We start from the raw sequence: 227638 nt of genomic DNA on the forward strand, positions 1-227638 counted from the left end.
GAAAAGGAGTAGGGTTTCCATGCGTAAGGTTTTTATCATGTCAGTATTGGCGTTAGCGGTCAGCGGCTGCGCCAATCAGCAGCAAAACACCCCACAAGTGCGTGATTTAAGTGAAGCGCGCCGCGCGGTAGCAGACTCACCTCAATATACTGTTAAAACAGGCGATACCCTTTATGGCATCGCATGGCAGCACAATCTTGATTATCGTCAGTTGGCGCAAATCAACAATATTGATGCGCCTTATCAAATTTACCCAGGCCAAACCATTGCGCTGCGTGAAGGCGCGGCGGCATCAAGTAACCCGTCAGCAGGCTCCTCTGCCCCAGAGCGCCCTGCGTCGGGCGCTGTCGCAACAGGACTGAACCCTCAAGCGACTTCCGTGGCAAGTAACGATCAGCAGCTAGATTGGTTGCTGCCCGATGAGAGTGCGATTGAGCGTAACCAGCGTTTAACGGCTGAGCGGGCGGAACGTGCTGAGCAAGCTGCTGAGCAAGCGTCGGTGGCCGCCGCGCAGCAAGTGGCTGATAGCGCAAGTGCCGCTAACACCGAGGCGACGTCTACTGTTGAGGCGTCTCAGTCAGAGCCTACGAGTGAGCCGGAACCAACGGCTGAGCCTAAGCCAGAGCCCAAACCTGAACCAACTCCAGAACCTGAGCCAGCAGTGACCACACCGCCTGCAGAGGCTGAGCAGCCGAGCCAAACCGCTCGCGTTGACCGCTCCTCACGCACGTTTACACCTGTTGATAATGTTAACTGGCAATGGCCAACATCAGGCCAGGTAACTGGAGAGTTTGGTCAGGGTGGCTCTATCACCGCTGGGATTGATATCGGCGGGCAAAAGGGGCAACCTGTCAAGGCGGCAGGCCCTGGTATCGTTGTCTATGCGGGTAGCGGCGTACGGGGTTACGGTAACTTAATACTACTCAAACACAACGATCAGTATCTGAGTGCTTATGCGCATAATGATAGCTTAAGCGTTAAAGAAAATGATGTCGTTGAAGCAGGAGAAGTGATTGCCACGATGGGGGATAGCGATGCAGACAGTGTCAAACTGCACTTTGAAGTACGCCGTGATGGGCAGCCTCAAAATCCCTTGGACTATCTGCCGTCCCGTTAATCATTGCCAAGCGAACCTTTAAGTTGGTGTGATTGGGGTACCCGAATAGCTAGAGTTAGGGCGTCATATAACAAAAATGGTGTAAGTGCACAGGGAGTGCGGCCACCTTTACTTTTCTAAATGGCGGTTAGGCGAAATAACGGGGGATACTACCATGAGTATGCTGGAGAAGGATCTACAGGAGGTTGACCTGGACGCTGTTGAAGAGGCGCTGGATAGCGTCGATGATGTCTCCGCGGAGGAAGACGCCTTTGAAAAAGCGTTGAGCCGTGATGAGCGTCAATCGACTCAAAGCTTGGACGCGACACAAATCTATCTCAATGAAATTGGTTTTTCGCCGTTATTAACGCCGGAAGAAGAAGTCTACTATGGCCGTTTAGCGCGTAAAGGTGACCCGCTTGGACGGTCAAGGATGATCGAGTCTAACCTTCGCCTGGTCGTTAAAATTGCCAGGCGTTATCTTAATCGGGGGCTTACACTGCTTGATTTGATTGAGGAGGGTAACCTTGGGCTAATCCGAGCGGTGGAAAAGTTTGACCCTGAGCGAGGGTTCCGCTTTTCTACCTATGCCACGTGGTGGATTCGACAAACCATTGAGCGTGCGCTAATGAATCAAACGCGCACCATTCGTTTGCCGATCCATGTGGTTAAAGAGCTAAATATTTACCTGCGTGCAGCGCGTGAACTGACCCAAAAGCTTGATCATGAAGCCACTGCAGAAGAGATCGCAGATCATCTCGATAAGCCAGTAGAAACGGTTAAGAAGATGCTTGGGCTTAATGAGCGCGTCTCCTCGGTAGATTACCCAATGGGTGGCGAAAGCGATAAGCCGTTAATCGACACCTTAACCGACGACGACGTGCTAGGGCCGGAAGCATGCTTAGTGGATGGCGATGTGCGTGAGCACGTAGACCACTGGTTGGATGAGCTAAGTGATAAGCAGCGAGAGGTGGTTGTACGCCGCTTTGGTTTGCGAGGCCATGAGTCCGCCACGTTGGAAGAAGTTGGTGCAGAAATTGGCTTAACTCGCGAACGTGTTAGGCAAATCCAAGTAGAAGCACTAAAGAAACTGCGCCGCTCATTGGAAAAACAGGGCCTTTCCCTTAACGCTATTTTCGAGAGCTAATCGCGGTAAGCTGTTGTGTCATACCGACCATAACGCACCGAGTTCATCGCTCGGTGCGTTGTTTTTGACGCCCATTGGTTGATCAACCGTTAACTATTGACTGTGTAAGTGAGAAACGTGATGCGCCCCTTGGTGGCCCATATTGATTTAGACGCCCTGCGTCATAACTATCAACTAGCGTGCCGCTGCGCGCCCCAAAGTCGCTCGGTAGCCGTTATTAAAGCGGACGCTTATGGTCATGGTGCGCTTGAGTGCGCGCGTGCTCTAGAAGCTGATGTGCCCGCATTTGCTGTTGCTTGTATAGAAGAAGCGATTAGCCTGCGTGAAGGGGGAATTAAAAAACCTATTGTATTGCTTGAAGGTATTTTTACCGCTGACGAGCTGGCGCTCGTTGATCAGCACAATTTTTGGATCAGCGTTCACAGTGAGTGGCAGGTAGCGGCCTTATTGGCTTTTTCACCCCGTCAACCTATTCCGGTATGGATGAAAGTGGATTCCGGTATGCATCGTTTAGGCTTTTCTCTAGACGAGGCACTTGATGTTTGGCAGCGGTTAGCTAGCGCACCACAGGTGACAGCGCTGCATTTGATGAGCCACTTTGCGACAGCAGATGCACGTGAGGGCAGCTACTTTAATCAGCAAATGGCCGCTTTAACGACATTGGCAGAAGCGCTTGATGCGCCCCTATGCTTAGCAAACTCCCCGGCAACACTGGCATGGCCAATCGCCCATGGCGACTGGAATCGCCCTGGTGTCATGCTGTATGGCAGTGACCCGCTGGAAGACGCCAATGAGATCACCCGGCAACTGCGCCCGGTGATGAGCTTACGTTCCGAAATTATTGCCCTTCGTGAACTAGAGGAAGGCGAGCCTGTTGGCTACGGTGGCCGTTGGCGCGCATCTCGGCGTTCTAAAATTGCCGTCGTTGCGGCAGGTTATGGTGATGGTTATGATCGCCACGCCATAGACGGCACCCCGGTGTTAGTGAATGGCCAGCGCTGTGCGATTGCCGGCAAGGTCTCAATGGACATGCTAACCGTAGATGTCACCGACGTGTCGGGGGCTGCTATCGGTAGTGAGGTGGTGCTGTGGGGAGCCGCTAGCAACGGTGCCGTGTTGTCCATTGATGAGGTAGCACGCTATTGCGATACCATCAGCTATACCCTGTTAACGGGAGTGCTGCCAAGAGCGCCGCGCCGCTACCATGGGGCCTTCGCTTAAACGGTTATCAGTATGTCTAAAAGTACGTATCCGCGCTCTTTCGCGCATCCCCGTTATTGGTCAACGTGGCTGGCTATTGGAGCAATGTATGTCGTTGCTTGGTTGCCCTGGCGGCTTAAGCTGTGGGTTGGGAAAATAATTGGCCTGTTGGCGTGGCGCTTTGCGAAACGTCGTCGTCATATCACTGCGACCAATATTGCACTCTGTTTCTCTGAAAAAAGTGTCGATGAGCAGCGCCGCTTGGTAAAAGAGGTTTTTATTGCGAACGGTATTGGCTTAGTGGAAACAGCCACTGGTTGGTGTCGTGACGCAGAAGGGTTACGGCACCGGGTGGCCTATCATGGCCAAGAGCATCTCGCACGGGCTAAAGCGCAAGGCAAGGGCGTACTGGTGGTGGGAATTCACTTCTCCACACTGGATTTAGGGGGGGCGCTGCATTCGCTATTTTTCCCTGCTGATGTGGTTTATCGCCCGCACAACAACCCCTTATTCGAACGCTTTATGACTCGTGCCCGCTCACGTATTTTTGGCCAAGCGATCGATCGGCATGACTTGCGTGGTGTTGTGCGCAGGATTAAAGCAGGTCACATAGTGTGGTATTCACCGGATCAGGATTTTGGTCGCGATGTTAGCGTGTTTGCGCCACTGTTCGGCCAGCAAGCCGCTACGATTAGGCTGACCGCAAAAATCGCCCGAATGACGGGCGCGCCGGTGGTGCCATTGATGTTCCACCGCAATCCTGATGACCAGACATATACCATTACCTGCCTGCCCGCGCTTGATAACTTCCCAAGCGGTGATGAAATGGCCGACGCTACTCGGGTAAATGAATTTATCGAACAAGCTATTCGTAAGTATCCGGAGCAGTACTTATGGCTTCATCGGCGCTTTAAAACGCGTCCGGAAGGTGAGCCAAGCGTTTACTAGCGACATCCGTTAACAAAAAAAGCCGTTCTGCTTAGTAGCAAAACGGCTTTTCGTTAACGTTGAAAGCAGGCGTTAGTCCAGGTTTCGAGAGTAGAAAATCTCTAGCATCTCTTTGCGCAGACGGCTTTCAATGTCTCGTGCTTCTTCGAAGGTAATGTCGCGGCGCGATGTGCCGAACAGATAGTTATCAAGTTCGAAATCTTTCAGCAGCATTTTGGTGTGGAACATGTTCTCTTGATAAACATTCACATCGATCATCTGATAGGCGTGCTTGGTATCTTCTGCCAAGTAGTCCTGGATCGAGGTAATGTCGTGATCAATAAACAGCTTTTTACCATCGACATCGCGGGTAAAGCCACGAACCCGATAATCCATGGTGACAATGTCAGAGTCGAAACTGTGAATTAGGTAGTTCAGTGCTTTCAATGGACTGATGTGTCCACAGGTAGACACATCAATATCCAATCGAAAGGTGCTAATACCGTTATCAGGATGCGACTCAGGATAGCTGTGCACTGTCACGTGGCTTTTATCAAGATGTGCCACGACTGTTTCAGGTAGCGGCCCAGGGCCTGGTTCAGTTTGCTCTGGGTTTGCTTCATCCAGCTCGTGTTCAGCAATCAGAATCGTAACGCTGGCCCCATGGGGCTCATAGTCTTGACGAGCAATATTGAGCACATGAGCGCCAATAATATTGGTGACGTCTTTTAGAATCTGCGTCAAACGTTCGGCGTTGTAAAGCTCATCGATATAATCAATGTAAGCCGCACGCTGCTCTTCGGTTTTGGCGTAACAGATGTCGTAAATGTTAAAGCTCAACGAGCTAGTCAGGTTATTAAACCCGTGGAGTCGGAGATTATCTGACACGTCCGAACCTCCCTATGGCAGATGAAGACACCCCGACGAGCCAGCGCCGGAACCGATAGTAACTTGTCACCGTGATGCTGTAGTCGCTTTCTGCAAAGCGGCTGTTTGCTACGCAGTAGGGGTAAAAACAAGCGAGCGTATTATGCCCGCCAAGCGCATGGTATGCATCCAGCCGCGCTATTTTTTTTAATACATATGTCGTTGATACATGAGAAGGATGGCGCTCCGAGTAGTTCAAGCGTCGACAATCTCAAAAGAGTGGGTAATCTCAACGCCGCCTTGTGTCAGCATAATAGATGCGCTGCAGTACTTCTCTGCGGAGAGCTCAACCGCCCGCTGTACCTGCTTCTCTTTTAAGTTGCGGCCAGTCACCACGAAGTGTACGTGGATTTTGGTAAATACGGAGGGCACTTCATCAGCGCGCTCTGCGTCAAGCTCCGCGATACAGTCGGTGACATCAGCGCGGGCTTTATCAAGAATATTCAAGATGTCAAAGGCGGTGCAGCTACCCATGCCCATCAGCAGCATTTCCATTGGGCGGGGGCCGGTGTTGCGGCCGCCGTGGTCAGGAGGGCCGTCGATAACGACGCTGTGCCCACTACCGGACTCTGCTACAAATTGGCGACCATCTGTCCATTTTACCCGTGCTTTCACGTCGCTCTCCTCATCTAGGCACCTATAGGTAGTTGCGAAGCATAACATTTCTAGCGATAGACGCACTTTTTCATCGCTTGCTAATCTGTTGCGCTAAAAGGTGATGTTCAAGAACCTCAAGGCGCTCTGGAGTTCCTACATCTACCCAGTGGCCTGAAAAGTGTTCACCACTGACCCGCTTGTCTGCCATTGCTTGCTTAAGCAGCGGTGCCAGGGCAAATGCCCCTGGCGTCTGATCGGCAAGAAGATCCGGGTGCAGCAGGCTAATGCCGGCAAAGGTGAGACGCTGAGGGCCTTCCATTCCAACGCGTCCGTTGATAAGGGAAAAATCACCGGTAGGGTGGTGGGAAGGGTTATCTACTAGCACAAGATGGGCTAGGTCACTTCCCTGTAGCAGTGATTCTGAGGGAATGTAATCGCACCAGACATCCCCATTGACCAGCAGAAACGGGGCATCACCAAGCAGGGGGAGTGCCTTTTGAATGCCTCCGCCGGTTTCTAAAGGTGTCTCTTCATGGCTCCAAAGAATCCGTAACTGGTAGTCGCTTCCATCACCTAGCGCTGCCATGATCTGCTCTGCGCGATAGCTCACGTTGATGACCACCTCATCAATGCCTGCACGCTTGAGCCGTTCGAGGTGGTGCACAATAAGCGGCTTATCGCCTACCGGTAACAGTGGTTTTGGGCAGTGGTCGGTAAGTGGCCGCATCCGTTTGCCAAGTCCCGCGGCTAAAATCATCGCTTTCATAATGTGCTTTCTGCTAAACGTAGGGCAATGGCGGGGCGCAGTGTGCCACTTACCCATTCAGCAAACTCGCTGTGCTGGGGCAGCGCGGTTAGGCTATCTTCTAAATGCGCTAAAAAATGCGGCAGGCGTGATAAATAGCCTTGTTTGGCATCGCGAAGCGTTAAGCGGCAAAAAATTCCCAGCACTTTTAGCGAGCGTTGAGCGGCCATGGCTTGGCATTGGATAAGAAATTCATCATTGCTGGCATGGCGAGGGAGACGCCCATCTTGGCACGCTTGTCGATAGAACGAGTCGACAAACTGCATAAACTGCGCCTGAGAAAAGCGGCAGTAGCGACCGCGCAGTAAGGAAATAACGTCGTAACTAATTGGCCCTGCCACTGCGTCTTGAAAGTCAATCATGTAAAGCTGCTGGTTGTGCACCATGATATTCATCGCATCGTAATCACGATGTACGCTGACGACGGGTTGATTGAGGGCTTGCTCAACGAGGTGGCCACGCAGCGCATCCCAACTGGCTGGCGTTGATAACGACAGCCAATTGTTTAAACACCACTCAGGAAAAAGGTCGAGTTCTCGGTTCAGCAGCGTCGCATCATAAGGCGGCAGCGCGGCAGGGTTGGCGTGGTTTTGTAACTTGGCCAGTAACGACAGTGCATCCAAATGACTCTGTTGAATGCGCGCTTCATCAGTGAATAGCGCTTGTAAAGGGGTATCCCCAAGGTCATCAAGCAGCAAAAAACCCGCGTCGAGATCGGCGGCGTAAATATGCGGTACGGGCAGTTTTGCCGCGTACCAGCGCTTTCCGATAGCGACGAACGGCGTTGAGTCTTCCTGGTTAGGGGGGGCATCCATTACTATGCGAGTGCTGCCACAGGGCAGTGTCAGCCGGAAATATCGCCGGAAACTTGCGTCACCGCCCGCTGGGGAAAGGCGGATAGCGGCGCTGTTTAGGCCATTTTGTTCAGCCACCCACTGGGTGAGGGCGTCAATCCTAGAAGAGGACATGCAAGCTCCTTGCTGGTCGGGCATCATGCGGGCTGTATAATACCGATTCTGGATGCCAAGGATAACGAACATGGGCAAGCGAATCTCGCGTACCGTACCGGTTGCGCACACGCTGTTGGGCAGTTTGCTCGCTGGCGCCTCATTTTCAGCGGTGGCACAAGGCCAGGCGCTGCCTGCCGAGGCGCTTGACTGGCAGGCCTGGAGCCAAGATGAAGCACCGCATCAGCTGTGCCGAGGGCGATATGTGATGCCTGACTACCGCTTGCCAGCGGTGGATAACCCCGAAACGTTGTCGGTGGAGACTCAGGAAGTCGATTACGCCGCAGATGGGGAAGCGTTGTTGCGCGGTGATGTTGTACTGCGTCGTGGAAACACAGAGCTACAGGCGGCGCAGATGTATTTACCCGCCGACCGCCAACGCGTAGATGCAGAAGGCAATCTCGCCATACGAGATGGTCAGGCGCTGGTGCGCGGCGAGCAAGCCACGTTAATGCTGAACGATGACCGAGCCTCGTTACGTAACAGCCACTATGTGCTCTACGAACAACATTTACGCGGTCAGGCCAGTCAATTAGAGCAAACCGGTGAAGAGCAATATCGTCTACGCAATGCTTCATTTACGACGTGCGATCCAGGTGCCAATAGCTGGCAACTCGTTAGTAGCGATATAAAGCTGAATCAAGCAGAAGGGTTTGGTACCGCACGGCACGCACGTTTAGAAGTAAAAGACGTGCCGATTTTTTACTGGCCTTGGCTACGTTTCCCCATTGATGACCGCCGTCATACAGGATTGCTGTCACCTTCTATTAGCTTTTCCAATGAGGGGTTTGACTATGCGCAGCCCTTTTACTGGAACATAGCGCCAAATCATGATGCCACCATTACACCGCGCTGGATGTCTGACCGTGGGCTGCTGCTCAATGGTGAGTACCGCTATCTGCTTGAAGAGAGTAGAGGGACGATAGAAGGCGGATATATCAATAGTGATGACGGCAGTGAAAATGGTGATAACCGCTTTGAAGGTAATGATCGCTGGTATATTGATGCACAGCATGCAGGAACGCTGACGCCACGCAGTGATTACCAATTGCGCTATGGTGCCGCCAGTGATGGTCGCTATTTCGATGATTTTGGTGGTGAGTTTGGCAATAGTGAACGCGTTAGTATGGAGCGGCTGGCTCAGGTAGATTACCGCGGTGAGCGTTGGCAGTTAGATGCCCGTGCCCAGGGTTTTCAGCGGTTGGAAGACCCGCTGAGTGATTCCGATAAGCCATTTTATCGCCTACCAAGTTTGACAGCGAACTCTGACTGGCAATTAGGCGGCGGTCTCTATACGCAATGGCGCTCTAACGCGACCTATTTCTGGCGTGATGTAGACGAGCGACAGGTGCCTGAGCGCGAGGCCGCCATCGGCACGCGCCTGCATCTCACGCCGGCTATCGGTTGGCGTTTTGAGCAACCTTGGGGCTATATCGAGCCGCGTACCGAATTATGGCATACCGCTTATGAGTTGGATTATGGCGATCGCGTCACTGATCGTGGCACGTCTCCCAGCCGCAGTGCGGCGGTCACATCGATAGATAGTGGCCTGGTGTTTGAGCGTGAATTAGAGCTGCGCGGACGAGACTATCGCCAAACCCTTGAGCCACGTTTGAACTACGCATACGTCCCACGTACTAACCAAACACAACTGCCTGATTTTGACAGCCGCGAGCGAGCGTTCTCGTGGGATCAGCTATGGTCTCCTTATCGTTTCTCAGGCGCAGATCGTTTAGGTGATCTCAATCGCGTGTCGCTTGGCGTACAATCTCGCTTTATTGAAGACGCCACTGGGCAGGATCGGTTAACGCTTGGGGTTGGGCAAAGTGTTTATTTATCTGAGCGCCGCATCGATAGTGAAGGCGACCCAGACACATTGCCTGCTCGTCCAGAGGATGATCCAAGTGTGAATCCGCTTAGCCGCTATCAAGCCACTCGCGATCGCTCTCCGTTGGTGACGCGGCTTGATTGGCAGATAAATGATCGGTGGAGTGCGGGTTATGAATGGTTATACGACGACCAGCGTGAACAGACCGAACGCTCTAGCGTTGATGCGCGTTATCGCCATCCCGCTGGCCACGTAGTGAACCTTGGTTACCGTTGGGAGATCGAAGGTTTCGATCCAGGCGTCGTACCCGGCGATGACGGCTTTAGAGATTACAGCCGAGAAGAGTGGGATCTGTCACTTGCTTGGAAAGCCAGCCCGAGGATTGATTTGATTGGTCGCTATCTGCACGATCAAACTAATGACCGCGCGCTTGAACGGCTGGCAGGCGTTCAATGGAACGACTGCTGCTACGGCTTACAGCTAGTATGGCGTGAGTGGGTAGACGATAACGACACCGCCCGCGTGGGTGATGACTTTAATGATCGCGGGCTATTTTTACGCTTTGTATTCCGTGGTCTTGGTGGCGTTGGTCAAGAGGCTGACGGCTACTTTGAACAGGCCATTCCTGGCTACCGCCCAACGCCGCTGTAACGATTTTGTTAAATGGCGACTGACTGAAAGAGATTCTTTATGACTACCAGAATGACCCTGCTGACCGATGGCTTGAAAAATCGGGCAAAACTGCTTTCTGCGGGCGGTATGATGGCGCTCTGTCTTGGAACGAGTGCTGCGCTTGTGCCGCTATCGGTTTACGCACAAAATTTCGAATCAACCCAGCGGCAAATGTTGGATAGTGTTGTGGCTGTCGTTAATGACGGCGTCATCATGCGCAGTGAGCTTGATGACCGCATTGCCCAGGTAGAGCAGCAGGCGCAAACCCAGGACGGTAACTTACCGCCTCGTAGCCAACTGGCTCAGCAGGTACTAGAGCGCATGGTGATGGATGAAATCCAACTACAAATGGCTCGCCAAGCCAACCTTAGCGTGGACGACACGGAGCTAAATCGCCAGTTGCGCTCCATTGCTGAGTCTAACGGCATGACGCTAGAACAGTTTGCCGATGCCGTAGAGGCGGATGGCATGACCTTGGGTGACGTACGTGAAGAAATACGCCGCGAAATGTTGATGCGCCAAGTACAGCAGCGCCAAATTAGTCAACGTGTCACCGTGACTGATCGTGACGTTGAACGCTTCTTGAGCCAGCAACCATCTCAGCAGGGGCAAGCGTTCATTGAAGAAGTACGTGCCCGCCACGTGTTGGTAGAGTTAACGCCAACGCGCAATGAAGATCAGGCTCGTGCCCGCGCTGAGCAGGCTCGCCAGCGTTTACAGCAGGGGGCAGACTTTGCGTCCGTCGCTCGTGAGTTTAGCGACGACCGTGGCAGTGCCATGAATGGCGGCGAGCTTGGTTGGGTGCGTCCAGGACAAACGGTGCCAGCCTTCGAAGAAGCGATGGGGTCGTTGAGTACTAACCAGCTATCTGAGCCAGTGCGCTCCCAGTTTGGCTACCACGTCATTGAAGTGCTAGAGCGTCGCCGTCAGGATGTGACGGATGAAAGTCGCCGTGAGCAGGTTCGTCAGGCCATTTTCCAGCGTCGTGCTAACGAAGAGCTACAGACGTGGCAGCGTGAAATGCGTGAACAGGCTTTTGTCGATATTCGCCTTTAATGAGCCAATCTAATGAGCAATAGTGCGCCACTGCTGATAACTACCGGAGAGCCAGCGGGCATCGGGCCAGAAATCACGCTGATGCTGGCCGCCAATGGCCAATTGAATAATACGGTGGCTATTGGCGATACGCAGTTGCTAAAACAGCGTGCATCGCTGCTGGGGCTTCATCTTGATGTGATAGAAGCAGCCCCTGGAAGCGGGGTTACTTCCTCGCCAGGGCATTTGGTTGTGTGGCCCGCGGCACTTCGCGAACCAGCACTCCCAGGCGTGCTCAATCCTGCTAATGCAGGCTATGTGCTAGAGACGTTGCAAATCGCTGTAGACGCCTGTCAGCAGGGGCATGCAGCGGCCATGGTCACTGCACCGCTGCATAAAGGGGTGATTATCGAAGGCGGCTTTGCTGGCTTCACTGGCCACACCGAATGGCTGCGCGATGCCTGTGGGGTTGATGAGGTCGTGATGTTGTTGGCTACCGACCAGGCGCTGCATGCCCAGTCGAGCCGTTGGCAGGGTAACAGTGACCTACGCGTCGCACTTGTTACCACACACCTACCGCTGCGTGACGTGGCGGATGCGGTTACCTACGACAAAATTACCCGTATTAGCCGTTTGCTTGCGACTGATCTGAAAAACCAGTTTGGGATTGCCGCTCCGCGCATTGCAGTGTGTGGGCTAAACCCTCATGCAGGAGAAGATGGCCATTTAGGGCGCGAAGAGCTCGATGTTATTATCCCCGCGCTGAAAGCGCTGCGCGCTGAAGGCCTTGATGTTCAAGGCCCGTTGCCAGCGGATACGCTTTTCACCCCACGCCATTTAGCGGGCGTTGATGCGGTGCTGGCGATGTATCATGACCAGGGGCTGGCAGTGTTAAAATACGCAGGCTTCGGTCAGGCGGCGAATATTACACTTGGCTTGCCGCTGGTGCGTACTTCGGTAGATCACGGTACCGCGCTCAGTTTAGCCGGTCGCGGCACTGCCGACCCCAATAGCTTAGGCGTTGCCCTAGCGCTAGCAAAGCGACTTTCCGCGCAGCGCGCCAATGGCTTAAATGCTTTATGAATCAACCCTCCAAGGAACACTGTTAGATGTCTCAAGTGCCTCAGCAGCACCGCGCTCGTAAACGCTTTGGTCAAAACTTTCTGCGTGACCTCGGCATCATTTCGCGTATTGTCCGTGCCATTGGGCCTCGCGAAAGCGACCGACTCGTCGAAATTGGCCCTGGGCAAGGCGCGCTCACTGCTCCGTTGCTAGAGGCGGCAGGAAAGCTTGAAGTCATTGAATTAGACCGTGACCTTATTCCGGGCTTAAGGGTGCAGTTTTTTAACTACCCTGACTTTGTTATACATGAGGGTGACGCGCTAAAGTTTGATTTCGCCGCGCTAAAAGGGGATGGCCCTGCGCTGCGAGTCGTCGGTAACCTGCCTTACAACATCTCGACGCCGTTGATAGTGCACCTGTTAACCATGGGCAATGCGATTGCCGATATGCACTTTATGCTGCAAAAAGAGGTTGTTGAGCGTTTGGCCGCTGAGCCAGGTAGCACTGATTGGGGGCGCCTGTCGGTGATGGCGCAATATTACTGCCACGTGGATCAGCTGTTTGTCGTACCGCCGGAAGCCTTTGTTCCCAGGCCGAAAGTTGACTCCGCCATTGTTAGGCTAACGCCTCACGAAAGCTTGCCCCAAACAGCAGATGACCCAGCGCTGCTGTTTGAATTGGTCAAGCTGGCGTTTGGTCAGAGACGCAAAACACTGCGCAATAACCTGAAAGGCAGGGTAAGCGCAGAAACATTAGAAGCACTAGGCATTGACCCTGCACGGCGCCCTCAAACCTTGACGGTTGCAGAGTACGTCACTATCGCCAACCAAGTGGCTACTGACGAAGCGCTTGGTGGTAATGGGAGTTCTGACGCGTGAGTGCCCTAGCCATTGAGGTTAGCGTCGCGCCTGAGTACCGTGCAGCCGAGTCAGATGACCGTGAGTCGCGCTTCGTGTTTAGTTACACCGTGACGGTACATAACCAAAGCCCTCATAGCGTGCAGCTTATGGCGCGCTACTGGAAAATTACCCAAGGTAACGGTGATAGCCAAGAGGTGCGTGGCAAAGGGGTGGTGGGCCAGCAGCCGTTAATTGGCCCGGGGCAGCGTTTTCGCTACACCAGTCGAGCCATTCTGCAGACGCCGGTAGGCGTTATGGAAGGCGCTTACACGCTGCTTAACACCTACACCCAACGAGCTTTTGAAGTGCCCATTGCGCCTTTCAGGCTAGCGGTGCCGCGTCAGCTTCACTGACCATTCTCTAAAAGGGGGAGCGATGAGCACCTATGCCATTGGTGATCTGCACGGCTGTCATGCCGAGTTTGTCAGTTTGCTAGAAAAGCTAAGCTTCAATGCAGCAAACGATACACTCTGGCTGGTTGGTGATTTGGTCAATCGTGGCCCTGGCTCGCTGGCTTGCTTGCAGGAAGTGCAGGCGTTAGGCAGCGCCGCTCGATGCGTGCTGGGTAATCACGATTTTCATTTGTTGGTGGTGGCTCGTGGCGGCGGCAAACTGAAAAAAAACGACACTCTAAGCGATATTCTTGCAGCACCACAGCGCGAACAGGTGCTGGATTGGCTGCAAAGCCAGCCATTGGCAGTTTATGAAAACAATGCGCTGATGACCCATGCCGGTGTGTTACCAACGTGGTGCGCCGAGCAAGCGGTATCGTTTAGCCAAGAAGTGCAGACGGCCTTGCTTAGTGAGCGTTCGGGTGATTTTTTAACGCAGCTATTTGGTAATCAACCTGACCAGTTCCATGATGATCTAGAAGGGATTGATCGTTTGCGCTGTTTCGTCAATATATTTACCCGCATGCGCTTTATCGACGCTAACGGTCGGCTAGATTTTGCTGCTAAAGAAGGCTTGGAAAGTGCGCCTGACGGGTTCACCCCTTGGTTTCAATACCCAAGAGCCGATGCGCTTCAACTGTTATTCGGGCACTGGGCTGCATTAGAGGGCCAAACCCCGAACGCCAAGATAAAGGTTGAAGCGCTGGATACTGGTTGCGTGTGGGGTGGGTCGTTAACCGCTCTCAATATGGAATCGGGTGAGCGCATCAGCGTACCTAGCCGTCAGCCTAGACATTAAAATACGAGACATTAAAACACGAGACATTGAAAAAAGGGCGGTAGCCGTGTTTCAGGTGGATGCGAAAACCAAAGGACTCGATGTTTATCGTGTTGGCGGGGCAGTGCGCGATGCGCTGTTAGGCTGGCCGGTAGTGGATAATGATTGGGTCGTCGTCGGTGCCACGCCAGAAGTCATGCAACAGCGGGGCTTTAAACCAGTGGGGCGCGATTTTCCAGTATTCCTGCATCCTGATACCGCCGAAGAGTATGCGCTAGCGCGCACTGAGAGAAAATCTGGCCACGGTTATGGTGGCTTTGAAGTACACGCAAGTCCTGATGTGACCTTAGAAGAAGACCTTTCAAGACGTGATTTAACCATCAATGCGATTGCGCAGCGCTTTGATGGTGCGTTGACCGATCCCTTTAACGGACAGCGAGATATTGAGCAGCGGCTATTACGCCATGTGTCCCCGGCATTTAGTGAAGATCCCCTACGGGTGCTTCGCACTGCACGCTTTCTTGCCCGTTATGCGCACTTAGGGTTTGCCATTGCGCCTGAAACCCTCGAACTAATGCGAGATGTAAGCCGCAGTGGTGAGCTTAGCCACCTTGCTGCGGAGCGAGTGTGGGTCGAAACCGAAAAAGCGTTGGGTGAACCAAATCCTGACCGTTACTTCACCGCCTTAAAAGATTGCGAGGCGCTGGCTGCTTGGTGGCCTGAGCTAACCGATGACGTTGTGCTGGCAAACGCACTTGAGCTGATGGCGCTTGAGACGGTTGCACAGGTAGCTATCGACAGCTCACTTCCTCTGGCTCACTGGCGCTACGCGTTGTTGGTGTCGGTATTGAATGATGCTCAGCGTGATGCGCTGGCAATTAGATTGCGATTGCCTAATGCGGTGACGCAGCTGGCGCGCCATGTGGCGTTGAGTAGGGATATATTGGCCGAGCCATTAAGTGACGAACGCGTTCTGCACTGGCTGGAGCGTTTGGACGGTTGGCGTAAGCCCGCGCAGGTTAATGCACAGTTACAACTCATTAAGCGTTTAGCAGAGAATACGCTCGAACCGCTGAATCGGGCGTGGCAGGCTGCACAAAGCGTTGACCCTCAAGTGCTATTGCAAGCGGGTTATCGCGGTGCAGCTTTAGGTAAGGCGCTACGTGAGCACCGCCAACAGGCAGTAGCAAGTGCGCTGATGGATACGCACTAAGGGCTGGTTATAGGCTTTGTTCAGCGAGCGGATACCGCCTTTGGCACAGAGTCTGCCTGGGAAATCCAGCGCCCACGCCAATGAAAGTCGATGGCCCATAAGCGTTGACTACCCAATTCAAAGCGCTGCCATAGCGCAGCGTAAGACAAGCCATAGATAGGGTGATACTGATCGGGTAGCAGTTCGGCCAGCGGTTGTAGAACGAAGGCATTGTGCGTGATTTCCCCTCGGGGCAGGGTAACACCGTCAATAGTGCCGCAAATACCGCCCACTGTGAGCAGGTCAATATCCAGTGCTCGAGGACTACACTTAAGCATATCGGGAGTGCGGCCATGGGCAATTTCGAGTTGCTTAGACCACGCCTGCAGCTCACCCGCCGACCAATCGCTATCAAAGGCAACCACAAGGTTGTAAAAGTTGCGATTATCGCTAAACCCTACCGGCTCGCTTTCAAATATGCGCGATATTTGAAGGAGGCCAAACGTGTCTTCAAGCGCATCTAGGCACAGGCGGATATGAGTGTCCGGATCGATATTGCTGCCTAAGCTGAGAGTAACCAAGCTCATGGAAGCGTGCCGCGGGTGATTTCAAGACCGACGCTAGCGGCTTGTGGAACGGCACCCGGTTTGCGTACGGTAAGGCGCAGCCAGATAATGGAAAACTCCTGCTGTAAGCACTCAGCTAGGCGCTCGGCAAATGTCTCGACGAGAGCAAATTGGTGCTCGTCGGCAAAGCGCTGAATTCGCTGGCAAATGGCTGCATAATCAAGCGTTAGGCTCAAATCATCTGCAGCGGCGGCGGGACGAATATCCGTTGCGAGCGATAAGTCCAAGCTCAAAGACTGAACAATAGTGCGCTCCCAGTCGTACACACCGATGACGGTATCTACTGCCAGCGCTTCGATCAAAATGCGATCCACAGCTATTCCTCTAGCGTCAACAAGCGGGGGATTGTACTTGAGGATAGCGCGAAACGACAGCTAGGTACGATCTAACGCTGGGAAGGAGCCAAGATGGTGGGCGGAGTGATATGGATGATGGTGGGCTACTTAAGCGGAAGCTGGTTGGCGGCGCTTAGCGTATGCCGGCTAGCAGGTGTTCCTGATCCGCGATATTGCGGTTCGTGTAACCCTGGGTTTTCGAATGTGCTACGCCTTTACGGGCCGCGCTTAGCCGTCGCCACGCTTTTACTAGATGCATTAAAAGGGGCACCTGCAGTGCTGGCAGCCAAATTGTTAGGGCTGCCTGTTTGGTTGCAAGGGGCGGTTGGATTTGCTGTTCTGCTAGGTCACAGCTATCCACTATGGCATAGGTTTCGCGGTGGTAAATCGGTTGCCAGTGCGTTTGGTGTGCTGTTGATATTGGTACCCAGCGTGGCACTGCTTAGTGCGGTGTGCTGGATGCTGCTGGCTTGGCGGCTACGCATGGCAGCGGCAGCGTCGCTTGTTAGTGCATTCGTCGCACCGCTGGCTTGTGCGTGGCTAGCACCTGACTATGTTGTGGTCGTGAGTGGGTTCAGCCTACTGGTGCTTGCTCGCCATGGGTTAAATATTCGCCGCCTGCGCCGCGGAGAAGAGCCTCATCTACGCGGCTAGGCAGGGGCTAGAGGTGTAGGAGCTATAGGTGTTTAGTAGGCGTTAGCGTGTCCAGCGGCCAGCGCGGTGTAGCCTTCATAATGCCGTTGTCATCATGCTCACCCGCCGCCAGTCGTTGGGCGCCCACATAAGCGATCATCGCGCCATTGTCGGTGCAGAAGCGCCCGCGAGGGTAATAAGATCGCGCGTTGCGTTTCTCCGTTTCAACCGCGAGGCGTTCGCGCAGGCGTTGATTAGCGCTAACGCCTCCTGCCACCACTAAGCGCTTCAATCCGGTTTGATCCAGTGCGCGGCGACATTTGATAACCAGGGTGTCCACTACGGCTTCTTCAAATGCCCTCGCCACATCAGCCTTGGCCTGGGTGTCTAGCTCGCCAGCAGCTTCTAATTGGCGAATAGCGGTCAGCGTGTGGGTTTTCAAGCCGGAGAAACTGAAGTCTAGGCCAGGGCGGTCGGTCATTGGCCGTGGAAAGCGGAAGCGTTTTGGATTGCCCTGTTCAGCAAGCTTAGCAACGTGAGGGCCACCGGGGTAGGGGAGCCCGAGCATTTTGGCCGCTTTGTCAAAGGCCTCACCCGCTGCATCATCAACGGATTCCCCGAGTAACTGGTAGTGTCCTAGGGCCTGTACTTCGACAAGTTGAGTGTGTCCGCCAGAGACCAATAAGGCGACGAAAGGGAAGTCAGGGGCATCATCTTCCAGCATAGGGGCTAGCAGGTGGCCTTCCATGTGGTGTACGCCCAGTACGGGGATGTTCAACGCACGTGCCATACCATGCGCTGTGCTGGCGCCCACCATGAGTGCGCCGACTAACCCCGGGCCAGCAGTGTAGGCAATGCCGTCTAGGTCGCTACGCGTCATCTTGGCGTCGTGCAATACTTGCTCGATCAGTGGCAATAGTTTGCGCGTATGGTCGCGAGAAGCGAGTTCAGGCACCACGCCGCCATACTCGGCATGCATGGCAATTTGACTATACAGCGCGTCAGCGAGCAGGCCGCGGCCTCCAGTGTGCGAAGTATCATAAATCGCGACGCCCGTTTCATCGCAAGACGTTTCAATGCCTAGTACGCGCATGGCTGAAGAACTCGTTGTAAGTTAAAAAGTTGCAGGTTAGAAACCAGTGCTGCTAATCAGTCGCCTAGTTTAGCATTCTCATGCTTAAGGCGCGTAAGCATTTGCAAAGATCGCCAACCACGACTAGACTACTGTGCGCTGTAAAACTGGGTCGTACACTGTATTCTAAAAGTGTACGTACTATCCGAACTCAAGACTCCTTAAGGTAGGTGAGTGCTTAATGCCTTCTGTAAAAGTACGTGATAACGAGCCGTTTGACGTCGCCCTGCGTCGCTTCAAGCGTTCTTGCGAAAAAGCCGGTGTTCTTTCTGAAGTACGCCGCCGCGAGCACTATGAGAAGCCGACTGCTGAGCGTAAACGCAAAGCGGCAGCTGCCGTAAAACGCCACGCCAAGAAAATTCAGCGTGAGCAAAAGCGTTTCGAACGGCTCTATTGATCCGTACCCGAGGGGGCCGGAGCAGTTAGCTGGCCATCTCAAGAGGGATGTCAAGCGGCCGCCACTAGGTGGCCGTTTGTTTTTGTTTTGATTTATCGCTGTCTATGGTGATTTGGTAATAAGCCCGATGACCCTAGGCAAGTGAGTTAGCGCTTTGCGCGAGGATGCCCGCAGTTCATGGCAGGCCAAATTCCACAACGTTTTATCGATGACCTGTTAGGCCGCGTTGATGTGGTCGAGGTGGTTGGTGAGCGTGTGCAGCTTAAAAAGGCCGGGCGTAACTATTCTGGGCTATGTCCTTTCCATCAAGAGAAAACCCCATCGTTTACGGTCAGCGCTGATAAACAGTTTTATCACTGCTTTGGGTGTGGTGCCCACGGTAATGCGCTACGCTTTCTAATGGAATACGACAAACTACCCTTTCCCGATGCGGTTGAGCAGTTGGCTAGTCGTTTAGGGCTGGATGTTCCTCGTGAGGGTGCCGATGATCCGCGCGCCCAGCAGCGCGAAAAAAAGCGCAAAGAGGGCGTTAATCTTCTTGAACTTGCTGCCAGTTTTTATCGAGAACGGCTAAAAATGCAGGAAGGGCAGGGAGCGCAGCGTTATCTGCAAGGGCGCGGATTATCTCCAGATGTTGTCAGTACTTATGGTATTGGCTATGCGCCTGGTGGGTGGGAAGCCCTAAAGCAGCACTTGAGTGCGCGGGGTATTGGTGAGCCTGTACAAGTAGAGTATGGCTTGCTTATTCACCGTGAAGACACCGGGCGAACGTATGACCGCTTTCGTGATCGAGTGATGTTTCCCATTCGGGATTTAAGGGGGCGCACCATCGCGTTTGGCGGTCGGGTAATGGGCGATGAGCAGCCTAAGTATCTGAACTCGCCTGAAACGCCTGTCTTTCACAAGGGACGTGAGCTGTATGGGTTGTATGAGGCTCGCCAAGCGTCAAGCAAGCTTGAGCAGCTCGTCATCGTTGAAGGTTACATGGATGTCGTGGCGCTGGCGCAGTACGGTATCAACAACGCTGTCGCAACCTTAGGGACGGCTACAACAGAAGACCATCTAAGCCGACTATTTCGTTTAGTTAGCCGTGTGGTTTTTTGCTTTGACGGTGACCGTGCAGGACGTCAAGCGGCCAGCCGTGCGTTGGAAACCGCCTTGCCGCAGATGATTGACGGTCGTGAAGCGCGCTTCCTGTTTCTGCCGGAAGGTGACGACCCGGATACGCTAGTACGCCGTGAAGGTAGCGACGCATTTCAAGATCGCGTTACCTGTGCGATGCCGCTATCTGAGTTTCTTTTTGAGCAGGCAGCGCAGGGGCGAGACTTGAATACCGTGGAAGGGCGAGAGCGGTTTGCAAGTCAGGTGCTTGAGGCATTGAACAAAGTGCCTGAAGGCATGCTCAAATCGTTACTGTTGGAGGCGTTAGCTAAGCGCAGTGGGTTGGCACAATCGCAACTGAAAACGCTGCTTGATAAACGCGCGGCCGCCAGTGCGCAAAAAGAGGCACAGAAAGCGCCTTCGCAGGAAGCCGTGCACTGGGAGCCGCTTGAGTCGCCCGACATGATGCCGTTTGAGCATCATGAGGAGCAGCTGGTCGGCGCAAAGCCTGCTGGTAAAAAGGCACAAAAGGGGCGCGCTCAGTCGCCTCGCCCGCAAGTGCTCTCAACCGTTGCGCGTATTGTGCAGCTACTGTTGCATGAGCCTGGTTTAGTGACGTCGCTGCCGGATTCCCTGGATTGGTTGCCGGAGAGTGAAGAAGCACCGTTATGCCGTGACTTGATTGAGTTACTACGTGCCGGGCGTTATCGCAGCCCGCAAGTGGTGTTGGCGCACTTTCAGGGGAGCCATGAAGGTCAGGTCTTGGCTGAGTTGGCGTCACGGGAGTTGCTGATTCCCAAGGGAACCCGAGAGACTGAGCTGACAGGGTTGGTTGAACATCTAATAGAGGTTCAGCGCAAGCGATCGCCTCAGGAAGAGTACCAGGCGTTGCTGGATTTAGAGCGTTCTGGGCAAAAGCTGGATAAAGCGCAGCGGCAGCGTTTGGCAAGCTTAATGATGGAGCTTGTTCAACGACATTAAGCCGGCTTTACGGCGTTTGTCTTTGAATGAGTAGAGTTTGGAATGAGTAGAGTTTGAGGCGCTAGGGTTGAATTTCCCTAACGTTGGCACCAAATAAAGGGTCAGTCGCCAGGCGCTGGCCTAACCGAACAACCTAACACACCTGAATGACCGCGCAAATACGTTTCGCTGGAAAAATTCCTGCTATTTACGCTATACTGTTCGGCTTGTTGAGTTTAATCGATTCAGCGCCCCAGGTGTTTCATTCTTCTTCGTCGAGATAGGGTTTCTATGGCTGGAAATGCGCAGCAGCAGTCACGTCTGAAGGAGTTGATCGCGCGCGGCAAGGAACAGGGCTACCTGACCTATGCCGAGGTCAACGACCATCTACCCGAGGATATCGCCGACCCGGATCAAGTGGAAGACATCATTGGCATGATCAACGACATGGGTATCAGTGTCGTTGAAGAAGCGCCAGATGAAGACACTTTGATGATGTCGGATCACTCCACGGACGAGTCCGCTGCGGAAGAGGCCGTCGCGGCACTCGCCGCCGTGGAAAGCGACGTCGGTCGCACTACCGACCCTGTGCGCATGTACATGCGCGAAATGGGTACGGTTGAACTTCTAACCCGCGAAGGTGAGATCGAAATCGCCAAGCGGATAGAAGAGGGCACGCGGGAAGTGATGTCAGCGCTGGCGTATTTGCCTGGCGCTGTTGCTTCTATCCTGGATGCCTACGATGCCACGCAGGATGAAGAAGCGCCTGGTCGCTTGTCTGATCTGTTCTCTGGCTTTATCGACCCCGACGAGGGGATTCCAGGCGTTGCAGAAGCCGAAGTGCCCGAGCCTGAGCCGGAAGCCGAGTTGAGCGATGATGATGATCTCGACAGCGACGGTGACGACGAAGATGACGACAGCACGGCCAGCGAAGGCGGCCCTGATCCGGAAGAAGCGAAAGCTCGTTTCGAACAAATCCGTGAGCAGAATGCCGCTGTTGAAGCTGCGTTGGCGAAATATGGTCGTGGTAGCGCGGAGCTTAAAAGTGAGCAGTTGCGTTTAGCCGAGCTGTTTTCGCCTATTAAGCTGGTGCCGAAGCATTTTGAGCGTCTGGTCGGCCAAGTACGTATTAGTGTTGAGCAGGTGCGTGCCCAAGAAAAAGCGGTTATGCAGCTGTGCGTGAAGAAAGCTAAAGTACCGCGCAAAACCTTCATTAAGTCGTTCCCTGGGTACGAGTCTAATCCAAAATGGTTAGACACCTTCCAGGAAGCGCAGCCCAAGTATGCTGACCGTCTTGAGCCACTGCGCGCCGATATTGCTCGTTCGCAGCGCAAAATTGCCTTTGAGGAAGACATGGTGCAGCTCACCGTGGCCGACCTCAAGGAAGTTAACCGCAAGCTCTCTATTGGCGAGGCGAAAGCACGTCGTGCTAAGAAAGAGATGGTTGAGGCTAACCTGCGTTTGGTAATTTCGATTGCGAAGAAATACACCAACCGTGGCCTGCAGTTCCTGGATCTAATCCAAGAAGGCAACATTGGCTTGATGAAAGCGGTTGATAAGTTCGAATATCGCCGTGGTTACAAGTTCTCGACCTATGCCACATGGTGGATTCGTCAGGCGATTACGCGCTCTATCGCTGACCAGGCACGCACCATCCGTATTCCGGTGCACATGATTGAGACGATCAATAAGCTCAATCGTGTTTCTCGTCAGATGCTGCAGGAAATGGGCCGCGAGCCAACGCCGGAAGAGCTGGGCGAACGCCTGGAAATGCCGGAAGACAAAGTACGCAAAGTGCTAAAAATTGCCAAAGAGCCGATCTCTATGGAGACGCCGATTGGTGATGACGACGATTCGCACTTAGGTGACTTTATCGAAGACGGCACTATGCTGTTGCCGATTGATATGGCCACCGGCGAAGGCTTGATCGAAGCAACGCGTAACGTCCTTGGCGGCTTAACCGCACGTGAAGCGAAAGTGCTGCGCATGCGTTTCGGTATCGATATGAATACCGACCACACGCTAGAAGAAGTGGGTAAGCAGTTTGACGTTACTCGCGAGCGGATTCGTCAGATCGAAGCTAAGGCGCTGCGCAAGCTACGCCATCCGAGTCGCTCTGAGCCGCTGCGCTCATTCCTCGACGAGTGATCAGTTAGTTCTCGTACTTGGTAAGTAGTGGCTAGTAAGTAGTAAATAGAAAGTGGTGAACTGATAGTCGTCACCATGAACAAAAAGCCCGCCATTCTATGAACGGCGGGCTTTTTGCGTTATGCCATAAGCGTTATATGGTGATATGGCTTAAAGCGTGTAATGCGTGGCTGATCCTGGGCCGACAGGCAAGCCAAAAACAAATACCCAAATAAAGAACAGCAGGCTCCAGCCAATCAGCATAAATAGCGTGTAGGGCAGCATAATCGCTACCAACGTACCAATGCCCATATCTTTACGATAGCGAGTTGCTACGGCAAGAATTAAACCAAAGTAGCTCATCATGGGGGTAATTAAGTTAGTAACCGAATCGCCGATTCGATACGCCGCCTGAATTACTTCAGGGGCATAGCCCATTAGCATCAGCATCGGTACAAAGATGGGAGCTGTTACTGCCCACTGTGCAGAGGCGCTGCCTAGTGATAGGTTGACGAACGCACACATAATAATAAACAGCGCGAACAGACCAGGGCCGCGTAGCCCCAAAGACTGCAGCAGATCGGCACCGGCAACGGCTGTGACAGTGCCAAAGTTACTCCAGTTAAACAGCGCTACAAACTGTGCCGCAAAAAAGACCAGAACGATATAAAGGCCGAGGCTACTCATACTTTTCGCCATAGCATCGACAATATCGCGATCGTTTTGCATGGTGCCTGCTAGGCGGCCATAGACAAACCCCAATACGGTGAAGGACACCGCGACAATTACCACAATGCCACGCAAAAAGGGCGAGCCGCTAATTAGCCCTGTTTCGGGGTTACGCAATATGCCGCTTTCGGGCACAACCATGACCGCGACCAGAGCGGCTAATGCTAATGTCGCAAGTCCAGTCCCTTTTAAGGCGCGCTTCTCTGAGTCGGATAGCCCTTCCATGCGCTGGTTTTCAATGCCGCTATCAGCATAGGCAGAATCGAATTTACCTAGCTTGGGTTCTACGATTCGCTCAGTAACAAAGCCACCAATAAGCGTGACAAAGAACGTACTGGCGAACATAAAGAACCAGTTGGCTTCTGCGCCCACAATGTAAGCAGGGTCAAGAAGACGTGCTGCTTCCTGGGTGATGCCCGATAGTAGCGGGTCAACAGTACCAATCAGTAAGTTAGCGCTGTAGCCTCCAGAAACACCGCAGAACGCAGCCGCTAGGCCCGCCAATGGATGACGCCCTAATGAGTGGAAAATCATGGCCGCTAAAGGAATTAATACGACATAGCCAAGCTCAGCCGCCATGTTCGACATGATGCCGGCAAACACCACTGCATAGGTGACAATGCGCGGCGAGCGATTGAGAACCAGCGCACGCATGCTGGCTGAAAGCAGTCCTGAGTGCTCAGCAACGCCGACCCCCAGCATGGCTACCAGTACTGTACCCAGCGGTGCAAAGCTAGTGAAGTTAGTCACCATTTCAGTGACTAAACGGCGCAGGCCTTCGGCATTGAGCAGCGAATTAACCGCTATCCATTCACCTTCGTTAGCAGGGCGAGGGTCAGCAACAGATACTCCTAATGCACCGGCGATGCCGCTGGCGATTACTACCAGAACACATAAAATAGCGAAGAGAGTAACAGGATGTGGGAGTAGATTACCCAGCCACTCAACGCTATCAAGAAAACGAGTAAATGCACCTCGCTTTAGGGTTTCTTGGCGATTTTGTGAGTTTGTCATAAGGTTTTTGTCGTCAGTAGGTTGTTTTTCAGCAAAAAATGCCCATGAGTCTGGGGGACGACACTACGTTGAAGCCATCGGGGTCGCAAATGGCTTTATGTATAGCGAGATGTAAAAAATGAATGCCGCCTGCGCAAGGTGTAAGGCGGCGATAAAAAAGGGCTGCTAGCGGGAGATGAGAGGACTAGCGTGCGACTTGTCGCGCTTTGTAAATACGCCGAGCAATCAGCAGAAGCTCAATCATGGCAAATAGAATCAGGCTGTAGCCTAAAAGCTCGATGGCTTCCTCAGCGACATCTTTAAATTCGCGAATATAGTTATCCTGCATGACGGCTCGCCAGAAGTCTTGGCGACCATAAAGGCGGGAGAAAATATAGGTAACGAGCACACCGCCAGTGAAAAGTCCAAACGCGAACGTATTGCTATAATGTGAAAATTCTTCAATAAATCGACGACGCTGGACGACTACCCAGGCAAGGCTAGGGATGACAATTAACGATACCAGCACTTTCCAAGAGTTGTCTGCGACGTAGTAATCTAAAAAGTAATCCTGTTCGCGTACCAGCGACGCAGCCACAAACGCCAGCAATAGAAGCGTAACAGTAGGCCATACCTTGAGTACTTGGCGCACGTAGATGAGTAAGCCACAACAGCTAGCCAGTACCAGGGTTTGAGTGAACTCTGTAAAGCCTAATTCGGTATAGCGCACATCGGGTAGGTAGAGAGCTTCAAAATATCCGCCTTGGGCGATACCAGCGACAAAAAACATATAAAGTGTTGCGCGCAGAAGCGTATATCCAAAACTGAGTGGCCACTGCGGTGGGGAAGATGGCATACCAACATCCTTATCAGAGAGATGACGTTGTAAGAGAGGGGCTTAAAAACATGCATAGAAGAATGTTCATTATATCGACACACTTCTATGCTCGCACGTCGAACTTAATGTGAGCTGCTCGACTAATGGTGGATTAAGGCTGCAAAGTAACTAGTTATTAGGTAATCAACAATTACCGCTGAAGGGCAGACAACACAATGGCAATAAGCGTTTTTGATCTCTTTAGAATTGGGATTGGCCCATCAAGCTCTCATACGGTTGGGCCGATGCGTGCGGCGCGCGATTTTAGTCAAGCGGTTATCTCACCCTCGCTGACGCGCATTGTGGCTAGGCTCCACGGTTCGTTAGCTTCTACTGGCATCGGGCATGGTACTGATAGTGCGGTCATCATGGGCTTGATGGGCGAAACGCCAGAGTCAATCGATCCTGACACCATTACTGAGCGGCTACATGCGCTGGATGAAGGCGCTTTAATAACGCTGCCCAATGGGCAAGCGCTATCGTTTGATCGCAGTCAGGATATTGAATGGGACGACCATTGTCTGCCATTTCACCCCAACGCTATGGTGTTGACGGCTTATCAGTACGATACGGTTATTGCGACAAATACTTACTATTCCCTTGGTGGTGGCTTTTATGTCGATCAAGCCTGCGCCGATCAGGGTGGGTTAGACGAAGACAAAACCGCGCTACCTTACCCATTTGAAACGGCTAATGAGTTGTTGGCGCTTTGCCAAACAAATGGTTTGCGTATCAGTGAGCTCATGTTTGAAAACGAAAAAGCATGGCGCAGTGAAGAGGTGATTCGCACAGAGCTGCTGACGATTTGGCAAGCCATGCGCAGCAGCATTGAAAATGGCTTAAAAGCGACGGGACACTTACCCGGTGGATTAAATGTTCGGCGACGCGCCCATGGCTTGCACCAACAGCTGCTTTCACCACCGCAGAATCAACGCTTAATTGTATCGAGCTTTACTGTGATGGATTGGGTCAATTTGTTTGCACTGGCAGTGAATGAAGAGAACGCCGCCGGTAAACGGATGGTCACTGCACCGACGAACGGTGCTGCCGGTATTGTGCCTGCTGTGCTGGCGTACTATTTGAAATTTGAGCCAGATGCCTGTGACGACGACATAGTGGCCTTTTTGTTGGCAGCGGGCGCGATGGGCATATTATGTAAAAAGAACGCGTCTATTTCCGGAGCGGAAGTTGGCTGCCAGGGGGAGGTCGGCTCTGCTTGTGCGATGGCCGCAGCGGGGCTTGCAGAAGTGCTGGGTGGCTCGCCAAAACAGGTAGAGAACGCTGCTGAGATTGGTCTAGAGCATAATCTTGGCCTTACTTGCGACCCCGTGGCGGGGTTGGTTCAAGTGCCGTGTATTGAGCGAAACGCCATTGCCTCGGTGAAGGCGATCAATGCTGCGCGTATGGTGATGAATGGTGATGGTGAGCATTTTGTATCGTTGGATAAAGTGATTCGCACCATGCGTGACACTGGCCGAGATATGCAAGATAAATACAAAGAAACGTCAAAAGGCGGTTTGGCTGTTAACGCCATCGAGTGTTAGTGAGTAAGGCGGGGTGGCAGCGTTGCATCAATATTGGCCACCAAGTAATCGACGAGCTGACGGATTTTAGGTGATAGATGGCGGTGACGAGGATATACCGCCCATACCGCCGTATCGTTGTGTTGGAAAGGTTCCAGAACGGATACCAGTTCGCCACTGGCAAGATAGGGGGCTACGTAGTAATCCGGTAGTTGAGCAAGCCCTAGCCCTTTAAGCGCGGCGTCAAGCAGCGCGGGGCCGGAGTTTCCGCTCCAGCAGCCCTCCACTTTAACTTCGCGGCGCTGACCGTTGACTTCAAACAACCAGTTAGGACGTGAACCCATCAGACAACGGTGTTGGCTAAGTTCCGACAGCGTATGTGGCCTGGGAGCTTGACGGAAGTAAGACCGTGAGCCCACGACATACTCCTGCCGTTCGCATAGCCGCCGAGCAATCAAGCTAGAGTCTTTTAGTACCCCCATACGAATGGCAATATCGTAGCCCTCTTCAATAATTTCTACGGGGCGGTTGGTGAAGTGCATATGCACTTCAAGCTGCGGGTGCAGACACTGAAAATCATTCACCAGTGGCGCGATATAGCGCTCGCCAAACGTTGTCGCTGAGGTCAGTTTCAGCAGCCCACGTGGATTTGCCTGAAGCTCGCTGATCGCTTGCTCTGCATCGCGCAGGCCATCAAAAAGATGGCGGCAGTGCTCAACGTAGATTGCCCCAGCATCGGTTAAACGAATTTGCCGTGTTGTGCGGTACAAAAGCTGAACACCCAACTGATTTTCCAGCTGGCTCACCAAGCGGCTAATATGCGATGTCGATACCTTTAAATGGCGTGCGGCCGCTGAGAATGTTCCCAGTCTTACCACCTCGACGAATGCCTCAATACGGTCCCAGCGTTGCACGAACTATCCTTAATTAATTTTTGATTGTTGCTCAGTGGCAATAATCTTGTGAGTGTATCCCGCTTTATCCCACTCGCCTAGCTGGCCTACACTGCAGTCATTAAATCTGATTCGATTAAAACGAGTCCGACAAAACAGTATTTATTCTTATGTGACCGTTAAGGAGATGCATAGATGAAATCGCGTGCAGCCGTAGCACTCGAAGCGGGTAAGCCGCTTGAATTAGTTGAGATCGATGTGGAAGGTCCAAAAGCGGGCGAGGTACTGGTGAAGATGGCAGCGACGAGTGTATGCCATACCGATGCTTATACCCTTTCTGGTGCTGACCCAGAAGGTAATTTCCCAGCGGTATTGGGCCACGAAGGTGCTGGTGTGGTACAAGAAGTTGGCGAGGGTGTGACCAGCGTTAAGCCGGGTGACCATGTTATTCCGCTGTACACCGCCGAGTGCGGAAAATGTAAATTCTGCCTCTCCGGTAAAACCAACCTGTGTGGCAGCGTGCGCGCTACTCAGGGGAAAGGTGTGATGCCTGATGGCACTTCGCGTTTTTCGCTAGATGGCAAAATGCTGCATCACTACATGGGTACGTCGACTTTCAGCGAGTACACCGTGCTGCCGGAAGTGTCGCTTGCGGTGGTCTCCAAAGAAGCACCCATGGATAAAATTTGCCTGTTGGGCTGTGGCGTTACTACCGGTATTGGTGCGGTACTGAATACGGCAAAAGTAGAGCCAGGCTCCACCATCGCCGTTTTTGGTTTGGGCGCGATTGGTTTGGCGGTCATCCAAGGGGCGGTAATGGCAAAAGCCTCGAAGATTATTGCCATCGATGTGAACCCCGATAAATTTGCATTGGCCAAGCAGTTTGGCGCGACTGATTTCGTTAATCCGAAAGACTACAGCGACCCGATTCAGCAGGTAATCGTCGATATGACCGACGGTGGTGTTGATTATTCCTTTGAGTGTATCGGCAATGTTAACGTGATGCGTTCGGCCCTTGAGTGCTGCCATAAAGGCTGGGGGGAGTCGATTGTCATCGGTGTCGCGGGTGCGGGCGAAGAGATCTCCACGCGTCCTTTCCAACTGGTCACCGGGCGGGTTTGGAAAGGCTCTGCGTTTGGTGGTGTTAAAGGACGCAGTGAGTTACCGGGTTACGTCGAGCGATATATGAATGGTGAGCTGAATATCGACGACTTTATTACCCACGACATGCCGTTTGAGCAAATTAATGAAGCCTTCGAATTGCTCCATGCAGGTAAGAGCATTCGTACCGTGCTGCATTACTGAGTATCATTGGTAATAGGGTAAATGAGCGCGGTAGGGGAAACCCTCCGCGTTTTCATCTTTTTAAGGAGCCGGCCCATGAGCATGAGTGAAACTTTAGAACTAGTGTCTGCCAATCGCAGTTTTGGTGGCTGGCACAAGCGCTACCGCCACTACTCCCGGGCGCTGGATTGCGACATGGTGTTCGCGGTTTACCTGCCTCCTCAAGCAGAGAGCGAGCGCGTGCCGCTGCTTTGGTGGTTGTCAGGTCTAACCTGCAACGATGAAAACTTTATGCAGAAAGCGGGCGCGCACCGTATTGCTGCTGAGCTAGGGGTGGCGATTGTTTGCCCCGATACTAGCCCACGCGGCACTGAGCTGCCCGGTGAGCATGAAAGTTACGATCTAGGATCGGGTGCGGGTTTTTATGTGAACGCCACTCAAGCCCCCTGGAAATCGAATTACCGCATGTATGATTACGTGATTGAAGAGCTGCCTTCTGTAGTGCGTCAGCACTTCCCTGTGAATGGGCGTGAGTCGATTAGTGGTCACTCCATGGGCGGTCACGGCGCGTTAATTCTGGCGTTGCGTCACCCAGGCCGGTTCCGTTCGGTTTCCGCTTTTGCACCTATTGTTAACCCAATGAACTGTCCTTGGGGGCAAAACGCGTTTACCAGCTATTTAGGCGACGACCAGTCGCGTTGGCGCCAGTACGATGCCTGCGAGCTGGTCGCTAATGGTGCCTCTCGTCAACGACTGTTCATTGACCAGGGTGAAGCTGATCAGTTTCTGGAAGAGCAATTAATGCCCGAGCGTTTAGAGGCCGTGTGTGAAGCGCATGATCATCCGCTAACACTGCGCCGCCAGCCAGGTTACGATCATAGCTACTTCTTTATCGCCTCGTTCATTGAGGAGCATTTGCGCTATCATGCAGAACACCTCATGAAGCGCTAAGGATATCGAAATGCTTAATCGCGCGTTGCGCCGTTTTCTTGGTTTGATATGGCGTCTTATTTGGCGTGGCGCGCTGGCTTTTATTGTTCTCTCAATTGCGCTGGTTTTACTATTCCGATTTGTGCCACCTCCTGGCTCAATGGTCATGGTAGAGCGCAAAATACAAAGCTGGATAAACAGCGAACCTATCGATATACAACGCCAATGGAGAAGCTGGGACAATCTATCCAGTAATGCCAAGTTGGCGGTGATAGCAGCGGAAGACCAGCGTTTTCCTCAGCATCGTGGTTTTGATTTAGTTGAGTTGAAGCGTGCCCTGAAGGCCAGTCTCGATGGCGAACGATTGCGGGGTGCCAGCACGCTCAGTCAGCAAACAGCTAAGAATGTTTTTTTATGGAGCGGCCGTAGCTGGGCCCGTAAGGGGCTAGAAGTATGGTTTACGTTGCTGATCGAAATGCTGTGGAGCAAGCAACGCATACTGGAAGTGTATTTAAACGTCGCTGAGTGGGATACGGGAGTATTTGGGCTAGAAGCGGCGGCGGGGCACTATTTTGGCGCTTCTGGCAGTGCATTGACCGAACGGCAAGCAAGCCTGCTAGCGGCTATTCTTCCTAGCCCGCGTACCCGCAGCGCGTCACGCCCAGATGCTCAGGTAGAGCGCCGCAGTCAGTGGATTCTTCAGCAAATGCGTAATCTAGGCGGTGTTCGTTACTTGGAGCGCTTGTAGCGCTTTAAGCCTCTCCTTTGTTGCTAGGCTTGCGTACCACCATGACCACCCCAGCAATGGCAATGACCATACCAGCCAGTCCGAGCAGGGGCAGGCGCTCGTCGAACAGCCACCACGCTTGTAGCGCAGTGACCGGAGGTACTAGATAAAACAGACTGGCAACGCGGGAGGCTTCCCCCTTTTTAATCAACGCCATTAATAGCAAAATGGCGGCGATAGACAGAATAAGTACTAGCCAGCCAAGAGTGAGCACAAACGTTAAGCTCCATTCGACCTGGCGGGTTTCAAACAGCAGTGCACCAATGCCCAATAGCATGCCAGCCGCTATGTATTGAATTACCGCCCCGGAAAGAAGTGGCATGCTGGTGCAGTAGCGTTTCTGATAAAGCGTCCCCAATGAAATTCCCACCAACGCAGCCATCACGCTAACCAAGGCGCCAAGGCCAAAGCCAGCAAAAAGTGAGGTGCCGAACTCTAGCTTGCTGCCCAATACCAGACAGATGCCCACAAGGCCAAGCAGTAGCCCTAGCCATTGGCGGGTGGTTAGGCGCTCACCCAACAACGGGCCGGCACAGGCTGCTGTTAATAGTGGTTGAAGGCCAACCAATAACGCTGCCAGCCCGGCAGGCATGCCCAAATAAATACCGTAAAAAACTCCACCTAAATAAGTGCCATGTACCAAAAGTCCTGAAACGCCTATATGCAGCCAGAGTACTGGCGAAGAAGGCCAGGCAATGCGCATTAACCACGTCAGTGGAATAAGCAGCATCAGGGTGAGCACGAAACGAATAAACAAAAACGTGAAAGGTTCTGCGTAGGGCAGGCCAAATTTTGCGCCAATGAACCCCGTGCTCCAGAGTAAAACAAATAATCCAGGCATAGCGGCAAGGCCTAAAGAAACCGTATTTATATTTTTTAAGTAACTAATATTATTGGTCATAATTCCTCGGTGTGAGAATTCACTGCATGCTTGTCTGTTACGTTGCGTTCTTTCTGTTACTAACTTTTACATAAAAAGTTGAACCTGTTCCTGAACAGCGCGTCACACGCTGCACATTCATAACGCGTCAATGAGGTTTCTTACTATGCAACGTATGACTGCTCTGTTCTCTGCTGCTCTTCTCGCTACTGGTCTTCTGGCTGGCACCGCTCATGCACAGCAATCCGAAGAATCCGCTCAGGATACGATGGCTACCCAGCAAGCGCCCACTCAGGATTTCTCTGATGAGCAGCTACAGCAGTTTGCCGATGCTTCTCAAGAAATCGCCGTGATCTCTCAAGAGTACACACAGCGTCTGCAGGAAGCAGAAGATGAAAACACCCAACAAGAAGTTCGCGCTGAAGCCAACGACCGCATGATCGAAGTCGTTGAAGATAGCGGTCTAGATGTTGATACCTTTAACGCCATTGGTCAGTCAATCCAGCAAGACCCTGAAATGATGCAGCGTGTTCAGGAAATGGCTAACCAGTCATAATTAGTTCCAGTCAGCTAGTGTTGTGGATAGTGACAGATTTTCCTTAACCTGCGAAGTATTCTGTCCTCCTACTGCCAGTCTGTTACTGCACAAAACCCAGCGTTTTTCGCTGGGTTTTTTTGCTTTTGTTCACTCTCATTTGTGACTGAAGGGTTTACGGTACACGCTATCCAAGACAAACTTCATCTATTGATGATGCTGCCGCGCCAAGTGCAGGAGATCGCATGGATGTTGAACTGTTAGAAATACGTCAGCATATGGGGCAGTTTCCCCCGTTTGATGGCTTATCGGATGTATTGCTAGACGCCATTGCCGAGCAGGTTCAAGTACGCTACTACAAAACTGGGAGCGATATATTAAAGTTTGACGATATACTCACGGAATTGTGCTATATCCGTAGCGGAGCCGTTGAGGTATATCGTCGTCAAGGTGAGCTTTATAACCGCTTGGGCGAAGGGGATATCTTTGGGCATTTTAGCCTGCTGAGAAACCATAAAGTTCGGTTACCCGCTAAAGCGATAGAAGATACGCTAATCTACTTTATACCCAACGTCGTCTTTCAGCGACTTTGTGAAGAAGACGATGATTTTGCTGACTTTGTTGAGCTCGAACGCCCTCGTTTAGAAACTGCAGCAGAACAGCAGAAGAAATCTAACGATATGATGGTTACGCGGATACGCAAATTGGTAACGCGTTATCCCGTCATGGTTGAGTCCACGACTACCGTCCAGCAAGCCGCTAAGCAAGTGAACGATGCTCAAGCGTCGGCGGTGCTGGTAATTAATGAAGGCAGTGATAATCCGCGTTACAGCTTTCAGGACAGCGAAGGCAAAACGTGGCAAATGTGCGGTATTCTGACGGATAGTGACTTCCGTACCCGCATTGTAGCTGAAGGGCTGTCAGCGCAAACGGCCATTGGTGAGGTTGTTTCCGAACGGTTAATTACCATTCAGTCGGATGCGTCGGTTTACGAAGCCATGCTGACGATGCTGCGTAACAATGTTCACCACTTACCGGTGCTTTACCGACAGCGTCCGGTTGGGGTTGTTCACCTCTCCGATATTATTCGTTACGAGACGCAAAGTGGGCTGTACCTAGTAAGCAATATTTTCAACCAGTCCAGCGCCCAAGGGTTAGCAAAACTTGCTCCAGATGTGCGCGCTGCTTTTGTAAGAATGGTGCAAGAAGGTGCTAATTCGCAGATGGTGGGGAGTGCCCTGTCGACCATTGGGCGTAGTTTTACGCGGCGACTGCTAGAGCTTGCCGAAGAAGCGCTAGGGCCACCGCCGGTGCCTTACTGTTTTATGGTTAACGGCTCCATGGCGAGGAATGAGCAAAGTATCGTCACCGATCAGGATAATGCACTGATCTTGTCAGACGACTTTAACCCCGACGAACACGACGACTACTTTCACGCGTTAGCGGCCTTTGTAAGCGATGGCTTAGACGCCTGCGGTTATACCTACTGTAAAGGCGATGTGATGGCGACTAACCGCCAGTGGCGTCAGCCGTTGCATGTTTGGAAGCGTTATTTCCAAGACTGGATGGCGAACCCAACCCCTGAACGACTACTCCATAGTTCGATTTTCTTCGATTTAGACAGCATTTACGGCGAAGACCATTTTGTTGAAGCGCTTCAGGATTTGATTGCCCAAACGGCGCCCCAGTCGCCACTGTTTTTGGCGGCCATGGCCCGTAATGCGCTGAATCGAACACCGCCGCTTGGGTTCTTCCGTACGTTTGTGATGGAAAAGGATGGCAAACATAACAACTCAATCAACCTAAAACGGCGTGGTACCGCCCCGATGGTTGACCTTATTCGGGTACATGCGTTGGCCTGTGGGTCTAAAGCGCAAAACTCGTTCCAGCGCTTAAATGATATAAGCAATACCCAACTGCTGGCGACGGGTGTAAGCGATAAGCTCAGTTACGCATTTGAGTTTTTATGTATGTCGCGGATTCGCCATCAAGTGATAGATCTGCAAGAAGACCGTTTCCCCGATAATAATATCGAACCGGAGAATGTTGAGGATAGCGAGCGCCACACGCTTAAAGATGCTTTCCAAGTACTCAACAACGCGCAAAAATTCTTGAAGTTCCGCTATCCCGTTCCCGCTCAGCGGCAGGGGCGATAAGATGCATGGAATCCGGCCCCGCCAAAAAGTAGTTCAAGCTAACTGGATAGGCTATATGGCTGAGCGAGCCGAAAAGGCTCATGATAGTGCGCTTAGACAATTCTTTGCAACGCCGCTACCCAGCCCGGATACACCTATCGCGCAAGTGCCGATGGTAGCGTTAGATATGGAAACAACGGGATTGGACGAGCGGCGTCACGCGATTGTCAGCATTGGGGTAGTGCCTTTCACACTGGATCGCATTCCGCTTGCTCAGCGTCGCTACTGGGTAGTGAAGCCCTCGCGACCCTTAGATGAGGCGTCCATTGCTTACCATCACATCACTCATTCTGAAATCGCCACTGCGCCTGACTTTGATGCCGTGTTGGATGAGCTATTAGCTGTGCTGGCAGGGCGGCTTGTGGTGGTGCATTTTCGCAACATCGAACGCCCGTTTCTTGATGCTGCCGTAAAAGCACGACGGGGAGAAGGGGTGATGTTCCCGATGATCGATACGATGTCGCTTGAAGCGCGAATGCATCGACAAACGTTATGGGCACGGTTTCGCCGTTGGTTAGGGCGTCCGCCTGTTTCGATTCGTTTAAATGCCAGTCGTGAACGCTATGGCCTGCCTGTCTATCAAGGACATCACGCGCTGGTTGATGCACTGGCGACAGCAGAACTGTTACAAGCGCAGATCAGTCACCACTACACGCCTGAGACGCAGTTGAAAGATATTTGGGTTTGAGCAGCGCAGCGTTACTTAACGCAAACGGGCAGCCAAATGGCTGCCCGTTTGTGGTTTAGTGCAAGTGCATTTAGTTTAATGGTTAGTGATTCACATCATACCGCTTTGGGTTCGCTCATCAGACCTTTGATAATGGCATAACATGCCACTAGCAAGATGATGGTGAACGGGAAACCGGTAGAAACCGCCATAGTTTGCAGTGCGGTCAGACCACCGCCAAGCAGCAACGCAATTGCGATAGCCCCTTCGATAATCGCCCAGAACACGCGCTGAGGCTTCGGTGCATCCACCTTGCCGCCTGCAGTAATGGAGTCGATAACCAGTGAGCCTGAGTCAGAAGAGGTCACAAAGAAAATAATGACCAGTAGAATCGCAATAAACGAGGTGATTTGTGACAGCGGTAGCTGTTCAAGCATGATAAACAGCTGTAAATCCACGCCTGCGTCGCGCACAGCTTCAATGCCTTGGTTAACGTACTGATCAATGGCGGTGCCGCCAAAGGTAGTCATCCAGAGTACCGATACAATAGAAGGTACCAACAATACTGAAATTAGAAATTCGCGAACAGTGCGGCCACGTGAAACCCGTGCGATAAACATACCAACGTACGGAGACCAGGAGATCCACCAAGCCCAGTAGAAGGCAGTCCAGCCTTGGCTAAAGTTCGCGTCTTCACGGCCAAACGGATTCGACAGTGCTGGCAGATGAACAACATAATTAAGAAGGTTTTCAAAGAAACCTGTCGCGATAAGCAGTGTTGGGCCAACGGCAATAACGAAGAAAAGCAGCAAAGCCGCCATGGCGATGTTGATTTTTGAAAGCAACTGAACGCCTTTATCGACACCGGCCAGAATTGAACCAATGGCGATAATAGTGATGCCTATGATGAGTAGAATCATCGTGATATCGCTTTCTGGCGCGCCAAACAAGTAGCTTAGCCCTGCGGCTGCTTGGGTTGCACCTAAGCCCAGCGAAGTTGCCAAACCAAAAAGCGTGGCAAATACGGCCAAAATGTCGATTAGATGCCCTGGCCAGCCCCAGACGCGCTCACCCAGTATGGGGTAGAACACCGAGCGCATAGACAGTGGTAGCCCTTTGTTAAACGAAAACAAGGCAAGTGACAGCGCTACTACTGCGTAAATCGCCCAGGGATGTAGGCCCCAGTGAAAGATAGTGGCTGCCATACCCAGCGCCGCTGCGCCAGCAGCATCACCCTCAGCGCCTGCTAATGGTGCCCAGCTTCCACCATCAAAGGATGTACCAAAGTGGGTCAGCGGCTCGTTAACACCAAAGAACATCAAGCCAATGCCCATGCCTGCGGCAAATAGCATTGAAAACCAACCCACATAGGTAAAGTCGGGCTTTGCATCAGCGCCGCCAATGCGGATTTTACCTAGTGGGGAGATAATTAACCCAAGACACAGAATAACGAAAATATTGGCGGCAAATATAAAGAACCACGCCAAATTACCGGTCAAGAAACTAAAAATAGCGTCATAAACCGGTGCAATAGTGTCTTGTAGGGCGAGTGTTAAAACGACAAACAGTAGAACCACAATCGACGAAATGGTGAAAACCTTACCGTGTAGGTCGAGGTTAACGCCCATGGTGCTGGTGGTTATATTGTCTTGACCAATAACGTAATCGGTATCGATCAGGTTTGCCGGCCCCTCCGGGGCAGGAATGCCTTCCGAGACAGGCTCTTCAGGTGGTCGATTTTGCGGCTTTTTATCCACAAATTTGCTCCCATCATTATTAAAGGTGCGTGCTGTTAAGCGCGAGTTGTCAACGGATTGCTTCTACAACGCAAGAGCGCGTTTATTGGGCCACTCGAATCAGGAAAACGGAGACGTCTGTGTGGGTGGCTACTTTGCTGCCATGGGACGGCATAATAATGTCCAGGTGGCGGGGTAAATGTGTTGCCATTACCACCAAATCAGCTCCCGTTTCCTCCACTGCATCGACAAGCTGCTTATCCACATTAGCAACGGGATCCGTCGAGCTGTAAACCCTAATACTTACCGGTTGACCGTGCACTTTATGCCGCTCGTGGGCAAAAGCTTCAAGTTTCTGCTCGTACTCTTGGGGTGTGCGGGCAACGCTTGTAGGTGTATTAGCGGTAACGCCAACGTAGATGATATGAGCATCATATCGCTTAGCAAGGTCTGCCACTACGCTTAAGGCAGGCTCCAGTAGCTCTAGATGAGCAAGATCGACTGGCACCATAATGTTCTTAAACACAGTACGCTCCTCATATAGCTCCATTTAGCATGGGTTTACCGTACTAATTAAAGCTATATCGTTTTTTGAAAACAGTGGGTTGCGACAAATGAGCTGAAGCGAAGTGCGGCTTCAGCTCATTAATCATTCTACTAATAAACTGTATTTAGCCAAGACAACATTAGTTACTTAATTAGTTGCTTAGCCACTGTTCGACGACATCTTGATTATCTTCAACCCATTGCTTGGCATTTTCGTAGGGGTCGCTGCCATCTTCCTGATTCATCAGCATGACCTCACCCATCTGCTCGGGCGTCCACTCAAAAGAGTCAAGGATGGCGTAAGCTTCCGGCAAGTCATCTTTTAGACCTTGGCGTACCACGGTGTGAATCTGCTCAGCACCGCCATAAACATTTTCCGGATCTTCAAGGTATTTCAGATCGAAGCGGGCAAACATCCAGTGTGGCGTCCAGCCAGTGACCACGACATCCTCTTCATTGTTAATCGCGCTTGAAAGCGCTGCGGTCATGGTGGCACCGCTACCGCTACGCAGGCGCAGCCCGAGGTCATAGGTATCCACGACCTCTTCAGTAAGAGCCATCAGGCCCGCACCGGGGTCAATACCGATGATCTCGCCGTTAAAGCTGTCGGCGTTGTCGTTTAGGTCGGCAATAGAATCAACATCTGTGTAAGCCGGTACTACCAATCCCAGCTTGGTGCCATCCAAGTTCATGCCGAGATCTTCAATATTGTCACCTACACGCTCCATGTAGTCTGCGTGAGTCGTGGGTAGCCAAGCGGCGACGATGGCATCGGCGTCGCCAGTGGAAAGCGCCTGGAACATAGCGGCGGCAGAAAGCGACGTTAGTTCAACATCGAAACCCGCTTGCTCTAATACAGCAGCGACGACGTTGGTAGATGCTACTTCAGACGACCACTCAACATAGGCAAGGTTGATAGTGCCCTGATCTTGGGCGTGGGCCAGACTTCCGGCGGTCACACCTGCACCGGTAATGAGGGCTAATGAGGCGAGGCGGATGCGGTGATTCAACGTACGACTTTTCATTCACTTGCTCCTTGGGAAAATAGTCCTGGCGTCTATCAATATAGTGGTTAAGCGCCACAACTGTAGTAAGCATGCTTTCCAACGTTGCTTAACTAAAAATTTATAGGCGCGCTATCAGCATGCACATCCAAAAAGAGTGCATCAAGAAGATCAGTCAACGCAGCACGATGGTGGCCGCGCGATCTTCCTTGATTCACTGTGAGCGGCGCGTTTTCCGTAGTGATTGAGTTAAACGGTCAAGTAACATGGCTAGAATGACCACGGCGATACCAGCTTCAAAGCCATCACCGGGGCGTAGCCGCTGAATAGCACGCCACACTTCGCTACCTAGGCCATCTGCACCAATCATGGCGGCGATAACCACCATCGAAAGTGCCAGCATAATGGTCTGGTTAATACCCGCCATCACTGTGGGTAGCGAGAGCGGAAGCTGAACCTTAAAAAGTTTTTGGCTGCGCGTTGCGCCATAGGCATCGGCGGCTTCAATAAGCTCAACCGGCACCTGGCGGATACCTAACGTTGTGAAGCGAATCGCAGGCGGCATCGAGAAAATTACCGTTGCAAAAATGGCGGATACAGAACCAATGCCGAAAAACGGAATTGCTGGTATCAGGTAAACAAAGGCGGGCATGGTCTGCATAAAGTCCAATATCGGCATGATCAATCGGTACAGTCGATTAGATAATGCTGCCGCAATGCCGACAGGCAATGCGATAATCACGGCAACCAGGGTGGCGAAGACCACCAGCGTGAGCGTCTCAATCATTGGGTTCCAGAGACCCAAGTTCCAAATTAAGGCTAGCCCGGCTACTGAACCAATCGCTAAGCGAGCACCCGCTAGCCTCCAGCAGAGTAGGGTGATTAACCCAAGTAGCGCCCATTCAGGTAGCCACATCAAGCTATCGTTCAAAACATCAATGCCGGTTTGAGTAAAACGGGAAATTGCCCGAGTGACGGCTGAATATTCGCTGGTCAACCAGGTCAGGCCACTTTCGATCCAATCGCCAAGGGGGATGCTTGGAATATCCATTACTGTTCTCCTGCTCGTGCTAATTCATCCAGTACCGCGCCCTTCACAACGACACCTAGCAACCGCTGCTGCTCGTCAATGACGGCGATGGGAAAGCTTTTATCGCTAAACATAGCGAACAGGTTTTGCAGGGGTTCTTCAGGGGGGACTTTGCGGAAGTCTTGAGTCAGGTGATCAATAATAGTATCTGACTTGGCATCAATCGCCTTGCTCGCCGACTCGGCCTCTAGCAGGCCGATTAGGCGGCGGTCACGATCAGTGACATAAATTGAATCAATACTGTGGTCACGCATACGATGTAGTGCAGTGCGTGGGCCGTCGCTTTCGCGGGCGGTAGAGCGCACGGGGCGCATGGCGCTCTCGGCGGTTAATACACGCGAACGATCGACACCTTCGATAAAGCGGCGCACATAGTCATCAGCAGGTTGGGTTAATATTTCTTCCGGTGTACCAATCTGTACGACTTCGCCATCTTTAAGCAGCACTATGCGATCACCAATATTGAGCGCTTCATCTAAATCATGGGTGATGAAGACGGTTGTTTTCTGCATTTTAGATTGCAGTTGCAACAGCTCTTGCTGCATATCCTTGCGGATTAAAGGATCCAGCGCTGAAAAGGCTTCATCCATTAATAGCACGGTGGAGTCATTCGCCAGGGCGCGGGCTAGGCCGACACGCTGTTGCATACCACCGGAAAGCTGATTCGGATAAGCCTCTTCCCAGCCATCTAGCCCCACTTGGGTTAGCGCGTTTTGGGCAATTTGCTTACGCTCAGCTTTATCGACACCGCGGATTTCAAGCCCGAACTCGGCGTTTTGGCGTACAGTGCGGTGTGGGAATAGCGCAAAATTTTGAAAAACCATAGAAAAATGGCGGCGGCGACACTCCAACAGCGCCTTTTCGCTTAACGTGGGAATATTCTCGCCATCAATGATTATTTCGCCTTCGGTGGTATCAATCAGGCGGTTCAAACACCGAATTAACGTTGACTTGCCAGAACCAGAAAGCCCCATAATGACGAGCAGTTCGCCTTCATAGACATCGAATGAGATGTTTGAAAGGCCTAACGTTTGGCCAGTTTTCTCAAGAATTTCAGGGCGTTTTAAACCCTGGTCACGAAGCTCAAGGGCTTTTTTCGGCTGCTTGCCAAATACCTTGCTTAAGCCGCGAACCTGAATTTTGACAGGGCGTGTCTCGTCCATCAGCGATGCCTTTTGCGTGAATGAGCAGCCTTGTGTCGTTGCTCAGCTAGCTTTCCGATGCCAAATGGCTTTCCCTGCAAACAGCGACACAAAACGGTTCATAATTAGAATTTAAGTTTTAGCTTGGTTATTTATTAATATTTATTATACATAAGTGGGCAGGGTGTGTCACAACGCCTCCTGCGCTAAGCGTCAAAAGGTGTCACATGTGTCAGTTTTAACCCGCAGTAACAATTTTCTGGGCATAGAATTAATCTGGTTATTTTTATAAATTTTTGATTTTTATATATAAATTTATATTTTTTGGTTTTTGGTATGAACTATGCATTGAATTAGGTAGTTAATCGATATTTTGGTTAGAAGGGAGGTAAGCCTAATGGATAAACCAGTTAATCAAGTTACCAAACGCCCCCGCGTGCTTACATTGTGCATGTTAGCAGCTACTGTTAGCACATTAGCTCTTGCTGGTTGTGGTAACGGTGATGAGCCAATGCCGCCTGCCGAACAGCCTGAAACGATGGAACAAGATGCGACTTCCTCTACTGGACAGGCAACTACCGCAAGCGATGCTACCGCATCGGATACTACTTCTGACCCCATGATGAACGATGAGTCTGCAGTGGCTGATGACTCTGACATGGGCGATCCTGGGCTAAGCGATGATGCCGCGGCATCACAAGAACCTATGCCAGGTGAAGAACCTATGCCAGATGAAGAGGCTAGCAACCCAGACGATCCTGAAGAAAACCCAGGATTTGGTGAAGGTACTGACCCGATGCCAGGTGCTGATGAGAATGATGATGCGCTGAATAGCGGCCAGTAATCGTTAACGCTCCCTACGATGATAAGCCGACCCAGCTGTCTGTTCCCTGCGGCTGCTCCACACGGTTTATCATCCTTTTCCCCCGCGCCCGCGGGGGTTTTTTATGTGATCCGTGAACCCTCTTTGATAAGAAAATTCCCCACACGTACGCCATTTTGGCAAGGTAGTGCATAGCTTGTCGTCACATAGACGAATAGTCGGTTACACCGGTGAGTGGCCGACTATTTGCGTTAATTTATTCCTCGTTATCTTCCAAACGACGATAAAGCGTTCGTCGAGCAATACCCAGCACTTCAGCCGTACGCCGTTTATTGCCGCCGGTGGCCTCTAACACTTTGCGTATGTAGCGCTTTTCTACTTCTTCCAGGCTGGGCCAGCGGGTAGGTGCAGGTGCTGGAACCTGAGTGCCAGGTAACACTTCACCAGTAAGTGTCGGCGTTATTTCCGAGCCGTTATGTTGGCTAGCCTGTTCGCGTAAACGCTCTGGCAAATCTTGGTGTTGCAATATGCCTTCTTCGCTCAGTGTTACGGCTCGCATAATGGCGTTTTCCAGCTCGCGTACGTTGCCGGGGTAGGTGTAGTTCAACAGGCTATTTAGCGCTTCGGGCTCGATTTGTTCAATCTGCTTACTTTGCGCTTCGGCGTGCTTGTCGATTAATGCAAATACAAGATGCTCTATATCGGTGCCACGCTCACGCAGTGGAGGAATGCGCAGAGAGAACGTCTCAAGGCGATAGAACAAGTCACTGCGAAAGTTCTCTTGTTCGATCTCTTTTTCAAGATTGCGATGGGTCGCGGCAATGATGCGGACATCTACCGGCTCCTCACGCTCGCCGCCAACGGGTCGTACCGTCTTTTCTTGCAGCGCACGCAGCAGTTTTGCTTGGAGATTAACCGGCATTTCGCCAATCTCATCCAAAAACAGGCTACCGCCTTGAGCGCTATGAAACAGACCGCGGCGCGCTTCGTTAGCCCCGGTGAATGCCCCTTTTACATGACCAAAAAACTCACTTTCCATTAGATCGGCAGGAATGCTGGCACAGTTAACAGGCACAAAGGGTGCTTCGTGACGTTTGCTTTCTTGGTGGATAGCGCGAGCCAATAGCTCTTTACCGGTACCGCTTTCGCCCAGAATCAAAATAGGCGCATCGCTTTTAGCCAGCCGAGATGCATCATGAAACAGAGACTGCATTCCTGAGCTTTTTCCGACAATACCGTGAAACTGGCTCAACTCAGTATCGTGGGAGAGAGACAAACGCTGGCGCTCTAAGACGCGAAAGACTGCCTCGCGAATGGCATCTAAATCCAATGGTTTAGTTAAAAAGTCATCGGCTCCCAGCTTTAGCGCCTCGACGGCTTGGTCAATGGTGCCAAAGGCAGTGATGACAATAATGCCCAGCTCGCTGCCGCTTTGACGCAGTTGCTGAAGTAACTGAATGCCGGTCATTCCAGGAAGACGTACATCCGTAATCATCATTGCCACAGCTGTATGGCTTAGTAGCGCCAAGGCGTCTTCGGCACTGGGAACGCCTAGCGTGTCATAGCCCGCGTCGTTGAGCTCTTCTTCTAATAACTCACGTATAGCGGCGTCATCTTCCACTACCAATAAAGGTAAAAGGTGTTCCTGATGGGTCACAAACGTTTTCCTCAAGCGGATGCGGTTTCACTAAGGGGAAGCGTAATCTCGAATCCAGCGCCGCCAAGGCCGCTATCAAATACGCCAATCGTCCCGCCGTGGTCGTTAATAATGCGATGCACCATGGAGAGCCCTAAGCCACTGCCTTGGCCCACCGGTTTGGTCGTAAAGAAAGGATCAAATACTTGCTGATGATGCGACGCTGGAATGCCAGGCCCGTCATCTTCCACCCAGAGTGTTAGCTCTTCACTGTATTGCTTGGCACTAAGGCGTATACAGCTAACATCTGGTGCTTGCGCTGCGTTGCGTAATAGATTGGTGAGTACCTGCACAATTTGCTGCCCATTGACCAATAAATGGGGGGTAGGGGAGGGAAGATCAATATCCAAGTGAATATTTCGTGGCTCCAGCTCCTCTTCCACTAACTCACTGGCACTCAGAATAAGCTGATCCAACGCTTGCGTGTCTTTCTCTACGTTATGTTGTCTGCCTAGTTCCATTAATTGGCGGACAATTTGAACAATTCTTTCGACTTCGCCTCGGATACGGCCTAATCGTGCACGTTCGTCATCGCCAATGGTGTCCCTGCGGGCTAAGCGCTGGGCTTGGCCATTGATGACGGTTAATGGTGCGCCAATTTCATGGGCGACACCGGCCGCCAAAACGCCTAACTCCGCCAGCTTTTTAGATTTGCGCAGGCGCTTTTCTAGTTCGATTTCGCGCTGCCGACGGGCATCAATATCGCGATCTTTTTCTGCCATGGCATCTAGCATGCCGTTCAAGCCTGATGCTAAGCGGCGATATTCCGTCGGGCCATCGACCGTAGCCCGTTGGCTGCGGTCGCCATCTTCCACAAGTAACATCACGTGCAAAAGACGATTGAGCGGTCGTTCTATATAGTGCCTAAAGCCCCACCAGATGCTAAAAACAATACCGGCCGCTCCGATCACAAACACCAGAACAGCCACAATACTGATAAAGCCCGTATAGTTTTCGATGCCGGTATTAAGTCGATTTACCTGCAGAACACCTCGTACCGTACCATCTTGCGCCCGCAGCGGAATCAATGCTGAGTAGTACGTCCAGCCTTCCTGTTGGCGGTAATTGCTATACAGGTCATCTTGTTCGATAACCTGCTGAATTTCATCCGGCGTAAACAGGTCTTTGCCCAACCCCAGCCCATAAACTTCCCGGCCTTGGGTGTCGAACACATAAGCACCATAGATACGATGGAATGAAAAAGCGGATTGCAGTGCTTCTTCTAGCGGGGTGTCGCTATCGCGAGTGACGGCGTAACTCAGTGATGTGCCCAGTGCACGGGTGATAATCTCAACTTCGGTTTGCAGCTTGGAACGCACGTTATCTTCTAGCGACTTGATAGCCACTAGGCTAAAAACCACTAGAATGACAAACAGTGGCACGATGACCGTCAAAATAATTAAATTACGTAGTCGCATCAGGCATCCGTGATGAATACTGGCTGTTCAGCAGTGGACAGCATTGGCAGCGTACATAGATAGTGTAAATAAATAGACAGTATCAATAGGCAGTATAAAGAGTAGCGGTTCAGATAACGTTAGTGTGGGTTAATTAACCACCTGCAAACGGTAAAGGCTGCCCTGATCGCCATCGGTTAGCAAATAAATGGCGTCGTTAGGGCCTTGGCGCACATCGCGAATGCGGCCAATGTGGCCGTCAAGAATAACTTCTTCATCCACCACGTTGCCGTTTTCCAATTGCAGACGCAGCAATGTTTCGCTGGCTAAACCACCGGCTAATAGCTGCCCCTGCCAGTTTCCAAACGCGCTGCTGGTGACTTCGGTAAGGCCCGAAGGCGCAAAACGACCTTCGAAGCGGTAAACCGAGTCGACCATGCCGGGCTTCGATTCGACTCCAATCGGCTCATTAGTCCGATAATCATTTCCCAGGCTAACCTCTGGCCAGCCATAATTACTGCCTGCTTTGATGTGATTAAGCTCATCGCCTGTGCGCGGACCATGTTCGGTCGCCCAGGGTTCACCATTGCTAAGTACCGTCAACCCTTGAATGTTGCGATTGCCCGTGGAGTAAATTTCATCCAAGGTGCTATCAGCGCCCACGAAAGGGTTATCGTCAGGAACACCGCCTGTATCCGTTAGGCGTAGCGTTGACCCCGCGTGGTCGTCGCTTGCCTGGGCACGGGATGGGTTAACGCCGCGGTCACCAATACTCATTAGTAGTGTGCCGTCTGCTAGCCACGCCAAACGCGAGCCGTAATGACGGCCGGGTGACGAGGCGCGATCTTGTTCAAAAAGGTGTTCGACCTCACCGAGTGAATCTCCTTGCCACTTAACCCGTGATAGTGCTGAGCGACTGTTATTGCCGTCTGGTTTGCTCCAGGTGAAATAAATCCAGTCATGTTCACCGTCACCAAACGCAGGATGCAAGGTGATATCGAGAAGCCCACCTTGCCCCTGGTGGCTGACCGTGGGCATTCCTTCGAGCGTTTGCTGGTTACCTTCTTGATCTACCAGGGTGAGTTGACCACGGCGTTCGCTGACTAAAAAACGCCCGTCAGGCAAAAAAGCCACTGCCCAGGGGCTGTTCAACCCACTCGCCACACGTTCAAGTGACAAGGTCATTTGATCGGTTTCGATCGCGTCGTAAACCATTTCTGCTTGGGCATTGCTAACAGTGCCCGCCAACATTAACCCGCCAATAGCTGTTAGAAACCAACGATGAGAAGGCGTCGTTAACACTGCTTGGCGTGCTTGTGACTGAGGTTGGCGCATCATGGTCACTCCTGTCGTCGGGGCCTTCGATGATCATGTTCCATGCCTAGCAGTGACTGCTTAAAGCGAGCGGGGTTCCCTGTGCTGCTATATATCCGGCGGGCTAAATCAGACGGGCTATAGCAAAAACGCTACATCAGAAATGCCAGCAGTATCGGTAAATACACCAGGGCAAGCAGCGTAGAGCAAAAAACGAGGCTGGCAACATACGCCGGTTCGCGCTGGGCACGCTGGGCGAACAAGTAGTTAAACACTGCCACAGGCATGCACATTTGTAGCACCAGAATGCTTTGCGCCAGTGGGGGAAGGCCAACCCAACCCGCAATTAGCCACGCTGCCCCAGCGGCAAGGGGAATACGTACTAGGCTAAAACCGATGCCGGAACGCAGGCTTTTTACCTGGATGCTGGCTAGGGAAACACCGAGCGTGATCAACATAAGCGGTACGGTGAAACCAGACATTAAGTCGACCGTATTGGCTAGCCAAGGGGGCAGTGATGTGTCGGTTAACAGCAGCGCCATTGAGATTAAAATGGCATAGACGGTGGGCGTTTTCAGCAGCGTTTTAGTCGGGCTTCCGTTGCTATTGAGAACGGCCCCTAAGGTGAACTGAAAGAGCGAGACCGTCACCATCACCGTAATACCGTAGGCAAACCCTGCGCTGCCAAAGGCATACAGAACGACGGGTAGTCCCATATTGCCGGTGTTGGGATACATCATCGGGGCAAGTAATACGCGCCAACTGCGGCGCAACAGTTTGGCGACCACAAAGCTAGCCGCGCCCATGGTGAGTATCACGATGGCCGTGGCAAACATCATCTGCCCGAAGCTATTGGCATCAATATTAGCCCCAGATAGTGAGGCAAGCACCAGTGCGGGGGTACCGATGTTAAACACCAAACGAGTAATGAAATCGACGGGGTAGGGATGCCCTAAGCGTACCCATAAATATCCCAGCCCAGCACCGGCGAGTACCGGAGCCATCACGGCAAAAAGTTCGGCGAGCATTACCATTCCTTGACGATGATTAGCGACTCATTGTCGTTAATTAGGCCGCTAACTGGCAAGGTGAATTGGTTATTCAGCGTTAGTGGTGGAGTGATTGGATTGCCAAGCAGCCGGAACTTGCTCGCGTAAAAACTCGAGCAGTGCGTTAACCCGACGCGAATGGTGGCCGTAAGCGTACAACATGGTGATGGGCAGTGGGGCAGGTTCCCAGCCGGGCAAGCAACTGACTAAATCACCAGGATGATGCTGCTCGCGTTTTTCAACCACCCAGTGGGGCAGCAGCCCGATGCCTTGGCCATAAGCAATGGCATCAATTTGAAGCACCGTTAGATCGACGCGCAGCCGCGAGCGGGGCGCATTAAACAGAAAGTCGTCGTGATGAGCATGGTGGAACAGCAGGCCGCTAGAGGCGCTATCGAGTAAATCAATCCATGCGTGTGATTCTAGCTCGCTTGGGTGCTGAGGATAACCAGCGTTGGTAAGATAGCTGGGGTTGGCATAAAGGCCGCGAGTCAAGTGCCCTAAGCGCTCCTGGTTGAGACCGCATTCGTGGGTTGCCCCTAGCCAGATGTGCACACTGTTACTGTGCATTTTAGTGGGCGGAGATTCTCGCGTGTGGAGGGTCAATTCCACCTTGGGATAGCGGGTTAAAAACGCATCAACGACACCTGCCATCCAACCCCGTGCTAATGCCCCGTGAACTTCCAGTGTTACTTTTCCGCTGATTTCCTCACGCAGTTCTGCCAACGCTTCTTGGCTATGTGCCGCCATCGCTAGCAGTTCTGTGCAGTAGTTATGAAATAGCAGACCCGCTTCCGTAGGAATCAGCCGATTGGCTTGCCGCCTGAGCAGCGGCTGACCCAATCTTGCTTCTAACTGGCTAATACGGCGGCTCAGTGTCGATTTAGCAAGTCCTAGCTTTTGTGCGCTGCGCGTTAGGCTACCGGTAGTCATCACATCGGCAAAGGCGGCGAGTTCATCAAAATCGTACATGGTCGGGCCATTAGGCAACAGTTGAAGCGCTATTGTGCCATTTAATGATGTTAATGAAAATAATTGGCATTTGTGTTCCGGATGACTGAACGTACTGTGCGACCTCTTTGTGTAAGAATTATGCAAAAATACGAATGTTAATGATTCGTATTTGATTGCAAGTGCTCTTTCACATTAAAGGAACCCTGCTATGTCTTCTCGTTTGCGTCGCACGCTATTGGCCGGTGCCATCTCTTCATTGGCCAGTAGTGCCGTGTTGGCACAAGAAACACCTCGGCTAGATGATGTTGTGGTTACCGCATCGGGGTTTGAACAGCAAATTTCCAGTGCGCCTGCTTCTATTAGTGTTATTTCTCGGGAAGAGCTTGAGCGTGGACACTATCAAAATGTCACCGATGCGCTGCGCGACGTGCCGGGTGTGATTGTTACCGGTGGCGGCGCAGGTGACCGTGGCAATGATATTTCAATTCGTGGCATGCCCTCCCAGTACACCTTGATTTTGGTGGATGGACGTCCGCAAAATTCTCGGGAATCACGCCCGAATGGTAGCGCTGGGTTCGAACAGGACTGGCTACCGCCACTCCAAGCGATTGAGCGCATTGAGGTGGTGCGTGGGCCAATGTCGACACTTTACGGTTCAGACGCTATCGGTGGGGTAATCAACGTAATTACCCGCAAGGTGGCTGATGAATGGCACGGCAATGTGCAGCTCGACACGGTGCTACAAGAGAACAGCAATTCTGGAGACAGCCGCCAAGCGAATTTTTACCTAAGCGGGCCGTTAGTGGGTGACCGGTTAGGTCTGCAACTTTATGGGCGTGCCTCAGAGCGGGATGAAGATGATATTTTGAACGGCTACGAAGAGAAAAGCCTGCAAAGTCTAACCGCACGGCTGAACTTCGCGGCGAACGATAATCATGACTTCACCGCCGAAGCCGGCGTTACCGAACAGGATCGCCACTCGCGGGTGGGGCGTTCTGGCGCTGCTGAGGGTTGCCGAGGTGGTTGCACCGACAGTATCGGCGAATACACCAACACTCACGTTGCTGTTACCCACAGTGGCCGCTTTGACTGGGGTACCAGCGAGACCTTTGTACAGCGTGAGCGTAGCGACAACAAATCACGCGATATCGAAATTACCAACACCACCGCTAAAACCAGCGCGGTGATCCCACTAGGCATGCACTTAGTGACTGTTGGCGCGAGCTACGAAGAGGAGTCGCTGAGCGATACCACCACCAACCGAATATCTGACCGGACCGAAATCGAAAATAGCCAGCGGGCGCTGTTTGTAGAAGATGAGTGGATGCTGACTGACACCTGGGCGTTGACCGGTGGCTTACGCGTCGATGACGACGATAACTTCGGCAGCCACGTCAGCCCGCGCCTTTACAGCGTTTGGAATGTGACACCTGACTGGACGCTTAAAGGGGGCGTTTCAACTGGTTATCGCTCGCCAAGTCTGCGTGAAATCACTCCCGATTGGGGGCAGGTCAGCCGCGGTGGCAATATTTACGGTAATCCGGACCTTAAACCTGAAACGTCGCTTAACAAAGAGATTGCACTGCTCTACGCCAATGATGCAGGCCTGAGCGGCAGTTTGACGCTGTTCCACAACGACTTTGACGATAAAATTACGCGTATTGCTTGCCCTGTTGATATCTGTACCGATGGCCCTAATGATTTTGGCAGTGATCCTACTTATCGCGTCAACGTGGATGAGGCGATTACGCAAGGGGTAGAAGCCAGCCTGGCAGCGCCGTTGACAGATGCAGTGTCGTTAACGGCTAGCTATACCTTCACTGACTCTGAGCAAAAAAGTGGCCAATATGCTGGTGAGCCTTTGACGCAGCTACCGCGCCATCAGGTCTCGGCTACACTTGACTGGCAGGTCAACTCGCGACTCAGCCAGTGGACAAAAGTGAGCTACCGTGGCGAGGAGAGCCAGCCCACTACCGGCCCCTCCAGCCGCTCGGTGGTGGCACCTTCCTACACCTTTGTTGATGCAGGAATGGGTTACAAGCTCAACGATAGCACCACGGTGAACGCAGGTATCTACAACCTATTTGATGAGCGCATTACTTACGAAGAGTACGGCTACGTGGACGATGGTCGCCGTGTTTGGTTGGGACTGAATGTCGCGTTCTAGTGCCTGTTAGTACCTGTTTGCTATTAAACGTTGCGGCCACCTTATTAGGTGGCCGTGTTTTTGAGTGAACCACGTATTTATTTACGGATATTTATTCACGGATGTTGGGCTTGGGCAGGCTGCGTATTGCGTTTGCTAAGCTGCAGTACGCTTATCATCAATGCTGGCAGGAACGTCACCGTCACGATGGAAGCTCCCAGCAAGCCAAATAAAACAATCGCCCCGACACCACGGTAAAGTTCGGTGCCTTCACCGGGTAAAAATACCAGCGGCGAAAGCCCGCACAGGGTTGTCAGCGTGGTAATCGCAATTGGACGCAGGCGGGTTTGTACCGCCTGAGATACGGCTTCCTGAATGGATAGCTGCTTATCGTGTAATCGCCGCCGAGCCTGGTCGACCACCAGGATGGGGTTGTTAACCACGGTTCCCATTAATATCAAAAAGCCCAGCATCGTAATCATATCGAAGGGCTGACTTAGTGGAGCGATGCCAATAAGTGGCAGTAGGCTGCCCACTGCATTCATGGCTGCCAGACCCATAATGCCACCCACCACGCCCAAAGGAATGGAGGTAAGGATCAGCAGCGGGTAGCCCCAGTGAGAGAAAATTGCTACCAGTAGCAAATAGACAATCACAATGGCAATCAAGAAGTTGCTCATTAGCGCGTCTCGCGTGGCATTTAACTGATCACTAGCCCCAGAAATCGAAATATCCACCGCCGATGGTAGTCCCCCCTCACGGCGTAGACGCTCCAACATTCTCTCGGCCTGCTCAACCCCTGCTTCCAGGGCAATGCTGGGTGGTGGGATGACATTGAGGGTCACCGTGCGGCTACTATCGACCCGGCGAATAACGCTGGTGTCCATAGTTTCATCAATGCTGGCGACGGCAGAGAGCGGCAGTGTCGCGCCGCTGGGGGTATGCAGCAGAAGGTTGGGTAGCTGGTCCAGAGGTAGCGACAGCTGGGGGCCATAAAGATAAATATCGATCTTCTCGTCATCGAGAAAGAAGTCATCCACATAGGCACCTTCGGTGAGTGCGGCGACTGAAAAGCCGACATCTTCTGCCGCTAAGCCAAGTGCTGACGCCTGCGCCCAATCTGGGCGAATTTGAATCAGCGGCTGATCCAACGACAGCGAAGAGGGTTGGCTCTGAATGCGCGGATTGCCAAACTCATTGCGGGCTTCTCGGTAGAGGTTATTGGCGGCTTCATAAACGGTCGCCAAATCCGGGCCGGCGATATCCAGGTTGATACTCCGCGTGCCGCCATCGTTACTGGAAATGATCGAGCCTTTCGAGGCAAATGCGCGCATTCCTGGAAAGCGCTCGTAGTAGCTGGTAAGTGCGTCCATTAACGCTTCGATATCACCAGGGTCAGCTGCTTCCGCGACGATAAACAGCCGCGTAGGGGCAACCCGCATGTTCATATAAGCCAGCGGCGGCACCTCGGTGTCGCCCGCTAAAAAAGCCGCTGGGTCAGCGTCTACATGGGGTAAAAAGTAATCCTCTACTTGCGCGGCGATTCCCGCCATCTCCTGCAGGCTATAGCCAGGCGGTGGGCTCATCACTGCAAAGGTTTTAGGTTCCTCGCCTTCGGGCAAGTACTCGGCAGGCGGAGTGAGTACAACGATAGTCCAGCCGCTGATCACTACTGTAGTGACTAGAATCACTCCGCGCCGAAAAGGAGTGGCGATCAAGCGATCAAGCCGCTCCCCAGCCCACGAAGGGCGTGAGGCCGCGGGGCTATCCTCATGCTCGTTGCGCATCGAAAAATTAAAGCGCGAACAGAGTGACGGCACTAGGGTAACTGCCACCAGCATTGAGGCAAAAATAGCGGCGGAAACGGCAATGGCCACGTCAGAGTACAGTTGCCCAGCTTCCTCTTCTATAAACAGAATAGGCAGGAAAACCAAGATGGTGGTGGTCGTCGATGCCAGCGTCGCGGGCCATACTTCCTGCACGCCGCGTAGCGCCGATTCAATGCGGTCGAGTCCTAAACGACGGTATCGCTCAATATTTTCCAACACCACAATGCTGTTATCGACGCTCATGCCAATGGCAAAGGCAATGCCTGCCATGGAAATTACGTTAATCGTGCGTCCCGTGAGCATCAGCCCTAAAAAAGCCGCAATGGTGCAGAAGGGGATGCCAATAACGCCAATAAAGGTGGCGCGAGCGGAGCGCAAAAACAGGTACATCACCAACGTTGCGAAGGCCGCCCCGAGTAGCAGGTTGCTCCATACGTTACTGACCGAGGCCTCCACGTAGCGCACATCATCGGCAGTCAGCACCATTTCCATACCCGCTGGGCGCAGAATGCTGTCGTTAATCGCCGCTATTTCTTCTTCAATGGCGTATTTGATATCGATGACGTTGGCACCGCTTTCCCGCCGAAGGTCCATACCTATGCCCGGTTTGCCGTTATAAAACGATAGCTGGCTTAAGCGAGATTGCCCCTGGCGGACCTCGGCAACGTCGGCGAGCCGCACGATGCTATCACCCTGACGAGCGACAACCAGCTGCGCCAGTGCCTCAGCGTCATCAAAGCGGCCCAGCGTGCGTATCAAATAGCGGCGTTTACCGGCTTCTAATTCACCACCGGAGATATCCCGGTTACGCTGGGTGATAGCGTCGCGTAACTCGGTAAGTGAAACCCCGCGCTGAGCCAGCGCGCCAGGGTCGACCAAAATTTGTAGCTGCCGCTGAGCGCCGCCATTGACGCCGACTTCCGATACCCCTTTAACGCCTTCCATGCGAGGTCGCACACGATCGTCGATAAAGTCGCTCATCAGTTGGATATCTAGCGCCTTAGGGTTGCCGGGTAGCGTACCCACGTGAAAGCGCAAAAACGCGTCTGTCGAAAAAGCGGCAGAAACAATCCGTGGCTGATCCACATTGGTGGGATATGACGATACTTGGCTGAGCGCGTTATTGACTTGAATCAGCGCTGCCGTCATATCCACGCTAAACGGGAATTCAAGCTCAATTTCAGCGCTGCCGCTTTCGGCCATCGCCGTCATGCGGGTAAGGTTCGGCACATTGCGCAAATACTGCTCCTGCTCAATGAGGATCTCTTTTTCGATATCCTGGGGTGTCGCTCCCGCCCAGCGCGTTTCGACCGTTATTGTGCGGGCTTCAATGTCAGGAATCATCTGAACGGGGATGCGCAGCGTGGCGGCAATGCCCAGCAGCAGGAAGATTAGCGCGATAACAGTGACCAGCGTTTGCTGGCGCAGTAGGGCTGCAAACATTACTCGCTCCCCGCTGCGATATCCTCAACACTGACACCTTCGACCAGCGATTCATTACCCCGAATGACCACCTGCTCATCACCAGAGAGGCCCTCGACAATTTCCACACGGTCGGCAAAGTTAATACCCAACTGCACGCGTTGCTCAGTAACCTGATACGTGTTGTTTTCGTTAGGGGTGGCCACCCACACGGTGACTCGCCCGTCTGGGTAGCGGCTTAACGCATCGCGGGGAACCGTCAGCCCATCGCTGCCGGTCGACGCCCGCAGCACGGCATCCACTGCATTACCTGGGTATAGTGAAGCTGAATCGGGAACATGGGCGCGTAATAGAAATGTGCGAGCACTGGGGTCACTGATCGGCACCATGGTGGCGATAGTGGTCTCGTAGGTTTGTTGGCCCACGCGCAGGCTGATCAACGCTTCGTCTTGAACGGCGGCATAAAAGGCTTCGGGCACCTGAAAATCAGCGCGCAGCTCATCAAGGTTAACGAGGCGCGCAACGCTATCTCCTGGCGTGACCCACTCACCGAGATTGACGCTGCGAGCGCTGACGACACCATCAAAAGGGGCGTTAATTGCATGGCGAGCCAGTAGGGCGTTTAAACGTGCTTGCTCCGCCGTTAAACGCGAGCGTGCGGCGCGGGCCACGTTAACGGCACTACGACGAGCGCTCGCTTCAGTCGCTGCGATGTTACGCCCCACGCCCACCGATTCCGCTTCTCGCAGTAGTCGTTCTGCTTCCGCTAGTGTGGCCTGGGCCTCCTGTTCTGCAGCAACCGCCGCTGCTACGTCAAAACGAGCCAGATCGTCATCCAGCGCGATTAGCGTGTCTCCCTTGGCGACGTGGTCGCCAGGATTAACCGCTACCTGAGTAATAAGCCCTGCTACTGATGCTGAGAGGAGGGCATCTTCCAGGGAATTTACGGTGCCGACCAGGTTTGTTTCGGTATAAATTGGCTCGCGGTTTACGGGCGCCAGCTCAACCCTGGGGGCTGATTGCGCGAAGGAAGCGCTAGAGAGCATTAGGCCGCAGAGCAACAGTAGAACCAAGGCAAGATAGCGGACGAGCGGGTGCGCGGTCATGACAGACAGTTCCCTAATAAACATCGAATTCGCTGTTAAGCGGGCGTAAAAAAGCCCTGGCGCATGGCCAGGGCAGTAAGTCAGCATTGAAACAGTAAATAGAACCTTTTAGCTAGTAGCGTTTAGAACTCGTAGCGTGCAGAGAGCCACAGTCGACGTCCCTCTTCGCTATTGGCATACACATTGCCAAAGCTAGTGCCGTCACCATAAGCGCGGTAATCGACGAAGTCTTTATCGAACAAGTTGTAGATAGTGGCACTCACGTTAAATTGCTCGGTAAATGCGTAGCTGCCGCCTAAGTGGAACAGTGAATAGGCTTTGAAGTCACCTAGGTCATCGAAAGAGGGCGCGCCCCTAACGCTTTCACGGTTACGGTAACGTTCGCTGCGGTACTCGGCGGAAAGCCACGTGTCCAACTGAGGCGTAGCTTGCCAGCGCAGCGTGGCATTGAATGCATGCTCCGGGGTATCGGTCAGCGGTTCGCCACGGTTGTTACCGCTCTTCTGTTCGCTATCGGTGTAAGTGTAGTTGGCCGATAAGCGCCAATCTGGCGTGAACTGATAGCTGGTAGAAAGCTCGATACCCTGGGTAACGGCTTCATCGATATTGACGTCTTGGCTATAGACACCATCGGGTACCAGCGGGTTGTTCTCAATAACAATGTCGTTGCCGCTGGCTATTTTGTCGTCAAACTCGTTATAGAACAGCGTGGCGCTAGCGGTGAAACCTGCCAGGCTATCGTAATGTGCACTAATTTCACTGCTGGTGCTGGTTTCCGGCTTAAGGTTCGGGTTGCCGATAGTGAGTATGGTGCCCTGACCGGTGACGCCGTTGATTCCCGCATGCAGGTCATTCAGCGAGGGCGTTTTGTAGCCTCGGCTGACGCCGCCTTTCAGTGTCCAGTTTGGCGTCGTGTTCCACACCAAATAGCTACGTGGACTGAACTGGCTGCCAAAGGCATCATGATGATCGTAGCGGCCGCCAAGCGTTAGCGCCAAATCGTCACGTAGCATCCACTCATCTTCTGCAAAGAGCGACCATGTGGTTTGCTCAAAGGTCTCATTTGCTAACCCATCATCGAGCTTAGCATCCCACCACTGCAAGCCCACTGTGGTCATGTGGTCGCCTAGCGGCATGACATATTTGCTGTCTAACACTGTATTGGTGGTTTCTAGCTCGCGAGGCGCGCCGCCCACGATGCCAGGGAAGCCGTCATAGGCAACGCCATTTTCACCAGGAATCGTACGGCCTTTAGTTTCTGTGGTGTTGCGCATCAAACTGGATTCGAGCGTGCCTGATGCAAAGCGCCCAGTGTGACCAATAGCAACCTGCTGACGCTCAAAACGCAACTCGTCGGCGTAGCCATTGGCGGCGCCAGGATCTGGCGCGCAGCTACGGGTGCGGCCATCTAAAGTACCGAGCTGGCATTCGTCATTGTTATAACGCTGTCGATTAACTTCACCATCCACCCAAAGGTCGTGATCGGCATTGGGTGTCCAGGTTAACTTGCCGCCCAGGTTATAGGTATCGCCTTCAACGGGGCTGGGGCCGCGCTGGCTAACGTCAATGGCGTTGCCGTTGCCGTCAGTGTAAGTAAGTTCAGATGCATCCCGCTCGTATAAGCGACCACGCACCTGAATGCCTAGCGTGTCTTGGATAAGCGGGCCGCTGGTGTACAGGTTGATTTCGCGGCGATCACCGAAATCACGATCTTCATTAAATGTGTTTTCAACGCCTACGGAACCAACCCACTCGTGGTCTACTCGACGAGTGATGATGTTGATTACCCCGCCCATGGCGTCAGAGCCATATAGCGTCGACATTGGGCCACGAATGACTTCGATACGTTCAATACTGGAGACAGGCGGGAAGAAGCTAGTAGACGTTTCGCCAAACCCGTTAGGCGTGACGCTGCCAGCCGCGTTCTGCCGACGGCCGTCAATAAGAATCAATGTATAGTCGCTAGGCATCCCACGAATGCTGATATTGCGGCCCCCGGTTTTGCCGACAGCCCCACCAACATCAACACCTTCTACATCACGTAACGCATCAGCCACGCTGGTAATGCGCTTGCGCTCCAGTTCTTCACGAGACACGACGGAAATACTGGCAGGGGCATCCACCAGTGCCTGCTCAAAACCACTTGCAGATACAACGATATTGTCTAGTTGTTCTGATTCTTGAGCTAAGGCCGCAGTGGCGGTGACGCTAAGAGCGACGGCGCTGGCTAACGCGGTGCGAGTGAAGCGTGGCATGGTGATCCCCTGAGATGAAACTTATTTGCTAATGAAAACTGTTATCAATCGAGGTGGTGATTCTAAGAAGAAAAGTTCCCATATGCGAGTTTGTTTCATCGAACATTGTGTTGCTTAATATCGAACAATGCTATGAACAAAATACACCCCTATTAAGGTTATTAGGCGGCTAATTAAGCGGGTGTTGCAGTAACTGGAACGTTCGATTCGTTGGAATAATGATGCAAGTGCTTTTGAGAATCGTTATTATCATTGCCACAGACACTCAGGAGCGTTACTTATGGGTTACTCATCGCTGCGCAACGGACTTGTAGGTATTGTGGTAGGCGGGTTATTGGTAGGTGGATCGTTGGCAAGCGTTGCTCAGGCGCGCACGCTGGATACCGCTTACGGAGACGTTGAAGTTAGCGATGCGCCAGAGCATATTGTCACCCTGTATGAAGGTGCTTTAGATGCCGCCTTGGCTGCCGGCGTGACCCCCGTTGGCGCGGTCACTACCCGCGGTGGTGATAACGTTGCTGAGTACGTGGAAGCCCACCTAAATGGCGAGCGTCCTGAGATTGTCGGCGTTACACGTGAAATCAATATTGAAGCGGTTCTGGCCCAACAGCCCGATTTAATTCTGGCCGCTGCTCAGCTATCGGAAGAGCAGTACCAGTTGCTATCGCGCATCGCGCCCACCGTGGTGCCACATGCTCAACCGTTAGCGTTTGATAATTGGAAAGCGGAAGCGCGGCTTTATGGACAGGCGCTTAACCGTGAAGCGGAAATTGACGATGCGATTGCGACCGTCGATCAGCGTATTAGCGAATTGGCCGCTGCGATTGATGATGCGAACGCAGGTGGCACTGCTGTGCTGGCTCGCTGGATGCCCAATGGCCCGATGGTGATGTCCAAAGAGCTGATCGCCACTGGCCTATTGGCGAAAGTGGGGGTAGAGGTTCGGGATGCGGGTCTGGTTGCTGAAGGTCACCCCCATAGCGATATACTCAGTCTTGAAAACCTTTCCCAAGTGGACGGCGATTGGCTGTTCCTGGCTACGCTTAACGCCGATGGCCAAGCGGCGTTAGATGCCGCCAAGCAAAGCTCCGCCTTCACACGTTTGGACGTAGTTAAACAAGATCAGGTCGTGCCGGTGAATGGCCAACTGTGGAGCAGTGCCAACGGCCCGCTGGCCGCCCAAGCCATTCTGGACGATATTGAGAACGCATTGTTGCCGTGAAAGATGCCGTGACATCACTATCTAGCGCAATGGGCAGCGCCAGTCGTCGGCGCTATGCTCCCCGTACATGGATGCTTATTTTGCTCACCGCCCTTGTGGCGGTGAGCGTCGTTAGTTTGCTGATTGGGGCAGGTGAGGTTGGGCCACGCCGAGTACTGGGATTGCTGCAGGGCGCCAGCGACAGCGAAGCGCAGTTTATCGTCTGGGAGCTCCGCGCTCCGCGTACCTTAATTGGCATTGTGGTGGGAATTGCATTGGGCGTTGCCGGGGCGCTGCTACAAGCCATTTCCCGCAACCCGCTCGCCGAGCCGGGGCTGCTGGGGGTAAGCGCAGGAGCGGCCTTTGCGGTAGCACTGGCACTGGTGCTAGGAGCTAGCGCTGCCACGCTACGCATTTCGGTTGCCCAGTTAGGAGCACTGATCGGCTGTGTGTGTGTCCTCAGCGTGGCGCGTTTTCGCGGAGTGGGAAATGACCCCGTGCGTTTAGTGTTGGCGGGGGCGGCATTTTCTGGGTTGTTAGGCTCGCTCACCTCATTAATGCTGCTGTACGACCAGCGCGCCGCGGATGAGATTCGTTTTTGGGTGGTAGGCAGCCTTGCAGGAAGACGGCTGGATGATCTTGTGGCGGTGCTGCCGAGTTTACTAGTTGCTGCCATCGCGGTGGTTATCATGGCGCGGCCACTGGCAGCGCTGGCGCTAGGCGAGCGAGCGGCGAGTGGCTTGGGGCATCACCCCACGCTGATCCGCTGGGTAGCCGTAGGTTGCGTGGCACTGCTAGTTGGCGCGGCAACTGCGATTGCCGGGCCGATCGCCTTTGTAGGGCTGGTGGTGCCATTTGTAGCGCGTGCGTTTGCAGGGCCCGATATTCGCCGCACGCTGTGGTTTTGCCTGCCGATAGGCCCATTGATTGTGCTTATGGCGGATATTATCTCGCGTGTTGCCGTGGCACCTTCTGAGCTGCCATTGGGGGTGCTTACCGCGCTATGTGGCGCGCCGGTATTGATTGCCGTGGTGCGTGCTAAACGGTTACCCATGCTGTAACGCTTTTTTTTAACACCCTGCCGCTCGGGCGTCTTGGTGTCATCTTGGTGATGTGTTGATATGAAAGTAATGGCGAATCATCCGCCTTTAACGGATGTTGTCACTCCCAGCCATGTTTTAAACAATGTTCCAATCCATACCGCAGAGCATGCCGATAGCGTGCCAGCGCCGGAAGGCTACTGGCATATCGCGCTACCCCGTTGGGGCTATAGTTTCCTGCTCGAAAAGCGCGCGCTAGCGGTCAATATTGGTTTGTTGATTGCGTTGCTGGCATCTTGCCTGCTCTATCTAAGCTTAGGTAGCGTACCGCTGGCGCCCAGTGCGGTTATTCCTGCCGTATTAGGTAAGGGCGACATGATGACGGCCTTTATGGTTCAGGAGCTGCGTTTGCCTCGTTTGGCCGCTGCTTGTTTTGCCGGAGCGGCGTTCGCACTTTCAGGTATTTTGATGCAAACCCTGGCACGCAATCGCTTAGCCACGCCCGGCATTATCGGTATTGATAATGGCGCAACGGCGTTTGCGGTGGCCTCTATTGTAGGCATGAGCGTGTCTATTGCGCCGCCCGCGATGGCTCTGGCCGGGGCAACGACCGCCGCCGTGCTGACCTTTGGCCTCGCGGCAGGCAGTGGCACTCAGGGGTATCGGTTTATTGTCGCGGGCATTGGCGTGGGAGCGGTGTTTGGTGCTGTCACTCAATTAATGCTGGCGCGGGTGGCGATTGACACCGCTAATGCCGCCTACCCATGGACAGTAGGATCACTCAATGCACGCCCCGGCGGCGCAGTACAACTGCTGGGGGTTGGCTTGGCATTGGGGGTGATTGCCGCCTTGGCGTTAGCGCGCTCACTGACACTACTGCGCTTTAAAGATGCCACCGCCAGCGGCCTAGGGCTTCGTGTGAAAGCCCGCAGGCTACAGATCCTGATGCTTTCCGTTGTGCTTACCGCCTTTGCGGTTGCTGTGGCGGGACCTGTAGGCATGGTTGCACTGATTGGCCCAGAGATTGCCCGCTCACTCTCCAGCGCTCGACATGTGCCGATTATGGCCGCCACCTTAGCCGGTGCTTTAGTGATGCTGTTGGCCGACCTTGCCGGGCGCACCCTCTTGGCGCCGATTGAAATTCCCGTTGGCATTGTCACCGCGGTGATTGGCGGGCCCTGGCTGCTATGGATATTAATGCGCCCACAACGGAGCCGCCCATGAACAACTCATCTCTTTCACCAGAGCAAGTTTCACCAGGACAAGTATCAGCAACGCCTGTTTCACCAACGCTGGCCACCGATGCGTTGTGTATGAGCTACGGCCAGCGCCGAGTGATTGAAAACCTGGACATTAGCCTGCCAAGCGGGCAGGTCACCGCCATTGTTGGCCCTAACGGCTGCGGCAAATCAACGCTACTTTCCGGCCTTGCTCGTTTGCACAAACCAGGTAGCGGCGCGGTACTGCTGGATAGCCAGGATATTCAACACCTGCCCGCGCGTCAGTTAGCTACTCAGCTAGCGTTGCTGCCCCAAGAGGCGGTGGCTCCAGAAGGCTTAACCGTCACTGAATTGATTCGCTTTGGCCGCCAGCCCCATCAAGGCTGGTTGCGTCAATGGTCAGCGGAAGACCAGCGTGTGGTGCAGTACGCGCTCGATGCTGCTGGTTTGGAAGACCTCGCCGATCGGCCGCTAGAAGCGCTTTCCGGCGGCCAACGCCAGCGTGCCTGGATCGCCATGACCATTGCTCAGCAAACGCCGCTTCTGCTTTTAGATGAACCCACCTCTGCGCTAGACTTAGGCCATCAGATTGAAGTGTTTGAGTTAGTGCGCCACTTGGCTTGCCATGGCCGCACGGTGGTGATGGTATTGCACGACCTCGCCAGTGCTTGTCGTTATTCAGACAACCTGATTGCGATGCGCGATGGCCAGATTATTGCTCAGGGAGCGCCCGCTGAGGTGGTGACGCCCGAGCTAGTACGCGAGCTTTACCAGGTAGACTGTACGCTGCTGCTTGATCCGGATACTGGCAGCCCCTTGCTGGCTAACGTGCGTCGCGTGGCTCAGCCGGCATAAGCGCCACTCAGTAACTTCAGCCCATAGTTCTCGTTCTCTCTACATTCTCTCAATAACTTCTAAAAGGAACCGATGTGGCTTCTTCACCACCTCGCGCTCAAGCGACGTCTTCAAACCAAAGCTTTCAAGCGCTCGTGCGACTGCTGCGCTATGCCAAAGGTTATCGGCGGCGGATTGCCGCGGCCACCGCCTGTTCCATTATTAATAAACTATTTGATATCGCTCCGGAAATTCTGATCGGTGTGGCGATTGATGTGGTGGTGAATCAGGAAAACAGCTTTGTCGCGCGGCTGGGGTTTGAAACGCCTCATCAACAAATCACCATTTTGGCGGTGCTGACGTTCTTTATCTGGGCGGGGGAGTCGCTGTTCGAGTACCTGTTCCAAATTCTCTGGCGCAACCTTGCCCAGCGGCTACAGGCGGATATGCGTCAGGACACCTACGAGCACGCCCAGCGCTTGGATATGGCGTTTTTCGAATCTAAAAGCTCCGGCCAGCTCGTCGCCACCATGAACGACGACGTGAACCAACTGGAGCGCTTCCTGGACGGCGGAGCCAACGCGCTGATTCAAGTTGGTGTGACGGTAATAGCGGTAGGCGCTGTGTTCTTTGTACTGTCACCGCTGATTGCGCTACTGGCGTTCACGCCGATTCCGCTGATTATCTGGGGCGCCTTCTTCTTCCAACGCAAAGCTGGGCCGCTGTATAGCGATGTGCGTGAAAAGGTGGGTGATCTTGCCAGCCGCCTTTCCAACAACCTAAGCGGCATTGCCACCATCAAAAGCTTTACCAGTGAAGCACGGGAAGCCGAGCGCCTCCGTGATGCCAGCGAAGCCTATTTAGAAGCCAATCGCCGGGCGATAAAGGTCAGCTCCGCGTTTATACCCGTCATCCGTATGGCGATTCTGGCGGGCTTTCTCGCCACCTTTACCGTCGGTGGCATGATGGCGCTGAACGGCAGCCTCAATGTAGGCGCTTATGGCGTCCTGGTTTTCCTTACCCAGCGCTTGCTGTGGCCGCTCACTGGCCTTGCCCAAGTGATTGACCTGTTCGAGCGCGCAATGGCCAGCACCAAGCGAATTCTCGACCTGCTGGAAGTGCCGATTACGGTTAAAGATGAAAGTGCGACGCCTCTCTCTGCGCCCGTGAAAGGCGAGGTGCAGTTCGAAGCAGTGAGCTTCCACTACGCCTCTAGCCAAGTAGGGGTGAATGGCGTAGATCTCCACGTGCCTGCAGGCAACACTCTAGCGCTAGTAGGCGCTACCGGTTCCGGTAAATCGACCCTGATCAAATTGCTGCTGCGCTTTTACGACCCAGTCAGCGGCCGCGTACTGGTCGACGGTCAGCCGATCACAGAAGTCAGTATGCACTCGCTGCGCCAAGCGATAGGGTTGGTGAGTCAGGATGTGTACCTGTTTGAAGGCAGCATTCGCGACAATATTGCTTACGGCAAACCCGATGCCTCGGAGGCCGCGATTATTGACGCCGCGAAAACCGCCGAAGCCTGGAGTTTTATTGAAACGCTGCCCCAAGGGTTGGAAACCCCGGTTGGTGAGCGAGGAGTATTACTCTCTGGCGGCCAACGTCAGCGGCTTTCGCTGGCCAGGGCGCTGCTTAAAGATCCGCCGATTCTGGTGCTGGATGAAGCCACAAGCGCGGTGGATAACGAAACTGAAGCTGCCATTCAACGTTCACTAAAGCGCATCGCCCATGGCCGCACGGTGATTATGATTGCCCACCGGCTTTCGACCATTGTGCATGCCGATGAAATCGTGGTGATCGAAAATGGACGCGTTGCTGAACGCGGTAAGCACTCAAGCTTGTTGGTGTCTGATGGCCACTATGCTGCCCAGTGGCGAGTACAAACTGGCGCCGCCCAGGCAGGCGATGTGGAAACACTCAGCCACTGAACGCGCCTTACGGCGCGTTAGCGGTTCACCAGCAGGGCATTCAAGGTGACCGGTACATGCTCGTCAATCTCCTGATAGCCCAGCAACGACAGCACGGTTCGTACCGTGCTGTTGGCCATCAGCGCGCGGCCATCCATCGCCATCGGTTCAGCATGGGTAACACGCACTTCGTTCAACCCTTCACGGGTAAAGCGCAGCGGCACCGACTCTTCCTGATTAATCAGGTCGGTTTGTACCCGAAAGGTAAGCGTTTCTACCATGGATTCACCAATATCCAAGCCATCTAACCGCTCTGGCGGCATCTGCGCGACCAGTGTGACTAGCGTGGTATTGGCCAGCAAGCCCACCCAAGGCGGCAAATCACCAAAGCGAGTCAGCAAATCCGTTTGGCTCAAACGTAACGGCAGGCGCAGGGTGCCATCGGCAGAGATATCACCCTGCAAATTATTCACCTGATGGTGATGGGTTTGCGGGGCATTGCCATCTAATTGAGTAATAGACGCCTGCACCCGCGACTGACCAGGATCTAGCTGCCAATCCGCATGAATCGGCACCGCCAACAATAGCGGGATAAGAGCAATCAAAGCTTTCACAGCACGTCTCCGCATTAGGAACTCACTACCAGACCCCACGCTTTTCAATAAGTGCCCCTAAAAAATTGCTGCTATCACCACAAGATAGCACCGTAAGGGGTAGCCTCGCCCGAACACATTCGCTATTATATGCACGCTTCACGGGCCTATAGCTCAGTTGGTTAGAGCAGGGGACTCATAATCCCTTGGTCGTAGGTTCAAGTCCTACTGGGCCCACCATTCAGATCAACTACTGAAGAATTTTCTGTCCCATAGTCCAAGGGTACAGAGCTGATCTTTCAGGCCCTGGAAGTTTTTGTAGCCTCGTTGTCAAGTCCCCCTCTGGTAGCTGGAAAGCCGGCATCCGCAAATCGGGTTGGCAAGCGGCACCTGCCTACGTTATCCCCACCAAGAAACCCAGCAGCCAGAAGAGCGAACGCCCCAAGGCCAATACGTTGATTGAGCATTTGGGTAAATACTCGCTAGCAGCCCTTACGCCAGAGCTGGTCGTCAACTACCGTGACAAGCGTTTTAACAGTTTGGGACGTGTCGGATCCCGTGTAATTGTGCAGTCAAGCGAAGAGCTTGAGTGTCTGCTCCAGATCCTCGCCTGAGGTATAACGCCGAGTCGCCAGCACGTCGTTAATACGTCCGTTGGATATTCCACCATGCCATTCGTCTGTGACCTTCCCAGATTGATCAGGCGGTGTTCGCGCCTGATCAAAGGGGGGGAAGGGTATTGCTATCCAGCTGGCCAAGGCATGTCGTACGCATATTATTGCCGTCACTGGATCCGACAAGTAAGGGAACAACCGTATTTCTAGGTCATTTTAGGTCATCGTCACCACCACACGCCCGCGAATTCGTCCAGTAAGCAGGTCGTCGGCCGCTTCGATAGCCTCGTCAAGAGTGATAGAGCGAGTGATAGCATCAAGCTGCTCGGGAGCCAGCAGCTCTCCCAGCCGCCGCCATGCCTCGAGGCGATCCTCGCGAGGGCGCATCACGCTGTCGATTCCTACCAGTGTCACTCCACGCAGAATAAATGGGGCGACACTGGCAGGCAGGTCCATGCCTTGAGCCAGGCCACAGGCGGCCACGCTGCCGCTATAGCGGGTGGAGGCCAGAACGTTGGCCAGAGTGTGGCTGCCTACCGAGTCGACTGCCCCCGCCCAACGCTCTTTGCCCAAGGGGCGCCCCGGTTCGGAGAGTGTGGCACGATCGATCACCTCTACGGCGCCGAGTTCCTGGAGGTAGTCGGCTTCCTCTGGGCGGCCAGTGGAGGCTACCACTTGGTAGCCCAGCCGCGCGAGCAGTGCAATAGCATAGCTGCCCACACCACCGTTGGCACCGGTCACCAGTATCTTGCCCTGCTCAGGCGTAATACCCTGCTTCTCAAGAGCCATCACCGAAAGCATGGCCGTATACCCGGCAGTACCAATCGCCATGGCCTGGCGCGGCGTAAAGGCTGCTGGCAACGGAATCAACCAGCGGCTATCCAGGCAAGCCTTTTCGGCCAAGCCTCCCCAGTGAGCCTCACCCACGCCCCAGCCGTTGAGCAACACTGTATCGCCTGGGGTAAAGGCGTCACTGGTAGTGTGTTCCACTGTTCCGGCCAGATCGATACCCGGCACCATGGGAAACTGACGAACCACCGGTCCCTTGCCTGTAATCGCCAATGCATCCTTGTAGTTGAGAGTACTGCAGTCGACCCGGATGATGACATCGCCCTCAGGCAGCGTCGACTCGTCGATGTCTTTTAGCGTTGCCTGCTGTTTGTCGTCATGCTTCTCGATCAGTATGGCCTTAAACATGTAGTGCCTCGTGTTGTTAGATTTTTTTATAGACCGATCATCTATAAAAAGGCCTGAAGAAGCCCCATTTAGTGGGGCAAGCCTTGAAGATACGTTGAGATGAAGATCCTTAGTGGATGTGCGCTGCGCTCTAGCTTCGCTCGCATCACGGCGCCCTCCCAGCCAATCCAGAAGGCTTTAGCTAAGCGGTCGCAATCGGCCCCCTCGGCGAGCTCGCCCGCCTCGCAAGCCTCTTCAAGGCAACGGGCCAAGCGCTGCTCCCAGTCGGCTAGGGTTGCGAGCAACCAGTCGCGATAGCCCGTCGGTAGCCCGCCCGCCTCCTGTCCTAGGTTTCCTACCAGGCAACCCCGTCGATAGCCATGCCGTGCCATGCCGGCAGAGGCATCTTCGACGAAGGTCTCCAGGCGCGCTAGGGGAGGCTGCGACATATCGCTCAAGTGGCGATCCAGTTTGGCAGCGAAGTAGGCGCCGTAGTGCTCTATCACGGCACGCCCGAAGGCCTCCTTGCTGTCGAAGTAGTAGTAGAAGGAGCCCTTGGGTACACCGACCCGCTTGAGAATGCCATCGATGCCTGAGGCGATGAAACCTTGCTCAGTTAGCACCTCTAGCCCGCTCCGAATTAGCGCGGCGCGGGTATCGGGATCCTTCCGCGGTATCTTGGGGGGGCGGCCACGACGTCGAGCCTTGGGGAGTTGGGTAGTTGTCATGAGAATAATATAGACTGATCGTCTATTAATTACAATCGACCATCGTGCCCGACCACCTGTTACCGGCCGTGAAGGTCGAGCTCCGCCCCGGAGTAGCGCCACGCTTTCTGCTGCCGAAGACTGGCGGTGTTTACTCACCTAGTCCTGCTATAGCTCTTAGAATGACCAGATATCGGCCAACGCATTGCGTGCGGTGGCGATGACCGGCTCGCCGCGTATTCGCCACCAGTCACGAGATTAGGAGCATAGCTGCTCCAGGAGTCGTGCCCACCAGAGGCACTGCTATCGGACATCGTCGGGCAGAGGAAGGGGAGGAAGCGATGTCTTGGATCAATCATCGAATATCTTCTCAACAGGTTTACCGAAGAAATGTGCCAACTTCGGTGTCTGGGTAGCGGCCAACCTAGATGGTATTGCGTGATACACCCAGCGTCTCGGCTAGGTCTGCCCGGGATAGTTTTTGCGCAGCTCGCGAATCCGATTTTTCATTTGAAAAGAGGGTTGTGGCATAACTTACTAATGGTATACTTACTATTGGTAGGTTTGCGGCTGAGCTTATACCACAAACCACCATATTCTTTTAAAGAACAGGCTTTGCCCTGCCATTTTTTGTTGAATGAGGTGAACAATGAAACCGGTGAGTCTTGAAACGGCCGATGATCTGGCCACGCCTATTCTGAAAGAGTTCCAGGAGCGCTATGGGATAGTCCCGAACTTCTACGGAGCCTTGGGTATCGATGGGGCGAGCCTTAAAGGCTACCTGGCATTCGAGGCGGCGATTGAGGAGCGCTGTCTGCTGAGTGAGCAGCAGCGAGAGTTGATCTCCCTAGCGGTGGCTAACCGCAACGGTTGTCATTACTGTGTCAGTGGGCATACCTTTTCGGCCCGAAAGCTGGGCATGAGTAAGGAGGAGTGCCGTGCTGCCCAGGTAGGCGAGGCCAGTGATGCTTTGGATCAGGCAATGCTCGACCTAGCCCTTGACGTGATGAAACATAATGGAGCTTGCTCCCCTGAGCAGAAAGATCGCTGCAGGGCTCTAGGCATGAGTGATGCTCTGATCGTGCAGATAGTGTCATGGACAGGAATTAACAATTTCAGCAACTGGATCAATAATCTGGTGCAACCAAAGATTGACTTCCCGAAAGTTGAGCTGATTCCGAATCCTAAGTAAGTGAGGCGTCAATGCGAAAAAGGCTTTCCAAGGACGAGAGACGACAGCAACTGCTGGATATGTCTCTGGTGATTCTTGAGCGAGATGGAGCGGACGCTCTTACTCTGGCCACACTCGCCCAGGAAGCGGGCGTGACCAAGCCAGTGGCCTATGACCACTTCCAGAGTCGAGCCAATCTGCTTTATCAGTTATTTGCTCGATTTGACCAGCAACTGGCCGATGTGACCCGGCAACGGATTGCTGGCAAGGCTTGCTCGCTGCAGGAGCGGGTGCATCATGTCGTGGCGCTTTATTTTGATTGTGTCAGGCTGTGTGGCCCTCAGTACGAAGCCATCGTATCGGCCTTAATGGCCTATCCCGAATATAAGGATATTCGCACCAACATTCGAAATTCCTTCGTGTATGTCTATCGGGAGCTTTTCTCGGACTATGACACCGATGGATGCCTTGGCTATCGGCTGGTGGCGATATTTGGGGCGATCGAGGAAATGGCGAAAGCCACGATGGAGGATCAGGTTCCCTATGATCAGGCTGTCGTGACTTTGGAGCATTTAATCGTTTCGGCTCTCCAGCGAGACTGAGGGGGAAGGACAAAACCTTTTGCTTGTAGATTGCTGAATATACCCCATATGGAGGAGAGCATGTTTCACGAGGTCATGGATCGACAACCTTGCTATAGAGGTGAGTGCACTCATTGTCCGCCATTGTGTGAGAGGAAAATCCAATCATGAATATAAAGTTTATTTCTCAAGTCACAATGGGTAAGTTTTATGCAAGGTATAAAGCGAAGAGTGATCTATGTTGTGTTCTATGAACTGATCACGTTGTTGATTATAAGTACGGCCTTCTCCTTTTTCTCAGGGAAAGATGCTGGACATAGTACTACGCTAGGCGTTGTGGTAGTGATGTTAGCTGTAGTCTGGAATACTGTGTACAACACATTATTTGAAATGTGGGAAAAAAACAGACAGGCTCGTGGAAGAAGCCTTGTCAGGCGAGTGCTTCATGCCATCGGGTTTGAAATAGGGTTCGTTGCCATTACCCTTCCTCTATTTGCATGGTGGCTGGAAATGACACTGCTGGATGCTTTCATGCTTGATGCTGGGCTTACTCTATTTTTTATGTTTTTTACATTTTTCTATAACTGGACCTTTGATAAGGTATTTGGACTTCCTCTTTCAGCGCAATAACACTCCTCATCATATTCATTATCCTGGTTGAAGAGTGAAAAGTTAAAAGTATATGGCTGATTTTTTAACTCTCTTATAGGCTCAGGCGAAATCTTGACTTTTGAGTAAATAAGAATATAAAGTCGACTTGATCGCCACCAAGCTTAATAGTTGGTGGCGGTTTAAAAATGGTTGTCGAAATGTTAAGTGATTTATTTATGCTTTTTTCCTTGAATTTTAATGGAATATTTAATAAGTGGAGGGCAGTATAATCTAGATAAACACGCCGTCGGGCTTATCTAGGTTATGTAGAAAGGTGTATCATTAATGTTCGGCAGGCAAACCAATGGTATGAGCAATCAATGACCCACACGCTTAGGTTTATCTATCAACTTGTCTCATGGGGTTGCATCGTATTGGCTTGGACTAACGGTGCTATTTTGTTGTGGGATGGTTGTACTAACGGGCAGTCCCGGGTCATCACTTTCGCGGTCGCGCTGCTGTTTGGCGTTATTGGTGGCATCGTTCTTGGCGTGGAAAGAAGTTTGAGTCGAATCTACCGGTGCTCCACTAAGGCTTCCAAAGAGCTTCTGGATTCAGCCTCCGCCAGTTCTTGGACATTGCTTTACGTGTGTCTCATTGCAGGAGTGTTCCTCCTTGCTCTGGTAATGGGAAGCGGTTTGTACGCGATCATTGGAAGGCTGCAGCAAGGGTTTCATATCTTCGGATGAGTACTAATGCAGACGTGTTCGATGCTTGAAATTCCCAACAAAGAAAATGCTGAGCAAGGCTCTGCACCGGATGGCAATTCCGCTGTGTTCCATTGCTGGCGGTGAGCTTAAACGTTGTATTAATGTTGGCTAAAAATACCGTTCCTGACTGAGGCTGTGTAACAGCTTATAAGTCAGCGGCGATGACAGTGTCCAGTCGCCTTGGCACAACTATCGGCTAACAATACATTTCAGAATGCCTTCATTGATTACTCCCGCATCTCTAGCTGCTTTAGATTGCTACGGAACATTCGCTTAAGAGCGTGATTGGCTTGCATCGTTGTCGTTATTGTTCATGCAAATAAAAATCCGTATCATTCGCTTTGTTATAACGATACTTCTCCTCATGCCTGTGAGACCTTCCTATGCTCCCTACGTCCATGTCGTTTTCTGTTGCGCCGCTGACTGCGGCGGTTCGCCGCTCGTTGGTGGTGTCGCTGGGTGGAATGCTTAGCGCTGCGCCTTTGGCAGCGCTTGCTCAAGAGGAGCGAGTTGCTAACGATCCTGTCGTGGTAACCGCAACTGCCTTGAAAGTGGATACGCCGCTGGTGGAAACGCCGCGCCCTGTATCCAGCGTTGATCGTGAGGAGTTGGAAGCCCGCAACGTCCAGCAATTAGATGAAACTTTCCGTTATCGTGCAGGCGTGCTTTCGGGGCATTTCGGCAGTGATAACAACACTGATTGGTTCAAGGTGCGTGGGTTTGATCAGTCCACTTACCAGGATGGCCTGCGGATCTATCGCGAAGGCTTCTATCAGTGGCTGCCGGAGCCATTTGGCTTGGAGCGGGTGGATGTGTTCAAAGGTCCATCCTCTATTCTTTACGGCGAAGCGCCTCCTGGGGGCTTGATTAATGCGGTTAGCAAGCGCCCAACAGAAACGCCTCAGGGTGAGGTGAATGTACAGTTTGGCAATCGCGATCACCGCCAAGTAGGCATTGATACCAGTGGCCCGGTAGGCGAGAGTGACAATGTTCGTTACCGTTTGGTCGGCCTTTATAAAGAGCGTGATGGTGATTTGAACGCGACTAATAACGAGCGTTACTACTTTGCGCCGAGTTTGGCGGTGGATGTTAGCGACGATACAACGGTTACCTTTTTGGCCAGCGTGCAGAAAGATGACGGTGTTCCGGTCAACTCCTTCAAGCTGCCCTATGGCACGGTTCAAGACACCCCCTTTGGCCGTGTCGCCCCCCAGACCAACCTGAGTGAGCCGGGTTACGATAAGGATAACCGTACCCAGTGGGCGTTAGGCTATGAACTACGCCATCAGCTTAATGATACGTGGCGCTTCGAGCAGGATTTACGCTACAGCGAGTTGGATTTAGAGCTGCGCAGTACGTACGCCTTCTTTATGGCAGATGAGCGTCAGGCGGCACGCGGGCATGTGTATCGCGATGGCACCATTGATAGTTTGACGGTTGATAACCGTATGGTGGGCACTTGGTACACCGATCGTACAGAAAATACCCTGCTGCTGGGGGCGGATTATCAGAACCTTGGGGTGAGTGGCCAAGAAGCTGATCCGTTTCCCTTCGGCGATCCTATCGATATCTTCAACCCCACCTATGGCAACTTTACGCCCGTAGGGCAGGATGATTTGTTAACCCGAGAAATTGATAAAGAGCAAACCGGCTTGTACGCCCAAAACCAACTGCGTATTGATGACCGTTGGGTGCTTTTAGGTGGGGTTCGCTATGATCAGGCGGATACCGAAAACAGGAATGTTACCGCGGGAACAACGCAACGCTCAGACGATGACCAAGTATCCTGGTCCGGTGGTGCGATGTATTTAGGGGAAAACGGTGTTAACCCCTATATCAGTTATACCGAATCTTTTGACCCGTTGGGTCGAGTAGACAGCGATGGTGATCTTTACGAGCCCCGCGAAGGTCGCCAGTGGGAAGCTGGGGTCAAAGTCTCGCCCTTTGGCTGGGACGGCTATGTCACTGCCGCAGTATTTGACCTGCAAGAGAGTAATACGCTGATCAACTCGCCAAGTGGCTTCCAGGTGCAAGAGGGGGAACGAACCTCTCAGGGCTTTGAGTTGGAAGGGGTTGGTTACCTAACGGATGACTTAAAAGTGACGGCGGCTTATACCTATACCGATTCACGCCTTGAAGATGATCAGCGGGCGCCTCTGATCCCGCGCCACCAGGCGTCAACCTGGTTGGACTATGCCTTTACCGGCGGTGCATTGAATGACGTTACCTTAGGTGGAGGTGTGCGTTATGTGGGGAGCACGATAGACACCAGTGTGGCAGATAACACTGCCGTGGATAGCTACACGCTGGTCGATGCGATGGTGGGCTACGAGTTTGCTGATGGTTGGCAGGCTCAATTAAACGTCAATAATCTCACCGATAAAGAGTACGTGGCGAGCTGTGAATATTGGTGCTACTACGGCGAGTCTCGCAGTGTCATTGGCAGCGTGAGGTATCATTGGTAACGCTTGGTTTTCCGCCACTGCTCCGTTAGCTGTGTGGTGTCAGCACACGGGCATACAGCGCACAATCTTCGCTATAGCAAGTGCAAGACGCTTCGATCAGGCCGGGGCGGTCTATGATGATGATTTCACCACGGTGGTAACGAATTAGGCCGCGTGTTTGCAGGGCAATTGCCGCCAACGTAATCCCTGCTCGTCGAACGCCTAGCATCATGGCCAAGAACTCGTGGGTTAGCTGCAATCTATCTGATTTGGCGCGGTCTTGGGTCATTAGCAGCCAGCGGGCAAGGCGTTCCTCAATCCGGTGAAAATGGATGCAGGCCGCTGAGTTTGCTAGCTGATTAATGACGACGTAAAGGTAGCGTTTTAGCCGCAGATGCAGTACCGGGCACTCTAGCAAGAGCCGTTGAAAGCTAGCAGTGTTGATACGCAGCGCTACCCCGGCTCCCTGAACAACTGCGAGCAGTGGCGCTTCTTCGATACCGAGCATCAGTGAGAGGCCAAGCATGCCTTCACGTCCTGCCATCGCCACTTCGAGGCGGCTATCCCCATGGAGAATGACGATCTGTGAAATGAAACTGTTGATGGGGAAGTAGGCGTGGGTGACTGTATCGGTGGGGTGGTAAAGTTCTTCGCCAAACGTAAGCGACACAGTCTCGCTACTGGCCATCAAAGCGTCTTGCTCAGCAGTAGGCAGATCAGCAAGAAGGTGATTGGCATCGGCAGCGTGAAAAATAGACGTCATGTGCCTCTCCGGTTGAAAGAACCTGGCAAACGGCACAATGAAGGTCGCGATCATTTTGATGTCGGCTGCAGACGCACCATCTTTTTTTAATGGTACCTCCACACATTAACATTGGGTGAATCAAGCGTCGGCACGCTAGCGTACATAGCGCGTTAGTACTTTTGGCATTATGTTAGTGGTTTCGCTTATGTTGCTCACATAACGTTATGGTGGTTGAGTAGTCGATCATACTCGCGTTTGACCACTGAGTAGCACTCGCAGACCCGTGCTTCCAGCCCAGGGCGGTCGATTACTTTAATGCGCCCTCGGTTGTAAGAAATCAATCCAGCCTTTTGAAGTTTACCCGCTGACTCGGTGACTCCCTCGCGACGCACGCCTAACATATTGGCAATTAATTCCTGGGTCATCACCAGTTCATTTCCCGGCAGCCGATCAAGGCTGAGCAACAGCCAGCGGCATAGCTGTTGGTCGACGCTGTGGTGACGGTTGCATACCGCTGTCTGCGCCATCTGGGTCAGTAAGGCTTGGGTATAGCGAAGCAGCAGTCTCTGCATGGCACCGGCGCGGTAGAATTCGTTTTTGAGCAGCTGTCCCTTAAGGCGATAAGCATGTCCTGCGCTCTGTACGATCGCTCGGCTGGGGGTGGTTTCACCTCCCATAAATAGCGAGACGCCTACAATTCCCTCGTAGCCGACTATAGCGATCTCCGTCGAAGCGCCGTTCTCCATCACGCAGAGTAGCGAGACGATGGAATCCAGCGGGAAGTAGACATGGCTCATTTGCCGACCGGATTCACTAAGTGATTGACCCAATGTCAATGTAACTTTTTCAAGGTGAGGCAACAGATGCGCGAGATCATCTCTGGGAAGTAGGTTTAGCAACGCATTTTGTTTAAAATCATGCGGTTCAAGCATTTAATATCCTCATTATCCCTGACTTATAAGCAGCTTTTTTAGCCGCCGCTATTACAAGGGAGCCATTGTGGATCTATGTCTCCTGCTGATAGATATGCTTCTTTCAAGTATAGAGTGCCTTGAGGCCGTCTCTGTACGCTATCGCACATAGGACTGATTTGTGGGCTTGTGTGTCGCCAATTCTAATTAAAATAACTTGCTGCTTGTGTTCGCCAGCGCACAGTGAGTCATTAAGCGACCGTCTAATGTCACTATCAGTGAGGCAAGGGATATGCCTGAACAGGATGTTGCACTGTGCGCTGCAAGGAAAGCAGCGCCGACCTTACCCTTGGGCAAGGCTACACATGGATAAAAACGTCATGCTGTACGGTGGTCACCAAAACAATAACGCCCACACGACAGAAAATGATGCCGAGCAAGGTGCCGACGAGCGATTGCGAAGTGTCGAGAATGCCCTGCAAGTAGAAAGAGATTGGGCTAAAGCAACACTAAATTCAATCGGTGATGCTGTTTTGACGACCGATTTGAGCGCCAGGATTACCTATCTGAACTGCGTTGCTGAAGTGTTAACCGGTTGGACTAGTTTAGAGGCGCTTGGTAAACCAATTGATCAGGTCTTGAAACTCGTTCATATCCAAACTTACGAGCCCGTGCCTAACCCAGCGCTAAGAGCGATAGACGAAAATCGCCCGGTAGGGTTGGCTCTGGACTGCGTGCTGATTCGCCAGGATGGTAGCCAGCTAGAGATAGAAGATTCGGCGGCTCCTATTCATGATAGCCATGGTGTTACGGTAGGGGCGGTAATTGTATTTCATGATGCCAAGCACTCTTTAACACGCGCAGAGCAACTAGCCTATCAGGCCCACTATGATGCGCTAACCAAGCTGCCTAATCGTTTTCTATTTGCAGAACAATTTGCTCGCGCTATCCGTCTTGCAAAACGGCACGACCATTATGTCGCACTGTTATATTTAGATATCGATAACTTTAAGTTCATCAATGATTCACTTGGCCATACTGTTGGCGACAGTTTGTTGCAGCTCGTCGCTAACTGTCTCAGTGAATGCGTACGTGCTACAGACTCCGTGTCCCGTCAGGGTGGAGATGAGTTTATAGTGCTGCTTAGTGAAATTGAAAAGCTAAACGATGCTGCCAGAGTGGCAAAAAAAATCCTTCGGGCATTAGCGATGCCATGCTGTGTTGGTCACTATAAACTAGGCATTAGTGTCAGTATCGGGATCAGCCTCTATCCCGATCATGGGGCAAATGAACATAGTTTGCTCGAGAATGCCGATACCGCTATGTATTGTGCAAAGAAAAGCGGTCGAAACCAATACCAAGTATTTAGTCATGATATGGGAAACAACAGTAGACAGTACAATTATAAAGAACGTTGAACTCGTTTAGCTATCCATTCTATTAGAATTCACTAGACTCAAGCGTTACGCTCACGCTTATGTGACGTTGTGTGCCTGGGAGCTGGTTATGACACGATTTTATCGCCGTTTTAGTTTGATGTTGCCGCTTGCGTTTCCCGCTTTGCTGATTAGCTCAATGGTTTATGCGGATACTCCGCAAGCGAGTGCCTCGGTATTAAGTGCTGAAGCTTCTGACCCGAACCGCTTAGGCTGGATGCAGGGCTTCCCACCTGCGCCGGAGCAGTTGATTGGCCAGCCAGACTCCAACTACTTTAGTTTCCCCAAAATGCGCTGGACGGTGTGCCACTTTCGCGAGCTGTTGCCTACTAAGCAGGTCAGCCGTGGGTTAGGCGCACCTGCTCCTTTGCCCTATGCATTAGATGACGCGATAAACGATGTCACCTTCACTCCGATTGACGCTAGTGAGCCTATGTCGTGGCAGGCGTCGCTAAATGAAAACTACACCGATGGTCTGCTGATTCTTCACCAAGGCCAGGTGGTGTATGAGACTTACTCAGGCTGTTTGGATGAAACTGGCCAGCACGGCGCGATGTCGGTGACTAAATCGATGACCGGCTTGCTAGGTGAGATCTTGGTGGCAGAAGGCGTGCTGGATGAGCAAGCGCTGGTGGGTGATATTTTACCGGAACTTGCCGACAGTGCTTTTGGTAATGCCACGGTGAAGCAACTACTTGAGATGACCACAGGCCTTGCTTACAGCGAAGATTACAGTGACCCCAACGCTGAGATCTGGGCCTACAATGCAGCGGCAAGCCCGCTCCCCAAGCCAGACGATTACACTGGGCCGCGTACTTATTATGAGTATCTCGCAACGGTACAACCGGAAGGGCAGCATGGGCAGGTCTTTGGCTATAAAACGATTAATACCGATGCACTTGGCTGGGTGATCGCGCGCACGACGGGTGAATCGGTGGCGTCATTGCTGTCATCGCGTCTTTGGCAGCGGTTAGGCATGGAGCAGGATGCTTACTTTACCGTGGACTCCATTGGTACGCCGTTCGCAGGGGGCGGTTTGAGCGCTGGCCTTCGGGATTTGGCCAGAGTCGGCCAGTTGGTGCTTAATGAAGGCGTAATGAATGGTGAGCGGCTATTTCCTGCCGCAGCCGTTGAGCGCATTCGGGAAGGCGGCGACAGGCAAGCGTTTGACGCCGCGGGATATCGTTATTTACCGGGCGGTAGCTACCGCGGCATGTGGTGGTCTCTGCATAACGAGCATGGCGCCTTTGCCGCAAGAGGCGTGCATGGACAAACCATTTATATTGATCCCACCGCTGAGATGGTCATTGTGCGTTTTGCATCGCACCCGGTGGCAGGAAATGCGGCTAATGACCCTACCTCACTCCCCGCCTATCAGGCTGTTGCAGAGTATTTGATGGAAAAAGCGGCTATGGCACCTGAGTAATATGCCAAACAGTACTTTCCATGGGTCCTTTCTCAAGGTCGGTGCAATTGGATGAAGGGACTGGAGGCAACCTCGGTCGCTGGGCAAATCGCGACAAGTCATTAGGGGAGTAGTGGAAAAATATATATCTGCAGAAGGTTGTTTTTCATGAGATTAAAACTAAAAACTCCGGTTTGAATTATTTACAAACCGGAGTTTTTTTACGTGTTTAGCTTATTGGAAAGCTAAAAGCTTGAGGTGATTTTAGGTTATCAAGCTGCGGGTACACTGCGTTGATGAGTGGTTGTTTGTTCGGCGTTATCTGCTGGTGAGGTTCTCCAAATGGCAATATTGGCATAGCCGTAGAAGATAGCGATTACCAGTACAAGCATGTGATACCAAAGGAATGGCAGGTAGCTCAGTGTCGAAACGCCAAGGGTTGCGGCCATAAATACACCACCGTCTGTCCATGGCACCATAGGTGTTGTAATGGTGCCGCCCGCTTCTGCGTTACGAGAGAGAACGCGACGATCGATCCCCTGTTTGTCGTAGTTCTTCTCAGTTATCGTGCTGGCGGTAATGAGAGAGACATAGGCTGCGCCACCGAAGAAGTTACCGAAGAAGCCACCCAATATGGTTGAAAGGGTGAGTCGGCCTGGGTTGTTGGCCCAACTGAGAAACCCCTGGCTGATAGCCTGTAGAATGCCGACCCGTTCCATTAAACCGCCTAAACCAAGCGCGAAAAGGATGAGGGCAACGACACCCAGCATAGACTCTATTCCGCCACGATTAAGGAGAGTGTTGAGAAACGCTTCATCAGACTGCATTGCATTGCCGGAATAGGCGGTTTGGATCGCATCAACGGGGCTCATGTCCTGCACTAGCCAAGCACAGATGCTGCCGAGGACGGCACCTAATGTGATGACAGGGATGGCTGGCAAGCGACGAGTCAATAGGATAATAACAACGACCGCTGGAAGCAGCAGCCAAGGCGTTATTGTGAAGTGACTTTCCAGGGCCTGCATAGCCGCTGCTGCTTGAGATGTGTCTGCTGTGTCGCTGATATAGAAAAAACCAACGGTGATGAACAGTATCGACGCTATGATAACCGCAGGCCCGCTAACCCACATCATCGAGCGAATATGGTCTATAAGATTCACTTTACACAGTGACGCGGTCATCACTGTTGTATCGGAAAGCGGCGACATTTTATCACCTACGTACGCGCCTGATATCACGGCACCAGCAACCAGTGGTAGCGGGATACCAAAGCTGTGGCCGATACCCATCATCGCTACCCCAGCCGTTCCCACTGTACCAAAGGAAGTGCCGGTAGCTAGAGACGTTAAGGAGCAAATAATAAAAGCTGCGAAAAGGAAAATCTGTGGGTTCATCACTGACAGGCCGTAATAAATAATGCTCGGTACGATACCGCCTGCAATCCAGGTGCCAATCAGTGCCCCCACGGTAGTGAGCACCAAAACGGCCTCCATGCCATTATGAATACCTTTAATAAGCCCTTCCTGCATGTTTTCGTAGGAAAGCTTAAGTTTTAAACCCAGCCCCATAATCAAAAACCAAGAGGCGAACAAGGCAAGTTGTATCGGGAGTTCAAGTAAGCTGATACTGACAAACATGATGGCTATAAAGCCGAACATGATGGCAAAAACCTCTATCATGTTAGGCAGTCTTACGAGACCTTTTGGGGAAGACATAATAGCTCCTATGATGTTGTTCTTAGGGTTGGGGTGTCGCGTGCTAGGAAAATCGGCTTAGCCGATAGGGAGATAAATCAATGGGCAGTTGAGCTTGTTGGTTTTCTTGCTTGGCCAGCTGGCTAATAATTTCGGCTGTAATAGCGGCTTGAGTGAGACCAAGGTGATGGTGCCCGAAAGCTAGTAGGACTCTGCCACTTTTAACGCTATCGATAATAGGGAGTGAGTCGGGTAACGAGGGGCGAAAGCCCATCCAAGTTTTGGCGTCGGTAGTATCCAAGTCGTTTTTGAAGAGCCCTTGGCTGAGTTTGTGCAGTTGCCAAGCGCGTTGCATATTGGCTGGTCGATGTAGCCCGGCAAATTCGACGGTACCTGCCAATCGTAATCCCTCATCCATGGGCGTCATGATGAAACGACGCTCCAACGAGGTAACCGCCATAGGCAGCCGATGCCGTTCATGAGGCAGCATCAGGTGATAGCCCCTCTCCGTATCAAGAGGAACTTTAGTACCCGTTAGCGTGGCAGTGAGATGGGCAGAATAAGCTCCACATGAAATAACAACTTTGCCGGCCGTGAAGGAGGACGAACTCGCGGTCTTCAGCATCACACCGTGGCCATGGTCTTGGCCTGATACGACGTTTTCTTGTCTAAACTGCACTCCATTGGCTTTAGCAGCTGATACGAGTGAGTCGACGATCTGTGAGGGATTAATCGTATGTGCGGTGTCAGGGAAGAATAGCCCGCCTTTAATGCTGTCTGACAATTGAGGAGCGATGTCTTTAATTGCACTGCCTTGCCAGTATTCCACGGCTACTTGCTGGTCAGTCATCCTTGTGTGAAGTGCTGCTAACTCTTCGGCAGCGCTATCTTTTTCATAAACCAGGAGAGACCCGTCCTCTTTTAGCAGATGCCTGCTATCTATGGTGTCAAGCAATCGGCGCCAGGCATCCAGGCTATTCTCATTGAGAGCACGGATGCCTGCTACGCTGGCTCGATAGGGAGCCTTGCGTAGATTCCAAAGTAGTCGAGTGAACCAGGGTAGAGCCTTGGGAACATAGCGCCAATCCAAGCGTAGCGGCCCCATTGGGTCCAGTAGCATTTTGGGTAATCGCTTCACAATGGCTGCATTGGCAATAGGAAAAACCTGCTCCGTTGCCATATGGCCCGCGTTGCCAAACGATGCACCCATACCCGGATGCTGGTGGCTGTCTAGCACCAAAACACGCAAGCCTTGTTGGCTCAATGACAGGGCACAAGCGCTACCTACCACTCCTGCACCGATAACGATGACATCGGCATCCTCGTTAGAGCCGCTACTCTTAGTGCTTCGTGGATTCATGAAGCTTCCTTAATTCTATTTTTTGTAGATTGTATAAAATATATCTCAGGTTTATGAATTGGATCAATACCGTCAACGACAAATATTGGTAAGAAATGGCAGGAGAGGAGCGCCGTGCGATAGCAAAGGGCAAGTAGCGAGCGGTAAAAATGAAACTAACTAGTAGTTCAAAGGTGCTTATGGGGTAGAAACGATAGGAGCAGGGCTTGATCCGCCAAAACTATTCGAATAGCCGGAAGGCGCTAGCGTTAGCTAGCCGAAGTATATGAAGAGGGTAAGTTGGTGCTAGACGTAGTGTTTATAACTTAAGTAGAGGAGAGGGAGAGGCTGCTATGGTTGGAGTCGGGTAGTGAAAGTGGCACTTATGCTTCAAAGTGCCTCTGCTTGGTTGGAGCGCTTTTCAAGTACCGCGATAATACTTCCACAGGCGTCTTCAATGTGGGTTTTAAGCAGCTGGCAGGCATTATCGGTGTCGCGTTGGCGCGCTAACTCCAGCAATTCGTGGTGTTCCTTTTCAGCTTTTGTGATCTCTTGGGAGTAGACGAGCTGCATGCGGATATAGCGGTCTGATTTGGTATTTAACTGATGAATGATAGCGAGTGTTTCTGGAAGTTCGGCCGGCGCATAAAGCGCCAAATGAAAGGTATAGTTGTACTCACTCCAATTGTCGACTTCGCCACCGCGATTTAGAGCGTCGTCATATTTGCGCAGTATATCCTCAGCTTTATCGAGGTCTGCCTCAGTGAGATTATCAATGGCATGCCTAAGCACATAGGTTTCAAGCAGAATTCGTAGCTCAAAAAGTTCACGAATTTTGCTGACGGAAAGCTCGGTGGTAAAAGCGCCACGGTGAGCATGAAACTCTACTAGCCCTTCTGATTCGAGGGTTAGCAAGGCCTCCCTGACAGGAATACGGCTGACATCATAGTCGCTGGCTAGGGCGTCTTGACGAAGTTGAGTACCGCCCTTGAATTCACCGCCAAGGATACGTTTGCGTAAGTCGTCGGCGACGAAGTGTGCTCGTGTTTTGAATGTCGCCATGGTTCACGTCCATCCTGAAAGTTAATTTGCACATTTTATACAAACCTATATAGATGTCCATGGCTGGTAGCTGAATGGTTACTAATTGAGCAGTTGACCAGCTTGCATGGCTCAATGCATGATGCGCCGCTCTCCCCATAGGAGAGCGGCGCAAACTCCTATTGATCAGTCTTCACGTTCTCCATTAACCAGGCGCTTAAGTGACAGTGGGTTGCTATGCTGCAATGCCTCTGGCAAAAGTGCATCCGGTAGATCTTGATAACAAATAGGACGTAAAAAACGAGCAATAGCTGCGGTACCTACAGATGTGGTGCGCGAGTCCGACGTTGCTGGGAAAGGGCCACCATGGACCATGGCATCGCAAACTTCGACGCCTGTTGGCCAGCCATTGACGAGTAGCCGGCCCGCTTTACGTTCCAAAATTGGCAGCAGGTTGAGAGCAACTTCCTGATCGGCATCCTCCAGTTGAAGAGTGGCGGTCAACTGGCCTTCAAGCGCCTCCGCAACGCGCTGAACCTCGTTCTGATCTTGGCATTCCACTACCAGCGACAACGCGCCAAATACTTCTTCCTGCAGTGTTTTCTCAGCCAGAAAATGAGCCGCAGAGGTTACAAAAAGAGCTGTTTGGCATTGATTTTGGCCAGCTCCTTTTTGACCGCGAGCTACTTCGTGGACCTTACCTGTCGAGGTAAGGGCTTGCACACCGTTGGTATAGGCTTGGTGAATGCCGGGCGTAAGCATGGTTTGAGCGCTGCTGCTCTCGACCGCTTGGCGTGCCGCTGCAATGAACGCATCTAGCCCCTTGGACTTTACGGCAATGACTAACCCAGGGTTAGTACAAAACTGGCCAGCTCCCATATTCAACGAGCTTATGAATTCTGCCCCCATGCTGGCACCACGTGACTCCAGTGCCGCTGGTAGAGGGAATACTGGGTTGATGGAGCTCATTTCAGCATAGAAAGGGATTGGCTCAGGGCGCGACTGTGCCGTTTTTAATAGTGCCAAGCCGCCGCTGCGGGAGCCAGTAAACCCGGCCGCTTTGATGTAAGGGTGCGCAACCAATGCCTGCCCAACCTCACGGCCAGAGCCGAAAATTAGCGAAAATACGCCTTCGGGAAGATCACACCGCTTGACGGCAGTTTGAATCGCACGCCCTACTAATTCGCTGGTTCCTGGATGTGCGGAGTGGGCCTTGACGACCACGGGACATCCCGCCGCTAACGCTGATGCGGTATCGCCACCGGCGACGGAGAAAGCCAGTGGGAAATTGCTTGCACCAAAAACAGCGACTGGGCCAAGCGCGATATGGCGTTGACGCAAATCGGCGCGCGGCATGGGTTGACGATTAGGCATGGCCGGATCAATTCGAACATCTAGCCATTCACCATTGCGTAGGGTTTTTGCAAATAACCGTAGTTGGTTACAAGTCCGTCCTTGCTCCCCTTGGATCCTGGCTTGGGGAAGGCCAGATTCGGTCACTGCCCGGTTAATCAGCGTTTCTCCGAGCGCTTCTATCTCATCTGCAATGGTCTCGAGAAACTGTGCCCGTGCTTCCAGCTGCGTTTCGCGGTAGCTGTCAAATGAGCGCCAAGCTAACTCGCAGGCTCTTTCTACCTCTTCCTGGGAGCCACCTAAATAAGCGGGTTCAAGACGTTCATTATTCGCTGGATTGATTGCGTAAATGGCGTCACGAGAGCCCTGTACAGCTTGTTGGCCAATCAGCATTTTGCCTTGCAATGTCATGTTCGTCTCCGTCGTTAGAATAACGCGAATGGTCGGTAAGAAAAGAGCCGTCATAATCGCGCTAGGCGTGACAACTCCTGATATAGGGATTCTGGAATTGAAATACCTTCTTTTTGAGTGCGTTGCCGTGCCGTATATCGTCGTTGCGAAGGTAAGCGAGCGCCCTGGGCTATGATCGACGAGAACAGATCTTCAGCACGGGCCATATAATCCTCGAGCGTACTCCCCAGGAAGCGTTCAGGATCCATAGCGAGTATGAGTTCGCCGTGATAGGGGGAAGCTCCGGCTCCATCATCGTATGCCAGCGATTCAGCGCTGGTTAAGTCACCGATGAGTGGGCCAGCAATAAGCTCAATCATGATCGATAAGGCAGAGCCTTTATGGCCGCCAAAGGTAAGGAGTGCGCCGTCTAATACGTCAGCAGGGTTTTGGCTATGCTGCCCTAAACGGTCGATACCCCAACCCTCGGGAATCGGCTTATTTTCACGGTGATGGAGTTCGATATCACCGCGAGCAATGGCACTGGTAGCAAAGTCGAAGATAAATGGTGGCTGTCCATTAGGGCGCGGCCAGCCAAAGGCCAACGGGTTTGTACCCAGTAATGGGCGATTGCCACCCGCGGGGGCCACCCAGGCATGGCTGGGATTACAGGCCAGCGCTACCAGCCCCTGGTCTGTGATAGCTTCAATCTCAACCCATAAGGCTGAAAAATGTACGCAGTGATTGATGGCAAGCGCGGCAATTCCTTGCTCACGCGCTTTTGCCGTTAAAATGGGTAAGCCAGCCTCGAAGGCAAGTTGCGAAAAACCTCCTTTGGCATCAACCCGTACGATGCCTGGGGCGTGATCGTGTACTTCTGGCTGAGCATTGGCGACCACTTTCCCTGCCGCTAGCGTTTTAACGCAGTTGAGTAAACGGTACAGGCCATGTGAATGGCACTCGTCGCGTTGCCCCGCTATCACTGCTTGAGATAGGGCGTGTGTCTGCTCTTGATTGAAGCCCTGGGCGTTGAGCACTGCTTTTGCCAGTACCTCGGCTTCCTTCAGACTCATACGATGCATGAGTAACTCCTAGCAAAGAGAGTTCGCTCCAGCACATTAGCTGTGCTGGAGCAGTCGGCTGCTAAGCGGCAAAAAATTGTGTACCACTGAGCCTTAGATGTTCTCTAAGGAAGCAGACCAATTGGCATACCAGGTACGGAACAAGGCGTATTGAGATTCCACATAGTGGCGCTGGGCATCGCTCAGAGTGTCAGTTTCATTGAAGTGGAGGGAGTATTCGGAGTCCCCGTTGAGTACCATTAAGTGTTTGTAATACAGAACTAGGTCGCCGCCCTCATCGAAGGAGGAGAGAACTCCCAGCGCTTCCTCAAGCTCTTTGGCTAAACGGCGTGCTTCGACATTGCCTTGCGCGGCTTTTTTACTAAGAGCGACGAGCTGGAGCACCTCGCGGGGGAGAGCATTGCCAATGCCGGTGATGGCACCGGTGGCGCCACAGTTGACGAAACCATGGTAGACAGTCGTGTCTACACCTACCATCAAGGTGACATCGTCATCCTGGGAGGTAATGTTTTCCGCAGCGTAGCGTAGGTCATCGGCACCACCAAACTCTTTGAAGCCGATTAGGTTTGGGTAACGATGACGCAGCTCAAAGAAGAGGTCTGCACGCGTCGCGAAGCCGTAGTAGGGGCTGTTATAAATGACGGCGGGCAGCTTAGGCGCTGCTTCTAAAATGGCTGAGAAATGAGCTTTTTGTGCCGCTACTGAGGTGCCCCGTGAGAGCACGCGCGGAATAACCATCAGACCATGGGCTCCCACTTTAGCAGCGTGAGCGGCATGGGATACGGCCTCTTTGGTATTTACTGCGCCAGTGCCCACGATGGTTGGTATGCCTGCTTGAACTAAACGGGCGACGCCTTCTTGGCGCTGTGCTTCGGTTAACAGTGGCCAATCGCCCATAGAGCCGCAGTACACGACGCCACTCATACCGATATCTATTAACTCACGACCTTTAGCAACCAGTGCATCGAAGTCCGGTTGACGGTCCGCATTACAGGGGGTCATTAACGCTGGGATGCAGCCTGTAAAGATGTTATCGCTCATTGTTTTTCCTTTCGGTTGGTGTTGTCAGTACTCACATCAGCGCCGAGTCGATAGTGGAGTAATCGGTGCTGCTTGGTTTATGAAGAATTAGGGTTAGCGAGTTGCGTGCTTACACGTCAGAAATACCCCAGGCAAACGGGTCCTGTTCATCAATGAGTAGGGTGGCATCTGCACTTAGATAAGCTCGCCCCTTGATATAGGGACGGATGCCATTGCCTTCCCATTCATATTGTCCTTCGAACTGGCTGCCACAAATACTGGCTTGTACCCAGGTCTCTCCTGGCGACAATTTTCCATCTGCCGCTAGGCAAGCCAGTTTGGCACTGGTGCCGGTACCACAAGGGGAGCGGTCATATGCTTTACCGGGGCAAAGCACAAAGTTACGACTATCGGCTGCCTCGTCCTCTGTGAAGAGCTCAATATGATCGATTAGCCCGCCGTCCTCGCCAGTAATCGAGGCGGCTTCGAGTGCCTGGCGTACGGCCCAGGTGAATTCGGTTAGCTTTTCGGTGTTATCAAGCGCTAGCGATTGGCCATGCTGACTGATAAGGAAGAACCAGTTGCCTCCCCAAGCGATGTCCCCATGCAAAAGCCCATATCCAGGCACTTCAACAGGGACTTGCTGGCGATAGCGGTAAGAAAGGACATTGCGGACAGTAACTGCACCGTCGTTGTGAAGGGTTGCACTAATAGGACCAACGGGAGTGTCTATCTTATGGGCACCGGGTTCTATAAGGCCTTGATAATGCAAGGATGCGACTAGCCCGATAGTGCCGTGACCGCACATACCCAGATACCCCGAGTTGTTAAAAAAGATGACCCCGCAAGTGGCATCTGGTGACTCTGGCGCACAATAAAGCGCTCCCACCAACACATCATGCCCACGTGGCTCCAACATACAGGCGCGTCGCCATTGATCATGCGAAGTGCGCAGCGCTTCACATTTTTCTGCCATGGTTGCGCCAGGCAGAGTCGGGAATCCCTTCATTACCAGCCGTGTAGGTTCACCTGCTGTATGAGAGTCGATGATATGCACTCGTTTCATGGAACACCTGTGATTGTTTTGTCCTGGTGATCAACGCTGGCGCTACAGTGGATGTCAGCATCAATTGGTAGTTTTTATATTTTATACAATCTTCAAAATGATTTGTGAAGCCATATTTCGCATCAGGCTTACGTTCTCTATGCATGAGTTATTGATCTGAGCATTAGGAAGAGCTTGCTATTACAACGATTTATAGCAACTGGAGTAGAGATGTCAGTTGATAGAGAGCTAGACTAAGGTCTTATTACTGTGGAGATGATCGAATTATTCCTCGCTTTTTCTAAGTCTATGGGAGCTCAGTAAGTCCCGATTCGGGATCCTTACTTAATTTCTAAGAAAACAAAGCTATTCCCATAAACGCTTCTTCACATAGCCTTCTATATCAGAATTATCTTAAGTGTCTGAATTAAGATGGTGTTTTTATAAAATTGTCCTGATTCTGCAAAGATAGTCTTGCAATGATTTATTATATATTTTATACAAAAAAGGAAGCCAAGATTGATTTGCTCGTAACTCATCTGGCTTTGCTCAGCGCGACAAGTCTGTTCCAGGGAGAGGGAAAGGCGAACAGCAGACGGCTCTGCACTAACAGTATTTGCTGTAGGAAAAGCTTAAACGTACAGGCATGTAGCTACCTCTCAATGCCCTTTATTTAGCAATGGGGTGAGAGATAAATAAAACCAACATATAGAAAGGTTAGTGATCATGAAAACAAAGCAATGGCTTTCCTCTGTAGTAGCGGCGATAGCACTTTCCTCCCAAGTGCATGCAGCCGAAGTGGAATGGCGGGTGCCCACCTCCGTCCCAGGAGGCTCTCCATTCTATGAAAATTTCCTCGAACGGTTCTCACGCAACACAGAAATTTTAACTTCAGGACGAGCTAACATTCGGCCTTTTGGCGCGGGCGTGATTGTGCCTGCCTTGCAAGTTTATGATGCTGTCAAAGAGGGTACAGTAGAGGCGGGGCACTCCACGCCAAGCTACTTAGTTAATCAAAATCCTATAAACGCTATTTTTGCTGGATTCCCGGGAGGCATGGGGCCACAGTCATATATTAATTGGATTTATGAAGGTGGCGGTCAAGAAGCATTGCGGGAGCTCCGGGCTAGTGAAGGATTGCACTCGCTAATCGTTGGCATTGGATCTACTGAAGTATTTGCTCATTCCAACGTGCCAATTAACGGGCCTGAGGATCTCGACGGCTTAAAGTACAGAACTTCTGGCCCTTGGGCTGAAGTTATGCGTGAGTACTACAATGCAGTCCCTACTGTTGTTCCGCCCGGAGACACTTACACTTTATTACAGCGTAAGGGTGTCGATGCTGTGGAGTGGGCAACGCCTTCCAGTAATTATCCAGAAGGCTTTCATGAAGCAGCCCGCTACATCATAGTCCCAGGTGTACATCAACCCACATTCCTTTGGGAAGTCGTTGTCCGTCAGGAAACATGGGATCAAGTGCCAGACGACCTAAAGCAGCTAATTGAATCTGCAGCTAAGTTGACGACTTATGAAGGGCTTTCCAGTTTCTATCATAACGACCTAATCGCTATGGAAAATTATCGTGAAGGTAGAAACGAAGTCATTAGTTTGGACGAAGCATTCGTTGACGAATTAGCGGAAAATGGGCGTTCATGGATTACTGCCCGGGCTGCGGAAGAAAGTGAAGCTGGCAACCCTGACATGGAAGAGATTTTAAAAGACTACCAAGAATATCAGTCACGTTGGAATTCTCAGAAAGACTATCTCATAACTAATTAACATAAAAATTATAGGGGGAGACTTTAAGAGTCTCTCCTTGTATATATAGACATGAGTGGTGCCAATAATGATATTTAAATTAGTAGATAAAATTTCTGAAGTGTCTGCGTGGGTGAGCAAGCTGGCAATTGTTGTATTGGTATTGTCAATGTTATATGAAGTGATAGCTCGCTATGTTTTTAACTCATCAACCATATGGGCATTCGATATTTCTTATATGGCTACAGGTGTTGCGTTTGTGCTGGGTGTTGCTTGGACAGCGCAGATTGATGGTCATATAAAAGTTGATGTGTTAAGTAGCTTGCTACCAAATAATGTTTATCGATTGATTATCGGAGTGGTTTATACAGTTGTATTGTTTCCGACTTTTCTATTTATGGCCTGGTATGGTTGGAAGAAGACTGTGTCGGCATTCATAACTAATGAGGTGGAAATGGTCAGTACATGGGCGCCTCAAATGTGGCCATTCTATACATGTATAGCTGTAGGTCTTACTCTCCTTGCTCTTCAGTTTCTTGTCATTGGGCTTCGTTCTTTTTTAAATAAGACTATAAAAAGTGAGATTGAGTAATGGATTCGACAATAGCTTCGTTAATGTTTCCAGGGCTTTTTTTGTTAATATTTTTAGGTGTTCCGGTTGCTTTTTCATTAGTTATAGTGTCACTTGTTTCTGGTTGGTTCGCTTTTGGTCCTATGATTTTTCAACAACTTTATGGCAGTGTTTATAGCGCTTCATCAAATTATGTGCTCTCTTCGATTCCTCTTTTTATTCTAATGGGGGCGATACTAGAGAAGTCAGGTATAGCAAAAAATCTTTTCGATGCCATTCAAATGTGGATTGGGCGGCTACCAGGAGGGCTAGCACTAACAACGATTGCTATGGCAGCAATATTTGCTGCTGCATCTGGAGTCGTTGGTGCGGTGGAAATAATGATTGGGCTAATGGCAATTCCTGCCATGAGGGCCTATAAATATAATAATTCACTGATTGCGGGTACGGTTTGTGCCGGAGGTTCTTTAGGAACAATTATACCTCCTACTGTCATCGTAGTCGTCTATGCTGCGCTCGCTCAACAGTCGATAGGTGCCTTATTTGCGGCGATTATATTCCCCGGCATTCTTATGCTTTCTCTTTTTGCTACTTACATAATTGTTCGATGCTGGCTGCGCCCTCAAGATGGCCCAGTCTCTACTATTGTTGACGATGATAAACCCTTTGCTCTTAAAATAAGAATTACACTGAAAGCGTTAGTGCCACCCTTGCTATTAATGTTCGCTGTGCTTGGGTCACTGTTGGGTGGTATTGCATCCCCAACAGAAGCAGCGGCAGTTGGTGTTGCAGGCGCAGTGATCTTAGCAATAATTAATGGTGGTATAACGATATCTTCACTTACTGACTCTTTATCTCTTACCGTACGCATTACATCTATGATACTGCTTATAGTAGCCGGTGGTACGATGTTTACGGGTATTTTTGCAGTCAACGGTGGTGGAGAAATGGTATCGGCAATAGCCAATGGGTTAGGTGGTGGTACAGCAGGCGTTATTTTATTTTTCCTAGCGGTTACCTTTTTGCTAGGATTTGTTCTTGATTGGACCTCTATCGTTTTAATTTGCGTGCCAATATTTACTCCTGTGATTAAACAGCTTGGTATCGACCCTATTTGGTTTGCTACGTTAGTGTTGATAACAATCCAAACGAGCTACCTGACACCTCCTATGGCGTCGTCAATATTTTATTTAAAGTCAATTGCCCCTAGTGATATTACCTATGGGCAAATGTGCAAAGGTGTGTTGCCCTTTATTGCTGTGCAATTACTAACACTGGCTATCGTTGTGCTGTTTCCTACAGTAGCTACATGGCTGCCTGATAAAATTGTGGGTTTTTAAGTAGTAAGCCATAACAGGTGGACTTCCGTCCACCTGTTAGCGTTAGTTAAAATGTATATGGCATGTTGTTGTCGTATGTGCTTTGCTCGAAATAGCTAATAGTCACTATTTATTAGAAAGGCTCAGGCGATTAAAGCAACCATAGCGCTCCTCAGCTACCCGCCAAACAGTACTTTCCATGGGTCCTTTTTCAAGGTCGGTGCAAGTGTCAATTCGCATGATGGTGGTGGCTGGGCAGCGCACGCTGAGTTGGCCTTGAGCGTTTCCCCATTGCCACTGCCAGCGTATCAGGCGTTCTTGCTCACTGCCGCTATCGTCCAGCAGCGCTAGCTGGGGTTGGTGTTGATCCGTGCTTAGTTGTGTACTTAGGTGAGTCAGGGCGGCTAATTCTGCATACTGTTGGGCGGGGGTGAGTTGTGAGCTGCACTGGCGGCCACCCAGATGGCTGCTTTCCCAGACCTCAAACGGTAGCTGGTGGTCAGCAACCGTTTGAGCCAGCGCCTTATAGGTTTGGTAGCCGTACTTGGCGCAGCATTTGTCTTTAGTGCCGTGGGTGCAGCAGAGCAGTAGGTCTTTTTCTAGCGGGGCTGTTCCCACTCTGCCAAGCTGTTGCCTGTTTGCAGAGCGCTTAAAAAGTCTTCTAAGTGATGGCGGGCGATTAGAAAGCGCCGCCGCTCTGGCATCAGAAATACTTGGTGCTGATGTTTATCCATTCCCAGTTACTGAATCAGGTTAATACGTAGGCCGCTATCGGCAATGTCATCTAGTGTCTGTTTCAGCGTGTCGTTCATGTCGCTGGCATGGCGCAATTTGCGCAGCCACTTTGCGCGCGGCCAACTGATTAATAGATTGAGTTCGGCATGGGCAGCGCTCCCAGCTAATGGATCACTCTGTTCACGGCTGAGGTTGGCGCAGAAAGTGTGCTTCATAGGGCGATATGTTCAAGAGCCTATGTGTTCAAGAGTGCGTGTTCAAGGGCGTATATATTCATGATCGATCAAAGAGTTTTAATCAATTGTGTGCTTTTAACGCCATGCTTTTAACCCCATGTTTTTAACACCATAGTGGTTTCGATTTTAATCTTTTATGTATTGCTCTTTGTGGTGCAGCATATTTTTTGTTGCACCGTTTTGGGATGTCCTTTTAGCCGGAGTAAGTGTTTGGTTGAAATCAACAGAGTTGCTGGTGAAAAATTATTTCTCTTGACCGTATGAAGGAAAGGCTATAAAGAATAAAATTCCTTGTAATCGTATAGAGGGGAAATAAATTGCTTATTGATCGGTTTGATTTAAAAATTCTTGAACAGCTTCAGCGCGATGATAGTCTTTCTATTGCACAGCTTGCAGAAGGGGTTGGTCTCTCTGTTACGCCGTGTTGGCGGCGAATACAAAAGCTGGAAAAAGACGGAATTATAGAAAAAAGAATTGCCGTACTGAACCCTGAGAAATTGGATCTTAGTCTTACCGTGTTTGTGATGGTTAAAACGGATAAACACAACCAAGCTTGGCTTGATACATTTCAGGAAACGGTTAAAAACTTTCCTGAGATCGTAGAAGTTAATCGTCTCGCAGGTGAATACGACTACTTACTCAAGGTCATTACGCGTAATAACCAATCTTATGACGCCTTTTATAAAAGGCTGATTGCGAAAATAGAGCTCAGTAATGTCACATCGTGCTTCTCAATGGAACAAGTCAAGAAAACCACCGAGCTCCCCCTCGGCGATCTCTCGTGAGTGGATGGAGCGCCTACAGAGTGGGGTCATTGGAGAAGGGCGCTTGATTCCCGGCCCATTTGGTGACTGCCCCTTGCTCTATGCCGATTACACGGCATCGGGAAGGGCGTTGGATATAGTAGAGCGGGCAATTCAGGAGGAGGTGTTGCCTCTGTATGCCAATACGCATACCGAAACCTCTTACACCGGTAAAATGACCACGCGGCTACGGGAAGCTGCTCGCCAAGCAGTGGCGGAGTCTGTAGGTGCTGATGACGAATATGCGGTCATTTTTGCTGGTGCTGGTGCTACCGCGGCGATAGATCGTTGCTGTCGCATTCTTGAGTTGACCCATGAGCAAGTGACTTCGAAGGTCTCCAAACCGGTTGTTTTCGTTGGCCCCTATGAGCATCACTCCAATGACCTGGTATGGCGTGAGTGCGATGTTGATCTGGTACGTACTCCTCTGGATAGCGATGGTCTTGTTGATTTGGAGGTGCTTGAGCAGCAATTGCGGGCACATGCCGATCGCGACGTTAAAGTCGTGGCGTTTTCGGCAGCTTCCAATGTCACGGGTATTCTGTCGCCCGTGACCCAGATAGCCAAATTAGCGCACCAATATGGTGGCTTGGCTGTGTTCGACTATGCGGCAAGTGGGCCCTATGTCGCGATCAATATGGCAGGCAGCGGCCAAGGCGATCATCTGGATGCCGTCTTCCTTTCTCCTCATAAATTTGTCGGTGGGCCTGGGAGTTCCGGCGTGCTGGTGATTCGCAAAGCGGTGTGCCGCAATGCGAAGCCGTCCATTGCCGGTGGCGGCACGGTATCCTATGTAACTGCCTCCCATCATCGCTATGTTCAGAGTGTCGAGCGTCGGGAGGAAGCGGGTACGCCTAATATTTTGGGCGATATTCGCGCGGGGTTGGCGTTCCGTATCAAAGCAAAAGTTGGCACTGAGACCATTGAGTTGCGCGAGAAAGAGTTGGTGGCCATGGCGGTGGCACGCTGGCAAAAAATAGCCAACCTAAACCTGCTTGGCTCACTTAATGCGCCCAGGCTGGCCATCTTCTCGTTCAATGTCACTGCTGGAGAAAGGGCGATACACCATAACCTCGTGGTTGCCATGTTGAATGACCTATTCGGTATTCAGGCTAGAGGTGGCTGTTCCTGCGCGGGCCCCTATGGTCATGAACTGCTTTCCATTGATAGTGATACGGCTGCAGCGCATGAAGCGTTAGTCCAAAAAGGTAGAAGCATATATCGCCCAGGTTGGGTAAGACTCGGATTTAACTTCTTTTTTAGCAATGAGTCGGCTAACTATGTAATATCAGCGGTCGAGTTTATTGCGCGTTATGCCCCAGTATTAATGAAACTTTACTCTGTGGATGAACATAGTGGTGTTTGGGTTGCCCAGCGCCCTGATGCGTCAGCTCAATCCGAAGAGTCAGTAACGCCATGCCTATTGGATACGCTTTTCACTAAGGATGCATCTGTTGGAACAGCTGACGAGGCCACAGTACTTGATTGCTTTGCCAGAGCGCTTGAATTGGTTGAACTGGCGAAAGCCTTGCCTTTACCCGCTAATCGCCATGCTGAAGATGTAGCCGTTCGTTGGTTCTGGTGGCCCCATGAAGCCGAACAGGCCATGCAGACACAAGCCGAGATGATGCCATGACCCTCACTCCCTCTTTGGCCGGTGCCGGCCTTGAAGCCTTGAATGCACGTGTGAAGCACGACCTCGCCTGTCTGAACCTGCCACCTGCTAATTGGGTTCCCCCATTAGAGAGAGAGGATGGGCGGCACGTTTACGATGTCGTGATTGTGGGGGGTGGTCAGTGCGGTTTAGTGGCGGCTTTCGCGCTACTGTCGGGAGGCATCTCCAATATCCGTATTTTTGATCGCAACCCGGCGGGTAAAGAAGGGCCCTGGATGAACTATGCCCGCATGGAGACACTGCGTTCGCCGAAAACATTACCAGGACCCAGCTATGGGTTTGCCTCACTGACCTTCCGGGCTTGGTATGAGGCGCAGTTTGGCACCGAGGCTTGGGAAATTCTTGACAAGATTCCGCGACCTACCTGGATGGAATACCTTTGCTGGTACCGTGAAGTTCTCAACCTGCCGGTCGAAAATAGTGTCAAGGTTGAGCATGTTAAGCCCGAGGGAGAGCTACTCAGTCTTGAGCTTTCTGGCCCAGGCGCGACGGCTGAACGTGTTCTAACACGTAAACTGATTATGGCGACTGGCCGTGAAGGTACCGGTGCCCCCAAGATTCCCGATTTCGTTGCTGGTTTGCCGGCGTCTAGCTGGGCGCACACGGCGGACGATATCGATTTTACTGCCCTTAAAGGTAAGCGTGTGGTCGTGGTGGGGGTAGGCGCCTCGGCGATTGATAATGCTGCTGAGGCGCTGGAGCATGGAGCCAGCGAGGTTCGCTTCCTGATTCGCCGTCAGCAGATGCCGACAATCAACAAAATGATGGGTATTGGCTCCTATGGCTTTACTCATGGCTACGCAACACTGCCGGATGAGTGGCGCTGGCGCATTATGCACTACTCTTTTATCACCCAGACGCCGCCTCCTCGTGGCTCGACGTTGCGCGTCAGCCGCCATGAGAATGCTTATTTTCACTTTGGTTGTGGCATTGAAAATATTCGAGTTGAAGGGGCGGAAGTGGTGATCACGACCCAGCAGGGCAAACAGGTTCGCTGCGACTTTCTGATTCTGGGAACTGGGTTTGAAGTTGACCCACTGGCTCGTACCGAGCTGGCAGGGTATGCCGATCGTATTCTGCTGTGGCGTGATCGATATCAGCCACCCACCGAGCTTCAGCACGAAGAGCTGGGCAATTTTCCTTACGTAGATCGCGACTTTGCCTTCCAGGAGCGAGAGCCAGGAGCGGCCCCCTGGCTGCGTAATATCCACTGCTTCAACTATGGTGCCTCTATTAGTTTAGGCAAAGTCAGCGGTGACATTCCTGGGATCAGCGAAGGAGCTAGCTGGCTGGCAGGCGCAATTGCAGCAGGCTTTTATCGAGAAGACATTGAGCGCCACTGGCAGCTACTCGAACACTACGACTCTCCGGAACTACTGGGGGATGAGTGGGAGCCTTCCCCATTGCCTTGAATGCGTAGCGCTAACGTCGTCTTTGTATTGCAATGTTAAGGAACCGAAATGTCACATGTACTTGAAACAGCCGCTGGCGTGCCCAGCAGCGGCCCGCTGGCCGAAGCCCTGACCATGCGCGGCAAATTGATGGAGCTGACACAAGCATCCTATGAAGCTGCACTGCTACCCAATGATGCCGGGAACCTGCCTGCCAGCTTAAGAGCGGCGTTGGCATGTCGTATGGCGAGAATTTGCCAGCAAGCAGGGCTGACACAGCACTATGCTGATTTGCTTGCCGGGTATGGCGATGATGCGGATCCTTACCAACTAGCCCTTCCGGGACAAATGCCGCCAGCAGATGAGCAGCGTTTGGTTGCGATGGTGGATTACGTTGACTTAGTCACCGAACGGCCGCGAGATGCCAGCGAAGCAACAATCGGTTCGCTACGTGCCGCAGGCATTGATGAAGCAGATATTGTCCGCTTAGCCGGGCTGGTTGCTTTCGTTAACTACCAGCTACGCGTTGCTGCTGTGCTGAGTGTGATGGGGAAAAGCCAATGAGTCGTGTCATTCACAAGTTCACCACCCGGGTACCCACGTGGCGTCCCCATATCACCCCGATTGATTTTGATCAGGCGACGCCTGCTCAACGGGAAGCGCTGAAAGAAACGCCTTCCAACACCAAAATTTCCGACTATGTATTGGTGTTGGCGCATGATCCTGAGCCGCTGCGTATTCGCACGTCTCTATTTAACGGCATCATGTATGACAAGGGTGGTTTATCCCGTGAAGAGCGGGAACTGGGAGCGGTGGCAGCATCGGTCGTCAACCGCTGTATCTACTGCGCGGCTGTGCATGCTCAGCGTTATAACAACTTGACGCGTGATGAGCGGGTGATGCAGGAGATCTTCTTCAATGGCGAAAAGGCGGATATCGATGCACGTCAACGTGCCATCCTTAAGTTCGGCATGCGGCTCTCTGAGTGTCCTCCCCAAGTAACCGAAGATGATATTGCCAGCCTACGTGAAGCGGGGCTGGATGATCAGGAAATTTTGGATCTTACCCTCTCAACCACTCTATTTGGCTGGGCAAACCGGCTTATGCATACCCTTGGTGAACCTGTATCGGGAGCATAGCTTAAACAAGCACCCGCTTTTTAAAACGTTGGCACATCCCTGGCGAGTATCTATCGGCAGCTAGTACCTATAGGCAGTTAGTACATAAATAAGAGGAACGTCCCCATGACAAAACGTACGTTTTCGCGCTTGGCTCTGGCAGCCGCAACTTCCATGCTTTTTATTTCTCCTGCTATGGCAGAAACCTTACGCCTGGGCACGGTAGTAAGTGCTCCTCACCCATGGATTGATGCTGCTGAAGCGTTTAAAGCCGAAGTAGCAGAAGCGACCGATGGGCGTATCGATGTACAGATTTTCCCAGGTGGCCAATTAGGTAATGACCAGACAATGGTTGATGAGATTCGTATCGGTACCACCGATATGATCATTGGCGGTGTGATGAATATTTCGCCGTATACCCCTGAGTTTGAAATTTTCAGTCTTAATTATCTGTTTGAAGATATGGATAAATTCCGGGCTGCCACCTCTCCCGACTCGCCCGTGTTTGACTACTTCGCTAACGCTATGCAGGAGTCAGGCGTAGGCTTGAAGTTGTTGAGCCTGACAGGAGGTGGAACGCGCAATTTAAGTACCAATACCGGACCTGTCACCCAGCCTTCGGATCTGCAAGGTATCAAGATGCGTGTGACTGGTTCCCGCCTGGATGCTGATATGTGGCAATCAGTCGGTGCGTTGACGACATCGCTACCATGGACAGAAATCTACACTGGCCTGCAAACCGGCGTAGTGGGGGCCTTCGAGAGCACCATCAGTGGTTATTACTCAAGCCGCCTTTATGAAGTAGCTCCTTATCATGCCAAAACCGAACACCAGGTGATGATGAGCCATATTTCCATCAGTGAGAACCGCTTTAACCGCTTCTCGGAAGAGGATCAGGCCATCATTCTCAATGCGGCCCAGAATGCGGGTGAGTTCGGCACTGAAAAAGGAGTGGAGTACGATGCGGAGTTTATTCAGGAATTCGAGGAGCTAGGTGTAACGGTGACCGAAGTCGACAAGCAGGCCTTCATTGATGCGGTCGTTCCTCTGCATGACGAGTTTGCTGAGGAACGTGGTTTGACTGAGCTGCTTGACACGATTCGCAACCTGTAAACCGCGATCCATCAGCGCTTTGGCGTGCTGTTTTGTGTTTCATCAGCAAGCAGTGCGCCAATGTAAGGGCAGAAAAATGCGGAAAATAAACGATCTGTTGGAGAAACTCCTGACATTTATCGCGGGCTCGCTGTTTGCAGCCTTTATCCTAACGGTGCTCTATCAGGTGGTGGCACGTAACTACCTGAAAATATCAGTATCGTGGACCGATGAAGTTGCTATGGCTTGTTTCATTTGGGCGGTCTTTATTGGCGCGGCCATTGCACTGCGTAAGCGTAGGCACTATGTGGTGGACGTGTTCCCTCCAAGCTTTGTTATTACTCAGCGCGTATTACGCTTATTCGGTAGCCTCGCCTGTCTGCCCGTGATCTATGTACTGATTGTGCACGGTAATGTACTGGTGGATATGGGCTGGAACCGACGCTCGGTAGCCTTAGGTACGCCCATGGCCTATGTGTTCGCCGCGATCCCCGTAGCAGGTATCTCCATGTTGCTATTTTCTATTGAGACTATTCGCGATGATATCGCTAAGCTGCGTGCTGGTAGAGATGCGGCCAGTGGTGGAGAGGCCCCCGAATCATGAGTCCATTGATTACCTTGATTGGCAGTTTTCTGATTCTTATCGGCCTAAGTGTCCCTATCGCTTTTGCTATTGGTTTGGCTTCCATATTGACGATCATGCAATTGGGGCTGCCTTTAACCTCGGTCGTTAATCAGATGTTTGCCAGCATTAACTCATTCCCGTTACTGGCCGTGCCTTTCTTCCTATTGTTAGGGCGCCTGATGAACGACGGGGGCATCACCGACCGCCTGCTGCGCTTTGCGGATAGCACCGTTGGGCATGTTCGCGGCGGTCTGGGCCACATCAATGTCATGGTATCCATGATGTTCGCCAGCCTTTCGGGGTCTGCAGCTGCAGATACTGCCAGCGTGGGGGCGGTACTCATTCCGGCTATGAAGAAGTCGGGCTATCCCGCACCGTTTGCTGTGGCATTGACGGCCGCATCGTCCGTGCTGGGAGGGATCATTCCTCCCTCGATTCTCATGGTAATTTACGGTGCTTTTGGCAACGTATCCGTGGGTGCTCTGTTTATGGGTGGCATTCTGCCAGGGATACTCGTCGGTTTGATGCAGATGGGCTATGTGTATTACATCGCGAGAAAGCACGATATTAAAGCAACGGGTAAGTTCTCTTTCCGCCAAATGGGGCGCACTGCGATCACCGCTGCTCCACCTATGGTGCTGCCGCTAGTGGTGCTAGGTGGCATCACCCTAGGCGTATTCACTGCCACGGAAGCCGCTTCGGTAGCGGTCTTAGTAGGCGTGTTGTTGGCCTTTGTTTTTTATCGAGCGATACGTTTTAGGCAGCTTCCCGGCATTTTGTCAGATTCGGTTGTAGCCTTTTCGTTACCGATGTTTGCTGTTGCTTCCGCAGGCATTATGGGGTGGCTGATTTCGTACTTGGGGATCGCTCAGGAGGTCGCTAACTTTATCCTCACCGTAACGCAATCGCGGGTGGGCATCATGCTGTTGGTGATGCTGTTCATGTTAGTGATTGGAACCGTCCTCAGCCCGGTGACGGCAGTTATTATTTTCCTCCCCATTATTCAGGGGCTGTGTATCGCAGCTGATATCAACCAGGTCCACATGGCGCTGGTAGTGGTTTTATCGCTCACCTTAGGGTTGATTACTCCTCCCTATGGTATTTGTCTGCTTATCGCAACACAGATTGGCGAAGTTTCCATGCCGCGTGCTTTTATGGCAGTAATACCGCTAATAGTGCTCATTATGTCGATCATTATCGCCATGATACTACTGCCAAGCGTCTTTCTGTATTTACCGCAATTAGTGTTTCCAAAAGCGTTTTAGTAAGGTGGGGTAGCGTTATATTAGCGCTACCCCCACCTCTACGATGCCAAATACTGCCACCCCAGCAGCGACCGGCCAGCCCAAAGAGCGGAGCCGCGACCATACCCACAATGTGACGGCAAGACCGATAGCAGTGGCAATCCATGAAACGGCACTCGGGCTCACTGGCACGATAGAAACACCGAGCACAGCGGCGATCATCAGCGGGCCGAGAATACTTAGCCACTGAGGCATATTGTTAATGCCTGTCTCACTGTTTATACGGCGCTGCATCCATAGAAAAGGCACCACACGCATCAGCAGAGTACCTATCGCGGATATCATCACCGCTAACCACAACGCGCTACTCATTACTTCCTCTCCTTTTTTCAAACTTCACCAGGTAGAAGCACAGCGCGCCACAGGCAGCCGCCAATGGGATGGCCACATTGCCCCATCCAGTCAGCGTTAAACACAGTGCAGCAATGATGGTGAGTCCCATTGCTACTGCCCAGCGTTTATCGGTAAAACGCGGAGCCACCATGGTGAGAAATAGTGCAGGCAGCGCGAAGGGCATAATTTCACCCAACAACGGCCAGCGGGCGGTAAATGTTTCGCCAGCGGTAGCCCCCACGGCAGTGCCCACTGCCCATGCTCCCCACGCCAGTAACGATGCACCTACAAACCAGCTAAAGCGCTTCGCGTCAGGCAGCTGCGGAAGCCTGGTTAATGCCAGAGCAAATACCTGGTCGGTTAGGCCGTGCATTAGCCATGGCCAGTGGCGGCTGCGTGGCAGCAGCTCGGCTAGGTTAGGGCCGTACACTACATGGCGCACATTAATCAGTAATGTCATTGCTACCACCAACCATAGTGGTGCGCCGGTGGCGATCATGCCCACGAACAAAAACTGCGAAGCACCCGCGTAAATCAGCGCTGATATAGCTGTGGCTTCCCATGTGCTAAAGCCTGCTTGGCTAGCCACCAAACCAAACGATAGCGCCACCGGTATGTAACCACCCAATAGCGGAATCGCTTCCCGCACGCCTTGCAGCGCGCTACGCCACGGCGAGTGGCTGACAAGTTGGTTCATGTTGCATCCCCCTGTTCGCCGTAAGTAATAGTGAGTAGCATGGTGGCCTCTTGGTCTTGGGTGCGGTAAAAGTGAGGCTTATCAGCGCTAAAGGTGATGCTTTCGCCAGGGGTTAGCGCAGTAACCGTCCCTTCTGGACCAGCTTCTAGCCAGCCGCTGATCAGGGTCAGCGTTTCTTGAGTGCCCTGGGTGTGAGCTTCGGCGTGGCGCAGGGTATGGGGAGCGCAGCGCATCCAGTAGGCATCTACCTGAGGCGAGCCTTTTCCTTGGTCAATTAACTGAACTTGTACGCCATCTTCACCTAAAGGCACAGAGATAGGCGCGACCAGGGTGCCGAAGGGGACATTAAGCTGCACTGCTAACCGCCAGATGGTATCCAAGGTGGGGTTGCCATTACCTTGTTCCAGACGGCACAGATTCGATTTGGCAATGCCAGCGGCATTGGCTAGATAGGAGAGTGACCAGCCCCGCGCTTGGCGAAGGGATTGCAAATGCTGGCCTAGGGTACTTAGTGAGTGCTCATCCATTCTATTATCTCGCTGTTCCTTTTATAGAACGTTCTATATAAGGAACAGCGAGAAGTCAAACAAATTGCGTTATATCGTGTGGTCAGAGCCGGACTGTTGACGGGCTCGGCAGGCGGCAGCAGTGAACAGCACATCCGTTGAGGAATTCAGCGCGGTTTCGGTCGCGTCTTGTACCACGCTGATGACAAAGCCAATCGCTACCGCCTGCATGGCGACTTCTGTTGGAATGCCAAACAGGTTGGCGGCCATCGGAATTAGCATCAGCGAACCACCGGCTACGCCTGAAACACCGCAGGCAGCCAGTGCAGACACCACGCACAGTAGTAGGGCAGTGGGGAAGTCGACGGTAATGCCTAGCGTATGGGTGGTCGCCAAGGTAATCACCGTTATGGTGATAGCTGCACCACACATGTTGATCGTCGCGCCGAGCGGAATAGAAATAGCGTAGGTGTCGGCATCCAGTTTTAAACGGCGGCACAGCTCTAAATTTACGGGGATATTCGCCGCTGAGCTACGGGTGAAAAAGGCGGTGATGGCACTGCCGCGCAGGCAGGTAAACACCAGTGGGTAAGGGTTCTTACGGGTAGTGAGATAAACGAGCAGCGGATTGCTAACCAGAGCAACAAACAGCATACAGCCTACGATGACCCCTAGCAGTTGAGCGTAGTTGAGCAATGCCTCTACCCCTGACTCTGCCAAGGTTCCCGCGACTAAGCCAAAGATGCCAATCGGCGCTAAGCGAATTACCAGCGTGACAATGCGGGTGACAGCAGTGGATAAATCGCTTAACGCTTGGCGGGTGGTGTCGCTGGCTTGGCGTAGCATTAAACCAAGGCCAATGGCCCATGCCAGAATAGCGATAAAGTTCGCTTCCATTAGCGCACTTACCGGGTTAGCCACCGCATTTAATAACAGGTCCCTTAGAACGCTAAAAATATCCCCAGGAGGATTGCCGTCAATTTGCCCCGCATTCAATGAAAGTTCGGTAGGGAACAGAAAGCTTGCCGCCACTGCAATTAGCGCAGCGATTAATGTGCCTACCACATACAGTATGAGCACGGGGCGAATGTGAGTTGGTTGACCTTTCTTGTGTGCAGCGATGGCAGCGGTAACCAGCACAAAAACTAAAATAGGGGCCACTGCTTGCAGAGCGGCAATAAATAGCTGGCCAAGCAGTGCCACATTGCCTGCAATGTCCGGTGTGAAAAGGGCGATGAATACCCCGGCAACAATGCCAATTAAAATCTGCGGGATAAGGCCCAGCCGGAAAAGTGGCTGAAACACGGTGTAGACGGTGGCAATCATTGCGCGACTCTCAGGTAGTAGAAGGGGAAACGTTGCGGCGATAGGCCGTGGACGTGCCTGAAAGGGGCAGCATTCTACCAGCTGTGAGTATCTCGCGGGCAGTTGTATGAAAAACTTGGGGAGGGCGCCCAATTAGATAAGTAACTGACGATATAATGTGCTGATCGCTATGTTTTGATCTTGGCGATACCTACGTTGCAATCTATCGCTTCTCTTAAAAGAGAAAAGAACAGGAAACTTATCAATGCGCATTAAAGTGTTATTCGCTGCACTGCTGATACTGTGTAGCTCTTCGCTTGCAATGGCTGCCGACTACTACATCGATATCACTAATCGTACGGGCTATATCTTGTATTACATGTATATAAGCCCAACAGATTCGAAAAGCTGGGAAGAGGATGTGCTCGGCAATGATGTTCTGATGGATGGTGATACTCAGCGGGTGACGATTACGGGATATGACAGTCCTATCTTCGATATTCGTTTGGTCGATGAAGACGACGACAGCTATACCTTCTGGAAGGTAGATGTATCTACCCGGGATCTTGTGGTTACGCTAGATGATTTAGACTGATAAAAAACTCCCAACGGTTTGCCTCCCCTAACAGCGCCCTTGCTGATGATTCTTCGGGATAGAGGCAAGCCGTTTTGTTGAGCACTCCGTGTTATCAGCGTTTAACGCCACATAACATTGTCATGATGCAGGGGCACATCGACGGATAACTATCTCTAGTTGATGATGCTGACTATCTAGTGGCACTCGAATGGGCATGCCAACCTCCGTTTCTGCTAAGCAAACGTCATCCAGTGTTGCAGTGAGGGCTTGGCTTAGGAGGGGTTGGCTTAAGAGATTCTGACTTAACGTCGCTGGAGAAGCTTGCGCGTTGATCACCTTGATATGATAGTGCGATTGGGCAAGGGTAATGTCAGCAGTAAAATGCGGCCAGCTCGCTGGCAGGCAGGGATAAATGACCAGCCAGCTAGCTTCCCGGCGAATGCCTAAAATACCCTCCATACCGGCTTGATACATCCAACCGGCGGCGCCGGTATACCATGTCCAACCTCCTCGTCCCACATGGGGCGCCACAGAATACACATCAGCAGCGACCACATAAGGCTCAACGCGATAGCGGATAGCCGCTTCCGTGGTGGTGGCATGGTTGATGGGGTTAAGCAGTGTAAACAGCTGATATGCCTTGTCACCTTCACCCAGTTGGGTAAAGGCCAAAATTGCCCACATTGATGCATGGCTATACTGTCCGCCGTTTTCGCGCATTCCAGGTGGATAGCCGCTTATATAGCCGGGATCCTGCTTCGGGTGATTAAAGGGAGGCCAAAAGAGCAGCGCTAACTGCTGGTCGTGCAGAATAAGTTCGCGCTCCAGCGAGTGCATTGCGAGCGTCGACCGCTGAGGGTCGCTGGCGCCGGAAAGCACCGCCCATGATTGGGCGATGGAATCAATCTGGCATGCATCGCTTTGTTTGCTGCCTAGCCAGCTGCCGTTGTCGTAGGTCGCCCGGCGATACCACTGGCCATCCCAAGCGCTGTTTTCAATTGCTATGCGTAGCGCCTGAGCATGTTCATACCAACGAGCGGCGCGTTGAGGATCATCTGAGTGGCAGGCTTGGGCCTCGCGCTGCTCGGCAATTGGCGCAAAGTGATGAAGTGTTTTAAGCAGCAACCAGCCTAGCCATACACTTTCTCCCTTGCCCCCAGCACCCACGCGGTTCATACCGTCATTCCAATCCCCGCCGCCTATCAGCGGCAAACCATGTTCACCCAGTTGCGAAAGGGTAATATCCAGTCCGCGTGCGCAGTGTTCAAACAGTGGGGCGGTTTCCAGCGAGGTGGTTGGCTGGAAAAAGTGTTCGTGCTCATGCGATGACAACTGCGCGCCGTCTAAAAAGCTCACCGGCTCATCAAGCACTGCTATGTCCTGGGTTGTTGCGAGATAACGCGCGCAGGCGTAAGCCAACCAAACCCGGTCGTCAGAGATGCGCGTGCGCACGCCTTGTCCGGAATGTGGCAACCACCAGTGCTGTACATCGCCTTCAGGGAATTGACGTGAAGCTGCTCGCAGTAAATGTTGGCGCGTTGTAGCGGCGTTGCTAAACGTCAATGCCATGCAATCTTGCAACTGATCGCGGAAGCCATAGGCGCCGCTGGCTTGGTAAAACGCTGAGCGAGCCGTTAAACGGCAGGCGATGGTCTGATACAGCAACCAGCCGTTTAGCATGATGTCCATCGCCCGATCAGGTGTTTTGACCTGGATGGCATTGAGCTGCGTGTTCCAATGGTCATGAATGTTGGCAAGCTCTGCATCAATGTCAGCATCACGAAAACGGGTAATCAGCCTCGTAACGTCGTCATTGGAGCCACCCTGACCAAGCAATACGATAATGTCGGCTGTTTCTCCTGGGGCTAGCGTCACGGGACGCTGAAGAGCGGCGCAGGGGTCTAGTCCCGCGCCTAACGTACCGGAAAGTGGCGTTTTACAGCGTAACCCAGCCGGTTCGGCCAGGTTTTTGCCATAACCGATAAACTCGCTGCGATTGCCAGTCCATTGCGTAGGTGGCTCGCCAATATCGAGAAAAGCCACTTGGCCTGGGAAGTCGGCATTCCATGGATTGGTAACTAACAACGCACCGCTTTCTGGTGCTTGCGACGTAATCAGGAAGGGAGCTGATGCGCTGCGCGACGTGCCCAAAACCCACTCTGCATAAGCGGTCACAGAGAGCTTGCGTGTCCGGTTTGAATGATTAGTCAGTCTCAGCCGTGAGATGCGCAACGGGGCATCCAGGGGCACAAAGTGCAACAGTTCTAAGCTGAGCTCGTCATTCTGATGTTCAAATTGGCTATAGCCAAAGCCATGACGCGCAACGTAGCGGCCTGAGTCACGTATCGGGCTTGCCGTTGCGGTATAAAGCTCGAACGTCTCTTCATCTCGGACGTAAACAGCATCTCCGCTTGGGTCAATGACGGGGTCATTACTCCAGGGTGTCAGCTGGTTTTCTCGGCTGCTGTCTGCCAATAGATAGCCAGCGCCCTCTGCCGATACTTGAAAGCCGAACTGTTGATTGGCAATGACATTAATCCATGGCGCAGGCGTTGAACTGCCCGCTTCTAGGATGGTGACATACTCTCGTCCTTGCTTTGCAAACCCGCCCCAACCATTAAAAAGCTCGAGTGTAGGCCGCTTAAGTTGGCGAGGAGTATGAGCCTTATCTATCAACGGTCTGGGAAGGGCGCGTTTAGTAATGGCAAGCGGAGGCTTGGCGGTGCTCTGACCAGACAACATAACAGACAGCTGATCGGCAATTGATCCTCGGTGCGCTATCAGCACCACGCGAGCAATTGATAGCAGCTGAGAGCGTGACTGGGCGCTTGCTAAGTCGGCGCGTAGGGCATAAACCGTTCCCTGGGCATAGCCATTGTGAAGCCGGGGTCTTGCTTGGCTGCTGAGAATCGTGGCTTCAATGGCTTGCTGTAGATCTTGAATATAAGAGGAGGCACGCTCATTGATGATGACGATATCGACTTCGAGACGTTTCATGCGCCAATACTCATGGGCGCGAAGTAATTGATGCAATTGTGGCAAATCGTCAGTGGATTCAATCCGCAGCAATACGATGGGTAAATCACCGGAGATCCCGTGTTGCCATAGCAACGACTGTTGAGCTGCGCCGCTTTGAATCGTTTTCTGGGGTGCCCTAAAGCGTGCGTCGGGATAGAGCAGTGGGGCAGCCAGCCGCTGAAAGTCGGCGGCCTCCTCTGGCTGAGTACCCAAATGACGTAGCTGCACTTGCGCTTGAGTCCAGGCGAGCATTTTTGCTCGCTCAAAGGCGCTAACATCATGATGCTTATCAATGAGATCCATCAGCGCCTCGCGTGAGCCGGCAACAACCGTCCAGTAAGCGATGCGGGCGGCTTTTCCTGGTGCGATTCGCAGGCAGTAGCGCGATGCAAAAATAGGGTCAATAACACTGCCTACCGTGCCTGATAAATGCTGGCCTTCAGAAAGTGCCGTTGCTGTGGAAATACGGTTGCCTCGGCCAATAAATTGCTCGCGGTCGGTTTCATATTGGAAATCTCCCACAGTATCGCCTTCCACTACGGCGAAGTGAGCTGCCCACACTTGCGCTTCGCTGGGGTCCCGCCGCCGACGGGTGGCGATTAGCGCATTGAATGCTGGAAGGTATTCAGTAACCACGAACATTTTGGCAAAGCTAGGATGGGCGTTGTCGGTACTCGGCGTGGTGAGTACTAATTCTGCATAAGCCGTAACATCAATGTCGCAGGTTTGGCGTCCATTGTTGGTCAGTGTTAGCAAGCGTACTTCGCTGTCATCTTCCCCAGATACCAGGATGTCTAAGTGACTGGCAATAGATTCGTGCCGATGGTCATAGCGAGCATAATCTTCAGCAAATAACACGTGATTGTCGTCGTTATTCGTGCCGGTATGTGATTCCAGTGATTGTCCTGTTGCACTCCAAACGCTTGGACGTCGCGTATCGCGGAGAAAAATAACGCTTCCCCAGTGATCGCGTGTGGTATCTGGTTGCCAGCGAGTGATGGCAAGGTTGTGCCATCGGCTGTAGCCGCCACCTGTTGCGGTCAACATGACAGAGTAGTTGCCGTTTGAGAGCAGGTGAGTCACCGGAGGTCCGTTGACGCCGGTTGATAGCCGGCGCACGGTTTGTGCTTCGTTGATGGTTTGGCTAGCGGTTGATTTCACCTCTTAGGCACGGGGGTAAGCAATAGCCACATCCCGTGGAATCCGCTCTTGAAGCAATAGCTCGCTCGCCTGAATCATCGGTTCGCGGTGGAAGCGTTGTCGCATCTGCCCACGATGGAGCGTATTAGCGATGGCGACGATGGTCATGCCCTGGTGGTGCGCCATATAGCTACGCACAATCACCAGCTTGGCGCCTTTGGGGAGCCGTGAGCGGGTCAGATCTAGCGCTTCGTAGTAGCCATAGCGTCCTAGCGCGCCCATTTCTGCAAGGCGGCGATAATTTTTGAAGGCCCCCTCCGGGTCGATCATTGCCGCCAACCCCGTTGCGTACGGCGCGACCACTAAATCGGCCGATAGACCACGCTTCAGCCCTAATCCAGGCACCCCAAAATTGGAATATTGATAAGTATGCTCTATGTCCCGTGCGTTATACCCCGACTCAGAAATACCCCAAGGAGCTGAAAACTGGGCGGCGTATGTTTCCTGGCGCTTAACTATCAGACGGTTAGTTTGCTCCAAGAGACTGCCAGCGGGAGCGCGCATTATTAGCGATGGCATCAGGTATTCAAACATGGAGCCTGACCAGGAGATCATTGCCGCACCCTCTTTTAAAGGGGTGGCAGCGCGCCCAAGTCGGAACCAGTGACGAGTGGCTACATCGCCTTTGGCAATGGCAAACAGGCTGGCCAGCCGTGCCTCTGAAGCCAGCAGATCATAACAACTGATGTCCAGGCTGGCGTCGTCTAGCGAGAAGCCAATCGACAGTAACTGCCGTTCTGGGTTGAGAAGAAACGCAAAATCCATGCTGAGGGCAAGCCGTCGCGCTTTACTGGCCAGTTGCTGGAGCCGCTTTACATGTGTGCCGTTGGCGATTGTGTTGTTTGTGTGGTCACCGCTATGCTGTGTAGCCGTTTTGTGCAGTGCTGCCACCCAAAAAAGCACATCTTTATCATCGTCACTAGCGAGATGCTCATTGAAAAGGTCGCCAGCGATACTAAGTGCTTTTTTGGTTTGCTTGGTCAGGGCTTCCAAGTCTAATGGCGATGTTTTATTTGCGCTTACGAGAGTGGCGACTTTCTCAAGCTGATCAGTGAGCGGTTTGGTGGGCGAAGGTGTTTCTGCTGCTTGGGAGGAGCGCTTAAGCTCTTCACATTTAAGTGCTTCGAACGCCAATGCCAATGTATCAGCTATTGCTTGGCGAGGGTCAGGTGAAAACGTTGTGTCCTGCCAGGTTTCCAAGGCGTTAGCGAGAGTAATGAGGTGACCAGCAAGGTTGCCGCTATCGACAGTAGACACATACCTGGGGTTTAGCGGGCGGAGATCATCGATTGCATACCAGTTAAAGAAGTGACCACGATAGCGGGGCAGGGTATGCATGACAGCAAGCGTTGTTTCTATACGGCTTAGCGCGTTGGGGTTACCGATCCAACCAAAATCACGCGCCGCCAGTATCGACAGCAGGTATAGACCCATATTGGTTGGTGACGTTCGCTGGGCGATAACCGGCCGAGGCTCTTCCTGAAAATTGTCCGGCGGCAGTAAATTGGTCGATGTAGTTACAAAGGTTTCAAAGTAGCGCCAGGTTCTACGCGCAATAAGCCGAAGCTCAAGGGCGGTTTCTTCTGCTATGAGAGGTTGGGTCGTAATACTAGCCGTACTGCTTAGCCAAGTTGCCAGCGCAGGTGCTGCTATCCATAGTAGTGCGATCGGCAAGACCACTAGCCAAACACTACTGTTAAACCATAACGCACTGAAGGCAATGGCTACGCCAAGTAACGTGCCGGGTGCCATATGCCGATAAAATCCCCAAACGGTCAGGTGCGGGCATTTCATCGTCTGGGCCGACGATGTCCACTCTAGTAAATGGCGGCGAGTTATAAAAACGCGTATCAGAGTGCTAACAATGGCATCTAGCATCCGCCACGCTTGGTCGGGGAGAAACATCAGTTGCAGCAAAATTTGTTTCAATCCCAGCGTCAGTTCATCCCACCATTGTTGGAAGTGGTAGCGAAGGTTGACGCCTGCGCGCAGTGGAGCGAACGACGTTATTAACGACAGTAAGACCGGTATGCTAAAGATCATAATGACCATTAAGCTGCTGACAACGGCCATCATGAGAGGCAGTTGCCAGCTCACTGCAAGGCAGGCTAATAGTAACGGGGGGAGCAGCGACCGGCGTAGATTGCCGAGTATTTTCAAGCGCCCTGAAGGCGGTAATGAAGCTGTTAATAGCCAAGGGAGTAACTGCCAATCGCCTCGCACCCAGCGATGTTGGCGTTTGGCCACCACATCATAACGGTCTGGAAAGTCTTCTATGACTTCAATATCTGATGCCAGTCCTGCACGGGCAAAAATGCCCTCAAACATATCGTGGCTTAGCAGGCTGTTTTCAGCGATACGGCCCTCTAGTGATGCTTCAAAGGCATCAATATTATAAATACCTTTCCCTGCAAACGAGCCATCACCAACTAGGTCTTGATAAAGATCTGAAATGGCGGCGGCATAAGGGTCAATGCCGCCTGGAGAAGAGCACAGCTGTTGATAAATAGAGCCTCTTTCGCCTGTAGGCATCGATTGAGTGACGCGCGGTTGCAAAATTGCATAGCCTTCGACTACCCGCCGTTGCTGCGGATCAAATCGAGGGTGGTTTAACGGGTGGGCTATTTTGCCAACCAGTTTGCTGGCGGCTCCTCTTGGCAGGCGTGTATCGGCGTCCAGCGTGAGAATATAGTGCACATTTCTTGGTAGGGAAGGTGGGTCCCTGAAGGTCGTATCGGTTGCGCCACGTAACAGTTTATTGAGCTCATGAAGCTTGCCCCGTTTGCGCTCCCATCCCATCCAGCATTGTTCACCTGCGTTGTAGACGCGGTTGCGGTGCAGTAAAAAGAAGCGCTTTTCATGGCTAGCAGGACAGTAGCGTTTGTTTAATTCCTCAATGCGTTTTTCACAAATGCTTAACAGTGCCTCATCGGTGGCTAGTTCTGCCTGTTGGGCATCAACACCATCCGTTAACAGTGCATAGCTAATAGCACCGCCATCACTACCCAGATGGTGCACCTCAAGCCGATCAAGCTGTTCTTTTAAGTCGGCTTCATTGGTCAATAGCGTTGGCATTGCCACCAGCGTACGAAGAGAGGGGGGAACACCTTTGGAGAGGTCTAGGCTAGGCAGTGGCTGAGCGCCGATATTATAAATAACGAAACGATTGACGATAGACGTAGCGATCTCAATCGTGGGTAGTACGCCCAGGGCTGCCAATAACCATAACCAAAGCGACGACACCTCGCCTGAATGCATTGATAGCAGCAACCACCCGGCCAATATCACCAAAGCGACTGACGTCGCTGTCAGCATTATGACGTAGCCATTGATGCCATTTTTCAACAGCAGCTGGCGAAATCGCCGCTTCAATGGCGGGCGATAGTTAAGGCGTTCTTCTAACGTATGCCTACCCGCTGCTACTAAAAAATAACCGGGGTCTTCGACTCGTGCTGCCTCATGGACATCATCGGTAAGTGGCAGCGCTTCTCTTGATAGCGTTAACGTATGATCAACGACTTCCAACTCGCTATAGGCTGAGCCACGGGCGAGCTCTTCCACTGCAATGCGATACTGATTACGTGTTGAAAAATCGTACTGCGCAAAGCGGCTATGTTCGCGTAATTTTACGTCTACCAAGCTGACACTTTCGAAAAGCTCAGCCCAATCGGTGCTGGAGATAAAACGCATACTGGTAATGATATTTCGCACAGTAACGTTCGCTGCACCTTGGCGCTGTTGGGTACTTTGCACCACATCATCAATAGATTCGCCCTGGCGATTAAGCTGCTCGAAAAGCCAGCAGGCAAGTGCATTGGTATGGGGGTTAACGCCGCGTAAACGTTTGGCTAATTGAGCTATAAAGGGCGCCGACAGTGGTGTTTTCTGAGACGTAAAAGAAGGGAATTGATGATCAACTGAACCCTCATCCATTGAACAGTTATCTGTCGAGACGCTATTAGCCGATTCGTTGTTTATCGAGTCGTTGTAAGTTGAATAATGGTTGGAGGAGTCGTTTCTCTTTGGCGAGCCATTTTCAGTAGCAATCCATTTAGCCGCAAGTGTATCCGCGGCATCGCGTGCCGTTTGTTCAGTAATGATTTGATCGGCAAGTCGACGTAAATTTTCAACTAATACAATGCGAAGCGTTATCGCGACCGCCCATAACTCTCCAATTGTTAGTGGCTGTATGCGTTGATAAGCTTTAATAAATGTACGTAAGTTAGCGAGTTCTATATTGCTATCGGTATGTGCAATAAAAGCCCATGTAATACCAAATACGCGTGGATAGCCCGCAAAAGGTCCTTCTGCAAGCTTTGGTAACTGTCGGTAATAACCCGGCGGAAGGTCGCCGCGTATTTCACGAATTTGTGCTTCGATAAGATGATAATTATCAAGTAACCAAGCGGCAGCGGGAACGACATCTCGACCTTCTGCCAGCGTGACAGCGCAAGCGCGGTAAGCGGCAAGTAATACGCGTGCATTATCGTTTAGGCGGTGCGTTAACGACGCCACTTTAGGTGGGCTTGCTGTCACAACCTGCGCCAGCGCTAAACTACCTGCGTGCTGTTCAAGCCGTTCTGCACTAAACAACTCTTCACGTACTGGCGCAGAGGAGCTCCACAATGCCATAGAAGCTTTGTGTTGGCGCACACGACGAAATAAAGGCGTCTGAAAAAAAAGAGTCACGGGTTACATCCTGATGAATGTGTACAGCACAGCTCTTAAAACAATGCTTTTCTATCAGGACGATGTGCTTAACGTTCGCTGCTGTCGGTTCGATAACGCACATTGCGTGCGTAACCGTGATAGGGCGATCTAAAGTGCTAGCGTAGGGTCCAATAGCCTCCCCATAGCCGCGTGGCAGTCGTGATTAGGCAAGCGACTGCGAATAGCCCCGCTAACCATGGAAAATAGTGAGGAAATAGGCAAAAGAGCACTAACGCGATCACTGTTTCTGTGCCTTCGGTTAACCCCTCTAAATAGTAAAATGCCTTTTGTGGAAAGTTTGGCCGTTCAACATTGCGTGCTTTCGCCGCAATAGCAAAGGCTAAAAACGATGTTCCTGTGCCGATAAATGCGAATAGCAGTACCGCGGCTGCCAGCGCATTTTGCCCAGGGTTAGCCAGCGCGAACCCCAGTACGACCGCGGCATAAAAGACAAAATCCAACCCGATATCAATAAACCCACCCGCATCGCTTTGCTGGCTGCTTAGCCGGGCAAGTGCGCCATCCAGCCCATCACCAAGGCGGTTCAATAAAATCGCCATTAGTGCCAAAACATAATATTCAAAGGCTAATAGCGGTAGCGCGCTCATACCCACTAAAAAAGCCACTAAGGTAACTTGGTCAGGGGTAACCTGCCGATTGCTGAGATACCGAGCCATACTGGCAAGTGGCCGATGGGTCAACGGCATAGTAAAACGGTCGAGCACGTGAGTACCTCCTTAGAAAAAGACTCAAACCTACCGTGATAAAAGTGCAGTGTCACATCAGGGTAAGGAGCGCTAAAAGCTACAACTAAAGTTGTTAGACTTTGGTTGTAGTTTTCGTCAATTCGCTGGACTAATACCTGGCTGCAGTGAATAAAGGGCACCAAAAAACCAGCTAGGCTGGTTTAAATACGCCATAGGGGGTTGCTGAGAGAAGCTCCCTTTCGATCACCTGACTGCGAACGGTACTTTGATAATGCGCAGAACTGCCACCATGACACTCTGGGAGTCGCTTTGGCACTCCCATGACCAAGTCAAAAACCTACTTATGTGTGCGTTGCCAACCTCCGGCGCTGGACGCTCATCCTCTACTACGTCAGGTGAGCAACAACACTCGGGTAGCAGACCGCCAAAGCCACCTGCCTATACGACAGCTCAAAAGGTTGGGCTAGTGCTAGGGCCGATGCTGTTTGCCTTCGTGCTGCTGTTTTTCCACCCGGCGGAGCTTAGCTTAGAAGGCCGCATGGTACTTGCCACCACGCTTTGGGTAGCCGTGTGGTGGATTACCGAAGCCATACCTATTCCTGTTACGTCACTTTTGCCCATTGTATTGCTGCCGATCACTGGGGCGCTTGAGAGCAGTGCGGTTACGGCAGCATACGGCAATCCTATTATCTTCCTTTTCCTCGGCGGTTTTATGATTGCCCTGGCGATGGAGAAGTGGGATCTGCATAAGCGTATTGCCCTCACCATTATTTCGGTATTGGGCACCAGCATTAACAGTATTGTGTTCGGCTTTATGGCGGCCACTGGCTTTTTGTCGATGTGGGTATCCAACACGGCATCGGTCATGATGATGCTGCCTATTGGCACCGCGATTGTGTATCAGGTGACCCAGGAACTGAATAAGAGCGAGGGTGATCATAGCGAAGACATCGATAAATTCAGTAAAGCGCTGATTTTTGGCGTCGGCTACGGCGGCACTATCGGCGGTTTGGGTACCCTGATTGGTACGCCTCCCAATATCATCCTGGCAGCGATTGTGAATGAGCTGTTTGGTGTTGAAATCACCTTTGCCAGCTGGATGATGTTTGCTTTTCCAGTCGTTGTGGTGCTGCTGTTTATTGGTTGGCTAATGCTAACACGCTTTATTTACCCCATTAAATTCAGCAACCTTCCGGGTGGCAAAGCGCTCATTGCTAAGGAAAAAGCCGCGCTGGGTAAGATCACCTTCGAAGAGAAAGCCGTGCTGGTTGTTTTCCTGTTAGCGGCATTTTTCTGGATTACCCGTTCTTTCCTGTGGCAAGGTCAAATACTCACCATTCCAGGTATTAACGACACGATGATTGCCATTGTGGCGGCGATTGCGCTGTTCTTAATTCCTTCGCCAAACAAAGGCGGCTGCCTGCTGGGGTGGGATATTGCCAAAGACGTGCCCTGGGGCATTTTGTTGCTATTTGGCGGTGGCTTGGCGATTGCTGCTGGCTTCGGTTCCTCTGGATTAGCCGCCTGGATTGGTGGTCAGATGAGCGTGTTGGAAGGCGTTAACTTCTTGCTGGTGATCTTGCTTGCCGCTGGAATGGTGTTGTTCTTGACCGAAATTACCTCCAATACAGCAACGGCCACGATGATTCTTCCGGTGCTTGCCTCGCTGGCGTTGGCGTTGGATATCCATCCGTTCGTGCTAATGGTACCTGCGGCCATGGCAGCTAACTGCGCTTTTATGCTGCCGGTGGGTACTCCCCCCAATGCGATTATTTTTGCGACCGGAAAAATCAAAATTATCGAAATGGTACGCAACGGCTTCTGGCTGAATATTTTCGCGCTACTGCTGATCGTCGCGGCGGTTTATTTCTTATTGCCCCTCATGTGGGGTATTGACTTAACCACCTATCCGGACGCGTTCCGCGACTAACAGCCAGCCACTACTGTTGCTTCAGCCCCGCCATGTGCGGGGCTTTTTGTAGAGAGCTTTGGTAGAAAGCTTTGGTAAAAAGCTTTTTGTGCTGCGTGACGGACAGTTTGGAATGCAGATTGCTATGATGGGGCATATTTTTTGCGTTGAGCCTGCCATGCGACTACTTCATACCGCCGATTGGCACTTAGGGCGGCTGTTTCACAACCTCTCCCTGCTGGAAGACCAGCGCCATGTATTGAACCAGCTACTGGATATTATCGACCGCAATGCGGTGGATGCTGTGCTGGTTGCAGGCGATATCTACGACCGTTCGGTGCCGCCATCCGCCGCCGTCACGCTGTTAGATGAGGTGCTTGGTGAGCTGTGTGAAAAGCGTGGCCTACCGGTGATTATGATTTCCGGCAACCACGACGGCTCTGAGCGACTCGGCTTCGGGGCGCGTCACCTGCGCCAAGCAGGGCTGCATATTCTGTCTGATCTATCTGCCTGCGATCACCCGATGACACTGTCGATTAATGGGGAAGAAGTGGATGTGTTCGGTATTCCCTACGCTGACCCGGAGTATGTACGCAGCCAGTTTTCGGTGGATGTCCGCGATTTCGACAGCGCTCACCGTTTCTTAGTCGACCGTATCAACACCCAGCGCCAAGCGGGACGCCCCACCGTACTAATGAGCCACTGCTTTGTGGATGGCGGCAGTGCCAGCGATTCAGAGCGACCGTTAACCTTGGGAGGCGCGGAAAGCGTTGCTTGGGAGCCGATGCAGTCGTTTGACTATGTCGCCTTAGGCCATCTTCATGGGCCGCAGTATCGCGGCGGTGAACATATTCGCTATAGTGGCTCGCTGCTTAAATACAGCTTCTCAGAGGCTAACCAGCGCAAAGGCGTCACGCTGGTGGATATTGGCCCCGAGGGCGTGAGCCAGATTGAACACCGACCGCTGACGCCGCGCCGAGAGGTACGTGTGCTGGAGGGCGAGCTGGCCGAGCTGCTAGCACAAGGCAGAACCGATACCCAAGCCGATGACTATTTGTTAGTGCGTATGACCGACCGCCACGCGATTCTTGACCCCATGGGCAAGCTACGCGAGGTCTACCCCAACGTGCTGCATTTAGAAAAGCCCGGCATGCTGGAAGCCCAAGGGCGGCAGCAGTTAGATCGCGAACGGCTGCAATTTAGTGCTTTGGATATGTTTAGCGATTTCTTTACCCAAACCAGTGGGGACACCATGAGTGATGAGCAGGCCAGCGCCATGCGCGAACTCATCACCGCCCTAAGCCGTGAGCAGGAGAGCCAGTCATGACACCGTTAACGCTCACCATGCAGGCGTTTGGCCCCTTTGCTGGCAGCGAAACGATCGACTTTACTGCGCTGGGTAAAAGCCCGTTGTTTCTGATTAACGGCCCCACGGGCGCAGGGAAGAGCTCGATATTGGATGCCATCTGTTTTGCGCTTTACGGCCAGACCACTGGTAATGACCGCGATGCCGGGCAAATGCGCTGTGACCAAGCTGCTGCTAGCTTGTTGACCGAGGTGAGCTTGGATTTTCGCCTGCGCGATAGTGCTTACCGAGTGCGCCGGGTGCCCCAGCAGGAGCGTCCCAAGGCCACTGGTGAAGGCACTACCACACAAAGTGCTGAAGCCCAGCTGTGGCGGCTGACCCCGGAAGGTGATGAGGATGAATGTTTGGTGGCGCGTAAGGTCACTGATGCCAACAGCCAACTGCACGCTTTAATAGGTCTGGATGCTAATCAGTTTCGCCAAGTAATGGTGCTCCCCCAGGGGAAGTTTCGTGAACTGTTGTTAGCGGAATCGAAAGACCGCGAGAAAATTTTTTCGCAGCTATTTCAAACCCAGATTTTTCAGCGCATTGAAGAGCGCCTGCGTACCCAGGCGAATCAAATAGAGCGAGCGGTGAATGATCACCGCCAGCATATCAGCGGCATTTTGGCCGGGGGCGAGCTGGAAAGCGAAGCGGCATTAGAGCAAGAAGTAGAGGCGCTAACCCCGCAAGTAGGGCAAGCGCGTCAGCGTTTTGAAACCGCTCAGCAGCAGCGCCGTAGTGCTGAACAGCGACGAGATGAAGCCCAAGCGTTACAGCGCCAATTTGAAGCGCGGGACAGCCTCGCCGCAGAGAAAGCACGCCACCTTGAGCAGCAAGCGCAAATAACGACCTTTCAGAGCCGCTTGACCCAAAGCGACCATGCTCAAGCGCTACGACCTTACAGTGCTGCGTTAGTCCAAGCCCAGCAGGCACTCACTACCGCCCAAGCAGAGCAGCGACAGGCTGATGCCGCGCTGACTACCCAGCGAACGAATACTGAACAAGCCAAGCGTACCTTTGAAGCGGCACGCCAGCGCCAGACCGAACTACCTGCACTGCGCGAGCGCCATCGTCAGTTGGGCGAGTTTATCCACAAAAGTCAGCAGTTAAGTGAGCTTGAAGCGCGCTGGCAAGCGGCACAAACCGCTTGGCAGCAAGCCGATGGCATACTTAAGCGTGATGAAGCTCAATTAGACGGTATTCGTCAGCAAGGTGAAGCGCTAAGCGTTACTCTTGAGCAGCTGCAAACGGAAAGTCAGCAGTTGGCCAGCGCCCCTGCAGAGCTGAGCCGCCATGAGAGCCTGCTAGCTCAGCGGCAGGAGTTGGAGGCGCTGATGCGGCAGGGGCGTGAACTTGTCGTTCAACAACAGCAGGCAACGGCGGCACTTCAAGGTCGGCGCAGCGAAGCAGAACAGGCGAAGCGCCACGCAACTGAGCAAGAGATGCGCTGGCACCAAGGGCAGGCCGCACTGTTAGCGCTCACTCTGCAAGAAGACGCGCCTTGCCCGGTGTGTGGCAGCCTTGAGCATCCTGCCCCAGCGGTTCAGCATGCTGATCTAGTTACCCAAGCGCAGGTAGAAGAAGCCCGCTCGACTGAGGAACAGGCTCGCCACGCCTTACAAACCGCCGAGCATCAGGAGCAACAGTTAGCGCAGCAGTTTAGCTATAACACTGAGCAGGCGCAGCGCCTTCGTCACCAGCTAGGCGATTGGGCCAGCCAACCGCCGTTTGAGCTGCAACAGGCCTGCGAACAATTGCGCCGCCAAGTCGCGCGTCGGCAACAGGTCGAAAGTGAGATTAACCGGCAAAGCGCTGCCCGTGACGAGCTACGTAGCGGCTGGGGCACGCTGGACAAACAGCTCAAAGCCCAGCGGCCTCAGGTTGAAAAGGCCAAAGAGGAGGCGTTACGGCTAGAGAGCCAGCGCGATCAATTAAGCCAATCACTGCCAGAAGATGCCCGTAACCCGTTGGCCATGCGCCAAACGCTCACTGAACTTGATAACCAAATTACTGAGCTTGAACAGGCCTGGGAGCGTGCACAGCAGGTGCTTTCGACGAGCGAAACCCAGCAGGCGCGGGCAGAAGAGCAGCTGCGCAGCGCAAACCAGCAGCTGGCGCGTAGCCAGCAAGCGCTTGAACAGGCTCAGGCTGAGTGGCAAACGGCGCTACAAGCCAGTTCATTTGAAAGTGAAGCTGCTTTTCAGGCGGCTCAGCTAGAGGATAACCAACGGCAAGACCTGGCTCGCCAAGTAGAGGCCTATCAACGCCGGTTGGCTGAGCTTGACGGCGCGCTACACAATTACCACGCCCAACTGGCCGAAAAAACGCCGCCAGATCTCGCCGCACTCGCCACACTTACCGAAGCCGCCCAAGCGGAGGAGCATACCCAACTCGAAGCGTGGCGAACACTAGATGGGCGGTTAAATACGTTGCAGGGTATTCGCCAGAAACTTGCCGCCGCCCGTGCGGCCCAGGCCGAGCTTGAAGCCCAGTATCGGGTGTGGGGGACATTAAGCGAAGTGGCTAACGGGCGCACCGGTAATCGCATTAGCTTGCAGCGGTTTGTGCTAGGAGTGCTGTTGGACGATGTACTGATCCAAGCATCTGAACGGCTGGTGCGTATGAGCCGCGGGCGCTACCAGTTGGTGCGACGCGAAGACCCATCCAAGGGCAACAAAGCCTCGGGATTGGAATTGGACGTGGCCGATACCTACACCGGCAAAAGTCGCTCGGTAGCGACGCTTTCCGGCGGCGAGTCGTTTATGGCGGCGTTGGCGTTGGCACTAGGGCTTTCTGACGTGGTGCAGGCCTACGCAGGCGGGATTCAGTTGGATACGCTATTTATTGATGAGGGCTTTGGTAGCCTTGATCAGGATGCATTAGACCAAGCGATTGCTATGCTCAGTGAGTTACAAATGGGCGGGCGAATGATCGGGATTATCTCTCATGTCAGCGAACTCAAAGAGCAAATGCCTGTCCGTGTTGAAGTGCGTGCCAGCCGACTTGGTAGCTCGGTGGAAGTGAAGGGTGCGCTTCTTTAATGCCTGGGGTGGCGTTAATTCATGCTGCGTTCATACAGCATGTTTTATAACGGAAGTGAATCGTCTAGCGAGCCCTAGAGATACTATCCACTTAGATACTATCCACGTAGGAGTGCAAGGATGAACGCAAGCAAGATTTTACAACAGTTGATGAAGCAGGCCGGCGGTAGCAGAAGTAGTGGAAACAGTAGTGGAAACAGTGGTGGAAACAGCGGAAGCGGTATCGATGTTAAAGGCGTTATTGATGGGCTATCGCGCCAGCTAGGCGGTGGCAGCAGTAGCGCAGGCCAGGGATCGCGGCAAGGGGGCGGCTCTAGCGGTTTTGATATTAAGAGCCTGTTAGGTGGTGGCGCAATGGGCATGCTTATTGGCTCTAAGCGTGGTCGTAGCATGGGCGGTAAAGCGCTCAAGTACGGCGCAATTGCTGGTGTGGGCATGCTGGCCTGGAAAGCATGGCAAAGCTCTCAGGAAGGGAAAAATGCGGCTAACTCGTCTAATGCTGCTCAAAATGCATCCGAGGGCGAACGGGTAGAAGTGCTTAGCGGTGAGTATCAAGAGCGGCGCAGCCTTGAGCTGTTGCAAGCAATGATTATGGCCGCCAGAGCTGATGGCCACATTGATGAGCAAGAGCAGGCACTCATCACAGAGCAGATTGATGCGCTAGGTGCCGATCAGGAGATGCATCGCTGGGTCGAGCAGCAGCTCAATGCCCCGCTGGATGCTCAGACACTAGCCCGTGAAGCTGACTCTCCCCAGGCTGCCCGCGAGATGTATCTGATCAGCGTCGCTGTCACTGATGATCAAAATCCCATGGAGCGCGCCTGGTTGGATCAATTGGCAAGTGCGCTGAATCTCTCGCCCGACATGGCTGCCGAGCTTGAACGCCAGGCGCAGCAGGCAGGTTAATGCTGGATACACTTAATTTTTGGCTAGCCACCGGCTTTGGGCTGGGGCTAGCGCCAGTCGCGCCGGGTACGGTTGGTTCGCTGCTGGGCATTCCCTTAGCGTGGTGGTTGTTGAGCCGACCACTGGTGCAGCAGGGCGTTATCATCGCTGTTCTGCTGGCACTTGCAGTGCCGATTTGTCACGTCGCGGCGTGGCACTACGCAGGATTAGATCATGGCAGCATTGTTGCTGATGAGTACTTGGCGTTCCCGCTAGCGGTTATTGGGCTGCAAGCAGCTCGCCATCCACTGGTGATGGCGCTGGCATTCGTTATTTATCGCTTCTTTGATTCGCTGAAGCCGCCGCCAATTCATTTGGCAGAGTATGTGCAGGGTGGCTTTGGAATTGTGTTAGACGATGTTATTGCGGCGTTAGTGACGTGGGTAGTGATGGCCCTAATAGTGAAGTTTTGGCAGCGCCGAACCGCTGAGCAACGTTTAAACCCATAACAATATCAGCAACAAAAAAAGCGCCGCTAGCCTGTTGAAAGCTAGCGGCGTGCTCTTTTTATGACCTATGACTCTGAGCGTTTACCACCTCACTCTTTAACAACAATTACCGACTTTACGTTAACGAACTCAAGCATGCCAAAACCGCCATGCTCACGCCCATAACCAGAGTCTTTAACGCCGCCAAACGGCATTTCCGGGGTAGCGACGCCAAAGCCATTGATAAACACCATGCCAGTGTCGAAGTACTTGCTGGCAAGCTCAGTAGCACGCTTCACATCTTTAGAGATGATGCCACCGCCGAGGCCATAACGGCTGTCATTAGCAATGCGAATGGCGTCTTCGTCGTCTTTAGCGCGAATCAGCGCCGCGACGGGTCCGAATAGCTCGTCATCGTAGGCGGGCTGGCCGGGTGTCACGTTATCCAGCACGGTCACTGGGTAAAACGCGCCTTTACCAGATGGCTTTTCTCCGCCGCAGAGGATTTTTGCGCCTTTACGCACACTCTGTTCCACCTGCTCGTGGAGAGCATCGCGTAGGTCAACCCGCGCCATAGGGCCTAAGTCGGTATCATCTGACCTGGGGTCGCCTACTTTCAGCGCCTTCATCTTTTCCACAAAACGCTCTTTGAACGCTTCATAGTTGGCATCGGTCACCACGAAGCGTTTTGCAGCCACGCAGGTCTGTCCGGTATTAAACACTCGGCCAGTGACGCAGGTTTTGACGGCAACGTCGAGGTCCGCATCATCCAGCACCAAATAGGCATCGTTTGAGCCCAATTCCAATACGGTTTTTTTCAGGTGTTCGGCTGCTTTTGCCGCCACTTTACGACCTGCACCATCGCTACCCGTAAGGGTGACGCCACGAACCGCCTGGTGTGCAATCACCTCATCAGATACATCGTGAGAGATAATGATCGTGCGGAAAACGTTTTCCGGTAGGCCTGCCTCGCGGTAAATCTTTTCGAGCAGTAGGCCGCTGCCAGTGACATTTTCAGCGTGCTTCAGGAGTACGCTATTACCCGCCATAATGTTGGCGATGGAGTAACGTACTACTTGATAAGCGGGGAAGTTCCACGGTTGTATGCCGTAGATAACACCCATGGGAGAGTAAGTGACAATGCCACGCTCGCCATTGCTGGGGTTGCGCTCTTCGTCAGCTAATGTAGTGGGGCCATGCTTAGCGGTGTAATCGCAGATGCCTGCGCAAAGCTCGACTTCCTGGCGGGCTTGGCTGGGTAGCTTACCCATTTCCTCTACCATCAGTTCGGCAAGCTCATCTTTATTGGCGTTAAGCGCCTCGCCAATGGCTTTTACCACCTTAGCACGCTGTTCAAGAGGTTTAAGCCGCCAGTCTAGAAACGCTTCATGACTGGCCTCGACAATCTGCTTGGCTTGGCTGGCATCCATCAGCGCATAAGTCTCAAGCGTTTCGCCGGTGGTTGGGTTAACGGTTGTGATGCTGTTGCTCATAAGATCTCCTATCTTTTGATCAACGGGGCGTTAAAGAATAGACCAGCTATTAGCCGACTGGTCTATTAATACTGATTCTCCACTCTAGTAGAAAAACGCTGCTTTGCCCAAATTGATTGTTAGCGTCTTAACTAAAGCGCTATCCCTAGGGCAGTCACCGGTAAAAAACGTTCCGTTAAGCCCGTATGTTTATGGTGGGCTACTGAAATGTTGGGCCGCCAGCTTCCTCGCCCCATATCTCTTCCAGTCGATCATCACGACCACAGCTCAAGCGATAAAATCGGTAGCGCAGTGGATTTTTTTCATAGTAATCCTGGTGATACTCTTCAGCTTCCCAGAACTCGCTGGCAGGGGCTATCTCAGTCGCTATAGCCTGGTCAAAGCGTGCTTCCATTTCAGCTTTCGACGCTTCTGCTAGTTCTCGTTGTTCATCATTATGGTAAAAAATGGCTGAGCGGTACTGGTCACCGCTGTCGCAAAACTGGCGGTCTACGGCGAAGGGGTCAATATTGCGCCAGAAAATCTCTAGCAGCTGTTCGTAGCTGATTTGGCTGTCATCGTAGGTAATTTGCACCACTTCGACATGGCCAGTTCCACCGCGAGAAATCTGCTCGTAGGTAGGGTTTTCAAGCTCGCCGCCCATATAACCAGAGATGGTGGCGCTGACGCCGGGCTGCTTATCGTAGGGCGGTTCCATGCACCAAAAACAGCCGCCAGCAAACGTAGCTTCCGTATTGGATTGGGCATGGAGTGGCGTGCTGGCGAGACCTGCGGCCGCTATGACAAACAGCGTTAAGGGCTGAGATAAGAGGCGAAAACGGTGGTATCGAATCATTGTAAGCACTCCAGTAGACGTGGTGAGTTATCGCTCGATGTCGAGTCGCTTAGTGGCAACGTTGGCTAATACCTTACATAACCTATTCGCTACCCCAGCCGGTAAGGCCATACTGTGTCTAACGTATCCAATGCCGCTCTGATAGTCGGCTCCGCGGCACGTTCTTTGCGCCATATCATGCTAAGTGCGCAGGGCAGACGAACATTTTCGGCTACAGCCAAACCGCTTTCCTGGCGTTCGGCCATTGCCAGCGCGTCCCTAGCTAAGCTTAGACCCACTCCCGCACGTACTAAATCCAGCATACAAGCTTCTTGGTCTACTTGGGCAACCCTATTAGGTGTGGCGCCACTTGGGGTTAGGACGCGCTCTAGCAGCCGGTGGTGTGCCGAGACCGAGGGCGTGACTATCCAGGGAAGTCTGGCTAGAGCTTCCCAGCGAGTATCTAACAGTTTGGTTTCCCAGCCTGCTGGGGCAATTACGTGATAGTGGAAGTGGGTCAGCTCACGCCAAGCAAGGATTTCGCTTCCTGATCCTTCGCCGGGAGGGGCGAGAAAAAAGCCCACATCCAGTTCGCCTTGCTCTACTTTCGTTAATACGTTGCCACTCATCCCGTGGTGCAACTCGGTTTCCAATTGAGGGGCGCGAGCCATCAATCGGCTGAGAAATTTGCCCAGCCGAATAAATTCCGGGTCAACAATCGTGCCGATTTTTAGTTTTCCTCGCAGGGTGCTGTGCAAAGCGCTAGCGCGTTGCTCAAAGGCCAGGGCGCTGGCCAGGGCATTTTCTGCGGCGGGCAATAATGCATAGCCATCGGCGGTTAGCGTTAACCCCTGAGGGCGACGGGTGAATAGGGTTAACCCTAAGTGCTGCTGAAGTTGCTTCAACTTTAGACTGACGGCGGGTTGAGTCAGGTATAGCTGGTCAGCTGCCCGTGAAACGCTTCCGGTACGTGCGACGGCTACAAATGCCCGTAGCGCTGAGTTTTCTTGCATAAGCGAGCACCTGTTGTCGTTATGTTATTTGAAAAGCTTATATCTGGGTTAAGAATTACTCAATTGATTGCCTCGCAGAGCTGGTTAATCTGTCGATACTTAATTCGTTATTTTAATCTGCTTATAAAGGTAGCCAAATGACAACAACCACTATTCATCATTTCATTAACGGGCAGATCAGTCAGGGTAGCTCGGGTCTTTCTCAAGATGTCTTTAATCCTGCGACGGGTAACGTTACCGGAAACGTGGTTCTTGCCTCTGCATATGATGTAGATAGTGCTGTGCAAGCCGCTAAAGCGGCATTTCCTACTTGGGCCGATACCCCGCCCATTCGCCGGGCACGGGTAATGTTCAAGTTTTTGGAGCTGCTCAACGCCCATAAAGATGCATTGGCGGAAGCAATTACTAAAGAGCATGGCAAAGTGTTTACTGATGCCCAGGGCGAAGTTGCCCGGGGGATTGATGTCGTTGAATTCGCTTGCGGTATTCCTCAGTTGTTAAAGGGCGACTATACCGAGCAGGTGAGTACGGGTATTGATAACTGGACCATGCGTCAGCCATTGGGCGTGGTGGCTGGCATTACGCCGTTCAACTTCCCTGTCATGGTACCGATGTGGATGTTCCCCGTGGCGATTGCTGCAGGTAACACCTTTGTTCTTAAGCCTAGTCCGCTTGACCCCAGCGCCTCGCTGATGATTGCCGATCTGCTCAAGCAGGCTGGCCTGCCGGATGGTGTATTCAACGTGGTTCAGGGCGATAAAGACAGCGTTGAAGCGTTGATCGACCATCCGGATGTTAAGGCGTTGTCGTTTGTTGGCTCTACGCCGATTGCTAACCTGATTTACGAGCGCGGCGCTAAGCACGGTAAGCGGGTGCAAGCACTGGGTGGCGCTAAAAACCATATGGTAGTGATGCCGGATGCCAACTTGGATAAAGCCGTGGATGCCTTAATCGGCGCTGCTTATGGCTCGGCAGGCGAGCGTTGTATGGCAATCAGCGTGGCGGTGCTGGTGGGCGATGTGGCGGATGGCGTGGTGGCTCAACTGGCGGAACGTGCCAAGGCGCTGAAGGTTAAAGACGGCATGCAGCTGGATGCGGAAATGGGCCCGATTGTCACCCGTCAGGCTCACGAGCGGATTAGCGGTTACATTAATAAAGGTGTAGAAGAAGGCGCACACTTGGTGGTGGATGGCCGAGAATTTGATGCCGCGCAAACCGGTGACGGCTGTGCCGAAGGCTTCTGGATGGGCGGTACTCTGTTTGATCATGTCACCCCCGAGATGACCATTTACAAAGAAGAGATATTCGGCCCAGTGCTGGCCTGTATTCGGGTGCCGGATATTGCCACTGCCATTCAACTGATCAATGACCATGAATTTGGTAACGGAGTGAGCTGCTTCACTGAGAGCGGTAGCGTTGCGCGGGAATTTGGTCGCCGTATTCAGGTGGGCATGGTCGGCATCAATGTGCCCATTCCGGTACCCATGGCGTGGCATGGTTTCGGCGGTTGGAAGCGTTCGCTGTTTGGCGATACGCATGCTTATGGTGAAGAGGGCGTACGCTTCTATACCAAACAGAAATCCATTATGCAGCGCTGGTCAGACTCTATTGATTCAGGCGCCGAGTTTGTGATGCCTACGGCGAAGTAACGCCATTACGTTACGGGAGCCCGTTCATGTCACATGTTACTAATAATAACTTCGATTATATTGTGATCGGCGCAGGCACCGCAGGGTGCCTGATGGCTAACAGACTCAGTGCTAACCCAAGTAATAAGGTGTTGCTAATTGAAGCAGGCGGGCCGGATAACTACCACTGGATTCATATTCCGGTGGGCTATCTTTACTGCATCAACAACCCGCGCACTGACTGGCTGTTTCGTACCGAGCCTGACAAAGGGCTCAATGGTCGCTCACTGATTTATCCCCGGGGTAAAACGCTAGGTGGCTGCTCCAGCATTAATGGCATGCTTTATCTGCGTGGTCAGGCACGGGATTACGATCACTGGGCCGAGTTGACCGGCGATGACGCCTGGCGGTGGGAGAACTGCTTGCCAGATTTTATGAAACACGAAGACCATCACCGTTTGGATGAAGGCGGTGATGGCGATGCCGATCATCGCCGTTACCATGGCCATGGTGGCGAATGGCGGATCGAAAAACAGCGCTTAAGCTGGCAAGTATTAGATGATTTCGCCGAGGCGGCGGTGCAAGCGGGTATTCCGCGCACTGATGATTTCAATCGTGGTGATAACGAAGGCGTTAACTATTTTGAAGTCAACCAGCGCAATGGCTGGCGCTGGAATACTTCTAAAGCGTTTTTGCGGCCGATCAAGCAACGCACCAACCTAACGATTTGGCACTCTACCCACGTCAATCGTCTGCTATTTGAACCGCAAGATGGCCAACCGCGCTGCGTAGGCGCAGAGCTTTTGCGTGAAGGCAAAACGATCAACGTGACAGCCAATAAAGAAGTGGTGTTGAGCGCAGGGGCAATAGGCTCGCCACAGATTCTGCAGCTTTCCGGTATTGGCGCGCCCGAGCTATTACAACAGCACGGTATTGATGTGGTGGCAGCGCTACCTGGCGTAGGCGAAAACTTGCAGGACCACTTGCAGATTCGCTCTGTCTATAAAGTGAAAGGGGCAAAAACGCTTAATACCATGGCCAGTACTCTACTGGGTAAAGCCAAGATTGGTTTGGAGTACGTGTTGAAACGTAGGGGGCCGATGAGTATGGCGCCTTCTCAGTTATGTATCTTTACGCGCAGTTCTGACGAGTATCAGCACGCCAACATCGAGTACCACGTACAGCCATTAAGCCTTGACGCGTTTGGCCAGCCACTGCATGGGTTTCCTGCGATTACCGCCAGTGTCTGCAATCTTAACCCCACAAGCCGTGGCTCGGTAAGGATCAAAAACCGTGATCCACAAACGGCGCCCGCCATTGAGCCTAACTACCTGAGCACGCAAGAAGACCGCAAGGTGGCGGCAGACTCATTACGGGTTACGCGGCGGATTGCCGAGCAGCAGGCATTCGCTAAGTATCAGCCAGAAGAGTTTAAGCCTGGGTTGCAGTATCAAAGCGACGAAGAGCTGGCCAAATTGGCGGGCGATATTGGTACCACGATCTTTCACCCCGTTGGGACGGCGAAAATGGGCCGCGATGACGACCCGGGGGCCGTGGTGGATTCGAAGCTGCGTGTTAAGGGCGTGAGCGGCCTGCGAGTTGTGGACGCCAGCATTATGCCGACCATTACCAGCGGTAATACCAACTCACCTATCTTAATGATTGCTGAGAAAGCAGCAGGGTGGATGGTGTCCGCGGACTAGTCATCACCCTGACATTTTTTTTAACTATAGTATTGACGTGCGGCTAAGTTAAGCGCATGCTGAATGCAGTTGGTTAGCAAGTCGAACGTTGTCAGCAGTATCGAAACGCCCAAGCGTTTAGTCTGGTGAAAGTTTCTTGTTCTACCCACTGCAACTCGGGTATTACCCGGCTCTACATCAAGCTACATCGAGGATTTCGATCATGGCAACTGGTACCGTTAAGTGGTTTAACGACACTAAAGGCTTCGGCTTCATTTCTCCGGACGACAATGGCGACGACCTGTTCGCGCATTTCTCTGAAATTCAAGCTGACGGCTTCAAAACTCTGCAAGACGGTCAGAAGGTTTCCTTCGACGTTACTCAGGGTAAAAAAGGCCTTCAGGCTTCTAACATCAAAGTTCTTTAATTAGAAACGATGATGTTCGCTGTTAGCGCGTAACGCTAATATGCTAAAAAACCCCGCGAAAGCGGGGTTTTTTCGTTTTTATCTAATCGGTATCCTGTTCACGCCTCACGCCTCACGCCTCACGCCTCACGCCTCACGCCTCACGCCTCACGCCTCACGCCTCACGCCTCACGCCTCACGCCTATATTCTTTTTTGTTCTTACTGTGTTTCTAAAAATAACTTTTTAGAATATCTTCGAGGCGGCACAATGCTCCTAAGATTTTAGGTTAGGGATGCAGGATATGTCGCTGGATGCTTGGATAGCCGTGGGGGTAGTGCTGACTATCTTCCCGTTAATGACACTGTCTCGACTGGGGCCAGACATTATTCTGCTTGGTGCCGTCGTGGTGTTAATGACCTTGGGGGTCATTGACCCGCAGCAGGCGCTGGGCGGTTTTTCTAACAGTGGCTTGTTTACCGTGGCCTTCATGTATGTGTTGGTTGCCAGTATTCGTGAAACGGGTGGTATTGACCTGATTATTCGCTATGTACTGGGTCGTCCTAGCAGTGAGCGGGGTGCACTTGTTCGGCTGCTGTTACCCGTGGCATCGCTGAGCGGTTTTCTCAATAACACGCCCGTAGTGGCTACCTACATCCCTGCTGTAATGAGTTGGAGTCGACGACTAAGGCTTTCTCCTCAACGGCTTTTAATGCCGCTCAGCTTTGCTTCCATTCTAGGCGGTACCATTACACTGTTTGGTACCAGTACTAACTTAGTTGTGCATGGTTTGCTAGTAGAGCGCTATCCCGCGCTTGAGATGGGGCTATTTGATTTAGCGTGGGTAGGTGTCCCTGTTGCGCTGGTGGGTCTTGCTTATCTTATCTTCTTAGGGCCACGCTTATTGCCCTCACGAGAGGGGATGTCAAAAGCGTTTGCTAACCCTCGCGAGTTTACTATCGAAATGGAAGTTGATCCTGCGGGGATACTGGTTGACCGTACGGTGGAAGAAGCTGGGTTACGCCACCTTCAAGAACTTTTTCTAGTCGAAATTGAGCGTGCAGGTAATGTGGTGAGTGTAGTGGGGCCAGGCGAGCAGCTAAAGGCAGGTGACCGACTCGTTTTTGTGGGCACCTCGGACGCCGCTGTAGAGCTACAGCAGATTCGTGGACTCATTCCTTCTCGTGATGCGGCGTCGAGTTTGGAAAAAGAGTTTAAAGAGCGGCGCTTGGTTGAAGCGGTGGTATCGAACCAGTGTCAGTTTATTGGACAGCGGATTCGTGACGGCCGTTTTAGAACGCTGTATGGCGCTGCTGTATTAGCAATCTGTCGTGGTGGTGAGCGGGTAACCGGCAACTTAGGCCAAGTCCGTTTGCAACCTGCTGATGTGCTGCTGTTAGAAGCACGCCCTCCGTTCATTGAGCGCCACCGCCAATCGAAAGACTTTCTTTTAATTAGTGAGTTGAACGGTTCAGCGCGGCCTGTTCATGAAAAAGCCCCGCTGGCATGGGCGATTTTGTTGGGGGCGGTGCTGTTGGCGGCATTAGGTGTCTTAAGTATGCTCAATGCTGCCATGTTGGGCGCGGCGCTAGCGTTATTAACCGGTTGTTGTTCCGTGGGGGCTGCTAAGCGTGGCCTGGATACGCAAGTGTTGCTGACCATTGCAGCATCTTTCGGGGTAGGGGCTGCGCTGCAAACATCCGGCGCGGCGGATTTCCTGGCGGGCAGTGTTCTATCGTTGGTGGCGGGTAACCCGCTGTTGCTATTAATTGCCACTTATTGCGTCGTGGCAATGTTAACCGAGTTGGTGACCAATAATGCTGCTGCGGTGATCATTTTTCCGGTGGTCATGGCAGCAGCAGAAAGCCTGGGGGTTAACCCGATGCCCTATGTGGTGGCGGTAATGTTTGCTGCCTCGGCGAGTTTTTTGACACCGATTGGTTATCAAACGAACCTTATGGTGCATGGCCCTGGCGGCTATCGGGTCAGTGATTTCTTGCGTGTTGGTGGTGGCTTAAACCTATTGACGGGGGCCATTGCCTTAACCCTTATTCCAATGGTTTGGCCGCTTTAAGCAGGCAAATGACTCGCCCAACGCGTCACTTTACGCTAGGGTGGCGCTTTTAACGTCAGCAAGGAAAGAGCCCATGACAGCCCCAGGCGAACTGATTATTGAACCGCAAAATGGTCAACCCGCCGATGCGTGCGTGTTTATTATTCACGGGTTGGGTGCCGATGGGCACGATTTCGAGCCGCTAGTGCCAGCCCTTACGCTACCGGACTCAGCGCATGTGCGTTTTATTATGCCCCATGCGCCGCGCTTGCCGGTCACTATTAATGGCGGCATGGTGATGCCTGCGTGGTACGACATCCTCGCCATGGACTTAGGGCGTCGGGTAGATGAAGTGCAGCTGAAAACATCTGCTGAACGTATCCAGGCGCTGATTGAAGAACAGATTGATCAAGGGATCGACAGTCGTCGTATTATCGTAGCGGGTTTTTCCCAAGGTGGCGCAGTCGCTTATCAGGCGGCACTCTCGTTCCCTCAGCCTCTTGGCGGACTGTTGGCAATGTCGACCTATTTTGCGACGGCCGATAGCATCGATTTAGCTGACTCCAATCGTGAGATACCCATCGAAGTGCATCATGGGAATTTCGACCCCATCGTTCCTGAGACTCTGGGTCGCAGTGGTGTCGAACGCCTAAAAGAAATGGGCTACACGGTTAATTATCGCCAGTATCCGATGGCGCATGCGCTATGCCCGCAGCAGGTAAATGATATTGGTAAGTGGCTGAGCGAGCGGTTGGGCTAAGTGGGTAAGCAGTACCGAGGTCGTAGAGCTGGCGTACCTGGTGATATCCCTCGTGAGGGGTGGCTCGATATTATTTGGCGTGTAGTGCGTGCTGCACGTCGGGACCGGATTACTATCTTTGCCGCGGGCATCGCTTTTTATGCCCTGCTGGCGCTATTTCCGACCATTGCCGCCGTTATTTCTCTTTGGGGTTTGCTGTTTGATCCTATTGAGGCAGGTCGTCAGCTTTACGAAATTAGCCGCTTTATGCCACCGGATGCGGCAAACTTGATTGATCAGCAGGCTCAAGAGGTGGTCGAGACGACGGAGTCTGGCAATGTGATGACAGCGCTTGCGGGGCTGTTAGTGGCCATGTACATCGCATCGAAAAGTGTTTCCGTGTTAGTGATTGGCTTAAACGTAGTGTATGGCGAACACGAAAAGCGCCCGTTATTGTTGCGTGGTGTCGTGCTGGTATCGTTGACCTTTGGCTTGATCATAATGACGCTAGTGTCACTGGGGTTTATCGCCATTGTGCCGATAGTGGTGGATGCGCTGACGATTGAGCCACCGGTGGATAGTGTTTTGAAATGGCTGCGTTGGCCCGCGCTGTTGTTACTGATGAGCGTGCTTATTGCTTTGCTGTATCGTTACGCGCCTTATCGACGTTCTGCCCAGTGGCGCTGGTTAAGCTATGGCACGCTGTTTGCCACCACTATGTGGTTACTAGGCTCAGGTGGCTTGTCGCTTTACGTACGGTACTTTTCTACCTTTAGTGAGCTGTATGGCTCTCTTGGTGCTGTTGTGGCGCTAATGCTGTGGTTTTGGCTGTCAGCGTTTGTGGTGCTGTTTGGTGCCGAACTCAACTGCGAAATGGAGCGCCAGACCTGCAACGACACAACGGTGGGAGCTGCTCGCTCACTTGGCGAGCGTCAGGCATTTGCTGCCGACACGGTGGGTGTTGAAAATCCCTGGAATAGCGAAAATGTTGATACGCGACACGAGCCGCGAGATTAATGAACTTGTAAATAATAGCCACTAAACAACACCGCCCAGCAAAGCTGGGCGGTGTTGTTTAGTGGAAGTGTGAATCGGTAGGGTTTTTGCGGCAAACGTTACAACAGCTCTTCGGCAGCCAGTGCCAAGCGTGAACGTTCAACGCTTTTCAGGGTAATGTGTCCAGCATGGGGCCAATCCCTAAATCGTTCTACAACAGCAGCCATGCCACAGGTGTTGGCGGTGAGGTAGGGCGTGTCGATCTGGCCAACGTTGCCTAAACAGACAATTTTGGTATTTCGGCCCGCTCGGGTTACCAATGATTTAAGCTGTTTGGGGGTGAAGTTTTGCGCCTCGTCAATAATCAAGAACGTATCGTTTAAGGTGCGCCCACGCATGAAGCTCGGTGCGCGAATCTGTACCCTGGAGCCAATTAACTGCCGAGTAGCACCATTATCCCAGCTAGATTCCCCTTCTTCGTTACGCAATAGGTTGTCCATATTGTCGTGGAAGGCGCCCATCCACGGTGACATTTTCTCCTCTTCGGTTCCCGGTAAGAAACCGATATCTTCACCCATGGGTATTGGCGCACGGGTAAACACAATGCGCTCAAATAGTTTGGCGTCCAGTGTTTGCTGGAACGCTGCAGCGAGTGTCATAAAGGTTTTGCCGGTGCCTGCATTACCAGCAATGGTGACCAGATCAATGTCCGGGTCCATCAGTAGGTTGAGGGTGAAGTTTTGGCGACTGTCGTGGGCATGAACGCCCCATACGCCCGCATGGTGACGATAGTTGGTAAGTAGCTGTAGTCGGGCAGATGACGGTGAAAGCTCACGGACAATGGCTTCAAACTCAGCGCCATTTTCACTATCGGATACCAGCATGCCGACATGCCAATGGCGAGGCATGTTGCCACTTAGCTGATAAAAGGTGTGGTGGTCGACACGTTCAACGGTGACCTCGACATTGAGCGCTTCCCACAGCGAAGCACCATCCTGTCCGGCAGTGGCGTAAACCTGTGCGCCTTCAATCATGGCATCGCTGTCAGAATAGGCGCGATCATTCAGGTAATCTTCCACCGGCACTTTTAGCGCGGCAGCTTTCACCCTCAGGTTGATATCTTTAGTGATCAGTATGACGGAAGCATCCGGACGCTCATCGCGCAACCGGCAAGTTTCCGCCAGAATGCGGTTGTCGGGGTTGTCATCAAGGGAGTCGAAGGGTTTAAGGTCGTTGTAGCACAAAAAATGTAGGCGGCCCGATTCACCACTGATGCGGGGAATAGGAATGCCTTTCTGGATTTCGTCGAAGGTGACCTGATTGGTTAAGTCGGAAAGCGTGCGGCTAATTTGCCGCGCTGTGCGGGCAATCTCTCTGATGCCGTTTTTATGCTTGTCTAGCTCCTCGAGTACAGTCATGGGGATAACGACGTCGTGCTCATCAAAATGGTAGAGCGCGGCGGGGTCGTGGATAAGGACATTCGTGTCTAGGACATACAGCCTAGTCGCTTTCTTATCGAGTCGTACCATCGTGGAAACTACTCCTTAGTTGACGGCAACATCGACACTGGCAGATGCACTTTACGCTTAGATGACACTCACCTGTGCCGGTTCTCTAGCGTGTCCTTTTGATCTCCTTATGTAGCACTTTTTTACAAGTTCCTTAAAAGAGTGGAAGGCATAAGCAATTTTTTCCAATGCTCTATTTCAACGCTATTACAAAGCATCAACGGGTAGTGCCTAAAAAGCGTGACACTTTCGTTAGCAGCGCGGTGGCGACTACGCCCAGGCTTTCACCCTCTACGTAGCGATAATAGTGACTGTCCAGGGCGAGATCATGATTTAACGCGCAAAGCTGATGGCTTTCTATGGCTTCTTTCACCAATGGGTAGGGTAGTAGTGCCCAGCCAGTGCCATTGATAGCGGCATCGCGAATGACCTCGAACATGGTCAGCCCGAGGTAATTTGTCGAAAAAAGTGCCTCACTGACTAGCTTATCGCCCTGCTCATAGGTTAAGCACACCTGGGTATATTGGGCGAGATCATCGCGGGTAACGCTGGGCAAGCGGCTTAGCGGGTGCGACGTTGCCGCTACTAGGCACATGCTCACCGGTGCAAGATTACTGGCATTTACGTCGGCACCTTCAGCGGTATACAACCCAAAGGCGATATCAACGGTTTGGCGAAGGACGAACTGTGGGTGCTCTTGGGGAGGTAATAAATATACCGAGATGGCCGTAAGCGGATAGCGCTGCTTTAAATCGTGCATGACTTGTCGCCAAAATGCTTCGGGCAACGCATCATCCCTGGCAATGCATAGCTGGCTTTCTACGCCTTGCAGGTGCTGTTGGCAGTGTTTTTTGATTCGGCTGGCACTTGTCAGCAGTCGGTAGCAGTCCGGCAGCACGCTTTCACCTACCGCAGTGAGCTGGAGGCTATTGCCTGAACGCTCGAACAGCACGACCCCAAGACTATCTTCCAAGGCATTCACTGTGGCACTTAGCGTGCTGCGCTTTATCCCTGTGTGTCGCGCGGCCGCCGCAAAGGAGCCATGTTCAGTAACGTCAATAAACGCCTGCACTTGTTCTGCGCGCATGGGTTACTCCATTGAGAGCCAAGAAAGTTGGCGCTGAGCGATTGGTGAAACGTTAGTGTACTCACTATGATGCGTTGGGTTTAACATACTTTACTGGAGTATTTCGCGTGACCCCCTTTGTCGCCGAGCGCCGTGCGCTCAGATTTTCTGCTGTCTCTGCTAGCCTGTTTGCCTTTACCGGCCTTGCGCTCGGGCTTGCCAGTGGATCAATTACTATTTTATTCGATAGTGGCTATTCGCTATTAAGTTTAGTGCTGGCGTCGCTGTCGTTGTTTGCGTTACAGCAGGCGCGCAAACCGGCAGATAATCATTACCCCTTTGGGCGGCTGACCGTAGAGCCGCTGGCTGTGCTGCTTAAAGGCGTAGTGATCGCGTTAGTGTGCCTGTTCTCAATGGTGTCTGCTGTGTGGAGTCTTGCGCAAGGCGGGCGGCTGGTAACGTTAGATCTTGCGTTGATGTTTGGCGTGGTGAATGTGGCAGGCTGTTTACTTACTTGGTGGTGGTTGAGCCGTTATGCTCGAATTGCGCGCTCTTCACTGCTGGCTGCCGAGCTGCGTCAGTGGCAAATGGACACATGGCTGAGTGCCGCTGTGATGCTGGGCTTTGCGCTCACATGGGGATTAACGCTGACCCCTTGGGCTCATCTGGCGCGTTTTGCCGATCCTGTGATGGTGCTGATTATCGCCGGATACTTCTTGCCGATGCCTATTCGCATGATGCGTGGTGCGCTGCGCGAATTGATGTTTGGCGAGCCGTTGGGTAGCGTTCGCCAGGACGTAGTACAAGAGGTGGCAGACTTCGATATTGCCAATGACGACGTACGTTTAGCTCAGGTTGGTAGCTTCTTAATGGTTGATATTCAACTGGATATGCAACAAATCAATGATGCGGAGGAGATTGTTGAAAGTGTAGAACAGCACTGCAAACAGCGTAATCTGCGTGCAGTGACCAGCATTACATTGGTAACTTAATTTATTAGCAGCAGAATAGGCAGCAGTGACAGCGCTGCCTCAACCTGAGCCGTTGCCGATAGGCGTTTAGTCGTTTGCTCTCTTTTGAGGCTTACCTTTGCGCTGGGTGCTTGCCATCTCTTCAAGTTCCTCTTCGCTCATTGAGCCATACATGTCTTTAGAGGAATCATAAAGTTCACTAGGCTTTGTTTCGCCACGCTTGGCAGAAAGCGCCGCTCCCGCGGCTTTCTGCTGTGCTTTGGAAGTTGCTTTCATAGGTCGACTCCTGTCAGTTGACTTCCTTAAACCAATCACGATATTAAGCTTAGCAGAGAGAAGTGTCCTTTCCAGACGAGCTGACGATGTTAACTTAAGAGAATTCCATGACACCGGCGATTAATAGCGCGAAACACGCGGGAATTGCGTTTCAGATCCATGAGTATCAACACGATGCTGCTGCGCAATCTTACGGGCTGGAGGCAGCTGAAAAACTAGGTGTTGCCGCTCAGCAAGTGTTTAAAACCTTGGTAGTTATCCTGGATGGTAAGCAGTTGGCAGTTGGTATTGTACCGGTCACCAGCCAACTGGGATTAAAGCAAATTGCTAAAGCGGCAGGGGCGAAAAAAGCGTCAATGGCGGCGCCAGGTGACGTGGAACGGACCACGGGGTATGTGCTTGGTGGTGTTAGCCCGCTGGGCCAGAAAAAGCGCTTGCCTACGTTTATCGACGACTCGGCGCAGACATTTTCGACACTGTATGTAAGCGCGGGGCGACGTGGGCTGGAGATTGAGCTTGCTCCGAACGACTTAGCAGCGTTATGCCAGGGGCGTTTTGCGGCGCTAGCAACGACTCTTTCCTAATCTCTGATCTACTATTTATGGGACTAGCAACCACCCATGTTGTACCGTTCGCCTATCCTTGCCAAGGCATAGGTTGGCGCTTTCTGGTATGGTGCTTCACATTATAGGTTTGCTGGGCAATATAGCCCCTTCAGGATAATTTTGTGTCTGACACTTCTTTTGCATCGCTTGCGCTCTCTCCTGCGCTTTTAAGCAACTTAGATTCCCTTGGCTATCACGCAATGACGCCTGTGCAGGCGCAAAGCCTGCCACCGATGTTGGCGGGGCGTGATGTGTTGGCTCAGGCCAAAACGGGGTCGGGGAAAACCGCTGCCTTTGGCTTGGCACTGCTGGCTGAGTTACGCGTAGAAGCATTTGCTGTACAGGGCCTTGTGCTGTGCCCCACCCGAGAGCTCGCCGACCAGGTGGCCGAAGAGCTACGTCGTTTAGCGCGTGGGTTGCCCAACGTTAAAGTACTTACTCTGTGCGGCGGAGCGCCGTTTGGGCCGCAGCTAGGCTCCTTGGAGCATGGTGCGCATATTGTCGTGGGCACGCCGGGACGTATCGACGAGCATTTGCGCAAAGGCTCGTTGACACTGGGGTCGCTTACCACCTTGGTACTTGATGAAGCCGATCGTATGCTCGATATGGGCTTTCAAGACACCATTGATGCGATCATTGATGAGACCCCAGCGGATCGCCAAACGCTGCTGTTTAGTGCGACATTCCCAGACGATCAGGCTTCAGGTGGCCTGACTGCTATGACCCGCGGCATTATGCGTGAGCCAGTGATGGTCAAAGTGGCCGAGGTTCATGATGCCACTACTATTGATCAACACTTCTATGACGTTGCCAATGAAGAGGCGCGTTTCGCGGCCCTTCAACAGCTGCTACTGGTTTATCGGCCAGCGACCAGCGTGGTGTTCTGCAACACTAAACGCGAAACTCAGGCAGTGGCTGAGCAACTGGTGGATGCCGGCTTTAGCGCCGTGGCGCTCAACGGTGACTTAGAGCAGAAAGATCGTGATCGTCGCCTAATTCTGTTTGCTAACCAAAGTGCGTCTATTCTAGTAGCAACGGATGTTGCTGCGCGCGGTTTAGATATTGCTCAATTAGATGCGGTGTTTAATTACCAGATTGCCCGTGAGCTTGATGTCCACGTGCATCGAGTAGGGCGAACCGGGCGCGCAGGGGCTAGCGGCATTGCCTGTACGCTGGTCACACCTAAGGAGCACTATCGGCTGGAGCGGTTGGAAGGCTTGCTAGAACAACCGATTACCACTGAACCCTTGCCCAAACCCCAGCATTCAGTGCCATTTGAACCGCCTATGGCAACACTACAGTTGGCGGGTGGTAAGAAAGACAAGCTGCGTCCGGGGGATATCCTAGGGGCACTAACCAGCGAAGGTGGCCTGCGTGGTGATCAGGTAGGCAAAATTAAAGTACTGGCCCGCAGTGCCTATGTGGCAGTGGAGTATGGGGCTGTTCAAAAAGCCCAGGCCAAACTTGAGCGTGACAAACTCAAAGGGCGCGCTTTCCGCGTCCGCCGTATTCGCTATTGATCGATTAATGATTGTGCACAGATAGTAAAGAGGAGCCGACGCAGCTAACCATGAAAATCCCTAAGCGATTACAGCCTCTGGTCGATGATGGAATGATCGACGAGGTGCTGGTGCAGTTAATGAGCGGTAAAGAGGCACAGGTGTATGTCGTGCGCTGCGGTGAAGAAGTACGTTGCGCCAAGGTCTTTAAAGAAGCTAAGCAGCGTAGCTTTAAACAGGCCGTGCAATACCAGGAAGGGCGCAAGGAGCGCAATAGTCGTCGTTCGCGCGCCATGGCCAAAAAGACTCGCTACGGTCAAAAAGAGCAGGAGCAGGCGTGGCTGAATGCGGAAGTCGATGCGCTATATCGTCTTGCTGCCGCTGATGTGCGTGTGCCTGAGCCACATGGTTTTGTTGATGGCGTACTGCTCATGGAAATGATCAGCGATGCCGAGGGAAACGTAGCGCCACGTTTGGACGAAGTGACCCTAACCGAGGAGCAAGCGCTGCGCTATCACGCCAAAGTGATTCAAGACGTAGTGCGAATGCTGTGCGCTGGTTTGATCCATGGCGACTTGTCTGAATTCAACGTGTTGGTTGATGCAGAAGGGCCGGTGATTATCGATTTGCCCCAGGCGGTGGATGCGGCGGGTAACAACAGCGCGGCGGCAATGCTAGAGCGCGATGTTGATAATATGCGTGCCTACTTCGGTCGTTTCGCCCCCGAGCTACTGACTACCCACTACGGTAAAGAAATGTGGGCCTTGTATGAAGCAGGCAAGCTACACCCTGATAGTAAGCTGACTGGCCATTTTGAGCTTGATAGCCACATAGCCAATGTCGATGAGCTATTGGAAGTGATTGATGATGCCATTGAGGAAGAGGCTGATCGTCAGGCGCGCATGCGCGGTGATGATGACGAAGATTAAAAATAGAGGTACTTAGCGCCTAACATCAGGTACCTAAAGCCTAGCGCTTAATAATCGCTACTTAACAAAAGGCACTTTACACCTAGCTCTTAACACCCTAAAGCCCTTAGCAGTGGTAAGCTAACGTTTACGCTTAGCAGGTTAACAATTGCGTTTTAACGTTAAAGGTTAGGGTGGAGAAGAGCGTGAAAGGCATCCGTGTCAGCGCAGAAAGTGCAAAGGGACTTGTAACATCGCTTGCCGTAGGCGCCGTGGGCGGCATCGTTTTTCACCTCGCCGGTTTACCGCTTGCCTGGATGCTAGGCCCACTGATCGCCAACCTGCTGGTATCGGCAAAAGGAATTAACGTTGGCGTACCGGAGCCGCTGCGCAACGTGTTTTTAGCGGTTATGGGATTGGTACTGGGCAGTCAAGTAACCCCTCAACTTGCCCATCGTGTACTGGACTGGCCAATCTCGGCAGCACTCTTGCTGGCAGGTGTTGCGGCGTCCACCGCGGTTGCTGCGGCGTGGTATCGTCGCTGTGGCTTCGACCCGGTCAGTGCTTGGTTTGGTGCATCGCCAGGGGCCATGACGGCAATGATCATGCTCGGCGATCAATGTGGCGGTGACCCGCAACGCATCGCCATTGCCCAGTCGCTACGAATTATTCTCGTCATCCTATTTCTTCCTCCCCTGTTTTGGGCATTTGAAGGCGGTGCTGGTGACATTGGGCCAGCCCAGGCTATCCTTGAGCACGGCTGGATGCTGCTCACGATTCCTTTCTTATTACCCGTGGGCCGGTGGCTGCGCATTCCAAGTTCGGCGTTACTTGCGCCGCTTATTATGGCGGCCTTGCTATCTGGGTTTGGGCTGGCAAGCCTTACGTTGCCTAGTTGGGGAATGAACCTCATGTTATGGGTGCTAGGCAGCGCGATTGGCTCGCGTTTTCAAGGCATGACACGACGCCTGCTCGGGCGTTATTTATGGCAGTCGGGGGTGGCGACGCTGCTTGCACTGGTGGTGTTAGCACTGTTTGCTGAACTTATCCATCAGCTGTTGGGCGTGCGCCGTGACGTAGCCCTATTAGCGCTGGCTCCCGGTGGTATCGGTGAAATGGCTATTCTTGCTGTCGCGCTTAATATCGATCCTGTGTTTGTAGCATTTCACCACTTACTGCGTATGGTCACACTGATGATCTTGGCCCCTTTTTGGGCTCGTTGGCTATTGCGTCGCCAATCTTCTTAACTACATCTGTCTATTAAGGTAACGAAAGGACTTTCTATGTTGTCACGTACGCTAGCGCCGCTGTTCCGTTACTTTGAAAGGCGGGTGAACCCCTATCCCGAAGGTGAGGTTGCCACGCCACCAAAAGGTCTGCTGCCGTTTATTTGGCATTTTTCGCGCCCTGTATGGCCGTGGCTATTACTGATGTCGGTCGCGACTGCCTTGGTTTCCGCGGCGGAGGTGGTGTTTTTTAGTTATATGGGCGACTTGGTCGATTGGCTGGGTAACGTAGAACGCGCGAATTTCTGGTCGGATCACGGGCTTTGGCTGGCAGGCGTGGGCTTGTTAGTGATTATCGGCCTGCCGCTACTGGTACTGGCGCAGTCTCTGGTGACCCACCAAAGCATCTTCGGTAACTACCCGATGATCGGCCGCTGGCTTTCTCACCGCCATATGCTTAGCCAAAGCTTGGCCTTTTATCAGGATGAGTTTGCAGGGCGAGTGTCGCAAAAAGTCATGCAAACAGCGTTGGCTATCCGTGAGACTGTCACCAAAGTTATGGATCTAATGGTTTACGCCATTGTGTACTTCACCGGGGCGGCAATTTTATTAGGCCGTGCAGACCCGTGGCTGTTGCTGCCGCTGGGGCTTTGGTTGATCGGTTATTTAGGCATTATGCGCTTTTTTGTCCCGCGCCTGCGCGACGTTTCGATGGCTCAGGCCGATGCTCGTGCCCAGATGACGGGGCGCGTGGTTGATAGTTACAGCAATATCCAAACGATTAAGCTGTTTGCTGATACCGAACGTGAACAGGGCTACGCCAAGGATGCGATGCAAGGTTTTATGGACACGGTGCATCGTCAAATGCGGCTAGTCACCATCATGAGTGTTTGCCTGACGCTGCTCAATACGCTGCTACTGGTGGGAACGGCGGGTATGGCGATTAGCGCTTGGTATTTTGACGCTATTTCTCTGGGCGTGTTAGCGATTGCGATAGCCCTGGTCATGCGTATCCGCTTTATGTCGGATTGGATTTTATGGGAAGTGGCCGGCCTGTTTGAAAATATTGGTACGGTGCAGGATGGTATGAATACCATCGCCCAGGAGCCCACGATCAAAGATGCGTCGAATGCCAAAGCGCTTGCGGTGCCCTATGGCGAAATTGTGTTTGATGCGCTGCGTTTTCAGTACGCCCAGGCTAAAGGTGAAAGTAAAAACGTCTTTGACGGGCTGAGCCTGACGATTAAACCTGGCGAAAAAATTGGCTTGATTGGCCGATCCGGAGCGGGTAAATCCACCCTGGCCAATCTGTTGCTGCGCTTTTATGACTTACAGGGCGGGCGTATCCTGATTGATGGACAGAATATTGCTGACGTCACCCAGACTTCATTGCGTCATCAGATTGGCATGGTGACTCAGGATACCTCGCTGCTGCACCGTTCGCTGCGAGATAATATTCGCTACGGTAGCCCTCATGCCAACGATGATGATGTGTGGCAAGCGGTGTGTCGCGCCCATGCAGATACGTTTATTAACGAGTTGGTTGACCCTAAAGGGCGGCGCGGTTTAGACGCCCATGTCGGCGAGCGCGGCGTTAAACTCTCCGGTGGACAGCGCCAGCGTATTGCCATTGCTCGCGTGTTGCTTAAAAACGCCCCGATTCTGGTGTTGGACGAGGCCACCTCAGCGTTGGATTCCGAAGTGGAAGCCGCGATTCAAGAGCAGCTCGATTCGCTGATGGAAGGCAAAACGGTGATCGCCATTGCGCACCGACTCTCTACCATTGCGATGCTTGATCGGTTAATTGTGGTCGATGAAGGTCGTATAGTGGAAAGCGGCACACACCAGGAGTTGCTGGCACAGAACGGCATTTACGCCAGCCTGTGGCAGCGCCAGTCCGGGGGCTTTTTAGGGCACGATCTTGATCTTGGCCTTGATACTGACCCCAGTGCCCTCATTTCATATTAGACCAGTCGTTTACTAGGCTTTTTAGTACTCTTTTAAGTACTAGGCGTTTTAAACGACATGTGTTCAATAGGAGGTAGTGATGCAAGCCATTCAGCTTCGAGAGCCCGGCGGTTTAGCTAAACTGGACGTGGTTGAACTAACGGCGCCAGGTGAGCCTGGTCCCGGTGAAATTAAAGTACGGCTGCGCGCCAGCTCACTTAACTTTCATGACTATGCCGTGGTGGTGGGGATGATTCCCACCGCAGATGGCCGTATTCCCATGTCGGATGGTGCCGGTGTGGTCGAAGCGGTTGGGGAAGGCGTTAGCGAGTTCGCAGTCGGTGATGCAGTTGTGTCGACGTTTTTCCCTGATTGGCTGGAAGGGACCGCGCGAGTAGGCGACTTCACCACCACGCCAGGGGATGGCATTGATGGCTATGCTCGCGAGCAAGTAGTGGCCGCCGCTACCTCGTTCACCCATCAGCCGCAAGGTTATAGTCATGCGGAGTCTGCGACGCTAACGACCGCAGGCTTGACCGCTTGGCGGGCATTAGTCGTTGATGGTGGGTTAAAAGCAGGAGACACCGTGCTGGTGTTGGGCACTGGGGGTGTTTCCATTTTTGCGCTACAGTTTGCCAAGATGATGGGCGCGCGGGTAATTGCTACATCGTCTTCTAATGAAAAACTGACCCGCCTGCGCGAACTGGGCGCTGAACACACCATTAACTATAAAGAAACGCCTGACTGGGGCAAGGCCGTTAAGGCGTTAACGAATGGTGAAGGCGTCGATCATGTTGTTGAAGTAGGTGGCCCTGGCACACTGCCGCAATCGATTGATGCGGTGAAAGTTGGTGGGCATATCGCGCTGATTGGTGTGCTAACCGGTCGGGAAGGTGAAATACCAACCGCCAAGCTGATGGCTAAGCAAGCTAAGCTGCAAGGTCTTATTGTGGGTAGTCGTCGTCATCAAATCGAGATGATTCGTGCTATCGAAGCGGCTAATTTGAAGCCGATTATTGACCGTGAGTTTGCACTGAGCGACATTGCCGATGCCTTCCGGCACCAGGAGTCCGGGAAACACTTCGGCAAGATTTGTCTGACTTTCTAGCTAGGCGGCGCTTATCACTTGATTTAGTTAACTTTTTTAGTTTTGGAATGTTACCATTGCACGCCCACTGAGTAGTGGGTGTGCAAAAAAGGTCACGTTTCTAAGCGGCTATACACGACGCCTTTGACTTCAAGTTCCCAAATATCATCATAAGGAACGGTTACTCCGTCGATATCGCCTGGGTCACCCGTGCTGTTTTTGATCTGCGTTTCAGGAATGACCTTTAACCCCGTGAAGCCTACGTGTTGAATACGTGCGCTAAATCGATTTCCCTCGTGGTCGATCAGCACCCGCTCGCCTGCAATGCACTTTGAAAGCTTCTCATGCAGTTCTGCCATAGTGACGTTCACTACGCTCATTGTCGCCTCCTGCGCTTTGCTCTCATATTAGTTAGCTACTGTATAACGACTTTATTCTAGTCGATAAGTTCGGCTAACCCCTCAATGACAATATGAGGCATGCTAACCTTAATCCACTTATTTATGTTCGAGGCGGCATATGACGCAGCGCTCAACGAAGACTGCTTTTTCGCCATGGGAAATGGTGGCACTTGAGTCGTTTCAAACACCAGAGCAGACCCAAGCCAGCCAGTGGCGGCGTAGTTGGCGAGCAGCAACTACATGGATAGTAGGTAGAGAAGCCTCGGAACGCCAAGCAAAAGAAGAGAGTGAGCTGCGTAAGTTATCTGAAGTCGCACTTTCGCACTGGGTGCCCGCTATTGATTGGACGTCGGCGGCTCGTGCTCTCAGCCAAGTAACGGAAGGGTATGTTGATGCGCCAGTCGTGCTGTTTATTTCACCACCTCATGGTGGTCACGAAGCTGTCGTTAGCCATTGGGCGCAGCAGCAGGGCGTTAATTGCATATCTGCACCCACCCTCAACGAGCTCACAGAGGGTTGCCTAGAGTGGGTCGAGCGCTGTGGTTCCCAACATAAGTGGGTAATCCCCGCCTTAGAGCGGCATTTTTTACGCCATACCCAAGGACTGCAAGGCGTCCGTGAATTGTTAGAGCGGGCGTTAAGCGGTCGTTTGGGGCAGGGCGTGATTGGTTGTGATAGCTGGACGTATGCCTATCTGCAGCATGCGGTGGGTTTGGAAGGCGTACCTGTGGTTACCCTGCAAGCGCTAGAAGGCGAGCAACTGGCACACTATTTTGCTCAGTTGGCGGATGATGGTGGCGTCCGCCCGACGGTGTATAGCTCCCGTACGGGACAGCCGATTCTTACTGGCGTTAGTAAAGATAGCGCTGGCGGTGAGCGCTCCTATAAAGAGTTGCAACGCCTAGCAGCCCATTGTCGAGGGCATTTAGGTATTGCTTGGCACTACTGGCGAGAGCGACTGCGCGAACCGGCGGGAAATGGGGATAGTGGCCGTTCACAAGAGCAGTCTCAAGGGCAGCCAAAAGAGCCGTCAAAAGAGTCTTCAAAAGAGCTGTGGCTATTGGATGCATTGGCGGAAGCGGAACTAGCGTCAGATACGGGGGATGTGGCAACACTGTTGCTGCATACACTGCTCATTCATGGGGGACTAGAGGATCAAGCGTTAGGGTATGTGCTGCCATTCTCAAGTCATGAAGCGCTAAACGCACGGTTAGCACTTGCTCGCCAGGGAATTCTCCGTTGCCATCAAGGGCGTTGGCAAGTCGCCCCATTAAGCTACGCAAGCGTGCGGCAACTGCTGGAATCGCGAAACTATCTAGTTGACCCGCTTTAGGAGCTTATATGGACGATCAAGAGCAGTACGCCAAGCTGTTTAATGATATTGATAGTCAAGCGCTGATTACCTTAGGAGTCATTCTAGCGAGTACGGTGCTATTGATTATTGTCAGCCAGCGAGGATTGAACTGGTTAGCCAATCGCTTGCATGGCCAAGTACGTTTTAGAGTATTTGCGCTGGTGCCACTCACCCGGTTATTGATTTTAATTACCGCACTGGCTGTGGCTGTACCTATCGTTATTGAGCCTTCATTGCGCAATATGGTAACGCTGCTGGGGGCCATTGGCCTAGCGATTGGCTTTGCCCTAAAAGATTACGTAAGTAGCTTGATTGCCGGAGTAGTATCTGCCGTTGAATTGCCCTATCGGCCAGGGGATTGGATCAACATTGAAGGGACTTACGGCGAAGTAAAGCACGTTGGTATGCGCACAGTAGAAATAGTAACGCCCGACGATGATTTGGTGGCGGTGCCTCATCTTAAACTTTGGGATTCCGCTATTTATAACGCTAACAATGGCGACGTTAGTCTTCAGTGCGTGGCAAGTTTTTATCTTCACCCGGAGCACGAAGCTGGCTGGGTGCGTAAAGCGTTACGAGACGTCGCGTTAACCAGTGCTTACCTTAAGTTTGATAAGCCGATTATTGTCGTAGCGGAGGAGAAACCTTGGGGCACGCATTACCGTATTCGCGCTTATCCGGTGGATCCTCGGCAGCAGTTTTTATTTATCACCGATTTGACCGTGCGCGGTAAACAAGTGCTAAGCGCAGCGGGCGTTACTCCGGCGTTGTTACCGCCTGATGCAGCCTTGGACTCACAGGGCGCCGCTAGTTAATGACAGGCGACCTGTGGTCGCCGACGATATAGGTGCCGACGACCACAAGGGGGCTAACCGAATGACGGTTTAAGCAGTTGCTTCCGGTAGTTCGGCACTGTGGAAGACATTCTGAACATCGTCCAGCTCTTCGAGCATGCCCAGCAGTTTCTCAAACATCACCACGTCATCGCCGTCGATGGGCGTGGGGGTTTGTGGTAAGAATTGGATTTCGTCTACTTCGAAATCAATTTCACCGAAAGCATCCAACAGCGCTTGTTTGGCTTTAGCGTAATCGGTATGCGGCGCAAACACCGTGATACGTTCCTCTTCCTGCTCAATGTCGGTAACGTCGACATCGGCTTCCATGAGTGCTTCAAGCACAGCTTCTTCATCACTGCCCGCAAACGAAAAAATCGCGCAGTGATCAAACATGTGACTAACGCTACCGGGAGTGCCAATTTTGCTTTTCGTTTTGGTAAAGCAGCCGCGCACATCACCAAAGGTGCGGTTGGGGTTGTCGGTCAAACAGTCGACGATCACCATCACGTTACCGGGACCAAAGCCTTCATAGCGCGCTGGTGAAAAGTCTTCGCCGCCTGCGCCGCTCGCTTTATCCAAAGCTTTATCGATAACGTGAGACGGCACCTGATCTTTCTTAGCACGCTCCATTAAACCGCGTAGCGCAAGGTTACCGTTTGGATCTGTGCCGCCTGCTTTAGCGCAGACGTAAATTTCACGTCCATACTTGCTGTAAACCTTGGTTTTCGCAGCGGCCGTTTTGGCCATGGATTCCTTACGGTTTTGAAACGCCCTACCCATATTGAAGTCCTTTATTAGCCATGAACCGCCTGCATAGCAGGCGTCATCGTTTTCAAAAAGGGGAAAATTTTACCCAACAGCGTACCATGCTAACAGCGTTATTTAAGGGGATGGATTTATTCGCTAAACGCTTGTGCGACTGTCGTATACTCAGCCAACCTACATTGTTGTCTTTCAAGGAGAGAAAAATGCCGTTGTCACTCTGGCTATCGCTGGCCGCTATCTGTGCCATGGGGGCGATGTCACCAGGACCTAGCCTGGCACTGGTACTGCGCCATACGTTAGGAGGTGGTCGCTTACCCGGCATGACGGCTGCGATCTTTCATGCGCTGGGCGTTGGGTTCTATGCGTTGCTCACCGTATGGGGCTTAGGTGCGCTTATTGTGCGCCATCCAGATTTATTTCAACTAGTGACATGGTGTGGGGCGGCCTATTTAGCCTGGCTTGGAATAAAAGCACTACGGGCGGGCAGAGGTGGAGCGCTATCCCCCGATGCCGCAGTGACGACGCCACGCCAAGCTGCCAAGGAAGGGGTGCTGGTGGCGCTGGGTAATCCCAAGTTGATCATTTTTTTTGTGGCGCTATTAAGTCAGTTCGTGACGCCTGAAATGAGTGTCCTTGCCAAGGCAATTATCGTCGCAACTGCGATTATTATTGATGGGGGCTGGTATGTTTTAGTAGCAGTAGGGCTTTCACACTCTCGTGTATTGCCTTGGCTCCAGCGCCATGCCCACTGGATCAATCGAATCACTGGGGTGCTACTTATTGCACTGGCGCTGCGCGTTGTCGCAGGGCCGATTAGTTGATAAGCCGCACTGGTGTAACTGCCAATGCCGTGGCATGGTAAAGCCTATGCTGGTGGAGTCATTTAGGGGGCCTTGCGATGATGATTTATGAGCAGGATTGTTATACCCATCAAGGCAAGCCATTTAACTTGCGGGCGCTGCGCGGGCAAGTGTTGTTGGTCGTTAATGTGGCCAGTAAGTGTGGCTTTACCCCGCAGTTAAAAGAGCTGGAAAGTTTGTACCAGCGCTACCGAGACCGTGGTTTTACGGTGCTTGGCTTCCCCTGTAACCAGTTTGGTAAGCAGTCGCCGGAGAGTGCAGAGGCTTTCTGTATCTTCGGCGAACAGCAGTTTGGCGTCAGCTTTCCACTAATGGAAAAAGTGTCAGTGAATGGCCCAAACGCCCACCCACTGTTTGTGGTGCTTAAACAACAAGCACCGGGCGTGTTAGGCACCAAAGCGATCAAGTGGAATTTTACCAAGTTCTTGGTGGGACGCGATGGCAGGGTGATCGCGCGGTTTGCTCCCAACGATCATGGTCTGTCACTGCGGCTTGCGCTGGAAGCCGCCCTTGATAAAGAGTAAAGAGCAAGCTAAACGGTTAGAGCTCGCCACGGGTAACCATTAGTCGCTGCATTAACTCTACCCAGCGATGACGAACCATCATCGTGGTTAATCCAGAAAACAGCGCCCAACTTTTGCGCCGCCAGCCTTTCAGGCGCAAGTTGTGGCTTACCAACTGCTTCATCAGCGCATAGTCATCGAATTTTCGCCATTCACTGGCAATAGACAGCTGGTGCCTCGCCATCACTGGAGCAAGCTCCAAGCGGAACATCCACTCTAGCTCTTTCAGCGACATATCATGCTGTTCGATCATCTCAATCATATGGGCGTAGTCACGCTCGCTCGGCTCACGGTCCAGCCATAGCGGCGCAAGAGCAAGCCATAGGTCGCCGCGTTCATCGACTAGCTGCTGTGCGTTCATCAGGGTCTCGTCGGCAAGGAGTTGTCTGGTCGCTATCCTGCCGTGAATGGCGAAGAAGCTCAAGAGCGGACAGGGCGCGTCTAGACCGCTAGAATACCCCCACACGGTAATGGCACTGCCATGCTGATAGCGACATCAATCTGATAAAGGGGTCCAATGTGATCATTAAACCAAAAGTGCGTGGCTTTATCTGCACCACCACTCATCCTAAAGGCTGCGAGCAAAACGTTCTGGAACAGATCGAAGCGACCCGTGCGCGTGGTTTAGATAGAAGCCAAGGCCCAAAAAAGGTATTGGTGATTGGTGCTTCTAGCGGCTACGGCTTGGCAGCGCGTATCACGGCTGCCTTTGGTTATGGCGCTGATACCCTAGGCGTCTTCTTTGAAAAGCCTAGTAGTGAGAAAAAAACCGGCACTGCTGGTTGGTACAACAGTGCCGCATTTGACAAGTTTGCCAAGCAAGAAGGTCTGTACAGTAAATCAATCAATGGTGATGCGTTCTCTAACGAAGCGCGTGAAAAAGCCATCGAGTTGATCAAACAGGACATGGGTGAAGTTGACCTGGTGGTGTACTCCCTAGCTTCACCAGTGCGCAAGTTGCCAGATACTGGGGAAGTAAAGCGCTCGAGCCTGAAGCCGATTGGTGAAACGTATCGCGCTACCGCGATTGATACGAATAAAGACGCCATCATCGAGGCAGAAGTCGAGCCTGCCACTCAGCAAGAGATCGACGATACCATCACAGTAATGGGCGGTGAGGACTGGGAGCTATGGATGAGCGCCCTGGACGACGCGGGTGTGCTGGCGAAAGGCGCGCGTAGCGTAGCGTTTAGCTATATCGGTACTGAAATTACCTGGCCGATTTACTGGCACGGTGCGTTGGGTAAAGCGAAAGAAGATCTTGATCGCGCCGCGGCTGCGATTGATGCCAAGCTGAAAGAGACAGGCGGTGGTGCCAATGTTGCCGTACTTAAGTCGGTCGTTACCCAGGCGAGTGCCGCGATTCCAGTCATGCCGCTGTATATCGCCATGGTCTACCGCATCATGAAAGAGCAGGGCCTGCATGAAGGTACGATTGACCAATTAAACCGTTTGTTTGGTGAGCGTCTCTATTCTGGTCAGCATGACGATATGGCTACTGACGACCAAGGCCGCCTACGTCTTGATGACTGGGAGCTGCGTGACGACGTACAAAAAGCCTGCCAGGACCTATGGCCAGCCGTCACGACAGAGAACCTATTCGAAATTACCGACTATGCTGGATATAAGCACGAATTTTTGAAGCTGTTTGGCTTCGAGCGTGATGACGTAGATTACGACGCAGATGTGAACCCTGATGTTCACTTTGATGTCGTTACACTATAGCGCTAAGCGTGACGAGGAGAGTTAATCGCCGCGCTGTTGATCATCTAACCGGAAAGCGAGAGGTGTTGTATGGATACCAAGGAAAGCAAAACCCGGGAAGAAGAGATAGAGCACGTAATGAATGAACGTCTGCCTGAGGACTATGAAACATCTCAGCCGCAACGGCAGCCAGAAGCGAAAAAGTCCCCTAACGGGCTACATAAGGTGCTTCCTTTAGTCATTATCGTGATGGGCATTATCGTTGCGGGCATTATCATCCTGGGGCTTGGCAATAGCGGCGGTTAACCAAGACACATACTCCTTCTGTTGCCGGGCCTAGTGCCCGGCAATTTTGTATTTATGCCTCCTATTTTAGTTTTAAGAGCCATAGCGCTGCCTTCACTTGCGCAATTGGGTAAGATGGCTTTTTCTCTAGCAATTTATCTAAGTTGGCGGCGATTTCTATGCAGCAAAGCAACTTGTTATGTCCTCAAGTACGTTGATGTCATCCGCCAGTGAACGTCGGCGGGTGGCCTTTGTGTTGCTGCCTGGTTTTTCGCTGTTGGCCCATGCGAGCGCTATCGAGCCGCTGCAGATGGCCAATCAGCTAAGCGGGCAGATGCTTTACCACACCGTTACGTTAAGCTTAACCGATGAGCCTGTGCGCAGTGGCGCACAACTTTCCTTACTCGCTCAACATGTCTTAGGCGCGCCGCTTGGTCCGCTTGATATGCTGTTGGTATGTGCCCCTACACCACTACCCTATGCACTGCCCGCCAAGCTAAATGAGTGGCTGCGCAGTCATCAGGGCAGAGGTGTGGCTATTGGTGGCCTTGCGGGAGGCACGGAAGTGCTTGCCCGTTGCGGGCTATTAGAAGGCTACCGCGCCACATTGCCCTGGCAGCGCTTCGATGCGTTTGCACAGGCTTATCCTCAGGTCACGCTTTCTCAGCAACTGTTTGAAATTGACCGCGATCGGATAACCTGTGCCGGTGGCACTGCGGCAATGGATATGATGCTAACGCTGATTGGCAAGCATCACGGCCAGCGCCTTGCCGAGCAGGTTTCAGAGCAGTTCGTTTGTGATCGCATTCGCTTAGCCGATGAACGCCAGCATGTACCACTGCGTAATCGCCTTGGCCATGCGCCACAAAGCCTGGTAGATGCCGTCACGTTGATGGAAGCTAATATTGAAGAGCCGCTTTCTACGCTAGAGCTGGCCGAGCATTTGGGTATTTCTCGACGCCAGCTAGAGCGACTGTTCAAAAAGTATCTGCAGGCAGTACCTAGCCGCTATTACCTGGATTTGCGCCTACAAGATGCGCGTAAACAATTAAGAGAGAGTGATCGGCCGGTAGGTGATATCGCGCTGATGACCGGATTCTCTTCTGGTGCGCACTTTTCTACTGCCTATCGTAATCACTTTGGCATTACACCGCGGGAAGAACGGCTTGGATAAGCGCGGCTTTTCATAATTTACCGTCCCAATACTGAAAGCACGGCGTCTATTGCCCCCCGTATACTGAATCAATCCTTTACTCCACCGGAGGTATCGTCCCATGAGCTACACCCCAAGCCGTCAGGATTTCGATAACTACATGGCGCCAAACTACTCGCCACAACAGATTATTCCAGTGCGTGGCAAAGGCAGCCGCTTGTGGGATCAGCAGGGGCGTGAATATATCGACTTTGCTGGTGGTATTGCAGTGAACTCGCTTGGCCACTGTCACCCGGTGCTAGTGAATGCGCTTAAAGAGCAGGGCGAAAAGCTTTGGCACCTGTCTAACGTATTTACCAACGAGCCAGCACTGGCGCTTGCCAAAACACTCACTGAGCGTACTTTTGCCGATAAAGTGTTCTTGTGCTCATCCGGTGGCGAAGCTAACGAAGCGGCGCTGAAGCTAGCTCGCCGTTGGGCGGTAGACCACCATGGCGAGCAGAAAGATAAAATTATCTCGTTTTATCAGTCTTTCCATGGCCGCACTTTCTTCACCGTGAGTGTGGGTGGTCAACCCAAGTATTCTCAAGGCTTTGGCCCAGTGCCAGGCGGCATTCTGCATGCCAACTTCAATGACCTGGAAAGCGTACGCAAGCTAGTGGGCGACGATACCTGTGCCATTATGGTTGAGCCGATGCAGGGCGAAGGCGGCATTGTTCCCGCGACCCAAGAGTTCCTTCAGGGCCTGCGTGATCTGTGTGACGAACACAACGCGCTGCTGATTTTTGACGAAGTACAAACGGGCGTTGGCCGCAGCGGTGAACTTTACGCCTACAAAAATTTCGGTATCACTCCGGATATTCTCACCAGTGCCAAGTCATTGGGCGGCGGCTTCCCGATTGGTGCCACCTTAACCACGGATGCGATTGCGAAATCTCTGGCAATTGGCACTCATGGCTCTACCTATGGTGGCAATGCGTTGGCATCTGCGGTTGCTCTGGCAGCTGTGGAATTCATTGATACTCCTGAAGTACTTAACGGCGTTAAGCACCGTCACGACCTGTTCCGCGAGCATTTAGAAACCATCAACCGCAAATATGGCGTATTTAAAGAAATTCGCGGCATGGGAATGCTGATGGGCGCACAAATGTCGGATGCCTTCGAAGGCCGCGCTAAAGACATTCTGCCGCTGGCTATTGAAGAGGGCGTGATGGCCCTGATTGCAGGTCCCAACGTACTGCGTATGGCGCCATCTTTAGTCATTCCGGAAGAAGATATCGCTGAGGGTATGGCGCGTTTAGAGCGTGCTATTGAGCGGCTAGTTGCCAGCGCATGAGTAGGCAAGAAGCCACACAAGAGGGGGCGTTAAGGATGCTGGTAATTCGACCGGTAACAATGGCTGATCTTCCAGCCCTGGAGCAGTTGGCTGAGCACGCGGTGCCGCGGCTCACCAACCTGCCCGCCAACCGTGATCGGCTTGAGGAGCGCATCGTGCGCTCCCAGGAAGCCTTTAATAGTGAAATAGAGTTCCCTGGTAACGAGCACTACATGTTCGTACTGGCGGATGATGACCGCGAGGAAGTGCTAGGCACAGCAACTATCCGTGCCCAAGCCGGTGCAGCAGAAGCCTATTACACTTACCGGCAGGAAACGCTGATTCATGCTTCTCAACAGCTGAATGTGCGCCGGGAAGTGCAAACTTTGGCGCTTTCTCATGAAGCCTCTGATGCCACACTGCTCTGCGCGCTATCGCTTAATCCGCGCTACAAAGGCACCAGTGCAGAAAGTCTGTTACGCCGTGCGCGACTAATGTTCATTGCTCAATACCCCGAGCGTTTTTCACGCATTCTGGCGGTCGCCTTTCCGGGCTATCTAGATGGCAAAAACGAATCGCCTTTTTGGGAAAGCGTCGGTCGCCACTTTTTTGCCCGCAGCTTCCAAGAAATGAATCACATTGCGGGCGTTCGCTCGAAAAGCTTTATTGCTGAAGTGATGCCGCAATTTCCGCTTTATCTACCGTTGCTAACGCCTCAGGCACGCGCTGCCATTGGCCGAGAGCATCCTGCCCATGAAGATGCACTAGCAGAAATGCTGGCAGAAGGCTTTGTGCGCTCTCGCCATGTCGATATTTTCGACGCAGGGCCGATTGTAAAAGCCGAGCGTGAGCGATTGGAAACCTTCCGTCGTGCTGCCTGGCATCCTGTCAGGGTACGCCCTGAACACGCACTGCCCGATGCAGAGCCAGCGATGATTGCCAACCAAACCTTAGGTGATTTCCGCTGTATTGTGGCGCGTTATGCGCTTTCGCCTACTGGGCAATTAATGCTTTCACCACAGCACGCTAAACGGTTAGGTGTTGAAGAGGGGCGCGCGGTGCTGGTAGCGCCGTTAAGCCTGCCAGGCGCGGTAGATGCGCTTGATGAAGGAGAAATGTAATGCGCATTCGACCCATTGCCCGAGACGATTTGGATGGGCTCCAGGCGCTTGCGCAACAGGCAGGCGTTGGCTTTACCTCACTGCCGGATAACCGTGAGTTTTTGGCTGGAAAAATTGAAGCCGCTGCCCGTGCCTTTGAAGAGCGCACGCCAGCCGATGATCGACTCTATTTCTTTGTACTGGAAGATGAACAGAGCGGAGAATTAGCGGGCTGCTGTGCTATTGAAGGCCAGGTAGGTCGTGAAGTGCCGTTTTATAATTACCGGTTAGGTACATTGGCGCACTCCTCGGTGCAGTTAGACTTACACCGTACAATCGACACGCTATTTTTAAGCTCTGATCATACCGGCGATGCGGAAGTATGCTCGCTGTTCTTACGCCCTGAATATCGCGGCGAAGCAAATAAGCACCTACGTAATGGCGCGCTGCTTTCCAAAGCTCGCTGGCTGTTTATTGCTCAGTTTCGTGACCGTTTTCCGCAAAAAGTGCTGGCGGAAATGCGCGGTGTGTTTGATGAGAATAACACCAGCCCCTTTTGGGAAAGCCTGGGTAAACACTTTTTTCCCATGGACTTTAGTGAGGCTGATCGGTTAACCGGACTAGGCCAGAAAAGCTTTATCGGTGAGCTGATGCCTAAGTTCCCGATCTACACCACCTTTATGTCTGAAGAGGCACGTGCCTGTATTGGCCAAGTGCACCGCCATACTCGGCCAGCCCTTGAAATGCTTAAGAAAGAGGGACTGCGCTGGGAAGGCTATATCGATATTTTCGATGGTGGCCCCACGGTGGAAGCCTATATTGACGACGTGCGAGCGATTCGCAATTCGCAGCTCTGCCAAGTGGAAGTTTCTCAAAACGCTCCCGACGAAAGCGTGAGCCGCTGGCTGGCAGCCTCTACTGAGATGCTTAACTTCACCGCCAGTTGGATAGGCCGCGGACCCAGCGAGGAAAACACCATCGTGCTTAACCCGCAAGAAGCGGACCGCCTGGGCGTGACGACGGGTGACCACGTACGCTTATTGGAAACCTAGTTTTTCAAGAACCGTTTTTCAAGAACCGTTTTTCAAAAATAGCCTTTCAAGAACAGCTTTTTGAGAACAGTTTTTAAACAGTCTTTCAGAATAAATATACATAACAAGCTCGCACAACAAGCACGCATATGGGAAGGAGATAAACATGCACGCCCAACAGCAGCAACTGATTAACGGCGCCTGGGTAACGGGCGATGCCGATACCTTCACAAAGCACGACCCGGTTTCAGGAACACTGCTTTGGCAAGGTGCTTCGGCCTCAAGCGCACAGGTTGGCGCCGCTATTGATGCCGCGCGTGTGGCTTTTCCTGAATGGGCGCGCACTACGTTTGCTGAGCGCCAAGCACTTGTTGAGCGTTTTGTTGATGTACTTACCGCCCGTCGTGAAGAGTTAGCGGTAGCGATTGCCTCTGAGACCGGCAAGCCGCTTTGGGAAGCACGCACTGAAGCTGGCGCGATGGTCGGAAAGGTGGCGTTGTCTATCAAGGCTTATCATGAGCGCACTGGTGAGCGGGAAAAAGAAGTGGGTAGTGCGAAAGCCGTACTGCGCCATCGCCCCCATGGTGTCATGGTGGTCTTTGGCCCCTACAACTTCCCCGGCCACCTGCCCAATGGCCATATGGTACCCGCGTTGCTCGCCGGTAATACCGTGGTGTTTAAGCCTAGCGACCAAACCCCGCTGACCGCCGATTTAACCCTGCAGTGCTGGGTGGAAGCGGGGCTGCCTGCAGGGGTGATTAACTTAGTGCAGGGTGGTGTCGCTGTAGGCCAAGCTTTGGCAGCGCACCCCGGCATTGACGGCCTGCTGTTTACGGGTAGCGCTAAAGTGGGTGGCATGTTGCAGCAGCAGTTCGCTGGGCAGTTGGATAAAATTCTGGCGCTGGAATTGGGCGGCAACAACCCGCTGGTGGTGAAGGATGTCGACGACGAGCGTGCTGCTGTACTGACTATTCTGCAGTCGGCGTTTTTATCCGGTGGCCAGCGCTGCACCTGCGCCCGCCGTTTGATGGTGCCGCAAGGGGAGGTTGGCGATCGCCTGATCGACGCGCTTTCCGACGCTATCGCCAAGCTACACGTGGCAGGGCAATTTGAAGAAGCGCCGGCGGCGCCGTTCTATGGCGGCTTGGTCAGCGTGGCGGCTGCCGATGGCTTGCTTAAGGCGCAAGACGAGCTGGAAGCCCTGGGCGGTACGGTAATTAACCGGATGCAGCGCCTTAAAGAGAACACCAGCCTGTTAAGCCCGGCGCTGATTGATGTCACAGGGTTGGACGTGCCCGATGAAGAGCATTTCGGCCCACTGCTGAAAATCCATCGTTACAGCGATTGGGATGAAGCGTTAGCCCTTGCCAACGATACACGCTACGGCTTGTCTGCAGGACTCATCGGTGGTGATAAAGCTGACTGGGACGACTTCCTGCTGCGCATTCGTGCGGGCATCGTGAACTGGAACCGCCAAACCACTGGGGCTTCTGGCGACGCTCCCTTTGGTGGCGTAGGTGACAGCGGTAACCACCGCCCCAGCGCTTACTATGCGGCGGACTACTGCGCTTATCCAGTGGCGTCGATGGAGGCCGATAGCTTGGAAATGCCGGAAACGCTACCGCCAGGAGTCAACCTATGAGCGACGTGGTGAATAGCAACGCGGTTAATAACAGTGTCAGAGAAGTCAATTTTGACGGCTTGGTAGGGCCCACCCACAACTACTCAGGGCTGGCTCATGGCAACGTGGCGTCGATGAGTCATGGTGGCCTGGTGTCCAACCCTAAAGAGGGCGCACTGCAAGGGCTTCTGAAAATGAAGTCACTGATGGATGCTGGCTACGCTCAGGGCGTATTACCCCCTCAACAGCGCCCTGATGTGGGCGCATTACGGGATTTAGGCTTCAGCGGTAGCAATAGCGACGTGCTGAACCGTGCCGCCAAAGAGGCACCCCAACTGCTGAGGGCGGTCTGCTCAGCTTCCAGTATGTGGACGGCCAACGCAGGCACCGTTACCCCGAGTGTTGATGCGCCTGACCGCCGAGTGCATTTTACGCCGGCTAACCTGCAGTCCAGTTTTCATCGCTACCTCGAGCCGCAAACCACCGGCCGTGTGCTGCAGGCTATTTTCCATGATGAGCAGCACTTTGCTCATCACCCGGTACTGCCAGCAACGCCTGCTTTTTCTGATGAAGGCGCGGCCAATCACACCCGGCTATGCGGGGAACATGGCGAACCAGGCGTTCACCTTTTTGTGTATGGTCGTCAAGCATTTGGTGACGTGCGTAGCGGCGAACGTGAGCCAAAACGCTTCCCTGCTCGGCAAACCCTGGAAGCCAGTCAAGCAGTGGCCCGCCAGCATGGGCTAACGGATGCACAAACGGTGTTTGCTCAGCAGCATCCGGATGCTATCGATGCGGGTGTCTTCCACAACGATGTCATTGCCGTGGGTAATGGCCCCGTATTGCTCTATCACGAAATGGCCTTTTTGGATGAAGCGCGCACCTTAGATGAGCTGCGTAGCAAAATGTCCACACCACTGATTCCTGTGCGGGTGTCGCTAGATGCGGTGAGTATGGAAGATGCGGTAGCGTCGTACCTGTTTAACTCCCAGCTCCTTTCCAATCCGGATGGCACCATGACGCTGGTCGTGCCCAGCGAATGCCAAGAGCGTGACGCGGTTTGGCGCACGATCCAGGACTTTATTCTGGCGGGCAATAATCCGATTAGTGATGTGGTCGTTAAAGATGTTAAACAGAGCATGCGCAACGGCGGTGGCCCCGCTTGCTTGCGCCTGCGGGTTGCCCTATCCGAAGCCGAACGGGCAGCGTTGACCGGCCGCGTATTAATGAATGATGCGCTGTACGGTGATCTGACTGCTTGGGTCAACCGTCACTACCGTGATCGCCTTGCGGCAGATGATCTAGCCGACCCTAAGCTCGCTACAGAAGTGCTCACGGCGTTAGATGAGCTGACGCAATTGCTAAAAGTGGGATCAGTTTACCCGTTTCAGTTGGGGTAAGAAGTACACCCAGCAAAAACGCCAAGGCACAGCCTTGGCGTTAATCGTATATGACTGCAACGGATTGGCTTCAAATATTTGGTAGTGCGTGGTAAACCTACGGCGCACCCGCAATGTTCGCGGCTCAGGGGGAGTGGTCAGGAGGGGAGTGTTAGTATTCGCTAAGTGCTCTAACGACTAACCACCAAAACTAGAGATCGATATTTTGAAAAAAGTATTAATGAGTGCCTGCCTCTTAGGGAAAAAGGTTCGCTATGATGGTGGAGCTCTTCCCGTGGCTGACCAGATTATTGAGCAGTGGCATTCTGAAAGGCGAATCGTTTCTGTCTGCCCTGAGGTTGAGGCGGGGATGAGTATTCCCAGACAGCCTGCAGAGATTTTTGAAGGCAGTGGTCAAAGCGTAATAAATGGCGAAGCCGATGTGATTGAAAAAGAGGGAGCCAATGTCACTGCCGAGTTTTTGGCGGGGGCTTCCGTTGCTCTAGATTTATGCCTTAAATTTAATATAAACGTCGCGGTACTCGCTGAATCTAGCCCATCATGCGGAAGTTCCGCTATCTATGATGGCAGTTTTTCCGGTAAAAAAGTGCCAGGCATGGGAGTAACCGCCGCACTGCTCCGCCAGCATGGTATACGGGTGTTTAATCAGTATGAAATAGCGGAAGCCAATCAAGCGCTTCTCGCTAAACATGATGATTAAAGCGTCGAGAGCTAACCAGAGGCTCCCTAGCACTCGGTGTACCGCGTCTTATCGGCTTAATATCCTACGGTAAATGCCTGTTGAATATGTGTTGGCGTTTCTGCTTCATCAAGCATCGCCACTGCAAAATCCTCCATTGAAATACGCGATTCCCCGTTCTTATCCATGACAAGAGTGTCCGAGCCAAGACGAAAGGTGCCTGTCCGTTTTCCAGGGACGAGCATGGCGGCAGGAGAGAAGTAGGTCCATGCTGTGCGAGTTTCGGCAAGGCACCGTTGATACTGTGCTTGGCAAGCCTTGGCAATTTCTAGTGCCGTTGCCGGTAAAAAGTCGGGGGCGGTTAACACCGTTTCTCCGTTGCGTCCGGGAATTAGCAATCGAGCGGCTCCGCCCACTAATAGCACACGTTGTTCGGCGAGGGCGCTGTTGAGAACCACATCCGTGAGTGTCACCAGCAGCGCTTCCTGCCCCTCTGGTGGGCGAACAGCGCTGATCAATAAATCCTGGCCTTCGACCACCTGCGCTAGCTGGCGCGGGTCTGATATATCGGCAACACAGCAGTTTGCCTCAGCAGGCAGCTTATGACGCTGACTTTCAGCTCTTACTACGCCTGTGACGTGATGTCCCCGCGCTAACGCCTCACTCATCATGCGTGTTCCGACGTCGCCTGCGGCACCGAGTATAGCGATTTTCATGATAGTTATTCCTTGGTTTAGTGGGTCTTGATTGAGTAGATATTCAGTTAGTACGAGAAAGCTGTTTGGCTTTGCCAATATTGAGCAGGAAAATACCTGTGCCAATTAAGACAATGCCTAGGAGTAGGCCCTCTGGGGCGGCTTCTCCCTGCAGGAAGATAGCAACAGGCACCCCCACGACAGCGCCGACGGAACCCAATAAGCTCAGGAATACGGGGCCACCGCTTTTCTGTAGCAGGAACAGTAGAAAGAACTGGCCAGCGAACACTAGCGCTTGGAGTGCAATCAGCATGATGGGCAAGTGGTGTTGAGTTGGAACACGCAACGAAAAGCCTGGTAAGAAGCCTATTCCTAGCAGGATTACAACGGCGGCAATCAGCATGCCGGGGGCCAGAGCACCGCTCGACACACCTGCAGGCCAGCGCAGAGTCCGGTAGATGTTGCCGGTGGCTAAGAGCACTGGGCCAGCCAGGGCAATCAGAATCCAGAGGTGATTGGCATCAGGTGACGATAGCTTATTGGCTGCTAAGGTGATGGCACCCAACAGCGCAGACATAACACCAGCCGCTCGAATAAATTGAAATTTTTCTATTTTCAATAACAGCGCGCCAATGTAGGTGAGCAGCGGCGGTAGCGTAATGATCAAGGCAACGAACCCAGCACCCACATGTGGGATAGCGGAGAAAAAGATCAAGTTAGAGCCAGCCACGCCAAGCAGCGCGGAGACTGAATAGTACTCAAGCGAGCGTAAGCTTATAGGCGGTAAATGACCACGCAGTGCTGAGACGGCCAACAGAATTAACGCCGCCCCAGTGATTGACCAAAACAGAAATGCGAGTGCAGATAGCTGCATTTCACCAGCAAATTTAGCCAAGTTTGTTGATAGGCCTAGTAGTGCGCCGCCTGACAGTAGGTAAATCAGTGGTGCAAGCCAGACCCTTTTTGGTGAGTGTGTAGCAATTGTGTTTGATAATGCCATTAGACATGCTCTCAATTAATGTCTTGATATCAAGATATATGCAGGTTATCTTGACGTCAAGATAAATGAGCTAAGTAATAATCAGGAGCGCGGTACTTCTATGGATAATGTGTATATAGATCATGTAGATAGGGATCATGTGGATAGGGATCATGTGGATAGAATTCTTAATCAGTGGCGACAGGAAAGGCCTGACCTTAATGTTGCACCGATGGCCACCCTTGGACGGATTAAGCGACTGAGCTACTGCTTAACCCGTGAACTGGAAAAGACCTGGACAAAGTACGGGCTGAACGGTGCAAGTTTTGACGTTTTGGCGACCCTGCGTCGAGAAGGCCCCCCTTTTGCGTTATCGCCAGGGGGGTTAATGGCTTCCACGATGGTGACCTCTGGCACCATGACTCACCGTATCAACCTGTTGGAAAAGGCTGGTTTGATTGAGCGGGTCAAAAACCCAGAGGATGGGCGCGGTTTTTTGATCTCTCTTTCACAGCGTGGATTTGAATTGATTGATGAGGCGGTTACCGCTCATGTGGAAGCGCAGGCGCAACTGGTGAGTGGCCTGAGTGAAGAACAACTGGCGCAATTAGATGCTCTGCTGAAGCAGTTCCTAGCGGGATTGGAGCAGTAGTGATGTGTGCCATAACCGCTTACACATCGATATATGCTGCACCCATTTGTTAAAGCGTTGAGGTGTTGGAATGAGCGAGCAGATATATCTCGAAAAGTCACTCAGCGTTGCGGTTTATCCGCCATTAAAGCGGGCGCTTGGTGTTGTGGACACTACCTTGCCTATGGTCGCCGTTGATGCAGGCTGCGGAGCAGGGCGCGATGCACTATTCATGGTAGAACACGGCTATACAGTGCATGCCTATGATAAAAGCGATGCAGCGATAGCGCGTCTGGAGGAGGTTGGAGGGCGTTATATTCATCAAACTCTATTTCCTAACGTGTCCTGCTTTGAACAGTTTGTGTATCCCAGAACTGCGCTCATTAATGCATGCTCAAGCCTGTTTTTTTGTGACCCTGGGCTATTTGCCAGCGCTTGGCAAAACCTTACGCGTTCACTACTGAAGGGCGGTGTATTTTGTGGCCATTTCATGGGGCCCGATGACAGCTGGGCAAAAATGGGGCGAGGAGATTTATCGATACACACCCATTCTGACATCCAAGCGCTTTTTAAGGATGCGTTCGCCCTGGTCGGTGGTATTAGCGGGCTGGGGCTTTAGCAGGTATATGGCAGTTGATAGAGCGTGTATTCCAGATCACACGACTCACCGCTGCTTGGAATCTAACTCTGTATTGCTCTATTCATGAACGCAGCGAGGTTCTGGGATAGGCTGCACCTATATTTGTATTATCAAAGGCCTTACACCCAATGAGTACCCCGAGTCACCACTTTTCAGATGCTGAGAAGCGCGGGCTATACCGCGCCATTTATGAACGGCGCGATGTGCGTTCACAGTTCTTGCCCGACCCGATTGCCCCGGAAATTCTGGCCAAGCTTTTAAAGGCAGCCCACCATGCTCCCTCGGTAGGCTTTATGCAGCCCTGGGATTTCATTGTGATCGAAAGCCGCGAGGTTAGAGCGGCGATAGTGGCGATGTTCGAGCGAGAAAACCAAAAAGCCGCTGAGCGGTTTGAGGGAGAACGCAAGGAGCGCTACCAGGGTTTGAAACTACAAGGCATTTTAGAAAGCCCGATTAACCTCTGCATTACTTGTGATCGCAGCCGGGGAGGCCCCCATGTGCTAGGGCGCAATAGCATTGTGGATACCGACCTATTCAGCACGTGTTTAGCCGTGCAAAACCTCTGGCTGGCAGCGCGGGCAGAGGGCATTGGTGTTGGCTGGGTTAGTATTCTCGATCAAGATCAACTGAGCACGGCGTTGAAGTTGCCTGAACATGTTTATCCGTTGGCTTATCTTTGCCTTGGCTACGTCAGCGAGTTTTTAGATCAGCCCGAGCTGGAGGCAAAAGGCTGGCGCTCTCGGCTTTCATTAAATGAATTGGTGCACTGTGATGGCTGGGGCGGTTCGTTGACAGAAAGCCCACTTCTAACTGCTTTAGAATAATCGAGGCTCAAGGAAAGGAGCAAAACACTCATGTTGAATAGAAAGGCTAGCGCACCTCGGCACGTGAAAGGCACTGTGGGGCGGTCACTTGTCATAACGCTGACATTTTTTGCGCTACTGGCCGCCGCGGTCGTCATCGAAAAGCTACCTATGTGGTTGCTGTTCATCTACCTAGCGGTCAGCGTGGTGACATGTCTTACTTATGTGGTAGATAAATCCGCCGCACAAAAAAACGCGCAGCGGATTTCCGAAAATACTTTGCATGTGTTGTCACTATTGGGCGGCTGGCCTGGGGCAATGGTTGCACAGCAATGGCTTCGCCACAAAACACAAAAGCGCGCTTTCAGGCGTGTATTCTGGATGACGGTGCTGATCAACCTGGCGGCGCTAGTTAGCTGGGCATGGGCATAATTTGTGAATGACTTATTCTGTTAACGTTTATCTCCTACGCTAATAGCAGACTGCTTTTTACGCACCGATAAAGGCAACGCGATGAGCCATGCACTAACCGGGCATAACCGCCCACAACAAGTGATTGAGGCAATTCAGCAGGTGAATGCGCCGCTCAATGCAGCGCACCGCCAAGCAAAGTACGCCAAAATGGCCGTGTCTCCCTACCGATTCTTTCGTGGAACTAATCACTTGTATTGGCAAGACGTTTGGCACGACTGGCGCTTTGCGCTATTCGGTGGATGGCCTAATACCCAAACGTGGCTTCAGGGCGATGCGCACGTTTATAACTTCGGCGCTTATGGTCATCACGATGACCAAGTGCGCTACGGTATGGATGACTTCGATGACGCGTTGATAGGTGACTATCAATACGATGTATGGCGGTTGGCGATCAGCGTGGTACTGGACAGCCGTGAAAACGCCGCGTTAAGTGCTAAAGCGACGGCTAAAGCGCTGAAAAAGCTGTTAGAGGGGTATATCCATACGCTAGCTGTTTATAGCCAAGAAGCTTATGAAAAAGATAAGCTGACTAACGAGCAACCTATTGAAGCGGTGACTCTGGATAGCGCCAAGGGACCATTGAAGGCCTTCATGGGCAACGTCGCTGATAAGCAGAGTCGGGCGCGTATGCTGGAAAAATGGACAACCCTCGATAGTCAGAAAGGGCGCATGTTCGCTGAGCGCTCTGGGAAGCTTGCGAACTTACCAGCAGATGTCGCCAGCCAGCTGCGTCGTTTGATTGAGCAAGAATATCAACAGACGTTACAGCACCCGATCAAAGAGAGTGACCCAAAACATTTTCGTGTCAAAGACACCGTTCGCCGCCTTGGTGCGGGAACGGGGTCGTTAGGCGTAGAGCGTTATTATGTTTTGATTGAGGGTGGCGCGGATCATGAACACGACGACGTTATATTAGATGTTAAAGAACAAGTAGCACCGGAAGCTTATGGCTTAATGAATAAAGCCCAGCAACAGGCGTGGCGAAAGTTATTTCCTAATGAAGGCATTCGCCATGCAGCGGCATTTCATGCCATTGCCGAACACCCCGATGCCTACTTGGGTTGGCTGACCATGAATGGCAAAGTTTTTTCGGTTCGAGAGCGCTCTCCGTTTAAAAAAGATGTGCCTACTCATAAGCTTTCAGGGGGGAAGTCTTACCGTAAATTAGCGCGCCAATGGGGTGAAATTCTCGCACGTGAACATGTGCGCGGTGCCCAGGCGCTTCACCGTGGTCAGTCAGCACCATTTGCTAACGCGGTATGCCAACGTTTAGAAGGTCGCGAAGCGCAGTTTATTGAGGTAGTGACGACCCTGGCAATTGCCTATGCCGACTGTGTATCTCAAGACTATAAGGTGTTTGTGGAGCACTTTTTGAAGACAGATTCTGCTTAACAATCCACGCCATTAACGTTCATAGTGTTTGCTGTTTACTGAATAAAAAGCCTTTATCTTCAAGAGAGTCTTCCCAAACAACACAGCGGTTTCGCCCGCTGTGTTTTGCTTGATAAAGTGCCTCGTCGGCAAGTCGTAGCAATGTCTTGGGGTCTTGGGTGTGATCAGGGTAAGTGGCGATACCGCAGGAAAGCGTGATCTGCCGAAGCGGTATACCCTGATGAGCAAATGCCGTTTTCGAGATGGATATTAGCAGTGCTTTTGCTCTGGATTCGGCAACAGTTCGCGATGTGGCAGGCAGCAAGGCAACAAATTCCTCCCCACCAAAACGACAGATGACGTCGAGATCACGTAGATGTTGTCGCAGCAACTGTGCAATATCCACCAGAACGGCGTCTCCTGCATCATGACCAAAATCGTCGTTGATCTGTTTGAAATAGTCCACATCCAGCATCAGTACAGAGAGTTGGCTGGTAGGCTGTCGTACTCGCTGGCACTGGTGCTCAAATGCTGAGTCGAAGTGGCGACGATTATGCAGACCCGTCAATGGATCTTTGCGGGATAGGCTATCTAACTCCTGAACGAGTCGGTCAAGATCAGCGGTACGGGACGCTACTTGTTGCTCAAGAGTTTCATTTGCAAGGGCAAGTTGTTGTTGAGTATGGCGATAGTGCCACAGAAAAATAGCAGCGTTGGCGACAGCGAAAGCTAATGTTCCATAGCTTAATGGAACGCTGCGCCAGGCTACAAAACCATGGGCGACGGCCATGTCGGCTAACAGCAGTGGGGCGAAGAAAGTAAAACTCACTACTAGTAGTCGCTGCTCCACATTCAGCCATTGAAAGCGCATGAGTGCTAGCACCAACATGACAGGGAGCGAGATGGCTAGCATGACGTCAAAGATGGGAAAAGTAAGCGAAAGACTGATCACGCCCAACAAAACTAAACCCATAGCGAAAACGAGGTATAGCAGATGGGTTACCCATAGCCGTGTGATCCAGCGTTTGGCCGTGCCTTCCAGCCAGTTGCTGAGTAATAAGCCCAATGCCACTGGCAGTGTATAGTAGCTGCCCGCTCGCAACATGTCCCAACCCAGAGCGTCATCTGAAATTAGCTGGCGAGCAGGAGTTTCAGCAAGCAACATCAACCCTGAAGCATAGGCAAACAGAGCAATGGCACCAAAGCCTTGGCGTTGTGGCCCTATCAACGCGAAAATAGTTGCCAGAATTGCCAGCACCAACACCAGCGCACTCACGCCAAGATCCTGAGCAGAGTCGTGAATAACCTGATTTAGTACATCACTACGTTCCATCACTTGTACTTGGCCCCATAGACCAATGCTGGTGTAGTAAGAGTAGAAGCGAAAAGTGAGCAATTGCCCGGTAGCATCGTCGGGTAAGTCGATCATATGCCAGGGCCAACCTGCAAAGCTCCCCTTACCCTGGGCGTCAAACTCGCCGTATTGGTAAATAAGTTTGTCACCTAGATAAACCTGTCCGATAAGATTCATGCTAGTGATGAAGAGAACTGGATCGTTCCAGTCTCCGGCGGGTAGCGTCGTGCGTAACCAGAGATGTTCGTGCCCCTCGCGGCCAGGCGGGTTAAATGGAGAATCAATCGCCTGCCACTCGCTTGCGTTGCTGTGCAGCCATAGAAGGCGATTATTTGAATCTTGCGGAGAATCGCCCCAGCGATATTCCCAACTTTGCAGTGGTTGTGGCGGGGAAGCAGCGAAAAGCCCGCTTGGAAGCATCACAAGCGTGGTCAGTATTAGGAGCAGCTGAGTGTAATGACGTATGGCAAGCCAACGAGGCAGCATGATGAACGTCTAATCCTCTGATTATGATCCTTCTTCTTGTAAGTACTTCAATCAAAACTTACGAGTTGATTGAGGCGCACATGAGGCAAACAGCAAAGATTCTTCCCAGTTTAACTAAAAATATGCCCAAGGCGATGGTTGTTTCGTCAACGTTAATAAATGTTTCTAGGAAGTGGCGAAATGAGCTGGGCCTCTGTTGGCCCAGCCTTGGCAGGTTTTGCGTCGCTGATAGAAATAGCTGATAGAAGTAGTTGATAGAAATAGTAACTAGCGCAGTATTATTAAAAGCATACTTTTTAAGTGGATGCGGCGCCGCCTACGATGCCGCTGCGGAAGCCGCTCTCGCTGCTGTTGCGATTTTTGAGATGGTTGGCGACAGTATCTTCAGGTGATCCTGCCATTTCACGGAACATGCCCATTGACCCCAGTAGAGCAGAGGACTCGTAAGGCACGAATACCCGCTCACCATCTTTCGCCATGTTGGGCAGCCCTTTGATATAGCTTTGGCCAAGTAGATAGCCAACTACGGTGCGCTTGTTCTCTTCGCTATCGCCGATGGCACTAAGCACGAGTTTGATGGATTCCTGCTCACCTTGAGCGCGTAAAATCGCCGACTCTTTATCCCCCTGGGCGTTAAGAATGGCCGACTCACGCTGTCCTTGAGCCATTGCAATGGCTGCAGACTTTTCACCTTCTGCTTCTGTCACTGTGGCGCGGCGTTTACGTTCAGCAGCCATCTGCAGGCGCATCGCAGACTCTACCTCTTCTGGCATGGCGATATCCTGCACCTCTACCCGAGAGATTTTGACACCCCATTTGGAAGCGGGCTCTTCCATCGCTGCCTGGATTTCATTGTTAACTTCGGCACGAGACTCAAACAGTTTATCTAGCTCCATCTTACCGACCACTGAGCGAAGCGTGGTTTTAGCCAAAACCTCGACTGCTTGGCTCATATTCTCTACTTCATAGACAGCTCGTTTAGGGTCGATAATTTGATAGTAAAGCGCGCCGTTGATCCTCACGGTGACGTTATCCGTGGTGACGACTGGCTGGCCTGGGAAGTCCATGACCGTTTCACGGCGGTCAATGCGGATTTCATCGCTGGTAATGGCTGTGTAGTCTTCGCCCATTTTGCGATAGCGCAGCATTGTGATCGCGCGTGGCTGCTCAATAAACGGAATAATGATGTTGATGCCGCTTTCAAGTACGCGATGAAACGAACCTAATCGCTCAATCACCATCACTTCTGACTGGCGAACAATGACCAATCCTTTCGAGATGATGAGCACGCCAATAACGACAATAATCAGGCTGATAAGCAGGCCTGGGCTAATTGATAAATCCATGAGGTTATTCATGCTTATGGCTCCTTGCGTGGGGAAATTGCATCCTGGGGGCTAGCGTTATCTGGAGGTGTCAGCGTCACTAAGGCCGTCGTACCTTCAAAGCGCTTAAAGATGACTCGGGTTCCTGGCGGCAAGTTGGTATCACCGCTCTCAATGACACGCAAACGGTAGAAATCACCGTTCACTTTAATGCCAGTGGCGTTGTCAAAGTCGCGAACCAGTGTTTTGTAATGATTACCTTTTTCAACGCCCGTGCCGGTCGTGCCGTAGGCCACACCTTTTGGCGAAAAGCGCGGACGAATAACCATAACGCCTAAAGGCACTAAGACACCCGCGAAAATCCCCATACTAAGTAACTGCCACGGCAGCGATAACCCTAGTGCAGTTACCGCAGCGGTCAGCGCCGCAGCAATTCCCAGCGCAAGCAGTAACATTGCGCCAGACGTCAATTCTGCGAGACTTAGCAGCAGAGCAATCACCAGCCAAGTATAAGCAGGGTTCCAGTCCATGTGTGCTCCTTGCTGTTTATGGATGAAGCTATCCACTAGCCTAACCTACTCAGCGTATATTGGCCTGCGTACTGCATGACAGCCACTGATTAGTGATCTCATCTTCTTCGCTATGACCCGAGTACTCATAGGAGTGCTATCCTGCTCGCCTTATTAGCATGTCTCCAAGGAGAGTCGCGTGTCGGGTGTGATTTATTGGTTGGATATGGCGGGTGTCATCGTATTCGCCTTGTCAGGTGTGATTTTAGCCTGTCGTTCGCGAATGGACCCCTTCGGCATGCTGGTGCTGGCGGCGGTGACCGGCATTGGCGGCGGCACACTCAGAGATTTGGTGCTGGGCGTCCGTCCGGTCTTCTGGGTGACTGATCCGACCTATTTGTGGGTGATATTAGCCACAGTGGGTGTGTCTTTGGTGGGGTTTCACTATATTCATCGCCTCTCTCGGGGCTTTTTGCCCGTTGCGGATGCGTTTGGGCTGGCGCTATTTACTGTCATAGGCACCCATAAAGCACTGCTACTGGGCACATCAGGCGTTGTGGCGGTGTTAATGGGCATGATGACAGGGGTAGCGGGTGGTATGATTCGTGATGTGCTAGCCCAGCGGGTGCCCATGGTGCTCCGTGAAGAGATCTACGCAACGGCAGCCTTGGCGGGTGGCATGGTGTATGTGGTGTTCGATGCGTTAGAGGCGCCGCTAACCTTTGCGATTGCAGCTGCATTAACGGTGACACTTGGGTTGCGCCTAGCGGCGATTCACTGGCATCTGGCGCTACCGGTATTTGCCTGGGTTACGCTACCACCGAAAACGCAAGATGAGGCTTCGGCACCGCTATCAACCCCTCAGAAAGCTAAAGAGCGAGTACGGATGATCCGGCGAGAGCGTAAAAAACGTTAGCCGGGTGGCCTTCCTTTGGTGATGCCGCGAAAGGAAGGCGTGTTTGCCTCTGCTTCCTTCTTTTTCTTTGTCTTTCAAAACGCATTTGCTTCTCGCCAGCGATCAAACCAGCGTCTTGGTTGCAGTACCTTTAACGTGGGTTCGCTGTCGATCAGCTCTACACCTATCCCTAGAGCGCCAAGGTGTGCATAGAGCGCACCATTGGCGCTTTTTTCAGCTAAGGTGACATCGGAAAGTAGCAAAAGTGGTCCGCCGCTAAGCGTGAGATCATGTAGGCGTATGCGTTCGCCGTTGATCTGAAGCTGCGCGCTACCGTTAATGTCATGCACGTTTAATAACCGCCCCAGCCAATCACTTTGTCTGGCGCGGGCGAGAAAGAGCCGGGCCAGTAGCCCGGTGTCGCGCATGCCAAGACGCAGTTGGCTGGTTAGACGAATTGGGTCGTCCCACTCAAGCTGTGCTTCGTCCATAGTGAGTTGTACCCACCAGCCAGCATCTTGTGCACCTTCAGAGCTTTGCCGAAAGACGTTTTCCAGGCGCAGAAATGAGTCATTGGCATTGAAGCGCCGTGTTTCTAAATCACCTTCGGTGAGTTGCAGATGCAGTTCAACATCGCCCTTAAGCTGTTGATCAAGTAGCGCTAGCTCGGCACCAAACGCACGCAGTGTCATGTCACCCTGTGCGGTAAGCCCATCCAGCAGCCATTCGCTGGTTAGGCTAGCTTGGCCGCCCAATAAGGTAACCCCGGCATTTTCAGGTAGGTAACGGTTATAGCGGGTGAAGTCGGGCACCTCCGTAATAGGCAGTGCGATGCGAGTAGTGAAGAAATCGGGCTCTGGCGAGTCCAGCACGTCACTGAAACGTTCAGTTTCGGTTGTGAGGGCAAAGTGGCGGCCTTCCAAATGGGGGCGGTCATCGTCCTGGCGCATAAGCGCAAAGTGTGGAATGCCTAGTGAAAGCTGGGCCTGCTCAGACGTGTCGAGCTGGGCAGTCAATTCGCCACGCCCAGTGGCGACGTAATCTAAAAATGCCACCTCAAGCTGATTGGCATTCACTCGTAGGCGGGTGGGGGCAAGTAAATGGTCATTACGAAAAGCCCCTTGAGCGAACAGTTGGCCGTTACCCGCAATTGCCAAGCCATGGGCGTCGGGTAAAAAGGTATTTAAGAATCCCAGCTGCTGAATGCTACCTTCGAGTGAAAACTCACCACTGAGCGGTTTATCTTCATCACCGTTACTGTCGCTGCGCTGAAAACGGCCGTCATTGAGCACTAAAATACTCTCTAAACGCTCATTGGTAGACTGCGTATCCGCCACTTGCCAGCGCAGACGTGATCCGCTGATATCAAGCCTTGTGCCATCAAGAGCCGCTCGGCGAATGGCTAACCTAAGCTGTGCGTCGCTTTCCAGTACGCCGTTCTGTTCAGTGTGTTGCCAGCGGGTGGCTAGTTGCTCTCCTGTTAAAAAGATCTCACCGCGCATTTGATCGGCGGTGAAGTCGAGCTGTCCACGGCTAGTCGCTTGGCCGCTAAGCAATTGTAATGGAGCCGGGTCGGGCAGGGCGGCTTTAAGATAAGTTTGTAACACGCTAATGTCAGGTAAGCGCGCGGACTGCCAGGTTAGGCGGGCAGTGGCGTTTTCTCGCGCTAGCGCGGGGTTCAGTGGGCTAAGCGCATTCAACGTAATGGCCGCGTCCGCCATCAACGTTCGCTGATGGTGGCTAAGGGTGGCGTCAGTGAAGGTGAGTGTCGCGTCTATCGTCTCTTCGCTGGACAGTTGTGCGGCCAACGAGCCACTTCCTTGAGCCGTGAAATCAAGTAAATTAGCCGCAAGTGTTGGTGCTTGAATCGCTAAGAAGGCGTCATGAGGCTTGGCGTCACGTAGCGTCACGCTGGCTTCAATTTGGCCGTTACCTTCAAGCCGAACCCCTTGGCCATCAAAAGTGTGTGCCAGATAGCGATCAAGCATGTCCAGGCGAGTGACGTCGCCTTGTAGTTCCAACAAGGCGCCAGTGGGCAGATCTAACTGGTCTAAGCGTTGATTGGGCATACTGGTCGCTAGGCGAAGTTGCGTATTAGTGGCATAAGGGTGGGTATCCGCCAAGACGACATTGATGAGTTGCGTTGAAAAGTTGAGCATGTTGTCTTCTACCGCCAAGCGCACGGCGCCTTCACCAACGGCGGTGTGGAGCGGAAGCGGTGTTTCTGCAACCAACCAGCGCAGGTCGTCTGTTTCGCGGGGTTGCAGGCGCTGTTCGTTCACTGCTAAGCGTAATTCGGGGGCATTTAAGGTTAGCTCGCTGCCATGCTGTAGCTTGCCATCGCTTAGGTTAAGTTCACCCGCTAAGTTGCCGTGACCATCAAGTGTCAGCCAGGGCAGCGCTTCTAAATAGGGCATAAATACATCCCAAGCATCTGCCTGCGCCGCGAGGGTCAGTTGTGCGGAGAGGGCGCTGAGCAGTTCAGCGGTGAGCTCTGCGCGGGGAATTTGCGCGGTAGTAACACTGTCCAGAGAGGCATCTGCGCGCAACTGGATATTTTGTACTAACGAGGCTTGGTCGCTAAGGCGTATTAGGTGGCCTTGGCTGATATCCAACGACACACTTGGAACGGCTAACGCAGCGCGACTTAGCTGGGTATCCGCCACCTGCAGCTGGCCTTGTGCCTCGAGAGCAATATCGCCTACTGTCAAGCGGCGAAGCCCGTTGGCATCGAGTGTCTGTATGTGTAGTTCGCCGCGCAGAAGTGCTAGTAACGACAGCGAAAGCGTTGCACGTTGGGCTTCAACGGATATCGGCAAGCTGTCGTCTTCCCGTGCTAAGTAGAGGTTCTCTACTTCCCAGCGCCCTGGGTGAAGGCTGTTTGCATTCGTCCAGCGTACTTCGACCCCCTCAATTTGAGACAGCCGTTTGGGTAGCCATTGGCTATTCAGCAGCCAAGAGCTGCCAAATACCCATACCAATGCCGCTATCAAAGCGCTTAATAGCGTGAGTAGTAGGATGCGGGGTAGACGTTTTGACCTAAGGTACTTGTTCGGCATACGGGCTTCCTTGCAGATGACTCCTGTCAGCGCGTGTTTTATGGCATTATGCGCGTCGTGGGGCCGTAATGGGTTTTCGATTTCAACGCTAGGCAGGCAGCAAAGCCATGTTCAAGGATTTTTACGCGCAACGCGGAGAGTATGTTGTGATCTCTGCTGAGCAGGCCAGCCGTTTCGCTAAGGGCGTGGCCGGCGATTACAACCCGATTCACAATCCAGATGCGCGCCGTTTTTGCGTACCTGGAGACCTGCTATTTACGCTGGTGCTGGTGAAGTTTGGGTTGTCGCGACAAATGGAATTTCGCTTCACCAATATGGTGGGAGCTGATACACCACTCAAGTTTAGTGAAGAAGCGAATGGTGATCTACTTGTCTGCGATGAAGGAGGCAAATGCTACCTGCAGGTGACTCGTGGGGGGGAGATTACTCACGATGAAGCGGCTATTGAGGCGTTTGCCCGCTGCTATGTGGCGTTCTCAGGGAAGAACTTTCCTCACTATTTAAAGCCTTTGATGGAGCAGCACGGGGTAATGTTTAACCCCAAGCGCCCCTTGGTTATTTACGACAGCATGGGTTTTTCCTTAGAGCGCTTAGACGGTTTCTCGCCAAACTTAGCCCTGACGAGTTCATCGTTAGAGGTTCAGGGCAAGCGTGCTGATGCTTTACTTGAGTTCTCGATTGAGTCTGCAGGAGAAGCGGTTGGAGTAGGCTCGAAGAAATTAGTGGTCAGCGGCTTATGTGAGTATGACGCGACTGAAATGGCAGCGATTGTTGATGAGTTCTACCGCTTAAAAGCGGCTTACGAAGCGGCGTAAGTAGCTCCGTTGCGTTAGCGTAATGGCGGGTGCCATTAACGCTAACGCTAAGGTATTCTCAAAGCCTATCAATTAAAAAAACACGCGAAGCGTTCTAGGCGCTTCCGCTGGATACAAGAGGCTTTGCATGAATCGCATCAAAACGCTTACGCTTGCCTGCGCAACAGCCACGCTCGCCGTTTCAGCCATGAGTGCTCAAGCGCGGGATTTTCGTCTCGGCCTTATCACGCCTGCACAGCATCTATGGTCTACCGAGGCGGAAGCCTTTGCCCAAACACTTAACGAGCGCTCTGATGGCGAGCATAGCGTTAGTGTTTTTCCAGCTCAGCAGCTTGGCAATGAAGCGCAAATGGTTCAGCAGCTGCAAACCGGCGCGTTAGATATGGCTTTCTTGACGATTGCCGAAATTTCCAACCGTATTCCCGATTTTGGCGCACTATACGCACCTTACTTGGTTGATGACGTTAATCACGCGGCACGGCTGTTGCGTTCTGGCGCGGCTGGGGAGCTACTCGAATTAATGCCACAAGAAGTCGGCTTAATTGGCGTTGGCTACGGCATGGTAGGCATGCGCCAAGTGCTCAGTCGTGACCCTATTGAAAGCGCCGACGATCTGCAGGGGCAGCGTTTACGTATTACCCCTTTCGAGCCGATTCGTGATTTCTATACGGCTACTGGTGCTGCCCCTGCACCCATGCCGCTATTAGAAGTATATGACGCGCTGGCTAACGGTCAGGTCGATGCCATTGATATGGATTTCGACTCTATTTTGATTTTGAAATTCTACGAGCAGGCAGAAAACCTGCTGATTTCTAACCATATGATGTTCCCTATGGTGGGCGTCGTGTCTGGGAGAGTATGGCGCGATCTTTCTGAAGAAGATCGTGAGCTGATTGATACTGCGATGGCTGAGCATCTAGAGAACGTGCTGGTGGGTTTTGAAGAGAAGGATGCCGCTCAGGAAGAGGAAATTCGCGCCTTGGATATCAACATCGTTGAAGCGGATGCTGAGTTTTTCTCTGACGCCATTGCACAGTGGGAAAACATCTGGGCGCCTAAGGCACCTATGTTAGAAACGTTACGCGCCGAAGCTGACCGGTTACGTGACGAGTAATATGCTGCAACGTTTTTCATCAGGGCTTGCACGCTGTGAAGAGATTGCCGCCGCTGCTTTAGCAGCGGCGGTTACCTGTCTGATTCTCACCAATATTGCGTTTCGCGCGCTAGGTAACCCGCTTTACTGGATTAGCGAGCTGGCAATTTATGCCATGATCTGGATGACCTTTTTGATAGCCGCCACGGTGTTTAAACGCCGCCAGGGGATAGCGGTCACGTTGCTGAGTGATCTGCTACCGCAAACCGGCCGGAAACTGATAGGTATCTGGGTAGATGCCATGGTGCTGTTATTTGCTCTGCTGTTAGCGTGGCTTTGTTGGCGTTGGTATCAGCCACTTGCACTGGTGCAAGCGGGGTTTGATACCCGTGCTTTTCAAGGGCAAACATTCAATTTTATTTACGCTGAAAACACCTCCACTCTTGGCGTTAAAAAATTCTGGGCGTGGTTAATTGTGCCGTGGTTTGCATTTTCCCTTAGCCTGCATGGCTGGACAAATCTTATCCAGTCACTCAAACAGTGGCGAACCCCGACCCAAGCACCCACTGCCAAAACGCTACGCTAATCCTGCTTACCCTATTGACGGTCCGTTTATGACGATTGCTGTTTTCTTGCTGCTGTTGCTCGGCGCTGTGCCCATTGCGCTAGTACTGGCATTGACTGCCATGTGGTATATCCAGATGTCAGGTAATACGGTGTTATTTGATTCGTATCCACAACAGCTGTTTAGCGCCATTGAAAGCTATGGGTTGCTGGCGATTCCGTTATTTATGTTGGCGGGCGAATTAATGAATGAAGGCGGTTTAACCCGCCGTTTAATCGCTTTAGCGCGTATTTTAGTGGGAGGGTTTCGCGGTGGTCTCGCCTATATCAATTTAGTCGCCAATATGATGATGGCGGCGATTATTGGTTCGGCAGCCTCGCAAATTGCCATTATGTCCCGTGCGCTGGTGCCAGCAATGGAGCAGGAAGGTTACGACAAATCCTACAGCGCGGCGATTACCGCCGCGGGTGGGCTACTGTCGCCGATTATTCCGCCGTCCATGCTGTTTGTGTTGTTTGGCGTCATGGCCCAAGTGCCTATTGCAGAAATGTTTATTGCGGGGTTGCTGCCGGGGCTGCTCCTGGGAACCAGCTTTTTTATAGTGATTGCCTTGGTAGGCTTGGTTCAGCAATACCCTAAAGGCCAGTGGCCTACTCGCTCTCAGGCGCTTCATGACCTGCTTTGGGGGCTACCAGCACTGTTCATTCCAGTGATCATTATTGGTGGCATCCTATGGGGAGTTGCCACGCCAACCGAGTCGGCTGCGCTGGCCTCTCTAGCGGCTTTAATCATGGGCCGCTTTGTATACGGTGACCTGCGTTTAAGCCAGCTACCCCAGGTGCTAACTCGCACGGCGATTAATGCGGGGTTGGTCATCATGCTGATTGCCGCCGCTGGTGTGTTTGGCTGGGTGGTGATTTATGAGCAGCTTCCGCAGATGGCCGCCGCATGGATTGCCGCGTTGACCAGCGACCCCTTCGTGTTCTTGCTACTGGTGATTGGCGCACTGCTGTTAGTGGGAATGGTGATTGATGGCATTGCGGCGCTAATCTTAGTGGTGCCGATTTTAATGCCCATTGCTCAAAGCCAGTTCGCTATTAGCCCCTATCAGTTTGGTGTGGTGGTGTGTTTAACCCTGGTGATGGGGTTGTTAACGCCTCCCGTAGGGGCAGGGCTGTTTATCGCTTCCTCAATGACGGGTGCGCCGCCGCTTAAAATATTTCGCTCGCTGCTGCCGTTTTTGCTAGCAACGTTAGTGACCCTTGTTCTTCTCGCCTGGTTGCCGTGGTTAACCAACGGGCTTATCCAGCGTTAATCGGCATCACATCCATTCCAATCTCTAAACTGATGTTCTCCACGGCGTTTATGATGCCTTTTAATGGCGGAACATCAGTCCTAGGCTGCTTACTCAGCGCTGAGTTGGCTAACTCTTTATCAAGTGGCTAATTGACGTTTACGTCAACTTACTGATATACCCTAGAGTTCATCTTTGCGTCTCATAACAAACACAACGTTGAGGAAGGAAGTCATGTCCGTTCGTGAAATCCCTATGTATATCGATGGCCAGCCAGTCATGTCACAAAGCCAGGATTGGCGTGATGTGGTAAATCCGGCTACTCAGGAAGTGGTTGCCCGCGTACCATTTTGTACCGCCGAAGAGGTGGAACGCGCGATTGCCAGCGCTAAAACAGCTTTTAAAGGGTGGCGTAAAGTGCCGCTTGGCAAGCGCATGCGCATCATGCTGAAACTTCAGGCACTGATACGCGAAAATACTGCTGAATTAGCCGCGCTAATTACCGAAGAGCACGGTAAAACCCTGCCTGACGCTGAAGGTGAAGTAGGGCGCGGTTTAGAAGTCGTTGAGCACGCTTGTTCAATTACGTCGCTGCAGTTGGGGGAACTGGCGGAAAACGCCGCGAATGAAGTCGATGTTTACACTATGCACCAGCCGTTGGGCGTTGGCGCAGGTATTACCGCCTTCAACTTCCCGATTATGCTGCCCTGTTTTATGTTCCCGCTTGCCATCGCAACGGGAAATACCTTTGTCCTGAAACCGTCTGAGCAAGACCCCAGTTCCACCATGCGGCTGGTTGAACTTGCCCATGAGGCGGGCGTCCCAGCCGGCGTTCTAAACGTGGTTCACGGCGGTCCTGATGTTGCCAACCAAATCGCCGACCATCAGGATATTAAAGCACTTTCGTTTATTGGCTCGACCCATGTGGGCTCCTTGCTTTACAACCGTGCCGCCGCCGCTGGAAAGCGTATGCAGTCGATGATGGGGGCTAAAAACCACTGCGTTGTTATGCCGGATGCCAACCGCAGTCAGGCGATTGATAGCCTACTCGGCTCGGCGTTTGGTGCTGCTGGCCAGCGCTGCATGGCTAACTCGGTTGTCGTGCTAGTCGGTGAAGCGCGAGAGTGGCTGAAAGATATTGAGGAAGGCGCGCGCAGCATGAAAGTTGGCCCTGGCACTCAGCGCGATGCAGACCTAGGGCCGCTTGTCTCACCACAAGCGAAAGAGCGCGTTGAGCGCTTGATTTCAGCGGGTGAGAAAGAGGGAGCTAAGCTGCTGGTGGACGGCCGTGGTTGCACGGTAGATGGCTATCCAAACGGCAACTTTGTTGGCCCAACTCTGTTTGCCGATGTGACCGCTGATATGACGGTGTACCGGGAAGAAATTTTTGGCCCAGTGCTATGCGTGGTCAGTGTGGAGACGCTGGATGACGCGATTGCGTTTATCAACGCTAACCCTAACGGCAACGGTACGTCGATCTTTACTAACTCAGGCTGGGTAGCACGGCGCTTTGAAACCGATATCGACGTAGGCCAGATTGGTATCAACGTGCCGATCCCTGTACCCGTCGCGTACTTCAGTTTTACGGGTTCGCGAGCTTCCAAGCTTGGCGACTTGGGGCCGAATGGCAAGCAGGCAATTACCTTCTGGACGCAGACCAAAACGGTCACTGCCCGCTGGTTTGAGCCAGAAAATGTATCTAGCGGTATTAATAGCACTATTTCGTTGAGTTAATTGCACCATGAAAAAGCCCCGCGATAAGCGGGGCTTTTAACGTTTCGGATCAAGTATCCTGAAATAACGGCAGACTTCTTTTTAGGAGCTGGCCGATAGGGCCAAGCTGACTGGCGTGCATAACGAGAATGGTGGGAGCGGCAGTTTGCGTTTTTGCGTTGTGAGGAACTATGTGAGGAACTAGCAGCGCAAATTCACCTTCTTCGAGATGAAATTCATGCAGCTCACGCAAGCCATCGGGTGTTTCGCACTGAGAGCAGCGGTAGTTATCATCTTCGCCATAAACTAAGCGATGATACATTTTGAAGAGCGTATAAATGGCTAAACCGCCTTTCAAAGCAGGCCAGCGGGCAGGTGTGCTGCGCAGCTTGTCAGAAACGATGATGCCATCGGCTTCTGCGCTGGCGAATACGCTAGCTAGTGGTGCTGAGAGGAGCGACGTGCTAGCGCTTAACGACGTCTCGTGTTCTTGAGGGTTCGAGGAGACCTCGTTAACCACTCGGTGGAAATCATCTAAAGAGGCAAGCGGGAAGTCCTTGTGCTTTAGATCACTTGGCTCGAAGCCGCCGTTTTCCCAGCCATGGATAACTCGGAGGGTGGCACGCGCGTGATGCATAGGCAGGGCAAGAAGGGTGTGCAGCATTACCCGGATATGAAGCTGACGCTCATCGGTGTCGTTTTTAAATGCGCAATAAGGGTCGGCAAAAAGAGTATGCAAGCGCCCAGGCGTATGCTCTTTGGCTTCGGAATAATGCATTTTGGTGTCCCTGTTAATTGCCGTTTGATGTATTTACTGCACGGCTTATAGGTCATTGAATAGTTGAGAGTATGGACAGCGTTAGCCGCGATTGAAAGTCACTTTGTTTAGTGTTTTGTTACCGAATCGCGTTATCCAACAACATAATTGTTTAATCAAAACAAAAATTTAAAGCTCAATCAGGAAGTGAGGTGTAACGATGACTAATCGACTTAGCCGTTTCCGTGTACCAGAAACGCTGGATGAACTGCCTGACGATATTCGCGATGCAATATTAAAAGTGCAAAGCAAGGCGGGATTCGTGCCCAATGTATTCTTAATGCTGGCGCATCGCCCTGAGGAGTTCCGCGCTTTTTTTGCTTATCACGATGCTTTGATGGAGCGTGAATCCGACACGCTGACTAAAGCTGAGAAAGAGATGATTGTTGTGGCTACCAGTGCTCGCAATCGTTGCCTCTATTGTGTTGTTGCCCATGGCGCGCTATTGAGAATTTATAGTAAAGACCCTTTAGTCGCTGACAATGTCGCTATTAATCATCTGGCGGCAGGGCTAAGCGAACGCCATCGAGTAATGCTGGACTTTGCATTGCACTGCGGGATTGAGGTTGGGGAGTTCTCTGCCGCGTGGCAAACAACATTAGAGAAAGTAGGCTTTACGCTAGAGGACTGTTGGGATATTGGCGCCATTGCTGCTTTTTTCGGCATGTCGAATCGGTTAGTGACCATGACGGGTACGCCCCCCAATGAGGAGTTTTATTTGATGGGACGCATACCGCGTTAGCAGGATAAAGACGCACATCTAGGCGTGACTCACGGAGAGATTTTACTAACGCCCAGCCTTTACTAACGAGCCGCTTTCACCGAGGATAGCGTCTCCATTCACTGTCGCCAGGGGAGCCCGCAGCTGTTGGGCTGAGAATGCGCACTGCGCAGACCCTGGAACCTGATCCGGTTCATACCGGCGGAGGAAGTGCGACATGCCTTACCTAACGTCAGCCGTACTTGGTGCGGCGCTATTCTGTTTTGCTTTTCTGGGTCTGCGTGCACGTCATGTGCAGGGGTCGCTTGATGACTATGTCACGGCACGAAACTCGCAAACCGCTTCCACACTTGGATTCTCCTTTTTAGCTTCGGGAATGGGCGCCTGGATACTGTTTGCCCCGCCTGAAATTGGTGCCTTTGTTGGTCCGTTAGCGTTGGCAGGCTATGCCATTGGCTCTGCGCTGCCGTTTATCGTGTTGGGGTTGTACGGACCAAAAATTCGTCGTGCATTGCCAGAAGGCAGAAGCATCGCCGAATTCGCCCACGCTTGTTACGGCAAGGGGGTGCGTCATTGGGTGCTACTGGTATCCGTAGCCTACATGGGCTGTTTTTTAGCAGCGGAACTGACGGCGATAGGTGCTATTACCGCGCTACTTTCCGATGTACCACCTGCACTAGTGATTATTGGCGTTGCGCTCACTACCTTGGTGTATACGGTGATTGGTGGGTTGCGCGCAAGTCTCGCAACGGATCGCTGGCAGGCATGGCTTTTACTAGCCCTGTTATTAGCCGTAGGTAGCGTTGCGATTTGGCGGCTACCAACCATGCCGAATGACGCAGTCATGCCCTCTATTCCTATTGCAAGTGCGCTCAGTGTTGCCCTGACGCTCGTGATTGCGGTGACTGCCGCCAATCTTTTTCACCAGGGCTATTGGCAGCGTGTATGGGCTGCCCAGGATGACCAGAGCTTAGGTCGTGGCGCTTGGCTAGGCGGCGGTCTGACCGTACTGGTTGTGATGGTGATCGGCGGTGTCGGCATCATGGCCGCCATGAGCGGTGTTGCTTTGGGAGAACCACCTATTCCTTTCTTTGCGCTGTTAACAGATGCGCCTGCCTGGGTGGCATTACCTGCATTGGTGTTGGCAGTCACGCTAGTGACCTCAAGTGTCGATACGCTGCAAAACGGTATAGCGTCTCTGATAGTTGGGCGTGGCGGTGAACGAGATGCAGCATCTTTAACGACCGCACGTTGGATAACGGTCGCAATGATGGTGCCGGTGATATTTATTGCCCTGCAAGGACTGTCAGTGCTGCGACTCTTTTTGATAGCAGACCTACTTTGCGCTGCCATCGTGGTGCCTGTGCTGCTCGGCCTATGGCAACGCATGACGCCAATGGCGGCGATTGGTGGCGGTATCGCTGGGTTAGTAGGGGCAATACTGCCGGGGTGGCTAAGCCAGGGAAGCATCGCAGCTGGCATCATGGCGGCTACCTTTCCAGGCAGTATCCCAACGTTGGGGCCTTTTCTAGGGGCGTTGCTGGCGTCTATTGTCGTCAGCGTTACAATGGCATATCTGCCTAATCGACGAAGCGTTAGGCCGTAACGTTAAGCCGTGAGCCAACTTAACAGGGACGATCATGATTCGCAGCCTACTAACGACGTCAGAAGGCGATGTGCGCGAAGGCGATGAACGCCTAATCGATGACTGGCAAGCAATGCCCGGCAGCCACCTATGGATAGACATGAAAGGTGAGCCTGAGGAGCGCGAACGCCAGCTATTGGAGCGTTTTGATTGTCATCCAATGGCAATTCAAGATGCCCACAAAGAGCGCCATCCGCCGAAAATTGAAGAGTTTGAGCACCATACCCTGATTATTTACCGAGGTATTTCGTCGTTTGATGCTCAGCTAAACTTTGTGCCTCAGCAGGTGTGCCTCTTTATTGGAGAGCGTTTTCTAATCACGCTGCACGCCGGTGAGGCGCTTAGTATTGAACGACTCTTTAATGAGCACGGGAAAACGCTGCTGGCGCTATCTCCCGAGCGTGTCGCACTGAAAATTATGTACACTTCGGCAGGCTTCTATATCGATAGCTTACTGGAGTTTGAGAGCGAGCTAAGCGATATAGAAGATGAGCTTTTGGAAGATGGTAACGATGTGCTGATGCGGAAAATCACCGCCTATCGTTCACGATTAGTAAAGATGCGCCGTGTTTTTAGCTACCACAAAGGCATTACCCAAGAGCTTACAGCCTATGACTATGCCCATCTGCCTCGCGGAGAAAGTGAAACGCTGCATGCCATCACGGATGTAGAGGAGCGCTTTGAGCGCCTATATACACTGACACAAATGTATTACGACATTTGCGGTGATCTCATTGATGGTTACATCTCGATTTCCTCTCACCAGCTAAATATCACCATGCGGGTATTAACGGTGATTACTGCCATATTTGTGCCGCTGACGTTTATTGCCGGTATTTACGGCATGAACTTTGAGTATATGCCAGAGCTGCGCTATCAGTATGGGTACTTTTTTGTTTGGGGAGCCATGCTGGGTATCGGTGGTAGTTTAATCTGGCTATTTAAACGAAAAAACTGGTTTTAAACCGAGCTGGTTTTAAACTGAGCCAGATGGTCGCCATCGGCGAAAAGTTGATAGTTCGCCATGTGATTTGAGCGCTAGTGTGGCATCCTCGCAGTCGACCAATGACCTGCAAATAACCTGAGAGCCACTTTTATGACGATCATGATTATTGGCCTGCTGATTTTTCTTGGCAGCCATTCTGTGCGTATCTTTGCTGAAGACTGGCGTCAGCGACAGATTGTTAAACACGGCGAAAACACCTGGAAGATAGCGTACTCCGTAGTGTCAGTGATTGGACTGGCAATTGCTATTTACGGTTTTGGCCAAATGCGCCTAGACCCTATCTACGTTTGGTTTCCCCCCATGGGCTTACGCCATGCGGTAGCACTACTGATGGTGCCTGCCTTTATTATGCTGGTGGCAGCCTATGTGCCGCGTAATGCTATCAAAGCGAAGCTTGGTCATCCGATGATGTTGGCCGTAAAAATTTGGGCATTTTCACACTTATTGGCTAATGGACGACTTGGCGATATCATCTTTTTCGCAGCATTTTTGGTGTGGGCTATTCTGGCCTTTAAGGCAGCCAAAAAGCGTGATCGCCTGCAGCCCGTTAACCCAGTGCCAACCTCGGCTCCCGCAACAATAGCCACCGTCGTTATTGGCTTGATAGCGTATGTTTTATTCGCACTTTATCTGCATACATTAGTTATTGGTGTGCCTGTTTTTAGCTAGTAACTATTAATAAACATTAACGGCGTCAATGGTTTATATCCGTTGACGCCGTTTTTGTTTTTAACTCTTTAGTAATAGCAAAAGTTTGTTATTGTCAGCTAGGTTCATCCAACGTTTCACAGGGGAGAAATTTATGGCCGAAGCTGTACCTCAAGTACCGAAAACGATGTCTGCCATGTTGTTAACAGGCCATGGTGATGTAGATAAATTGCAGTATCGGCAGGATGTTATTACCCCTAAACCAGGGGCGGGGCAAGTGCTGGTTCAGGTAACGGCAACGGCCAAAAATAATACTGACCGAAAAGCGCGTGAAGGACTTTACCCTACGAAAGGGAAAGAGGAGGTCACATCGTTTGCGATGGGAGGCTCGCCCACACTGACGTTTCCTCGTATTCAAGGGGCTGATATTGCTGGACGCGTGGTGGCAGTAGGCGAGGGCGTGGATGCTGCTCGTGTTGGAGAACGAGGCCTGCTCGATTTTAATATTTATGCTGATGAGCGTCGCGATATCAATCTGACGCCAGATTATTATGGCCACGGGGCTGATGGTGGCTATGCTGACTTTGTCGTAGTACCAGCCGATCAGTTTCATCATGTTCCCAACCCTGAACTGCACGATGCAGAGCTTGCTGCGATGGGGATGTGCTCGTATCAGACGGCTTATCACATGATGACGTCTGCCAACATTAGCGCGGGTGAACGTGTGCTAGTGACAGGCGCCAGTGGCGGTGTTGGAACGGCGTTAATTCAGCTTTGTCGGATCGTGGGCGCTATTCCTTACGCTGTCAGCCAGCCGGATAAAGCCGATGCGCTTCTGGCGTTGGGTGCAGAAGTAGTCATCGATCGGGGTGATTTATCGACATTTGTTGAGCGTGTATTGGCGACCACCGATGGTAAGCCGATTGATGCAGTGATGGACTTGGTCGGTGGCCAGATGACCGATCTGTTTATCGATACCATGATTGTTGATATGCAAGGCCGTAGCAGTTATCCGCGGCTTTCCATTGCAGGTGCAAGTGGTGGCAATATCAGCGAGATTATGTGGACTCGCGTCTACTTGTACCAAGTGCAGATTTTTGGTGTTTCCCATGGCACTCGCGAAGAGGCTGAACAACTGATCGAGTGGATTCGTAGTGGGGCGCTAAAACCAGTACTGCACGCGGCCTTTAAACTATCAGATCTACATAACGCTGAGCGTTACTTTGTAAACCGTGGCAGTAACTACCTGGGAAAAATAGTTATTGTTCCTGATGCGCAGTGGGAAACCCATGGTGCACCGTTTGCCCTCACCACCGCCTAGGAGCAATGTTAATGAAGAATCTGCATACGATTCAACTGATGGATACTCATGCCGGTGGTGATGTTAGCCGAATTGTGACGGGGGGTATCGACGTACTTCCTGGTGCCACGGTACGCCAACAAATGGAATTTCTGCGTGATGATGCCGATGGTTTGCGGCGGCTGCTGCTAGAAGAGCCGTATGGTATTCCGGAGATGTCGGTAGATCTGTTGGTGCCTTCCTCGCATCCAGACGCCGTCGCGGGCTATATCATTATGGAAGTCATGGGCTACCCGATTTATTCGGGTTCTAACACGCTGTGTACAGCCACTGCTGTGTTGGAAAGCGGTCTTGTCCCCAAGAAAGAGGGGATTCAACGCTTTAAACTGGAGGCACCCGCAGGCTTGGTGCAAATTGAAGCAAAGGTGAGCAATGGGGTAGTAGAGTATGTTACCTGTGAAGGCCTGCCAAGCTATATCGACACCTATCGCGACACGATTCAAGTTCCGGAACTTGGAGCAATTACCTACTCAGTCGCTTACAGCGGTGGCTTTTATGCCTTGGTAGATGCTGAAGAGTTAGGCTTCAAGCTAGTACGCAGTGAGGAGCAGGCGCTTGCCGCTTGTGCTTATAAAATTGTTGAGGCGATCCAAGCGCAGCGCGGCTTTTCCCATTACACCCTGGGAGATGTAGGGCCATTGCCGTTTTTACATTTTATGGGGCCGGAAGAGAAAGTAGCTGAAGGCTATATTCGCTCGCGTTCAACAACGTATGTACATCCTGGTGTTATTTGTCGTAGCACCACTGGCACGGGCACCTCAGCGCGGTTGGCGCTGATGAATTATGAAGGTCGGCTGACAATCGGTGATAAGTTAGAAACCGTATCACTACGTGAAACGGGGTTTATTGGCACCTTCACCGGCACGCATCAAGAAGGCGCTTATCAAGTGGTGGAGAACACCACGACTGGCCGTAGCTATGTATTGGCAGAATCAAAAATCGTGATTAACTGCGATGATCCAATGGTGGCGTGTGGCGAACTTCATCACATTCTGAGTGGCCGGCATACAGCAGAGGGCTAGCGCTCTTCTCTGCGTAATGTGTCGACATAGCCTGTTTGCTCAAGTCGCTCCCATACCGGGGTCTTCTCGGCCTCGGTCATACTTCCCCAGCAGGCAATTTCATCTAGCGTTCGGCCGCAGCCTCGGCACAATGAAGAGGCTGGATCAATGTTGCATACCTGAATGCAGGGCGACAGCGGACGAGCAGCGCAGAGTGTAGTGGATGAGTCGCTGGACATGATGGCTAAGCTCAATGCAGTGGTGAGAAAACGGCGCTAGGCGAGAATTACTTACTCTGTTCACTTCTTATGGACAGTGCATAGCATAAATTCAGTTCACGTCTTATGAGAGTGGCACTTTACCACGCAGTGACTTCGTTTTGCCTTTACGAGTTTTGTGGTCCACACGGCGTCGCTGTGAGCCTTTGGTGGGCTTAGTTGGCCGCCGCGTTTTCTGCTGTTTGCCAGCACTTTGAATCAGTGCTTTTAAGCGTGCAAGAGCGTCCTCTTTGTTCAATTCCAGGGTGCGATAGCTTTGCGCTTTGATAATCACCACGCCCTCTTTACTAATACGCTGATCAGACAGCGCCATTAAACGCTCTTTATAAATCGGCGGTAGTGTAGAGCTTTGAATATCGAAACGTAAATGCACCGCAGAGGCGACTTTATTGACGTTTTGGCCACCCGAGCCTTGCGCTCTGATCTGACTAATATCGATTTCCCAGTCCGCTATCGTCACGTTATTTGAGATAGTGAGCATTCAGTTCCTTTATGTCGCGTGTGGCTCGTAAGGCTAGCATACTTCCCCCAAAAGAGCCGATTAGAGGCGGGCGACCTATTATCTTTCGTCGTCGCCGAATTTACATGTAGTAGCGGCTTACTACCCGCTGCGTAGCCGCGCTTGCTACTCTCACCTAACACACCATTCGTGTGCTCTGTGCCTCGACCAATAACGACAAGGAGAAGTGAGATGAGCAACAAACGAATTCTAATGATTACCGGTGATTTCACTGAAGATTACGAAACGATGGTGCCTTTCCAGTCGCTAATGGCGGTTGGCCATCAAGTCGACGCGGTGTGTCCCGATAAAGTAGCCGGTGATACCGTGGCAACGGCAATTCATGATTTTGAAGGTGACCAAACGTACACTGAAAAGCCCGGCCATCGTTTCGCTCTGAACGCTGATTTTGCCAAAGTTAATCCCGCTGACTACGACGCCTTGGTGGTTCCTGGTGGCCGTGCACCGGAATACCTGCGCTTAAACCAGGACGTACTGGCGATGGTGAAGCACTTTTTTGAAACCCAGAAGCCGGTCGCTGCTATCTGTCATGGCGCCCAGCTACTGGCTGCCGCTAAGGTGCTTGAAGGCAAGCAGTGTTCCGCTTATCCGGCTTGCCAGCCAGAAGTGGAACTTGCCGGTGGCCACTTCGCAAACCTGGAGGTCACGGAAGCAGTAACGGATGGCAACTTGGTCACTGCACCTGCATGGCCCGCTCATCCTGCTTGGCTTGCCCAGTTTATGGCGCTATTGGATAAGTAGCACTGCTGACAGGCTACCGCGCCCAGCTATATTGAGTTCAACGCGGTTGGGCGCGTTTTCTGTTAGCCGCTATGCTGAAGAGCAGGCAATTTACTCTATAGCAGAGCTTGTAGCAGCGAGCTTGATAGCAGAGAGAGCATAACGATGTGCAAACTGTTTATTGATGCCGACCCTGAGCTATGGCGCAGCGCCACACACTCGCTGCGCATTGATGGCATGGTGACCAGTGTTCGCATGGAAAACTACTTCTGGCACCTTCTGGAAGAGATGGCTCAACGGGATGGGATGAACACGGCTCAACTGATTACGCGGCTTTATCATGAGTCGATTGATGCTGGCCACGATCTTGGCAATTTCACCTCATTTTTGCGTGTCTGCGCGCTACGTTACCAAGCGCTACAGCTTAGCGGTGATATTCCCAAAAATGTAGAGGTGGCGATTGGCTCGCTAGATGCGCAGCAAATTCTGAGCAGAGAAGCTGCCGCGCGTACTAACCAAATGCACTGAAAGAAATGTGTTGAAAGAAGTGCACTGAAACTGGCTCTCTATCGTTAAAGCGGTCAATAGCTGAAAGCCGCATCAGATAAGACCGTTATTCTAGTCGCTTACCTAGATTATCCAGGAAGGTTTCGATACGCAGTGCGTTGGTGCCGACATCGCTGGTTCCCATCCGGGAGGCTGAGCGCATGTCCACCTGCACGTCGTTTTGTTGCTCAGTAAGACGAATGATGACGTCATCTTCAAAGCCAAACCAGCGGGTTGTGGCGGTCGCTTCGATAGTACTCTCTGTTATCGCGGCGATCTGCCAGCCGGACGCTTCTACTTCTGCCTGAGCTGCTGCTAGAACGGTCGCTTTAGGCGCAGTTACTTGTAAAGGCTGCACATTAGGATAAGCCATTTGTTGCTGACGCGCGGTGGCTTCTCCAGGGTAATCAACTGCATTAGGCGCCGCCTCTCGGGCGTCTCTTAACGCGACAAAGTCCGGTGGGTTTTGGGTGTCGGTGGTTATGTCATGAATGGCCGGTGCCTGCTGTGCACGCTGCCATTGTTGCCAAGGCAAATATAATAAGGCAGCGGTTGCAACAATGACGAAGATAGCCGCTACGCCAGCGCCCATGCGGCGGGTAAAGGCGCTGATGAGCAGTAGCAAGATGCTGATTGCCACGGCTGCGGTTGCTGCATAGACACCATTGCGCATCAGGCTGAAGGCGTCGCCCAGGCTAATCAACTCCCAACGATAGGCTGGCCCTGCTCCAGCCATTAGCAGGGCTGATGCTATCAGTGCAATGACACTGAGCCAGGCCAGCAGCGTTGGCCAAACTCCTCCTCTACGCGAACGTGCTGAGCGCTCCTTTGCCATAGATCTTCCCTCATTTTGAATACGATGTTGACTTACTTAGCATAGGTTGCGCTAGACCATCTGTCTTCGTTAGACGAGTTGTCTAAGACACCCTACTATGCTGCTGTTAGCAGTAACGCAAGTATTCGCTGTAACGCAAATGGACGTCAGTTTTTACGACATGAGTTTTTACAACTTGAGCCTTTTACAATTTGAGAGATTAGAGCAAGCATGACATTAGCGACTGCATTAGCACCACCCTTGCGAGAGTTACTGGCGACGACCCCGAGCAGTGCTTTACCGATAACCTATCAGCAAGCGGCGAATGCGCTAGGCCTTTCGCCACCTAAGACTATTCAACGTATCGCACAGGCACTTGAACAGCTAATGAAAGAAGACGCCGCCGCAGGAAAGCCTTTTATTGCAACGCTTGTGATTAGCCGGAGTGGCAAAGGGCTTCCAGCGGCAGGCTTTTTTGAGCTTGCCGTGGAATTAGGACGTTTTCCTGCAGCGCCATCCCAGCAAGAAGCGTTTTACTATGCCGAACGTGGGCAAGCCATTAACGAATGGTGTCGTTCTTAGTTTTAAAAAGAAATCAGTTTTGAAAAGAAATCAGTTTTGAGGAGAAATCAGTTTTGAGAAAATTCATTTTTTGCGCAGCGGGTTGAGCAAGTCGCTCAAACCATTGTGGTCAATTTCATGCATTAAATGCAGGAGTTGACCAATTTCTCCTTTTGGAAACCCTTCCCGAGCAAACCAGTTCAAATAGGGACCAGGCAAATCGGCAATAAGCCAGCCTTCGTATTTGCCAAAGGGCATGGTACGCGTTACCAGCTTCTCAAGGTCTTCGGGGTTCATGGGCTATATCTCCTTATCAATGGCAGCTGCACGTTGGCAGTTTAGAGTTGCTGTGATGATTCAGCTAGAAGCTGGGCAAACGCACGGGCAGGTTCGCTTAGATGGCCAACAGCGCGATGCACTAACCCAATATCTCGATGAAACGTATGCTCTTCTAACGAGATGGCTCGAACTGTTTGGGGCCAGCGTTTTAGCGCTATTGGCTGCGGTACTAAAGCAACGCCCACGGCGTTACCCACCAGCTTCACAATGGCTTCAAGCTCGTCCAGCTCACACAGGTCGCGAACTTGGCAGTGGTTGTCCCTTAAAAAGCGGTCTACTTGGCGTCCACCGAAAGAAGCGCGGTCGTAGCGAACAAAAGGGGAGTGGGTTAGCAGCTCCCGCCAGCAATCACCAGGTAACTCCTGCGGGACAAGCAAGCGAAACGGCTCGTGGGCAATGGGCGTCCAGCGTAAATCGCTATGCAGTGAAAAAGGCGGCCGAATAATAACAGCCATATCCAGCTCGCCTGCATCTACCTGGTTCATTAAGTCCATGGAAAGACCTGGCACGATACGGGTGCGACACTCGGAAAATTGCTGATGAAAGCGCGCTACAATATCTGGCAATACAGTACGCTGAATAGAGGCAATAGCACCAATAGTGACACGGCTGCCAAGCCCTTGGCCTAATGGTGAAGCGCCTAGCGTGGCATATAACCCTAGTAGTGTTTGGGCCTGAAGTAACGTCTCTTCGCCCCGCTGAGTAAGCACCGCAGTTCGACCGCTGCGTTCAAATAGCGCAATGCCCAGGGCCTCTTCCAGACGCTTCATTTGAGCACTTACCGCGGCTTGGGTGAGGCCAACCTGGAGGCCTGCCGCCGCAAAAGTACCGTGCTGTGCGACGGCTACTAGCGTTTTAAGTTCTCGTATCATTCGTTGTTTCTGTCATAAGAACTGTCATAAGAACTGTCATAAGAAAACTCATAAAAAATATTTGTGAATGGGTCAAAAAACAATTGATTTTATTTTTGCATAGCGCGATCTAGGATGGCTACACAGTGGCCGTGTAATGCGGCTGACCATTGCAAATAACGCAACGAACAAAAGCGCTGCAACAGGAGATAACCATGAGTCTTTCCCCTTTTCATCTCGCCATCCCTGTTTACGATGTCGCCCTAGCCAGAGCATTTTATAACGACGTTTTTGGCCTGGAAGAAGGGCGCTCTAGCGATCACTGGGTCGACTTTAATTTCTTCGGCCATCAGTTGGTGATTCACGAACATCCGAAAACACCCGGCCAGCAGAGTGCTCACACTAACCCGGTCGATGGCCATAATGTACCGGTGCCGCACTTTGGCGTGATTTTAGAATGGGATGAGTGGGAAGCCTTAGCCGAGCGCTTAAAAGCGCGGAATACCGATTTCGTGATTGAGCCATACGTTCGCTTTAAAGGCGAAGTAGGGGAGCAAGCCACTATGTTCTTACTCGACCCCTGTGGTAATGCCTTGGAATTTAAAGCGTTTAAAGATCAGGGCCAAATTTTTGCCAAGTAAACCTGTCCTGAAAAATATCCAAGCGAGGTGGAGGAGGTAGTGGGTATGGTTAAGCACGTAGGGCCTGTTCCTGGCGCCTATGCTGCAGCGGTGATGCGCCAAAGTAGCGCTTATAGTCTCTGCTAAATTGAGGCACGCTGCGATAACCGACCGCTTGTGCCGCTTGGTTCACATTGTGGCTATCTTGCAACAACAGTTGCTGCGCCTTAAGTAGGCGCAGTCTTTTTAAATACTGTGCGGGTGACGAACGTGTAATCTGCTTAAAGTGCTGGTGAAACGTCGATATGCTCATATTGGCCTGCTGGGCTAACTGGTCGACAGTAAAGTCCTCAGCAAAATGGGCATGCAACTGCGATAGTACCTGCACAATACGTGAATAGTGACCGTGGCCTTTAACCAGTGCGCGTAAGGCGCGGCCTTGCTCGCCTTTTAACGCTTCAAACACCACCTCTCGTATCCTAGCTTCGCCCATGGCAATGCACTCGACTTCGTCGTGTAATGCATTTGCCAAGCGCAACACCGCGGCTTGCATGCCGTCATTCATCGCCACTGACGCCATCGGCTTAGGAGCCAGGTGTGAATGGCTCATATCGCCCATAGCGGTGACCATCTCACTCAGTAACGCTGGGTCTAGCTTCACCGATATACCTAGCAAAGGTGCCTCCGGCGAGCCGTGAGTTTCACACTCAAAGGGTAGCGGCAGGGTTTGTACAAGATAGTGGCCAGGATTGTAATGAATCTCACGATCGCCTAAATAGCCTATTTTGCGGCCTTGGGCGATGATGATCAGACTAGGTTCGTACATCAACGGGGTTCGTTCTTGACGCCGCCCAAGGCAAAGTAGCCCCACTCTGGGCAACCGGGACACGCTTAGCCCATCCCCCGTTACTAGCGGTGAGATCAAATCAGCGAGTGCGTTGCCGACGAGTTCGGTGTTGGCCACCATAGAAACTCCTAATCTGAGTGCATATTAGAGCTAAACGACAATTATGATGTTTTTTTGAGGTTTTTTGTTATTTTGTTGCGTTCTGATGGAGGAATGAGCAAAAAATACGTAGCTTCGTTCATCGCTATCTGGTGCTTAGCAGCGAATAATGGGAACACTTTCTCGTTTTGCAGAATACTTGTTAAGGAGTTTCCATGAGCCAAGCAAAATCTTATGCTGCCTTTTCTGCTGATAAACCACTCGCGCCATTCACCTTTGATCGACGTGAGCCCCGTCCAGATGATGTTGCCATTGAAATTCTTTACTGTGGTGTTTGTCACAGTGACCTACACTTTGCCCGAGATGACTGGGGCATGAGTCAATACCCTGTGGTACCTGGCCATGAGATTGTCGGCCGTGTAACCGCTGTTGGTGGTGACGTGACACGTTTTAAGGCGGGTGATTTAGTCGGCGTAGGTTGCATGGTCGACTCTTGCCGCACATGTTCTGCTTGTAAAGATGGCGTGGAACAATACTGCCTGGAAGGGTTTACGATGACCTACGGCAGCCCTGACCGCCAAGACGGCACGCTAACCCAAGGCGGCTATTCAGATGCCATCGTGGTGAGTGAGCATTTTGTGCTGCAAATGCCAGAGGGCATTGATTTAGCCTCCGCGGCACCTATTCTCTGTGCGGGAATTACGACGTATTCACCGCTCAAACATCATGGCGTTGGTAAAGGTCACAAAGTAGGCGTGATAGGCATGGGCGGCCTCGGTCATATGGGCGTGAAATTGGCCAAAGCACTGGGTGCGGAAGTCACCGTCTTTACTCGCTCGGATGCCAAGGTAGCAGAAGCAAAGCGCAATGGTGCGGATCACGTAGTGGTATCCAGTGACCAGGCGCAAATGGAGGCTGTTGCAGAAACGTTCGATTTCATGCTGGATACCGTTCCTGTTCAGCACGACCTAAACCCCTACCTTACTTCTCTGAAATATGACGGTACGCATATTATTGTTGGCCTGTTAGAACCGATTGAGCCTGCTATTGAAGCATTCAATTTGGTGTTTAAGCGTCGCGTGGTAGCTGGTTCGCTGATTGGTGGTATCGCTGAAACGGAAGAGCTGCTCAAGCTTTGTGCAGAGCAGAACATCACTTGCGATATTGAGATGCTGGATATTAACAACATCAATGAGGGCTTTGAGCGTATGGAGAAAGGTGACGTGCGCTATCGCTTTGTGATTGATATGGCAACTCTGAAAGATACTGCTGCGTAGCGAGTTGTTATCAATAACCCCACCGTTGACTAACGGTGGGGTTTTCGCGTGAGAACCACTGGGCGTCGAGGCTATCACACGTGGGCAGAGACCCGCAGTCTGACGTAGTCGGCGGTCCAGTTGCCTTGCCCATCACTTAGACTGTGAGAGAGTAGGTTAATCGTATTATCAATAATGGCTACCTGCAGGTCCTCATCTAATCCGTGCAAAAACGGGCTTGCAAAGGTTTCGAGCCAGCCAGCAATACCCGTGGGTAGTGGTGTGGGGCGAGGGATTAGCTCAATTGAATCGACATGAAAGCCCGCCGTTTGAAGTAGGTTTGTGTACTCTTCCGGGGTGGGAAAGTACCAAGGATGACGGCCACGTGAGCTAATACCGCGAAACTGCAGCGAGGCAATAAGCGCAGTACAAATAGCGGCCACGTTGCCATGCCCCCCAAACTCTGCAACAAAACGTCCGCCGGGTTTTAGTGCGCGTTTTATGCCGGCCAATACCGTTTGCGGGTCCAGCATCCAGTGCAACGCCGCGTTGCTGAAGACCGCATCAAATTCTTGGTCAAAGGGTAACTGGTGCCCATCGACAACCCTAGCGGTGACTCCGCGCTGTTGGGCGGCGGCGACCATCTCTGCGGAGGCATCGACACCCAGTACATCGGCACCTAATTGCATAATACGCTCGGTGAGCGCGCCATCACCACAGCCAAGGTCCAGGATGCGCTGTCCGGGCTGTGGCGCTAAAAGCTTCATTACATCGCTTCCCAACGTGGGAACAAAATTGGCGTGTTCCGCGTAGTGGCTGGCGTTCCATTCCTGCCCTTGCGGTGTCAGAGGGATGTTAGACATTATCGGCTTCCTAGCGGCGTTATTTATCTTAGGGGGGACCCAATGGCTTCATTTAGTATAGCTTGCGATCAATAGCATGCGTTAAGTCTGAATTCAGGAGTAAACGCATGGAACCAGGGCACTTTAGTTGTCATATCCGTTATATCAAGTATTAAGAGGCGAGACGAAATGAATGATGTTATCAAACTGCTTCAATCCCACCGCTCCATCCGCAAATTTACCGATCAGAAGATTTCGCGTGGGCTGCTGTTAGAGCTCATCAAAGCGGGCCAGGCCGCTGCCACATCAAGCCATGTGCAGGCCTACACCATTATTAATGTCACTGACTCAGCGAATCGCGAAAAAATCGCTGAATACGCCGGTGGTCAAGGCTATGTCGCAAGTAGCGCGGTTTTTTTAGTGTTTTGTGCGGATATGAAGCGCCCGACAGAGGCGTCTGAGCGGACAGGTGCCAACGTTGAACGAGGTATGACAGAACAGCTATTGGTCGCCACTGTTGATACTGCTCTAGTGGCACAAAACGTTGCAGTGGCCGCCGAGTCTGAAGGGCTTGGCATTTGTTATATCGGTGGTATTCGCAATAATCCTCAGGCGATCAGCGAACTTTTGCATTTGCCTGACCATGTTTATCCGGTGTTTGGTATGTGCCTTGGCTATCCGGCCCATGACCCTGAGGTTAAGCCGCGTCTACCGGTAGAGGCTATTCTCAAGGAAGATACTTACCGTGAAGATACTGAGCAAGTCGAAGCGTTTGACAGCACTATGCAGGCTTACTACCAAACACGCAGCACGGGTAACAAAACGACTGACTGGTCGCATAATCTAACGCCGCTCTTCGATTCAAAACTGCGTCCCCACATGCGTGACTTTTTAGTTAAGCGTGGTTTTGAAATGAAGTAACGAACGAGCTGAGCGTGAAGCAGCTCATCACCATGTGGTAAGGCGTTTAAAAGAGCAGGTTTCTTGCGCTGCACGATAATTGCGTTCATCTATACTGGTTGCATGCCAAAAGTAGTGCCGATAACAATAAAAGGAGCTATTGATGAATCTTCAGCGCGCTTATTACCTGCTAGCAGCTTTTTACAGCCTGTTTCCACTTATCGGGCTAATGGCCATTTTCTCAGGCGGGGGAACTCCGTTTGCTGTGGCTCACCTCGCGTTGGGAGTACTCGCCGTGATAGGGCTGTGGGGCTACGTACTCAAACGTGGGTTTATGAACCCCCGTATGTGGCAGCCCTTAGCCATGGTGCTGGCAGTCATGGCAGTAGGTCAGATGCTGGTGATCTTCATCCTCCCCGTTTCCAGCATTGCACTTACGTGGATGCTAACAAGCAGTATCTTCTCCGTAATGCTGGTCATAGTGCTGTTTCACTATGGAAAACGTGATCAGCCACTATGGGCAACGCCTGTAGAGGCAGATGCTGCAAAGCAACTTGCAAAAATGCTTGATAGCGCTTCGCCTTTATCTGCTGTTCATTACGAAGGTGAACAAGAAAATAGCGTTAACGTTACTAAGGTAGGCAGTCAATATCATGCCAAAGTGACGCGGCGTGGTAAAAACGGGCAAGAGACATTTGAACGCTACTTTCAGTATCCTGAAACACTGGTGTTTTTTCTAGAAAAATTCGCCAGCATTTCAGTTCATGATTTTCGGCAAACGGCGCTTTCTTAAATCGTTGAACAAGCCGGATTTTAAAAATGCGTTAAGAGATAAATGTGTGAGCGATCTGAGGCTTTAATGTTTTTACGATATATTCGTATAACGGGATCAGACGCTCACTCATCTCTTGTTTCGCCACATGATAGTCGATGTAGTAAGCATGGCGAGTACCGTGATACACAATCGGCTCACTCACTTTGGTAAACTGAAAACCTGATATCGCCAATAAACGGGGAAGACGAGGTTCCATCATTGCAAAAACATGTCGTCGATTAGTTAAACCAACGATAGAGTAGGTGCATAAAAAAAGACCCAGGGCGACGAGTGAAAATGTCTTTGCCTCATCTTGTGAAAATAAAACGACTTCTTTACCTGCTATTTCTTCTGGGGTGCTGGATTTTCGCGTTCTGAAATTTTTAGAAATGGCTAACCGTGATACTTCACACGTTTCAAGGGTCGGTAGCTTAAATGGCGTTAATGTAGGATGGTTTAGTAGCTGCTTCCCTTGGTTTTGAACAGGCAAATGATCAGGAGGGTTAGTGTTACTGGAAAAGGGCATGACTAATCGTACGCACCCTGCAAGAATGCCACTACGTTTGTGTTCTATAAGGCAATGAATCGAGTAATTATCGTACTCATCGGACTCGTACAAACGTGCCTCATCTTCATGCATCTCATAGTTGAACTCTTTTAAGAAAACATCATGTCGTAGTCGAAAGGCGCGCCGTTTTTGGTCGTCGGTGTTAGCAATAAAAAAATGATATTCATCGATAAATTTGTCAATCATTCCCTTATGGTTGCTTTTATCGTCAAACTCACTCTCTTGGGTGGATTTCCCTGCTAGCATCTGTTGCTTCCTTCTGAGTGCGGCACTTACCAAAGTCGAATTTTTTCAGGTTTCCCTAGATGATAGCCCTGTCCATACTGAATGCCATATGAAAGAAGAACAGGTATCAGTGCTTCTTGATCTACAAATTCAGCAATAGTCTGCTTACCGAAGCCTCTTGCTATATCGGCAATCGCTTTGACAAGCGTGTGGCTATCCGTATCGATAAGTAAGCTGCGAATAAAAGAGCCGTCGATTTTAATATAGTCCACAGGGAGCTGACTAAGATAGTGAAAGCTGCTAAAACCAATCCCAAAGTCATCGAGTGCTGTTCGGCAACCTAAATCCCTCACGGTTTGCAGCACGTTGCGCGCTGTTGAGAAATCTGTGATAGCAGCGGTCTCTGTTACCTCTAAAATGAGATGATGGGGATCAGCACCACTGGTTTTTAATTGATCTGCCAGAAACTGTTTTAAACCTAAATCATGTAAAGACTGGCCTGATAAATTTACAGCCAACGACAAGCCCTCTTTTTGTAGCGTTGCCAGTGCTGCTAAGCTATGGCGCAGCACCCAGCGGTCAACTTGAACAATTAAACCGCTTTGTTCTGCAATAGGTATAAACTGTGCCGGAGAGACTAAGCTTCCATCGTCATTGCGCATACGTAGCAGTACTTCGTAATGCTTAATATCGCGATCCTTCAGCCGCACAATGGGCTGCGCCCACAGTTCAAATTCGTCGTTTTCTAGTGCTTTGTGTAGCCGTTCTACCCAATAGACGCGTTCTTGAAGCTCATCTTTAGCATTTTCCGCCTGCTTGAGAAGGTACCAATGCTGATTACCACTCTCTTTTGCTTTATACATGGCCATATCGGCGCTAGCTAACAGGTCAGCCGGTGTCTGCCCATTAACAGGGAACAGCGCAATACCAATGCTGGCGGAAACATGGTGCTTTCGTCCAGCAGCTGTAAAGCCAAGACCGTCAAGCAACTGAGAAATATACTCCGCCACGTTGATCGCTTGTTCGCTGCTAATATCTTCCAGTAGCAGGGCAAATTCATCACCACCGAGGCGGGCAATAATGCTTCGCTGACTGAGATTTAAAAAAAGCGTATCAGCAACTTCTCGTAATAGACGGTCGCCTACATGGTGGCCACTGAGTTCATTGATCTCTTTAAACTGGTCTAGGTCTAGTAGTAGAACAGCGCCTTTGGCTTGATTAGCGATAGCGCGCTTCAAGGCATCTTGGAAATAGCGACGATTATAGAGTTCCGTTAATGGATCATGTTCCGCAAGCCACGTTAAACGTGCCTCAGCAGCTTTACGTTCGGTGATGTCTAGCCCAACGGATATCTTCGAGGCATCGTGGTTGTTACTGTTCGCCAAAAAAGCGTGGTACCAAACGACGGTAAAAGAGCGTCTATCCTGAGTTTGAAATGTCTTTTCTTCCTGGTTGGAAGCACTGGGATGAGTCACGGTGCTGCCATTAGCATTACTTTCGCTGTTGGCTTCATCCGCATTGTTACTAGGCAATGCCAAGTGAGCATTTTGATCAAAGATGTCAGAGAAATGGCGCCCAATGACATCTGCGTCTTTTAGCCCTAACCTTTCTAGCGTGTAGCCATTAATCAGTTGGATACGCCCTGTACTATTTTGAACAACAATAAAGACCTGTGCAGCGTCGAGTAGGCTATTAACAAAATCACGCTCTTTGGCTAGCTCATCAACGCGTTCGGCTAGCTGTCCGCTATGTTCTTGGACACTCTGTTCCAGTGCTTCTAGCTGGTGGGAAAGCTCACGGGTTGAATCTTCCAGCCTATCAATTTCGTTAGAAAAATGCCGCCGAGGCAATGGTAGTTTATCTCTTACACGACGAAACTCACCACTCGCCAGCGCAGGCAATAGGCCGGCGACTCGCCGTAGTCGAGCCATTGGGCCCAATAGGATAATCAACAGTAATAGCTCGGCAGCTAACCAGCCAACTAAGCCCACTACAAGTAGTGTCTTCGTTGCTGTACGAATAGCGGTGATCTGAGGAGTGATATCGGAAATAAGCAGGAAATACCCAGTGCTGCGCCAGTCGGCGTCTTCCTCCATATACACGGCACTTAATTCAAAATACCGGTTCATGTACTCAAGGCTAAAAGGCATGTGAACCAATTGATTCAGAACGACGTCTTGAGATGCTCGTTGAAGTAAAGAGAGTGTCTGGTCACGGTTTGTAAGCGCTAGAATATGGCTGTTCCAGTCTTCCAGTAGAAGCGCCTCGGGGGGAGGAGAGCCAGTAATACGCCCTGTCACCATCAGTGCTATTTCGCTATTGGAGACTTCTTTAGCTTGTCGCGTAACATCCGCAAGCGAGCGCGATAACACCACCATTCCAATGCTAGCGCCTTCCATAAGAACGGGAACCGCAGCAAACTGCTGGCACGTCCTAGTGCAACGTAATGTGGTAATGGGGGACTCTGTGGTCAGTACACTACCTATCCAGCCTTGAATGGGCAGATCAATGAGCGGGTCGTTGGTACCTGAGTAACCCACTCTTGTTCCTTGAGTATTAAAAACAAAGATTTCATCAATCCCCGCTTCTAATTGCAGAGAAGGCCACTGTGCTCTGAGCACCTCAGCTAGCTCATCCTGGTTATTCTCTTGTAGCGCGCTTCCAAGCTCCGGCGCCGCAGCGGTTAAGCCCGCCAACTGACGTAAGTTATCCGATGAGCGTTGCATCGCCAAGCTTATCTCACGCTGCTGCCGCTCATGGCTTTCCATCCGACTACTTTCTAACTGTTGCGTGAGATGGTATTGGCCTAACCAGATAAAGAGTGCCACAAGCGCTAGCAGTAATAGACTGCTCAGCGCGATAACACGCCAAGTCAAGCTAAGCCGGTAGCGCGCTTTAGAGGACGAACGTGTGGTCATCTGCGTATCCCGTTCAGGTAATGCTAAAAGCGCAGTGAAAGCTGGAAGAGCAGCATATTCCAATGTCGGCTTGTTTCAGACGCATCCGCATCTTTATGTAAGGGTAGCCAACCAGTACCATCCACATGATGATATTCACCTGCCAACATTAGGTTGGGTCTGGGGGTCCACTGAACGCCAAAGGTAATGTCATCAGCAAATTGGGAATGGGCAGGGCCCAAGCCACTTTGTTCGTAGCGAGTACCTGAACGGTCATTTCTGTCGTTTACCAAACGATCAAAGCGAATTAACCACTGCCAATCATTGTCCATACGACGCGTATATTGCACATACCAGCTTTCACCGGTTTTCTTTTGGTCGATGGCGGGATTAAAGCCATCCAGTTCAATTGTTCTCAGCGCATACTCAGAGGTTAAGCTCCACAGTTCGTCATTGTATTGCAATGAAAATACCCAAGGCTGAAACTGGAAGCTGCCATTATTTAGTGGCGGTTGAGCGTCTTCATAGTTGGCGTTAGCACTCGCGGTGCTGAGTGCCATTAGGAAGTGTCCACCGTTGTCTTCATAGCGAATTTGGCCAATCGCAGAAGAGCCCGCTTGTAACGATCCTGGAAAACGCTTCAGCCCAAGCGCTTGATCGACATCGTCTTCTATACGAGTTTTACCGACGCCTGCTTGAAAGCGAAAAACGCCTGACTGGGTTCGCTCTTCATGATAAATACTGGCGCCATCGCCAGCCATTCCCAACGATCGAGTTCGATCAAAATAGATTGATTGCGGCAACAAGATGCTGGGGCGCGTGAAAGCGACGTCACGCGTTTGGTTATAAATACCGAAGGGATTTTTAAATCTACCTACCTGAAGACCAAGCGTACGTTGCTGGTTGGAAACCATCTGATAATCCACCACGCCATAATCTAGCGTTGGGATGGCATCACTAGTTTCACCACCAGCGCGACGGCTAAGCACCTGAGCGGCCACCAGCACATTGCGGTGAGGGCGAATAGAAGCGTTAACACCTATTTCGGTATACTCCAAACTTCCTGCATTCTCACTGCTGCGACCGAAGAAATCGTTATCGTCGGTAATGATAAGTGCCTGACTCAGGAAACCATGTACTTGCAGAGTGTCGAGCACGCTTTCGTTTGCCCAGGCAGACGAGCAAACAGGTAGTGCGAGCAAACTTGTGAGTATGGCTATAGTGGGTCTGCGGATAACGGAAAAATGTTCATTCCATTGAAATAACTTGGACATTTTCATCCAGATACTCCCTTTCAAGATATCCCAGCGCGCCAGGAGTATTCGCAATCTTCTCGCGCATTTCGAGCTGATCAGCAACGCGATTAGGCGCTTGCCCCATGCCAGAAAACACCATGCGATCCCATGCCAGTTGTAGCTGATGTGGATAAACGGCGAGCTGCTCTTTGGTGAAACGCGCATGTACAGGATCTCGGTTTGGCAGCACAAACACCTGTACGGCTTCGCCGTCAGGCCATGTACGTTGCCGCATGGCAAATATTGCCCGCGTTGTGTCACGGTTTAGCCATTGCGTGGCTACCGCTGGGTGCGCCACTAGAAGTATGGTTGCGTCTTGATCAACGGATTGTGCATGGGTTTGTTCGGCAAGAAGAAAAGCCAGCACCAACCCAATAAGGCCCCGTGTGATTTGTTGGCAAGCGATACGTATCAAGTAAAGAGACGGCATAGCGCGAGTCTTGTCCATCGCCTGCTGAACGCCAAGCCCATGCAGCATACCATTCGTGCTAGCACGCTATATGTGTGTGAAATGATGACGCTTACTCCTCTTCAGCCTCTAGAGGCAAACTGTTTTTGTATAAATATTTTGTGTGATGGAAGATAAATTTTTGAACCTCGGCTCGGCAGCGGTAAGTCGAAACTGCACAATTTTTAAACCCTACATCAATTTTGTTGATCTTACCTACATCACAATCAACGAAACGACCTGCGACGAAAGTATGTATCGTCTGGAAATACCGCTCGCAAGGTTGATTGACGATGACACACGAGGGCAGTGCTTGAAGCGCTAAATACACGCGTTCAATAGATCTACTTCTTGATAGTTAAGCTGATGCTAATTGCTATCAAGGCTGAGAGGGGATGCTCGGATTCACCCCGATCAACTAAAACGCTCGGCCAAAGCCGAGCGTACAATGACGAGCCAACGATGGGTTAGTCCGCGAGTTCAAGAAGCCGATCAGCGTAATCGGTAAACAAACCGTTGACGCCCCAGTCCTGTAAACGCTTCATCTCATCAACTTCATTGATGGTGTAAACATGAACTGGAAGGCCATTCTCTTGAGCTTGGCGAATAAAATCAGCATCAATAACGTCTTCGCCGTTATACGTCACATTCGTGCCGATACCCACCGCGTACTCTTTGATAGCCTGAAAGTCTTCGTCAGTGATGTCTGCTGGCGCTGGAGTAACACCTGTCCACTCCACTAAACGATCATTATCTTCCTCGCTGGGCGAGTACCATACCAACTGGATGAGGGGGATATGCTGATTAAGCTCACGTAGTTTGAGGAGACTACCCTGCTCAAACGATTGCACCAGCACCCGACCATTTGCAATCATGTCATGCTCTTCAAGCGCCTCAACCAAGGCTTCTTCTAAACCAGGGTTTAAGAGAGGGGATTTGGTTTCAATGTAGTAACGAGCATCGTGACCAAAGCGCTCAAATAGCTCTTCCAGTGTGAGTATTTGCGCTCCTGCAAAGGCCGGGTCTGCCTTATCGACATTGGCGTCGTTAAACCAGGTGCCGGTATCAAGCGCCTTTAGCTCTTCTAGCGTGTAATCATGAATATTGCCTTCGCCGTCACTGGTGCGATCGATGGCATCATCATGGAATACCACTAACTCACCATCGGAGGTGATCTGAACGTCCAGTTCCAGGTAATCAGCTCCCCACTCATGGGCCAGTTCATAGGCTGCCATGGTGCTTTCCGGCGCATGTCCGCTGGCACCGCGATGCGCGATTACCTGGAACGACTCCAGATCCTTTAGCTGCTGCTCCAGTGGCGTTGTCTCTGCGAGTGCAGTGGACGTAGTAGCACCAGCAAAAAGACCCAGTGACACGGCAGTAATCAGCGGATGACGTTGCATAGAAATTCCTTCGTTGAACAGATGTTCAATTATCCTACAGGTCTCCTTGTGAAAATACCAAATAGGTAACTTGTTTGTGTTTGTTAAAGAAAAGCCTGCTTTGGTAGGTGCTCTTGCCATTAAACGCTTGGTCTAACACAGCATCAGCTATTCTTAAGTGGACGCTACTCATTGCTTACTTAGCAATTGCCCTTTATCTAGGCGAGCTAAAAGAGTGGCTTTCTGGTGCCAGAGCAGGGGGGGAACGGCTGTTAATCTTCCCACTGATTGCCTTGCGATCGGAGATTTTCTGGCAGAAATAGATGAAATAAGTAGATGAAATAAGCAGATAAACAGGGAGATAGGCGATAAGAGGTAGCCACAATGATTGCTTATACAATGGTAGGAACGCATAACCTGGAACGTGCACTTCGCTTTTATGCGCCGTTGTTTAACAGTATGGGGCTGGATGTGTGCTGGCAAGACGATGCCTGCGTTTCTTTCGGCGACCCAGATGATGTCAATGTGCCAAGGTTCTTTGTTGGTTTTCCCTTTAATGGTTATCCCGCTAGCGTTGGCAACGGCACCATGACAGCGTTTCAATTTGCTGATCATAAAGAAGTCGATACGCTCTATCAATTAGCGCTGCAGAACGGGGGCAGTGATGAAGGTTCGCCAGGTTACCGCCCCCAGTATGGTGAAGGCTTTTTCGCCGCCTACGTACGAGACCCAGACGGCAACAAGCTGGCGTTTGTCGTCTATCCTCATCGGTAGATGCTAAGCCAACGCAGCGTCAACAAATAGCTCCTCTGTAAAGGTTGAATTATACAAAAACGCCTGCAGCTAAAGGTTAGAAACCATTCAAAAGGAGCAATGATGACGACGCTAGTAATTGGTGAAAACTCCCATTACTAACCAGGATTATCTGCTGCTGGATGGAGAACGCTCGATCGATAAGATTATTCAGTAGTAGCACCAGCACTCAAGTCGTAGCAGGTTAGGCATTAACCCCTTTCATGCCTTCCGGGGTGTAGCGCTCACCAATCACCGGAACGCGTGCGGTAGCCGCTTCCAACTGACGTTGCTCATCAGCGGTAAGAGTGATCGACGTTGCTGCTGAATTCTCTTCAAGGTAGCGCAGCCGCTTAGTACCTGGGATCGGCACGATGTTGGGTCCTTTAGACAGTAGCCACGCGAGCGATAGCTGTGCAGGTGTGCAGCCTTTGTTAGCAGCCACTTCACCAATCACGTCGGCGATTCGACGGTTGGTGCTTATGGCCTGATCTGAAAAGCGCGGCAAGTTAGGACGAAAATCACCTTCCTCGAAATCCGCAGTATCCTGAAATCTACCCGTTAAGAATCCCCGGCCTAATGGCGAGTAGGGCACAAAACCGATGCCTAGCTCTTGGCAGGTAGGGAGCACCGCTTGCTCTACGTCGCGTGTCCAAAGCGAATACTCGGTTTGGACGGCGGTAATCGGATGCACTGCATGGGCGCGGCGCAAGGTGTCAGCGCTGACCTCGCACAGGCCGATATGGGCAATTTTTCCCTCTTTGACTAGCTGGGTGAGTCCTTCCATGGTCTCTTCAATAGGCACATCCGGGGTTACGCGATGGACGTAGTAGAGATCGATTTGCTCGACCCCTAACCGTCGCAGCGATGCCTCGCAGGCCTTGCGCGCATACTCGGCGCTGTTGTCCAGGCGTCGTTGATACTCACCGGGCTTGCGCACAATGCCAAACTTGGTTGCGATACGCACTTGCGGCTTATGCTTGGCCAGAAAGCGGCCAATAAGCTCTTCGTTATGGTGCGGCCCGTACATATCTGCCGTATCAAAAAAGTCGATGCCCAGTTCCACTGCTTGCGCCAATACGCGTAGCGATTCACTGTCATCCCGAGGGCCGTAGAATTCGCTCATGCCCATGCAGCCCAGGCCAATAGCGGAAATAGAAAGGTCGGTGCCAAGTGTACGTTGTTGCATGCTGTCTCTCCGTAAACCGTTCTTGAGTAGCGGAGTGACAGCGTGGCACTATCCTATAATGAAAAAAATGAACGAGTTCGATAAGCCATTTTCCGGTTTTGAAAAACAGATGCCCCGTGGGTGGGTGTGGGATGACACTCGCGCCTTTTTGGCTGTGGCTCGTCACGGTACGCTGAGTGGTGCCGCAGCGGAGCTTCATTTGGGCATTGCGACGCTCTCTCGGCGTATTGAACGGCTGGAAAAGGCGCTTAAGCTACCGCTATTTGTGCGCCAACAGTCGGGCTACCAACTGACCGAGGAGGGCGCAGGGCTGGTCGAGAAAGCTGAAGCGCTGGAAGCGGCTGCAGTGGCGTTTACCACCGATGTGTCCCGCCACTCACAACTGAGTGGTAGAGTGCGTTTGGCTACCGCAGAGAATTTGGCAACGGCATTGATTCTACCTGCGCTTGCGCAATTTCGTCGTCAGTATCCTGGCATTACGCTTGAGCTGGTGACGGATATCTCTACTGTCAATCTACACCGTCGTGATGCCGATCTAGCCCTCAGAATGGTCAAACCCGAACGCGGTAATGTCACCCTGCGCCGCTTGGGTTCCTTAGGCTATGGGCTTTATGCTAGCTCAGCCTATGCGGCGCAGCGTAAGACGACTCTTGACGCTGGCGGCTACGACATGGATGCCTTTATCACCTGGGGGGAGACGCAAGCGCACCTGCCTGCAGCACAGTGGGTCGAGCGCGTTCTACAAGGGCGAGAACCCGCGTTAACCACTACCTCTGTGGCGACCCAAATCGCGGCAGCTAAAGCTGGGCTAGGGATTGCAGTATTACCGCATTTTTTGGCTCAGGAGGCCGGATTGGTCTGCATTGCTGCTGATCTTGGCGTGGACCAGCCTATTTACCTCGTCATCCAAACAGACCTGACACAGTCACGCCGAACCCGTGCCGTGGCGGACTTTCTTGTTGATCTGGTCGCCAGTAACCACGCTCGCTTGAGCATGGGCTGAGAAGCGGGGGGGATATGACTCTAATTGATGCCATTAACGCCCTCTCCGTAGCCAGGAGAGGGCGTTAAAGCCAACGGTCAGCCTTTGGAACTGAGAGCCTGGGCCGGTGAGTACGATGATGAACTGTGTGTCACGAGACTCACACTGATGAATACGACGGTATTGACGACTAGGCCACAGAAGCCAGCATGCCAGCCGAATGGAGTACTGACCCCAAACTGGAACAATAGCGTTAGGGCAGCGCCTATTGCTAGACCTGCAAAGGCGCCAGTGCGTGATGCTCGCCGCCAAAATAGTGCACCAAGCAGCATCGGTAGCAACTGCACCACGATGCCATAGGCGCCGAGTAACAGGCCAACCAATGAACCAGGATTGGCTAGGGCTAGCAGGTAGGCCGCTAAGGAGATCACCACCACACCGTAGCGAGTCAGTTTGAGTGCCTTGTCATCAGATATACCACGCAGCACGGGCAGGTGCTGACCCACGTCTCTTACCAGGATAGTGGCGGAGGTATGGGCCAAGTTGGCAGCCGTAGACATTGCCGCGGCTAGCGCGCCGGAGAGTGCTATACCGATCAGCCACGCTGGGAAGTCAGCTAGCTCGACCACTAACGTCAACAACACGCGATCGGCGGAGTCGAGTGGGCTATTTTCCAGTAGTAAAACTCCAGCGAAGCCGATAATCAGCAATGGCACCAGCAGATAGCTATAAAGTGGGTAGAGCACGAACACCTGTTTGAGGGTTCGCTCACTGCGCGCACTATAAAACTTCATGAAAATGTGCGGCCACATTACGCAACCTAGGGCACTAACCAGGATTGCTGTGGAGAAGGCGCCCCAGCCCATGCCGCCAGCACCGGGCATGGTTAGGTATTCCGGCGCTTCGCGCTGCAGCTCGCGGAACATCTCGCCGACTCCGCCGAAGAACTGGTCAGCCGTTGCTAAGCCTAGGAACCACGCGACGCCCACCATCATCACGCCCTGAAGCAGGTTGGTCCAGCCGATGCCTTGTAAGCCGCTCGCGTAGACATAGGCCGCCACAACGCCACAGGCTAGTAAGCTGCCGAGCCAGAACGGAATGGTGCCGGAGGTTGCCGCCTCGAAGAGCAGCCCTGCACCAGCGATCTGAATGGTTAGGTAGGGGATCATCGCCAGTACGCTGACCACACCGATGAACAACCCCAGCAGATTACCCCGAGTTGGATAACAGGCGGAGAGGAACTCTGCCTGGGTCAGGAAGCCATGGCGGCGGCCAAGCCGCGAAATATATGGAGCGATTAACCACCATACAATCACAGCGAGCGCCAGGTAGGCGATGATATAGAGTGCCGGCGCCCCCTTGCTGTAGGCCCAGCCAGGGGCTCCAAGAAAGGCGAAAGCAGAGAATATCTCCGCTCCAAGAATGAAAAACAGCACCAGTAGCCCCATGTGGCGCCCACCAGCGACGTAGCCTTCCAGAGAAGAGCTCTGGTTATGCCTTGCGCGCAGGCCCACCGCCAGAACGATCAGTAGATAGGCTAGGGTGATGGTAGTGATCAGCAGTGAATCACTCATCGTTCACCTCCTGCGCGGCATCGTGACGATAGGCAATCACTAGCCCCACAAATAGGGCAAAGACCCAAGCGACGTACCAGAACATGAAGAAGGGCAAGCCAATCACCATTGGTTCGATGCGGTTGGCCACTAATGCGCCAGGCCAGATCATTGCCAGCGCACAGATAGTGAAGTAAATCAGCAATCCCCTAGGGGGAAGCGAGGGCCGGGATTTCATATGCATACCTCATTATTGTGGTGTTATCGGTAGTAGAGCAGGCCTCGTTCAGGCGGCGGCTAGTGCGCCGAGGCCGATTGCCACCAGCAGTTGGCAACCAGTGGGAATAATGTCGTCGTTAAAGTCGTAACGAGCGTTGTGTAGTGGTGCGGTGGACTCATCCTTCGCTGTACCGAGGAAGAAGTAGGCTCCTGGGCAACGCTGCAGCATGAAGGAGAAATCTTCGCCGCCAAGGCTAGGGGCGACGTCACGCACTAGGGCTGCTTCGCCGAGTGTTTGCACAACACAGGATTCCACGTGGCGGGTTTCTGCCTCGGTATTGACCGTCGCTGGGAATATGCGCTGGTAGTCGACCTCAATGTCGCCGCCATGGGCAATGGCCACCCCTTCACAAACACGGCGAACAGCATGCTCAATACGATCCTGAGTGTCGGCATCAAGGCTTCGTGCTGTACCGCTGATGCGAACTTCATCGGGAATAATGGCGAAGCCGTCAATGTCGCCCCCCTGCAATCCACATAGGCTGAGAGCCGCGGGGGAGAGGGGGTTAATATCACGTGCGACCACGGAGTGTAGATTTTGAATCAGAGCACCCGCCATGCGTACAGGATCTGTCGATAGATGAGGGTTGACGCCTCCATGGCCACCTTTTCCGCGTACACGGATATCGAGCCGATCGGTGGCTGCCATGATTGCACCTGAGCGGACGGCCACTTGGCCAGCAGGCAGAGAAGGCCAGTTGTGCAGGGCGTAGATGGCCTGCATAGGAAAGCGTTCGAATAAACCCTCCTCGACCATTGCTCGGCCACCACCTAAGCCTTCTTCTGCGGGCTGAAAGATCAGGTGAATAGTGCCAGCGAAGTCGCGGTGTTCAGCCAGGTAGCGGGCGACGCCAAGCAGCAGGGTCGTGTGACCATCATGGCCGCAGGCATGCATTCGGCCGGGTACTTCAGATGTGTGGTTGTGCTCGCTAAGCTCTTGGATCGGTAGGGCGTCCATATCGGCGCGTAGACCAATCTGGCGTCCATTGTCGGGTTGATCACCGATGACAGTCGCAACGATACCGGTTTTGCCGATGCCAGTTTCAAAGGTCAAACCAAGACGTTCTAGTTCTTCAGCGATGCGCTTAGCCGTAGCATGTTCCTGAAACCCTAGCTCCGGGTGACGATGTAGCTCGTGTCGCATCTGGGTCAGTTCGGCGTGATGGCGCTCGAAGAAATTTGGGTTGATGAATTCTGTCATAGTCGATTCACATAGTTGTTGGATGGGCTAATTCATCTTGGTTGTTTCAGTGGTATAGAGAAAATAGTTTTTTTATTAGCTTTCCATGCTTATATTGGATGGAAAGAGCCACGGCGTGTCATTCAATGGGAATGAGATGGACTTCAAACGCTTAAAATATTTTCAGACCGTCGTAGAGGAGGGGGCCATCTCCTCCGCAGCACGACGGGTACCGCTTGCTCAGCCAGCCCTGTCGCGTCAATTGCTGCTGCTTGAAGATGAAGTCGGTACCACGTTGCTGACTCGTTCACGGCATGGCGTTCGACTTACCGCCGCAGGCGAATCGTTCTACCGTGATACTCGGCGTTTGCTTGGCGAATTCGAACAGGCCAAGCGTAATGCACGGCGCATCGCCGACGGCCAATTTGGTGAGTTGCGTCTGGGGGTGACGGTGATGCACTTATGGGTGCCGCAGATAATCGGTTTGCTCAACCGTTTCCGCGAGCAATATCCCGAGGTCACGCTGAAGGTGGAGTCGCTGCTTTCGGGGCCTCAGGTAGATGCAATTCGCCGTGGGAGGCTGGATGCTGGCATGTTGTTCTTCCCTCCGGAAGATGATGACAGCCTCTGTAGCCATTGCTTGTATGAAGATCATCTAGTATTGGTTACCAGTGCCACCTCACGCTTAGCGCGACACCCGCCGCGATACCTAGCCGAACTCAATGACGAGAATTTTATCTGGTTTGATCGTAGCGCCACCCCGGTCTATCACGACAAGCTGATTCACTCTTTTCAGCGAGCGGGGTTCACTCCTCATGTGGTACAGGAGGGAACTGACAACGCTACTATGTTGTGTTTGGTGGCTGCTGGCATGGGCTGCAGTATTTTACCGGCCATGACCATGGCGGGGGCACCAGAAGGCGTGGTTAGCCATCGCTTAGAGGATCTCAAGCTGGCTTTGCCTCTGATGCTGGTGTGGCGCAGGGATTCAGGGCTGTCGGCGGTACGACGGCTGATCGAAATTGCCGAAACAGAATCTTTGGCGAACGGTGTAGACGTATCCTTGATTGCTCAGAAGGGATGAAGAGTCTATAGCCTGGCTTGCTGGTGTAACGTATCGACAAAACGGGCTAATGCGGGCGACCAGGTAGTGGGTTCTGAGGTAACAAAATAGGTGTCGATATTGGCAATGGCAGAGGGCAGTTCCATCGCGTGAATGCCGAAGCGGTGTCGGTGTGCTTCAATGATAATACGTGGCAGAACGGTGTACCCCATCCCGGCTGCTACGCAGCCAAGCATGGCGTCTAGCGTGCCAAACTCAAAAACACGCACGGCATTTATTCCCTGAGATGCCAGCAGTAATTCGATACGTTGCCGGTAACTACATCCCTGGCGAAATGCGAGAAACGTTGCTGTCAGTAGTTCTTCAGAGCTGGGCACGCTCGTCATGGGGGCTGAACTTACCAGCACAAGCTGTTCGCTGAAAACTTTGAGCGAATGATAGCGATGATGATCGATAGCGCCGGCCACAAACACGCCATCCGCCTGACCGTCCATGAGCTTCTCAATCAAGCTTGCGGTGGGGCCAGTCGCCAGCGTCATATCAACCTCTGGGAAGTTAGCATGGTAGGCCGCCAGTATTGGGGGGAGGCGCAGCGCCATGGTAGTTTCCATCGATCCTAAGCGTAGTTGGCCAGCTGCGTTCTCGGCGCTTTGAAATAGCGCTAACGCTTCGTCATGTACCGCCAGCAACCGTTCCGCATAATCCAATAACGCTAGCCCCGCAGAGGTAAGACGCACGCCACCAGCACGATGAACCAGCTGCACGCCTAATTCCTCCTCAAGTTTTTTGATATGCGTGGTCACGTTAGATTGCACCGTATGCAGCTGCTTTGCGGCAGCCATAAAGCTGCCGGTTTCTGCCACCGCCATAAACAGCCGCAATGATTTAAACTGCATTCACATCTCCCTTAAGCGACCACCGTCTCAAATCCATCTCAAAAACTATCTTAAGAGCTATCTCAAAAAAAGATAGAGACTATCACTATAAATCGTTTCTAAAGAATTGTTGGTGTGCGTAAGCTACTGGTAAAAACGCCTGTTGCCAATCTTGCCGCACAGCGATTTAGTAAGGATACGACATGATCAATAGCAAAGACTTGCCTGCTCTGATGACCGGCGTGATGGCCACCTTGGCAGGAATAGGCATTGCCCGTTTTGCCTACACACCCCTATTACCGGCACTGATTCAAGAGGGGTGGTTCAGTGCCAGCCAAGGAGCTTATCTAGGGGCTGCTAATCTTCTCGGTTACTTTATTGGTGCGTTGTCTGCTCACGCTCTGAGTGAGCGTTTTTCTGTCCGCGCGGTGATGGGGGCAAGTTTCGTAGCGATCGCACTGAGCTTCTTCCTCTGTGCGGGGGCAGGCAGTTTTAGCTGGTTTTTCTTTTGGCGATTAGTCTCAGGTATTGCTGGCGCCATTCTCATGGTGGTTGGCCCATCGTTGGCTCTGTCGACCACGTCTCCGGAAAGGCGGACTAGTGTCGGTGCCCTGGTATTCACTGGCATTGGCTTTGGTGCACTGCTTTCAGCATCGGTGGTGCCAGTGCTTCTGGAGTTAAGCCTAACGGTTACCTGGGGAACGCTGGGTCTGCTCTGTATTGCAGCGGCTCTTGTATGTGACTGGGGCGTTACTCGGCTGTCCTCACCGCCGGTGGTTAGTCAGGAAAGGCGAACAAGTGAGACAGGGTATGCAGGAATAAATGCCGCTGTGCTACTGGTGATAGGTGCGTATGCCCTGGACGCCGTCGGGTTTGTTCCGCATACCGTATTTTGGGTGGATTATCTCGCCAGAGAAAATGCCTTAGGGCATCAAGCGGCTTCTCTACAGTGGGGCATTTTCGGCTTGGGCGCCGTGTGCGGGCCACTGATAGTAGGAACGTTGGCGCGAAAAGTGGGCTGGCACCATGGCTTAACCCTTGCTTTTTTAGCCAAGGCTGCCGCTGTGTCCCTGCCAGTATTTTCACTAGCATTGCTTAGTCAGTCAGTTTCCTCGTTTGTGGTGGGCGCGATGATCCCAGGTATTGTTGCGCTGACGTCTGGGCGACTGGCTGAATTAGTCGGCCCCACCGCCCACAAAAAGCTCTGGGGGCAAGCGACTGCCGCTTTCGCTGCAGCTCAAGCGTTTTCTGGCTACGCGATGTCAGCGCTCTATGTAGCCTGGGGCACTTATTCACCGCTATTTGCGATTAGCAGCCTGGTGTTGGTAGGCGGCTTTGTACTGGTGCTGCTGAGCCGAGGCCAGCAGCAGCGTCATGCCCCTCTCTCTACTGTTCCTCTTTCTACTGTTCCTCACTCCAATAAGAAACGGAGGCCATAATGCAGCTTTTTCTTAACGCAACGTCACCCTATGCGCGCCTAGCGCGGATCATCTTACTTGAGAAGGATCTGGTGGATGACGTTACATTGCGCTGGTGCGACCCTTGGGCAGATGACAAAGCGCTGCTAGAGGTTAATCCCGCTGGGCGAATTCCAGCGCTAGTGACTGACGAAGGCACGACACTTAGCGAGTCAATGTTGATTGCTGTTTATCTTGATAGCGTCAGTGCTAGTTCGCCTATGATTCCCCAAGCCCGATTAGCGAATGTACTGCATCTGGCCGGGCTTGGTCAGAATCTTATGGATGTTGCGTTTACGACCGTTATTGCCAGAAAGCACTATGGAGCTGAGATTGATCACAGTGAGCTTGGGCGAAGGCGCCAGCGAGCCATGCAACGAATAGTGGAACAACTGGATAGTGAACTCTACGAAAGTCAGCTGGCGTCGTCGATTACTCTTGGTGAAATCGCTTGCGCTGTTGCGCTAGATTACTTGGCCTTCAGGTTGCCAGAAGTGCGCTGGAAGGAAGCGTACCCACAGCTCAAAGCGTGGCATGCCGCAGTAATTGCCAGGGATAGTTTTCAGCAGACTGCATTTGTGTAGCCTCCTGCGGGTGCGCTGACGCTTACACCGCGCTACAAAATACGAAAATTCAATCGTTTAGGTTATGTAGCGCGGTGTAACGAATCTTGCGAGGGACGAGCAAATGAGGCACCCGCGAACGGAGGCGGAGCCTCCCGGTAAGGTTGGGGATCACTCGTTGAGTGCCTGCTTAAGCCACTCTGCCAGTGGCTCGCTGCGGCGGCTGTTGGTTTGTTTCGGCAGCCATAGGCAGAGGCGGGCGGGCGTTTCGATACTTCCCCAAGGGGCCACAAGCCGCCCGCTGCGTAAATCGTCTTCCACCAGTAGCTTGGGTGCTATTGCTATGCCTAAGCCCGCCACCGCTGCTTCAATCAGATAATAAAGATGGGCAAACCCTTGGCCCTGTTGAAGGGCGTCCTCCAATGCACGTTGCGCCAGCCCTTTGGCGCTCGCCCACTGTGGCCACGCCTGGGGACGTGAAGCGGTCACTAACAGCTTGTTGGCAAATAACGATTCTGGCTTGGCTGGGTCGATGTGTGCTGCTAGGAGTGGGCTTGCTACTGGGCAAATCTGCTCGGGAAGTAGCTCGATAACCTCCACATCCGCGGGCCAGGGAGGTTCAATAAACGCCAGGGTGGCGCTGGTATCTACCTGTTGACCGGGCAGTTCGCTGTCACTTACCACGACTTTTAGCTTCAGTTGCGGCAGCTCTTGGTTCAGGCGATCCAGGCGGGGAATTAGCCAGCGCGCTAGCAGGCTGCCAGGGCAGGCCAGGGTAAAGGGCGCTTCTTCCACATCACGCTTGAGTGCTGCGCAACTATTGCGCAGTTTGCTAAATGCCTCGCCTACGCCGCTTTGCAGTTGCTCACCATGGTGAGTCAGCACCAGCCCACGCCCTGCTTTTGCAAATAGCGCTACACCAAAATGCTCATCCAGGCTTTTAAGTTGGCGGCTAACCGCGCCATGGGTAACGCTTAGCTCATCGGCGGCAGCGGTCACGCTACCCAATCGGGCAGTGGCTTCAAAGGCGCGCAGGGCGCTAAGTGGCGGCATGCTGTTCTGCATTGCTTATCCCATAATGATAGTTCTGCTTTAATAGTTGATTAAAACTCACCTATTAGTGACATCTTATCGATTTTTATCCCCGTCTGCCTGCGCTACCTTGAGTCTATTCCCAATTTCCACGTTGCACTCAGAGGTCGTGATGAACCAATTCGTGAACCTGCCCGATACCAACGGACTGTTTGGCAGCTTCGGCGGCCGCTTTGTCGCTGAAACACTCATGCCGCTCATTTTAGAGCTGCAAGATGAGTACGCTGCTGCTAAAAATGACCCCGAATTCCAGCGCCAGTTAGCCTACTTTCAAGGGGATTACGTCGGGCGGCCAAGCCCGCTTTATTTCGCTGAAAGACTGACCGAACACTTCGGTGGGGCGAGTATTTACCTCAAGCGCGAAGAGCTAAACCACACCGGCGCGCACAAGATTAACAACTGCATTGGCCAGGTACTGCTAGCCAAGCAGATGGGCAAAAAGCGCATTATTGCTGAAACTGGCGCCGGTATGCATGGAGTGGCCACCGCCACGGTAGCAGCGCGTTTTGGCCTGCCTTGTGTCATCTATATGGGCGCAACCGACATCGAACGCCAGCAGCCTAACGTGTTCCGCATGAAACTACTGGGGGCTGAGGTGATTCCCGTCACCTCCGGCACCGGCACACTCAAAGATGCCATGAACGAAGCGCTGCGCGACTGGGTGACCAATGTCGACGACACCTTCTACATTATTGGAACCGTGGCTGGGCCGCACCCGTACCCTGCGATGGTGCGCGACTTCCAAGCGGTGATTGGCCATGAAACCCGCAGCCAAATGCTCGAAAAGCAGGGGCGTTTGCCGGATTCGCTGGTGGCCTGTATTGGTGGCGGATCAAACGCTATGGGGCTGTTCCATCCGTTCTTAAACGACCCAGATGTGCAGATGATTGGCGTAGAAGCGGGCGGCAAAGGCGTTAAAAGCGGCCTGCATGCCGCCAGCTTGAACGGCGGAACGCCTGGCGTACTGCATGGTAACCGCACCTATCTGCTGCAAAACGAAGATGGCCAGATTATCGACGCCCACTCAATATCAGCGGGGCTGGATTATCCCGGTATCGGCCCAGAGCACGCATGGCTCCACGAGCAGGGGCGGGTTGAGTATGTTTCCGCCACTGACGATGAAGCGCTGGAAGCCTTCCAGATCTGCTGCCGTCAGGAAGGCATCATTCCTGCCCTGGAAACTGCCCACGCCTTGGCGGAAGTGGCTAAGCGTGCGCCCCGGCTTCCCCGTGAGCACTTAATGGTGGTCAACCTTAGCGGTCGTGGCGACAAAGACATGATGAGCGTCGCCCATCATCTAGGTGAGAAATTCCAATGAGTGCGAACCAGGAGACTGTTATGAATACCCCCACTCGTCTTAAAGACTGCTTTGCCGCGCTCAAGCAGCAGAACCGCCCAGCGCTGGTTAGCTACCTCACCGCAGGTGATCCAGACGCGGAGACTTCGCGCCGCCTGCTACATGGGTTACCTGAAGCAGGGGTGGATATCATTGAACTCGGCATGCCGTTCAGTGACCCCATGGCTGATGGTCCCGCGATTCAAAAAGCCGCGCTGCGTGCACTTGAAGGCGGCCAAACCCAAGTTAAAACGTTGGACATGGTGCGCCGTTTCCGCGAACAGAATAGCACCACGCCGATCGTACTGATGGGCTACTACAACCCGATTTACTGCTATGGCGTTGAGCGCTTTCTAACGGAGGCCGCCAGCGCTGGAGTCGATGGCCTGATTGTGGTGGATTTACCCCCTGAGCATGATGAAGAACTCTGCCAGCCAGCAGCTCAGCACGGCATTGATTTTATCCGCCTGGCTACTCCGACTACCGATGCTAAACGGTTGCCCAAAGTACTCAGCAACACCTCTGGGTTTATCTACTACGTATCGGTGGCGGGGGTTACTGGCGGTAGTGCGCCAACACCAGAACGGTTAGAGGCGTCGGTCGCTCAGCTCCGCGAATACACCGAGCTACCCATTGCCGTTGGCTTTGGAATACGCACCGCTGAGCAAGCCGCTACTATTGGACGCTTTAGCGATGCGGTGGTGGTTGGCTCCGCGCTTGTTGACTGCATCGAACATGCCAGCACGCCTGATGAAGCAGTGGAGCGAGTGCACGGCTTAGTCAGTGAGTTGGCAGAAAGCGTCAGGGCATGTCGTACAGCAAGCGAGCCACAAGTCTGTTGATACAAGCAGCGTAAAAAGAAGGATACGTTAAGAGAGCAGGCCAGCAGCGCCTGCTCTTTTTAACGTTGAGCAAAATCCTAATTAAAGGTTAATCTAGCTGGATCGATGGTGAAATAATGAGTGGAAGCTCACGCGAGCTAATAGGAACGGGCTTTTATGAACCTGACAACACTGCTGCTTTTTATCCCTACCTGCTTCGCCCTTAATATGGCGCCTGGCCCTAATAACCTGCTTTCATTAACCAATGCTAAACGCTATGGCGTTCGGACAGCTTGTTTAGCGGGTATTGGGCGGCTAATAGCATTCGTCGGCATGATTACGCTGGCAGCGACTGGCTTGGCGACACTGCTTTACACTTCTGAAAAAATCTTCCTCGTTATTAAGGTGGTTGGTGGGCTCTACTTGTTATGGCTGGCATATCAGCTATGGGGCGCCGATACTGCCGCAAGTGATAGTGCTGAAACTCAACACATGAGCTTATTTGAGCTGGCGCGACAAGAGTTCTTGCTTGCTGCTGGTAACCCCAAAGCCATTCTGATTTTTACCGCTTTCCTACCGCAGTTCGTGGAACCTAGCGGCAATGTCGGTCTGCAGTTTTTGGTGCTAGGTGTGCTGTTTTTACTATTGGAATGGGTAGCGATTGCTGGTTACGCCTATGCAGGTAGTTTTTTGAGCCAGTGGTTTTCACGCCCCACTATGCGGCGCTTATTTAACCGCAGTTGCGCAACTCTATTAGCCAGCGCAGGGGTAGGACTGTTGCTGGCTAAAAAGGAGTAAGCGTTAAGACTCGCTGTTTAAATACGCTAGACCACCGAGCACAGCCGTTCTACGAGTGGTGCGCGTGACGCGAATCCTCAGGAGCCTCGCGCCGGTCATTCATTCCGTAGTCTCGGATGACGGAAGCGACACGCAGACGGTAGTCGGCAAAGATATCCTGTCGACCAGCTTTCTGAGCTGCTCGGTGAGATTCAAGCGAACGCCACTGCTTCACGGCATCTTCATCTCGCCAATAAGAGAGCGAAAGAACTTTGCCGGGCTGCGCCAGGCTCTCGAAGCGCTCAATCGATAGAAAACCGTCGATAGCTTCCAAATCTTGGCGTAATGCGCTGGCAGTATCCAAATAGTCTTGATAACGGTCAGTATGTGGAAGCACTTCGAATATCACAGCGATCATGGCAGATTCCTTGTATTCATAAGTTCTTTATATTCATTAGTTTTTTATATTCGCAGGCTCTTTATATTTACAGCTTCGTTACGTTGATATGTTCATTACATCGACAGCCTCAATGCCCAAGGTGCCGTCTACCACTTCTACAAAACTGCGCTCCTCTTTGAGGATGAATCGTTGCTCTTGGGCCATTGTGAAGTTCGCGTTCCCTCCTTCATCAGATCTCAGCCGAGCGCGATAGGCTTCATAGGAAGCTAGGCTATCGAAGGCAATTAGGCCCCAGGCGATATTGTTGGTGCCCTCTAAAGGCAGGAAGTAGCCAATAAGATGGCCGCCACACCAGGGGATGATTTTTCCCCAGTTTTCCGCGTATTGCTTGAAAGCGTCGCGTTGGAAAGGGTCGATCTCGTAGCGAATGATGCAGGTAATGCTCATCTGATTATCTCCATTGAAAGGCAACGGAGACGATACCTAATTGCCGCACCCAAATGGTTCGACTAAGATCGAACCATGAATGAAGCCCCTAACATTGTGCGCGTTGCCGCACTGATCGGAGATAACGCTCGGGCGGAGGCGCTCTGTGCCTTAATGTCTGATCGCGCGCTAACGGCAACTGAACTGGCAAATATGGCCGGTGTGACTAAGCAAACCATGAGCTTCCACCTCGCCAAGCTGCGAGAGGAAGGACTGCTTGCGGTCGAAAAGCAGGGGCGCCACCGCTATTTTAGGCTGGCGGGGCCACATGTTGCTGAACTTTTGGAGTCGCTGATGGGCCTCGCTTTCCGAGGCGACGATAGGCATCTGTCTATCGGCCCGCGCGACCCCGCGCTGCGCAAGGCCCGAGTTTGTTACGACCACCTTGCAGGGGAGCTGGGGGTTTTTGTGTACGAGCAGATGCTCGAGACAGATATCCTTCAGCAGCTTCCAGGCGGACTAAAGCTGACTAAACAGGGACGGCTGTGGTTCCTGAAACATGGCATCGATGCAGACGCGCTGGCTTCTTCGAAGCGATCATTTTGTCGGGCGTGTCTGGATTGGAGCGAACGTAGAAATCACCTTGCCGGCGCGCTCGGGGCGGCGCTGCTTGCGCGAATTCAGGCGCTTGGCTGGGCGAAACGGGAGGAAGACTCCCGCGTTATCGTTTTCAGTGCTAAAGGGGAAGCGTCGCTGCGGGCAATGTTCGCAGTGAACAACATGCCACCCACTCCTGACACCTCACTATTAGAACCCCTCTCGCTTGTTTGTAAATAATGTTCATTTTTCAGTGCTTGTAGCTACTTACTACCGCAGGCATTATCAGCGCTCGTGATTGCTGGCCGAAGGCGGCAACCATAAGGATTTTGTCGCAATGGGGGAAATAATGGGGAAGCTCTTTTCACTGATCGTACTACTGGCAATTGGCTACGTGGGCATCTATATCTATTACGGTGTCGCCGTAAAACAAGAAGTGCAGCAGCAATTGGATGATCGCGGTCTGTCTTCGGTGAGTGTTGATAACGTTGAGTATGGCCTGTTTGCACCGGTTAACACCTCTGCAGAACTGACAGTAACCGTTACTTATCGCGGTTCTCAGGCAGCAGTGAACATGGTGGTGCAAGGGCACCCGGTGTTTTCAGACGACGTTAGTGTTGAGTTCGATGGTCTTCAAGCACTGAGCTTGGGGATAGGCTTCGGGCAGTAGGTTTTACAACGTTCGCTTGCACTTTTTTACACCGCGTGGCAAACGCGTTTGCCGCTCAACTAAAGACACGTGGCGTGGCTAATTTATGCTTTCCAAAATTATAAGTGGCGGCCAAACCGGCGCTGACCGAGCGGCACTAGATGCCGCATTAGCACTGGATTTCCCCATAGGTGGATGTTGTCCCGTCGGCAGAATGGCTGAAGACGGGCCGATTAGCAGCGTCTACAACCTTGATGAAATTGGCGGAGGGTATCGTCAACGTACCAAGAAAAATGTACAAGATGCAGATGGCACCGCTATCTTCTATGCGTCTTATCTTCAAGGGGGAACAGAAGCCACAGTTCTGTTCTGTATTCAGCAATCAAAGCCCTACAAGCTGATTGATATTGAGCTGATAGATCCATTGCACGCGGCGATGTTGCTGGCCGACTTTGTGCACGACCGCCACATTACTGCACTTAATGTTGCAGGCCCTCGTGCCAGCACTTGCCCGGTAATGTACGCGTACGTTAAGCAAACGATTGAACTGGTTATAAAGCAATCACGCTAGATTAAGCTTAAAGGAACAAGCCAATGCACACGCATGAAAAACTTAATTACGTCGAGTTTGCAGCGAAAGATTTAGCGGCGACAAAAACGTTTTTCACGGCGGTGTTCGGCTGGGAATTCGTCGATTATGGCCCTGAATACAGTGCGCTTTCCAACCAGGGGCTAGATGGCGGTTTTTATCATTCAGATGCCTGTAGTCGAACCGCTAACGGTGGCGCACTGCTGGTTTTCTATAGCGCGGATATTAACGCAACGCTCGATAAGGTAGAGCAAAGCGGCGGTGACGTCATTCAGCCTATTTTCGAATTCCCAGGCGGCTTTCGCTTTCACTTCCTAGAACCCAGTGGCAATGAGTTTGCGGTTTGGTCAGAGGCGCGCACTTAAAACGCTAACGCCCCAGAGCTCTTTTAACCCCAGAGGTCTTTTAACCTCAAAGATCTTTTAAAGAGGAGTACATGAGTGGCCTTTTCTGATGCAGAAAGAGATGCGCTTTTGAGTGTCAAAGGTGTTGGCCCTACCGCCCTCAAGCGTTTTGAAGAGATTGGTATCGACTCATTTACTGAGCTGGCCGCCCGCCAAGTTGATGAGATAGCAGAAATGGTGGCCGCCATGCTGCATACAACTTGCTGGAAAAACAGCCCGCAGGCAAAGGCAGCCATTTCTGCCGCTATTACCAAGGCGCAAGAGGGTGTGTGACACACTGCAAATGTAGCGAGCAATCAATGGTTAGAGTGCTCGCTACCTGTGTCATCAGGCTAGCTAGCGTTAAGCGGCAGCCAAACATGCTCATAGCCAATCGATAACGCCACGGCGACCAGCAGCCCCGCCATTACCCAGTTGAAGCCCTTAATGATCCCTGCGCTTTGAATACGCTGGCCAACCAAGCTGCCCATCAAGACATAACTGCCGGGTGCGCCAGCGGCTAATATTGCCAGCCCGAATGCCCAAACCACCAAGCTAAGCCCTTCAATACCCGCCGCAGGAAATTGCAGTGTAGCAAGGGGTAGGGTGGCAATAATGGCTTTTGGGTTAAGCAGTTGCATCACCAGCCCATCGCGAAAACGCAGCAGATGTGCGGTGTGGTCATGGTTGTTTAACTGGGTGTTTAAGTCGCTACTTAAATCAGCGCTTGAGCGGGCAATTTTTATTGCGAGATAAACAATATAGCTACATCCCAACGCACTCACGACGATCAGTGCCTCATCGTCGATCCAAGCGGCGCCTGCCCAGCCCAATAGTAATAAGTAAGTAAACATTGCGGTGCCTACCCCCAGACAAAAACCTAGCGATTTTTTGGCTTGGCCATTGATGCCAACGTTTAAGCCCAGCAGATTCACAGGCCCAGGCGTATACATAGCGCCCAGGGCATAGGCGACGATTCCTAGCATGGTGAAGCCTCGTTTGTTTAATGGCAGTTCTAAAACTGGGGATTAACGCGCGATATCGCGTTGGTACTGGTGGGGAGTCATGCCATAAATGCGCTTAAAGCGTCGATTAAAATGGCTAAGGTCGGCAAAGCCAAAGCGTAGCGCCACATCGTTAAGTGGGGCACCGGCGTCTAGTGCAGTACGCGCCGCATTGATACGGCAATTAATCACGTACTGATGGGGGGTAATGCCGTAATGCTGGCGAAACAGGCGCAAGAAATGGTACTTGGATAAATGCGCTGCCTGGCAAATATCATCCAGCAACATATCTCTTTCCAGGTGAGCATGGATATACTCCTTAGCCAGACGTAGCAGGGCATCAGGTCGACTTGTGACGGGGCTGGGCTGTGAAATGCCGCCGAGTTGAACGGTTCTCTCGATAACCCGATAAAGCGCATTTTCCTGATCAATACAGCTACCTGCTTGGGAGGTGACCAAGCGCGCCAGTTCCAAAATGGCATGGCGCAGTTGAACATCCTGAATCAGCGTTTGGTTGGAACGAAAATCCGTGGCATGTTCACGTCCAAGTGCATCAGCGAACAGCGGCTTGACCTGGTCCGGGTGAGCATAAACCATCAGGTAGTCCAGTGCGTGCTTACCGCCCGGTTGGCCATCGTGAACCTCCTCAGGATTGAACAGAATCACATTGCCCGGCGGGCTTTTGTGGAACTGCCCGCCGCTAAAAAAATCCTGACGCCCAGACAGCGTTACGCCGAAGGCAAACTCCTCATGGGCGTGGCGGTCATAGCTGAAATCTTCAATCGCTGCCTGAAGCACCGTTAGTGTTGGCACATGCTGACTTTTGATGAATTGAAACCGGCTTGTATTCGCCATGCCAAATCCTCCTGATGAGTCACACCACCTAGCTTATGCGCTCCTGGATATCAAATGCTTGTACATAATTGCTAACTAACCTTGAGAGACTCTCTAGCCTCATCATGCAGCATCACGTATGTTAATAGCTTCTTATCTACCATCGTAAAAGGATCATTCACCATGTTCACCGGCCTGAGTGCATTTCCGCTAACCCCCATGAACGAGCAGGGCATACATGAGCATGAGTTTGCTTGTTTAGTGGAACGCTTGGTGGAGGCGCGGGTGGATTCTATCGGCGTGCTGGGGTCGACGGGCAGCTACGCTTATTTAAGTGGTGAAGAACGCGCCCGCGTAGCCAAACTGTGCGTTGAGCATGCCGCCAGCGTGCCAGTGGTGGTAGGCATAGGTTCGCTCCGTACCCGTGATGTACTGGCCAATGCTGAAAGCGCCCAGCAAGCAGGCGCTAGTGGCGTGCTGTTGGCGCCAGTGTCTTATCAAAAGCTGACCGAGGATGAGGTATTTGGCCTTTTCGAGACGGTTTGTCGTTCGCTGAGTGTGCCGCTATGTGTCTACGACAATCCGGGCACTACGCACTTTGAGTTCAGTGATGAACTGCATGGTCGCATCGCCCAACTGCCCCAGGTTCGCTCGATTAAAATTCCTCCAGTGCAGAATGATATAGCCGCCGCACAGGAGCGCGTGGCACGGCTGCGTGGGTTAATTCCCAGCGACGTAACCATCGGCATTAGCGGCGACCCAGCGGCCGCCACGGGCATGCTTGCTGGCTGCGATGCTTGGTACTCGGTAATTGGTGGGCTATACCCTGAAACTGCGCTGGCGCTAACCCGTGCCGCCCAAGCGGGAGACGCAAAAGACGCCAACGCGCTTTCCGCTGCGCTTGAACCGTTATGGGCGCTCTACCGTGATTTCGGCGGCAGCCTGCGGGTAGTCGCTACCATTGCAGAACTTACCGGAACAGTCAGCCAACCCTGTTTGCCCCAGCCGCTACAAACGCTGCAAGGCGATGCGCGGAAAAGGGTGGCGGCGGCGATTGACGCTTTGCAACTAAGCTAACGCGTTTATCGATGGCAGGCCCTGGCTAAAGCGCTGACTTTCCCAGGGCCTGTTGCAGATGCGGATTAAAGCCCTTGGGCACCGCGCCGTAGCCAATTATGCACGAAGGCTAGCTTGCGCATCGCCGGATCTGAAAGCACAAACGGATAAAGATCCGAAAGCCCCATCGAGCGGTTTACATGATTAACCCCAGCGACTAATGATGCCGCGATGTGAATCAAGCGCTCAGCATCCGGTTCGGCGTAAGCATCCCAACCATAGGTGTTGGGCAAGGCCGGCGAGGTCATACCCGCCGACACAAAGCTATCGGTGATATCGGTCAGGTGCAGCAAGTGCGAGGTGGTTTCCGCCCAATCCTCATGAGGGTGGGAGGACGCATAGGTAGACAGAAACCGCTGCCGCCAATCCGCAGGCGGGCCATTGTGATAATAGTGCTGCAACGCTGCTGGATAATCTTCGCGCTCATCGCCAAACATCTCACGAAACGCATCAAGAAAGTCATCCCGTAAGCTCAGCCGCCACCACAGCATATGGGCGATTTCATGGCGCATATGGCCAATCATCGTGCGGTAAGGCTCGGCCAATGCCTCTTTGCGAGTTGTGCGTAACACCGCATCAGCCTCTGCGACACTGATGGTCACTACACCGCCCACATGCCCCATGGGCACCGGCGTTCCCCCTTCTGCAAGCATATGAAACACCGGTGGCGCGCCAGGGTCTTCCGGGCGAAACCAGTTCCAACGGCCAAGGTTGTCGATTACCCAGCGTTTAGCAGCCTCCGTTTGCGCCCAGTTGGGCATGGCATCTGAAATGGAAGGATCGGGTGCTAGGGCTGTCATCGCGCAGGCGCGGCAGAATTCACCTTGCTTAGGCGCAATCCAGTTGCAACCAATGACTTCGCGGTTGGCGCAGAAGGGCGGCATCGGCAGAAAGGCACGTGCTTGCGGGTCGTAAGCCACAGGCACACCGTCTGCAGTCACCAAATTATCAAACCAAAGTGAACCGGCACCGACCGGATTAGAAAACACACGCATAGGTCGGGTATCTCAAAAGAAACGAGACTTCAGTCTAGGAGCCAATGCCGCGATAAGCCAAACACATCTACCTTAATTTCTGTCTGGTTGGGCAAAAACAGCGTAAGTGTTGGGGCTTACTATCACGCCATTCTCCAAGCTTATGAGAGATGCGCCTCAACGAGATCCCTAAGCTGCTCATTCAGAGGGTTGCCTTGCTTGCAGGCTAACAGTAGCGGCGGGGAAGTGCCCTCGTCGGTAAGCGGTATGGCCATCAGGCCGTGAGCCATCGACGCGGCGCTGGCGGGTAGGATGGTAATGCCAATACCGACGCCAACGAAGCACAGCATACTGCCGATATCAGGCACTTCCACAACATGGCTGAGAGAAACCCCTGCTTTATCGGCCAATGTCTCCAGTTGGCGCCTCAGAAATGTTCTTTGCGTGGCGGGCTGTAGTAAAAGCCGCTCGTTGGCTATTTCGCCAAAACTGATGGAAGGCTTTGCCTGCAGCCGATGGCCTGGGGGGAGTAAAACGAGCAGAGGTTCATCTCCCAGCCTGGAAACTGATAAACCCGCTAGAGAGTTCTCGTCCAGGTCGGCTCGTAGTACCGCAGCGTCAAGCTTACCCGCTTTCAGCGATGCGATATGTAAGAGGGCATTCCCTTCGCACAGCTGCAGTTCGATCAGCGGGCGCTCGGTGAGCAGTTTAGCCAGGGCAGAGGTGAGGGGTTTAGAGAAAATCGCGCTGGCCGAATAACCAAGGCGCAGCGTACCGACTTCACCCTGGGCTGCCTGCCTGGCAACGCTGATGCTTCGTTGTGCAGCACTGAGTATCTCCAAGCTCTCACCAAGAAAGGCCTCGCCTGCTTTGGTGAGATGGACACCTCGGGTATTGCGCTCAAACAGCTTCACACCCACGGTTTCTTCTAATGACTTAATGCTCTGGCTCAGCGGTGGCTGGGTAATATGCAATCGCTCGGCAGCGCGCCTGAAGTTAAGCTCCTCAGCAACGGCAACAAAGTGCTTAATCTGTTTCAGTTCGACCATCTCGTCGCTCCTCCGGTGACCACAACATACGCTGATTTCTGATGCTGCACTCTGTCGAAACAGCTATCACTGAGATAGCGATTCCGACCTTCATTCGAGCATTGAGCGTACGTATGGTAATGCCTGTCTAAACAGGAATAAGCCATGCGTACGGCCTTAATAATTGGATCGCTCGGCGCTTTTTTTAATTTGTACCAGCTTCAGGCGCTGTTTCCAGCGTTAGTAGAGCGGTTCGGAACAACAGCCACTGGCGCTGGCTGGTTAACGATGGCCTCGTTGCTAGGAATGATGGTTACCGCGCCACTAACCGGCGCTGTAACAAAACATGCTAACCCTTCGCATTTATTAGTCGTTGGCTTTTTCGCATTGGCCGCGATTAACGCTTCAATGGCATTGACGACTAGCCAAGACGTGCTTTTTGTACTGCGGCTAGGCCAAGGCATTGTCATTCCCTTCCTATTAACCGCGACGATGAATTTGGTCTCTCAGCGACCAAGCAGTTTTGTGCCGCTGTACGTGACCGGTACCATAGTTGGCAGCACACTCAGCCGGTTTTATCCTGCTTGGTCAGTTGATGCCATGGGGTGGGAACTGGGGTTCTTAAGCTCCGCATGCTTGATGGTGCTATCGGCGGTGGCGATTTGTCTTCTTTCGAAAGCGACTGGCGCTGAACTAATGCAGCGTACGGAACGGCATCAAACGTCGGTGACATATACAAGGCGCGCGCTGACTGACAATACGCTGATCATTGCTTATCTCGCAGGTTTTGCACTGCTCTTCACGCAAAGCGCGGTGTTTACGGCACTGGGTCTATGGCTTGCCCAAGAGCCTTATCATTGGGATTCACAGCAGATCGGCACGATCTATCTGGCGTGTCTGCCCGCACTTTTCTGCGTGCTAACTGCCAGCGTATTGCGGCGCTACCTAAGCGAAGTAGCGATTGCCATATCACTCATAGCGTTGATTTGGGCAGCGCTGTGGCTGATTAGCACAACACGCATGTCTATCATGCTGAGCGTTGCGCTGTTTGCCATAGGAACCTATATGTTCCAAGCAGTGACGACCCAGTTATTAAGCAGCACGCGCCGCGTACCCGCCGGTGTTGCCGCTGGCATCTACCTCTCTTGCTACTATTTAGGAGGCGCAATGGGCGCAAGCCTTGCGGCGTATGCCTTTGCGATATGGGCCTGGAAAGGGGTAATTGCCTGTATAGCGATAGCCCAGACAATTATCTTTTGCCTAGTGATGGGTGCCCGGCATTGCGCCAAGGAGCGGTGAGCGAAAACCTTCTTAATCTTGATGGGCGCCATGCTCTCTGGGGCGGATTGCCTGATTCTTGATGAGCCAAACAACCATCTCGATCGACTAAATCGGCAGGCACTCATCGAACAGCTGCAGCGCTGGCCGCGTGGGCTAATAGTGGCCAGCCATGACCGGCAACTGCTGGAGGCCATGGAACGTATCGTGGAACTATCCCCCTTAGGGCTGCACAGCTACGGCGGCAACTACACGTTCTATGCTCAAGCAAAGGCGCACGAGCAGCAGGCTGCCCTTGATCAGCTCAGCCAGCAAAAGCTCGAACGCCAACGCGAAGAGCGCGCGATGCGCAAGCAGCGTGAACGTCAGGAGAAACGATAGGCTCGCGGCAATCGGCTGGGCAAGGAAGCCAACCAGGCTAAGATTCTTTTAGAGCGCCTGAAAGGAGCGCTGGCCTGCATTCTCTTCGCCGATTCCCCACCGCGACTATTGCTCCTGGACGAGCCAAATAACCACCTTGATTTGCCTTCAGCACAAGCACTGGAAACCATGCTGCACAGTTACCAAGGCGCGTTAGTGGTGGTATCCCACGACGATGCCTTTCTGGAAAACCTAGCCCTGACAGACCGCCTGTTAGCAACCGAACAAGGTTGGCACCTGGAGCCGGTTTGATCTAAGTATTCGAGGTGTGATGCATTACTAAAAAACGGCGTAAGTCTAAACAGCTTGTTGGGGACAGCTATACAGGGAAGCCATGATGACTTCCATCGGGAAGTTCTATATCGACACGGACTCGGCCGCCTAGCGCTTCGACGTAGCGTTTGAGTGAACTAAGGCGCATATCCTGGCCAACTTTCTCAAGTCCTGCGACGGTGGGTTGTTTTACTCCCATCGCAATAGCTATGTCTGCTTGGGTTTTCTCCGCTAGCTGACGAATTTCGGCAAGCCTGATCTCGAATAACATATCGTTGGCTTTCGCCTCGGCTGCCGCAACGATCTCTGGCTTTTCTCTTGCTAACAAGTCTTCCAGTTTGCGTGCCATGGTTACCACCTCACTTTAGTGTTTCCAGGTGAGCCGTATATTCTTTATCGGCGACTGGAATCATCTCATTATAGAAGCGCTTGTCATTTCCACCTTTATCGCCTGCGCATAGCAAGATGCCTGTGCGACGTGGGTCAAACGCAAAAAATACTCTAATAGGACGTCCCTGGCACTGAACACGCAATTCCTTCATGTTGGAATGCTGCGAGCCATTTACAGTGTCAGCGTGCGGCCTTGAAAGCATCGGGCCTCGTTCACGTAGAAGAAGTACAGAAGCCAGAACGTTCTCACGTTCAATTTCTTCCAATGAGAAGAACCACGCTTCAAATGTGTCTGTTTGCTCGATAGACCACATGGAGACCTCTTTTTTTATAGGTTTTATCCTATATAGGCTATGCCCTATTATCAAGAGATTTTCTCAAACTAGGAAGAGGGCAAAACAGCTAATCAAATTATGCCTATCTTCAGGTAGCCAACCCATCATCCCCAACTATAAAAACGCCCTGTGGGAGGTGGCTTTAGCCCGCGACGATTCAAACACTGAGCCATCAACAGGCACCGCTTACCCTGAACCTGCCTGGATGCATTCGCCAAGGCTCAGTATCATAAGCAGCCAACCCAACCACAGAAGTCTCCCCCCATGTCATGCCCACCTTGCCCCAATTGCCAATCTGAATTCGTTTACCAGGATCAAAGCCTGTTTATTTGCCCAGAATGTGCCCACGAATGGAACCCTTCCGAGGTTGAAGCGGAAGACACCGTCACGGTGAAAGATGCCAATGGCACCTTGCTTGCTGAAGGCGATAAGGTAACGCTTATCAAAGACCTCAAGGTCAAAGGCAGCTCAATCGTGCTTAAGATTGGCACCAAGGCTGTGATCAAGCGGCTTAAGGAAGGCAAAGACCACCAGCTCGACTGCAAGGTCGATGGCGCTGGCGATATGATGGTCACCGCCCAGTTTGTCAAAAAAGCCTGAGTCACCTTCACTCACCTAGAGAGCCATCATGGAGGTCAGACTCAACACTTAAGAGCAGATCATAAAAGGGAATGTGGGGCGGCGATCCATAGGGAGCCATTTAAAATGCAATGCGATATGAGGTGTCAGGTGTTTGAGTACATCGTAGAGTACAGCAAACAACGGCGGCACAATGCTAACAGGGTATGATTAGCCCAGAGGCCTTCGAAGCCCGAATGATCGCTTAAATCAGTGTCAACTATTGCTGGATAAAGTCACATGGCTTCATGAAAGGTCTGTCTATGAAAGACGATAAGCTAGGAGAAACGACTAAAGCTTTGGTTGATGACGGCGGCGTAAATTCGATTTCACCATCACTATTCACCGAAGTATTCGACGCTTTTGAAGAAGCTGTTGTCATTACCGACGCAAGTCGGCGTATTGTTTATGTGAATTCTGCGACAGAGCGGCTGTTTGGATACTCAAAGAACGAGCTGTATGGTGAAGAGACAAAAATACTGTACGCCGATGAAAACGATTTTTCCGAACAAGGTCGGAGGCGCTTTAATACTTCTAGCAAAATAGCTGCGGAGAACTACAGAGTTGTATATCGCCGCTCGGATGGAGAGCAGTTTTTTGGCCTGACGACGGGTGCAGTTATGCGGGCTAAGGATGGGACAGTAGTCGGATTTATTGGCATTGTCCGCCCTGCTCGCTCAACAGATCAGTCTTTGGATACTCTACAAAAGATCCAAAACATAACTTCAGATGTCACGCTGAGCCAGAGTAATAAAATAGAACGATTGCTTCGGGTTGGCCTGGACCACTTTGGTCTCGAAAAAGCTATTGTTTCTCGTATTGTGGGAAGCCAGTACACCATCGACTACTGCGTTGATCTCAAAGGAGAGCTGGAACCATTAACAACTTTTGATTTGTCGGGAACTTATTGTGTTCACACGTTAAGTGCGGGTGAGTCGGTCGGTTTTCATTTCGTGGCGAAAAGTGAAATTCAAAAGCATCCATGCTACACAAACTTTAAAATGGAGTCGTATATTGGAGCTCCGATAAGATTATCTGGTCAACTATATGGAACTATAAATTTTTCTAGTCCTTCTCCGGTTGAGCCATTTTGCAAGGATGACCATATTCTTATTACATTGCTCTCAGATACTGTTAGTTATCTCCTATACAAGAAACAGTCTGAGGAGGAAATGAAACGCTTGGCTAGTGTTGATGGATTAACTGGGTTGCCAAATCGACGCGCAACAATGGAGCGCCTGAATGAACTAGTAGATCAATCATCACGGTTTGGTAATAGTCTCAGTGTTCTTTCGATAGATATTGATCATTTCAAGAGCATTAATGATAAATGGGGGCATGCTGCAGGTGATCTAGCCTTGACCGAATTTGCTCGTTTGGCGTCAGAGGTAGGGCGCAAAACTGATTTTTGTGGCCGAATAGGGGGGGAAGAATTTGTCTTTTTCCTACCCGGTGCAAACTTGGAAGCCAGCCAGAAATTGGGCAATAATCTGAGAAAGCGTTTAGCCATTGCGCCGATCGATTTTGGCAGCGGAGCGTCTACTACGCTAAGCATAAGTGTTGGGGTCGCCATGTTGGAAAATGGAGAGTCTCCCGAAAGCTTACTGGCTCGTGCTGATGAGGCTATGTACAAAGCCAAGCAAGAAGGTAGAGACCGTGTCTACCTTGCATCTCATACAATCAATTAAGATGTTCGCAAGCTCGCGCTAATCCATGCAAAAGACCACTTGAGTAGCGCTACACTTTAGAGTCCGATCCTATGCGTAAGGAGATTGGACATGAAGAAGCGTTTCAGCGAAGAACAGATCATTGGCTTCGAAGCGGGGCTCCCCATCAAAGAGCTCTGTCGTCGGCATGGCTTCGCGAAGCAAGCTGCCAACTCGCCGCCAGGCGAGGAGGGTGGCACCGTTGAGATGGTGGATAATGTGACTCAACCAGCTCATACCCGAATGCATGAGTTAAAAGCCATCAATCGGCAATTCTACAGCCCGAATAATCTGATCCCTGAAGTGGGATAGGGACGACAGCTCTAAATGATATAGATCTGATAGTTTTCGATACTATAAATAATTCTGAAATAAGGGATCGACAGCTTGAGCAGCTGATCGCGAGCGTCTTGGATTTCCCATGGCCGGTTAAAAACCAGGCGCGAATGCATAAGCGGAACTAGGATAGACCTTAGAAGTCAATTTCAGAAGCTATGAGCTACTGGGTTGAAGTCGAAACGGCGCTCGGAGCCGTTTTGAACAACTCTGGAGACGTTATACTAATGTCACCTTTTGGTTTCGACTCTCTGTTTAATTATACTGTAACTATGAATTCCAAAAGGCCAAAGCCACAGGGTTTCAATGAGCGATTGACGACTAAGCGGTGGCTGGAAATCTGGTCAAGGTTAGTAGTAAATACCTAACCAGGAAGTTAAATTTGCTCCCTACGGTCGCCGGACGCTCGTTTCTCGCGCTATTTATAGCGCGCATCATGGATATTACGTATGAAGCTTATATTGTTAGCTTTCTTGCTGGTTTTCTCCAACAGTGTCCAAGCGTCATGCGTGATTCTCCTTCACGGCTTAGCACGAACAAACAGCGCAATGGAGCCACTAGAGAATGCGCTGAAAGAAGAAGGCTTCTTGCCTATTAATGAAGGGTATCCATCAAGGGAATACCCAATTGAGCAGCTTGCAGAAATAGCGATAAGACCTGCCCTTGAAAAGTGCCCAAAGGGCGAAAAAGTCAATTTTGTGACTCATTCCCTTGGCGGAATTTTGGTAAGGCAGTATCTGAGCAGGCATGATGTAGCCAACTTAAACCGTGTAGTGATGCTTGGCCCTCCAAACCAAGGCAGCGAAGTCGTCGATGAACTCCGAGATGTCCCTGGCTTCCACTTCATCAACGGTGATGCAGGTATGCAGCTTGGAACAGATGAGTTAAGCATTCCCAATACCCTAGGCAAGGCTAACTTCGACGTGGGTATTATTGCCGGGACAAGCAGCATCAATTGGATACTGTCCTCGCTGATACCGGGCACAGATGATGGAAAGGTCTCGATAGAAAGCACGAAACTAGACGGCATGAATGACCATATCGAAATGCCTGTTACGCACCCTTTTATGATGAAGAACGATAGAGTCATCGCTCAAGTTGTTAACTACCTAAAAAATGGGAGTTTTGAGCATGGCGACAATCCATAACAAGCACAGCAAGTAGAACATCGATGGACACTCTTTCGTGGGTTAGCCATTGATTGGCAAGACGCATCCGCAGCTCCGTGGCATAGCGCAGGGGCGGCATCGAATGTGTCGATGCTCTGAAATGACGTCTCCGCATCCGATAGAAGCTGATGCTTTCCACCTTGAGGTATAAACACAGCGCTCCCCGTTCCACGCCCAACCAGCTGTGCCTTTGATGCTACAGACCAACACCTCTTCGTTACCTCGGCACGGCTTGGTTTATCCAAAAGCGAGATAGAAGCAGCGCCCGCCTCGGGGGCGCTGCTTCGAGTTGACTATCAACAGGTGACGGGATGAATTGTCGACTAACCTTCATTAAATAATGTGGAGGTCGCAGGTACGCGTTGCCCAAGAGCGCATCGTCTGCCCCTCATTTAGTGATCATGAGCACTGTTCAAAGGCGTGCATCATCATGGGGGGCACCATGGCAAAACAAAAATTGATTCTGCTATTCGATGGCACCTGGAACGACCCTGAAGATCAAACCAATGTTTATCGTATTACCCGGCTGCTCCATGATGACGATGACGGTATTAGGCAGCGGTTCTATTACGACCCCGGCGTAGGGACATCCAAATTTCAGCGCTTTTTCGGCGGAGCCTTCGGTTATGGGCTGAGCAAAAACCTACGGGAAGGCTATGACTGGCTGGCAAGGCATTACAGTGAAGGCGATGAAATCTGGATATTTGGATTCAGCCGCGGTGCCTACACCGCCAGAAGCCTGGTGGGGATGATTCGTAAATGCGGGCTAGTGCATGTCGTCACGCCAGGGCTGCTCGATAAGGCCGAACGTATTTATCGAAACCGTGATTGGCACCCCGATTCTGAGGTGTGCAAAGAATTCAAGGAGCACTTCAGCCGCCAGCCCAGGGTTCATTTCATTGGTGTGTGGGATACCGTTGGCGCACTGGGCGTGCCAGGAACCAACCTGTTCAAAAGCAAATACGATTGGCACGATACCGAGCTTTCCAGCATTGTCGATCATGCCTATCAAGCGGTCGCGCTGGACGAACACAGGTCGACCTACAACGTATCGCTTTGGACGAGCAAGGATGGCAAGCAGAAAACAGGTAATCGCAACGTAGAGCAGC

General features: G+C 52.2%; 214 protein-coding genes, 1 tRNA gene, 2 pseudogenes and 1 riboswitch (2 of these 218 cut by a window edge). Of the genes and pseudogenes, 128 read left to right on the forward strand and 89 right to left on the reverse strand.

Going from position 1 to position 227638, the window contains the following annotated elements:
• The 5 genes from JFC11_RS05775 to lpxL all read left to right on the forward strand — a co-directional run.
• Positions 1–12 carry the 3' portion of a DUF368 domain-containing protein gene (locus JFC11_RS05775; RefSeq protein ID WP_120386438.1) on the forward strand. It extends 960 nt beyond the left edge of the window, so the window shows 12 of its 972 coding nt (coding positions 961–972); its start codon lies beyond the left edge, outside the window; it ends in the stop codon at positions 10–12.
• A gap of 7 nt (positions 13–19) precedes the next feature.
• Positions 20–1117 carry a peptidoglycan DD-metalloendopeptidase family protein gene (locus JFC11_RS05780; protein WP_198348950.1) on the forward strand — a complete coding sequence of 366 codons (1098 nt, stop codon included), beginning with the start codon at positions 20–22 and terminating at the stop codon, positions 1115–1117.
• Positions 1118–1271: 154 nt separating this feature from the next.
• Positions 1272–2243, forward strand: a complete 972-nt coding sequence (rpoS, locus tag JFC11_RS05785) for an RNA polymerase sigma factor RpoS (RefSeq protein WP_038477648.1) — start codon at positions 1272–1274, stop codon at positions 2241–2243.
• A gap of 120 nt (positions 2244–2363) precedes the next feature.
• Positions 2364–3464 carry an alanine racemase gene (gene alr / locus JFC11_RS05790; RefSeq protein ID WP_198348951.1) on the forward strand — a complete coding sequence of 367 codons (1101 nt, stop codon included), beginning with the start codon at positions 2364–2366 and terminating at the stop codon, positions 3462–3464.
• 12 nt (positions 3465–3476) lie between these two features.
• The gene (gene lpxL, locus JFC11_RS05795) at positions 3477–4391 is read left to right on the forward strand and encodes an LpxL/LpxP family Kdo(2)-lipid IV(A) lauroyl/palmitoleoyl acyltransferase (RefSeq protein WP_120386441.1); all 915 of its coding nucleotides are present in this window, start codon (positions 3477–3479) and stop codon (positions 4389–4391) included.
• Positions 4392–4463: 72 nt separating this feature from the next.
• Here lpxL and speD read toward each other — a convergent pair whose 3' ends face one another.
• The 4 genes from speD to JFC11_RS05815 form a co-directional block, all read right to left on the reverse strand.
• Positions 4464–5258, reverse strand: coding sequence for an adenosylmethionine decarboxylase (speD, locus tag JFC11_RS05800; RefSeq protein WP_030073826.1), 795 nt, complete (start codon positions 5256–5258; stop codon positions 4464–4466).
• Positions 5259–5492: 234 nt separating this feature from the next.
• Positions 5493–5912, reverse strand: a complete 420-nt coding sequence (locus tag JFC11_RS05805) for an OsmC family protein (RefSeq protein WP_038477634.1) — start codon at positions 5910–5912, stop codon at positions 5493–5495.
• Between the two features lie 70 nt (positions 5913–5982).
• Positions 5983–6660, reverse strand: coding sequence for an N-acetylmuramate alpha-1-phosphate uridylyltransferase MurU (murU, locus tag JFC11_RS05810; protein WP_198348952.1), 678 nt, complete (start codon positions 6658–6660; stop codon positions 5983–5985).
• Positions 6657–7667: an aminoglycoside phosphotransferase family protein gene (locus JFC11_RS05815; protein ID WP_120386443.1), complete on the reverse strand. Its 1011-nt coding sequence runs from the start codon at positions 7665–7667 to the stop codon at positions 6657–6659. The genes murU and JFC11_RS05815 overlap by 4 nt, the downstream gene beginning before the upstream one ends.
• A 70-nt stretch (positions 7668–7737) precedes the next feature.
• On the opposite strand from JFC11_RS05815, the gene JFC11_RS05820 reads away from it, so the two are divergent.
• From JFC11_RS05820 to JFC11_RS05850, 7 genes are read left to right on the forward strand one after another with little or no spacing between them, the layout of a single operon-like run.
• Positions 7738–10185: an LPS-assembly protein LptD gene (locus JFC11_RS05820; protein ID WP_198348953.1), complete on the forward strand. Its 2448-nt coding sequence runs from the start codon at positions 7738–7740 to the stop codon at positions 10183–10185.
• A gap of 39 nt (positions 10186–10224) precedes the next feature.
• Positions 10225–11262, forward strand: coding sequence for a peptidylprolyl isomerase (locus JFC11_RS05825; RefSeq protein WP_038477622.1), 1038 nt, complete (start codon positions 10225–10227; stop codon positions 11260–11262).
• 12 nt (positions 11263–11274) lie between these two features.
• Positions 11275–12324 (forward strand): 4-hydroxythreonine-4-phosphate dehydrogenase PdxA, encoded by a 1050-nt coding sequence (pdxA, locus tag JFC11_RS05830; RefSeq protein ID WP_095603991.1) that lies wholly within the window; start codon positions 11275–11277, stop codon positions 12322–12324.
• Positions 12325–12350: 26 nt separating this feature from the next.
• The gene (rsmA, locus tag JFC11_RS05835; protein WP_120386447.1) at positions 12351–13181 is read left to right on the forward strand and encodes a 16S rRNA (adenine(1518)-N(6)/adenine(1519)-N(6))-dimethyltransferase RsmA; all 831 of its coding nucleotides are present in this window, start codon (positions 12351–12353) and stop codon (positions 13179–13181) included.
• The gene (apaG, locus tag JFC11_RS05840; RefSeq protein WP_089039622.1) at positions 13178–13555 is read left to right on the forward strand and encodes a Co2+/Mg2+ efflux protein ApaG; all 378 of its coding nucleotides are present in this window, start codon (positions 13178–13180) and stop codon (positions 13553–13555) included. The genes rsmA and apaG overlap by 4 nt, the downstream gene beginning before the upstream one ends.
• A gap of 22 nt (positions 13556–13577) precedes the next feature.
• A complete protein-coding gene (locus JFC11_RS05845; protein WP_198348954.1) occupies positions 13578–14393 on the forward strand; it encodes a symmetrical bis(5'-nucleosyl)-tetraphosphatase in 816 nt (271 codons plus the stop codon).
• Between the two features lie 46 nt (positions 14394–14439).
• Positions 14440–15585 carry a tRNA nucleotidyltransferase/poly(A) polymerase-related protein gene (locus tag JFC11_RS05850; RefSeq protein WP_198349074.1) on the forward strand — a complete coding sequence of 382 codons (1146 nt, stop codon included), beginning with the start codon at positions 14440–14442 and terminating at the stop codon, positions 15583–15585.
• A gap of 20 nt (positions 15586–15605) precedes the next feature.
• Here JFC11_RS05850 and folK read toward each other — a convergent pair whose 3' ends face one another.
• The gene (gene folK / locus JFC11_RS05855; RefSeq protein ID WP_198348955.1) at positions 15606–16151 is read right to left on the reverse strand and encodes a 2-amino-4-hydroxy-6-hydroxymethyldihydropteridine diphosphokinase; all 546 of its coding nucleotides are present in this window, start codon (positions 16149–16151) and stop codon (positions 15606–15608) included.
• Positions 16148–16504, reverse strand: coding sequence for a dihydroneopterin aldolase (folB, locus tag JFC11_RS05860; RefSeq protein WP_095603986.1), 357 nt, complete (start codon positions 16502–16504; stop codon positions 16148–16150). Before folB ends, folK begins: the two co-directional genes overlap by 4 nt.
• 93 nt (positions 16505–16597) lie before the next feature.
• Between folB and plsY the strand changes: the two genes are divergently transcribed.
• On the forward strand, positions 16598–17179 hold the full coding sequence (plsY, locus tag JFC11_RS05865) for a glycerol-3-phosphate 1-O-acyltransferase PlsY (protein WP_232482795.1): 582 nt from the start codon (positions 16598–16600) through the stop codon (positions 17177–17179).
• A 22-nt stretch (positions 17180–17201) separates the two neighbouring features.
• On the opposite strand, the gene tsaD is transcribed toward plsY, so the two are convergent.
• Positions 17202–18251, reverse strand: a complete 1050-nt coding sequence (tsaD, locus tag JFC11_RS05870) for a tRNA (adenosine(37)-N6)-threonylcarbamoyltransferase complex transferase subunit TsaD (RefSeq protein WP_198348956.1) — start codon at positions 18249–18251, stop codon at positions 17202–17204.
• Between the two features lie 220 nt (positions 18252–18471).
• Between tsaD and rpsU the strand changes: the two genes are divergently transcribed.
• The 3 genes from rpsU to rpoD all read left to right on the forward strand — a co-directional run bounded on the left by rpsU (position 18472) and on the right by rpoD (position 22896).
• A complete protein-coding gene (rpsU, locus tag JFC11_RS05875) occupies positions 18472–18687 on the forward strand; it encodes a 30S ribosomal protein S21 (protein WP_007113641.1) in 216 nt (71 codons plus the stop codon).
• 177 nt (positions 18688–18864) lie between these two features.
• Positions 18865–20769, forward strand: coding sequence for a DNA primase (gene dnaG, locus JFC11_RS05880; RefSeq protein ID WP_120386452.1), 1905 nt, complete (start codon positions 18865–18867; stop codon positions 20767–20769).
• Positions 20770–21039: 270 nt separating this feature from the next.
• Positions 21040–22896 (forward strand): RNA polymerase sigma factor RpoD, encoded by a 1857-nt coding sequence (rpoD, locus tag JFC11_RS05885; RefSeq protein ID WP_198348957.1) that lies wholly within the window; start codon positions 21040–21042, stop codon positions 22894–22896.
• A gap of 150 nt (positions 22897–23046) precedes the next feature.
• Here the strand turns inward: rpoD and JFC11_RS05890 are convergent, their stop codons facing one another.
• Positions 23047–24618: an AbgT family transporter gene (locus tag JFC11_RS05890; protein ID WP_120386453.1), complete on the reverse strand. Its 1572-nt coding sequence runs from the start codon at positions 24616–24618 to the stop codon at positions 23047–23049.
• 184 nt (positions 24619–24802) lie between these two features.
• On the reverse strand, positions 24803–25453 hold the full coding sequence (locus tag JFC11_RS05895; protein WP_038477584.1) for a hypothetical protein: 651 nt from the start codon (positions 25451–25453) through the stop codon (positions 24803–24805).
• A gap of 197 nt (positions 25454–25650) precedes the next feature.
• On the opposite strand from JFC11_RS05895, the gene JFC11_RS05900 reads away from it, so the two are divergent.
• Complete coding sequence (locus JFC11_RS05900; protein ID WP_198348958.1) at positions 25651–27018, forward strand: L-serine ammonia-lyase; 1368 nt, start codon at positions 25651–25653, stop codon at positions 27016–27018.
• Here the strand turns inward: JFC11_RS05900 and JFC11_RS05905 are convergent.
• Positions 27015–27911, reverse strand: a complete 897-nt coding sequence (locus JFC11_RS05905; RefSeq protein WP_198348959.1) for a LysR family transcriptional regulator — start codon at positions 27909–27911, stop codon at positions 27015–27017. The genes JFC11_RS05900 and JFC11_RS05905 overlap by 4 nt on opposite strands.
• Before the next feature lie 174 nt (positions 27912–28085).
• Between JFC11_RS05905 and JFC11_RS05910 the strand changes: the two genes are divergently transcribed.
• The 3 genes from JFC11_RS05910 (at position 28086) to mtgA (ending at position 30852) form a co-directional block, all read left to right on the forward strand.
• Complete coding sequence (locus JFC11_RS05910) at positions 28086–29195, forward strand: S-(hydroxymethyl)glutathione dehydrogenase/class III alcohol dehydrogenase (RefSeq protein WP_198348960.1); 1110 nt, start codon at positions 28086–28088, stop codon at positions 29193–29195.
• 75 nt (positions 29196–29270) lie between these two features.
• The gene (gene fghA, locus JFC11_RS05915) at positions 29271–30125 is read left to right on the forward strand and encodes an S-formylglutathione hydrolase (protein ID WP_120386455.1); all 855 of its coding nucleotides are present in this window, start codon (positions 29271–29273) and stop codon (positions 30123–30125) included.
• A gap of 10 nt (positions 30126–30135) precedes the next feature.
• The gene (gene mtgA / locus JFC11_RS05920) at positions 30136–30852 is read left to right on the forward strand and encodes a monofunctional biosynthetic peptidoglycan transglycosylase (protein ID WP_095603978.1); all 717 of its coding nucleotides are present in this window, start codon (positions 30136–30138) and stop codon (positions 30850–30852) included.
• A 4-nt stretch (positions 30853–30856) separates the two neighbouring features.
• Here the strand turns inward: mtgA and JFC11_RS05925 are convergent, their stop codons facing one another.
• Positions 30857–31792 (reverse strand): DMT family transporter, encoded by a 936-nt coding sequence (locus JFC11_RS05925; RefSeq protein WP_038477567.1) that lies wholly within the window; start codon positions 31790–31792, stop codon positions 30857–30859.
• Positions 31793–31937: 145 nt separating this feature from the next.
• Here JFC11_RS05925 and JFC11_RS05930 point away from each other — a divergent pair, with 145 nt between their 5' ends.
• The 3 genes from JFC11_RS05930 to JFC11_RS05940 all read left to right on the forward strand — a co-directional run bounded on the left by JFC11_RS05930 (position 31938) and on the right by JFC11_RS05940 (position 35189).
• On the forward strand, positions 31938–32327 hold the full coding sequence (locus JFC11_RS05930) for a DUF4168 domain-containing protein (RefSeq protein WP_120386457.1): 390 nt from the start codon (positions 31938–31940) through the stop codon (positions 32325–32327).
• 224 nt (positions 32328–32551) lie between these two features.
• The gene (locus JFC11_RS05935; RefSeq protein WP_038477561.1) at positions 32552–34462 is read left to right on the forward strand and encodes a DUF294 nucleotidyltransferase-like domain-containing protein; all 1911 of its coding nucleotides are present in this window, start codon (positions 32552–32554) and stop codon (positions 34460–34462) included.
• Position 34463: 1 nt separating this feature from the next.
• Positions 34464–35189 (forward strand): 3'-5' exonuclease, encoded by a 726-nt coding sequence (locus tag JFC11_RS05940; protein ID WP_038477558.1) that lies wholly within the window; start codon positions 34464–34466, stop codon positions 35187–35189.
• Between the two features lie 95 nt (positions 35190–35284).
• Here the strand turns inward: JFC11_RS05940 and JFC11_RS05945 are convergent, their stop codons facing one another.
• The 5 genes from JFC11_RS05945 to JFC11_RS05965 all read right to left on the reverse strand — a co-directional run bounded on the left by JFC11_RS05945 (position 35285) and on the right by JFC11_RS05965 (position 40707).
• A complete protein-coding gene (locus JFC11_RS05945; protein ID WP_038477555.1) occupies positions 35285–36925 on the reverse strand; it encodes a BCCT family transporter in 1641 nt (546 codons plus the stop codon).
• Between the two features lie 82 nt (positions 36926–37007).
• Entirely contained in the window at positions 37008–37430 is a 423-nt protein-coding gene (locus tag JFC11_RS05950; RefSeq protein WP_038477552.1) for a universal stress protein, read from the reverse strand.
• A 172-nt stretch (positions 37431–37602) separates the two neighbouring features.
• Complete coding sequence (locus tag JFC11_RS05955) at positions 37603–38475, reverse strand: glycine betaine ABC transporter substrate-binding protein (RefSeq protein ID WP_038477549.1); 873 nt, start codon at positions 38473–38475, stop codon at positions 37603–37605.
• Between the two features lie 193 nt (positions 38476–38668).
• Entirely contained in the window at positions 38669–39505 is an 837-nt protein-coding gene (locus tag JFC11_RS05960) for an ABC transporter permease (RefSeq protein WP_038477546.1), read from the reverse strand.
• Complete coding sequence (locus JFC11_RS05965; RefSeq protein WP_038477543.1) at positions 39505–40707, reverse strand: quaternary amine ABC transporter ATP-binding protein; 1203 nt, start codon at positions 40705–40707, stop codon at positions 39505–39507. Before JFC11_RS05965 ends, JFC11_RS05960 begins: the two co-directional genes overlap by 1 nt.
• Positions 40708–41083: 376 nt before the next feature.
• Between JFC11_RS05965 and JFC11_RS05970 the strand changes: the two genes are divergently transcribed.
• Positions 41084–41530, forward strand: a complete 447-nt coding sequence (locus tag JFC11_RS05970) for an LptM family lipoprotein (protein ID WP_198348961.1) — start codon at positions 41084–41086, stop codon at positions 41528–41530.
• Between the two features lie 235 nt (positions 41531–41765).
• Here JFC11_RS05970 and JFC11_RS05975 read toward each other — a convergent pair whose 3' ends face one another.
• The 5 genes from JFC11_RS05975 to JFC11_RS05995 all read right to left on the reverse strand — a co-directional run bounded on the left by JFC11_RS05975 (position 41766) and on the right by JFC11_RS05995 (position 47937).
• A complete protein-coding gene (locus tag JFC11_RS05975; RefSeq protein WP_038477537.1) occupies positions 41766–43166 on the reverse strand; it encodes a sigma-54-dependent transcriptional regulator in 1401 nt (466 codons plus the stop codon).
• A gap of 11 nt (positions 43167–43177) precedes the next feature.
• The gene (locus tag JFC11_RS05980) at positions 43178–44623 is read right to left on the reverse strand and encodes a sensor histidine kinase (RefSeq protein ID WP_038477535.1); all 1446 of its coding nucleotides are present in this window, start codon (positions 44621–44623) and stop codon (positions 43178–43180) included.
• Between the two features lie 129 nt (positions 44624–44752).
• Positions 44753–45940, reverse strand: coding sequence for a PQQ-dependent sugar dehydrogenase (locus JFC11_RS05985; RefSeq protein ID WP_422822559.1), 1188 nt, complete (start codon positions 45938–45940; stop codon positions 44753–44755).
• 128 nt (positions 45941–46068) lie between these two features.
• On the reverse strand, positions 46069–46944 hold the full coding sequence (locus JFC11_RS05990; protein ID WP_038477532.1) for an AEC family transporter: 876 nt from the start codon (positions 46942–46944) through the stop codon (positions 46069–46071).
• Between the two features lie 69 nt (positions 46945–47013).
• Positions 47014–47937 carry a LysR family transcriptional regulator gene (locus JFC11_RS05995; RefSeq protein WP_198348962.1) on the reverse strand — a complete coding sequence of 308 codons (924 nt, stop codon included), beginning with the start codon at positions 47935–47937 and terminating at the stop codon, positions 47014–47016.
• Positions 47938–48127: 190 nt separating this feature from the next.
• Here JFC11_RS05995 and JFC11_RS06000 point away from each other — a divergent pair, with 190 nt between their 5' ends.
• The gene (locus tag JFC11_RS06000) at positions 48128–50086 is read left to right on the forward strand and encodes a ligand-gated channel protein (protein WP_198348963.1); all 1959 of its coding nucleotides are present in this window, start codon (positions 48128–48130) and stop codon (positions 50084–50086) included.
• A 95-nt stretch (positions 50087–50181) separates the two neighbouring features.
• Here the strand turns inward: JFC11_RS06000 and JFC11_RS06005 are convergent, their stop codons facing one another.
• The 3 genes from JFC11_RS06005 to JFC11_RS06015 form a co-directional block, all read right to left on the reverse strand.
• The gene (locus JFC11_RS06005) at positions 50182–53337 is read right to left on the reverse strand and encodes an efflux RND transporter permease subunit (RefSeq protein WP_198348964.1); all 3156 of its coding nucleotides are present in this window, start codon (positions 53335–53337) and stop codon (positions 50182–50184) included.
• Positions 53337–54422, reverse strand: a complete 1086-nt coding sequence (locus JFC11_RS06010) for an efflux RND transporter periplasmic adaptor subunit (RefSeq protein ID WP_198348965.1) — start codon at positions 54420–54422, stop codon at positions 53337–53339. Before JFC11_RS06010 ends, JFC11_RS06005 begins: the two co-directional genes overlap by 1 nt.
• A 122-nt stretch (positions 54423–54544) precedes the next feature.
• Complete coding sequence (locus JFC11_RS06015; RefSeq protein WP_198348966.1) at positions 54545–56677, reverse strand: TonB-dependent receptor domain-containing protein; 2133 nt, start codon at positions 56675–56677, stop codon at positions 54545–54547.
• 280 nt (positions 56678–56957) lie between these two features.
• Between JFC11_RS06015 and JFC11_RS06020 the strand changes: the two genes are divergently transcribed.
• The 5 genes from JFC11_RS06020 to JFC11_RS06040 all read left to right on the forward strand — a co-directional run bounded on the left by JFC11_RS06020 (position 56958) and on the right by JFC11_RS06040 (position 62903).
• Positions 56958–57899: an ABC transporter substrate-binding protein gene (locus tag JFC11_RS06020; protein ID WP_198348967.1), complete on the forward strand. Its 942-nt coding sequence runs from the start codon at positions 56958–56960 to the stop codon at positions 57897–57899.
• A gap of 71 nt (positions 57900–57970) precedes the next feature.
• Positions 57971–58939: a FecCD family ABC transporter permease gene (locus tag JFC11_RS06025; RefSeq protein ID WP_198349077.1), complete on the forward strand. Its 969-nt coding sequence runs from the start codon at positions 57971–57973 to the stop codon at positions 58937–58939.
• 60 nt (positions 58940–58999) lie between these two features.
• Complete coding sequence (locus JFC11_RS06030; RefSeq protein WP_198348968.1) at positions 59000–60142, forward strand: FecCD family ABC transporter permease; 1143 nt, start codon at positions 59000–59002, stop codon at positions 60140–60142.
• Between the two features lie 89 nt (positions 60143–60231).
• The gene (locus JFC11_RS06035) at positions 60232–60993 is read left to right on the forward strand and encodes an ABC transporter ATP-binding protein (RefSeq protein ID WP_198349078.1); all 762 of its coding nucleotides are present in this window, start codon (positions 60232–60234) and stop codon (positions 60991–60993) included.
• 74 nt (positions 60994–61067) lie between these two features.
• Positions 61068–62903, forward strand: a complete 1836-nt coding sequence (locus JFC11_RS06040) for an ABC transporter ATP-binding protein (protein ID WP_198348969.1) — start codon at positions 61068–61070, stop codon at positions 62901–62903.
• Positions 62904–62920: 17 nt separating this feature from the next.
• Here JFC11_RS06040 and JFC11_RS06045 read toward each other — a convergent pair whose 3' ends face one another.
• Positions 62921–63511, reverse strand: coding sequence for a hypothetical protein (locus JFC11_RS06045; RefSeq protein ID WP_198348970.1), 591 nt, complete (start codon positions 63509–63511; stop codon positions 62921–62923).
• A 127-nt stretch (positions 63512–63638) separates the two neighbouring features.
• Between JFC11_RS06045 and JFC11_RS06050 the strand changes: the two genes are divergently transcribed.
• Positions 63639–63715 (forward strand) — tRNA-Ile (locus JFC11_RS06050).
• Between the two features lie 335 nt (positions 63716–64050).
• On the opposite strand, the pseudogene JFC11_RS18960 reads toward JFC11_RS06050, so the two are convergent.
• The 3 genes and pseudogenes from JFC11_RS18960 to acuR all read right to left on the reverse strand — a co-directional run.
• Positions 64051–64187, reverse strand: a pseudogene (locus tag JFC11_RS18960) (IS481 family transposase); the annotation flags it as partial.
• 118 nt (positions 64188–64305) lie between these two features.
• Positions 64306–65286 (reverse strand): acrylyl-CoA reductase (NADPH), encoded by a 981-nt coding sequence (acuI, locus tag JFC11_RS06055; RefSeq protein ID WP_198348971.1) that lies wholly within the window; start codon positions 65284–65286, stop codon positions 64306–64308.
• Between the two features lie 68 nt (positions 65287–65354).
• Positions 65355–65993 (reverse strand): acrylate utilization transcriptional regulator AcuR, encoded by a 639-nt coding sequence (acuR, locus tag JFC11_RS06060; protein ID WP_198348972.1) that lies wholly within the window; start codon positions 65991–65993, stop codon positions 65355–65357.
• A gap of 628 nt (positions 65994–66621) precedes the next feature.
• Between acuR and JFC11_RS06065 the strand changes: the two genes are divergently transcribed.
• The 5 genes from JFC11_RS06065 to JFC11_RS06085 all read left to right on the forward strand — a co-directional run bounded on the left by JFC11_RS06065 (position 66622) and on the right by JFC11_RS06085 (position 71550).
• Positions 66622–67164 carry a carboxymuconolactone decarboxylase family protein gene (locus JFC11_RS06065; RefSeq protein ID WP_198348973.1) on the forward strand — a complete coding sequence of 181 codons (543 nt, stop codon included), beginning with the start codon at positions 66622–66624 and terminating at the stop codon, positions 67162–67164.
• 11 nt (positions 67165–67175) lie between these two features.
• Positions 67176–67745, forward strand: coding sequence for a TetR/AcrR family transcriptional regulator (locus tag JFC11_RS06070; protein ID WP_198348974.1), 570 nt, complete (start codon positions 67176–67178; stop codon positions 67743–67745).
• Positions 67746–67934: 189 nt separating this feature from the next.
• On the forward strand, positions 67935–68354 hold the full coding sequence (locus JFC11_RS06075; RefSeq protein WP_198348975.1) for a PACE efflux transporter: 420 nt from the start codon (positions 67935–67937) through the stop codon (positions 68352–68354).
• 341 nt (positions 68355–68695) lie between these two features.
• On the forward strand, positions 68696–69064 hold the full coding sequence (locus tag JFC11_RS06080) for a hypothetical protein (protein WP_198348976.1): 369 nt from the start codon (positions 68696–68698) through the stop codon (positions 69062–69064).
• A 485-nt stretch (positions 69065–69549) separates the two neighbouring features.
• Positions 69550–71550, forward strand: coding sequence for a TonB-dependent siderophore receptor (locus tag JFC11_RS06085; protein ID WP_198349079.1), 2001 nt, complete (start codon positions 69550–69552; stop codon positions 71548–71550).
• Positions 71551–71575: 25 nt separating this feature from the next.
• On the opposite strand, the gene JFC11_RS06090 is transcribed toward JFC11_RS06085, so the two are convergent.
• Together JFC11_RS06090 and JFC11_RS06095 are read right to left on the reverse strand one after the other, a co-directional pair.
• Positions 71576–72292: a Crp/Fnr family transcriptional regulator gene (locus tag JFC11_RS06090; protein ID WP_198348977.1), complete on the reverse strand. Its 717-nt coding sequence runs from the start codon at positions 72290–72292 to the stop codon at positions 71576–71578.
• Between the two features lie 194 nt (positions 72293–72486).
• Complete coding sequence (locus JFC11_RS06095; protein ID WP_038477464.1) at positions 72487–73206, reverse strand: Crp/Fnr family transcriptional regulator; 720 nt, start codon at positions 73204–73206, stop codon at positions 72487–72489.
• Between the two features lie 344 nt (positions 73207–73550).
• On the opposite strand from JFC11_RS06095, the gene JFC11_RS06100 reads away from it, so the two are divergent.
• Both JFC11_RS06100 and JFC11_RS06105 read left to right on the forward strand, forming a co-directional pair.
• Positions 73551–74603 carry a diguanylate cyclase domain-containing protein gene (locus JFC11_RS06100; protein WP_198348978.1) on the forward strand — a complete coding sequence of 351 codons (1053 nt, stop codon included), beginning with the start codon at positions 73551–73553 and terminating at the stop codon, positions 74601–74603.
• 88 nt (positions 74604–74691) lie between these two features.
• Entirely contained in the window at positions 74692–76047 is a 1356-nt protein-coding gene (locus tag JFC11_RS06105) for a serine hydrolase domain-containing protein (RefSeq protein ID WP_198348979.1), read from the forward strand.
• A gap of 251 nt (positions 76048–76298) precedes the next feature.
• On the opposite strand, the gene nhaC is transcribed toward JFC11_RS06105, so the two are convergent.
• The 7 genes from nhaC to JFC11_RS06140 form a co-directional block, all read right to left on the reverse strand.
• The gene (nhaC, locus tag JFC11_RS06110) at positions 76299–77741 is read right to left on the reverse strand and encodes a Na+/H+ antiporter NhaC (protein ID WP_198348980.1); all 1443 of its coding nucleotides are present in this window, start codon (positions 77739–77741) and stop codon (positions 76299–76301) included.
• Positions 77742–77784: 43 nt separating this feature from the next.
• Complete coding sequence (locus JFC11_RS06115) at positions 77785–79080, reverse strand: NAD(P)/FAD-dependent oxidoreductase (RefSeq protein ID WP_198348981.1); 1296 nt, start codon at positions 79078–79080, stop codon at positions 77785–77787.
• Positions 79081–79449: 369 nt separating this feature from the next.
• Entirely contained in the window at positions 79450–80121 is a 672-nt protein-coding gene (locus JFC11_RS06120; RefSeq protein WP_198348982.1) for a GntR family transcriptional regulator, read from the reverse strand.
• Between the two features lie 165 nt (positions 80122–80286).
• Positions 80287–81864, reverse strand: a complete 1578-nt coding sequence (locus tag JFC11_RS06125) for an aldehyde dehydrogenase (NADP(+)) (RefSeq protein ID WP_198348983.1) — start codon at positions 81862–81864, stop codon at positions 80287–80289.
• A gap of 50 nt (positions 81865–81914) precedes the next feature.
• The gene (locus JFC11_RS06130) at positions 81915–82925 is read right to left on the reverse strand and encodes an Ldh family oxidoreductase (protein ID WP_198348984.1); all 1011 of its coding nucleotides are present in this window, start codon (positions 82923–82925) and stop codon (positions 81915–81917) included.
• Positions 82926–83018: 93 nt separating this feature from the next.
• Positions 83019–83966: a dihydrodipicolinate synthase family protein gene (locus tag JFC11_RS06135; protein WP_172421581.1), complete on the reverse strand. Its 948-nt coding sequence runs from the start codon at positions 83964–83966 to the stop codon at positions 83019–83021.
• 109 nt (positions 83967–84075) lie between these two features.
• Positions 84076–85011, reverse strand: a complete 936-nt coding sequence (locus JFC11_RS06140) for a 4-hydroxyproline epimerase (RefSeq protein ID WP_198348985.1) — start codon at positions 85009–85011, stop codon at positions 84076–84078.
• 705 nt (positions 85012–85716) lie between these two features.
• Here JFC11_RS06140 and dctP point away from each other — a divergent pair.
• The 3 genes from dctP to JFC11_RS06155 all read left to right on the forward strand — a co-directional run bounded on the left by dctP (position 85717) and on the right by JFC11_RS06155 (position 88659).
• Positions 85717–86769: a TRAP transporter substrate-binding protein DctP gene (gene dctP / locus JFC11_RS06145; RefSeq protein WP_198348986.1), complete on the forward strand. Its 1053-nt coding sequence runs from the start codon at positions 85717–85719 to the stop codon at positions 86767–86769.
• A gap of 67 nt (positions 86770–86836) precedes the next feature.
• Positions 86837–87340, forward strand: coding sequence for a TRAP transporter small permease subunit (locus JFC11_RS06150; protein ID WP_172421578.1), 504 nt, complete (start codon positions 86837–86839; stop codon positions 87338–87340).
• Positions 87340–88659 carry a TRAP transporter large permease gene (locus tag JFC11_RS06155; protein WP_198348987.1) on the forward strand — a complete coding sequence of 440 codons (1320 nt, stop codon included), beginning with the start codon at positions 87340–87342 and terminating at the stop codon, positions 88657–88659. The genes JFC11_RS06150 and JFC11_RS06155 overlap by 1 nt, the downstream gene beginning before the upstream one ends.
• A gap of 105 nt (positions 88660–88764) precedes the next feature.
• Here JFC11_RS06155 and JFC11_RS18965 read toward each other — a convergent pair whose 3' ends face one another.
• The 3 genes from JFC11_RS18965 to JFC11_RS18970 are packed head-to-tail and all read right to left on the reverse strand — an operon-like array spanning position 88765 to position 89588.
• The gene (locus JFC11_RS18965; RefSeq protein WP_319618654.1) at positions 88765–89256 is read right to left on the reverse strand and encodes a sucrase ferredoxin; all 492 of its coding nucleotides are present in this window, start codon (positions 89254–89256) and stop codon (positions 88765–88767) included.
• Positions 89238–89372: a hypothetical protein gene (locus JFC11_RS19070; RefSeq protein WP_267900562.1), complete on the reverse strand. Its 135-nt coding sequence runs from the start codon at positions 89370–89372 to the stop codon at positions 89238–89240. The genes JFC11_RS18965 and JFC11_RS19070 overlap by 19 nt, the downstream gene beginning before the upstream one ends.
• A 6-nt stretch (positions 89373–89378) precedes the next feature.
• Positions 89379–89588, reverse strand: a complete 210-nt coding sequence (locus tag JFC11_RS18970; RefSeq protein WP_232482797.1) for a hypothetical protein — start codon at positions 89586–89588, stop codon at positions 89379–89381.
• A 338-nt stretch (positions 89589–89926) separates the two neighbouring features.
• Between JFC11_RS18970 and JFC11_RS06165 the strand changes: the two genes are divergently transcribed.
• The 8 genes from JFC11_RS06165 to JFC11_RS06200 all read left to right on the forward strand — a co-directional run bounded on the left by JFC11_RS06165 (position 89927) and on the right by JFC11_RS06200 (position 97578).
• Positions 89927–90394 (forward strand): Lrp/AsnC family transcriptional regulator, encoded by a 468-nt coding sequence (locus tag JFC11_RS06165; protein WP_198348988.1) that lies wholly within the window; start codon positions 89927–89929, stop codon positions 90392–90394.
• A 4-nt stretch (positions 90395–90398) separates the two neighbouring features.
• The gene (locus JFC11_RS06170) at positions 90399–92048 is read left to right on the forward strand and encodes an aminotransferase class V-fold PLP-dependent enzyme (protein ID WP_198348989.1); all 1650 of its coding nucleotides are present in this window, start codon (positions 90399–90401) and stop codon (positions 92046–92048) included.
• A complete protein-coding gene (locus JFC11_RS06175; protein WP_198348990.1) occupies positions 92045–93499 on the forward strand; it encodes an NAD(P)-binding domain-containing protein in 1455 nt (484 codons plus the stop codon). The genes JFC11_RS06170 and JFC11_RS06175 overlap by 4 nt, the downstream gene beginning before the upstream one ends.
• A 48-nt stretch (positions 93500–93547) precedes the next feature.
• Complete coding sequence (locus tag JFC11_RS06180; RefSeq protein ID WP_120386496.1) at positions 93548–94042, forward strand: CMD domain-containing protein; 495 nt, start codon at positions 93548–93550, stop codon at positions 94040–94042.
• A complete protein-coding gene (locus JFC11_RS06185) occupies positions 94039–94617 on the forward strand; it encodes a peroxidase-related enzyme (protein ID WP_038477449.1) in 579 nt (192 codons plus the stop codon). Before JFC11_RS06180 ends, JFC11_RS06185 begins: the two co-directional genes overlap by 4 nt.
• Before the next feature lie 105 nt (positions 94618–94722).
• Entirely contained in the window at positions 94723–95709 is a 987-nt protein-coding gene (locus JFC11_RS06190; RefSeq protein ID WP_051626349.1) for a TRAP transporter substrate-binding protein, read from the forward strand.
• Positions 95710–95785: 76 nt separating this feature from the next.
• Entirely contained in the window at positions 95786–96292 is a 507-nt protein-coding gene (locus JFC11_RS06195; protein ID WP_038477446.1) for a TRAP transporter small permease, read from the forward strand.
• On the forward strand, positions 96289–97578 hold the full coding sequence (locus tag JFC11_RS06200; RefSeq protein WP_120386497.1) for a TRAP transporter large permease: 1290 nt from the start codon (positions 96289–96291) through the stop codon (positions 97576–97578). Before JFC11_RS06195 ends, JFC11_RS06200 begins: the two co-directional genes overlap by 4 nt.
• A 15-nt stretch (positions 97579–97593) precedes the next feature.
• Here the strand turns inward: JFC11_RS06200 and JFC11_RS06205 are convergent, their stop codons facing one another.
• The 4 genes from JFC11_RS06205 to sstT form a co-directional block, all read right to left on the reverse strand.
• The gene (locus JFC11_RS06205) at positions 97594–97929 is read right to left on the reverse strand and encodes an AzlD domain-containing protein (RefSeq protein WP_038477440.1); all 336 of its coding nucleotides are present in this window, start codon (positions 97927–97929) and stop codon (positions 97594–97596) included.
• On the reverse strand, positions 97922–98647 hold the full coding sequence (locus tag JFC11_RS06210) for an AzlC family ABC transporter permease (protein ID WP_198348991.1): 726 nt from the start codon (positions 98645–98647) through the stop codon (positions 97922–97924). The genes JFC11_RS06205 and JFC11_RS06210 overlap by 8 nt, the downstream gene beginning before the upstream one ends.
• Complete coding sequence (locus tag JFC11_RS06215) at positions 98644–99174, reverse strand: helix-turn-helix domain-containing protein (protein ID WP_198348992.1); 531 nt, start codon at positions 99172–99174, stop codon at positions 98644–98646. Before JFC11_RS06215 ends, JFC11_RS06210 begins: the two co-directional genes overlap by 4 nt.
• A 69-nt stretch (positions 99175–99243) precedes the next feature.
• On the reverse strand, positions 99244–100479 hold the full coding sequence (gene sstT / locus JFC11_RS06220) for a serine/threonine transporter SstT (protein ID WP_198348993.1): 1236 nt from the start codon (positions 100477–100479) through the stop codon (positions 99244–99246).
• A 244-nt stretch (positions 100480–100723) separates the two neighbouring features.
• On the opposite strand from sstT, the gene JFC11_RS06225 reads away from it, so the two are divergent.
• A complete protein-coding gene (locus tag JFC11_RS06225; RefSeq protein ID WP_038477428.1) occupies positions 100724–101053 on the forward strand; it encodes a hypothetical protein in 330 nt (109 codons plus the stop codon).
• Positions 101054–101173: 120 nt separating this feature from the next.
• Here the strand turns inward: JFC11_RS06225 and JFC11_RS18975 are convergent, their stop codons facing one another.
• The 3 genes from JFC11_RS18975 to JFC11_RS06235 form a co-directional block, all read right to left on the reverse strand.
• Positions 101174–105214: a GH36-type glycosyl hydrolase domain-containing protein gene (locus JFC11_RS18975; RefSeq protein WP_319618653.1), complete on the reverse strand. Its 4041-nt coding sequence runs from the start codon at positions 105212–105214 to the stop codon at positions 101174–101176.
• A gap of 3 nt (positions 105215–105217) precedes the next feature.
• Positions 105218–109942, reverse strand: coding sequence for a glucoamylase family protein (locus JFC11_RS19140; protein ID WP_319618652.1), 4725 nt, complete (start codon positions 109940–109942; stop codon positions 105218–105220).
• A 137-nt stretch (positions 109943–110079) separates the two neighbouring features.
• Complete coding sequence (locus tag JFC11_RS06235) at positions 110080–110688, reverse strand: CDP-alcohol phosphatidyltransferase family protein (protein ID WP_198348994.1); 609 nt, start codon at positions 110686–110688, stop codon at positions 110080–110082.
• Positions 110689–110959: 271 nt separating this feature from the next.
• Between JFC11_RS06235 and JFC11_RS06240 the strand changes: the two genes are divergently transcribed.
• From JFC11_RS06240 to JFC11_RS06260, 5 genes are all read left to right on the forward strand, one after another.
• Positions 110960–112600: an SLC13 family permease gene (locus JFC11_RS06240; RefSeq protein ID WP_095604088.1), complete on the forward strand. Its 1641-nt coding sequence runs from the start codon at positions 110960–110962 to the stop codon at positions 112598–112600.
• Between the two features lie 157 nt (positions 112601–112757).
• Positions 112758–113906: an exonuclease SbcCD subunit D gene (locus tag JFC11_RS06245; RefSeq protein ID WP_198349080.1), complete on the forward strand. Its 1149-nt coding sequence runs from the start codon at positions 112758–112760 to the stop codon at positions 113904–113906.
• Complete coding sequence (locus tag JFC11_RS06250; RefSeq protein WP_038477419.1) at positions 113903–116968, forward strand: AAA family ATPase; 3066 nt, start codon at positions 113903–113905, stop codon at positions 116966–116968. Before JFC11_RS06245 ends, JFC11_RS06250 begins: the two co-directional genes overlap by 4 nt.
• Positions 116969–117088: 120 nt before the next feature.
• Complete coding sequence (locus JFC11_RS06255; protein ID WP_198348995.1) at positions 117089–117874, forward strand: tellurite resistance TerB family protein; 786 nt, start codon at positions 117089–117091, stop codon at positions 117872–117874.
• Entirely contained in the window at positions 117874–118362 is a 489-nt protein-coding gene (locus JFC11_RS06260) for a phosphatidylglycerophosphatase A family protein (RefSeq protein WP_038477413.1), read from the forward strand. Before JFC11_RS06255 ends, JFC11_RS06260 begins: the two co-directional genes overlap by 1 nt.
• Before the next feature lie 89 nt (positions 118363–118451).
• Here the strand turns inward: JFC11_RS06260 and JFC11_RS06265 are convergent, their stop codons facing one another.
• The 3 genes from JFC11_RS06265 to JFC11_RS06275 all read right to left on the reverse strand — a co-directional run bounded on the left by JFC11_RS06265 (position 118452) and on the right by JFC11_RS06275 (position 121661).
• On the reverse strand, positions 118452–119834 hold the full coding sequence (locus JFC11_RS06265; protein ID WP_198348996.1) for an NAD-dependent succinate-semialdehyde dehydrogenase: 1383 nt from the start codon (positions 119832–119834) through the stop codon (positions 118452–118454).
• Between the two features lie 199 nt (positions 119835–120033).
• Entirely contained in the window at positions 120034–120669 is a 636-nt protein-coding gene (gene msrA / locus JFC11_RS06270) for a peptide-methionine (S)-S-oxide reductase MsrA (RefSeq protein ID WP_038477408.1), read from the reverse strand.
• An 89-nt stretch (positions 120670–120758) separates the two neighbouring features.
• Positions 120759–121661 (reverse strand): LysR family transcriptional regulator, encoded by a 903-nt coding sequence (locus tag JFC11_RS06275; RefSeq protein WP_038477405.1) that lies wholly within the window; start codon positions 121659–121661, stop codon positions 120759–120761.
• A 137-nt stretch (positions 121662–121798) separates the two neighbouring features.
• Here JFC11_RS06275 and JFC11_RS06280 point away from each other — a divergent pair, with 137 nt between their 5' ends.
• The 6 genes from JFC11_RS06280 (at position 121799) to JFC11_RS06305 (ending at position 129185) form a co-directional block, all read left to right on the forward strand.
• Positions 121799–123310, forward strand: coding sequence for a CoA-acylating methylmalonate-semialdehyde dehydrogenase (locus JFC11_RS06280; protein ID WP_198348997.1), 1512 nt, complete (start codon positions 121799–121801; stop codon positions 123308–123310).
• A gap of 26 nt (positions 123311–123336) precedes the next feature.
• Entirely contained in the window at positions 123337–124992 is a 1656-nt protein-coding gene (locus JFC11_RS06285; protein ID WP_198348998.1) for a GMC family oxidoreductase, read from the forward strand.
• A 202-nt stretch (positions 124993–125194) separates the two neighbouring features.
• A complete protein-coding gene (locus JFC11_RS06290) occupies positions 125195–125398 on the forward strand; it encodes a cold-shock protein (RefSeq protein ID WP_009101184.1) in 204 nt (67 codons plus the stop codon).
• A gap of 282 nt (positions 125399–125680) precedes the next feature.
• Positions 125681–127450 carry an SLC13 family permease gene (locus JFC11_RS06295; RefSeq protein WP_198348999.1) on the forward strand — a complete coding sequence of 590 codons (1770 nt, stop codon included), beginning with the start codon at positions 125681–125683 and terminating at the stop codon, positions 127448–127450.
• Between the two features lie 73 nt (positions 127451–127523).
• Complete coding sequence (locus JFC11_RS06300; RefSeq protein WP_193067675.1) at positions 127524–128189, forward strand: alpha/beta hydrolase; 666 nt, start codon at positions 127524–127526, stop codon at positions 128187–128189.
• Entirely contained in the window at positions 128190–129185 is a 996-nt protein-coding gene (locus JFC11_RS06305; RefSeq protein ID WP_198349000.1) for a YihY/virulence factor BrkB family protein, read from the forward strand. It abuts the gene before it with no gap.
• A gap of 98 nt (positions 129186–129283) precedes the next feature.
• Here the strand turns inward: JFC11_RS06305 and JFC11_RS06310 are convergent, their stop codons facing one another.
• A complete protein-coding gene (locus JFC11_RS06310) occupies positions 129284–130693 on the reverse strand; it encodes a PhoH family protein (RefSeq protein WP_193085645.1) in 1410 nt (469 codons plus the stop codon).
• A 196-nt stretch (positions 130694–130889) separates the two neighbouring features.
• The gene (locus JFC11_RS06315; protein ID WP_038477383.1) at positions 130890–131759 is read right to left on the reverse strand and encodes a LysR family transcriptional regulator; all 870 of its coding nucleotides are present in this window, start codon (positions 131757–131759) and stop codon (positions 130890–130892) included.
• A 107-nt stretch (positions 131760–131866) separates the two neighbouring features.
• On the opposite strand from JFC11_RS06315, the gene JFC11_RS06320 reads away from it, so the two are divergent.
• Positions 131867–132730, forward strand: a complete 864-nt coding sequence (locus tag JFC11_RS06320) for a cation diffusion facilitator family transporter (RefSeq protein WP_198349001.1) — start codon at positions 131867–131869, stop codon at positions 132728–132730.
• A gap of 66 nt (positions 132731–132796) precedes the next feature.
• Here the strand turns inward: JFC11_RS06320 and JFC11_RS06325 are convergent, their stop codons facing one another.
• Complete coding sequence (locus JFC11_RS06325; RefSeq protein ID WP_198349002.1) at positions 132797–132985, reverse strand: DUF3008 family protein; 189 nt, start codon at positions 132983–132985, stop codon at positions 132797–132799.
• 107 nt (positions 132986–133092) lie between these two features.
• On the opposite strand from JFC11_RS06325, the gene ybaK reads away from it, so the two are divergent.
• The 6 genes from ybaK to JFC11_RS06355 all read left to right on the forward strand — a co-directional run bounded on the left by ybaK (position 133093) and on the right by JFC11_RS06355 (position 140278).
• On the forward strand, positions 133093–133569 hold the full coding sequence (gene ybaK, locus JFC11_RS06330; protein ID WP_193068509.1) for a Cys-tRNA(Pro) deacylase: 477 nt from the start codon (positions 133093–133095) through the stop codon (positions 133567–133569).
• Between the two features lie 143 nt (positions 133570–133712).
• On the forward strand, positions 133713–135110 hold the full coding sequence (gene dbpA / locus JFC11_RS06335) for an ATP-dependent RNA helicase DbpA (protein WP_193059402.1): 1398 nt from the start codon (positions 133713–133715) through the stop codon (positions 135108–135110).
• A 50-nt stretch (positions 135111–135160) separates the two neighbouring features.
• Positions 135161–136018, forward strand: a complete 858-nt coding sequence (locus JFC11_RS06340) for a PA4780 family RIO1-like protein kinase (protein ID WP_095603924.1) — start codon at positions 135161–135163, stop codon at positions 136016–136018.
• A gap of 185 nt (positions 136019–136203) precedes the next feature.
• On the forward strand, positions 136204–137244 hold the full coding sequence (locus JFC11_RS06345; protein ID WP_198349003.1) for an AbrB family transcriptional regulator: 1041 nt from the start codon (positions 136204–136206) through the stop codon (positions 137242–137244).
• A 36-nt stretch (positions 137245–137280) separates the two neighbouring features.
• Positions 137281–139191 carry an ABC transporter ATP-binding protein gene (locus tag JFC11_RS06350; protein ID WP_269438820.1) on the forward strand — a complete coding sequence of 637 codons (1911 nt, stop codon included), beginning with the start codon at positions 137281–137283 and terminating at the stop codon, positions 139189–139191.
• A gap of 79 nt (positions 139192–139270) precedes the next feature.
• Positions 139271–140278, forward strand: a complete 1008-nt coding sequence (locus JFC11_RS06355) for a zinc-dependent alcohol dehydrogenase family protein (protein ID WP_198349004.1) — start codon at positions 139271–139273, stop codon at positions 140276–140278.
• Positions 140279–140370: 92 nt separating this feature from the next.
• Here JFC11_RS06355 and JFC11_RS06360 read toward each other — a convergent pair whose 3' ends face one another.
• Entirely contained in the window at positions 140371–140637 is a 267-nt protein-coding gene (locus JFC11_RS06360; protein ID WP_038477356.1) for a hypothetical protein, read from the reverse strand.
• A 139-nt stretch (positions 140638–140776) separates the two neighbouring features.
• Between JFC11_RS06360 and JFC11_RS06365 the strand changes: the two genes are divergently transcribed.
• Both JFC11_RS06365 and JFC11_RS06370 read left to right on the forward strand, forming a co-directional pair.
• A complete protein-coding gene (locus tag JFC11_RS06365; RefSeq protein ID WP_198349005.1) occupies positions 140777–141991 on the forward strand; it encodes a hypothetical protein in 1215 nt (404 codons plus the stop codon).
• 8 nt (positions 141992–141999) lie between these two features.
• Positions 142000–142827, forward strand: coding sequence for a mechanosensitive ion channel family protein (locus tag JFC11_RS06370; RefSeq protein ID WP_198349006.1), 828 nt, complete (start codon positions 142000–142002; stop codon positions 142825–142827).
• A 69-nt stretch (positions 142828–142896) separates the two neighbouring features.
• Here JFC11_RS06370 and JFC11_RS06375 read toward each other — a convergent pair whose 3' ends face one another.
• Entirely contained in the window at positions 142897–143628 is a 732-nt protein-coding gene (locus JFC11_RS06375; RefSeq protein WP_038477348.1) for a YebC/PmpR family DNA-binding transcriptional regulator, read from the reverse strand.
• A gap of 188 nt (positions 143629–143816) precedes the next feature.
• On the opposite strand from JFC11_RS06375, the gene JFC11_RS06380 reads away from it, so the two are divergent.
• A complete protein-coding gene (locus JFC11_RS06380; protein ID WP_051626348.1) occupies positions 143817–144434 on the forward strand; it encodes a LysE family translocator in 618 nt (205 codons plus the stop codon).
• A gap of 77 nt (positions 144435–144511) precedes the next feature.
• Positions 144512–144997 (forward strand): glutathione peroxidase, encoded by a 486-nt coding sequence (locus JFC11_RS06385; RefSeq protein WP_038477345.1) that lies wholly within the window; start codon positions 144512–144514, stop codon positions 144995–144997.
• Between the two features lie 16 nt (positions 144998–145013).
• On the opposite strand, the gene JFC11_RS06390 is transcribed toward JFC11_RS06385, so the two are convergent.
• A complete protein-coding gene (locus JFC11_RS06390; protein ID WP_038477342.1) occupies positions 145014–145397 on the reverse strand; it encodes a DUF7079 family protein in 384 nt (127 codons plus the stop codon).
• 158 nt (positions 145398–145555) lie between these two features.
• Between JFC11_RS06390 and fabV the strand changes: the two genes are divergently transcribed.
• From fabV to JFC11_RS06435, 9 genes are all read left to right on the forward strand, one after another.
• A complete protein-coding gene (fabV, locus tag JFC11_RS06395; RefSeq protein WP_038477340.1) occupies positions 145556–146761 on the forward strand; it encodes an enoyl-ACP reductase FabV in 1206 nt (401 codons plus the stop codon).
• Positions 146762–146830: 69 nt separating this feature from the next.
• Positions 146831–147046 carry a hypothetical protein gene (locus JFC11_RS06400; protein ID WP_198349007.1) on the forward strand — a complete coding sequence of 72 codons (216 nt, stop codon included), beginning with the start codon at positions 146831–146833 and terminating at the stop codon, positions 147044–147046.
• A 178-nt stretch (positions 147047–147224) separates the two neighbouring features.
• Positions 147225–148199 carry a GlxA family transcriptional regulator gene (locus tag JFC11_RS06405; protein ID WP_174412707.1) on the forward strand — a complete coding sequence of 325 codons (975 nt, stop codon included), beginning with the start codon at positions 147225–147227 and terminating at the stop codon, positions 148197–148199.
• Positions 148200–148299: 100 nt separating this feature from the next.
• Positions 148300–149514 carry an aspartate aminotransferase family protein gene (locus JFC11_RS06410; protein WP_095603918.1) on the forward strand — a complete coding sequence of 405 codons (1215 nt, stop codon included), beginning with the start codon at positions 148300–148302 and terminating at the stop codon, positions 149512–149514.
• Positions 149515–149549: 35 nt separating this feature from the next.
• On the forward strand, positions 149550–150614 hold the full coding sequence (locus JFC11_RS06415; RefSeq protein ID WP_198349008.1) for an arginine N-succinyltransferase: 1065 nt from the start codon (positions 149550–149552) through the stop codon (positions 150612–150614).
• Positions 150614–151645, forward strand: coding sequence for an arginine N-succinyltransferase (gene astA, locus JFC11_RS06420; protein WP_038477330.1), 1032 nt, complete (start codon positions 150614–150616; stop codon positions 151643–151645). The genes JFC11_RS06415 and astA overlap by 1 nt, the downstream gene beginning before the upstream one ends.
• A gap of 145 nt (positions 151646–151790) precedes the next feature.
• Positions 151791–153266 (forward strand): succinylglutamate-semialdehyde dehydrogenase, encoded by a 1476-nt coding sequence (gene astD, locus JFC11_RS06425; RefSeq protein ID WP_198349009.1) that lies wholly within the window; start codon positions 151791–151793, stop codon positions 153264–153266.
• Positions 153263–154645: an N-succinylarginine dihydrolase gene (gene astB, locus JFC11_RS06430; protein WP_198349010.1), complete on the forward strand. Its 1383-nt coding sequence runs from the start codon at positions 153263–153265 to the stop codon at positions 154643–154645. Before astD ends, astB begins: the two co-directional genes overlap by 4 nt.
• Positions 154646–154850: 205 nt before the next feature.
• Positions 154851–155345 (forward strand): 2-thiouracil desulfurase family protein, encoded by a 495-nt coding sequence (locus JFC11_RS06435; RefSeq protein WP_231657554.1) that lies wholly within the window; start codon positions 154851–154853, stop codon positions 155343–155345.
• A gap of 56 nt (positions 155346–155401) precedes the next feature.
• Here the strand turns inward: JFC11_RS06435 and JFC11_RS06440 are convergent, their stop codons facing one another.
• Complete coding sequence (locus JFC11_RS06440; protein WP_038477319.1) at positions 155402–156040, reverse strand: NAD(P)-dependent oxidoreductase; 639 nt, start codon at positions 156038–156040, stop codon at positions 155402–155404.
• A gap of 43 nt (positions 156041–156083) precedes the next feature.
• Positions 156084–157019 carry a DMT family transporter gene (locus JFC11_RS06445; RefSeq protein ID WP_198349011.1) on the reverse strand — a complete coding sequence of 312 codons (936 nt, stop codon included), beginning with the start codon at positions 157017–157019 and terminating at the stop codon, positions 156084–156086.
• Positions 157020–157119: 100 nt separating this feature from the next.
• On the opposite strand from JFC11_RS06445, the gene JFC11_RS06450 reads away from it, so the two are divergent.
• From JFC11_RS06450 to JFC11_RS06470, 5 genes are all read left to right on the forward strand, one after another.
• The gene (locus tag JFC11_RS06450; protein ID WP_198349012.1) at positions 157120–157650 is read left to right on the forward strand and encodes a MarR family winged helix-turn-helix transcriptional regulator; all 531 of its coding nucleotides are present in this window, start codon (positions 157120–157122) and stop codon (positions 157648–157650) included.
• 70 nt (positions 157651–157720) lie between these two features.
• Positions 157721–158248: a class I SAM-dependent methyltransferase gene (locus JFC11_RS06455; RefSeq protein ID WP_198349013.1), complete on the forward strand. Its 528-nt coding sequence runs from the start codon at positions 157721–157723 to the stop codon at positions 158246–158248.
• 149 nt (positions 158249–158397) lie between these two features.
• Positions 158398–159093: a 5,6-dimethylbenzimidazole synthase gene (gene bluB / locus JFC11_RS06460; RefSeq protein WP_193060219.1), complete on the forward strand. Its 696-nt coding sequence runs from the start codon at positions 158398–158400 to the stop codon at positions 159091–159093.
• A gap of 30 nt (positions 159094–159123) precedes the next feature.
• Complete coding sequence (locus tag JFC11_RS06465; RefSeq protein WP_120386533.1) at positions 159124–159504, forward strand: DUF1294 domain-containing protein; 381 nt, start codon at positions 159124–159126, stop codon at positions 159502–159504.
• A gap of 81 nt (positions 159505–159585) precedes the next feature.
• Positions 159586–160938, forward strand: coding sequence for a DUF2252 domain-containing protein (locus JFC11_RS06470; protein WP_038477292.1), 1353 nt, complete (start codon positions 159586–159588; stop codon positions 160936–160938).
• Positions 160939–160957: 19 nt separating this feature from the next.
• On the opposite strand, the gene JFC11_RS06475 is transcribed toward JFC11_RS06470, so the two are convergent.
• From JFC11_RS06475 to JFC11_RS06485, 3 genes are all read right to left on the reverse strand, one after another.
• A complete protein-coding gene (locus JFC11_RS06475) occupies positions 160958–162757 on the reverse strand; it encodes a GGDEF domain-containing protein (RefSeq protein ID WP_198349014.1) in 1800 nt (599 codons plus the stop codon).
• 296 nt (positions 162758–163053) lie between these two features.
• Complete coding sequence (locus JFC11_RS06480; protein ID WP_038486155.1) at positions 163054–164103, reverse strand: SPFH domain-containing protein; 1050 nt, start codon at positions 164101–164103, stop codon at positions 163054–163056.
• A 14-nt stretch (positions 164104–164117) separates the two neighbouring features.
• The gene (locus JFC11_RS06485; protein WP_193060215.1) at positions 164118–164612 is read right to left on the reverse strand and encodes an NfeD family protein; all 495 of its coding nucleotides are present in this window, start codon (positions 164610–164612) and stop codon (positions 164118–164120) included.
• Positions 164613–164790: 178 nt separating this feature from the next.
• Between JFC11_RS06485 and JFC11_RS06490 the strand changes: the two genes are divergently transcribed.
• On the forward strand, positions 164791–165507 hold the full coding sequence (locus JFC11_RS06490; protein ID WP_084183582.1) for a trimeric intracellular cation channel family protein: 717 nt from the start codon (positions 164791–164793) through the stop codon (positions 165505–165507).
• Positions 165508–165581: 74 nt separating this feature from the next.
• Here the strand turns inward: JFC11_RS06490 and JFC11_RS06495 are convergent, their stop codons facing one another.
• The gene (locus JFC11_RS06495) at positions 165582–168545 is read right to left on the reverse strand and encodes a translocation/assembly module TamB domain-containing protein (protein WP_198349015.1); all 2964 of its coding nucleotides are present in this window, start codon (positions 168543–168545) and stop codon (positions 165582–165584) included.
• Positions 168546–168652: 107 nt separating this feature from the next.
• On the opposite strand from JFC11_RS06495, the gene JFC11_RS06500 reads away from it, so the two are divergent.
• The 5 genes from JFC11_RS06500 (at position 168653) to JFC11_RS06520 (ending at position 174046) form a co-directional block, all read left to right on the forward strand.
• A complete protein-coding gene (locus tag JFC11_RS06500; RefSeq protein ID WP_038477280.1) occupies positions 168653–169360 on the forward strand; it encodes a DUF3581 family protein in 708 nt (235 codons plus the stop codon).
• Positions 169361–169487: 127 nt separating this feature from the next.
• On the forward strand, positions 169488–170474 hold the full coding sequence (locus tag JFC11_RS06505; protein ID WP_198349016.1) for a TRAP transporter substrate-binding protein: 987 nt from the start codon (positions 169488–169490) through the stop codon (positions 170472–170474).
• 1 nt (position 170475) lies between these two features.
• On the forward strand, positions 170476–171039 hold the full coding sequence (locus JFC11_RS06510; protein ID WP_198349017.1) for a TRAP transporter small permease: 564 nt from the start codon (positions 170476–170478) through the stop codon (positions 171037–171039).
• Positions 171040–171067: 28 nt separating this feature from the next.
• The gene (locus JFC11_RS06515; RefSeq protein ID WP_198349018.1) at positions 171068–172333 is read left to right on the forward strand and encodes a TRAP transporter large permease; all 1266 of its coding nucleotides are present in this window, start codon (positions 171068–171070) and stop codon (positions 172331–172333) included.
• Positions 172334–172546: 213 nt separating this feature from the next.
• Positions 172547–174046 (forward strand): CoA-acylating methylmalonate-semialdehyde dehydrogenase, encoded by a 1500-nt coding sequence (locus tag JFC11_RS06520; protein WP_193060479.1) that lies wholly within the window; start codon positions 172547–172549, stop codon positions 174044–174046.
• A gap of 49 nt (positions 174047–174095) precedes the next feature.
• Here JFC11_RS06520 and JFC11_RS06525 read toward each other — a convergent pair whose 3' ends face one another.
• Positions 174096–174803, reverse strand: a complete 708-nt coding sequence (locus JFC11_RS06525; RefSeq protein WP_198349019.1) for a hypothetical protein — start codon at positions 174801–174803, stop codon at positions 174096–174098.
• A gap of 199 nt (positions 174804–175002) precedes the next feature.
• On the opposite strand from JFC11_RS06525, the gene JFC11_RS06530 reads away from it, so the two are divergent.
• From JFC11_RS06530 to JFC11_RS06555, 6 genes are all read left to right on the forward strand, one after another.
• Entirely contained in the window at positions 175003–175584 is a 582-nt protein-coding gene (locus JFC11_RS06530) for a peroxidase-related enzyme (RefSeq protein ID WP_198349020.1), read from the forward strand.
• Between the two features lie 99 nt (positions 175585–175683).
• A riboswitch (TPP riboswitch) is annotated at positions 175684–175791 on the forward strand.
• Positions 175781–177169 (forward strand): SLC5/6 family protein, encoded by a 1389-nt coding sequence (locus tag JFC11_RS06535; RefSeq protein WP_198349021.1) that lies wholly within the window; start codon positions 175781–175783, stop codon positions 177167–177169. (Overlaps the previous riboswitch by 11 nt.)
• 34 nt (positions 177170–177203) lie before the next feature.
• Complete coding sequence (corA, locus tag JFC11_RS06540) at positions 177204–178172, forward strand: magnesium/cobalt transporter CorA (protein WP_038477255.1); 969 nt, start codon at positions 177204–177206, stop codon at positions 178170–178172.
• 132 nt (positions 178173–178304) lie between these two features.
• Positions 178305–178883, forward strand: a complete 579-nt coding sequence (locus JFC11_RS06545; protein WP_095603899.1) for an NnrU family protein — start codon at positions 178305–178307, stop codon at positions 178881–178883.
• A 133-nt stretch (positions 178884–179016) separates the two neighbouring features.
• Positions 179017–180183 carry an alcohol dehydrogenase catalytic domain-containing protein gene (locus JFC11_RS06550; protein WP_038477250.1) on the forward strand — a complete coding sequence of 389 codons (1167 nt, stop codon included), beginning with the start codon at positions 179017–179019 and terminating at the stop codon, positions 180181–180183.
• Positions 180184–180194: 11 nt separating this feature from the next.
• Positions 180195–181244 carry a proline racemase family protein gene (locus tag JFC11_RS06555; protein ID WP_198349022.1) on the forward strand — a complete coding sequence of 350 codons (1050 nt, stop codon included), beginning with the start codon at positions 180195–180197 and terminating at the stop codon, positions 181242–181244.
• Here JFC11_RS06555 and JFC11_RS06560 read toward each other — a convergent pair.
• On the reverse strand, positions 181241–181462 hold the full coding sequence (locus JFC11_RS06560; RefSeq protein WP_120386543.1) for a DUF1289 domain-containing protein: 222 nt from the start codon (positions 181460–181462) through the stop codon (positions 181241–181243). The two genes, JFC11_RS06555 and JFC11_RS06560, sit on opposite strands and share 4 nt — an antisense overlap.
• A gap of 103 nt (positions 181463–181565) precedes the next feature.
• A complete protein-coding gene (arfB, locus tag JFC11_RS06565) occupies positions 181566–181982 on the reverse strand; it encodes an alternative ribosome rescue aminoacyl-tRNA hydrolase ArfB (RefSeq protein ID WP_038477244.1) in 417 nt (138 codons plus the stop codon).
• A 210-nt stretch (positions 181983–182192) separates the two neighbouring features.
• On the opposite strand from arfB, the gene JFC11_RS06570 reads away from it, so the two are divergent.
• Both JFC11_RS06570 and JFC11_RS06575 read left to right on the forward strand, forming a co-directional pair.
• Positions 182193–182762, forward strand: coding sequence for a DJ-1/PfpI family protein (locus JFC11_RS06570; RefSeq protein WP_038477241.1), 570 nt, complete (start codon positions 182193–182195; stop codon positions 182760–182762).
• Positions 182763–182906: 144 nt separating this feature from the next.
• Entirely contained in the window at positions 182907–183269 is a 363-nt protein-coding gene (locus JFC11_RS06575; RefSeq protein WP_038477238.1) for a ribbon-helix-helix domain-containing protein, read from the forward strand.
• Positions 183270–183354: 85 nt separating this feature from the next.
• Here JFC11_RS06575 and JFC11_RS06580 read toward each other — a convergent pair whose 3' ends face one another.
• Positions 183355–184122, reverse strand: coding sequence for a DUF1499 domain-containing protein (locus JFC11_RS06580; protein WP_198349023.1), 768 nt, complete (start codon positions 184120–184122; stop codon positions 183355–183357).
• A 210-nt stretch (positions 184123–184332) separates the two neighbouring features.
• On the opposite strand from JFC11_RS06580, the gene JFC11_RS06585 reads away from it, so the two are divergent.
• Complete coding sequence (locus JFC11_RS06585) at positions 184333–184683, forward strand: hypothetical protein (protein ID WP_198349024.1); 351 nt, start codon at positions 184333–184335, stop codon at positions 184681–184683.
• Positions 184684–184746: 63 nt separating this feature from the next.
• Here the strand turns inward: JFC11_RS06585 and JFC11_RS06590 are convergent, their stop codons facing one another.
• The gene (locus tag JFC11_RS06590; protein ID WP_198349025.1) at positions 184747–184959 is read right to left on the reverse strand and encodes a DUF3820 family protein; all 213 of its coding nucleotides are present in this window, start codon (positions 184957–184959) and stop codon (positions 184747–184749) included.
• A gap of 41 nt (positions 184960–185000) precedes the next feature.
• A complete protein-coding gene (locus tag JFC11_RS06595) occupies positions 185001–185873 on the reverse strand; it encodes a LysR family transcriptional regulator (protein WP_198349026.1) in 873 nt (290 codons plus the stop codon).
• A 194-nt stretch (positions 185874–186067) separates the two neighbouring features.
• Here JFC11_RS06595 and JFC11_RS06600 point away from each other — a divergent pair, with 194 nt between their 5' ends.
• Positions 186068–186493, forward strand: a complete 426-nt coding sequence (locus tag JFC11_RS06600) for a VOC family protein (RefSeq protein WP_095603891.1) — start codon at positions 186068–186070, stop codon at positions 186491–186493.
• Positions 186494–186542: 49 nt separating this feature from the next.
• Here JFC11_RS06600 and JFC11_RS06605 read toward each other — a convergent pair whose 3' ends face one another.
• The gene (locus JFC11_RS06605) at positions 186543–187439 is read right to left on the reverse strand and encodes an AraC family transcriptional regulator (RefSeq protein ID WP_038477221.1); all 897 of its coding nucleotides are present in this window, start codon (positions 187437–187439) and stop codon (positions 186543–186545) included.
• A gap of 194 nt (positions 187440–187633) precedes the next feature.
• Between JFC11_RS06605 and JFC11_RS06610 the strand changes: the two genes are divergently transcribed.
• Positions 187634–188695, forward strand: a complete 1062-nt coding sequence (locus tag JFC11_RS06610; protein ID WP_198349027.1) for an NAD(P)-dependent alcohol dehydrogenase — start codon at positions 187634–187636, stop codon at positions 188693–188695.
• A 74-nt stretch (positions 188696–188769) separates the two neighbouring features.
• Here JFC11_RS06610 and JFC11_RS06615 read toward each other — a convergent pair whose 3' ends face one another.
• Positions 188770–189537 (reverse strand): class I SAM-dependent methyltransferase, encoded by a 768-nt coding sequence (locus JFC11_RS06615; RefSeq protein WP_038477213.1) that lies wholly within the window; start codon positions 189535–189537, stop codon positions 188770–188772.
• Positions 189538–189705: 168 nt separating this feature from the next.
• On the opposite strand from JFC11_RS06615, the gene nfsA reads away from it, so the two are divergent.
• Positions 189706–190437, forward strand: a complete 732-nt coding sequence (nfsA, locus tag JFC11_RS06620) for an oxygen-insensitive NADPH nitroreductase (protein WP_038477210.1) — start codon at positions 189706–189708, stop codon at positions 190435–190437.
• Between the two features lie 142 nt (positions 190438–190579).
• The gene (locus tag JFC11_RS06625) at positions 190580–191209 is read left to right on the forward strand and encodes a hypothetical protein (RefSeq protein ID WP_198349028.1); all 630 of its coding nucleotides are present in this window, start codon (positions 190580–190582) and stop codon (positions 191207–191209) included.
• Positions 191210–191240: 31 nt separating this feature from the next.
• Here JFC11_RS06625 and JFC11_RS06630 read toward each other — a convergent pair whose 3' ends face one another.
• The 5 genes from JFC11_RS06630 to JFC11_RS06650 all read right to left on the reverse strand — a co-directional run bounded on the left by JFC11_RS06630 (position 191241) and on the right by JFC11_RS06650 (position 198066).
• Entirely contained in the window at positions 191241–192044 is an 804-nt protein-coding gene (locus tag JFC11_RS06630) for a PEP-CTERM/exosortase system-associated acyltransferase (RefSeq protein WP_120386551.1), read from the reverse strand.
• Positions 192045–192070: 26 nt separating this feature from the next.
• Positions 192071–194941, reverse strand: coding sequence for a bifunctional diguanylate cyclase/phosphodiesterase (locus JFC11_RS06635; RefSeq protein WP_038477204.1), 2871 nt, complete (start codon positions 194939–194941; stop codon positions 192071–192073).
• 23 nt (positions 194942–194964) lie between these two features.
• Positions 194965–196200: a hypothetical protein gene (locus tag JFC11_RS06640; RefSeq protein ID WP_198349029.1), complete on the reverse strand. Its 1236-nt coding sequence runs from the start codon at positions 196198–196200 to the stop codon at positions 194965–194967.
• Positions 196169–196693 carry a hypothetical protein gene (locus JFC11_RS06645; RefSeq protein ID WP_231657534.1) on the reverse strand — a complete coding sequence of 175 codons (525 nt, stop codon included), beginning with the start codon at positions 196691–196693 and terminating at the stop codon, positions 196169–196171. Before JFC11_RS06645 ends, JFC11_RS06640 begins: the two co-directional genes overlap by 32 nt.
• A 437-nt stretch (positions 196694–197130) precedes the next feature.
• Positions 197131–198066 (reverse strand): glycerophosphodiester phosphodiesterase family protein, encoded by a 936-nt coding sequence (locus tag JFC11_RS06650; protein ID WP_198349030.1) that lies wholly within the window; start codon positions 198064–198066, stop codon positions 197131–197133.
• Positions 198067–198429: 363 nt separating this feature from the next.
• Between JFC11_RS06650 and JFC11_RS06655 the strand changes: the two genes are divergently transcribed.
• Positions 198430–198819, forward strand: coding sequence for a VOC family protein (locus JFC11_RS06655; protein ID WP_198349031.1), 390 nt, complete (start codon positions 198430–198432; stop codon positions 198817–198819).
• A 223-nt stretch (positions 198820–199042) separates the two neighbouring features.
• Here the strand turns inward: JFC11_RS06655 and JFC11_RS06660 are convergent, their stop codons facing one another.
• On the reverse strand, positions 199043–200026 hold the full coding sequence (locus JFC11_RS06660) for an aldo/keto reductase (protein WP_198349032.1): 984 nt from the start codon (positions 200024–200026) through the stop codon (positions 199043–199045).
• A 58-nt stretch (positions 200027–200084) separates the two neighbouring features.
• Here JFC11_RS06660 and JFC11_RS06665 point away from each other — a divergent pair, with 58 nt between their 5' ends.
• Complete coding sequence (locus JFC11_RS06665) at positions 200085–201029, forward strand: LysR family transcriptional regulator (RefSeq protein WP_198349033.1); 945 nt, start codon at positions 200085–200087, stop codon at positions 201027–201029.
• A gap of 77 nt (positions 201030–201106) precedes the next feature.
• On the opposite strand, the gene JFC11_RS06670 is transcribed toward JFC11_RS06665, so the two are convergent.
• The 3 genes from JFC11_RS06670 to JFC11_RS06680 are packed head-to-tail and all read right to left on the reverse strand — an operon-like array spanning position 201107 to position 204041.
• Positions 201107–202582, reverse strand: coding sequence for a sodium:solute symporter family protein (locus JFC11_RS06670; RefSeq protein WP_198349034.1), 1476 nt, complete (start codon positions 202580–202582; stop codon positions 201107–201109).
• Positions 202575–202799, reverse strand: coding sequence for a DUF3311 domain-containing protein (locus JFC11_RS06675; RefSeq protein ID WP_120386557.1), 225 nt, complete (start codon positions 202797–202799; stop codon positions 202575–202577). The genes JFC11_RS06670 and JFC11_RS06675 overlap by 8 nt, the downstream gene beginning before the upstream one ends.
• Positions 202800–202847: 48 nt before the next feature.
• Complete coding sequence (locus JFC11_RS06680; protein WP_120386558.1) at positions 202848–204041, reverse strand: M20 aminoacylase family protein; 1194 nt, start codon at positions 204039–204041, stop codon at positions 202848–202850.
• Positions 204042–204156: 115 nt separating this feature from the next.
• Here JFC11_RS06680 and JFC11_RS06685 point away from each other — a divergent pair, with 115 nt between their 5' ends.
• Positions 204157–205104, forward strand: a complete 948-nt coding sequence (locus JFC11_RS06685) for a LysR family transcriptional regulator (RefSeq protein ID WP_198349035.1) — start codon at positions 204157–204159, stop codon at positions 205102–205104.
• 5 nt (positions 205105–205109) lie between these two features.
• Here the strand turns inward: JFC11_RS06685 and JFC11_RS06690 are convergent, their stop codons facing one another.
• Positions 205110–205979, reverse strand: a complete 870-nt coding sequence (locus JFC11_RS06690; RefSeq protein WP_038477180.1) for a LysR family transcriptional regulator — start codon at positions 205977–205979, stop codon at positions 205110–205112.
• 182 nt (positions 205980–206161) lie between these two features.
• On the opposite strand from JFC11_RS06690, the gene JFC11_RS06695 reads away from it, so the two are divergent.
• Both JFC11_RS06695 and JFC11_RS06700 read left to right on the forward strand, forming a co-directional pair.
• Positions 206162–207397, forward strand: a complete 1236-nt coding sequence (locus tag JFC11_RS06695) for a YbfB/YjiJ family MFS transporter (protein ID WP_198349036.1) — start codon at positions 206162–206164, stop codon at positions 207395–207397.
• Positions 207397–207999, forward strand: coding sequence for a glutathione S-transferase N-terminal domain-containing protein (locus JFC11_RS06700; RefSeq protein WP_038477176.1), 603 nt, complete (start codon positions 207397–207399; stop codon positions 207997–207999). Before JFC11_RS06695 ends, JFC11_RS06700 begins: the two co-directional genes overlap by 1 nt.
• A 150-nt stretch (positions 208000–208149) precedes the next feature.
• Here the strand turns inward: JFC11_RS06700 and JFC11_RS06705 are convergent, their stop codons facing one another.
• On the reverse strand, positions 208150–209043 hold the full coding sequence (locus JFC11_RS06705; protein ID WP_038477173.1) for a LysR family transcriptional regulator: 894 nt from the start codon (positions 209041–209043) through the stop codon (positions 208150–208152).
• Between the two features lie 139 nt (positions 209044–209182).
• Here JFC11_RS06705 and trpB point away from each other — a divergent pair, with 139 nt between their 5' ends.
• The 3 genes from trpB to JFC11_RS06720 all read left to right on the forward strand — a co-directional run bounded on the left by trpB (position 209183) and on the right by JFC11_RS06720 (position 212025).
• The gene (trpB, locus tag JFC11_RS06710; RefSeq protein WP_095603880.1) at positions 209183–210388 is read left to right on the forward strand and encodes a tryptophan synthase subunit beta; all 1206 of its coding nucleotides are present in this window, start codon (positions 209183–209185) and stop codon (positions 210386–210388) included.
• A 20-nt stretch (positions 210389–210408) separates the two neighbouring features.
• A complete protein-coding gene (gene trpA / locus JFC11_RS06715) occupies positions 210409–211248 on the forward strand; it encodes a tryptophan synthase subunit alpha (RefSeq protein WP_038477169.1) in 840 nt (279 codons plus the stop codon).
• 156 nt (positions 211249–211404) lie between these two features.
• Entirely contained in the window at positions 211405–212025 is a 621-nt protein-coding gene (locus JFC11_RS06720) for a LysE family translocator (protein ID WP_038477166.1), read from the forward strand.
• A gap of 49 nt (positions 212026–212074) precedes the next feature.
• Here JFC11_RS06720 and JFC11_RS06725 read toward each other — a convergent pair whose 3' ends face one another.
• Both JFC11_RS06725 and JFC11_RS06730 read right to left on the reverse strand, forming a co-directional pair.
• The gene (locus JFC11_RS06725; protein ID WP_095603878.1) at positions 212075–212422 is read right to left on the reverse strand and encodes an antibiotic biosynthesis monooxygenase family protein; all 348 of its coding nucleotides are present in this window, start codon (positions 212420–212422) and stop codon (positions 212075–212077) included.
• Between the two features lie 78 nt (positions 212423–212500).
• Positions 212501–212851 carry an NIPSNAP family protein gene (locus JFC11_RS06730; RefSeq protein WP_198349037.1) on the reverse strand — a complete coding sequence of 117 codons (351 nt, stop codon included), beginning with the start codon at positions 212849–212851 and terminating at the stop codon, positions 212501–212503.
• 75 nt (positions 212852–212926) lie between these two features.
• Here JFC11_RS06730 and JFC11_RS06735 point away from each other — a divergent pair, with 75 nt between their 5' ends.
• From JFC11_RS06735 to JFC11_RS06755, 5 genes are all read left to right on the forward strand, one after another.
• Positions 212927–213667, forward strand: a complete 741-nt coding sequence (locus tag JFC11_RS06735) for an ArsR/SmtB family transcription factor (RefSeq protein ID WP_198349038.1) — start codon at positions 212927–212929, stop codon at positions 213665–213667.
• A gap of 109 nt (positions 213668–213776) precedes the next feature.
• Positions 213777–214097 (forward strand): hypothetical protein, encoded by a 321-nt coding sequence (locus JFC11_RS06740; RefSeq protein ID WP_198349039.1) that lies wholly within the window; start codon positions 213777–213779, stop codon positions 214095–214097.
• Between the two features lie 85 nt (positions 214098–214182).
• Positions 214183–214647: a YpsA SLOG family protein gene (locus JFC11_RS06745; RefSeq protein WP_038477152.1), complete on the forward strand. Its 465-nt coding sequence runs from the start codon at positions 214183–214185 to the stop codon at positions 214645–214647.
• 23 nt (positions 214648–214670) lie between these two features.
• Positions 214671–215030 (forward strand): VOC family protein, encoded by a 360-nt coding sequence (locus tag JFC11_RS06750; protein ID WP_198349040.1) that lies wholly within the window; start codon positions 214671–214673, stop codon positions 215028–215030.
• A 75-nt stretch (positions 215031–215105) separates the two neighbouring features.
• A complete protein-coding gene (locus JFC11_RS06755) occupies positions 215106–215342 on the forward strand; it encodes a helix-hairpin-helix domain-containing protein (RefSeq protein WP_198349041.1) in 237 nt (78 codons plus the stop codon).
• A gap of 59 nt (positions 215343–215401) precedes the next feature.
• On the opposite strand, the gene JFC11_RS06760 is transcribed toward JFC11_RS06755, so the two are convergent.
• Positions 215402–216034 carry a LysE family translocator gene (locus tag JFC11_RS06760; protein ID WP_038477144.1) on the reverse strand — a complete coding sequence of 211 codons (633 nt, stop codon included), beginning with the start codon at positions 216032–216034 and terminating at the stop codon, positions 215402–215404.
• A gap of 42 nt (positions 216035–216076) precedes the next feature.
• Complete coding sequence (locus JFC11_RS06765) at positions 216077–216907, reverse strand: helix-turn-helix transcriptional regulator (protein ID WP_038477141.1); 831 nt, start codon at positions 216905–216907, stop codon at positions 216077–216079.
• 162 nt (positions 216908–217069) lie between these two features.
• On the opposite strand from JFC11_RS06765, the gene JFC11_RS06770 reads away from it, so the two are divergent.
• Positions 217070–217963 (forward strand): dihydrodipicolinate synthase family protein, encoded by an 894-nt coding sequence (locus tag JFC11_RS06770; protein WP_038477138.1) that lies wholly within the window; start codon positions 217070–217072, stop codon positions 217961–217963.
• A 65-nt stretch (positions 217964–218028) separates the two neighbouring features.
• Here the strand turns inward: JFC11_RS06770 and JFC11_RS06775 are convergent, their stop codons facing one another.
• Both JFC11_RS06775 and JFC11_RS06780 read right to left on the reverse strand, forming a co-directional pair.
• A complete protein-coding gene (locus JFC11_RS06775; protein WP_038477135.1) occupies positions 218029–218997 on the reverse strand; it encodes a zinc-binding metallopeptidase family protein in 969 nt (322 codons plus the stop codon).
• A 140-nt stretch (positions 218998–219137) separates the two neighbouring features.
• Complete coding sequence (locus tag JFC11_RS06780; RefSeq protein ID WP_198349042.1) at positions 219138–220025, reverse strand: LysR family transcriptional regulator; 888 nt, start codon at positions 220023–220025, stop codon at positions 219138–219140.
• A 144-nt stretch (positions 220026–220169) separates the two neighbouring features.
• On the opposite strand from JFC11_RS06780, the gene JFC11_RS06785 reads away from it, so the two are divergent.
• The 3 genes from JFC11_RS06785 (at position 220170) to JFC11_RS19075 (ending at position 221954) form a co-directional block, all read left to right on the forward strand.
• Positions 220170–221303: an MFS transporter gene (locus tag JFC11_RS06785; protein WP_198349043.1), complete on the forward strand. Its 1134-nt coding sequence runs from the start codon at positions 220170–220172 to the stop codon at positions 221301–221303.
• 30 nt (positions 221304–221333) lie between these two features.
• Entirely contained in the window at positions 221334–221663 is a 330-nt protein-coding gene (locus JFC11_RS18985) for a hypothetical protein (RefSeq protein ID WP_232482800.1), read from the forward strand.
• 168 nt (positions 221664–221831) lie between these two features.
• Positions 221832–221954, forward strand: a complete 123-nt coding sequence (locus tag JFC11_RS19075) for a hypothetical protein (protein ID WP_269769429.1) — start codon at positions 221832–221834, stop codon at positions 221952–221954.
• A 67-nt stretch (positions 221955–222021) separates the two neighbouring features.
• Here the strand turns inward: JFC11_RS19075 and JFC11_RS06795 are convergent, their stop codons facing one another.
• Positions 222022–222324, reverse strand: a complete 303-nt coding sequence (locus JFC11_RS06795; protein WP_095603867.1) for a helix-turn-helix domain-containing protein — start codon at positions 222322–222324, stop codon at positions 222022–222024.
• A 10-nt stretch (positions 222325–222334) separates the two neighbouring features.
• Positions 222335–222679 (reverse strand): type II toxin-antitoxin system RelE/ParE family toxin, encoded by a 345-nt coding sequence (locus JFC11_RS06800; RefSeq protein ID WP_095603866.1) that lies wholly within the window; start codon positions 222677–222679, stop codon positions 222335–222337.
• Between the two features lie 285 nt (positions 222680–222964).
• On the opposite strand from JFC11_RS06800, the gene JFC11_RS06805 reads away from it, so the two are divergent.
• The 6 genes and pseudogenes from JFC11_RS06805 to JFC11_RS06835 form a co-directional block, all read left to right on the forward strand.
• Positions 222965–223300 (forward strand): zinc ribbon domain-containing protein YjdM, encoded by a 336-nt coding sequence (locus JFC11_RS06805; protein ID WP_038477126.1) that lies wholly within the window; start codon positions 222965–222967, stop codon positions 223298–223300.
• 281 nt (positions 223301–223581) lie between these two features.
• Positions 223582–225006 (forward strand): bifunctional diguanylate cyclase/phosphodiesterase, encoded by a 1425-nt coding sequence (locus JFC11_RS06810; protein ID WP_198349044.1) that lies wholly within the window; start codon positions 223582–223584, stop codon positions 225004–225006.
• Between the two features lie 90 nt (positions 225007–225096).
• Entirely contained in the window at positions 225097–225336 is a 240-nt protein-coding gene (locus JFC11_RS19175; protein WP_198349085.1) for a hypothetical protein, read from the forward strand.
• Positions 225333–225728, forward strand: a pseudogene (locus JFC11_RS19180) (nucleotidyltransferase family protein). Before JFC11_RS19175 ends, JFC11_RS19180 begins: the two are co-directional and overlap by 4 nt.
• A gap of 81 nt (positions 225729–225809) precedes the next feature.
• Positions 225810–226508 carry an esterase/lipase family protein gene (locus tag JFC11_RS06830; RefSeq protein WP_198349046.1) on the forward strand — a complete coding sequence of 233 codons (699 nt, stop codon included), beginning with the start codon at positions 225810–225812 and terminating at the stop codon, positions 226506–226508.
• A 463-nt stretch (positions 226509–226971) separates the two neighbouring features.
• On the forward strand, positions 226972–227638 hold the 5' portion of the coding sequence (locus tag JFC11_RS06835) for a DUF2235 domain-containing protein (RefSeq protein WP_198349047.1). It continues 383 nt past the right edge of the window; only the first 667 of its 1050 coding nucleotides appear in the window; the start codon lies at positions 226972–226974; its stop codon lies off the right edge, out of view.

Origin of the sequence: Vreelandella alkaliphila (genome assembly GCF_016107625.1) — a bacterium.
In the GTDB taxonomy this organism is placed as follows: Bacteria; Pseudomonadota; Gammaproteobacteria; order Pseudomonadales; family Halomonadaceae; genus Vreelandella; species Vreelandella alkaliphila.

What these genes read in the sequence shown, in the direction of transcription:
- JFC11_RS06690 (WP_038477180.1), bottom strand. Translation starts at nt 205,979, where the DNA reads ATGCAGTTTAAATCATTGCGGCTGTTTATGGCGGTGGCAGAAACCGGC.
- JFC11_RS05990 (WP_038477532.1), bottom strand. Translation starts at nt 46,944, where the DNA reads ATGCTCGCCGAACTTTTTGCCGTGATGGCTCCGGTACTCGCCGGTGCT.
- arfB (WP_038477244.1), bottom strand. Translation starts at nt 181,982, where the DNA reads ATGCTCACTATCTCAAATAACGTGACGATAGCGGACTGGGAAATCGAT.
- JFC11_RS06045 (WP_198348970.1), bottom strand. Translation starts at nt 63,511, where the DNA reads ATGCGGAGACGTGCTGTGAAAGCTTTGATTGCTCTTATCCCGCTATTG.
- JFC11_RS06595 (WP_198349026.1), bottom strand. Translation starts at nt 185,873, where the DNA reads ATGATACGAGAACTTAAAACGCTAGTAGCCGTCGCACAGCACGGTACT.
- JFC11_RS06450 (WP_198349012.1), top strand. Translation starts at nt 157,120, where the DNA reads ATGGATAATGTGTATATAGATCATGTAGATAGGGATCATGTGGATAGG.
- JFC11_RS06205 (WP_038477440.1), bottom strand. Translation starts at nt 97,929, where the DNA reads ATGAGTAGCGCGTTGTGGTTAGCGGTGATGATATCCGCGATAGGTACT.
- JFC11_RS06445 (WP_198349011.1), bottom strand. Translation starts at nt 157,019, where the DNA reads ATGGCATTATCAAACACAATTGCTACACACTCACCAAAAAGGGTCTGG.
- JFC11_RS06625 (WP_198349028.1), top strand. Translation starts at nt 190,580, where the DNA reads ATGAATCTTCAGCGCGCTTATTACCTGCTAGCAGCTTTTTACAGCCTG.
- JFC11_RS06415 (WP_198349008.1), top strand. Translation starts at nt 149,550, where the DNA reads ATGCTGGTAATTCGACCGGTAACAATGGCTGATCTTCCAGCCCTGGAG.
- JFC11_RS05925 (WP_038477567.1), bottom strand. Translation starts at nt 31,792, where the DNA reads ATGACCAATAATATTAGTTACTTAAAAAATATAAATACGGTTTCTTTA.
- JFC11_RS06520 (WP_193060479.1), top strand. Translation starts at nt 172,547, where the DNA reads ATGTCCGTTCGTGAAATCCCTATGTATATCGATGGCCAGCCAGTCATG.
- JFC11_RS05940 (WP_038477558.1), top strand. Translation starts at nt 34,464, where the DNA reads ATGCATGGAATCCGGCCCCGCCAAAAAGTAGTTCAAGCTAACTGGATA.
- JFC11_RS06025 (WP_198349077.1), top strand. Translation starts at nt 57,971, where the DNA reads ATGCTTATTTTGCTCACCGCCCTTGTGGCGGTGAGCGTCGTTAGTTTG.
- JFC11_RS06510 (WP_198349017.1), top strand. Translation starts at nt 170,476, where the DNA reads ATGCTGCAACGTTTTTCATCAGGGCTTGCACGCTGTGAAGAGATTGCC.
- JFC11_RS06770 (WP_038477138.1), top strand. Translation starts at nt 217,070, where the DNA reads ATGTTCACCGGCCTGAGTGCATTTCCGCTAACCCCCATGAACGAGCAG.
- JFC11_RS05935 (WP_038477561.1), top strand. Translation starts at nt 32,552, where the DNA reads ATGGATGTTGAACTGTTAGAAATACGTCAGCATATGGGGCAGTTTCCC.
- JFC11_RS06325 (WP_198349002.1), bottom strand. Translation starts at nt 132,985, where the DNA reads ATGAAAGCAACTTCCAAAGCACAGCAGAAAGCCGCGGGAGCGGCGCTT.
- JFC11_RS06005 (WP_198348964.1), bottom strand. Translation starts at nt 53,337, where the DNA reads ATGTTTGCAGCCCTACTGCGCCAGCAAACGCTGGTCACTGTTATCGCG.
- JFC11_RS05970 (WP_198348961.1), top strand. Translation starts at nt 41,084, where the DNA reads ATGGATAAACCAGTTAATCAAGTTACCAAACGCCCCCGCGTGCTTACA.
- folK (WP_198348955.1), bottom strand. Translation starts at nt 16,151, where the DNA reads ATGAGCTTGGTTACTCTCAGCTTAGGCAGCAATATCGATCCGGACACT.
- JFC11_RS06585 (WP_198349024.1), top strand. Translation starts at nt 184,333, where the DNA reads ATGACATTAGCGACTGCATTAGCACCACCCTTGCGAGAGTTACTGGCG.
- JFC11_RS06695 (WP_198349036.1), top strand. Translation starts at nt 206,162, where the DNA reads ATGATCAATAGCAAAGACTTGCCTGCTCTGATGACCGGCGTGATGGCC.
- JFC11_RS06830 (WP_198349046.1), top strand. Translation starts at nt 225,810, where the DNA reads ATGAAGCTTATATTGTTAGCTTTCTTGCTGGTTTTCTCCAACAGTGTC.
- JFC11_RS06500 (WP_038477280.1), top strand. Translation starts at nt 168,653, where the DNA reads ATGTTCAAGGATTTTTACGCGCAACGCGGAGAGTATGTTGTGATCTCT.
- JFC11_RS06765 (WP_038477141.1), bottom strand. Translation starts at nt 216,907, where the DNA reads ATGGCGAATACAAGCCGGTTTCAATTCATCAAAAGTCAGCATGTGCCA.
- JFC11_RS05890 (WP_120386453.1), bottom strand. Translation starts at nt 24,618, where the DNA reads ATGACAAACTCACAAAATCGCCAAGAAACCCTAAAGCGAGGTGCATTT.
- JFC11_RS06035 (WP_198349078.1), top strand. Translation starts at nt 60,232, where the DNA reads ATGAGCTACGGCCAGCGCCGAGTGATTGAAAACCTGGACATTAGCCTG.
- astD (WP_198349009.1), top strand. Translation starts at nt 151,791, where the DNA reads ATGCACGCCCAACAGCAGCAACTGATTAACGGCGCCTGGGTAACGGGC.
- JFC11_RS06355 (WP_198349004.1), top strand. Translation starts at nt 139,271, where the DNA reads ATGCAAGCCATTCAGCTTCGAGAGCCCGGCGGTTTAGCTAAACTGGAC.
- JFC11_RS06570 (WP_038477241.1), top strand. Translation starts at nt 182,193, where the DNA reads ATGAGCAACAAACGAATTCTAATGATTACCGGTGATTTCACTGAAGAT.
- JFC11_RS06360 (WP_038477356.1), bottom strand. Translation starts at nt 140,637, where the DNA reads ATGAGCGTAGTGAACGTCACTATGGCAGAACTGCATGAGAAGCTTTCA.
- JFC11_RS06530 (WP_198349020.1), top strand. Translation starts at nt 175,003, where the DNA reads ATGACTAATCGACTTAGCCGTTTCCGTGTACCAGAAACGCTGGATGAA.
- JFC11_RS06485 (WP_193060215.1), bottom strand. Translation starts at nt 164,612, where the DNA reads ATGGACTGGAACCCTGCTTATACTTGGCTGGTGATTGCTCTGCTGCTA.
- JFC11_RS06630 (WP_120386551.1), bottom strand. Translation starts at nt 192,044, where the DNA reads ATGCTAGCAGGGAAATCCACCCAAGAGAGTGAGTTTGACGATAAAAGC.
- JFC11_RS06315 (WP_038477383.1), bottom strand. Translation starts at nt 131,759, where the DNA reads ATGCGCGCAGAACAAGTGCAGGCGTTTATTGACGTTACTGAACATGGC.
- JFC11_RS05780 (WP_198348950.1), top strand. Translation starts at nt 20, where the DNA reads ATGCGTAAGGTTTTTATCATGTCAGTATTGGCGTTAGCGGTCAGCGGC.
- fghA (WP_120386455.1), top strand. Translation starts at nt 29,271, where the DNA reads ATGAGCATGAGTGAAACTTTAGAACTAGTGTCTGCCAATCGCAGTTTT.
- JFC11_RS06750 (WP_198349040.1), top strand. Translation starts at nt 214,671, where the DNA reads ATGCACACGCATGAAAAACTTAATTACGTCGAGTTTGCAGCGAAAGAT.
- JFC11_RS19175 (WP_198349085.1), top strand. Translation starts at nt 225,097, where the DNA reads ATGAAGAAGCGTTTCAGCGAAGAACAGATCATTGGCTTCGAAGCGGGG.
- JFC11_RS06720 (WP_038477166.1), top strand. Translation starts at nt 211,405, where the DNA reads ATGAACCTGACAACACTGCTGCTTTTTATCCCTACCTGCTTCGCCCTT.
- JFC11_RS06635 (WP_038477204.1), bottom strand. Translation starts at nt 194,941, where the DNA reads ATGACCACACGTTCGTCCTCTAAAGCGCGCTACCGGCTTAGCTTGACT.
- JFC11_RS06130 (WP_198348984.1), bottom strand. Translation starts at nt 82,925, where the DNA reads ATGCATCGTATGAGTCTGAAGGAAGCCGAGGTACTGGCAAAAGCAGTG.
- dctP (WP_198348986.1), top strand. Translation starts at nt 85,717, where the DNA reads ATGAAAACAAAGCAATGGCTTTCCTCTGTAGTAGCGGCGATAGCACTT.
- rsmA (WP_120386447.1), top strand. Translation starts at nt 12,351, where the DNA reads ATGTCTCAAGTGCCTCAGCAGCACCGCGCTCGTAAACGCTTTGGTCAA.
- JFC11_RS06610 (WP_198349027.1), top strand. Translation starts at nt 187,634, where the DNA reads ATGAGCCAAGCAAAATCTTATGCTGCCTTTTCTGCTGATAAACCACTC.
- JFC11_RS06370 (WP_198349006.1), top strand. Translation starts at nt 142,000, where the DNA reads ATGGACGATCAAGAGCAGTACGCCAAGCTGTTTAATGATATTGATAGT.
- JFC11_RS05820 (WP_198348953.1), top strand. Translation starts at nt 7,738, where the DNA reads ATGGGCAAGCGAATCTCGCGTACCGTACCGGTTGCGCACACGCTGTTG.
- JFC11_RS06200 (WP_120386497.1), top strand. Translation starts at nt 96,289, where the DNA reads ATGAGTCCATTGATTACCTTGATTGGCAGTTTTCTGATTCTTATCGGC.
- ybaK (WP_193068509.1), top strand. Translation starts at nt 133,093, where the DNA reads ATGACACCGGCGATTAATAGCGCGAAACACGCGGGAATTGCGTTTCAG.
- JFC11_RS18985 (WP_232482800.1), top strand. Translation starts at nt 221,334, where the DNA reads ATGCTCTCTGGGGCGGATTGCCTGATTCTTGATGAGCCAAACAACCAT.
- JFC11_RS19070 (WP_267900562.1), bottom strand. Translation starts at nt 89,372, where the DNA reads ATGGATAAACATCAGCACCAAGTATTTCTGATGCCAGAGCGGCGGCGC.
- JFC11_RS06000 (WP_198348963.1), top strand. Translation starts at nt 48,128, where the DNA reads ATGTCTTCTCGTTTGCGTCGCACGCTATTGGCCGGTGCCATCTCTTCA.
- JFC11_RS06280 (WP_198348997.1), top strand. Translation starts at nt 121,799, where the DNA reads ATGACAACAACCACTATTCATCATTTCATTAACGGGCAGATCAGTCAG.
- murU (WP_198348952.1), bottom strand. Translation starts at nt 6,660, where the DNA reads ATGAAAGCGATGATTTTAGCCGCGGGACTTGGCAAACGGATGCGGCCA.
- JFC11_RS06285 (WP_198348998.1), top strand. Translation starts at nt 123,337, where the DNA reads ATGTCACATGTTACTAATAATAACTTCGATTATATTGTGATCGGCGCA.
- JFC11_RS06800 (WP_095603866.1), bottom strand. Translation starts at nt 222,679, where the DNA reads ATGTGGTCTATCGAGCAAACAGACACATTTGAAGCGTGGTTCTTCTCA.
- JFC11_RS06135 (WP_172421581.1), bottom strand. Translation starts at nt 83,966, where the DNA reads ATGAGCGATAACATCTTTACAGGCTGCATCCCAGCGTTAATGACCCCC.
- JFC11_RS05815 (WP_120386443.1), bottom strand. Translation starts at nt 7,667, where the DNA reads ATGTCCTCTTCTAGGATTGACGCCCTCACCCAGTGGGTGGCTGAACAA.
- JFC11_RS06120 (WP_198348982.1), bottom strand. Translation starts at nt 80,121, where the DNA reads ATGGCGACATTCAAAACACGAGCACACTTCGTCGCCGACGACTTACGC.
- JFC11_RS06775 (WP_038477135.1), bottom strand. Translation starts at nt 218,997, where the DNA reads ATGCGTGTGTTTTCTAATCCGGTCGGTGCCGGTTCACTTTGGTTTGAT.
- JFC11_RS06795 (WP_095603867.1), bottom strand. Translation starts at nt 222,324, where the DNA reads ATGGCACGCAAACTGGAAGACTTGTTAGCAAGAGAAAAGCCAGAGATC.
- JFC11_RS18970 (WP_232482797.1), bottom strand. Translation starts at nt 89,588, where the DNA reads ATGAAGCACACTTTCTGCGCCAACCTCAGCCGTGAACAGAGTGATCCA.
- JFC11_RS06215 (WP_198348992.1), bottom strand. Translation starts at nt 99,174, where the DNA reads ATGGATGAGCACTCACTAAGTACCCTAGGCCAGCATTTGCAATCCCTT.
- JFC11_RS06730 (WP_198349037.1), bottom strand. Translation starts at nt 212,851, where the DNA reads ATGAGCATTACCTGCATCATTCGCTACGAGATCGACCCTTTCCAACGC.
- rpoS (WP_038477648.1), top strand. Translation starts at nt 1,272, where the DNA reads ATGAGTATGCTGGAGAAGGATCTACAGGAGGTTGACCTGGACGCTGTT.
- JFC11_RS06080 (WP_198348976.1), top strand. Translation starts at nt 68,696, where the DNA reads ATGACCCACACGCTTAGGTTTATCTATCAACTTGTCTCATGGGGTTGC.
- JFC11_RS06465 (WP_120386533.1), top strand. Translation starts at nt 159,124, where the DNA reads ATGTTGAATAGAAAGGCTAGCGCACCTCGGCACGTGAAAGGCACTGTG.
- JFC11_RS06095 (WP_038477464.1), bottom strand. Translation starts at nt 73,206, where the DNA reads ATGCTTGAACCGCATGATTTTAAACAAAATGCGTTGCTAAACCTACTT.
- JFC11_RS06725 (WP_095603878.1), bottom strand. Translation starts at nt 212,422, where the DNA reads ATGATCGCTGTGATATTCGAAGTGCTTCCACATACTGACCGTTATCAA.
- JFC11_RS06170 (WP_198348989.1), top strand. Translation starts at nt 90,399, where the DNA reads ATGGAGCGCCTACAGAGTGGGGTCATTGGAGAAGGGCGCTTGATTCCC.
- JFC11_RS06190 (WP_051626349.1), top strand. Translation starts at nt 94,723, where the DNA reads ATGACAAAACGTACGTTTTCGCGCTTGGCTCTGGCAGCCGCAACTTCC.
- JFC11_RS05930 (WP_120386457.1), top strand. Translation starts at nt 31,938, where the DNA reads ATGCAACGTATGACTGCTCTGTTCTCTGCTGCTCTTCTCGCTACTGGT.
- plsY (WP_232482795.1), top strand. Translation starts at nt 16,598, where the DNA reads ATGGTGGGCGGAGTGATATGGATGATGGTGGGCTACTTAAGCGGAAGC.
- JFC11_RS06260 (WP_038477413.1), top strand. Translation starts at nt 117,874, where the DNA reads ATGCTGGATACACTTAATTTTTGGCTAGCCACCGGCTTTGGGCTGGGG.
- JFC11_RS06405 (WP_174412707.1), top strand. Translation starts at nt 147,225, where the DNA reads ATGTCCTCAAGTACGTTGATGTCATCCGCCAGTGAACGTCGGCGGGTG.
- JFC11_RS06085 (WP_198349079.1), top strand. Translation starts at nt 69,550, where the DNA reads ATGCTTAGCGCTGCGCCTTTGGCAGCGCTTGCTCAAGAGGAGCGAGTT.
- JFC11_RS06195 (WP_038477446.1), top strand. Translation starts at nt 95,786, where the DNA reads ATGCGGAAAATAAACGATCTGTTGGAGAAACTCCTGACATTTATCGCG.
- JFC11_RS06070 (WP_198348974.1), top strand. Translation starts at nt 67,176, where the DNA reads ATGCGAAAAAGGCTTTCCAAGGACGAGAGACGACAGCAACTGCTGGAT.
- JFC11_RS06210 (WP_198348991.1), bottom strand. Translation starts at nt 98,647, where the DNA reads ATGAACCAACTTGTCAGCCACTCGCCGTGGCGTAGCGCGCTGCAAGGC.
- JFC11_RS06655 (WP_198349031.1), top strand. Translation starts at nt 198,430, where the DNA reads ATGATTGCTTATACAATGGTAGGAACGCATAACCTGGAACGTGCACTT.
- JFC11_RS06760 (WP_038477144.1), bottom strand. Translation starts at nt 216,034, where the DNA reads ATGCTAGGAATCGTCGCCTATGCCCTGGGCGCTATGTATACGCCTGGG.
- JFC11_RS06575 (WP_038477238.1), top strand. Translation starts at nt 182,907, where the DNA reads ATGTGCAAACTGTTTATTGATGCCGACCCTGAGCTATGGCGCAGCGCC.
- astB (WP_198349010.1), top strand. Translation starts at nt 153,263, where the DNA reads ATGAGCGACGTGGTGAATAGCAACGCGGTTAATAACAGTGTCAGAGAA.
- JFC11_RS06480 (WP_038486155.1), bottom strand. Translation starts at nt 164,103, where the DNA reads ATGGATTTATCAATTAGCCCAGGCCTGCTTATCAGCCTGATTATTGTC.
- JFC11_RS06515 (WP_198349018.1), top strand. Translation starts at nt 171,068, where the DNA reads ATGACGATTGCTGTTTTCTTGCTGCTGTTGCTCGGCGCTGTGCCCATT.
- JFC11_RS06020 (WP_198348967.1), top strand. Translation starts at nt 56,958, where the DNA reads ATGGGTTACTCATCGCTGCGCAACGGACTTGTAGGTATTGTGGTAGGC.
- sstT (WP_198348993.1), bottom strand. Translation starts at nt 100,479, where the DNA reads ATGATTGCCACCGTCTACACCGTGTTTCAGCCACTTTTCCGGCTGGGC.
- JFC11_RS06495 (WP_198349015.1), bottom strand. Translation starts at nt 168,545, where the DNA reads ATGCCGAACAAGTACCTTAGGTCAAAACGTCTACCCCGCATCCTACTA.
- JFC11_RS06705 (WP_038477173.1), bottom strand. Translation starts at nt 209,043, where the DNA reads ATGCAGAACAGCATGCCGCCACTTAGCGCCCTGCGCGCCTTTGAAGCC.
- JFC11_RS06100 (WP_198348978.1), top strand. Translation starts at nt 73,551, where the DNA reads ATGGATAAAAACGTCATGCTGTACGGTGGTCACCAAAACAATAACGCC.
- JFC11_RS06590 (WP_198349025.1), bottom strand. Translation starts at nt 184,959, where the DNA reads ATGAACCCCGAAGACCTTGAGAAGCTGGTAACGCGTACCATGCCCTTT.
- JFC11_RS06535 (WP_198349021.1), top strand. Translation starts at nt 175,781, where the DNA reads ATGCCTTACCTAACGTCAGCCGTACTTGGTGCGGCGCTATTCTGTTTT.
- dnaG (WP_120386452.1), top strand. Translation starts at nt 18,865, where the DNA reads ATGGCAGGCCAAATTCCACAACGTTTTATCGATGACCTGTTAGGCCGC.
- JFC11_RS06245 (WP_198349080.1), top strand. Translation starts at nt 112,758, where the DNA reads ATGCGACTACTTCATACCGCCGATTGGCACTTAGGGCGGCTGTTTCAC.
- JFC11_RS06155 (WP_198348987.1), top strand. Translation starts at nt 87,340, where the DNA reads ATGGATTCGACAATAGCTTCGTTAATGTTTCCAGGGCTTTTTTTGTTA.
- JFC11_RS06300 (WP_193067675.1), top strand. Translation starts at nt 127,524, where the DNA reads ATGACAGCCCCAGGCGAACTGATTATTGAACCGCAAAATGGTCAACCC.
- JFC11_RS06605 (WP_038477221.1), bottom strand. Translation starts at nt 187,439, where the DNA reads ATGGTGGCCAACACCGAACTCGTCGGCAACGCACTCGCTGATTTGATC.
- JFC11_RS06785 (WP_198349043.1), top strand. Translation starts at nt 220,170, where the DNA reads ATGCGTACGGCCTTAATAATTGGATCGCTCGGCGCTTTTTTTAATTTG.
- JFC11_RS06670 (WP_198349034.1), bottom strand. Translation starts at nt 202,582, where the DNA reads ATGAGTGATTCACTGCTGATCACTACCATCACCCTAGCCTATCTACTG.
- JFC11_RS06440 (WP_038477319.1), bottom strand. Translation starts at nt 156,040, where the DNA reads ATGAAAATCGCTATACTCGGTGCCGCAGGCGACGTCGGAACACGCATG.
- JFC11_RS06310 (WP_193085645.1), bottom strand. Translation starts at nt 130,693, where the DNA reads ATGGTACGACTCGATAAGAAAGCGACTAGGCTGTATGTCCTAGACACG.
- JFC11_RS06150 (WP_172421578.1), top strand. Translation starts at nt 86,837, where the DNA reads ATGATATTTAAATTAGTAGATAAAATTTCTGAAGTGTCTGCGTGGGTG.
- JFC11_RS06090 (WP_198348977.1), bottom strand. Translation starts at nt 72,292, where the DNA reads ATGACGTCTATTTTTCACGCTGCCGATGCCAATCACCTTCTTGCTGAT.
- corA (WP_038477255.1), top strand. Translation starts at nt 177,204, where the DNA reads ATGATTCGCAGCCTACTAACGACGTCAGAAGGCGATGTGCGCGAAGGC.
- mtgA (WP_095603978.1), top strand. Translation starts at nt 30,136, where the DNA reads ATGCTTAATCGCGCGTTGCGCCGTTTTCTTGGTTTGATATGGCGTCTT.
- JFC11_RS06030 (WP_198348968.1), top strand. Translation starts at nt 59,000, where the DNA reads ATGAAAGTAATGGCGAATCATCCGCCTTTAACGGATGTTGTCACTCCC.
- JFC11_RS06555 (WP_198349022.1), top strand. Translation starts at nt 180,195, where the DNA reads ATGAAGAATCTGCATACGATTCAACTGATGGATACTCATGCCGGTGGT.
- JFC11_RS06745 (WP_038477152.1), top strand. Translation starts at nt 214,183, where the DNA reads ATGCTTTCCAAAATTATAAGTGGCGGCCAAACCGGCGCTGACCGAGCG.
- pdxA (WP_095603991.1), top strand. Translation starts at nt 11,275, where the DNA reads ATGAGCAATAGTGCGCCACTGCTGATAACTACCGGAGAGCCAGCGGGC.
- JFC11_RS06455 (WP_198349013.1), top strand. Translation starts at nt 157,721, where the DNA reads ATGAGCGAGCAGATATATCTCGAAAAGTCACTCAGCGTTGCGGTTTAT.
- JFC11_RS06780 (WP_198349042.1), bottom strand. Translation starts at nt 220,025, where the DNA reads ATGGTCGAACTGAAACAGATTAAGCACTTTGTTGCCGTTGCTGAGGAG.
- JFC11_RS06470 (WP_038477292.1), top strand. Translation starts at nt 159,586, where the DNA reads ATGAGCCATGCACTAACCGGGCATAACCGCCCACAACAAGTGATTGAG.
- JFC11_RS06645 (WP_231657534.1), bottom strand. Translation starts at nt 196,693, where the DNA reads ATGCTGCATGGGCTTGGCGTTCAGCAGGCGATGGACAAGACTCGCGCT.
- bluB (WP_193060219.1), top strand. Translation starts at nt 158,398, where the DNA reads ATGAGTACCCCGAGTCACCACTTTTCAGATGCTGAGAAGCGCGGGCTA.
- JFC11_RS06225 (WP_038477428.1), top strand. Translation starts at nt 100,724, where the DNA reads ATGCGCATTAAAGTGTTATTCGCTGCACTGCTGATACTGTGTAGCTCT.
- JFC11_RS06115 (WP_198348981.1), bottom strand. Translation starts at nt 79,080, where the DNA reads ATGAATCCACGAAGCACTAAGAGTAGCGGCTCTAACGAGGATGCCGAT.
- JFC11_RS06350 (WP_269438820.1), top strand. Translation starts at nt 137,281, where the DNA reads ATGTTGTCACGTACGCTAGCGCCGCTGTTCCGTTACTTTGAAAGGCGG.
- JFC11_RS06290 (WP_009101184.1), top strand. Translation starts at nt 125,195, where the DNA reads ATGGCAACTGGTACCGTTAAGTGGTTTAACGACACTAAAGGCTTCGGC.
- JFC11_RS06010 (WP_198348965.1), bottom strand. Translation starts at nt 54,422, where the DNA reads ATGACCGCGCACCCGCTCGTCCGCTATCTTGCCTTGGTTCTACTGTTG.
- JFC11_RS06380 (WP_051626348.1), top strand. Translation starts at nt 143,817, where the DNA reads ATGCCGTTGTCACTCTGGCTATCGCTGGCCGCTATCTGTGCCATGGGG.
- JFC11_RS06600 (WP_095603891.1), top strand. Translation starts at nt 186,068, where the DNA reads ATGAGTCTTTCCCCTTTTCATCTCGCCATCCCTGTTTACGATGTCGCC.
- JFC11_RS06525 (WP_198349019.1), bottom strand. Translation starts at nt 174,803, where the DNA reads ATGCATTATTCCGAAGCCAAAGAGCATACGCCTGGGCGCTTGCATACT.
- JFC11_RS06580 (WP_198349023.1), bottom strand. Translation starts at nt 184,122, where the DNA reads ATGGCAAAGGAGCGCTCAGCACGTTCGCGTAGAGGAGGAGTTTGGCCA.
- JFC11_RS06700 (WP_038477176.1), top strand. Translation starts at nt 207,397, where the DNA reads ATGCAGCTTTTTCTTAACGCAACGTCACCCTATGCGCGCCTAGCGCGG.
- JFC11_RS06075 (WP_198348975.1), top strand. Translation starts at nt 67,935, where the DNA reads ATGCAAGGTATAAAGCGAAGAGTGATCTATGTTGTGTTCTATGAACTG.
- rpoD (WP_198348957.1), top strand. Translation starts at nt 21,040, where the DNA reads ATGGCTGGAAATGCGCAGCAGCAGTCACGTCTGAAGGAGTTGATCGCG.
- JFC11_RS06680 (WP_120386558.1), bottom strand. Translation starts at nt 204,041, where the DNA reads ATGACAGAATTCATCAACCCAAATTTCTTCGAGCGCCATCACGCCGAA.
- JFC11_RS06375 (WP_038477348.1), bottom strand. Translation starts at nt 143,628, where the DNA reads ATGGGTAGGGCGTTTCAAAACCGTAAGGAATCCATGGCCAAAACGGCC.
- JFC11_RS06105 (WP_198348979.1), top strand. Translation starts at nt 74,692, where the DNA reads ATGACACGATTTTATCGCCGTTTTAGTTTGATGTTGCCGCTTGCGTTT.
- JFC11_RS06175 (WP_198348990.1), top strand. Translation starts at nt 92,045, where the DNA reads ATGACCCTCACTCCCTCTTTGGCCGGTGCCGGCCTTGAAGCCTTGAAT.
- trpA (WP_038477169.1), top strand. Translation starts at nt 210,409, where the DNA reads ATGAATACCCCCACTCGTCTTAAAGACTGCTTTGCCGCGCTCAAGCAG.
- JFC11_RS06740 (WP_198349039.1), top strand. Translation starts at nt 213,777, where the DNA reads ATGGGGAAGCTCTTTTCACTGATCGTACTACTGGCAATTGGCTACGTG.
- acuR (WP_198348972.1), bottom strand. Translation starts at nt 65,993, where the DNA reads ATGACAACTACCCAACTCCCCAAGGCTCGACGTCGTGGCCGCCCCCCC.
- trpB (WP_095603880.1), top strand. Translation starts at nt 209,183, where the DNA reads ATGAACCAATTCGTGAACCTGCCCGATACCAACGGACTGTTTGGCAGC.
- JFC11_RS06265 (WP_198348996.1), bottom strand. Translation starts at nt 119,834, where the DNA reads ATGAGCAACAGCATCACAACCGTTAACCCAACCACCGGCGAAACGCTT.
- JFC11_RS05960 (WP_038477546.1), bottom strand. Translation starts at nt 39,505, where the DNA reads ATGGATATTCCAAGCATCCCCCTTGGCGATTGGATCGAAAGTGGCCTG.
- JFC11_RS05910 (WP_198348960.1), top strand. Translation starts at nt 28,086, where the DNA reads ATGAAATCGCGTGCAGCCGTAGCACTCGAAGCGGGTAAGCCGCTTGAA.
- JFC11_RS06810 (WP_198349044.1), top strand. Translation starts at nt 223,582, where the DNA reads ATGAAAGACGATAAGCTAGGAGAAACGACTAAAGCTTTGGTTGATGAC.
- JFC11_RS06545 (WP_095603899.1), top strand. Translation starts at nt 178,305, where the DNA reads ATGACGATCATGATTATTGGCCTGCTGATTTTTCTTGGCAGCCATTCT.
- JFC11_RS05985 (WP_422822559.1), bottom strand. Translation starts at nt 45,940, where the DNA reads ATGATGCGCCAACCTCAGTCACAAGCACGCCAAGCAGTGTTAACGACG.
- JFC11_RS06185 (WP_038477449.1), top strand. Translation starts at nt 94,039, where the DNA reads ATGAGTCGTGTCATTCACAAGTTCACCACCCGGGTACCCACGTGGCGT.
- JFC11_RS06295 (WP_198348999.1), top strand. Translation starts at nt 125,681, where the DNA reads ATGTCGCTGGATGCTTGGATAGCCGTGGGGGTAGTGCTGACTATCTTC.
- JFC11_RS06275 (WP_038477405.1), bottom strand. Translation starts at nt 121,661, where the DNA reads ATGCAAGAAAACTCAGCGCTACGGGCATTTGTAGCCGTCGCACGTACC.
- JFC11_RS05965 (WP_038477543.1), bottom strand. Translation starts at nt 40,707, where the DNA reads ATGGACGAGACACGCCCTGTCAAAATTCAGGTTCGCGGCTTAAGCAAG.
- JFC11_RS06180 (WP_120386496.1), top strand. Translation starts at nt 93,548, where the DNA reads ATGTCACATGTACTTGAAACAGCCGCTGGCGTGCCCAGCAGCGGCCCG.
- astA (WP_038477330.1), top strand. Translation starts at nt 150,614, where the DNA reads ATGCGCATTCGACCCATTGCCCGAGACGATTTGGATGGGCTCCAGGCG.
- JFC11_RS19075 (WP_269769429.1), top strand. Translation starts at nt 221,832, where the DNA reads ATGCTGCACAGTTACCAAGGCGCGTTAGTGGTGGTATCCCACGACGAT.
- nfsA (WP_038477210.1), top strand. Translation starts at nt 189,706, where the DNA reads ATGAATGATGTTATCAAACTGCTTCAATCCCACCGCTCCATCCGCAAA.
- JFC11_RS06250 (WP_038477419.1), top strand. Translation starts at nt 113,903, where the DNA reads ATGACACCGTTAACGCTCACCATGCAGGCGTTTGGCCCCTTTGCTGGC.
- JFC11_RS06560 (WP_120386543.1), bottom strand. Translation starts at nt 181,462, where the DNA reads ATGTCCAGCGACTCATCCACTACACTCTGCGCTGCTCGTCCGCTGTCG.
- JFC11_RS05900 (WP_198348958.1), top strand. Translation starts at nt 25,651, where the DNA reads ATGGCAATAAGCGTTTTTGATCTCTTTAGAATTGGGATTGGCCCATCA.
- JFC11_RS06400 (WP_198349007.1), top strand. Translation starts at nt 146,831, where the DNA reads ATGGATACCAAGGAAAGCAAAACCCGGGAAGAAGAGATAGAGCACGTA.
- JFC11_RS06650 (WP_198349030.1), bottom strand. Translation starts at nt 198,066, where the DNA reads ATGCAACGTCATCCGCTGATTACTGCCGTGTCACTGGGTCTTTTTGCT.
- JFC11_RS05895 (WP_038477584.1), bottom strand. Translation starts at nt 25,453, where the DNA reads ATGCCATCTTCCCCACCGCAGTGGCCACTCAGTTTTGGATATACGCTT.
- JFC11_RS06255 (WP_198348995.1), top strand. Translation starts at nt 117,089, where the DNA reads ATGAACGCAAGCAAGATTTTACAACAGTTGATGAAGCAGGCCGGCGGT.
- rpsU (WP_007113641.1), top strand. Translation starts at nt 18,472, where the DNA reads ATGCCTTCTGTAAAAGTACGTGATAACGAGCCGTTTGACGTCGCCCTG.
- JFC11_RS06660 (WP_198349032.1), bottom strand. Translation starts at nt 200,026, where the DNA reads ATGCAACAACGTACACTTGGCACCGACCTTTCTATTTCCGCTATTGGC.
- JFC11_RS06340 (WP_095603924.1), top strand. Translation starts at nt 135,161, where the DNA reads ATGAAAATCCCTAAGCGATTACAGCCTCTGGTCGATGATGGAATGATC.
- acuI (WP_198348971.1), bottom strand. Translation starts at nt 65,286, where the DNA reads ATGTTTAAGGCCATACTGATCGAGAAGCATGACGACAAACAGCAGGCA.
- JFC11_RS05995 (WP_198348962.1), bottom strand. Translation starts at nt 47,937, where the DNA reads ATGTACGATTTTGATGAACTCGCCGCCTTTGCCGATGTGATGACTACC.
- tsaD (WP_198348956.1), bottom strand. Translation starts at nt 18,251, where the DNA reads ATGCGCGTACTAGGCATTGAAACGTCTTGCGATGAAACGGGCGTCGCG.
- JFC11_RS06125 (WP_198348983.1), bottom strand. Translation starts at nt 81,864, where the DNA reads ATGACATTGCAAGGCAAAATGCTGATTGGCCAACAAGCTGTACAGGGC.
- JFC11_RS06240 (WP_095604088.1), top strand. Translation starts at nt 110,960, where the DNA reads ATGACACTCTGGGAGTCGCTTTGGCACTCCCATGACCAAGTCAAAAAC.
- JFC11_RS06365 (WP_198349005.1), top strand. Translation starts at nt 140,777, where the DNA reads ATGACGCAGCGCTCAACGAAGACTGCTTTTTCGCCATGGGAAATGGTG.
- JFC11_RS06615 (WP_038477213.1), bottom strand. Translation starts at nt 189,537, where the DNA reads ATGTCTAACATCCCTCTGACACCGCAAGGGCAGGAATGGAACGCCAGC.
- JFC11_RS06665 (WP_198349033.1), top strand. Translation starts at nt 200,085, where the DNA reads ATGAAAAAAATGAACGAGTTCGATAAGCCATTTTCCGGTTTTGAAAAA.
- JFC11_RS06015 (WP_198348966.1), bottom strand. Translation starts at nt 56,677, where the DNA reads ATGCCACGCTTCACTCGCACCGCGTTAGCCAGCGCCGTCGCTCTTAGC.
- msrA (WP_038477408.1), bottom strand. Translation starts at nt 120,669, where the DNA reads ATGATTCGATACCACCGTTTTCGCCTCTTATCTCAGCCCTTAACGCTG.
- JFC11_RS05825 (WP_038477622.1), top strand. Translation starts at nt 10,225, where the DNA reads ATGACTACCAGAATGACCCTGCTGACCGATGGCTTGAAAAATCGGGCA.
- JFC11_RS06805 (WP_038477126.1), top strand. Translation starts at nt 222,965, where the DNA reads ATGTCATGCCCACCTTGCCCCAATTGCCAATCTGAATTCGTTTACCAG.
- JFC11_RS06385 (WP_038477345.1), top strand. Translation starts at nt 144,512, where the DNA reads ATGATGATTTATGAGCAGGATTGTTATACCCATCAAGGCAAGCCATTT.
- JFC11_RS06475 (WP_198349014.1), bottom strand. Translation starts at nt 162,757, where the DNA reads ATGCTGCCTCGTTGGCTTGCCATACGTCATTACACTCAGCTGCTCCTA.
- JFC11_RS06140 (WP_198348985.1), bottom strand. Translation starts at nt 85,011, where the DNA reads ATGAAACGAGTGCATATCATCGACTCTCATACAGCAGGTGAACCTACA.
- JFC11_RS05845 (WP_198348954.1), top strand. Translation starts at nt 13,578, where the DNA reads ATGAGCACCTATGCCATTGGTGATCTGCACGGCTGTCATGCCGAGTTT.
- JFC11_RS06675 (WP_120386557.1), bottom strand. Translation starts at nt 202,799, where the DNA reads ATGAAATCCCGGCCCTCGCTTCCCCCTAGGGGATTGCTGATTTACTTC.
- JFC11_RS06550 (WP_038477250.1), top strand. Translation starts at nt 179,017, where the DNA reads ATGGCCGAAGCTGTACCTCAAGTACCGAAAACGATGTCTGCCATGTTG.
- lpxL (WP_120386441.1), top strand. Translation starts at nt 3,477, where the DNA reads ATGTCTAAAAGTACGTATCCGCGCTCTTTCGCGCATCCCCGTTATTGG.
- JFC11_RS06410 (WP_095603918.1), top strand. Translation starts at nt 148,300, where the DNA reads ATGAGCTACACCCCAAGCCGTCAGGATTTCGATAACTACATGGCGCCA.
- alr (WP_198348951.1), top strand. Translation starts at nt 2,364, where the DNA reads ATGCGCCCCTTGGTGGCCCATATTGATTTAGACGCCCTGCGTCATAAC.
- nhaC (WP_198348980.1), bottom strand. Translation starts at nt 77,741, where the DNA reads ATGTCTTCCCCAAAAGGTCTCGTAAGACTGCCTAACATGATAGAGGTT.
- JFC11_RS06505 (WP_198349016.1), top strand. Translation starts at nt 169,488, where the DNA reads ATGAATCGCATCAAAACGCTTACGCTTGCCTGCGCAACAGCCACGCTC.
- JFC11_RS05980 (WP_038477535.1), bottom strand. Translation starts at nt 44,623, where the DNA reads ATGCGACTACGTAATTTAATTATTTTGACGGTCATCGTGCCACTGTTT.
- JFC11_RS06735 (WP_198349038.1), top strand. Translation starts at nt 212,927, where the DNA reads ATGAATGAAGCCCCTAACATTGTGCGCGTTGCCGCACTGATCGGAGAT.
- JFC11_RS05955 (WP_038477549.1), bottom strand. Translation starts at nt 38,475, where the DNA reads ATGAAAAGTCGTACGTTGAATCACCGCATCCGCCTCGCCTCATTAGCC.
- JFC11_RS06640 (WP_198349029.1), bottom strand. Translation starts at nt 196,200, where the DNA reads ATGAAAATGTCCAAGTTATTTCAATGGAATGAACATTTTTCCGTTATC.
- JFC11_RS06065 (WP_198348973.1), top strand. Translation starts at nt 66,622, where the DNA reads ATGAAACCGGTGAGTCTTGAAACGGCCGATGATCTGGCCACGCCTATT.
- JFC11_RS06390 (WP_038477342.1), bottom strand. Translation starts at nt 145,397, where the DNA reads ATGAACGCACAGCAGCTAGTCGATGAACGCGGCGACCTATGGCTTGCT.